At 70.3% G+C, this 230,686-nt stretch carries 192 protein-coding genes, 12 pseudogenes and 1 riboswitch (1 of these 205 cut by a window edge); of the genes and pseudogenes, 107 read left to right on the top strand and 97 right to left on the bottom strand.

Annotated elements, in window-relative coordinates; genetic code table 11:
• A protein-coding gene (locus AB0M67_RS16125; protein ID WP_365746084.1) for an endonuclease/exonuclease/phosphatase family protein crosses the window boundary here: on the bottom strand, window positions 1-674 show its 5' portion. Its footprint begins 232 nt before the window's first position; the window shows 674 of its 906 coding nt (coding positions 1-674); the start codon lies at window positions 672-674; the stop codon falls past the left edge of the window.
• Between the two features lie 292 nt (window positions 675-966).
• The gene (locus AB0M67_RS16120; RefSeq protein WP_365745991.1) at window positions 967-1,944 is read right to left on the bottom strand and encodes a WYL domain-containing protein; all 978 of its coding nucleotides are present in this window, start codon (window positions 1,942-1,944) and stop codon (window positions 967-969) included.
• A 130-nt stretch (window positions 1,945-2,074) separates the two neighbouring features.
• On the opposite strand from AB0M67_RS16120, the gene AB0M67_RS16115 reads away from it, so the two are divergent.
• Together AB0M67_RS16115 and AB0M67_RS16110 are read left to right on the top strand one after the other, a co-directional pair.
• Window positions 2,075-2,815 (top strand): NIPSNAP family protein, encoded by a 741-nt coding sequence (locus AB0M67_RS16115; RefSeq protein ID WP_365745990.1) that lies wholly within the window; start codon window positions 2,075-2,077, stop codon window positions 2,813-2,815.
• A 165-nt stretch (window positions 2,816-2,980) separates the two neighbouring features.
• On the top strand, window positions 2,981-3,775 hold the full coding sequence (locus AB0M67_RS16110; RefSeq protein WP_365745989.1) for an SAM-dependent methyltransferase: 795 nt from the start codon (window positions 2,981-2,983) through the stop codon (window positions 3,773-3,775).
• Window positions 3,776-3,865: 90 nt separating this feature from the next.
• On the opposite strand, the gene AB0M67_RS16105 is transcribed toward AB0M67_RS16110, so the two are convergent.
• From AB0M67_RS16105 to AB0M67_RS16095, 3 genes are all read right to left on the bottom strand, one after another.
• Window positions 3,866-5,683 carry a right-handed parallel beta-helix repeat-containing protein gene (locus AB0M67_RS16105; RefSeq protein WP_365745988.1) on the bottom strand — a complete coding sequence of 606 codons (1,818 nt, stop codon included), beginning with the start codon at window positions 5,681-5,683 and terminating at the stop codon, window positions 3,866-3,868.
• 180 nt (window positions 5,684-5,863) lie between these two features.
• On the bottom strand, window positions 5,864-6,883 hold the full coding sequence (locus AB0M67_RS16100; protein WP_365745987.1) for an alpha/beta hydrolase family protein: 1,020 nt from the start codon (window positions 6,881-6,883) through the stop codon (window positions 5,864-5,866).
• A 116-nt stretch (window positions 6,884-6,999) separates the two neighbouring features.
• Window positions 7,000-9,924, bottom strand: a complete 2,925-nt coding sequence (locus AB0M67_RS16095; protein ID WP_365745986.1) for a glycoside hydrolase family 2 TIM barrel-domain containing protein — start codon at window positions 9,922-9,924, stop codon at window positions 7,000-7,002.
• Between the two features lie 112 nt (window positions 9,925-10,036).
• Here AB0M67_RS16095 and AB0M67_RS16090 point away from each other — a divergent pair.
• The 3 genes and pseudogenes from AB0M67_RS16090 to AB0M67_RS16080 all read left to right on the top strand — a co-directional run.
• Window positions 10,037-10,552: pseudogene (locus AB0M67_RS16090) on the top strand (helix-turn-helix domain-containing protein); the annotation flags it as partial.
• A gap of 255 nt (window positions 10,553-10,807) precedes the next feature.
• Complete coding sequence (locus AB0M67_RS16085; RefSeq protein WP_365746083.1) at window positions 10,808-12,463, top strand: ROK family transcriptional regulator; 1,656 nt, start codon at window positions 10,808-10,810, stop codon at window positions 12,461-12,463.
• A 68-nt stretch (window positions 12,464-12,531) separates the two neighbouring features.
• Window positions 12,532-14,352 (top strand): glycoside hydrolase family 71/99-like protein, encoded by a 1,821-nt coding sequence (locus tag AB0M67_RS16080; protein ID WP_365745985.1) that lies wholly within the window; start codon window positions 12,532-12,534, stop codon window positions 14,350-14,352.
• 76 nt (window positions 14,353-14,428) lie between these two features.
• Here the strand turns inward: AB0M67_RS16080 and frc are convergent, their stop codons facing one another.
• Both frc and oxc read right to left on the bottom strand, forming a co-directional pair.
• On the bottom strand, window positions 14,429-15,685 hold the full coding sequence (frc, locus tag AB0M67_RS16075; protein ID WP_365745984.1) for a formyl-CoA transferase: 1,257 nt from the start codon (window positions 15,683-15,685) through the stop codon (window positions 14,429-14,431).
• Window positions 15,686-15,757: 72 nt separating this feature from the next.
• Window positions 15,758-17,509, bottom strand: coding sequence for an oxalyl-CoA decarboxylase (gene oxc / locus AB0M67_RS16070; protein WP_365745983.1), 1,752 nt, complete (start codon window positions 17,507-17,509; stop codon window positions 15,758-15,760).
• A gap of 277 nt (window positions 17,510-17,786) precedes the next feature.
• Between oxc and AB0M67_RS16065 the strand changes: the two genes are divergently transcribed.
• Window positions 17,787-19,379, top strand: a complete 1,593-nt coding sequence (locus tag AB0M67_RS16065; protein WP_365745982.1) for a FadD7 family fatty acid--CoA ligase — start codon at window positions 17,787-17,789, stop codon at window positions 19,377-19,379.
• A gap of 35 nt (window positions 19,380-19,414) precedes the next feature.
• On the opposite strand, the gene AB0M67_RS16060 is transcribed toward AB0M67_RS16065, so the two are convergent.
• The gene (locus AB0M67_RS16060; protein WP_365745981.1) at window positions 19,415-20,425 is read right to left on the bottom strand and encodes a LysR family transcriptional regulator; all 1,011 of its coding nucleotides are present in this window, start codon (window positions 20,423-20,425) and stop codon (window positions 19,415-19,417) included.
• Between the two features lie 162 nt (window positions 20,426-20,587).
• Here AB0M67_RS16060 and AB0M67_RS16055 point away from each other — a divergent pair, with 162 nt between their 5' ends.
• Window positions 20,588-21,331 (top strand): 3-oxoacyl-ACP reductase family protein, encoded by a 744-nt coding sequence (locus tag AB0M67_RS16055; RefSeq protein ID WP_365746082.1) that lies wholly within the window; start codon window positions 20,588-20,590, stop codon window positions 21,329-21,331.
• 33 nt (window positions 21,332-21,364) lie between these two features.
• Here the strand turns inward: AB0M67_RS16055 and AB0M67_RS16050 are convergent, their stop codons facing one another.
• The gene (locus AB0M67_RS16050) at window positions 21,365-22,642 is read right to left on the bottom strand and encodes a GNAT family N-acetyltransferase (protein ID WP_365745980.1); all 1,278 of its coding nucleotides are present in this window, start codon (window positions 22,640-22,642) and stop codon (window positions 21,365-21,367) included.
• 397 nt (window positions 22,643-23,039) lie between these two features.
• On the opposite strand from AB0M67_RS16050, the gene AB0M67_RS16045 reads away from it, so the two are divergent.
• On the top strand, window positions 23,040-23,777 hold the full coding sequence (locus tag AB0M67_RS16045) for a response regulator transcription factor (protein WP_365745979.1): 738 nt from the start codon (window positions 23,040-23,042) through the stop codon (window positions 23,775-23,777).
• Here the strand turns inward: AB0M67_RS16045 and AB0M67_RS16040 are convergent.
• The 17 genes from AB0M67_RS16040 to AB0M67_RS15960 form a co-directional block, all read right to left on the bottom strand.
• Entirely contained in the window at window positions 23,737-24,666 is a 930-nt protein-coding gene (locus AB0M67_RS16040) for an alpha/beta fold hydrolase (protein ID WP_365745978.1), read from the bottom strand. The two genes, AB0M67_RS16045 and AB0M67_RS16040, sit on opposite strands and share 41 nt — an antisense overlap.
• Window positions 24,667-24,708: 42 nt before the next feature.
• The gene (locus AB0M67_RS16035) at window positions 24,709-25,536 is read right to left on the bottom strand and encodes an SDR family NAD(P)-dependent oxidoreductase (protein ID WP_365745977.1); all 828 of its coding nucleotides are present in this window, start codon (window positions 25,534-25,536) and stop codon (window positions 24,709-24,711) included.
• Between the two features lie 167 nt (window positions 25,537-25,703).
• Window positions 25,704-27,647 (bottom strand): BTAD domain-containing putative transcriptional regulator, encoded by a 1,944-nt coding sequence (locus AB0M67_RS16030; RefSeq protein WP_365745976.1) that lies wholly within the window; start codon window positions 27,645-27,647, stop codon window positions 25,704-25,706.
• Window positions 27,648-27,771: 124 nt separating this feature from the next.
• Window positions 27,772-28,473, bottom strand: a complete 702-nt coding sequence (locus tag AB0M67_RS16025) for a hypothetical protein (protein WP_365745975.1) — start codon at window positions 28,471-28,473, stop codon at window positions 27,772-27,774.
• Between the two features lie 146 nt (window positions 28,474-28,619).
• The gene (locus AB0M67_RS16020; protein WP_365745974.1) at window positions 28,620-29,303 is read right to left on the bottom strand and encodes a hypothetical protein; all 684 of its coding nucleotides are present in this window, start codon (window positions 29,301-29,303) and stop codon (window positions 28,620-28,622) included.
• Window positions 29,300-30,592 (bottom strand): MFS transporter, encoded by a 1,293-nt coding sequence (locus AB0M67_RS16015; RefSeq protein WP_365745973.1) that lies wholly within the window; start codon window positions 30,590-30,592, stop codon window positions 29,300-29,302. Before AB0M67_RS16015 ends, AB0M67_RS16020 begins: the two co-directional genes overlap by 4 nt.
• Window positions 30,593-30,630: 38 nt before the next feature.
• The gene (locus tag AB0M67_RS16010; RefSeq protein WP_365745972.1) at window positions 30,631-31,395 is read right to left on the bottom strand and encodes an SDR family oxidoreductase; all 765 of its coding nucleotides are present in this window, start codon (window positions 31,393-31,395) and stop codon (window positions 30,631-30,633) included.
• Window positions 31,396-31,432: 37 nt separating this feature from the next.
• Entirely contained in the window at window positions 31,433-33,403 is a 1,971-nt protein-coding gene (locus AB0M67_RS16005; protein ID WP_365745971.1) for an SDR family oxidoreductase, read from the bottom strand.
• A 3-nt stretch (window positions 33,404-33,406) separates the two neighbouring features.
• Window positions 33,407-34,351 carry an aromatase/cyclase gene (locus tag AB0M67_RS16000; protein WP_365745970.1) on the bottom strand — a complete coding sequence of 315 codons (945 nt, stop codon included), beginning with the start codon at window positions 34,349-34,351 and terminating at the stop codon, window positions 33,407-33,409.
• A gap of 82 nt (window positions 34,352-34,433) precedes the next feature.
• Window positions 34,434-35,219, bottom strand: a complete 786-nt coding sequence (gene fabG, locus AB0M67_RS15995) for a 3-oxoacyl-ACP reductase FabG (RefSeq protein ID WP_365745969.1) — start codon at window positions 35,217-35,219, stop codon at window positions 34,434-34,436.
• 36 nt (window positions 35,220-35,255) lie between these two features.
• Complete coding sequence (locus AB0M67_RS15990; protein ID WP_365745968.1) at window positions 35,256-35,525, bottom strand: acyl carrier protein; 270 nt, start codon at window positions 35,523-35,525, stop codon at window positions 35,256-35,258.
• A 69-nt stretch (window positions 35,526-35,594) separates the two neighbouring features.
• A complete protein-coding gene (locus AB0M67_RS15985) occupies window positions 35,595-36,815 on the bottom strand; it encodes a ketosynthase chain-length factor (protein ID WP_365745967.1) in 1,221 nt (406 codons plus the stop codon).
• Window positions 36,812-38,092, bottom strand: a complete 1,281-nt coding sequence (locus AB0M67_RS15980) for a beta-ketoacyl-[acyl-carrier-protein] synthase family protein (RefSeq protein WP_365745966.1) — start codon at window positions 38,090-38,092, stop codon at window positions 36,812-36,814. The genes AB0M67_RS15985 and AB0M67_RS15980 overlap by 4 nt, the downstream gene beginning before the upstream one ends.
• Window positions 38,089-38,415, bottom strand: a complete 327-nt coding sequence (locus AB0M67_RS15975) for a TcmI family type II polyketide cyclase (RefSeq protein WP_365745965.1) — start codon at window positions 38,413-38,415, stop codon at window positions 38,089-38,091. Before AB0M67_RS15975 ends, AB0M67_RS15980 begins: the two co-directional genes overlap by 4 nt.
• Before the next feature lie 91 nt (window positions 38,416-38,506).
• Window positions 38,507-40,009 (bottom strand): FAD-dependent monooxygenase, encoded by a 1,503-nt coding sequence (locus AB0M67_RS15970; protein ID WP_365745964.1) that lies wholly within the window; start codon window positions 40,007-40,009, stop codon window positions 38,507-38,509.
• A 119-nt stretch (window positions 40,010-40,128) separates the two neighbouring features.
• Complete coding sequence (locus tag AB0M67_RS15965) at window positions 40,129-41,169, bottom strand: methyltransferase (RefSeq protein WP_365745963.1); 1,041 nt, start codon at window positions 41,167-41,169, stop codon at window positions 40,129-40,131.
• 373 nt (window positions 41,170-41,542) lie between these two features.
• A complete protein-coding gene (locus tag AB0M67_RS15960) occupies window positions 41,543-43,030 on the bottom strand; it encodes a DHA2 family efflux MFS transporter permease subunit (RefSeq protein WP_365745962.1) in 1,488 nt (495 codons plus the stop codon).
• A gap of 149 nt (window positions 43,031-43,179) precedes the next feature.
• Between AB0M67_RS15960 and AB0M67_RS15955 the strand changes: the two genes are divergently transcribed.
• Together AB0M67_RS15955 and AB0M67_RS15950 are read left to right on the top strand one after the other, a co-directional pair.
• A complete protein-coding gene (locus AB0M67_RS15955) occupies window positions 43,180-43,848 on the top strand; it encodes a TetR/AcrR family transcriptional regulator (protein ID WP_365745961.1) in 669 nt (222 codons plus the stop codon).
• 59 nt (window positions 43,849-43,907) lie between these two features.
• Window positions 43,908-44,615 (top strand): SDR family oxidoreductase, encoded by a 708-nt coding sequence (locus AB0M67_RS15950; RefSeq protein ID WP_365745960.1) that lies wholly within the window; start codon window positions 43,908-43,910, stop codon window positions 44,613-44,615.
• Window positions 44,616-44,679: 64 nt separating this feature from the next.
• On the opposite strand, the gene AB0M67_RS15945 is transcribed toward AB0M67_RS15950, so the two are convergent.
• Window positions 44,680-45,345, bottom strand: a complete 666-nt coding sequence (locus AB0M67_RS15945) for a response regulator transcription factor (protein WP_365745959.1) — start codon at window positions 45,343-45,345, stop codon at window positions 44,680-44,682.
• A 915-nt stretch (window positions 45,346-46,260) separates the two neighbouring features.
• On the opposite strand from AB0M67_RS15945, the gene AB0M67_RS15940 reads away from it, so the two are divergent.
• Both AB0M67_RS15940 and AB0M67_RS15935 read left to right on the top strand, forming a co-directional pair.
• Window positions 46,261-47,064, top strand: coding sequence for an SDR family oxidoreductase (locus tag AB0M67_RS15940; protein WP_365745958.1), 804 nt, complete (start codon window positions 46,261-46,263; stop codon window positions 47,062-47,064).
• Window positions 47,065-47,366: 302 nt separating this feature from the next.
• Entirely contained in the window at window positions 47,367-49,778 is a 2,412-nt protein-coding gene (locus AB0M67_RS15935; RefSeq protein ID WP_365745957.1) for a SpoIIE family protein phosphatase, read from the top strand.
• Between the two features lie 83 nt (window positions 49,779-49,861).
• On the opposite strand, the gene pgm is transcribed toward AB0M67_RS15935, so the two are convergent.
• Window positions 49,862-51,505 carry a phosphoglucomutase (alpha-D-glucose-1,6-bisphosphate-dependent) gene (pgm, locus tag AB0M67_RS15930; RefSeq protein ID WP_365745956.1) on the bottom strand — a complete coding sequence of 548 codons (1,644 nt, stop codon included), beginning with the start codon at window positions 51,503-51,505 and terminating at the stop codon, window positions 49,862-49,864.
• A gap of 222 nt (window positions 51,506-51,727) precedes the next feature.
• Between pgm and AB0M67_RS15925 the strand changes: the two genes are divergently transcribed.
• Together AB0M67_RS15925 and yicI are read left to right on the top strand one after the other, a co-directional pair.
• On the top strand, window positions 51,728-52,801 hold the full coding sequence (locus AB0M67_RS15925; protein WP_365745955.1) for a LacI family DNA-binding transcriptional regulator: 1,074 nt from the start codon (window positions 51,728-51,730) through the stop codon (window positions 52,799-52,801).
• Window positions 52,802-52,989: 188 nt separating this feature from the next.
• Window positions 52,990-55,383 carry an alpha-xylosidase gene (gene yicI, locus AB0M67_RS15920; protein ID WP_365745954.1) on the top strand — a complete coding sequence of 798 codons (2,394 nt, stop codon included), beginning with the start codon at window positions 52,990-52,992 and terminating at the stop codon, window positions 55,381-55,383.
• Window positions 55,384-55,474: 91 nt separating this feature from the next.
• Here yicI and AB0M67_RS15915 read toward each other — a convergent pair whose 3' ends face one another.
• Both AB0M67_RS15915 and AB0M67_RS15910 read right to left on the bottom strand, forming a co-directional pair.
• Complete coding sequence (locus tag AB0M67_RS15915) at window positions 55,475-56,212, bottom strand: chitinase (RefSeq protein ID WP_365745953.1); 738 nt, start codon at window positions 56,210-56,212, stop codon at window positions 55,475-55,477.
• Between the two features lie 154 nt (window positions 56,213-56,366).
• Window positions 56,367-56,885: a lytic polysaccharide monooxygenase auxiliary activity family 9 protein gene (locus tag AB0M67_RS15910; protein WP_365745952.1), complete on the bottom strand. Its 519-nt coding sequence runs from the start codon at window positions 56,883-56,885 to the stop codon at window positions 56,367-56,369.
• Between the two features lie 347 nt (window positions 56,886-57,232).
• On the opposite strand from AB0M67_RS15910, the gene AB0M67_RS15905 reads away from it, so the two are divergent.
• From AB0M67_RS15905 to AB0M67_RS15895, 3 genes are all read left to right on the top strand, one after another.
• Window positions 57,233-59,599 (top strand): MMPL family transporter, encoded by a 2,367-nt coding sequence (locus tag AB0M67_RS15905; RefSeq protein WP_365745951.1) that lies wholly within the window; start codon window positions 57,233-57,235, stop codon window positions 59,597-59,599.
• A 130-nt stretch (window positions 59,600-59,729) separates the two neighbouring features.
• The gene (locus AB0M67_RS15900) at window positions 59,730-61,235 is read left to right on the top strand and encodes a glycoside hydrolase family 76 protein (RefSeq protein WP_365745950.1); all 1,506 of its coding nucleotides are present in this window, start codon (window positions 59,730-59,732) and stop codon (window positions 61,233-61,235) included.
• A 110-nt stretch (window positions 61,236-61,345) separates the two neighbouring features.
• On the top strand, window positions 61,346-61,543 hold the full coding sequence (locus tag AB0M67_RS15895) for an antitoxin (protein WP_365745949.1): 198 nt from the start codon (window positions 61,346-61,348) through the stop codon (window positions 61,541-61,543).
• Window positions 61,544-61,654: 111 nt separating this feature from the next.
• On the opposite strand, the gene AB0M67_RS15890 is transcribed toward AB0M67_RS15895, so the two are convergent.
• Window positions 61,655-62,287, bottom strand: coding sequence for an endonuclease (locus AB0M67_RS15890; RefSeq protein WP_365745948.1), 633 nt, complete (start codon window positions 62,285-62,287; stop codon window positions 61,655-61,657).
• A gap of 191 nt (window positions 62,288-62,478) precedes the next feature.
• On the opposite strand from AB0M67_RS15890, the gene AB0M67_RS15885 reads away from it, so the two are divergent.
• Window positions 62,479-63,750, top strand: a complete 1,272-nt coding sequence (locus AB0M67_RS15885) for an SGNH/GDSL hydrolase family protein (protein WP_365745947.1) — start codon at window positions 62,479-62,481, stop codon at window positions 63,748-63,750.
• A gap of 120 nt (window positions 63,751-63,870) precedes the next feature.
• Here AB0M67_RS15885 and AB0M67_RS15880 read toward each other — a convergent pair whose 3' ends face one another.
• Together AB0M67_RS15880 and AB0M67_RS15875 are read right to left on the bottom strand one after the other, a co-directional pair.
• A complete protein-coding gene (locus tag AB0M67_RS15880) occupies window positions 63,871-64,770 on the bottom strand; it encodes a hypothetical protein (RefSeq protein WP_365745946.1) in 900 nt (299 codons plus the stop codon).
• A complete protein-coding gene (locus tag AB0M67_RS15875; RefSeq protein WP_365745945.1) occupies window positions 64,767-65,777 on the bottom strand; it encodes an SPFH domain-containing protein in 1,011 nt (336 codons plus the stop codon). The genes AB0M67_RS15880 and AB0M67_RS15875 overlap by 4 nt, the downstream gene beginning before the upstream one ends.
• A gap of 191 nt (window positions 65,778-65,968) precedes the next feature.
• Here AB0M67_RS15875 and AB0M67_RS15870 point away from each other — a divergent pair, with 191 nt between their 5' ends.
• The 4 genes from AB0M67_RS15870 (at window position 65,969) to AB0M67_RS15855 (ending at window position 68,038) form a co-directional block, all read left to right on the top strand.
• Complete coding sequence (locus AB0M67_RS15870; protein WP_365745943.1) at window positions 65,969-66,502, top strand: DoxX family protein; 534 nt, start codon at window positions 65,969-65,971, stop codon at window positions 66,500-66,502.
• A gap of 144 nt (window positions 66,503-66,646) precedes the next feature.
• Entirely contained in the window at window positions 66,647-66,991 is a 345-nt protein-coding gene (locus AB0M67_RS15865; RefSeq protein ID WP_365745942.1) for a GNAT family N-acetyltransferase, read from the top strand.
• A gap of 45 nt (window positions 66,992-67,036) precedes the next feature.
• A complete protein-coding gene (locus AB0M67_RS15860) occupies window positions 67,037-67,666 on the top strand; it encodes an aspartate/glutamate racemase family protein (RefSeq protein ID WP_365745941.1) in 630 nt (209 codons plus the stop codon).
• A 150-nt stretch (window positions 67,667-67,816) separates the two neighbouring features.
• Window positions 67,817-68,038, top strand: coding sequence for a hypothetical protein (locus AB0M67_RS15855; RefSeq protein WP_365745940.1), 222 nt, complete (start codon window positions 67,817-67,819; stop codon window positions 68,036-68,038).
• On the opposite strand, the gene gndA is transcribed toward AB0M67_RS15855, so the two are convergent.
• On the bottom strand, window positions 68,035-69,477 hold the full coding sequence (gene gndA / locus AB0M67_RS15850) for an NADP-dependent phosphogluconate dehydrogenase (RefSeq protein WP_365745939.1): 1,443 nt from the start codon (window positions 69,475-69,477) through the stop codon (window positions 68,035-68,037). The genes AB0M67_RS15855 and gndA overlap by 4 nt on opposite strands.
• 284 nt (window positions 69,478-69,761) lie before the next feature.
• Here gndA and AB0M67_RS15845 point away from each other — a divergent pair, with 284 nt between their 5' ends.
• The 8 genes from AB0M67_RS15845 (at window position 69,762) to AB0M67_RS15810 (ending at window position 79,147) form a co-directional block, all read left to right on the top strand.
• Window positions 69,762-70,883, top strand: a complete 1,122-nt coding sequence (locus tag AB0M67_RS15845) for a DUF1996 domain-containing protein (protein ID WP_365745938.1) — start codon at window positions 69,762-69,764, stop codon at window positions 70,881-70,883.
• 105 nt (window positions 70,884-70,988) lie between these two features.
• Window positions 70,989-72,758 carry a discoidin domain-containing protein gene (locus AB0M67_RS15840; protein ID WP_365745937.1) on the top strand — a complete coding sequence of 590 codons (1,770 nt, stop codon included), beginning with the start codon at window positions 70,989-70,991 and terminating at the stop codon, window positions 72,756-72,758.
• 342 nt (window positions 72,759-73,100) lie between these two features.
• On the top strand, window positions 73,101-73,862 hold the full coding sequence (locus AB0M67_RS15835; protein ID WP_365745936.1) for a DeoR/GlpR family DNA-binding transcription regulator: 762 nt from the start codon (window positions 73,101-73,103) through the stop codon (window positions 73,860-73,862).
• A gap of 114 nt (window positions 73,863-73,976) precedes the next feature.
• Window positions 73,977-75,341 (top strand): sugar ABC transporter substrate-binding protein, encoded by a 1,365-nt coding sequence (locus AB0M67_RS15830; protein WP_365745935.1) that lies wholly within the window; start codon window positions 73,977-73,979, stop codon window positions 75,339-75,341.
• Entirely contained in the window at window positions 75,338-76,321 is a 984-nt protein-coding gene (locus AB0M67_RS15825) for a sugar ABC transporter permease (RefSeq protein WP_365745934.1), read from the top strand. The genes AB0M67_RS15830 and AB0M67_RS15825 overlap by 4 nt, the downstream gene beginning before the upstream one ends.
• Window positions 76,318-77,217: a carbohydrate ABC transporter permease gene (locus tag AB0M67_RS15820; protein ID WP_365745933.1), complete on the top strand. Its 900-nt coding sequence runs from the start codon at window positions 76,318-76,320 to the stop codon at window positions 77,215-77,217. The genes AB0M67_RS15825 and AB0M67_RS15820 overlap by 4 nt, the downstream gene beginning before the upstream one ends.
• Window positions 77,217-78,206: a zinc-dependent alcohol dehydrogenase family protein gene (locus tag AB0M67_RS15815; RefSeq protein ID WP_365745932.1), complete on the top strand. Its 990-nt coding sequence runs from the start codon at window positions 77,217-77,219 to the stop codon at window positions 78,204-78,206. Before AB0M67_RS15820 ends, AB0M67_RS15815 begins: the two co-directional genes overlap by 1 nt.
• Window positions 78,203-79,147 carry a PfkB family carbohydrate kinase gene (locus AB0M67_RS15810; RefSeq protein WP_365745931.1) on the top strand — a complete coding sequence of 315 codons (945 nt, stop codon included), beginning with the start codon at window positions 78,203-78,205 and terminating at the stop codon, window positions 79,145-79,147. The genes AB0M67_RS15815 and AB0M67_RS15810 overlap by 4 nt, the downstream gene beginning before the upstream one ends.
• An 87-nt stretch (window positions 79,148-79,234) precedes the next feature.
• On the opposite strand, the gene AB0M67_RS15805 is transcribed toward AB0M67_RS15810, so the two are convergent.
• Genes AB0M67_RS15805 through AB0M67_RS15790 form a run of 4 tightly spaced genes read right to left on the bottom strand, consistent with a single transcriptional unit; the run spans window position 79,235 to window position 83,795 of the window.
• Window positions 79,235-80,590: a GH1 family beta-glucosidase gene (locus AB0M67_RS15805; RefSeq protein ID WP_365745930.1), complete on the bottom strand. Its 1,356-nt coding sequence runs from the start codon at window positions 80,588-80,590 to the stop codon at window positions 79,235-79,237.
• Between the two features lie 20 nt (window positions 80,591-80,610).
• Complete coding sequence (locus AB0M67_RS15800) at window positions 80,611-81,471, bottom strand: carbohydrate ABC transporter permease (protein WP_365745929.1); 861 nt, start codon at window positions 81,469-81,471, stop codon at window positions 80,611-80,613.
• Window positions 81,464-82,474: a sugar ABC transporter permease gene (locus AB0M67_RS15795; protein ID WP_365745928.1), complete on the bottom strand. Its 1,011-nt coding sequence runs from the start codon at window positions 82,472-82,474 to the stop codon at window positions 81,464-81,466. The genes AB0M67_RS15800 and AB0M67_RS15795 overlap by 8 nt, the downstream gene beginning before the upstream one ends.
• Before the next feature lie 10 nt (window positions 82,475-82,484).
• Window positions 82,485-83,795: a sugar ABC transporter substrate-binding protein gene (locus AB0M67_RS15790; protein ID WP_365745926.1), complete on the bottom strand. Its 1,311-nt coding sequence runs from the start codon at window positions 83,793-83,795 to the stop codon at window positions 82,485-82,487.
• Between the two features lie 142 nt (window positions 83,796-83,937).
• On the opposite strand from AB0M67_RS15790, the gene AB0M67_RS15785 reads away from it, so the two are divergent.
• Window positions 83,938-85,458 (top strand): ROK family transcriptional regulator, encoded by a 1,521-nt coding sequence (locus tag AB0M67_RS15785; RefSeq protein WP_365745924.1) that lies wholly within the window; start codon window positions 83,938-83,940, stop codon window positions 85,456-85,458.
• Here AB0M67_RS15785 and AB0M67_RS15780 read toward each other — a convergent pair.
• On the bottom strand, window positions 85,453-87,036 hold the full coding sequence (locus tag AB0M67_RS15780) for an MFS transporter (protein ID WP_365745923.1): 1,584 nt from the start codon (window positions 87,034-87,036) through the stop codon (window positions 85,453-85,455). The genes AB0M67_RS15785 and AB0M67_RS15780 overlap by 6 nt on opposite strands.
• A gap of 182 nt (window positions 87,037-87,218) precedes the next feature.
• Between AB0M67_RS15780 and AB0M67_RS15775 the strand changes: the two genes are divergently transcribed.
• Together AB0M67_RS15775 and AB0M67_RS15770 are read left to right on the top strand one after the other, a co-directional pair.
• Window positions 87,219-87,833 (top strand): XRE family transcriptional regulator, encoded by a 615-nt coding sequence (locus tag AB0M67_RS15775; protein WP_365745922.1) that lies wholly within the window; start codon window positions 87,219-87,221, stop codon window positions 87,831-87,833.
• A 168-nt stretch (window positions 87,834-88,001) separates the two neighbouring features.
• Complete coding sequence (locus AB0M67_RS15770; protein WP_365745921.1) at window positions 88,002-88,874, top strand: class I SAM-dependent methyltransferase; 873 nt, start codon at window positions 88,002-88,004, stop codon at window positions 88,872-88,874.
• Window positions 88,875-88,986: 112 nt separating this feature from the next.
• Here AB0M67_RS15770 and AB0M67_RS15765 read toward each other — a convergent pair whose 3' ends face one another.
• On the bottom strand, window positions 88,987-90,132 hold the full coding sequence (locus AB0M67_RS15765) for a LacI family DNA-binding transcriptional regulator (protein ID WP_365745920.1): 1,146 nt from the start codon (window positions 90,130-90,132) through the stop codon (window positions 88,987-88,989).
• Window positions 90,133-90,148: 16 nt separating this feature from the next.
• Complete coding sequence (locus AB0M67_RS15760) at window positions 90,149-92,740, bottom strand: glycoside hydrolase family 3 C-terminal domain-containing protein (protein WP_365745919.1); 2,592 nt, start codon at window positions 92,738-92,740, stop codon at window positions 90,149-90,151.
• Window positions 92,741-92,980: 240 nt separating this feature from the next.
• On the opposite strand from AB0M67_RS15760, the gene AB0M67_RS15755 reads away from it, so the two are divergent.
• Window positions 92,981-94,324, top strand: a complete 1,344-nt coding sequence (locus tag AB0M67_RS15755) for a peptidoglycan DD-metalloendopeptidase family protein (protein WP_365745918.1) — start codon at window positions 92,981-92,983, stop codon at window positions 94,322-94,324.
• On the opposite strand, the gene AB0M67_RS15750 is transcribed toward AB0M67_RS15755, so the two are convergent.
• On the bottom strand, window positions 94,205-95,155 hold the full coding sequence (locus AB0M67_RS15750; protein ID WP_365745917.1) for a DMT family transporter: 951 nt from the start codon (window positions 95,153-95,155) through the stop codon (window positions 94,205-94,207). The two genes, AB0M67_RS15755 and AB0M67_RS15750, sit on opposite strands and share 120 nt — an antisense overlap.
• A 117-nt stretch (window positions 95,156-95,272) precedes the next feature.
• Here AB0M67_RS15750 and AB0M67_RS15745 point away from each other — a divergent pair, with 117 nt between their 5' ends.
• The 13 genes and pseudogenes from AB0M67_RS15745 to AB0M67_RS15685 all read left to right on the top strand — a co-directional run bounded on the left by AB0M67_RS15745 (window position 95,273) and on the right by AB0M67_RS15685 (window position 111,849).
• The gene (locus AB0M67_RS15745) at window positions 95,273-96,067 is read left to right on the top strand and encodes a (2Fe-2S)-binding protein (protein WP_365745916.1); all 795 of its coding nucleotides are present in this window, start codon (window positions 95,273-95,275) and stop codon (window positions 96,065-96,067) included.
• 141 nt (window positions 96,068-96,208) lie between these two features.
• Window positions 96,209-97,297, top strand: a pseudogene (gene glgA, locus AB0M67_RS15740) (glycogen synthase); the annotation flags it as partial.
• Between the two features lie 276 nt (window positions 97,298-97,573).
• A complete protein-coding gene (locus tag AB0M67_RS15735; protein ID WP_365745915.1) occupies window positions 97,574-100,159 on the top strand; it encodes a PA14 domain-containing protein in 2,586 nt (861 codons plus the stop codon).
• A gap of 229 nt (window positions 100,160-100,388) precedes the next feature.
• Window positions 100,389-101,321, top strand: a complete 933-nt coding sequence (locus AB0M67_RS15730; protein WP_365745914.1) for an NADP-dependent oxidoreductase — start codon at window positions 100,389-100,391, stop codon at window positions 101,319-101,321.
• Entirely contained in the window at window positions 101,318-102,142 is an 825-nt protein-coding gene (locus AB0M67_RS15725) for a GNAT family N-acetyltransferase (protein WP_365745913.1), read from the top strand. The genes AB0M67_RS15730 and AB0M67_RS15725 overlap by 4 nt, the downstream gene beginning before the upstream one ends.
• 250 nt (window positions 102,143-102,392) lie before the next feature.
• Window positions 102,393-103,793 (top strand): SDR family NAD(P)-dependent oxidoreductase, encoded by a 1,401-nt coding sequence (locus AB0M67_RS15720; protein WP_365746081.1) that lies wholly within the window; start codon window positions 102,393-102,395, stop codon window positions 103,791-103,793.
• 281 nt (window positions 103,794-104,074) lie between these two features.
• Entirely contained in the window at window positions 104,075-104,248 is a 174-nt protein-coding gene (locus tag AB0M67_RS15715) for a hypothetical protein (protein ID WP_365745912.1), read from the top strand.
• A gap of 407 nt (window positions 104,249-104,655) precedes the next feature.
• A complete protein-coding gene (locus AB0M67_RS15710; RefSeq protein WP_365745911.1) occupies window positions 104,656-105,819 on the top strand; it encodes a DUF6777 domain-containing protein in 1,164 nt (387 codons plus the stop codon).
• Between the two features lie 63 nt (window positions 105,820-105,882).
• On the top strand, window positions 105,883-107,955 hold the full coding sequence (locus tag AB0M67_RS15705; RefSeq protein WP_365745910.1) for a SpoIIE family protein phosphatase: 2,073 nt from the start codon (window positions 105,883-105,885) through the stop codon (window positions 107,953-107,955).
• Window positions 107,956-108,063: 108 nt separating this feature from the next.
• Window positions 108,064-109,539, top strand: coding sequence for a wax ester/triacylglycerol synthase family O-acyltransferase (locus AB0M67_RS15700; RefSeq protein ID WP_365745909.1), 1,476 nt, complete (start codon window positions 108,064-108,066; stop codon window positions 109,537-109,539).
• A 137-nt stretch (window positions 109,540-109,676) separates the two neighbouring features.
• Entirely contained in the window at window positions 109,677-110,690 is a 1,014-nt protein-coding gene (locus AB0M67_RS15695) for an aldo/keto reductase (protein ID WP_365746080.1), read from the top strand.
• Window positions 110,687-111,001 carry an L-rhamnose mutarotase gene (locus AB0M67_RS15690; protein WP_365745908.1) on the top strand — a complete coding sequence of 105 codons (315 nt, stop codon included), beginning with the start codon at window positions 110,687-110,689 and terminating at the stop codon, window positions 110,999-111,001. Before AB0M67_RS15695 ends, AB0M67_RS15690 begins: the two co-directional genes overlap by 4 nt.
• Window positions 110,998-111,849 (top strand): amidohydrolase family protein, encoded by an 852-nt coding sequence (locus tag AB0M67_RS15685; protein WP_365745907.1) that lies wholly within the window; start codon window positions 110,998-111,000, stop codon window positions 111,847-111,849. Before AB0M67_RS15690 ends, AB0M67_RS15685 begins: the two co-directional genes overlap by 4 nt.
• On the opposite strand, the gene AB0M67_RS15680 is transcribed toward AB0M67_RS15685, so the two are convergent.
• The gene (locus tag AB0M67_RS15680) at window positions 111,837-112,556 is read right to left on the bottom strand and encodes an alpha/beta fold hydrolase (RefSeq protein WP_365745906.1); all 720 of its coding nucleotides are present in this window, start codon (window positions 112,554-112,556) and stop codon (window positions 111,837-111,839) included. The two genes, AB0M67_RS15685 and AB0M67_RS15680, sit on opposite strands and share 13 nt — an antisense overlap.
• Window positions 112,557-112,716: 160 nt before the next feature.
• Here AB0M67_RS15680 and AB0M67_RS15675 point away from each other — a divergent pair, with 160 nt between their 5' ends.
• Window positions 112,717-113,592 carry a DNA-formamidopyrimidine glycosylase family protein gene (locus AB0M67_RS15675; RefSeq protein WP_365745905.1) on the top strand — a complete coding sequence of 292 codons (876 nt, stop codon included), beginning with the start codon at window positions 112,717-112,719 and terminating at the stop codon, window positions 113,590-113,592.
• Between the two features lie 95 nt (window positions 113,593-113,687).
• Here the strand turns inward: AB0M67_RS15675 and AB0M67_RS15670 are convergent, their stop codons facing one another.
• Window positions 113,688-114,368 carry a zf-HC2 domain-containing protein gene (locus AB0M67_RS15670; protein WP_365745904.1) on the bottom strand — a complete coding sequence of 227 codons (681 nt, stop codon included), beginning with the start codon at window positions 114,366-114,368 and terminating at the stop codon, window positions 113,688-113,690.
• Window positions 114,369-114,450: 82 nt separating this feature from the next.
• On the opposite strand from AB0M67_RS15670, the gene AB0M67_RS15665 reads away from it, so the two are divergent.
• The 4 genes from AB0M67_RS15665 (at window position 114,451) to AB0M67_RS15650 (ending at window position 118,430) form a co-directional block, all read left to right on the top strand.
• The gene (locus AB0M67_RS15665; protein ID WP_365745903.1) at window positions 114,451-115,200 is read left to right on the top strand and encodes a LytTR family DNA-binding domain-containing protein; all 750 of its coding nucleotides are present in this window, start codon (window positions 114,451-114,453) and stop codon (window positions 115,198-115,200) included.
• 115 nt (window positions 115,201-115,315) lie between these two features.
• Window positions 115,316-115,693: a hypothetical protein gene (locus tag AB0M67_RS15660; RefSeq protein ID WP_365745902.1), complete on the top strand. Its 378-nt coding sequence runs from the start codon at window positions 115,316-115,318 to the stop codon at window positions 115,691-115,693.
• Entirely contained in the window at window positions 115,690-117,243 is a 1,554-nt protein-coding gene (locus tag AB0M67_RS15655; protein ID WP_365745901.1) for a cation acetate symporter, read from the top strand. Before AB0M67_RS15660 ends, AB0M67_RS15655 begins: the two co-directional genes overlap by 4 nt.
• A complete protein-coding gene (locus AB0M67_RS15650; protein ID WP_365745900.1) occupies window positions 117,240-118,430 on the top strand; it encodes a histidine kinase in 1,191 nt (396 codons plus the stop codon). The genes AB0M67_RS15655 and AB0M67_RS15650 overlap by 4 nt, the downstream gene beginning before the upstream one ends.
• A gap of 52 nt (window positions 118,431-118,482) precedes the next feature.
• Here the strand turns inward: AB0M67_RS15650 and AB0M67_RS15645 are convergent, their stop codons facing one another.
• Complete coding sequence (locus AB0M67_RS15645) at window positions 118,483-118,998, bottom strand: hypothetical protein (RefSeq protein ID WP_365745899.1); 516 nt, start codon at window positions 118,996-118,998, stop codon at window positions 118,483-118,485.
• 113 nt (window positions 118,999-119,111) lie between these two features.
• Here AB0M67_RS15645 and AB0M67_RS15640 point away from each other — a divergent pair, with 113 nt between their 5' ends.
• Entirely contained in the window at window positions 119,112-119,336 is a 225-nt protein-coding gene (locus tag AB0M67_RS15640; protein ID WP_365745898.1) for a zf-HC2 domain-containing protein, read from the top strand.
• On the opposite strand, the gene AB0M67_RS15635 is transcribed toward AB0M67_RS15640, so the two are convergent.
• Window positions 119,273-119,866: a sigma-70 family RNA polymerase sigma factor gene (locus AB0M67_RS15635; RefSeq protein WP_365745897.1), complete on the bottom strand. Its 594-nt coding sequence runs from the start codon at window positions 119,864-119,866 to the stop codon at window positions 119,273-119,275. The two genes, AB0M67_RS15640 and AB0M67_RS15635, sit on opposite strands and share 64 nt — an antisense overlap.
• A 264-nt stretch (window positions 119,867-120,130) precedes the next feature.
• Between AB0M67_RS15635 and AB0M67_RS15630 the strand changes: the two genes are divergently transcribed.
• A complete protein-coding gene (locus AB0M67_RS15630) occupies window positions 120,131-121,336 on the top strand; it encodes a CapA family protein (protein WP_365745896.1) in 1,206 nt (401 codons plus the stop codon).
• 70 nt (window positions 121,337-121,406) lie between these two features.
• Here the strand turns inward: AB0M67_RS15630 and AB0M67_RS15625 are convergent, their stop codons facing one another.
• On the bottom strand, window positions 121,407-121,865 hold the full coding sequence (locus AB0M67_RS15625; RefSeq protein WP_030349349.1) for a universal stress protein: 459 nt from the start codon (window positions 121,863-121,865) through the stop codon (window positions 121,407-121,409).
• Between the two features lie 235 nt (window positions 121,866-122,100).
• On the opposite strand from AB0M67_RS15625, the gene AB0M67_RS15620 reads away from it, so the two are divergent.
• The gene (locus AB0M67_RS15620; protein WP_365745895.1) at window positions 122,101-122,946 is read left to right on the top strand and encodes a polysaccharide deacetylase family protein; all 846 of its coding nucleotides are present in this window, start codon (window positions 122,101-122,103) and stop codon (window positions 122,944-122,946) included.
• Between the two features lie 29 nt (window positions 122,947-122,975).
• Here AB0M67_RS15620 and AB0M67_RS15615 read toward each other — a convergent pair whose 3' ends face one another.
• A complete protein-coding gene (locus AB0M67_RS15615; RefSeq protein WP_365745894.1) occupies window positions 122,976-123,647 on the bottom strand; it encodes a class F sortase in 672 nt (223 codons plus the stop codon).
• 309 nt (window positions 123,648-123,956) lie between these two features.
• Between AB0M67_RS15615 and AB0M67_RS15610 the strand changes: the two genes are divergently transcribed.
• Entirely contained in the window at window positions 123,957-124,442 is a 486-nt protein-coding gene (locus AB0M67_RS15610; protein WP_365745893.1) for a hypothetical protein, read from the top strand.
• Window positions 124,443-124,621: 179 nt separating this feature from the next.
• Here AB0M67_RS15610 and AB0M67_RS15605 read toward each other — a convergent pair whose 3' ends face one another.
• From AB0M67_RS15605 to AB0M67_RS15595, 3 genes are all read right to left on the bottom strand, one after another.
• Window positions 124,622-125,161, bottom strand: coding sequence for a hypothetical protein (locus AB0M67_RS15605; protein WP_365746079.1), 540 nt, complete (start codon window positions 125,159-125,161; stop codon window positions 124,622-124,624).
• Between the two features lie 183 nt (window positions 125,162-125,344).
• On the bottom strand, window positions 125,345-126,109 hold the full coding sequence (locus AB0M67_RS15600) for a hypothetical protein (protein WP_365745892.1): 765 nt from the start codon (window positions 126,107-126,109) through the stop codon (window positions 125,345-125,347).
• A gap of 14 nt (window positions 126,110-126,123) precedes the next feature.
• Window positions 126,124-126,255: a hypothetical protein gene (locus AB0M67_RS15595; protein WP_365745891.1), complete on the bottom strand. Its 132-nt coding sequence runs from the start codon at window positions 126,253-126,255 to the stop codon at window positions 126,124-126,126.
• 772 nt (window positions 126,256-127,027) lie between these two features.
• Here AB0M67_RS15595 and AB0M67_RS15590 point away from each other — a divergent pair.
• The 3 genes from AB0M67_RS15590 to AB0M67_RS15580 all read left to right on the top strand — a co-directional run bounded on the left by AB0M67_RS15590 (window position 127,028) and on the right by AB0M67_RS15580 (window position 131,172).
• Window positions 127,028-127,981: an SCO0930 family lipoprotein gene (locus AB0M67_RS15590; RefSeq protein WP_365745890.1), complete on the top strand. Its 954-nt coding sequence runs from the start codon at window positions 127,028-127,030 to the stop codon at window positions 127,979-127,981.
• Between the two features lie 210 nt (window positions 127,982-128,191).
• Window positions 128,192-129,004, top strand: coding sequence for an SAM-dependent methyltransferase (locus AB0M67_RS15585; RefSeq protein WP_365745889.1), 813 nt, complete (start codon window positions 128,192-128,194; stop codon window positions 129,002-129,004).
• On the top strand, window positions 129,001-131,172 hold the full coding sequence (locus tag AB0M67_RS15580; RefSeq protein ID WP_365745888.1) for an EAL domain-containing protein: 2,172 nt from the start codon (window positions 129,001-129,003) through the stop codon (window positions 131,170-131,172). The genes AB0M67_RS15585 and AB0M67_RS15580 overlap by 4 nt, the downstream gene beginning before the upstream one ends.
• Here AB0M67_RS15580 and AB0M67_RS15575 read toward each other — a convergent pair.
• A pseudogene (locus AB0M67_RS15575) lies at window positions 131,169-132,110 on the bottom strand (LysR substrate-binding domain-containing protein). The gene AB0M67_RS15580 and the pseudogene AB0M67_RS15575 overlap by 4 nt on opposite strands.
• A gap of 96 nt (window positions 132,111-132,206) precedes the next feature.
• Here AB0M67_RS15575 and AB0M67_RS15570 point away from each other — a divergent pair.
• The 3 genes from AB0M67_RS15570 to AB0M67_RS15560 are packed head-to-tail and all read left to right on the top strand — an operon-like array spanning window position 132,207 to window position 135,623.
• Window positions 132,207-132,917 carry a succinate dehydrogenase gene (locus AB0M67_RS15570; protein ID WP_365745887.1) on the top strand — a complete coding sequence of 237 codons (711 nt, stop codon included), beginning with the start codon at window positions 132,207-132,209 and terminating at the stop codon, window positions 132,915-132,917.
• Window position 132,918: 1 nt separating this feature from the next.
• Window positions 132,919-134,877, top strand: coding sequence for a fumarate reductase/succinate dehydrogenase flavoprotein subunit (locus AB0M67_RS15565; RefSeq protein WP_365745886.1), 1,959 nt, complete (start codon window positions 132,919-132,921; stop codon window positions 134,875-134,877).
• Window positions 134,874-135,623 (top strand): succinate dehydrogenase/fumarate reductase iron-sulfur subunit, encoded by a 750-nt coding sequence (locus AB0M67_RS15560; protein ID WP_030349362.1) that lies wholly within the window; start codon window positions 134,874-134,876, stop codon window positions 135,621-135,623. Before AB0M67_RS15565 ends, AB0M67_RS15560 begins: the two co-directional genes overlap by 4 nt.
• Before the next feature lie 7 nt (window positions 135,624-135,630).
• On the opposite strand, the gene AB0M67_RS15555 is transcribed toward AB0M67_RS15560, so the two are convergent.
• Window positions 135,631-136,812, bottom strand: a complete 1,182-nt coding sequence (locus AB0M67_RS15555; protein WP_365745885.1) for a Cmx/CmrA family chloramphenicol efflux MFS transporter — start codon at window positions 136,810-136,812, stop codon at window positions 135,631-135,633.
• Between the two features lie 403 nt (window positions 136,813-137,215).
• Between AB0M67_RS15555 and AB0M67_RS15550 the strand changes: the two genes are divergently transcribed.
• Window positions 137,216-137,704 (top strand): hypothetical protein, encoded by a 489-nt coding sequence (locus AB0M67_RS15550; RefSeq protein ID WP_365745884.1) that lies wholly within the window; start codon window positions 137,216-137,218, stop codon window positions 137,702-137,704.
• A 19-nt stretch (window positions 137,705-137,723) separates the two neighbouring features.
• Here AB0M67_RS15550 and AB0M67_RS15545 read toward each other — a convergent pair whose 3' ends face one another.
• Complete coding sequence (locus AB0M67_RS15545) at window positions 137,724-137,939, bottom strand: dodecin (RefSeq protein ID WP_249950155.1); 216 nt, start codon at window positions 137,937-137,939, stop codon at window positions 137,724-137,726.
• Between the two features lie 253 nt (window positions 137,940-138,192).
• On the opposite strand from AB0M67_RS15545, the gene AB0M67_RS15540 reads away from it, so the two are divergent.
• The 3 genes from AB0M67_RS15540 (at window position 138,193) to AB0M67_RS15530 (ending at window position 141,493) form a co-directional block, all read left to right on the top strand.
• Window positions 138,193-139,443, top strand: coding sequence for an extracellular solute-binding protein (locus tag AB0M67_RS15540; protein WP_365745883.1), 1,251 nt, complete (start codon window positions 138,193-138,195; stop codon window positions 139,441-139,443).
• Window positions 139,444-139,748: 305 nt separating this feature from the next.
• Entirely contained in the window at window positions 139,749-140,555 is an 807-nt protein-coding gene (locus tag AB0M67_RS15535) for a GNAT family N-acyltransferase (RefSeq protein WP_365745882.1), read from the top strand.
• Window positions 140,552-141,493: a lysophospholipid acyltransferase family protein gene (locus tag AB0M67_RS15530; protein ID WP_365745881.1), complete on the top strand. Its 942-nt coding sequence runs from the start codon at window positions 140,552-140,554 to the stop codon at window positions 141,491-141,493. Before AB0M67_RS15535 ends, AB0M67_RS15530 begins: the two co-directional genes overlap by 4 nt.
• On the opposite strand, the gene egtD is transcribed toward AB0M67_RS15530, so the two are convergent.
• From egtD to egtA, 4 genes are read right to left on the bottom strand one after another with little or no spacing between them, the layout of a single operon-like run.
• Window positions 141,388-142,350, bottom strand: coding sequence for an L-histidine N(alpha)-methyltransferase (egtD, locus tag AB0M67_RS15525; RefSeq protein ID WP_365745880.1), 963 nt, complete (start codon window positions 142,348-142,350; stop codon window positions 141,388-141,390). The genes AB0M67_RS15530 and egtD overlap by 106 nt on opposite strands.
• On the bottom strand, window positions 142,347-143,105 hold the full coding sequence (egtC, locus tag AB0M67_RS15520) for an ergothioneine biosynthesis protein EgtC (protein WP_365745879.1): 759 nt from the start codon (window positions 143,103-143,105) through the stop codon (window positions 142,347-142,349). Before egtC ends, egtD begins: the two co-directional genes overlap by 4 nt.
• Window positions 143,105-144,433, bottom strand: coding sequence for an ergothioneine biosynthesis protein EgtB (gene egtB / locus AB0M67_RS15515; RefSeq protein ID WP_365746078.1), 1,329 nt, complete (start codon window positions 144,431-144,433; stop codon window positions 143,105-143,107). Before egtB ends, egtC begins: the two co-directional genes overlap by 1 nt.
• Window positions 144,434-144,450: 17 nt before the next feature.
• Window positions 144,451-145,725: an ergothioneine biosynthesis glutamate--cysteine ligase EgtA gene (egtA, locus tag AB0M67_RS15510; protein ID WP_365745878.1), complete on the bottom strand. Its 1,275-nt coding sequence runs from the start codon at window positions 145,723-145,725 to the stop codon at window positions 144,451-144,453.
• A gap of 172 nt (window positions 145,726-145,897) precedes the next feature.
• On the opposite strand from egtA, the gene AB0M67_RS15505 reads away from it, so the two are divergent.
• A complete protein-coding gene (locus tag AB0M67_RS15505; RefSeq protein ID WP_365745877.1) occupies window positions 145,898-146,854 on the top strand; it encodes a TIGR02452 family protein in 957 nt (318 codons plus the stop codon).
• Here AB0M67_RS15505 and AB0M67_RS15500 read toward each other — a convergent pair.
• Together AB0M67_RS15500 and AB0M67_RS15495 are read right to left on the bottom strand one after the other, a co-directional pair.
• Complete coding sequence (locus AB0M67_RS15500; RefSeq protein WP_365745876.1) at window positions 146,829-147,311, bottom strand: type II toxin-antitoxin system PemK/MazF family toxin; 483 nt, start codon at window positions 147,309-147,311, stop codon at window positions 146,829-146,831. The two genes, AB0M67_RS15505 and AB0M67_RS15500, sit on opposite strands and share 26 nt — an antisense overlap.
• 89 nt (window positions 147,312-147,400) lie before the next feature.
• Complete coding sequence (locus AB0M67_RS15495; RefSeq protein WP_365745875.1) at window positions 147,401-148,099, bottom strand: alpha/beta hydrolase; 699 nt, start codon at window positions 148,097-148,099, stop codon at window positions 147,401-147,403.
• A 235-nt stretch (window positions 148,100-148,334) separates the two neighbouring features.
• Here AB0M67_RS15495 and AB0M67_RS15490 point away from each other — a divergent pair, with 235 nt between their 5' ends.
• The 3 genes from AB0M67_RS15490 to AB0M67_RS15480 all read left to right on the top strand — a co-directional run bounded on the left by AB0M67_RS15490 (window position 148,335) and on the right by AB0M67_RS15480 (window position 151,521).
• Window positions 148,335-148,604 carry a hypothetical protein gene (locus AB0M67_RS15490; protein ID WP_365745874.1) on the top strand — a complete coding sequence of 90 codons (270 nt, stop codon included), beginning with the start codon at window positions 148,335-148,337 and terminating at the stop codon, window positions 148,602-148,604.
• A 200-nt stretch (window positions 148,605-148,804) separates the two neighbouring features.
• Window positions 148,805-149,995 (top strand): thiolase family protein, encoded by a 1,191-nt coding sequence (locus AB0M67_RS15485; protein WP_365745873.1) that lies wholly within the window; start codon window positions 148,805-148,807, stop codon window positions 149,993-149,995.
• A gap of 89 nt (window positions 149,996-150,084) precedes the next feature.
• Window positions 150,085-151,521 carry an aldehyde dehydrogenase family protein gene (locus AB0M67_RS15480; protein WP_365745872.1) on the top strand — a complete coding sequence of 479 codons (1,437 nt, stop codon included), beginning with the start codon at window positions 150,085-150,087 and terminating at the stop codon, window positions 151,519-151,521.
• Window positions 151,522-151,613: 92 nt separating this feature from the next.
• Here AB0M67_RS15480 and trxA read toward each other — a convergent pair whose 3' ends face one another.
• On the bottom strand, window positions 151,614-152,003 hold the full coding sequence (gene trxA / locus AB0M67_RS15475; RefSeq protein WP_365745871.1) for a thioredoxin: 390 nt from the start codon (window positions 152,001-152,003) through the stop codon (window positions 151,614-151,616).
• 129 nt (window positions 152,004-152,132) lie between these two features.
• Between trxA and AB0M67_RS15470 the strand changes: the two genes are divergently transcribed.
• The 10 genes from AB0M67_RS15470 (at window position 152,133) to AB0M67_RS15425 (ending at window position 164,434) form a co-directional block, all read left to right on the top strand.
• Window positions 152,133-153,584: an NAD(P)/FAD-dependent oxidoreductase gene (locus AB0M67_RS15470; RefSeq protein ID WP_365745870.1), complete on the top strand. Its 1,452-nt coding sequence runs from the start codon at window positions 152,133-152,135 to the stop codon at window positions 153,582-153,584.
• A 401-nt stretch (window positions 153,585-153,985) separates the two neighbouring features.
• Window positions 153,986-154,504, top strand: a complete 519-nt coding sequence (locus AB0M67_RS15465; protein ID WP_365745869.1) for a hypothetical protein — start codon at window positions 153,986-153,988, stop codon at window positions 154,502-154,504.
• A gap of 468 nt (window positions 154,505-154,972) precedes the next feature.
• A complete protein-coding gene (locus AB0M67_RS15460; RefSeq protein ID WP_365745868.1) occupies window positions 154,973-157,087 on the top strand; it encodes a hypothetical protein in 2,115 nt (704 codons plus the stop codon).
• A 73-nt stretch (window positions 157,088-157,160) separates the two neighbouring features.
• On the top strand, window positions 157,161-158,702 hold the full coding sequence (gene pelF, locus AB0M67_RS15455) for a GT4 family glycosyltransferase PelF (protein ID WP_365745867.1): 1,542 nt from the start codon (window positions 157,161-157,163) through the stop codon (window positions 158,700-158,702).
• Window positions 158,699-160,099 carry a hypothetical protein gene (locus tag AB0M67_RS15450; RefSeq protein ID WP_365745866.1) on the top strand — a complete coding sequence of 467 codons (1,401 nt, stop codon included), beginning with the start codon at window positions 158,699-158,701 and terminating at the stop codon, window positions 160,097-160,099. Before pelF ends, AB0M67_RS15450 begins: the two co-directional genes overlap by 4 nt.
• Before the next feature lie 159 nt (window positions 160,100-160,258).
• On the top strand, window positions 160,259-161,260 hold the full coding sequence (locus AB0M67_RS15445) for a GDP-mannose 4,6-dehydratase (protein ID WP_365745865.1): 1,002 nt from the start codon (window positions 160,259-160,261) through the stop codon (window positions 161,258-161,260).
• Window positions 161,261-161,293: 33 nt separating this feature from the next.
• Window positions 161,294-162,007, top strand: a complete 714-nt coding sequence (locus AB0M67_RS15440; protein WP_365745864.1) for a sugar phosphate nucleotidyltransferase — start codon at window positions 161,294-161,296, stop codon at window positions 162,005-162,007.
• Between the two features lie 8 nt (window positions 162,008-162,015).
• Entirely contained in the window at window positions 162,016-162,957 is a 942-nt protein-coding gene (locus AB0M67_RS15435; protein ID WP_365745863.1) for an NAD-dependent epimerase/dehydratase family protein, read from the top strand.
• On the top strand, window positions 162,954-163,622 hold the full coding sequence (locus tag AB0M67_RS15430; protein WP_365745862.1) for a spherulation-specific family 4 protein: 669 nt from the start codon (window positions 162,954-162,956) through the stop codon (window positions 163,620-163,622). The genes AB0M67_RS15435 and AB0M67_RS15430 overlap by 4 nt, the downstream gene beginning before the upstream one ends.
• Entirely contained in the window at window positions 163,619-164,434 is an 816-nt protein-coding gene (locus AB0M67_RS15425; protein ID WP_365745861.1) for an endo alpha-1,4 polygalactosaminidase, read from the top strand. The genes AB0M67_RS15430 and AB0M67_RS15425 overlap by 4 nt, the downstream gene beginning before the upstream one ends.
• A 1-nt stretch (window position 164,435) precedes the next feature.
• Here AB0M67_RS15425 and AB0M67_RS15420 read toward each other — a convergent pair whose 3' ends face one another.
• Window positions 164,436-165,599: an MFS transporter gene (locus AB0M67_RS15420; protein WP_365745860.1), complete on the bottom strand. Its 1,164-nt coding sequence runs from the start codon at window positions 165,597-165,599 to the stop codon at window positions 164,436-164,438.
• Between the two features lie 60 nt (window positions 165,600-165,659).
• Here AB0M67_RS15420 and AB0M67_RS15415 point away from each other — a divergent pair, with 60 nt between their 5' ends.
• Window positions 165,660-166,631 (top strand): ArsR family transcriptional regulator, encoded by a 972-nt coding sequence (locus tag AB0M67_RS15415; protein WP_365745859.1) that lies wholly within the window; start codon window positions 165,660-165,662, stop codon window positions 166,629-166,631.
• Between the two features lie 149 nt (window positions 166,632-166,780).
• Complete coding sequence (locus tag AB0M67_RS15410; RefSeq protein ID WP_365745858.1) at window positions 166,781-169,141, top strand: alpha-L-fucosidase; 2,361 nt, start codon at window positions 166,781-166,783, stop codon at window positions 169,139-169,141.
• A 66-nt stretch (window positions 169,142-169,207) separates the two neighbouring features.
• On the opposite strand, the gene AB0M67_RS15405 is transcribed toward AB0M67_RS15410, so the two are convergent.
• The 9 genes from AB0M67_RS15405 to AB0M67_RS15365 form a co-directional block, all read right to left on the bottom strand.
• A complete protein-coding gene (locus tag AB0M67_RS15405; protein WP_365745857.1) occupies window positions 169,208-170,485 on the bottom strand; it encodes a YeeE/YedE family protein in 1,278 nt (425 codons plus the stop codon).
• Between the two features lie 343 nt (window positions 170,486-170,828).
• Entirely contained in the window at window positions 170,829-171,266 is a 438-nt protein-coding gene (locus AB0M67_RS15400; protein WP_365745856.1) for a hypothetical protein, read from the bottom strand.
• A 130-nt stretch (window positions 171,267-171,396) separates the two neighbouring features.
• Window positions 171,397-171,756, bottom strand: a complete 360-nt coding sequence (locus AB0M67_RS15395) for a metalloregulator ArsR/SmtB family transcription factor (protein ID WP_365745855.1) — start codon at window positions 171,754-171,756, stop codon at window positions 171,397-171,399.
• A gap of 111 nt (window positions 171,757-171,867) precedes the next feature.
• Window positions 171,868-174,201, bottom strand: a complete 2,334-nt coding sequence (gene metE, locus AB0M67_RS15390; RefSeq protein ID WP_365745854.1) for a 5-methyltetrahydropteroyltriglutamate--homocysteine S-methyltransferase — start codon at window positions 174,199-174,201, stop codon at window positions 171,868-171,870.
• 160 nt (window positions 174,202-174,361) lie between these two features.
• Window positions 174,362-174,610, bottom strand: a riboswitch (cobalamin riboswitch).
• 165 nt (window positions 174,611-174,775) lie between these two features.
• Window positions 174,776-175,462 carry an SDR family oxidoreductase gene (locus AB0M67_RS15385; RefSeq protein WP_365745853.1) on the bottom strand — a complete coding sequence of 229 codons (687 nt, stop codon included), beginning with the start codon at window positions 175,460-175,462 and terminating at the stop codon, window positions 174,776-174,778.
• 244 nt (window positions 175,463-175,706) lie between these two features.
• On the bottom strand, window positions 175,707-176,864 hold the full coding sequence (locus tag AB0M67_RS15380; protein WP_365746077.1) for a homoserine O-acetyltransferase: 1,158 nt from the start codon (window positions 176,862-176,864) through the stop codon (window positions 175,707-175,709).
• Window positions 176,861-178,222 (bottom strand): bifunctional o-acetylhomoserine/o-acetylserine sulfhydrylase, encoded by a 1,362-nt coding sequence (locus tag AB0M67_RS15375; protein ID WP_365745852.1) that lies wholly within the window; start codon window positions 178,220-178,222, stop codon window positions 176,861-176,863. The genes AB0M67_RS15380 and AB0M67_RS15375 overlap by 4 nt, the downstream gene beginning before the upstream one ends.
• A gap of 197 nt (window positions 178,223-178,419) precedes the next feature.
• On the bottom strand, window positions 178,420-178,905 hold the full coding sequence (locus tag AB0M67_RS15370) for a hypothetical protein (RefSeq protein WP_365745851.1): 486 nt from the start codon (window positions 178,903-178,905) through the stop codon (window positions 178,420-178,422).
• Window positions 178,906-178,919: 14 nt separating this feature from the next.
• Window positions 178,920-179,486 carry a hypothetical protein gene (locus tag AB0M67_RS15365; RefSeq protein ID WP_365745850.1) on the bottom strand — a complete coding sequence of 189 codons (567 nt, stop codon included), beginning with the start codon at window positions 179,484-179,486 and terminating at the stop codon, window positions 178,920-178,922.
• 316 nt (window positions 179,487-179,802) lie between these two features.
• Between AB0M67_RS15365 and AB0M67_RS15360 the strand changes: the two genes are divergently transcribed.
• The gene (locus AB0M67_RS15360) at window positions 179,803-181,194 is read left to right on the top strand and encodes an LCP family protein (protein WP_365745849.1); all 1,392 of its coding nucleotides are present in this window, start codon (window positions 179,803-179,805) and stop codon (window positions 181,192-181,194) included.
• A gap of 24 nt (window positions 181,195-181,218) precedes the next feature.
• Here the strand turns inward: AB0M67_RS15360 and AB0M67_RS15355 are convergent, their stop codons facing one another.
• The 12 genes from AB0M67_RS15355 to AB0M67_RS15300 form a co-directional block, all read right to left on the bottom strand.
• Window positions 181,219-182,415 (bottom strand): serine hydrolase domain-containing protein, encoded by a 1,197-nt coding sequence (locus AB0M67_RS15355; RefSeq protein ID WP_365745848.1) that lies wholly within the window; start codon window positions 182,413-182,415, stop codon window positions 181,219-181,221.
• The gene (locus AB0M67_RS15350) at window positions 182,412-183,335 is read right to left on the bottom strand and encodes a hypothetical protein (RefSeq protein ID WP_365745847.1); all 924 of its coding nucleotides are present in this window, start codon (window positions 183,333-183,335) and stop codon (window positions 182,412-182,414) included. Before AB0M67_RS15350 ends, AB0M67_RS15355 begins: the two co-directional genes overlap by 4 nt.
• A 131-nt stretch (window positions 183,336-183,466) precedes the next feature.
• Window positions 183,467-184,204 (bottom strand): hypothetical protein, encoded by a 738-nt coding sequence (locus tag AB0M67_RS15345; protein ID WP_365745846.1) that lies wholly within the window; start codon window positions 184,202-184,204, stop codon window positions 183,467-183,469.
• On the bottom strand, window positions 184,201-184,383 hold the full coding sequence (locus AB0M67_RS15340; RefSeq protein WP_249950535.1) for a hypothetical protein: 183 nt from the start codon (window positions 184,381-184,383) through the stop codon (window positions 184,201-184,203). The genes AB0M67_RS15345 and AB0M67_RS15340 overlap by 4 nt, the downstream gene beginning before the upstream one ends.
• A 170-nt stretch (window positions 184,384-184,553) precedes the next feature.
• Window positions 184,554-186,674: an APC family permease gene (locus tag AB0M67_RS15335; RefSeq protein WP_365746076.1), complete on the bottom strand. Its 2,121-nt coding sequence runs from the start codon at window positions 186,672-186,674 to the stop codon at window positions 184,554-184,556.
• Between the two features lie 443 nt (window positions 186,675-187,117).
• Window positions 187,118-188,188: an LLM class flavin-dependent oxidoreductase gene (locus AB0M67_RS15330; protein WP_365745845.1), complete on the bottom strand. Its 1,071-nt coding sequence runs from the start codon at window positions 188,186-188,188 to the stop codon at window positions 187,118-187,120.
• A gap of 39 nt (window positions 188,189-188,227) precedes the next feature.
• Window positions 188,228-189,193 (bottom strand): ABC transporter substrate-binding protein, encoded by a 966-nt coding sequence (locus AB0M67_RS15325; RefSeq protein ID WP_365746075.1) that lies wholly within the window; start codon window positions 189,191-189,193, stop codon window positions 188,228-188,230.
• Between the two features lie 145 nt (window positions 189,194-189,338).
• Entirely contained in the window at window positions 189,339-190,091 is a 753-nt protein-coding gene (locus AB0M67_RS15320) for an amino acid ABC transporter ATP-binding protein (RefSeq protein ID WP_365746074.1), read from the bottom strand.
• Window positions 190,092-190,168: 77 nt separating this feature from the next.
• Window positions 190,169-191,167, bottom strand: a complete 999-nt coding sequence (locus tag AB0M67_RS15315) for an amino acid ABC transporter permease (RefSeq protein WP_365745844.1) — start codon at window positions 191,165-191,167, stop codon at window positions 190,169-190,171.
• Window positions 191,168-191,183: 16 nt separating this feature from the next.
• Complete coding sequence (locus AB0M67_RS15310) at window positions 191,184-192,149, bottom strand: ABC transporter substrate-binding protein (protein WP_365745843.1); 966 nt, start codon at window positions 192,147-192,149, stop codon at window positions 191,184-191,186.
• 3 nt (window positions 192,150-192,152) lie between these two features.
• Window positions 192,153-192,683, bottom strand: coding sequence for a GNAT family N-acetyltransferase (locus tag AB0M67_RS15305; RefSeq protein WP_365745842.1), 531 nt, complete (start codon window positions 192,681-192,683; stop codon window positions 192,153-192,155).
• Entirely contained in the window at window positions 192,683-193,816 is a 1,134-nt protein-coding gene (locus AB0M67_RS15300; RefSeq protein WP_365745841.1) for an LLM class flavin-dependent oxidoreductase, read from the bottom strand. Before AB0M67_RS15300 ends, AB0M67_RS15305 begins: the two co-directional genes overlap by 1 nt.
• A 617-nt stretch (window positions 193,817-194,433) precedes the next feature.
• Here AB0M67_RS15300 and AB0M67_RS15295 point away from each other — a divergent pair.
• A complete protein-coding gene (locus AB0M67_RS15295; protein ID WP_365745840.1) occupies window positions 194,434-195,489 on the top strand; it encodes an ABC transporter permease subunit in 1,056 nt (351 codons plus the stop codon).
• A gap of 44 nt (window positions 195,490-195,533) precedes the next feature.
• On the opposite strand, the gene AB0M67_RS15290 is transcribed toward AB0M67_RS15295, so the two are convergent.
• Window positions 195,534-195,914 carry a VOC family protein gene (locus AB0M67_RS15290; RefSeq protein WP_365745839.1) on the bottom strand — a complete coding sequence of 127 codons (381 nt, stop codon included), beginning with the start codon at window positions 195,912-195,914 and terminating at the stop codon, window positions 195,534-195,536.
• A 157-nt stretch (window positions 195,915-196,071) separates the two neighbouring features.
• Here AB0M67_RS15290 and AB0M67_RS15285 point away from each other — a divergent pair, with 157 nt between their 5' ends.
• On the top strand, window positions 196,072-196,449 hold the full coding sequence (locus AB0M67_RS15285) for a hypothetical protein (RefSeq protein ID WP_365745838.1): 378 nt from the start codon (window positions 196,072-196,074) through the stop codon (window positions 196,447-196,449).
• Between the two features lie 64 nt (window positions 196,450-196,513).
• On the opposite strand, the gene AB0M67_RS15280 is transcribed toward AB0M67_RS15285, so the two are convergent.
• Window positions 196,514-196,963 carry a DUF5709 domain-containing protein gene (locus tag AB0M67_RS15280; protein WP_365746073.1) on the bottom strand — a complete coding sequence of 150 codons (450 nt, stop codon included), beginning with the start codon at window positions 196,961-196,963 and terminating at the stop codon, window positions 196,514-196,516.
• A gap of 367 nt (window positions 196,964-197,330) precedes the next feature.
• Between AB0M67_RS15280 and AB0M67_RS15275 the strand changes: the two genes are divergently transcribed.
• The 6 genes from AB0M67_RS15275 to AB0M67_RS15250 all read left to right on the top strand — a co-directional run bounded on the left by AB0M67_RS15275 (window position 197,331) and on the right by AB0M67_RS15250 (window position 205,318).
• Entirely contained in the window at window positions 197,331-198,653 is a 1,323-nt protein-coding gene (locus AB0M67_RS15275; RefSeq protein WP_365745837.1) for an NAD(P)/FAD-dependent oxidoreductase, read from the top strand.
• A gap of 52 nt (window positions 198,654-198,705) precedes the next feature.
• Entirely contained in the window at window positions 198,706-200,556 is a 1,851-nt protein-coding gene (locus AB0M67_RS15270) for a transketolase (protein ID WP_365746072.1), read from the top strand.
• Window positions 200,557-200,634: 78 nt separating this feature from the next.
• On the top strand, window positions 200,635-200,817 hold the full coding sequence (locus AB0M67_RS15265; RefSeq protein WP_365745836.1) for a hypothetical protein: 183 nt from the start codon (window positions 200,635-200,637) through the stop codon (window positions 200,815-200,817).
• Window positions 200,818-200,898: 81 nt separating this feature from the next.
• Window positions 200,899-201,192 (top strand): WhiB family transcriptional regulator, encoded by a 294-nt coding sequence (locus AB0M67_RS15260; RefSeq protein ID WP_365746071.1) that lies wholly within the window; start codon window positions 200,899-200,901, stop codon window positions 201,190-201,192.
• A 153-nt stretch (window positions 201,193-201,345) separates the two neighbouring features.
• Complete coding sequence (locus tag AB0M67_RS15255; protein WP_365745835.1) at window positions 201,346-202,755, top strand: NADP-dependent succinic semialdehyde dehydrogenase; 1,410 nt, start codon at window positions 201,346-201,348, stop codon at window positions 202,753-202,755.
• Between the two features lie 157 nt (window positions 202,756-202,912).
• The gene (locus tag AB0M67_RS15250) at window positions 202,913-205,318 is read left to right on the top strand and encodes a phosphoketolase family protein (protein WP_365745834.1); all 2,406 of its coding nucleotides are present in this window, start codon (window positions 202,913-202,915) and stop codon (window positions 205,316-205,318) included.
• A gap of 91 nt (window positions 205,319-205,409) precedes the next feature.
• Here the strand turns inward: AB0M67_RS15250 and AB0M67_RS15245 are convergent, their stop codons facing one another.
• On the bottom strand, window positions 205,410-205,754 hold the full coding sequence (locus tag AB0M67_RS15245) for a tetratricopeptide repeat protein (protein ID WP_365745833.1): 345 nt from the start codon (window positions 205,752-205,754) through the stop codon (window positions 205,410-205,412).
• Between the two features lie 115 nt (window positions 205,755-205,869).
• Between AB0M67_RS15245 and AB0M67_RS15240 the strand changes: the two genes are divergently transcribed.
• The 3 genes and pseudogenes from AB0M67_RS15240 (at window position 205,870) to AB0M67_RS15230 (ending at window position 208,659) form a co-directional block, all read left to right on the top strand.
• Window positions 205,870-206,835: a pirin family protein gene (locus AB0M67_RS15240; RefSeq protein ID WP_365745832.1), complete on the top strand. Its 966-nt coding sequence runs from the start codon at window positions 205,870-205,872 to the stop codon at window positions 206,833-206,835.
• A 159-nt stretch (window positions 206,836-206,994) separates the two neighbouring features.
• Window positions 206,995-208,206: pseudogene (locus AB0M67_RS15235) on the top strand (mobilization protein); the annotation flags it as partial.
• 105 nt (window positions 208,207-208,311) lie between these two features.
• Window positions 208,312-208,659, top strand: coding sequence for a hypothetical protein (locus tag AB0M67_RS15230; RefSeq protein ID WP_365745831.1), 348 nt, complete (start codon window positions 208,312-208,314; stop codon window positions 208,657-208,659).
• A 204-nt stretch (window positions 208,660-208,863) separates the two neighbouring features.
• On the opposite strand, the gene AB0M67_RS15225 is transcribed toward AB0M67_RS15230, so the two are convergent.
• Entirely contained in the window at window positions 208,864-209,958 is a 1,095-nt protein-coding gene (locus tag AB0M67_RS15225; protein ID WP_365745830.1) for a hypothetical protein, read from the bottom strand.
• A gap of 390 nt (window positions 209,959-210,348) precedes the next feature.
• The gene (locus AB0M67_RS15220; RefSeq protein ID WP_365745829.1) at window positions 210,349-210,615 is read right to left on the bottom strand and encodes a hypothetical protein; all 267 of its coding nucleotides are present in this window, start codon (window positions 210,613-210,615) and stop codon (window positions 210,349-210,351) included.
• A gap of 402 nt (window positions 210,616-211,017) precedes the next feature.
• Here AB0M67_RS15220 and AB0M67_RS15215 point away from each other — a divergent pair.
• Window positions 211,018-211,182: pseudogene (locus tag AB0M67_RS15215) on the top strand (pirin family protein); the annotation flags it as partial.
• Between the two features lie 65 nt (window positions 211,183-211,247).
• Here the strand turns inward: AB0M67_RS15215 and AB0M67_RS15210 are convergent.
• Window positions 211,248-211,457: pseudogene (locus tag AB0M67_RS15210) on the bottom strand (helix-turn-helix domain-containing protein); the annotation flags it as partial.
• A 201-nt stretch (window positions 211,458-211,658) separates the two neighbouring features.
• Between AB0M67_RS15210 and AB0M67_RS15205 the strand changes: the two are divergent.
• From AB0M67_RS15205 to AB0M67_RS15195, 3 genes and pseudogenes are all read left to right on the top strand, one after another.
• Window positions 211,659-212,723 (top strand): cobalamin-independent methionine synthase II family protein, encoded by a 1,065-nt coding sequence (locus AB0M67_RS15205; RefSeq protein WP_365745827.1) that lies wholly within the window; start codon window positions 211,659-211,661, stop codon window positions 212,721-212,723.
• A 437-nt stretch (window positions 212,724-213,160) separates the two neighbouring features.
• Window positions 213,161-213,577 carry a hypothetical protein gene (locus AB0M67_RS15200; protein WP_365745826.1) on the top strand — a complete coding sequence of 139 codons (417 nt, stop codon included), beginning with the start codon at window positions 213,161-213,163 and terminating at the stop codon, window positions 213,575-213,577.
• Window positions 213,578-213,686: 109 nt separating this feature from the next.
• A pseudogene (locus AB0M67_RS15195) lies at window positions 213,687-214,843 on the top strand (Tn3 family transposase); the annotation flags it as partial.
• 47 nt (window positions 214,844-214,890) lie between these two features.
• Here the strand turns inward: AB0M67_RS15195 and AB0M67_RS15190 are convergent.
• On the bottom strand, window positions 214,891-215,649 hold the full coding sequence (locus AB0M67_RS15190) for an SDR family oxidoreductase (protein ID WP_365745825.1): 759 nt from the start codon (window positions 215,647-215,649) through the stop codon (window positions 214,891-214,893).
• A 148-nt stretch (window positions 215,650-215,797) separates the two neighbouring features.
• Here AB0M67_RS15190 and AB0M67_RS15185 point away from each other — a divergent pair, with 148 nt between their 5' ends.
• The gene (locus tag AB0M67_RS15185) at window positions 215,798-216,451 is read left to right on the top strand and encodes a TetR/AcrR family transcriptional regulator (protein ID WP_365745824.1); all 654 of its coding nucleotides are present in this window, start codon (window positions 215,798-215,800) and stop codon (window positions 216,449-216,451) included.
• 55 nt (window positions 216,452-216,506) lie between these two features.
• Here the strand turns inward: AB0M67_RS15185 and AB0M67_RS15180 are convergent.
• A pseudogene (locus AB0M67_RS15180) lies at window positions 216,507-217,109 on the bottom strand (helix-turn-helix domain-containing protein); the annotation flags it as partial.
• 182 nt (window positions 217,110-217,291) lie between these two features.
• On the bottom strand, window positions 217,292-218,206 hold the full coding sequence (locus AB0M67_RS15175) for an alpha/beta hydrolase (RefSeq protein WP_365745823.1): 915 nt from the start codon (window positions 218,204-218,206) through the stop codon (window positions 217,292-217,294).
• 114 nt (window positions 218,207-218,320) lie between these two features.
• Between AB0M67_RS15175 and AB0M67_RS15170 the strand changes: the two genes are divergently transcribed.
• Complete coding sequence (locus tag AB0M67_RS15170; RefSeq protein WP_365745822.1) at window positions 218,321-218,737, top strand: MarR family transcriptional regulator; 417 nt, start codon at window positions 218,321-218,323, stop codon at window positions 218,735-218,737.
• Here AB0M67_RS15170 and AB0M67_RS15165 read toward each other — a convergent pair.
• Window positions 218,730-219,594 (bottom strand): annotated as a pseudogene (locus AB0M67_RS15165) (transposase). The gene AB0M67_RS15170 and the pseudogene AB0M67_RS15165 overlap by 8 nt on opposite strands.
• A gap of 123 nt (window positions 219,595-219,717) precedes the next feature.
• On the opposite strand from AB0M67_RS15165, the gene AB0M67_RS15160 reads away from it, so the two are divergent.
• A complete protein-coding gene (locus AB0M67_RS15160; protein WP_365745821.1) occupies window positions 219,718-220,128 on the top strand; it encodes a hypothetical protein in 411 nt (136 codons plus the stop codon).
• A 1,100-nt stretch (window positions 220,129-221,228) separates the two neighbouring features.
• Here the strand turns inward: AB0M67_RS15160 and AB0M67_RS15155 are convergent.
• A complete protein-coding gene (locus AB0M67_RS15155; protein ID WP_365745820.1) occupies window positions 221,229-221,804 on the bottom strand; it encodes a DUF3291 domain-containing protein in 576 nt (191 codons plus the stop codon).
• A 443-nt stretch (window positions 221,805-222,247) separates the two neighbouring features.
• Here AB0M67_RS15155 and AB0M67_RS15150 point away from each other — a divergent pair, with 443 nt between their 5' ends.
• Complete coding sequence (locus AB0M67_RS15150) at window positions 222,248-222,811, top strand: dihydrofolate reductase family protein (protein ID WP_365745819.1); 564 nt, start codon at window positions 222,248-222,250, stop codon at window positions 222,809-222,811.
• Window positions 222,812-223,446: 635 nt separating this feature from the next.
• On the opposite strand, the gene AB0M67_RS15145 is transcribed toward AB0M67_RS15150, so the two are convergent.
• Window positions 223,447-224,625: an aldo/keto reductase gene (locus AB0M67_RS15145; RefSeq protein WP_365745818.1), complete on the bottom strand. Its 1,179-nt coding sequence runs from the start codon at window positions 224,623-224,625 to the stop codon at window positions 223,447-223,449.
• Between the two features lie 569 nt (window positions 224,626-225,194).
• Between AB0M67_RS15145 and AB0M67_RS15140 the strand changes: the two genes are divergently transcribed.
• Complete coding sequence (locus AB0M67_RS15140) at window positions 225,195-226,088, top strand: helix-turn-helix transcriptional regulator (protein WP_365745817.1); 894 nt, start codon at window positions 225,195-225,197, stop codon at window positions 226,086-226,088.
• A gap of 73 nt (window positions 226,089-226,161) precedes the next feature.
• Here the strand turns inward: AB0M67_RS15140 and AB0M67_RS15135 are convergent.
• A pseudogene (locus tag AB0M67_RS15135) lies at window positions 226,162-226,356 on the bottom strand (IS701 family transposase); the annotation flags it as partial.
• A 74-nt stretch (window positions 226,357-226,430) separates the two neighbouring features.
• Between AB0M67_RS15135 and AB0M67_RS15130 the strand changes: the two are divergent.
• A pseudogene (locus AB0M67_RS15130) lies at window positions 226,431-226,644 on the top strand (transposase); the annotation flags it as partial.
• A gap of 273 nt (window positions 226,645-226,917) precedes the next feature.
• Here the strand turns inward: AB0M67_RS15130 and AB0M67_RS15125 are convergent.
• Window positions 226,918-227,784 carry a helix-turn-helix domain-containing protein gene (locus tag AB0M67_RS15125; protein WP_365745816.1) on the bottom strand — a complete coding sequence of 289 codons (867 nt, stop codon included), beginning with the start codon at window positions 227,782-227,784 and terminating at the stop codon, window positions 226,918-226,920.
• A 749-nt stretch (window positions 227,785-228,533) separates the two neighbouring features.
• Here AB0M67_RS15125 and AB0M67_RS15120 point away from each other — a divergent pair.
• The 3 genes and pseudogenes from AB0M67_RS15120 to AB0M67_RS15110 all read left to right on the top strand — a co-directional run bounded on the left by AB0M67_RS15120 (window position 228,534) and on the right by AB0M67_RS15110 (window position 230,595).
• The gene (locus AB0M67_RS15120; RefSeq protein ID WP_365745815.1) at window positions 228,534-229,301 is read left to right on the top strand and encodes an SDR family NAD(P)-dependent oxidoreductase; all 768 of its coding nucleotides are present in this window, start codon (window positions 228,534-228,536) and stop codon (window positions 229,299-229,301) included.
• Between the two features lie 25 nt (window positions 229,302-229,326).
• Window positions 229,327-229,482 (top strand): annotated as a pseudogene (locus tag AB0M67_RS15115) (aldo/keto reductase); the annotation flags it as partial.
• 135 nt (window positions 229,483-229,617) lie between these two features.
• Window positions 229,618-230,595, top strand: coding sequence for an aldo/keto reductase (locus AB0M67_RS15110; RefSeq protein ID WP_365745813.1), 978 nt, complete (start codon window positions 229,618-229,620; stop codon window positions 230,593-230,595).
• Window positions 230,596-230,686 lie beyond the last annotated feature (91 nt).

Here is a 230,686-nt window from a genome sequence, read left to right as displayed (position 1 = left end):
GCGTCCAGTTCCTCGTCGGCGAGTGCCTCGCCCAGCAGGCCGGCGCTCTCGTCGCGCCAGGAGGACGCGAGGCCACTCGCCCCGACACGGACCGAGGGCAGGTGCGCGACATATGCCGCGATCTCACCGTGCGGGGAGCGGACCACGGTCCGCAGTGCGCGACTCCAAGTCTCCGTGATTTCCCGGGGTTTGATGTCCAGCTGCCGGGTTTCGGTCAGGGGATGCTTCGACCAGAGCCCGACGGTGCCCCGGACCGCGTGGTACGGGTAGTCCGGGGCGAGGGTCGTCTCGTACACCGTCAGCGCGGGGGGTATCAGTTCCTCCAGCGCGATGAGATCGGGCCCGGCGTCGGCGAGAGCACGCGCCGTGCCCGCCGGATCGGTGTTCTCGTCGCTGACGTTGTGCTGCACCACGACCAGATCGCGCGCGCCGGGCTCGCCGCCGGGCAGCAGCAGTCCGCCGAAAAGGTACGTCCAGGCGGCCACCGGCAGCAGCAGGGCCACCAGCGCGAGGGCCGAACGGCGCAGGAGCGCCAGGCCGAGCAGCACCACCCCCACCAGGCCCAGCCAGGGCAGGAACGCCTCCAGCAAACTACCCGCACGGCCCACGGAGTTGGGCACGGCCCGGTGGAACACCAGCAGCCCGGCCGTCAGCGCCGCGAGCGCGGCGAGCACCCGCCCGCGCGTCCAGGGCGACCGTCGCCTCGCGCCCTTCCGTGCGTCCGCACTCGGAGCCCGCCGCCCCACCCACCGGCGCGCCGCCCTTACCGCCGCCGCCCCACCGTTCTCCGCGCGCACCCGAACCACCCTGGACTCCCCTCCACTTGCCCTCGTACCCCCGGACGCGCCACCGGAGGAATCGGTTTCCCGCTCCACCCCGGGCCCCCATGCTCCACGGCACGAACGCCGTCGAACGCGCCGGAGTTATTCCGGCCACCACGACCGTCCGGACGCGCGCCGCGGCGGGTCAGGCGGATCCGTAGGCTCTGGCGAGTACGCCTACCGTCTCGGCCATGGCTCGGCGCAGTCCGGGTGGCGCGACGACCTCGACGTCGATACCGAGCCGCAGCAACTCGCCGCACGCGTGCTCCGTGCTCTCGGTCGGGATGACCGCCTCGACCCATCCGTCGTCGTCGGCGGCGGTCGCGGTGGAGTCGACCGCCCGCACCACCTCCGGGGAGAGGTTGTCGGGCAGCCGCCCGCGTCCCCGTGGCGACAGACGGATGGTGGCTGTGCCGGTGTAGCGGCGCGTCCGGAACTCGTCGAGGTACGAGGTCCAGTACGCGCCCAGGTCGAAGTCCCGCGGCCGGCTGAACCGCTCGTCGCTCGGCACCGCGTCGAGGACTTGAGTCACGCGATAGGTCGCGATCCGGTTCTTCCCGGCGGCCACGAGGTACCAGACACCGGACTTGAGTACGAGTCCGTAGGGCCGAAGCCGGCGACGCACCTCTTGCGGCGCGCGCCAACGGCGGTAGTGCACCTCCACCTCACGTTGGGTGAGCACCGCGTCGACGAACACGGGCAGATACGGCGTCTGCTCGGGTTCCCGGTACCAGCCAGGAGCGTCCAGGTGGAACACGGCCGCGGTCCGCGCCGCCTCCTCGCGCAGTTCCGCCGGGAGCGCGGCCAGCAGCTTCAGCCGTGCTGCCGTCACCTCCGCCGTCAGCCCCAGGTCGGCGGCGGGGCCCGGCAGCCCGGCGAAGAACAGCGCCCGCGCCTCGCCCTCGCTCATCCCCGTCAGCCGGGTGCGATAGCCGTCGACCAGCTGATAGCCGCCGCCCCGACCCGGCTCCGCGTAGACCGGGACCCCGGCGGCCTGCAGACGCGCCACATCACGGTAGGCGGTCCGTACGGACACGCCCAGCTCGTCGGCGAGCCCTCGCGCGGACATACGGCCCCGGGATTGCAGCAGAAGAAGCACCGACAGCAGTCGACTGGCAGACATGGGCGCATTCTCCCCGGAAACCCTGACAGCACCTGGCACACGGCTCTCCTACCGTTGGCCCTCGCGCCCGGCTCCGACCGAACGAGCCGGGAACGCGCGCCCGCGGAAGAGAACCGAACAGGAGCCTGCCGTGCCTCCCACCCACCCTGTCGCCCGCCCCGCCGTGATCGAGCTTCGCCAGTACACACTGCGGTCCGGCCGGCGCGACGAGCTCATCGAGCTGTTCGACCGGGAGTTCATCGAAACCCAGGAAGAGACCGGGATGGTGGTGCTCGGCCAGTTCCGGGACCTCGACGATCCGGATCGCTTCGTCTGGCTGCGCGGGTTCCGGGACATGGCGGTACGGCACCAGGCGCTGACGGCCTTCTACGGCGGCCCCGTCTGGGCCGAGCACGGCCCCCAGGCCAACGCCACCATGATCGACTCCGACGATGTCCTCCTCCTGCGTCCCCTGTCGGACGAGTGTGGCTTCGCTGTCTCCCCGTCCGAGCGCCCCCGGGCCGGTGCCCCGGAACCGGAACGGTTCGTGTCCGCCACGGTGTGGTCCTTCCCTCCCGGACGACACGACGGCATCACACTGATCCGGGACGGCCTTCTCCCCGTGCTCCACAAGACCGGACCCGCGCCGCTCGCCGCCCTCATCAGCGAGACCGCACACAACACCTTCCCCGGGCTGCCGGTTCGCACCGGGGAGAACGTCGCCGCGGTCTTCACCTCGTACCCCGACGAGAGCGCGTACCGACGGCACCTCGCCGATATACAGGCCCATCCCCTCGTACGGGATGAGATCCTGCCGGGCATTGAGCGAGAACAGACAGCAGCCCCCCGGATACTGCGGCTGACGCCCACAGGCCGCTCGCTCATCTCCTGATCCGGACGGGCCCGGGCGTCCAACGCCCCCTATGTGATCCGCCACGCCGGAGGCCAAGGAATATCTGCTGGTCATGACCTCCACCCGCGCCGGGTGGGCCGTACCGTATGGGGAAGCATGGGCCGGCCCCGCCGGGGAGTGCGGGGATGACGGGAGGAGAGCGCGATGAACGCGGAGCAGGCAGCGGTGAGCCGGAGATTCGACACGGGCACACCGCATTCGGCTCGGGTGTGGAACTACTGGCTCGGTGGCAAGGACAATTACGAGGTCGACCGGGAACTCGGCGCGCGGTTGGAGGAGATGTTCCCGCAGATCATCGATATCGCCCGGGCGTCGCGCCGGTTCCAGGCCAGGGCTGTGCGGTATCTGGCGGAGGAGGCCGGGATCCGGCAGTTCCTGGACCTCGGCACCGGACTGCCGACGGCCAACTCCACCCACGAGGTGGCCCAGGAGGCGGCCCCGGAATCGCGGATCGTGTACATCGACAACGACCCGATCGTGCTGGCCCACGCACGCGCGCTGCTTGTCGGCAGCCCTGAGGGCGCCACGGACTTCGTGCCCGCGGATCTGACGGACTCGAAGACGGTTCTGCACGAGGCCGCGAAGACACTCGACCTCACCGAGCCGGTCGCGGTGCTGCTGCTCTCCACCTTGGGCCATGTCGTGGACGACGACCGGGCGGCGGCGCTGTTGCGCGGCTACCTGGACGCCCTCCCGGTCGGCAGTTGCCTTGTCCTGTGCGACACGATCGAGACGCCGATGACGCTCACCGCGTCGGACGAGTACGAGAGCGGTGGCGCCCTGCCGTACAAGTCACGTCCCGCCGAGATCGTCCGCTCCTTCGCGGACGGTCTGGAGCTGGTCGAGCCGGGGTTCGGCTCGATCAGTCTGTGGCGTCCCGAGGAGCGGTTCACCGGAACGCCGTTGGAGCAGTGGGGGTTCGTGGGGATCAAACGATAGGAACCGTTCGCACCGCGGTCGGGCGTGCGCCGCACACAGGGGTGGCGCACGCCCGACCGCGAGCTGAACGGGGCTTCGGGCCGGGTTACCTCAGCCTGTGATCTTGAAGGTGGCCGGTGAGTCGTTCTGCGTCGCGACCTGGCCCGGGAACAGGTTCTGAATCGTGTTCCCGGTGAAGGACCCCGTGCCGGTGACCCCCGTCGGGATCCAGATTCCCTGCTTCGCCGGACGGTCGATCGTGTTGTTCCTCAGTGTCGCGTTGACGCGCGTCCGGTCGATGTGGAGGCCCGCGCGGAGTGATCCGCGCATGATGTTGTCGCTCATGGTGACGTTCGTGTAGGCGTCCGGAAACAGCGAGGTGCTGGACGGGGAGCCGATCCGCACTCCGTGCCGGACGCCGTTCCAGCCACCGCCGCCGAGCAGGACGTTTCCACTGACCGTGGCCGACTGCAAGGGGTGTCCTGTGTCGCCGAACACGCTGATCTCCAGGGCGCTGTTCGATGACACGCTGTTCACCAGATTGTTTCTCACCTCGACGTTCTGTCCGCCGGCGATCCGGATGCCATTGGCCCACCAGGGCGCGATCGCGGTGTTGTTGAGGATCTTCGTTCCGCTCATCTGGCCGTTGGTACCGCTGGTGCCGGCGTCGGAGTACGTCGCGAAGGAATCGTCACCGGTGTTCCTGGCGAAGTTGTTCTGGACCGTGATGTTACGGCCGAGCTTGTCCGGATTCGGTGTGTTGCCGTTGTTGACATTGAAACCGTCACCGTAGCTGTCCGCGGTCCGGCTGTTCCGCATGATGCCATTGGTGCCCGACAGCCAGTTGGCGTCGATGTGCCGCGTCCAGATCCGGTCGACCAGCCAGCCACCGGCACCGCTGGCGTTGATTCCGTAGTCAGAACCGCCGGTGCCACCGATTCCCCGCCAGATGGCGTTGGCATCGATTTGAAGGTCCGTCAGTGTGGTGCCCGAACCCACCAGGATCTGGGAACGCCATGAGTTGGACGGCAGAGGAACCTTGCGGTAGATGGTGGTGTACCACATACCGGCGCCCTCCACCTTGACGCCGGTGAGGTTCAACGGTGTGGATGCCAGACTGTTCGTCAGATACTTGCCCGGGGGGATCCACACCGACTTGCCCTGCGTTCGGGCGGCGTTCACGGTGTCCTGGATGGCGACCGTCGAATCCTTCACGAAGTTCGGATCCGCGCCGGAGCTGACCACGGAGAGTGAGTTGGCCGGCTGGGTCCGCGCGGCGCCGACGTTCTCCAGATCAACGGAGTCGATGTCATAGACGGCAGCCGTGTTGGCGGCGTCCTTCTGGAGTTTGATGGTGCTGCCCGCGGCGATCGGAGCACCCGTGACCCAGACGGGGAACTCGTTGTAGAAGCGGTAGGGCATCCCGCCGGCGCGGGGGTCGTCGGGGTTGGTGGTCGCCCCGCGGTAGTTCCACGCCTGCTGAGAACTCAGCGTGATCGCCTGCCGGAACACACCGTTCACATAGAGGTTCAGCGACGCGGTGATGCCGCCGCCCGCCGGTGCGTCCGGAATCGAGGCGCGGACCACCAGCGTATTGGCGTTCTTGCCCGTGCTGTTCGGCATCGTCACCGAATCACCGGTGGCCTTCAGCTCGACCAGCGCGTAGCCCGATGCCTCGGTCTCCAAGGAGGCCGCGGTCGGCGCGGGGGCTCCCGGGCTGATGGAGCGGACGCGGGCGCCGCCGCCGAGCGTCCCGGTTTCGGCTTCGACCGTCACGAAGGGTGTGGTGGCGCCCGCGGCCGCGGCGATCGACGTGGCATCAGCCGCGGCGACGACGTCGGCGCGGGCTTCATCGCGGGGAAGGACGGACACGGCGCACGCGGCGAGTAACGTGACGCCGGAGAGGACGGACAAGGCTCTTCGGTACATATGGACACCTCTTGATGGGATTTGCGGTGGGGGGAACGGGAGCCGGACGGGCAGGCCGGGACGCACACCCGTCCCAGGGCGTTTCAGCCCGGGAGACTCCCCGTGCGGGTGATTCAACTGCCGTACTCCGGACCCTTCATCAGAACGCTCGCGTCGCGTCGCTCACGTCGCTCACGACGCTCACGTCGCGCCGATGGCCGACGCGAGCATCGGGAGCGCACGGGTCAGGGCGCGTTCCCAGTAGGGCCAGCTGTGGGTGCCGGGGCCGTAGCGGTCGGCCGTGACGTTCAGACCGTGGGAACGCGCACGGGCTATGTAGTCCCCGGCCATCAGATCGAGGGTCGCCTCCAGGCTGTCGGGCGTACGGTCCGGGGGATCGAACGGGCCGGGCAGGCCGTTGCCGCTGCTGACATAGACGGGAAAGCCGCGGGGCAGCCGGGAGATGAGTTCGTACGCGTTGTGCTGCCGCCACAGGCCCGCCTGAGCGGTGGGATCGCCCCACAGATCGAGCGGGTTGAGGCCCTGCCCCTTGACGATGTTCTGGATGCCGGTCGTGAAACGCGTTGTGTTGACGAGTCCGCTGAAGGACGCGGCGGCGCGGAACAGTGTCGGGTGCTGTCCCGCGTAGTACAGCGCGCCGTGTCCACCCATGGACAGCCCGGCCACAGCGCGTTGGTCACCGGCCCGCACCTGCTGCTCCAGTATCTGGCGGAGCTCGTTGAGGTGGAAGGTCTCCCAGGCGGGTGCCCCGTACCGGCCCTGGTTCCACCAGTCGCTGTAGAACCCCGCCGGGCCGCCCTCCGGGATCACCACCAGGGCGGGTGTCCGGGCCGTGATGGCGTCGGCGTTGCCCCATCCGGTGGAGCCGGGGCTTCCGCAGCAGCCGTGCAGCAGATACAGCACCGGCCAGCGGCGGCCGGGCGCGTCGTCATAGCCCGGTGGCAGCAGCACGGCGGCGTTGCCGACGCGGCCGAGTGCGGGGGAGTCGATCCGTAGGTTCACCGTGCGCGCACTGATCCGCTCGGCCGCCACGAGACGCGGTCCGCGACGCGAGGACGGCGGCGCGGCGGAGGACGCGGAGGCCATGGAACCCGAGGCGACGGCGCCTGCGCCGGCGAGGGCAAGCGCGGCGGCGGCACGCCGTCGGGTGAGGGAGGGCGAGGGTGGTAGGTCGCCTGTTCGGAAGGGCCGTTCTGACATGAGGGGTCTCTCCGTTTCCCTGTCTCTTTCCCTGACTTCTCTTGGGACGCGCTCTTCCTGGGACGCTCTGTTCGGAGGTTCGGAGGTTCGGAGGTTCGGAGGGCGTTCTTCCGTGGTCAGGAGATCGCGCGCAGCACCACCGTGAACTCCATGGGAGCTGCCGTCAGCCGATGGGCCGGCAGTGTGTCCGGGCCACAGGAAGCGGATCCCAGGCCGTGCTGGGCGAGGTCGAGATGGATATGGACGTGGTCCCGTGCGGTGAGTTCGTGCGGGTGTTGGGCGGCGTCGAGGTCCTGGGTGGTCCAGCGGCGCGCCGTGAACCCGAAATGCGGCCGGCCTTCGAAACGGATTCCGCCCGCGCCCCGCTCCGATGATGTCGGTGACAGCTCGGCCCAACGCACCTCACTGCGATGGCCGTTCTCCTGCGGAAACGTGTACGGGAACTGGAGCGCGTCGACGGTGTGTTCCCAGCGGCCCACGCGTACCGCCGCGCGGGAGTCGGGATACGACTCGCCTGGCCCGAGCCCGAACCACCGCACCACGCTCCAGGCGGCCGGTACGGCCAGCCGCACACCGAAGCGCGGCAGTGGCATCTCCTCGGGCCACGGGCCGTCCGGCGCCGCCGTCAGACGCAGGCGCAGTCCACCGGGTACGGCGGTCCAGTGGTACGTGGCGACCAGCCCGAACTGCTCGGAGGCGGGCGCGAGCCGGCTCCGGACGGTGAGAGCCGAACCGTCCGCGGTCACCTGGTCGGTGCGATGGCGCATACGGTCCAGCCCACGCTGCCGCCAGGTGCGGGCGGCCTCCGAGCCGCGCAGCTCGGCCCCGGGCTCACGGTCGTTGTCCGTCATGGCCCGCCAGATATCGAGCACGGGTCCCGCCAGCTCCCTGCCACCCAGCGAGCGGAGCCGGCCGGTACGGGCATCGAAGACGCCCTCGCCGAAGGCGAGTTGATCCTCGGCCGGCTGGCTACTCGTCGGCGCCCGTCGCGACGGCAGGACCGCCGACTCCGGCTCTTCGGGCGGGGCGCCTTCGGCCACCCGTGCCTGGCCGAACGCGACTTCGTGCCCGGCCGGCGCCCAGCGGGTCGCCGCCGCGAGGACGGCCCGTACGGTGATCCAGGTCTCGCGGCCGGTGGGCGCGAGGCGGGGAAGGGCGCAGGTCGCCTCGCCCCCGGCAGGGATCACCGGGACCTCCAGCGGTCCGGAGTCCACCACGCCGTGTTCGGTGACCACGTCGTACAGGAAGCGCAGATCGGAGGTGTCGGCGAAGCGCAGCACACTGCGCACGGTGAGCGTGAGGGTGCCGGATCGCGGGGCGATCGTGAGGCGCAGCGGCTGGATGACCGCCTTGAGTTCCAGCAGGCCGGGGGTCGGGGTGCGGTCGGGGATCAGCAGTCCGTCGGCGATGTAGTTGCCGTCGTGGATCTCCTCGCCGAAATCACCCCCGTAGCCGAAGAACTCCTGGCCGTCGAGGGGATCGCGGGTCCGCAGGGACTGGTCGTTCCACTCCCACACCAGTCCGCCCATCAGCCGCTCATGGGTCTCGAACAGCCGCTGGTAGTCGGCAAGTCCACCGGGTCCGTTGCCCATGGCGTGCGCGTACTCACACATCAGATAGGGCTTCTCGGGGTGTTCCCCGCCGGACCCGATGTGCTCCACACCGGCGTGTTCGCGATAGGTCTGGCTGTAGATGTCGGCGCACTCGACGTCGCCCGAGTAATGGACCGGGCGGGACGGGTCCCGCCCCGAGATCCAGGCGCGCATCGCGTGCAGATTGCGCCCCTTGCCCGCTTCATTGCCCAGAGACCAGATCACCACACTGGGATGGTTCTTGTCGCGCTCCACCATGCGCCGCGCGCGGTCCAGATAGGCCGCCTCCCACGCCGGGTTGTCGCTGGGATTGCCGCGCCAGCCCGCCTCCAGGATGAAGCCGTGGGTCTCCAGATCGCATTCGTCGATGACGTACAGGCCGTACTCGTCACACAGGTCGAGGAAGTACGGATGCGGTGGATAGTGGCTGGTGCGTACCGCGTTGATGTTATGACGCTTCATCAGAACGACATCGTCGAGCATGTCCCGCTCCGTCAGCGCCCGGCCGCGGTCGGGGTGGAACTCATGGCGGTTGACGCCGTGGAGCTTCACCGGTCTGCCGTTGACGGTGAAGACATGGCCGTCGATCCGGACGGTGCGAAAGCCGATGCGCAGCGGCACCACGGTCCCCGCGGCGGTGAGCGATCCCTCGTACAGGCGCGGCAGTTCGGCGCTCCATGGCTCCACCCGGGGGAGGGTGACGCGCTCTCCCGCCGGGACATCGACACCGAGCTCGGGTACGCGTACGCGGGCGTCCACGGTGTCGGTGTCGACATCCACACACAGGACGCCCTCGCCCGTCGCGGACCGGTAGTCGGCGCGCACCCGGTAGTCGGTGATCGCGCCGGCGGGCCGCGTACACAGCGACACCTCCCGGAAGATGCCCGACAGCCACCAGGTGTCCTGGTCCTCCAGATAGGAGCCCGCGGACCACTGATGGACGAGGACGGCGAGTACGTTCTCCACGCCCGGCCGCAGCAGCCGGCCCACGTCGAACTCGGACGGCAGCCGGCTGCCACCGGCCGAACCGACCTCGGTGCCGTTCAGCCACACCGTGAAGAACGAGTCGACGCCCTCGAAGCGCAGCACCGACCGGTCCGGGTCCGGCCATGGCTCGGGCGGCCGGAATCGGTAGCGGTAGCAGCCGGTGGCGTTCTCCTGGGGGACATAGGGGGGATCGACGGGGAACGGATAGCGGATATTGGTGTAAACGGGGGCGCCGTAGCCGTGCAGCTGCCAGTGGGACGGGACGGGCAGCAGGTCCCAGGCCGTGTCGTCGAATGTCTCGGACCAGAAGGCGTCGGGAACGCGTGCCAGGTCCGGGGCCAACCGGAAGCGCCAGTCGCCGTTGAGGCTCAGACGCGGAGCGGAGCTGGGGAAGGCGGCACGGGCAGGCAGTGCGCCGGGCGGCGGGGCCGGATCGATATGCCGGGGGAGTGCGGGGGACATGGCGAGCTTCTCCTCAAGCGATCAGCTGCGTGTTGACCATGAAAATCCATTGGTTTGTCTTACGTCAATGCTTCGGGCGCGTAAAAATTAGTTGCTCCGAGAAGCGATACACATGCTTGCTGTGCAGCTCAACCAGCAGGAAGCGGTTTCTTTTCGGGCCCCTGCCTGCGGCTTCTCGCCGCGCGCGGCGTCCGAGTGGGCCACCGCGGGCTTTGGAAATTGGCAACTTAGTACTTTTGCAGTTGAGGGGGCGGGTGTTTGGATGACCGCTATGCGCGACATGGACGAGGCGAGAAAGCCGGTGCTCACCGACCGGGACCGGGAGGCTCTGCGCGCCTGGGCGCGAGGCGGTCCGGAACGGTCCGTTCGCGCGCGGATCGTGCTGGACGCCGAGGCGGGGCTCAGCGTCTCCGGCAGCGCGCGCGCCCTGGGTATCTCCCGCCCCACGGTGACCACATGGCGCAAGCGGTACGCCGCCGAGGGGCTGGCCGGTCTGGAGCACCGGCCGCGCAGTGGCCGCCCGCCACAGGTCGACGAGGCCGATCTCGTCGCCGCGACGCTCGCGGGACCGCCCGCCCCGGCCCGTACCTGGTCGGCCCGCGCACTCGCCGACCGCCTCGGTGTCTCGCACACCACCCTGGCCGGGGTGTGGCGGCGCTGGCAGGTCGGCCCCGGCGAAGGCAGTCTGCCGACCGTGCCCGTCGAGCCGGCCCTGCCCTGCGCGCGCGCCGAACTGCTCGGTGTGTGGGCGCGGGCCGACAGCGCGGTACTGGTCATCGGCGAGGCCCCCGCCCACGAGGGGCCCCGGGGCCGGGCGACCGACGCCGACGAACGGCGCTCGCGCCACGCCGCCCTCGCGGCGCAGCTCGACCGGGTGCGCGACATGGAACCGCTCCCGGCCGGTGCCTCCGTGCCGGGCGCGACCACCCACGCGGCGTCCGTGAACAGCGTTCCGGTGCCCCGTGATCAGGGCCCCGGCGCCCTGGTCGGCTCGACCGCCGCGCGTCACCCCGGCCGGGCGCTGCACATCGTCGCCTGGGACGACGAAGCCGCGGCGGACGGCGCGGCCCCGCACGGCCACCCGGGCCACGACGCTCTCCGTGCGGCCACCTGGCACCGGGCGGACTCCACCATGAGCTGGTCCGCCACGGCCTGTACGGTCGCCCTCGTCGAACTCGCCCAGTTCCCCGGCCGGTTCAGACCGGTCCTGCACGCGCTGACCGAGGCCGCGCGGGCGTACGCGGACGCGCCCGGCGACCGCGCCTTCAGCTGGCAGCGGTCGGAGACCCGCGCGGTGCTGCCCCCGCCCCGCCCCGCGCCGCGCGCCTTCAACCAGCTCGCGCTCGGCTCGTACAACGAGAAGCTGGTGATCGAGAACATCCGTGAGGCCGGGGCGCTCAGCCGGGTCGAGATCGCCGAGCAGACCGGGCTCACCCCCCAGGCGGTGTCCCGTATCACGCGCAATCTGCTGACCGCGGGGCTGCTCGCCGAGGACGGACGGCAGTCCGCGGGCGCCGGCAAACCGAGGGTGCCGCTGCGGCTGCGGCCCGACGCGGCCTCCGCCATCGGGGTCCATCTCGACCCCGAGATGATCAGCGTGGTGGCCGTCGACCTGTGCGGGGGCATCCTCGACCGGCGGCAGATGCGCCTGTTCGAGCGGCGCGATCCCGACTGGTGCCTGGAGCACATGACGCGGCTGGCCCTGGAGTCCGCCGCGGTGGCCCGTCAGGTGTCCCATGACCTGCTCGGGGTGGGGGTCGCCGTGCCGGGCCCGGTCGACGCGCGCGCCGGGATCGTCCTCGACCCGCCGCTCTTCGACGGCTGGGAACAGGTGGAGCTCAAAGCGGAGCTGGTCGAGCGGCTGGGCACGGCGGTGATCGTGGAGAAGGACGCCACCGCCGCGGCGATCGGCGAACGCTGGCTGGGCGCGGCCGACCGCGCCGGGGACTTCGTCTATCTCTACCTCGGCGCGGGCGCCGGCAGCGGTGCCTTCCTCAATGGCGATGTGTACCGCGGCACGACGGGCAACGCGGGCGAGATGGGCGAACTCTGCGCCATCAGAACCGGGTCGCTCACCGACGAGGGCGGTCCCCGCATGGTCGCGGAATGCGCGCCGATCTCGGCGGTCGTCGATCAGGCGAGGGCGGCGGGGCTGATGGTGCCACAGGGGGACGGCGCCTACGACTGGGTCTGCGAGGCCGCGGCGCGCGGTGACGACCGGGCCGTCACGGTGCTGGAGAACGTGGCCGGGACGGTGGCCCTCGGAGCCGTCGGCATCATCGACCTCCTCGACGTGGAACTGCTCGTCGTCGGCGGACCTGCCGTCCTGCCGTCCGTCGCCGACCTCTATCTGGGCCGGATCGCCGCCGCCGTCAACCGTTTCCCGGTCGCGCGGCGCGTGCGCGATGTGCATGTCGCCCAGTCACGCCCGAACCAGGCGGCGGCGGTCGGCGCCGCGTCCAGCGTCTTCCACTCGGCCTTCACCCCCCGTCTGGGCCCGCGTGGTCGTTCGGCGCGTGGAGCGTCAACTCACGGCTGAGCCGAAGCCATTGACGTATGGCAATCCAATGGATTTACATGGGCGGCCCCCCAACTCAAGGTTGCCTCATGCGCAGACGCCGGAATCTCGTCCTGAGACTGACCCTCGTCCTCTCCCTCCTGACAGCGGGACTGTGGTGGTCGGCGACCGCCCTGACCTCCACGGCCCAGGCCGCCGCGAACCCGACCGTGAAGAACCGGGTGTACGCCGGCTACCAGGGCTGGTTCAACGCGCCAGATGACGGCTCGCCGCTGAACGCGTGGCGGCACTGGGCCGGTTCACAACCCTCGCCGGGCAACCAGTCCTTCGAGCTCTATCCCGATATGAGCAAGTACCCGGCATCGGCCCGCTATGCCACCGGATACGCGCCGCTGGGCAATGGCCAGAGCCCCACACTCTTCTCGTCGTACCCGACCGCCGTGGTCGACCAGCACTTCGGCTGGATGAAGCAGTACGGCATCGACGGCGCCGCTCTCCAGCGTTTCGGCAGCGACATCTCCGATCCCGCCGCGCCGCGAGCGGTGAACCGGAACTCGATCGCCGGCAAGGCCCGAGACGCCGCCGAGAAGTACGGCCGCGGCTTCTACGTCGAGTACGACGTCAGCGGCCTGACCGACGCCAACCTCGAACAGGTCCTCATGCGCGACTGGACCGACGTCATCACCGGCACACTCCATCTCACCGACTCCCCGGCCTATGCCAAGGAGGGCGGCAAGCCCGTCGTCGAGCTGTGGGGCCTCGGCTTCCTCAACCGGCCGGGCACCGCCGCGCAGGCCGAGCGCGTGGTGAACTGGTTCAAGGACCAGGGCCTCTACGTCATCGGTGGTGTGCCGCGCGGCTGGCGCACCGACACGGACGCCAAGCCCGGATTCGCGCCGGTCTACCGGGCGTTCGACATGCTCTCGCCCTGGATGGTCGGCAGCACGGCCGACACCACTCCCCAGCTGACGGCCGACCGCGACGCGCTCAAGGCGACCGGCCAGGACTACCAGCCCGTCATCTATCCCGGCTTCGCCTGGTCCAACTGGAAGGACGGCCCGCGCAACGAGATCCCGCGCAGGAACGGCGACTACCTCTGGCAGCAGGCCGCCAACGTCCGCGAGGCCGGGGTCCCGCAGGCGTTCATCGCCATGTTCGACGAGTACGACGAGGGCACCGCGCTCGCGCCCGCCGCCGAGGACTCCTCGATGATCCCGGCCAACCAGTACTTCCAGACGAACAGTTCCGACGGGAAGTATGTGTCCTCGGACTTCTACCTGCGGCTCGCCGGCAAGGCGACCCGCATGATCACGGGCCAGGACCCACTGGTCACGCAGGTGCCGATCCCGCTGGCGACCGGCCCCACCTTCTTCCGTACCAGTGTGGAGAAGGACACCGACGCCACGCCGACCTGGACCGACACCCCGGTACCCGGTGGTACGTCGAAGGTGACAGGACCCGGTGGCAGCGGATCGCCCGTCCTCGGTGTGGTGACCGGCGAGGACCACCGGCTCGGACAGTCGGCCCTCCGGATCCAGGGGAGCTCGGCCACGACCGCGCACGCCTACGCCTACCTCCAGGCGTTCGACGTGGACATCCCGGTGACCGCGGCGACGAAGCTGTCGTACGAGTTCCTGCCGAAGGACGCGGGCGGCCGGAACGTAGCGGTCGACTTCGTGCTGACCGACGGCTCCACACTGCGTGACAGCGCCGCGACCACGACGGGCGGCACCGATATGCATCCGGCGGCGCCGAAGGGCACCGTCGGCGCCTGGACGAAGATCCAGAGCGATGTGGGTCCCGCGCTGGCGGGCAGGACGATCGACAAGATCCTGGTGGGCTTCGACCGCCAGGGGACGTCCGGCGGTTTCCACGCGTACATCGACGACCTCACGGTCTTCAACGGCTGAGGACGCGCCCAGCTCGGACGGGTGCCCCGCGCGCGGATCGCACGCGGGGCACCCGGGGGCGTTCGGCCGGCCGACGTCAGGCGACGACCTTGCCCTCGTGCAGCTTGCGGATGTCGTTCGCGTCGTAGCCGAGGTCCGCGAGAACCTCGTCGGTGTGCTCGCCGAGCAGCGGCGCACCCTTGATGTCGGGCTTGAAGCCGGAGAACTTGACCGGGCTGCCGACGGTCAGGTACGTGCCGCGCTCCTTCTGCTCGACCTCGACGATCGTGCCGCTCTTGCGCATGTCGGGGTCCTCGGCGAGCTCCTTCATGCTGAGCACGGGGGCGCAGGGCACCTCCCACTCGCGCAGGATGTCGACCGCCTCGTACTTGGTCTTGTCGGCCAGCCACTTCTCGATCTCGCCGAAGATCTCCATGATGCGCGGCTGGCGGGCCCGGGCGGACGTGTAGTCCGGGTCCTCGACCCACTCGGGGTGGCCGATGGCCTCAGCGGTGCGCTTCCAGTTCTGCTCCTGGATCGTGAAGTAGATGTAGGCGTTGGGGTCGGTCTCCCAGCCCTTGCACTTCAGGATCCAGCCCGGCTGACCGCCGCCGCCGGCGTTGCCGCCGCGGGGCACCGCGTCGCCGAACTCGCCGTGCGGGTACTGGGGGTACTCCTCCAGGTAGCCGATCTTCTCCAGACGCTGCTGGTCACGGAGCTTGACCCGGGTCAGGTTGAGTACGGCGTCCTGCATGGACACCGAGACCTTCTGCCCCAGACCGGTCGCGTTGCGCTGGATGATCGCGGTCAGCAGGCCGATCATCAGGTGCATACCGGTGTTGCTGTCGCCGAGGGCCGAGCCGCTGATGGTCGGCGGGCCGTCCCAGAAACCGGTGGTGGACGCGGCGCCACCGGCCGCCTGCGCGACATTCTCGTAGACCTTGAGGTCGTTCCACGAGGAGTCGTCGTTGAAGCCCTTGACCGAGCCGAAGATCAGCCGCGGGTTCAGCTCGTGGATGTGCTCCCAGCTGAGACCCATGCGGTCCATGGCGCCCGGCGCGAAGTTCTCGACCAGGATGTCGGACTCGCGGATCAGCTTCTCCATGACCTCCTTGCCCTCGGGGGTCTTGGTGTTGATGGCCAGCGAGCGCTTGTTGCTGTTCAGCATGGTGAAGTACAGGGCGTCGAGGTCGGGGATGTCCCGCAGCTGATTGCGGGTCACGTCGCCGCCCTGGGGGCGCTCGACCTTGATGACATCGGCGCCGAACCAGGCGAGCATCTGTGTACACGCGGGACCGGCCTGGACCCCGGTGAAGTCGATCACCTTGATTCCGGCGAGCGGCTTGTCACTCATGGTGGCTTCCTTCTCGTGAATGATCTCGGTACGGAGGGTGTGGTGTGCGGGGGAGTGCGGTGAGCCGGTCGCTCACTTCTTCGCCGGCGTGATGTTGCCGACGGTGATGCCCTTCGGGTTGAGGTGCGCGATATGGCCGCTCTCGGTGCCGGCCGACGGGTCGATCGCACAGTCGATGAGCGCCGGGCCGCCCGAGGCCAGCGCCTCGGTGAGAGCCGCGGTGACCTCGGCGGGGGTGGTCGCGCGGTAGCCCTTCCCGCCGAACGCCTCGATCATCTTGTCGTGGCGCGCCTGGAGCATCAGGGTCGTGGGGGACGGGTCGTTCTCCAGCGGGTTGACATCGTCGCCCCGGTAGACGCCGCCGTTGTTCATGATGACGGTGACGACCGGCAGCTTGTAGCGGCAGATCGTCTCCAGCTCCATGCCGCTGAACCCGAAGGCGCTGTCGCCCTCCACGGCCACCACCGGCTCGCCGCTCTCGACGGCGGCGGCGATCGCGTAGCCCATGCCGATGCCCATGACGCCCCACGTACCGCTGTCGAGACGGTGGCGCGGTACCTGCATGTCGATCACATTGCGCGCGATGTCCAGCGCGTTGGCACCCTCGTTGACGAGGTAGATCTCCGGGCGCTCGTGCAGGACGTCACGCACGGCCTTCAGCGCGCCCATGAACTGCATGGGGTGCGGGTCGGCCTTGAGGCGCTCCGCCATCTTGGCGACGTTCTGCGCCGAGCGCGCTCCCAGCTCCTCGCGCCAGGCGGCGGGGGCCGTGATCTGACCGGGCTTGGTCCGCTCGGCGAGCGCGTCGAGCACCGACTCGATGTCCCCCACGAGCGGGGCGGCGATGGGCTGGTTGCTGTCCAGCTCCTTGGGCTCGATGTCCACCTGGATGAACTTCGCGTCGGGGTTCCACTGCGGGGCCTCGCCATGGTTGAGCAGCCAGTTCAGGCGCGCGCCGACGAGCATCACGACGTCGGCCTTCTTCAGCGCCAGCGAACGGGCGGTGGCGGCGGACTGGGGGTGGTTGTCGGGCAGCAGACCCTTCGCCATCGACATCGGTACGTACGGGATACCGGTGGACTCGATGAAGTCCCGGATCTTCCCGTCCGCCTGCGCGTACGCGGCGCCCTTGCCCAGCACCACGAGGGGCCGCCGCGCACCCGCCAGGATCTCGACCGCGCGGTCCACCGCCTCGGGCGCGGGCAGCTGGCGCGGCGCGGGGTCGACGAGACGGCTCAGCGTCTTCGCCCCCTCCTCCGCGTCCATGATGGAGCCGAGCACCGCGGCGGGGATGTCGAGATACACACCGCCGGGACGGCCGGAGATCGCGGTGCGCAGCGCGCGGGCGATACCGCGGCCGATGTCCTCCACCCGGCTCACCCGGTACGCGGCCTTGACGAACGGCTGCGCGGCGGCGAGCTGGTCCATCTCCTCGTAGTCGCCCTGCTTGAGGTCGACGAGGTGGCGCTCGCTGGAGCCGGAGATCTGCACCATCGGGAAACAGTTCGTGGTGGCGTTGGCGAGCGCGACCAGCCCGTTGAGGAAGCCCGGCGCGGACACCGTCAGCGCCACGCCCGGCCGCTTCGTGAGGTATCCGGCAGCCGCCGCCGCGTGACCGGCGTTGCTCTCGTGACGGAAGCCGATGTAGCGGATGCCCCGCGCCTGTGCGAGGCGGGCCAGGTCGGTGATCGGGATGCCGACCACGCCGTAGATGGTGTCCACGTCGTTCAGCTTCAGCGAGTCGACGACCAGGTGATATCCGTCGGTGAGCTCGGCCTGAGTGTCGGCGGTCGCCGCGTTCTCCAGTGCGGAAGGGGCGGTCATGGTCCGAGATCCTCCTTGGGCAGTCATGCCTGATCGGCTTCTTGTCCCACCTTCCGCAGCACGCATCCGCACGTCCAAGACCTATCGGCGACCAGCCGATAAACAGCATTTATCGATCAAGGATCGCCGCATGTCAGAGGGGTGCCGATGGCTGCCATGACCCTCTTGATAGATCCTCGCTATCGGCTGTTCGCCAGCGAGTATTGGACGCCCGCCGCGTGCCCGCGCAAGCTCGCAGACGACAGCTTCATCGGACCTGGTGCGAGGAGGTGTGCACATGGCCGTTCCGACCGAGGCATCGGTGCGCGACACGGGCCTGTACCGGCCGCCGGCGCTCACCGGCCTCAGTGATCTCCTCGACCGGCACGCGCGCGAGCGCCCTCGTTCCCGCGCGCTCGTGGTCACCGGGGACCGCGTACCGCTGTCCTACGGCTCCCTCGCCGCCCTGACCGGTGACATGGCCGACCGGCTCCGCCGTACCGGGCTGCGCCGCGGTGAGGTGATCGGCCTCGTCTCCGCCAACACCGCCGAGTTCGTCGTCGCGCTGCTGGGCGCGGCACGGGCCGGACTGGTGGTCGCCCCCGTCGACCCCGCGCTGCCCGCCGCCCAGCTGACCGACCGGTTCGAAGCGCTGGGCGCGCGGGTGGTACTCCGCGGACCCGCCGCGGCCGGCACCGAGCCCGCCGCCCTGGGCGAGTTCCCGGCCTGGCCCCTGCGTGTGGACATCTCCCATGCCGGGACGGCGACGGTCACACTCGACACCGGCGCGGCTGCGCCGCGGCCCGCCCGGGGCGCGGCCGACGAGCTCTCCGAGCGCGACGCCCTCGTGCTGTTCACCGCCGGGACCACCGGCCGGGCCAAGATGGTCCCGCTCACCCACGCCAACGTGGCCGCCTCCGTACGGGACATCTGCGCCACCTACGAGCTGGGACCCGGCGACGCGACGGTCGCCGTGATGCCCTTCTTCCACGGTCATGGACTCGTCGCCGCGCTGCTCGCCTCCCTCGCCAGCGGCGGCTGCGTACTGCTGCCCGAGCGGGGACGTTTTACGGCGCACACGTTCTGGGACGATGTGCGCGCCGTGTCCGCCAGCTGGTTCACCGCCGTACCGACCATCCACGAGATCCTTCTCGACCGGTCGGCGACCGAGTACCCGGGCCCGCAAGCCGCGCCCCTGAAATTCGTACGCAGTTGCAGCGCGCCCCTCAACACGGCCACCCAGCGGGCGCTGGAGCGCACGTTCGGCGCGCCGCTGCTGTCCGCGTACGGGATGACCGAGTCCACCCACCAGACGACCAGCGAGCCGCTGCCCGAGCGGGGATATCTGAAGCAGGGTTCCGTCGGCGGGTCGACCGGAGTGCGTCTGCGGGTCGTCGACCCGCACGGCCGTACGTGCCCGGCCGGCACCCAGGGCGAGGTGTGGGTGAAAGGCCCCACCGTCACCCGCGGCTATCTCGGCGACCCGGAGGAGACGGCGCACAGCTTCACCGACGGGTGGCTGCACACCGGCGACCTGGGCACCCTGGACGTGGACGGCTATCTGTTCCTCACCGGGCACATCAAGAACCTCATCAACCGCGGCGGCGAGAAGATCTCGGCCGAGCATGTCGAGGACGTCCTCGCCGGATGCCCCGGTGTCGCCGAGGCGGCCGTCTTCCCGATCCCCGACGCGCACTACGGACAGCGGGTCGGCGCCGCCGTGGTGGTACGCGAGGGCGAGAACCTCGGGTCCGAGCACATCCTGCGGTACTGCCGCAACCGGCTGTCCGCCGTCGAGGTGCCCGACCGGCTCGATGTCGTCGCCACGCTTCCCCACACCGCCAAGGGCGGGCTCGACCGGCGGGCGGTGGCCGACCGGTACGCGCACTGACGGCGCGGGGACCTTCTGGAGCCGTCCGGCCCGCCCTATCGGACGTGGTGCTCGGGCTCGGTCGGCAGCGGCTGGTCGAAGAACGCGTCCAGCGACAGGCCCGTCGCCGCGTTCACGAACGCCCGCGCGGCGATCGAACCGGGCGTCGCCGCGTGGATCGCGACCGAGACCTGCGCCCTGGCGTCCGGCGCGACCAGACGGACGGCCCGGGTCCTGCCGATCACCGGCATCGCGCGCAGCCACGTGTGCGGCACGATGCTCGCCCACTCACCGACGCCCACATGCGCGTACAGCGAGGCGACCGAGTCCGTCTCCACCTGCGGGGTCACCACCACCCCGCCCTCCGCGAACACACTGTCGATGAGCTGACGGATCCTCATGTCGGGTGTCAGCAGCGCGAGTGGCAGCTGCGCGGCCTCCGCCCAGGTCATGGTGTGGGTCTGGGGCATCAGCTGGTCGCCGGAGGCGAGCAGTACGTACCGCTCCTGGTACAGCGGCACGACCTGGAGGCTCTCCCGGTCCTCGGGGGCGAAGTGCGAGATGGCGGCGTCCAGTTCGAACTCGCGCAGCTGGCGGTGGAGTGTCTTCGCCGACAGCCGGGAGCGTACCTGCACCTTCGCCAGCGGGTGCGCCCCGCAGAAGGCGGCCACGGGCAGCGCCAGGGTCGTCGACGCCGTGGGCTCCGTCCCCAGCCGCAGGGTGCCGGTGATGCCGGACTGTACGGCGGCCACCTCGGCCTTGAACGCGTCCTGCTCGGCGAGGATCCGCTTGGCCCACACGACGAGCCTTTCGCCCTCCGGGGTGAGGCCCTCGTAGTTGTGCCCCCGGTTGATCAGGGTGACGTTCAGCTCCCGCTCCAGCTTGGCGATCGCCGCCGAGAGCGCGGGCTGTGACACATAGCAGGCCTCCGCCGCCCGCGCGAAGTGCTTCTCCCTGGCCACGGCCACGAAATACTCCAGCTGACGGAACAGCATCAGCGACTCCTCCCTGCCGGCGGATCCCTGCTCGCGGATCCGCCGGTCCCGGCCCGCGGATCGCGACGGCACCGGGCCGTGACTTCTCCGGCTCCGGCGACGCCTTCACTCATCCTACTTATCAACTGTTCAATGACCGGTCCGGATGTCACGTCCGAATGCCGCCGGACTCCCCGCTCGCGGCGTACGAGCATCGTCGGCATGTCCTCGAACCCAACAGAGAAACGGACGATCATGAGCGCGGTTCTGCACGGCAAGGCGGCTTTCGTGACCGGCGGCAGCCGGGGCATCGGCGAGGCGGTGGCGATCAGGCTGGCCGAAGACGGAGCCGATGTCGCGCTGACCTATCAGCACAGCGCCGAGCGCGCGGCGGAGGTGGTGGACCGGATCAAGGCGCTGGGCCGCCGGGCCCTGGCGATACGTGCCGACAGTGCGGACGCGACGGCGGTACATGATGCCGTGGACCGGGCCGCCGCGGAGTTCGGACGGCTCGACATCCTGGTGAACAACGCGGGGACCGGCGCGATGGGTCCCGTCGAGGAGATGACGCTGGGGGATGTCGACCGCGTACTGGGCGTCAATGTACGGGCGCCGTTCCTCACGTCCCAGGCGGTGCTGCGGCACATGTCGGAGGGCGGGCGGATCGTCACCATCGGCAGCTGCATGGCCGAGCGGGCCGCCTTCCCCGGCGGGGCGCTGTACGCGATGAGCAAGACCGCTCTGACCGGCCTGACCAAGGCGCTCGCCCGTGAACTGGGCCCGAGGGGCATCACGGCCAATCTGATCCACCCCGGGCCCGTCGACACCGATATGAACCCCGCCGACGGCCCGGGAGCCGAGATGCAGCGCGGCTTCACGGCGCTCGGCCGCTACGGCCGGCCGTCGGAGATCGCCGCGACCGTCGCCCACCTCGCTGGTGACGGCGGTCGGTATGTCACCGGCGCCTCCATCGCCGTGGACGGCGGCTTCGCGGCCTGAAACCGCGGGTGAGAGGCCTCGGCGGGACCCGGATCACATACGCGCATGGCGCTCGATGTCCTCCCCGAACTCGGTGAGCGCCTGATCGGTGAGTGTGGGCCGGGTCTCGGCGATGGCCGCCAGGAAGTCGTCCGTACAGGCCGGCGCGCCCCGGCGGTCGAGGACCTCGCGTTCGAACGCGGCGTGGGCGCCCTTGCGGGCGGCGAACTCTATATCGGCGGGGGTGAACATCTCGCAGGCCGCGACCAGTTGGCCCAGCTCCACCCCGTCGGCGGCGGGGCCGAGATAGCGCCGCCAGATCGCCTCCCTGGCGACCGGGTCGGGCGGGCCGACCGGTATGACGTAGTCGAACCGGCCCGGGCGCAGAAACGCCGGATCGAGCGACCGGACGGAGTTGGTGGCGCAGATCAGCAGCCGCTCGTCATGGTCGCGGAAGCCGGGGATCAGCTTCAGCAGCTCGTTGGTGACCCCGTGACCGGGATCGACGGCCAGACCGGAGCGGGCGGCGGCGATCTCCTCGACCTCGTCGATGAACAGCAGTACGGTCTCCAGCTCGGCCAGATCCGCGAAAGCGTCGCGCAGCGAGGTGGCCAGGCCCCCGGCACCGGCCGCCGCGAGCCGGGAGGGGAAGAGCTCCACGAACGGCCACTCCAGCCGGGAGGCGACGGCCTTGGCGAAGCTGGTCTTGCCGGTGCCCGGCGGGCCGAAGAGGATGACCGCCTTCGGCGGCGTCACCCCGTACCGGTCGGCGAGCGCGGGTTCGGTCAGCGGCAGTACGATCCGCCGCTCGATGGTCTCCTTCTCCCGCTCCATCCCCGCGAGGGCGCTCCAGAGCCCCTGCGGCATGACCCGACCGCCGAGTTCGGCGAGCAGACCCGCGTCGCACGCGCCGAGATGCTCGATCTTCTCGTAGAAGACGAGTCCTTCGCGCGTCCGGTAGCCGGAGTTCTCCAGCGCGGTGTCTCCGGTGGCGCCCGGGGCGAGCAGCGCGCTGATCCGGCGTACGCCGTGGGTACGCAGGCGCCGCTCCAGCTCGGCGATGAGAGCGCTGCCGATCCCGCGGTGGCGCCACTTAGCGGCGAGCGCCACCAGCGTGATCCAGGCACGCTCGCCCTGGGTCTGCGCCACCGCCATACCCACGAGATCGTCCCCGACCACGGCGACCACGGCGGGCTCGCCGGTCCGGGCCGCGGCCATGACCTCGGAGACCGGGAAGACGGGCGGTGACTCGTCCTGCCGGTCCTGGTCCCAGATCTGGATCGCGCCGTCCAGATCGTCGTCGTGGAAGTCCCGCAATCGCCACGTCGGCATCATCCGCCACCTCACGGGCGGCCCGCCGCACGCCTCGGCGGCGCCCCGGTCATGTGCTTGCCGGACGGCAGCCTCGCTTCCGCCCCTCCTCATTCTCCGCGCCGATCGGACGCCCGTCGAACGGGAGCCTGGCGCCCGGAGCCTGTTCGCCGGCCCGTCCCGGTTCGGCGGATCCTCCGACTACTGCGGTACGGCTTCCGCCGTCAAGGTCAACTTTCGTGCTATCAACCGCGACCCGCCGGGTTGCGCGTGCAACGCTGCAGTGGGCAGAACCTAACGGGGGAAGACGGGGAGGGCCTTGCCCGCTCCGTCGCGTGTACGCACGGCAAGGGCGCCGGCTGCGGTCACCACACCGCCAGGCTGCCCATGGCCCGGCACGCGAACCGCAGGAGACCCTATGCACGCGTCAAGCCCGCTCCCCTCCCACTCCCACCGAGCGCTCTCCCCCCACCTCGACACCCGGGTCCCGGCCGGATCCTGGCGCATCCTCGTGGTCGACAGTGATGAACGGTCCGCGCGGGATCTGGCCCAGAGCCTTCAGCGCCACCGGCACGACGCCCGCGCGGTCACCACCGGGGCGGCCGCCCTCCGTGAGCACTCCGACGCCGATGTGGTGCTTCTCGATCTCGATCTTCCGGACATCGACGGGCTGGAGGTCTGCCGGTCCATCGCCACGACGAGCGACACCGCCGTCCTCGCGGTCACCGCGCACGGCAGCGAACTCGACCGTGTACTGGGCTTACAGGCGGGCGCGGACGACTATGTGGTCAAGCCGTACGGTTTCCGCGAGCTGCTGGCCCGCGTCGACGCCGTGATGCGCCGGGCCCGGCCGAAGCCCGCCGCCATGAGCACACGGGTGGGGCCGTTGTCCATCGAGCGGGCCACGCGGACGGTGGAGCTGCACGGCCGGGTCATCCCCCTCACGCGCAAGGAGTTCGACCTGCTGCACCTGCTCGCGTCCCCGCCGGGCGAGATTGTTCCGCGGCGGAGCATCCTCCAGCGCGTCTGGCACGACACCGACATGACGCGCAGTCGCACGATCGACACACACATCACCAGCCTGCGCAGAAAGCTCGGTTCGCCGGACTGGATACTCACAGTCCGGGGAGTCGGCTTCCGGCTGGGACAGGAGTGAACCGCGCCAGACACTCTTCCAGGAAGGCCAGGACCCGTAGGTGATAGCTCCGGGCCGCCCGCCCCAGGCTGATGTTGTGTCCGGCGCCCGCCAGGTGGTCCGTACGTACGAGAGGCGACGCCAGCCGCGCCGTCATGGCCGCCACCGTCTCCGTGTCGCACCGCCACCATCGTTCGTGTTCGGCGAAGGTGAGGCGCACCGGGACATGGACGGAGCGCGCCACCTCCGGATAGACCCGCGGCCAGTCCGCCATCTCCGCCGCCTCATTGCCGGGGATGGGCGCGACCAGCCGCTGTGCGAGCTGAAAGGTGCCGGGCGGATAGAGGGACAGCGGGCCCCAGTGCAGACCGCGGGTACGGCGGCCGTCGGTCCCGGTGAGGATCCCGGGGTCGACGGCCCAGCGATCGCTGATACCGGAGACATCCACTCCCAGCGGACCGTCACCGCCCCAGCCCGCCGCCGTGGACAGGGCGACCTTCCCGCCCAGCGAGTGGCCGACCAGGAAGAACCCCGCGCCCGGGGGATGGCGCCGCGCGAAGCCGCGCAGCGCCTGCCGTATCCGGGCCCCCTGCTCGTCGAGCCCGGCGCCCTCGGGGGCGCGCGTCGCCGAGCTTCCGTATCCGGGCCGGTCGAGCGCGAGAGCCGCGTACCCGCAGGACGCGGCGAGCGAGAGCAGTGAGGTGGCCGGATCGGCGCGCCCGTGGAAGTACCCCGCGCGCATGCCGCCGCCGTGCAGCGCGACCACCACGGCGCGTGGCGGGGACATGTCGGGAAGGGCCAGCAGCCCGGAGAGGGGGAGACCGCCCGCGTCCAGCTCGACGGCGTGGACGGGGTCACGCACCCGGTCGCCCGGGGCGGACGGGGTCAGGGACGGCGAGAGCTGGGTCATGGGTACTCCACATCGGTCGGCCCCGGCGCGGCTCCGTCACCGTCATCGGGAGAGCAGTTCCCGGGTCTTCTCGTCGAGCCGCCGGGCGTCGTGCACATCGAAGGACTTGTCCGCCAGGCTCATCCGCCGCCCTTCCACGAACGCGCTCACCGGTTCGGCGGGCGGGGCGTCCAGACACCTGACGATCGGTGCGATGCCCTCCTCCACCGATTTCGCCATCCTCTTCAGCATCTCGACATGGCGCCCGGTCGCCTCGTCGTACTCGCCGGAGAAGCTGGTGGAGACACCGCCGGGGTTGAACAGCACATAGCGCGTACGGTCATTGGCGCCGTATCGGTCCGCGAAGGCCACCCCGAGCAGGTCGTTGGCCTTGCCGCCCTGCATCTGCGCCGCGAGTCCGTCGTAGTCCCGCTTCAGCTGGAGGTCCTGCCAGTGGATCTCACCCGTCGGTGAACCCGGTCCCGCCACATTCATGATGACCGGCAGCGGGGCCTTCTCCAGCAGATCGCGCAGACCGTGGCTGAGCAGGAACCGGCTCAAGTAGAAGAGCGCGAGGGTGCTTTCGTGTCCCTCCACCGTCTCCCGCCGCCGGGAAAGGAAGTGCCGCGCGCACAGCACCAGGGCGTCCACGGCGGGGAACTCCTCCGTGATCCACCGGATGACCCGCTCGTTCTCACTGATCAGACTCAGATCGGCCTGGAGGAAGTGGGCCCGGCCGCCCGCACCGATGCCGTCGGCGGTGGCCAGGAAGGATTCCCCCTTCTTCTGGTCGCGTCCGATGATGACGACGGTGTCGCCCCGCCGCAGACAGGTGAGCGCGATGCCCTTCCCCATCCCGTCGGTACCGCCCTGAACCACGATGTGCTTCACCAGGATCCTCCACGTACTCGTCGCCGGACGCGGCGCCGCGTCGGATTCAACTTAGAGATCCCGGGGGGAACTTCGCAACCCGAGCAGACACTTTCTTGAACCAGGTGGTTCATATTTGCAGTCTGGTCGGTAGGTCCGGCCATGGCGGCGACGGTGCCCGGCGCACCTCACGTGGCCAGCCCCGCGAGCAACGCCGGGCCCGGCGGGTTACGGTCACCCGCGCCCGCCGGGCCCGGTGGTTTACGGTCACCCGCGCCGCCCGAGCCGCCCGCGACCTCACGGGGCGACGCGCGCCGGTCCACCCGTCCCCGCTCGCACAGCACCAGCCGGGACAGGACGGGAACGGTGAAGGTCAGTCCCTCGCGGCACTCCTCGATCTCCATGGAGTGGGACGCGACGAGCGACTCCACCAGGCGGTTGAACTCGCCGGTCCACCGGCCGGAGAGCTCCATGGCCCGCAGCAGCTCGTGCTCCCGTACCGGCCGGGGAAGCCGGCACAGCAGGGACAGCAGCTCCCGTTCGGCCGTCGGCAGCCGTTGGTGCGCGGTACCGACGCGGCGGAGGGAGTCCTGCTCGGGCCCCCGGAGAACCGCCAGCCGCCGGCCCTCGTCCCGCGCTCGGTACAGCAGATCGCGTACGAGCAGATCCGTGCGGCCCGCGAGCCGTTCGCCCAACGCCCTTACCGCGAGCGGCAGTCCGTCGTACAGCCGGACCAGCTCCGCCGCCTGGGGGCGCTCCCAGGCGATGCGCCGCGCGCCCGCGGCGCTACCGAGCAGCGCCACCCCCTCGTCCTCGGTCATCCCCTTCAGCTCCACCCGGGTGACGGCACCGGGCAGCCCCTCAAGGCGCCAGCGGGAGGTGACGACCACCGCGCAGTCCGGACTGCTGGGCAGCAGCGGTATCACCTGTTCGGGGGAGCCGGCGTCGTCGAGGACCACCAGCATCCGGCGCTCCGAGGTCCAGCTGCGGAAGAGCCTGGCCAAGTCCTCGACCGCCGGCGGAAGGTGCCGGTCCGGATGTCCCGATGACAGCAGCAGTGAGGTCAGGGCCTCCCGGCTGGAGACCGGAGTGCCGTCGGGGCGGTGCAGGGTCGCGAAGAGCTGGCCGCCCGGATAGTCGCGGCGCAGTTGGTGGGACGCCTCCACGGCCGTCACCGTCTTGCCGGTTCCGACGCCTCCCGTCACCACGACGACACGCACCGCAGGCAGACCGCCCGCCGCCGCGCCGGAGGGGCGGCCCGCCTTGACGATCGCCGCCACCTGCCGGTTCGGACCGATGAAGTCGGCGCTGCGCGGCGGGAGTTCGGCCGGGATCACCGCGCGTACCGTCTCGTCGGCCGCGCCCGCCGCCGTCCGGCGCTCGGGCTGGGGGACATCCTCCAGTACGCCCTGCTGGAGGTCCCGCACCTCCGCCGAGGGCTCCAGACCGAGTTCACCGACCATCGCCGCGCGGAGCCGCTGATAGGCGTCGAGGGCCACCTGCCGGTGCCCCGAGCGCGCCGCGGCACGCATCAGCTGGCTGGTGAGCACCTCGTTGAGGGGATGGTCGAGCGTCAGCCCTTTCAGCTCGCTGAGCAGTTCGCGATGGATCCCCAGCCCCATGTCGGCCTCGATCCGCTGCTCCAGGGCCGCCATCCGGAGATCCTCCAGCCTGGCCTGCTGGGCCGAGAGCAGCGCACCGGTCGCCGTGCCCGAGAAGGCCGGTCCCCGCCACAGCGCGAGGGCCTCGCGGAAGGCGTCCGAGGCAGGACCCGGGCGCCCCTCGCTCAGCGCGGCCCGGCCCAGGGCGGAGAGCTCCTGGAAGCGCCACAGGTCCAACTGCCCCGTGCCGACCCGGATCCGGTATCCGCGCGGCTCGGTCCGCACCCATGGTCCGCCCCCCGCGCCCTCTCTCAGCGCCTTGCGTATGTGGTAGATGTACGTCTGCACCGTCTTCCGCGCGAGCTTCGGGGGAGTGTCGTCCCACAGCTCCTCCACCAGACTCTCCAGCGGAACCACCTGGTTGGCATGGACGAGCAGCAGCGAGAGCACCTGACGGCTCATCGGCGAGGCGGGCTCGCACGGGCCCCGCTCCCCGCGTACCTCCACCGGTCCGAGAATGGAAAAGAGCATGAACTCCCCCGTCTGAGTGTGCAGTTACCACTTGTGGCTTCTGAGGTCGCCGCAGCGCGCCGGCTCGTACCGGCTCGTACCGAGAGAACGGTCGGGCTTCATCAACGGGTTCGGGCGGACGGCGCTACTGTGAGGACACGCTCTGGCCGAGGGGACGCGCGAAGGTGAGACGGTGGGTGTACCGCGCGCCCGCGTCGCCGCCGCCCGCCGCCTCCAGCAGCGGCTGGATCACCTCGTCGATGTGTTCGGCGGCCTCCTTCTCGGACGCCCACTCCGAGAGGACGAGCACACTGCCGTCGTCCAGACCCACATGGAAGTTGGCGGCGATCGCGCCGGGGTACGCCCGTTCCTCCCCCTCCGCCTTCTCCTCGGCGGCCAGCAGACCGTCGATCCACTGCCGCCCGGCCTCCACACCGGCCATCGGGAAGACCGCGGCCGGGAAACACTCGGGCACCGGGGCCGGATCGGTGATGGCGCCCCCGCGCACGACGCGGTAGAGCTGGAACGGCGCGGCCCCCCGGGAGCGGGCACCGGCGACACCCCAGTCCGGCTTCCCGCGTGAGACGCTGCCCTCCCGCCGCAGCGATTCCCGTAGCGCCGCACGGGACAGCCACTGGGCGTAGGTCAGTACGGAGTTGCCGTCCGTGCTCGTGTAGCAGCTGGCGGAGACCAGCTCGGCGGGCCATTCGGCGGACCGCCAGTGCGCGGCGATCGCTTCTGCCACCGCGCGCTGCCGCTCGGCGCCCTCGGCGGTGATCACCTCGACGAGCGCGGCATCGACATCGTCGCGGTCGATCAGCGGCAGGGCATCGGTACGCTGAGACATACTCAACTCCTTGTCAGGAACGAGGCGAAGGTGCCGCGGATTCCATTCTCGGCGGCACGCCGGTCATTTCCAACGGCGTTGGATGAAGGGTTGGACGAGAAAGAACAAGTTTCCGCAGAACTCTCCGGGTAAATGTAAATTCGACGTCAGGAGATCCGCAGCGAGTTCACAGCGGAACCGGACGCGCGCGCACCGATGCTCCGGTGGAGGTGGTAACGCCTGAACCCGATGGGCCGTACCCCCGGGACATCGCCGCTGACCCGCAGGGTCTTCTCCCGCGTCCCGCTGTCGAGGAACGCGAGATGCGCCCCGACCGAGGTCCACTCCGCGTAGTTGAGCACACGAGAGGCGTCCACACTGGTGTGGAAGTTCGCGGAGAGCATGCCGGGCGGCTGCTCGGCCGGTGCTACGTCGAGCACGTCGACCAGCGAGTTCATGACCTGGTCCTGCCGCTCGGCGCCGTCGACATCGAATGTCGCGATGACCACGCATCCGGGAACGCCGGACACACCGGGCGGCACCACGCTCCTGCGCGGCCGGTATTCGACCGCTCCCGCCCCGGCAGGCCCCCGCAGGGAACGCGCGAACGGCCGATAGGAATCGCCGTCGGCGCACTGCGCATAGGTGAGCACGGTGTCCTTCTCCGAGCTGAGAAAGCAACTGAAAGAGAGAATTCCGGCCGGCCACGGAGCACCGCTCCACTCGGCGACGTTCTGTTCCAGTACGGTCAGCGCCTCCTTCTCGCTCCGTACGTACCGTTGACCGACGAAAACGGACTCCACGTCGGTACGCCGGAGATCCGGCCCGGCCAGGGAAATCGGCTCAGTCATTTCCGCTCCCATTCATCCGCGTCCTTCCCGTACTTGTCGCTGGTGATCTCCGCCGCAACCCTTCCCTGAGGGTGGAGTCGGGCGCGTGGTGCGGTGAACGCCGTCAGCAGACCCACCGCGCTGATGGAGGTGATGAGTGCCAGGGCGGGCCGATAGCCCGCGTACTCCGTCAGCAGCAGCGCGACCAGGGGGAGCGTCACCACACCTCCCAGCTGGACGCCCGTCTGGTAGAGGGGCACAGCCGAAGCCCGCTCGGCGGCCGGGATCCCCGCTGTGGCCTGTATGTTCAGCGCCGTGAAGGAGAGCACGAACCCCGCCTCCACCAGCACCAGTGCCGGCAGCACCGCCGACCAGTACGCCTCCGCCGGCGCGCGCCAGAGGAAGTAGGCGCAGCCGAGGAACGGCGCGAGCGCGCCCAGGGCTATCAGCGGGCCGGTGCCCCAGCGGGCGACCAGCCGCCCCGCGAAGGGAACGGTCGCCATCAAGGGCACACACGCCGGGAGCAGCCCCAGCGCACACTGCCAGGGGGACCAGCCCAGGCGCTGCTGGAGCTGAAAGGTGATCAGCAGCAGCAGACCGGCATAGGTGCCGTTGAGGGTGGCCGCGCCGACCGCCGACCGCAGCAGCCGGCCGTCCCGGAGCAGTGCCGGGTCCAGCCGCGGTGTTCGTCCTCCGGCGCCGGCGTCGTGCGGAATGATCCGGGTGGCGAAGAGCAGCAGGGCGAGGGCGATCGGCGCGGGAAACAGGAGAGTCCAGCGCCAGCTCGATTCCAGGAGCGCCGCGGAGAGCAGCAGCCCCGCGGTGAACCCGGTGGCGCCGAACATGGAGTAGACGGAGACCGCCTTGCGCTGCCGCGGTCCGTCGTGGAAGGCCGTGCTGATGATGGCGAGTCCGGTGGGGGCGGTCAGCGCGGCGCAGCAGCCCTTGACCACCCGGGTCGCGATGAGCAGCGACTCGCTGTCGGTCACCCCGCCGACCACCGAGGCGAGGGTGAAGACGGCCATCGCGCCCAGATACGCGCGACGACGGCCGCACAGCGCGGCGATCCTGTTCCCCAGGAGCAGCAGGGCCCCGAACCCGAGGGCGAAGCCACTCATCAACCACTGGACCGCCGGCAGGGACATGTCCATGGCCTCGCCGATGGTGGGCAGGGCCACCAGCACCACGGACACCTCGACGGCGTCCAGGAGCATATTGCCCGACAGGACGCACAGCAGGCCCCACTGCCGGGCACCCCACGGCGCGGAGTCCGCCGCGCCGGGGGTGTTGGCCGTACCGTTCGCTGTCATCTTCCCCGGCCCGTCACCACGCTGTCGGTGTGAGTCCGTCACCACGCCAGCCGCTGACCGGTGGCGGAGCCGTCCTCGCCCAGGAAGACGGCCGTCGGGCCGTCGTCGCCGAGGGTCGCCAGCAGCACGGGGATACGCGCCCCCTGCTCCGGTGTCAGATGACCCCGGTGCCCGTTGAGATCGGTCGAACAGAAGCCGGGGGAAACGGCGTTGACGAGGATCCGCTCCGGGCGCAACTCGTTGGCGTAGGTGATGGTGACGGCGTTCAGCGCGGCCTTCGAGGTGCCGTAGTCCAGCACGGCCGGGTACGTCCCTTTCGGGAACTCCCCGGTGGGGTCGTCCAGCGCAGCCGCGTGGGTCAGGGATCCGACCACACTGCTGACATTGACGATGCGGGCGGCGCTGGAGCGGCGCAGCAGTGGCAGCATCGCGTTGGTGACGGAGATGACACCGAAGACATTGGTCTCATAGGTGCGGCGCACCACACTGGCCGGCGTCCGGCTGGGCGCGCCCACCGGCGCGCCGGTCCCGGCGTTGTTGACCAGGGCGTCCAGCCGGTCCGTCTCCTCCTCGATGCGTTTGGCGGCGAGCGCCACCGAGGACTCGTCCGTGACATCGAGTTGTACGAAGTGGACATCGAGTCCCTCGGCCCGCAGCTCGCGCTCGGCCTTCCTGCCGCGCTCCACGTCCCGGGCGCCCAGATAGACACGCTGGCCCAGCTCGCCGAGGCGCCGGACGACGGCGCGCCCGATTCCCTTGTTGGCGCCGGTGACAAGCGTGATACGGGGGCTGTCGGAGGTCATGCTTCGCTTCCTCTCTCGCGGTGTGCGGACGGCCCGGTCATCCGAGGAGCGTCCCGCCGCTGGCGTCGATGAACGAACCGGTGATCCAGCGGGCCTCGTCGGTGGCCAGGAAGGTCACCACGTCGGCGACATCACCCACGTCCGCCACCCGCTTGAAGGCGGAGACCCGCGCCATCTGCTCCACGGCCTCGGGGATGTCGAAGACCGGTCCGCCGTTGTCGGTGATCCCCGGCGCCACACTGTTGACGGTGATCCCGCGCGGTGCCAGATGCTTCGCCAGATGCAGCGAGATCTGCTCGATGGCCCCCTTGGTCATCGAATAGGCCACCTGCTCGGGGACCGCGGTCCGGGTGAGCGCGGAGGAGATATTGATGACGCGCCCCCCGTCGGGCATGTTCCGCAGGGCCCGCTGGATGATGAGGTACGGAGCCCTGGCGTTCACCGCGAAGTACCGGTCGAGCTGTTCCGGGGTGACGTCCTCGGGGCTGATCCCCTCCGAGCCCGTGACCGCCGCGTTGTTCACCACGATGTCGAGCGCGGTGTCCCCGGTCCGCTCCTTCAGCCCCTGCTCCAGGCCGAGGAAGAGTTCGTGCACATCGCCGGGGACACCGAGTTCGGCGCGGACCGGGAAGGCCCGGCCACCCTCCTTCTCGATCAGTGCGACGGTCTCCCGCGCCGCGTCGTCGTTGGTGGCGTAGTGCACGGCGACCAGGGCGCCTTCGCGGGCCAGCCGTACCGCGGTGGCGCGTCCGATGCCCCGGCTGGAGCCGGTGACCAGCGCCGTCCTGCCAGTGAGCCTGTCCATGGTGGAACTCCCGTGTGCTGAGAGGGGTCGAGTGGTGTCCGCCGCGGGCGGCGGTGCCGGCCGGTCCAGGCCGCTGATCATCCGGGCGAGATGGCGACGGACCACGTCCATACCGAGGAGTTCGCCGCACACCTCCCGGACGCCGTCCACCTCAGGCCCGCCGAACAGCAACAGCGCCTGGGCCTGGATGTTCGTCAGAGTGCGGGCGCCCACGGCGTGGCGCTCGGTGTGGTAGTCGTCCAGGTCACCGTCGGAGGTCCCGCCGGTGATCCGGGCCACGAGGACGCGGCCGAGGCCGGCCGCGTCCTGGAGTCCGAGGTTCAGTGCCTGTCCGCCGACGGGCATCTGGACATGGGCCGCGTCCCCCGCCAGCAGGACCCGGCCCCGGCGGTACTCACGCACCTGACGGCGGGTGTTGTCGAAGCTGTTGAGCCAGACCGCCGTGCCACCGCTGATGTCCTCGCCCGTCACCCGGGCCCACGCCGTCGCGACCTCGGCGAACTCCGGCTCGCGTGTGCGCGGCCCGGGGGTACGGGTCCGGTCGTGCACCATGAGCCGGGTGGTCCCGTCGCCGCGTCGCTGGGCGGTGGCGGTGCCGTGCGCGTACCGCTTCAGACGCCGGCCGGGTATGTCGATGTCCAGCACGTCGGCCCGGAGCATCTCCCGGGTGGCGTCGTCGCCCGTCATCTCGAAGCCCGCGAGCTGCCGTACGGTGCTCCGCTCCCCGTCGCATCCCACCAGATAGGCGGCCGTGAAGCGGTGGGACCTGCCGCCCGGGCCGAACGCCACCACCTCCACCCGGTCGTGGTGCCGCGTCAGTCCGGTGACCACATGGCCCCGGCGTACCACGGCGCCCCGCTCCCTGGCCCACTCCTCCAGAACGGGTTCGAGGCGGCTCTGCAGGCACTCCCACTGACCGGCGTACGGATGCCCGGGGTCCGCCTCGGCGAGATCGAGCGGGATCCCGCCGAAATGGCCGCGTCCGCCGGCCGGCAGGTCCCCCAGCCGGTCGAGGATGCCCCGCTCGGCGAAGATCTGCATGGTTCGGGAGTGGAGGACCGAGGCCCGGGATTCGGCGGTCGGCTCGGACAACTGCTCCAGTACGACGGCCCTGGCGCCGCCGGCGCTCACCTCACCCGCGAGCAGCAGCCCCACGGGACCGGCACCGACGACAAGGACATCGGCGTCCGCTGGGTCGCCCATCCCTCAGCGCCGCGCTTCCGCGAAGGACTTGGCGTGTCCCAGGGTCGCCCGGCTGTTGGCGCCCAGCGCCTCGCGCAAGAAGGTGCGGGCCTGCGGGACACCGGCGTCAGGACCGAGGACCCGTGCGATCGTGTCGGTGTTGATGACCACGGTGTGCTGGGAGGTCACGGTGGTGACACCGTCTTTCTCCTCGTCGAACCGCCAGTAGCCGGTGTGCAGTGTCATCAGAGCGGGCAGTGTGGTCTGCTTGTAGGCGATCCCGTGGTGCGGGAAGCAGACCCTGACCGACTCCGTGGTGTGCGTGGAGCCGTCCTTCGCCACCGTGTCCATGCGCAGGGTCTGGACACCGGGCTCCTTCTCGGTCAGCGAGACGCTGGAGACATGCGGCAGCCGCTCGGTCCACAGCTGGGCCTCGTTGATGAAGTCGTACGCGTCCTTGGCCGAGCCATTGATCCGCACGTTGTCCTCGAAGGACAGCGTCAGCTCCGCGGAGTGGGTGGCGCGCTCCACATTCGCCTTGAGCGACGCGAGTTCGGAACGGCTGTTGCGCTCCACGGCCTCGTCGATCCACGCGAGGCCCGCCGGATCGTCATCGATGGCGCGATAGGAGTGCAGCAGCCGCAGCCGGCACTCCGCGCCCCGCGGCTCGATGATCCACGTACCGCTCATCTCGGCCACGGGGGGCGCGGAGACCTCCTGACTGAAGGTGATACGCAGGCCCACCGGGTCCAGCCGGCGGCGTGATGTCCAGTTCTTGGCCTCGCCGTTGGCCGTGGCCCAGATCCGGATGCGCTCGTCGTCACCGTTCTTCTCCACGTAGTCGACGTACACCGACGGCGGGAAGATCCTGGGCCAGTTCGGCACCTCCGCGAGGAGGCGGTAGACCTCCGGGGCGGGGGCGGACACGGTGATCTCGTGCTCGACTTCGCGGGGCGCCTGCTCGGTCATCTTCATCTCCTTGGCAGTGGTGGGTATGTCGGGATACGGCCGGGGCGCCTCGGCCCGGCCGCGGCGTTGGAGCGGGGCCGGGTCAGAAGTTGCCCAGACCGCCACAGACATTGAGTGCCTGCGCGGTGATCGACGCCGCGGTGTCGGAGGACAGATAGCCGACCAGACCGGCGACCTCCTCGGCGGTGGAGTAGCGGCCGAGCGGGATCTTCGCCGTGAACTTCGCCAGGATCTGCTCCTCGCTCGCCTCGTACGCGGCGGCGTAGCCCTGGCGCACACGCTGCGCCATCGGGGTCTCCACATACCCGGGGCACACCGCGTTGACGGTGATGCCGGTCGGCGCCAGCTCATTGCCGAGCGCCTTGGTGAAGCCGACGACACCGTGCTTGGACGCGGAGTAGGGCGCGCCCAGCACCACACCCTGTTTGCCGGCCGTGGAAGCGATGTTGATGATGCGCCCCCGGGGCTTGTCGCGCATTCCACCGGTGGTCAGCACCTCGCGTGTCACGAGGAAGACGCTGTTCAGGTTGGTGTTGATGACGTCGAACCACAGCTCGTCGGCGATGTCGGCGGTGACCCCGCCGCCACTGCGGCCCGCGTTGTTCACCAGGATGTCGATCGGACCGAAGCGGCCGACGGCCGCCCGGACCAGCTCCTGGATGTCCTCCTTCGAGCCCACGTCCGCGGCCCTGCCGTCCACCTCCAGGCCCTCGCCCTGGAGTTCCTTGACTGTGCGGGTCACGGCGTCCTCGGTGCGCGCGCACACGAAGACCCGATGGCCCTGTCCGGCCAGCAACCGGGTGACGGCGAGTCCGATACCACTGGTGGCACCGGTCACGAGCGCGACCTTGGACATGTCCTGCGTCATGGTGTGTCTCCTGGAATCGGGGTGGCGGGAAGCGGCTCAGACGGCCTGAGCCGTGGTCAGCTGCTGGTTGACGAGAGCGATCAGCGCACGAGGGGTGCGGGCGTCGGCGAAGAGCTCCTCGTCGAGGCTGATCCCGTACTCCCGCTCGATCCGGCCGGCGGTCTCCAGCATCGCCAGGGACTCGTAACCCAGCGCGTCGAACTCCGCGTCGAGGATGTCTCCGTCGAGGTCGACGCCCTCGTCGGCGCCGGCGCCCTCGCGCAGGATGGACTTGAGGTCGTCGATGGTGAACGTGGTCACGGGCATGAGGGGTCCTTCCTCGTCACGCATGGGCAGAGGGAGCCTGTCGGTGTCTTCGGGTTCCGGGTGGCGGGCTCAGTCCCGGTGTGCCCGCACCACCACCGCGGAGTTGAATCCGCCGTAGCCGCGGGCGAGTACCAGCGCGGCACGCACGGGCGTCTCGCGCGTCGTCCCGGTCACCAGATCGATGTCGTAGTGGCAGGAGAGCGAGGAGTTGGTGGTCGGCGGGATCACACCGTCCCTGATGCTGAGGCAGGCGGTGGCCACATCCAGCGGGGCCGCGCCCGAATACAGCCGTCCGGTCATGGTCTTGGGCGCGGTGACAGGCACCGCCCGGGGGCCGAAGACCTTGGTGATCGCCTCGGCCTCGACCCGGTCGAGTTCGGGCACCGCCGCCGCGTCCGCGAACACCACGTCCACCTCGTCGGGCGCCGTACCCGCGTCGGACAGCGCCTGTTCGACGGCTCGTCGCAGCCCCGGACCGCGGTCGCTGCCCGGCGCGGGGTCGAAGGTGGAGGCATGGCCGGCGATCTCGCCGTAGATCTGCCGTGCCCCGCGGGCGCGGGCGTAGTCGGCGTCCTCCAGGATGAGCAGCGCTCCGCCCTCTCCCGGCACATGACCCGCGGCGCCGTCGTCGAAGGGCACATACGCCCGCCCGGGGTCGGTGGCGTGGCTGAGCCGGTCGCTCGCGAGCTGGGCCACCCAGCCCCACGGGCAGATCGAGGCGTCGACGGCCCCGGAGACGATCAGTGGGGTGCCCTTACGGATCTGCCGACGGGCCTGCGCCAGCGCGTCCAGACCGCCGGCCTGGTCGCTGACGACGACCCCGCTGGGACCGCGCATACCGTTGCGGATGGAGATCTGGCCGCTGTTGACCGCGTAGAACCACGCGAAGGACTGGTACGCGCTCACATAGCGACCGCCCTTGCTCCACAGCGCCTGTAGTTCCCGTTGGCCGAACTCGAAGCCGCCGGAGTGGCTGGCCGTGATCACCCCCATGTCGTACTCGGGCAGTGTGTCCGGTACGACCCCCGCGTCCGCCAGCGCCCAGTCGGCGCTGACCAGCGCGATCCTGGTCATCCGGTCGGTCTGCGGCAGCAGTCTGCTGGGCAGATGGTCCTCGGCGACGAACCCCGCTATCTCACCGGCCAGTTGAGCCGGATAGGACGTGGGATCGAACCGGGCGACCCGGCCGATGCCGCCCCGGCCCGCCAGCACGGCCGACCAGTAGGGCTCCAGACCCAGACCGTTGGGCGCCGCCACACCGAGTCCGGTCACCACCGCGGTGGCGTTCACCGTTTCCTCCTGTCGGGCCGGGCCAGCACCACCGCGCTCTGGAAGCCGCCGAAACCACTGCCCACCGACAGCACGGTGTCCGTACGCCGCTCCCTGGCGGTGAGGGGTGTGTAGTCCAGATCGCACTCCGGGTCCGGGGTGTGGAGATTGGCCGTGGGCGGAATGACGTGGTGTTCCATGGCCAGTGCGGAGGCGGCGAGTTCGATGGAGCCGACGGCGCCGAGCGAGTGACCGACCATGGACTTGATGGAGCTGACCGGGGTGCGGTACGCCGCCTCGCCCAGGCTCAGCTTGAAGGCCGCGGTCTCATGGCGGTCGTTCTGCTTGGTGCCCGAGCCATGCGCGTTGATGTAGTCGATGTCCTCCGGGTTGACGCGGGCCTCCGCCATGGCGACGCGGATCGCCTCCGCCATCTCCCTGCCGTCGGGGCGCAGTCCGGTCATGTGGAAGGCGTTGGAGCGCGTCGCGTAGCCGGCCACCTCCGCGTAGACATGGGCGCCGCGCCGCCGGGCGCTCTCCCCGTCCTCCAGGACGAAGACGGCGGCGCCCTCGCCCAGCACGAAGCCGTTGCGGCTCGCGTCGAAGGGCCGCGAGGCGCCTGCGGGATCGTCGTTGCGCGGTGTGGTCGCCTTGATCGCGTCGAAGCAGGCCACGGTGATCGGTGAGATCGGCGCCTCGGTGGCACCGGCGATCATGACGTCCGCCGCGCCCTCCCTGATCACCTCGGTGGCATAGCCGACCGCGTCAAGACCCGATGTGCACCCCGTGGAGACGACCGCGGCCGGCCCCTCGGCGCCCACCGCGCGGGCCACCTCGGCGGCGAAGGAGCTGGGGACCATGTAGTTGTACAGATGCGGTACGGCGTACTCATGGTCGACCAACTCCCGTCGGCCGCCGTCGCTGACCGTCCGGTACTCCTCGTCGAGACCCATGGTGGCGCCCACGGCACTGCCGATGGTCACCCCCATGCGGCCCGGATCCAGTGTGTGGAAGGCCAGCCCGCTGTCGGCCGCCGCCTCGCGGGCCGTGACCACCGCGAGCTGCGCCGCGCGGTCCATGCGCCGGATCTCCTGGGGGCCGAGACCGCACGCCTCGGCGTCGAAGTCCACTTCCGCGGCGACCTGGGAGCGGAAAGGGGAGGGATCGAAGAGCGAGATCCGCCGGGTGGCCGTACGTCCGTCGGTGAGGAGCTGCCAGAACCCCTTCGTCCCCGCTCCGCCCGGTGCCGTGACGCCGATTCCGGTGACGACGACCTCGCGGCCGTGGGCGGCACTCACTCCGCGCTCCAGTGGTAGAAGCGCCGCGCCATCGCGTCGGCGGGGGAGCGCCAGGTGGCCGGGTCGTACGCGTCGATGAACGGCTTGAGGTCCTGGCTGATCCCGACGAACCGCGGGTCCGCCTTGGCCTGTTCGATGCGTTCGTCGCCGTTCTCGCCGTCGAAGTCCTGCAGATGGAAGTAGAGCCCGCGGTACGAGAAGAGCTCGCGCCTGCGCGTTCCCATCAGCTCCGGCATCTCCGTACCGTCGAAGGCGGAGAAGAGCCGGGCCACCTCACCGGCGGAGCCGGGTTCCATCCGGGCGACAATCAACGTGCTGTACATCGTCAACCTCTTTCCGCGCGTGGGCACCGCGCTTGGGTACGAAGGGCGTTGGGTCATACGGCGCGCGTCGGGTCATACGGCGTGTGTCGGGTCAGCTGGCGCGCGTGGGCGCCGTGGCGTGGTGCCGGGCGGGGCCGAACCAGTGCTCCAGGGCCATCGGCAGATCGTGGTGGCTGCCGGGTGCGCTCCAGGCGACATGGCCGTCGGGGCGCAGCAGTACGGCGCTCGTTCCGTCGGGCGCGCCGCCGGGGGAGGCGGCGTTCCGGGGAGCGGCGGTGACCACGTCGACGCGGTCCGTCCACGGGGTCGCGCGCCGCCGCAGCCGCGGGGTGTCCGCCAGGTCGAGCAGCACGCCCCGGCCGGCCCGGAGCAGCTCGGTGCTGGAGGTGAGGGTGCCCTCCCGTGACAGCTCCAGCCGCGGCATCCGCATCCCCAGCAGGGGATGGGGGCCGCCGCCGACGTCGTACCGGATATCCAGTCCGCCCGCCCTGGCCGCGAAATGGCGGGCGACCTCCTCGTACCCCGTCAGCTCGGTCAGGATGTCGCGCAGCGGCTGCACCTCCTCGCTGCCGAGGATGAGCAGGCTCTGGGCGCGGGTGTTGGCGAGCAGCCGGCGGCCGACCTCGTGGCGTTCGGTGTGGTACGTGTCCAGCAGCGCGGGGCCGGCGGTGCCGCGCAGTACGGCCGCGAGTTTCCAGCCCAGGTTCACCGAGTCCTGGACGCTGGTGTTCATCCCCTGCCCGCCGGCCGGGAGATGGATATGGGCGGAGTCACCGGCCAGCAGCACCCGGCCGCGGCGGTACTCGGTGACCTGGCGCGTGGCGTCGCCGAAGGCACTGAGCCATACGGGCTCGCCGTGCGAGATATCGATGCCGGTGAGCCGTTTCCAGGCGTCGGCGACCTCGGCGAAGGCGGGCGGGCCCGTCCTGCGCTGCGGCGGCGCACCGCGTTCGGCGACGATGACGCGGTGGACTCCGTCCCCGAGCCGGGCCGTCATGACCATGCCGTCGGTGACCCGGTCGGCGACCATACGCGGCTCCAGGTCGATGCCCCGGACATCGGCGAGAAGAAGCTCCGTGGTGGCAGGGGTGCCGGGGAAGTCGAAGCCCGCCGCCTTGCGTACGGCGCTACGGCCCCCGTCGCAGCCCACCAGATAACGGGAGCTGAGCACCTGCCGGCCCGCGGGCCCGCGTACCTCCACCCCGATACGGTCACCGTGGTCCGTCAGGCCGGTGAACTCGTGGTCGCGACGGATATCCGCGCCGAGTTCGGTGGCCCAGCTCTCCAGCACGGACTCGGTGGCGGACTGCGGCACGGTCCGTGCGGCCCGGTCACCACCGCCCAGGACGCCGAAGTCCAGGGGAATGCCACCGAAGTGTCCGAGGCCGCTCATCTCGATGTCGCCGAAGCGCGGCAACAGGCCACGCTGGTCGAGGACTTCCACGGTGCGGGGGGTGAGCCCGATGCCCCGGGACTCACCGGTGCGCCGGGGGAGGCGGTCCAGGACCACCACATCGATCCCGGCCAGGCGCAGCTCTCCGGCGAGCATGAGACCCGCCGGCCCCGCTCCCACGACTATGACGGAAGCGTCCATGTTCCTCTCCTCATGTCCTCACTGGCGCATGCTCGGGTGCTTCCCGTACCGGTCGCCCAGGTCCTGTGCTGACCGGGCTGTTCGGCCGGGCGGACTCCAGTGACCACCGCGGCCCGTGCTCAGCTCTTGTGTCCGATGATCAGAACGTCGTCCGGTGTGTCCTCGGGACCGATCGTCTCGGGATGGAAACCGGCTTCCTTGAGCCATGTGTGACAGTCACTGACGGGGTACTCACCGCCACCGGCGGACCATACGAGCATGCTCAGCGCGGCCAGCGTGGCGTAGAGCGGCGGCGCGCTGTTGCTGACCATCGGGTCGTAGACGAGGACCGCGCCCCCCGGCCGGACCGCGTCGTACGCCTTGCGCAGCAGCGTCCGGCGCTCGTCGACACCCCAGTTGTGGAGCACATGACCGAAGATCAGCACATCGGACTCGGGCAGCGGGCCGGCGAAGAAGTCACCACCGTGGAACGAGACCGCTCCATCGTCGCCGAGGGCCGTCATATGGGCGGCGAAGCTCCCCTCCAGCTGCGGCAGATCGAATACCACGCCCTTCAGATGAGGGTGCGTCAGCGCCAGATGATGGGCGACGTTGCCGCGGGCGCCACCGACGTCCACGAACGAGCCGTAGCCGCTCCAGTCGATCTCGTCCAGGCGTCGCAGGAGGGGAGTGTTGAGCGTGTCCATGCTCTCCAGGAACGATTCCGTCGATTCCCTGTCCTGGTAGAGGGTTTCGTAGGGGTTGCCCTCCAGCGCGCCGGGATTCTGCGGGGTGCCCGTGCGCAACGCCGCGCCGAGCCCTTCCCAGGCGGGGTTCAGCTCGCGCTCACAGAACTGGAGATAACCGCCGATGAATTCGGGGCGTCCGCGCACCAGATACCGTTCGGCGGCGGGGGAGTTGCGGAACACACCGTCCTCGGAGGCATGCAGCAGACCCAGCCCGGCGAGCGCCAGAAAGAAGTCACTGGCTCCCGGCATACGGTAGCCGAGTCGTCCGCTCAGTTCCTCGGCGGTGGCCGAGGAGCCGGACAGTTCGGAGAAGAGATCGGACTCCGTCGCGGTAAGCAGAATCTTCGTCTGCCAGAATCCGGTCAACGGTCCCATGACCTGACCGACGGACGGTTCCTGCGACTCCGGATCCGAATTTCCCTGGTCGCTCATGCGAGGCCCCTCCTGGGAGTAGCGGGACGACTCCGAAACCGAACGGATGCCGGTTCGGGTGGACGTTCCTGTGGATCCTCGCAGCGGCCGTCCAAGGAACGACCAAAGGCCGCTCAATGTGAACGCGCAATCACTGAAATGAACAGAACGCAATCAGCCGGAAACGAAAGGGAGTAAAGGGAGTAAGGGGGACGCGGGCACCCTGAAGGCCGGTCCCGCACATGGCGCGGGACCGGCCTTCACTGCCAGGTTTTTCAGTTCGGCATCCTCAGTTCGGCGTCCTCAGTTCGGCATCCTCAGACCCGCGTCTTCGGACCCGCGTCTCTGGATCCGCGTCTCTGGATCCGCGTTCCGCGTTCTCACCCGCGGGCCGTTATTTGCGCGCCATGGCGGAGCCGTCGGCGGACGACGCGTCAGCCGGTGCGTCGGCCGCCGCCGGCCCCGCCGCGGTCGGCGCCTCGGGGCGGCCGGGCAGCAGCGGAGCCGCGGCCAGAATCACCAGGGTGACCGCGAACACGAACCAGTAGGCGCTCCGGAATCCGTCGAAGCCGGTGGAGCCGCCCGCGGCGCCGCTGCCGACGGCCGCCAGGATCAAGGCGATGGAGGCGACCCCGAGCGCTCCGCCGAGCTGGTTGAGGTTGTAGACGACCGAGCTGCCCTGGGGCACCTTCTCCGGCGGCAGCGTCCGGTACAGCGACCCCATGGTCGGCGCGCCGACGCCACCCAGCCCCAGGCCGACGGCGAACGCGGCCAGCACCGACCACACCTCACCGCTGTCCGCGCCGATACGGGTGAGACCGACCGAGGCGAGCGCCGCCACGACCGCTCCGCCCCGTACCAGATTGCGCGCGCCCAGCCGGTCGCTGAGACGTCCGGCGAGAGGCATGGCGAGCGCCGATCCCAGGCCCAGCGGCGCCACCAGCAGTCCGGCCGCGCGGGCGCCGTGTCCGTGCAGCACCTGGTAGTAGAGCGGCAGGGCGAACAGGACCGCGAACGTGGCCAGTCCGACGAGCCCCTGCACGGTCACGCTCGCGGCGAAGCTACGGCTGCTGAACAGCCGGATGTCGATCAGTGGTTCGGTGCGCCGGATACGCAGCGCGTGCAGCACGTACCCGACAAGCAGCGCGACGCCCAGAATCAGCGGGATGAGCACGGAGGGCGTGGCGAACCTGGCGTGCTCGCCCGCCTGCGTGAGGGCGAGCAGGATCGCCGCGAAACCGGGGGCCATCAGCAGGGCGCCGACGACATCGAGACGGGGCCCCGACCCGCGCGCGGCGGGCGGTCCGGCCGGGATCACCCGCAGCGCGAGCAGAACCGCCACGATCCCGATGGGCAGGTTGATGTAGAACATCGAGCGCCAGCCCATGGATTCGAGCATGACCCCGCCCAGTACGGGCCCGAGTACCGGCCCGAGCGACAGGACCACACCCATCATGCCCATCACACGGCCCGCCCGGCTGGGGCCCGCCGCACGGGCGAGGATCACGAGGACCAGCGGGTCGACGACGCCGGCGCCGACACCCTGGACGACCCGGAAGACCACCAGACTCCCCACGTTCCAGGCGAGCGCGGAGGCGAGCGAGCCGACCAGGAACAGTACGAGTCCGAACAGCCAGAGTCTCCTCACGCCGAACCGGCCGACCGCCCAGCTCGTGATGGGGATGGTGACCGTGAGCGCCAGCAGATAGCCGGTCGTCGCCCAGCTGATGGCGCTCAGCGAGGTGTCGAACTCGTCGGCGAGGGTATCGGCCGCGACGGTGACCATGGTGCTGTCGAGGATCCCCATGATCCCGCCCAGCAGGGTCACGCCGATGAGCCGTAACAGTCCGGGATCGAGACGGTCATCGCTGACTTGAGACATCACTTTCCAACTCCGTTAAGAGCGACGCGCGAACATTTTTTGAACCAGGTGGTTCAACATAACGACCCGTCAAGGTCTCTCGCAACTGGCTCGCCCAGAAAGTTGAACCGGTGGGTTCATGTATTGGGGTGGCGCGGTACGATGGCGTCGTGAACGGAGCCAAGACCTCAAACGCGAGCAGACGTGAGGCGCCGCGCGGGCGCATCGACAAGCGGCAGGCGATCCTCGAAGCCGCGTTCAGGACGTTCGCCCGTGAGGGGTACGGACAGTCCTGCGTACGGGAGATCGCGGCCGAGGCGGGCGTGGCCAAGCCCACCATCTACAACCATCTCGGGGACAAGGAGACGCTGTTCCGCGAGGCGATGCTGGCCGCCGTCGGCCGTACGAGCGGCGCGGGGCTCGCGGCGCTCGAACAACTCCGGGAGCCCGACGGCGATGTGCGTCCCATGCTGGAGGAAGCCGGCCACCGCATCCTGAAGAACCACTGCGACTCGGAGTCCCAGGCGCTGCGCTGGCTCCTCAACGCCGAAGCGGCCAGGTTCCCCGACCTGTTGGAGACCATCCAGCGCGAGGGCGCCCAGCGCCTCCACGACGCGCTCGCGGACCGCCTGGCACGCTTCGCGCTCTCCGGGCGCCTGCAGACCAGCGACCCCGACCTGGCCGCCGAGCAGTTCCTCGCACTGCTCACGGGCCCGATGGAGCTGCGCACCCGGCTGGGCACGCGCGAGGTGTCCGACGCCGAACTGCGCGGCGTGGGACGGTCCGCCGTCGATACGTTCCTGCGCGCCTACGCTCCCCGGGCCGTGGACGCGCCGTAGGGCCCGTGGACGCCCCGAAGCCACCGACGAAGGAAGAAGGGAACGGGAGAGGCGAGACCATGACCACGACACTGATCACCGGCGCCAACAAGGGTCTTGGACACGAGACCGCCCGGCGTCTGACCGAGGCGGGACACACGGTCCTCCTGGGGGCACGGGACCAGGGGCGCGGGCAGGCGGCCGCCGGACGCATCGGCGCCCGCTTCCTCCAACTCGACGTGACCAGTGAGGAATCCGTCCTGGCGGCGGCCGAACGGGTTCAGGAGGAGATCGGGCACCTGGACGTCCTCGTCAACAACGCCGGAATCACCGGCCCCCGCAAAGAGGCCGAGGACCTGACGGCCGACGACATGCGGACGCTCTACGACACCAACGTGTTCGGAGCCGTCCGGGTCACCCGCGCGTTCCTGCCGCTCCTCCGGGCCGGCAAGACCCCCACCGTGGTGAACGTCAGCAGCGGGCTGGGATCGCTGGCCATCGCCGCCGAGCCCGAGCGCTTCGTGTCGCTGCTGCCCGTGTACTACCCGAGCCCGGGGTACAACTCCTCCAAGGCCGCCCTGAACATGATCACCGCGCAGTACGCCAAGGCGTTCCCGGAGATCACGTTCAACGCGGTGGATCCGGGCTGGACCGCCACCGACCTGAACGACCACCGGGGCGTCCAGACGGTCGAGGAGGGCGCCGAGGTGATCGTCCGTATGGCCACGCGGGGCGGCGACGGTCCCACCGGCGGCTTTTTCGGGAACTCCGGCCCCGTCCCCTGGTGACGCCGGCGCCTCGGGTGCCCGGGTCCCGGCAGGGCGGATCCCGGCACGACCGCTTCCGGTGAGGTCAGGCCTTCGGGCGCCGCGTACCGGAAGCGTCACCCACCGCCCCCGCCCCGCCGACCGATCCGGGCGCCGGCAGGATGATGAGCCCGGCCGCCACCGCCTGGGTCACCGCGTCGAGCCGGGAGACCGCGTCCAACTTGCGGAAGGCGGCGTGCAGATGCCGTTTGACCGTACCGGTCGTGATGCCCAGGCTGTTGGCCACCTGCTGGTTGGTCATGGCGGTGGCCACCCCGCGCAGCACCTGGGTCTCGCGGCGCGAGAGCGCGGGGACCGGTCTCTTGACGGCGTTCTGTACGGCCGCGGGGGCGAGTGAGCGCACCGCGGCGAGCAGGATGTCCCAGCCCGCGTCCCGTGGCAGATATCTGTGCACCCCCGCCGCCTCCAGGGCGCGCCGGTCTATCAGCGCGCCGCGCGCCGGCAGCGCGAGCACGGCCGATCTCGGGGTGAGACGGCGCAGCGAACGGACCGTACGGACGACGGCGCTCCCGTCCGCCCACGGCTCCAGGACGATGACATGGGGGTGCAGAGCCGCGGCCCTGCACAGGATCTCGTGTTCGCCGGTGGTCTGGCCGAGGACAGAGATATCGGCCTGGGTGTGGAACAGCTCTGTCAGAGCGTCGCGCAGTAACGCGGTCTCGCCGGCGACGAGAACGGAGATATGAGGCATGGTTCCCCTTCGGCAGGTCGGACACCCGGGTCACGGGGTGCTGACTGACATCGAGGTGCGGAATTGCGACACGGCTGTTGGGTGGGCAGCCGTGGGCCCATGCTGGGTGCGGACCTGTCACCGGAGAGGTACGGGGGACCCGGCCGGACGGGCGTGGCACCGACATCGCCGGGTGTCCGGCAGACCGGTGAGGCGCCGGCGGGCGCCCCCTTCGAAGGTCCGCCGCGGCGTGAACTCCGGCCGCGCGGCATCGTGGTGCGCGAGCACGTCGAAAGCCCCCCTGGTTGGCGCGTCCTACCGGTCACGGCACGAGACAGGTACGCAATAGCGAAACGCGCTGAAATTTTACCGCCGCGGATGACTTTGGCAACTACCGCATATCCGTCGCGGCATGACCGGGCCATGTTCCCCACCGATCGCCCCGGGCTGTGCCCACAAAATCGACGGCGGCGGAAGTCGGTTGACGCAAACAGGCGGGATCTGATGCCTGAGGGCGGTCGGTATACGCGGCCCGGCCTGCGTGGACGCCGACCGGCGATGTCCAAGCGCGACGATGAATTGGCGGGATCGATGCGATTGCCCGGAGGTCCGTTCCGGGGCTGCTCGCGGATGGAGTGCCGATTCGGGGCTCAGATGAGACGCACGCGCTCTCACTGTGCGCTTTTTGGGCGCCAAAGAGCCCTCCGGGCGCCGCCGTCTGACATTTGTCACTCAATGTGGGCTTGGCCACATCGGGCACCCGCTCACCCCCGAGGCCCGGTCCGATGTTGTCAATCTTCACGAGGATTTCGAAGAGGCTCGGTGGCCGGTCGTTCCGCGGCTCTGCCAGAATCGGCCTTGCCCACAGCTGGGTTGAATGCCCGATGCCGTAATTTCCGGGACAGCCGCAGCCGTTGACGATGTTCGGAGGTATGAATGAGCGACACACGGCGAGTTGTGTTAATCAGTGGCGCGGGCCGAGGCATTGGCGCGGCGACCGCGCGGGAATTCGGACGGCGTGGCTGCCATGTGATCGTCAACTATCTGAGCAATAGAGAGGCCGCCGCGGTTGTGGTGCGGGACATCGAGTCCCTGGGTGGCACCGCGCAGGCCGTACGCGCCGATGTCTGTGACGCGGGCCAGGTCGGCACACTGGTCGACGGAGTGCTGGCGGAGCACGGCCGGGTCGACGTGCTGGTGTGCAACGCCAACACCGCCGCGCCGCCGTACGGACCGTTCGCCTCGCTGCCCTGGGAGTCCTTCGTCGCCAAGCTCATCGGGGAACTGGCCGGCGTCTACTTCCTGACGCGTCGGGTGCTGGCGGCGATGCGGGAGCGGCGCGCGGGACGGATCGTCTATGTGTCGAGCACCGCCGCCGATGTGATCACCGGAAGCATCGCCCATTCCACCGCCACCGCCGCGCTCAACACGTTCAGCCAGCAGATCGCCGCCGAGGCCGCCCAATACGGGGTCGCGGCCAACACCGTCGCGTCGGGAGCCGTCAACACCGATGCCACCGCCCACTTCCCCGACACCATCCGGCAGTACTTCGGCGAGCGCTCCGTGCACGGCAGGCTGCCCGAACCCGAGCATGTCGGCCGGCTGATCGCTCTGGTCGCCGACGACGGGTTCGCCGGGGCGTCCGGCCAGGTGATCCGGGCCGACGACGGCTTCAACCTGCTCAGCCAGCAACTCGACGGACCGGCGGCCCGATTCGGCGGCTCCGCGGCCCAGAGCTGACGGAGCTCGCCCGAGCCACGGAAGATGTCTCACGGATTGGGATGACGGATGGCGATGCTGTCCAGAAGGTGAGACAGAGATGGCGTTCGCCGCCTGTCGGACGGGTCGAGACCCTGGGCGAGACTTCGGACCCACTCGCCAGGGCCCCACGGCGGCAGCGCTCGGTGTCCAGCAGGGCTACATGGGGTAAACATCGACCAAAGGGGCTTATCTTCGTAAAGTCGTATTCTCGTTGCACAGTCTACGAAGGGCTCCGGTCGTCCGAGCACCTGAAGGGCAGCTGCCCGGCGGGGAGAGATCATATGGATGACACGCGCGGCGCGGTCTCCGGGGAGGCATGGGACATGTCCCCGGGCGGCGCGGGGTGGGCCACGGCCGCGGTCGACGCGAAGGGCGTCATCGCGCGGTGGAGCGCCGGCGCCGAGGCGCTGCTCGGCTACCGGCCAGCCCAGGCCGTGGGACGCGCGGTCGGCACGCTCCTCTCGGCCGATCCGCCCGACTCCGTGCGCCGGGCGCTGGCCGCCGGGGAGCCGTGGAGCGGCAGGGTGACGGCACACCACCGGGACGGCGGCCGGCGCGAGGTGCAGCTGCTCGCCTTCCCCCTGCGAACCGGCGAGGAGGGCACCCGCTGGCTACTGGCCGCCGCGGCGGCCACCCCGGGGCCCGGGCATGCCGAGGCCCTGATGCGGCGGGCGTTCACCGAGTCCGGGGTGCCGATCGCGATCTACGGCCCGGACCTGCGGCTGCTGCACGCCAATGGGGAGCTGTGCCGTGTCATCGGCCGCACGGAGGACGACATGCGGGCCCTGGGGACCGGATTCCTGCCCCAGAGCCGCACCAACGCGGATGTCCTGCGGGCGCTGCGGACGGTGCTGAGCACCGGCGAGGCGGTGGACGCGCGGACCTTCCACCGGGCGTCGGCCGAGAAACGTGATCGCGCCTGGGCGCTCTCGCTCGCCCCGCTCAAGGATCCGGCGGGCCGGGTGACCGCCATCGTGCTCACCGGATTCGAGATCAGCGAGGAGTACTGGGCCCGCGAGGGTCTCGCCCTGCTGAACGAGGCGGGCATGCGGATCGGTACCACCCTCGACGTGACCCGTACCGCCCAGGAGCTGGCGAGTACGCCGCTGCCCCGGTTCGCCGACTTCATCAGCGTCGATCTGCTCGACTCGGTGCTGAGCGGGGACGAGCCCGCCCCCGGCCCTCCTTCCGGCGGGGTCCTGATGCGCAGGGTCGCGCACGAGTCGGCCCACGCGCGGGAGGCGCCGGAGGCCGCCATCCGTATCGGGGAGGTGGTGAGCTTCCCGGAGACCTCGCCCCCCGCCCGCTGTCTGGCCACCGGCCGGGCGGTGCTCACCGGGCCGTGGGACCCCGACCACCTCGCCTGGATGGCGCATCGCGGACGGGCCGGCCGGCTTCCCGATCTGGGTGTTCACTCACTCGTCGCGGCGCCGCTGGTCGCCCGTGGGAGCACCCTGGGCGTGGCCCTCTTCTCCCGTCGGCGGCACCCGACGACCTTCACCGAGGACGACCTCACCCTCGCGGAACAGCTGGTGGGCCGCGCCGCCGTCTGTATCGACAACGCCCGTCGCTACACGCGCGAACGCGGCACCGCCGAGACCCTTCAGCGCAGCCTGCTGCCGCGCGGAATCACCCCGCAGTCGGCCGTCGAGGTCGCCACCCGCTATCTGCCCGCCGACACCCAGTACGGCGTGGGCGGCGACTGGTTCGATGTCATCCCGCTCTCCGGCTCCCGGGTGGCGCTGGTCGTCGGCGATGTCGTCGGGCACGGCATCCACGCCTCCGCCACCATGGGGCGGCTGCGTACGGCGGTCCGTACCCTCGCCGACATCGACCTGCCCCCGGACGAACTCCTCACTCATCTCGACGATGTGGTGGGGCGGCTCGCCTCGGAGAACACCGACCCGGTCAGCGACGCGGACATCGGCGCCAGCTGTCTGTACGCGGTGTACGACCCGGTGTCCCGCCGGCTCTGCGCGGCCCGCGCCGGCCATCCACCGCCCGCCCTGGCCACCCCCGACGGCACGGTCAGCCTGCTCGATCTGCCCGGCGGGCCACCCCTGGGACTGGGCGATCTGCCCTTCGAACCGGGCGAGTTCGAGATCCCGGAGGGCAGCACACTCGTCCTGTACACCGACGGTCTGATCGAGGACCGCGCGCATGACATCACCACCAGCATCGACGGGCTGTGCGAGATCCTCACCCATCCGTCCCCCTCGCTGGAGACCACCTGCGACACCGTGCTCCGTACGCTGCTCTCGCCCCGCCCCGTGGACGATGTGGCCCTGCTCGTCGCCCGCACCCGCGCCCTCGACGCCAGTCAGGTCGCCACCTGGAACCTGCCCGCCGAACCCGCGCTGGTCGCCGACGCCCGTGACCACGCGATCACCCAACTGGCCGCGTGGGGACTGGAAGAGCTGACCTTCACCACCGAGCTGGTGATCAGCGAGCTGTTCACCAACGCCATCCTGCACGCCGAGGGCCCGGTCCAGCTGCGGCTGATCCGGGACCGCGCGCTCACCTGCGAGGTCTCCGACAACAGCACCACGGCGCCGCATCTGCGCCGGGCCCGGGTCTACGACGAGGGCGGTCGCGGCCTGCTGCTGGTCGCCCAGCTCACCGATCGCTGGGGCACCCGCCAGCTCCCGAGCGGCAAGGCCATCTGGGCGGAACTGGCGCTCCCGGCGGCGTGACCGGGCGGACGCGTACGCCCCGCGCCGGACGGTACGCCCCGTACCAGGGGCGTACCGTCCGCACCGGACCCGAGCCGCCGCCGTCAGGCTCCACCCAGTGCCGCGGAGACGACGCTCCGGGCCTCCTCCTGTACCCGGCCGAGATGATCGGGCCCCTGGAAGGACTCGGCGTAGATCTTGTAGACGTCCTCGGTGCCCGAGGGGCGCGCGGCGAACCAGGCGTTCTCCGTGGTCACCTTGATGCCGCCGATGGGCGCGCCATTGCCAGGCGCCTCGGTGAGCACCGCGGTGACCCGCTCACCGGCGAGGGTGTCCGCCGTGACCTGCTCGGGTGAGAGCCGGGCCAGGACCGCCTTCTCCGCCGGGGTCGCGGGGGCGTCGATACGGGCGTAGGCGGGCTCGCCGAAGCGGCTCGTGAGCGTCGCGTAGTGCTCGGAGGGCGTCTTGCCGGTCACCGCGAGGATCTCGGAGGCGAGGAGGGCCAGAATGATGCCGTCCTTGTCGGTGGTCCACACCGAGCCGTCGCGGCGCAGGAAGGACGCGCCGGCCGACTCCTCACCGCCGAAGCCGAGCGAGCCGCCGATCAGCCCTTCCACGAACCACTTGAAGCCGACGGGCACTTCGACCAGCTCACGGCCGAGGTCGGCGGCGACCCGGTCGATCATCCCGGACGAGACCAGCGTCTTGCCGACGCCCGCCCCGGCGGGCCACCGCTCACGGTGTGCGTAGAGATAGGCGATGGCGGTGGCGAGATAGTGATTGGGGTTCATCAGCCCGGCGTCCGGGGTGATGATGCCGTGCCGGTCGGAGTCGGCGTCATTGCCGGTGGCGATCTGGTACTCGTCGCGCCGCTTGATCAGCGAGGCCATCGCGTACGGCGACGAGCAGTCCATCCGGATCCTGCCGTCCCAGTCCAGTGTCATGAACCGCCAGGTGGGGTCGGTCAGCGGATTGACCACCGTCAGATCGAGCCGGTGCTCCTCGGCGATCCGGCCCCAGTACGCGACCGACGCGCCGCCCAGCGGGTCCGCGCCGATGCGTACGCCCGCGGTGCGCACCGCGTCCAGATCGAGTACGGCCGGCAGGTCCGCCACATACGTGCCGAGGAAGTCATGGCGCCCGGTGGACGGCGCGGCCAGCGCGCGCGTATAGGGCAGCCGCCGTACGTCCTTGAGACCGCCCGCGATGATCTCGTTGGCCCGGTCCTGGATCCAGTTGGTCGCCTCGGAGCCCGCCGGGCCGCCGTTGGGCGGGTTGTACTTGAACCCGCCATCGGTGGGCGGGTTGTGGGACGGGGTGACGACCACGCCGTCCGCCAGGCCCGAGGCGCGGCCACGGTTGTGGGTGAGGATGGCGTGCGACACGGCGGGCGTGGGGGTGTAGCCGTCGGCGCTGTCGATCAGCACGGTCACCTCGTTCGCGGCGAACACCTCGACGGCGGTCACCCGGGCCGGTTCCGAGAGCGCGTGGGTGTCCGCGCCGAGGAAGAGCGGCCCGTCGGTGCCCTGCCGGGTCCGGTACTCACAGATCGCCTGGCTGGTCGCCGCGATGTGATCCTCGTTGAACGCGGTGGCCAGGGACGACCCGCGGTGACCGGAGGTCCCGAACGCCACGCGCTGGCCCGGTTCCCCCGGATCGGGGTGCAGCGCGTAGTACGCGGTCACCAGCCGGGCGACATCGACGAGATCCTCCGGCCGCGCCTGCTGTCCCGCTCGTTCGTGTGCCATCTGCGCACTCCTCCACCTGGGTTGTCACGGTCGGCTTGTAGGTTCATCTTCCCGGGTCGCCGTCACGCCGGACGGCTGCCCCGCCGCACGCACGCCCGGGGCGGCCCCGCCGCCCCGTGTTCCCGGACGCCACAGGGCTGTTCGATACCATGGTGAACGGCGGCTTCGGGGCGTTCCCCGGATCTTCTCCGGCGTCGTACCCACACTGTCGAAGGGCGGAGGATGGCTACCATCAGGGACGTCGCACGGCGGGCGGGGGTCGCGCCGAGCACCGTCTCGTATGTCTTCAACGGCTCCCGCAGTATCTCCGAGGAGACGCGCCGGCGCGTACAGGAAGCCGTGGACGCCCTCGGCTACCACCCCCGGGCCAGTGCACGGACGCTGCGCAGCAGCCGTACGCAGGTGCTGGCCCTGGCGCTGCCCCGGGCGGCCGGGCTCCAGGACTCCGTGGACGGCCGGTTCGCGATCGACGTCAGCGACGCCGCCAACGCACTCGGCTACGACCTCCTGTTGACCACGTCCCAGGACAAGGCCGGTGGTCTGCGGCGAGTGGCGCTCAGCGGTCTCGCCGACGCGGCGGTGCTGATGGCCGTCGACATGGAGGACGAGCGGATCGACGTCGTACGGGAACTGGCCTTCCCCGCCGCGCTCATCGGGCGGCCCGCCGACGAGGACGCCCTTCCGTGGACCGATCTGGACTGGGAGGAGGCCGCGGCCCTCGCGGTGGGCGAACTGGCCGCGGCGGGACACCGCGAGATGGTGTATCTGGCGCCGGGTGAATCAGAGGTCCGCAGCCGGCGCAGTTACGCGCTCCGCGGGATCGCGGGCGCCCGCCGTGGCGCCCGTACCACCGGCGCCGCCGTCACGGTGGTCCACTCCGTCAATGACCCGGGCAGACTGGCCCATCGGCTCGGCGCGCTGCTCGGGGACCGCGCGGACCGGGGAGCCGGAAGGCCGCCGACCGCTCTGATCGTGCAGCATCCCTCGGCGCATCATCACATCCTGACGTCCATGACCGCGGCCGGTCCCCGGGTCCCCGAGGACCTCACCGTCGTGGTGATCGGCACCCTGCCCGGCGATCCGTCGAGCCGTCGGCTGCCCCGGATCGAACTCCCCGTCGAGACGCTCGCCACCGAGGTGACCCGGCTCGCCGTGACCGCCGCCGAGGCGCTGCGCCAGACCACCGGGCGGGGCGCGGAGGCCGGCACACGGCTGCTCGCCGCGTCCGTGGGCCATCTGCTGATACGTCCGGTCCTGCTGCCTGGCACCGATCCCCTCGGCCCACCCCCGCGCTGAGTCCGCCGACCGGAATTCCTCAGTGCCGCATCCCCCTTGACGGTACGTCAGCCCCGCGTCCGGCGGCGCCCTTGTCGCCGTTTCGGTGAGCGCCTAGCATCGCCGCATCATCTCATCGAATCGATTCGATTCGGTTCGACCGTACGACGCGACACCACCACCCCGCCGCCCCGGACCCAGGAGCACTGATGAAGTTCACCGACGGTCACTGGCAGCTGCGCGCCGGTGTCACCGCGCACTACGCGGTCTCCGTGGCCGACTCCGTGGTCGCCGACGACCGGTTCACGCTCTACGCGCCCGTCACCCGGGTCACCCATCGCGGCGATACGCTCAACAGCCCGCTGCTGACCGTCGAGTGCTGGTCCCCCGCGGAGGGAGTGATCGGCGTTCGTTGCACCCACCACGCCGGAGGAGGCCCCCGGCGACCGGAGTTCGCGCTCGCCTCCGGGCAGGACGGCTCGCCGGCCAAGGTGGTCAGGGAGGGCTCGACGATCGAGCTCGTCTCCGGTGAACTCTCCCTGCGGACCGACACCGCCGCCTCCTGGCAGCTGGACTTCATCGCCGGCGGGCAGGTCCTGACCTCGGTCGGCCGGCGCGGCACCGGTTTCATGACCGACGCCGAGAACCGCCACTTCATGCTCGCGCAACTGGCGCTCGGAGTCGGCGAAGGCGTGTACGGGCTCGGTGAGCGGTTCACCCCGTTCACCAGGAACGGCCAGAGCGTCGACCTGTGGCAGGCGGACGGCGGCACCAGCAGCGAACAGGCGTACAAGAACGTACCGTTCCACCTCAGCGACCGCGGCTACGGAGTCTTCGTCAACCATCCCGGCCGGGTGTCCTACGAGCTGGGTTCCGAGGCGGTCGGACAGGTCCAGTTCAGCGTCGAGGACCAGACGCTGGAGTTCTTCGTCGTCCACGGCCGGGACCCCCGGGACATCCTGGCCCGCTACACCGCGCTCACCGGCCGCCCCGCGCTGCCGCCCGCCTGGTCCTTCGGCCTGTGGCTGTCCACCTCCTTCACCACTTCGTACGACGAGGCGACGGTGCGCCGCTTCGTCCGGGGGATGGCCGACTCCGGGATCCCGCTCGGCGTCTTCCACTTCGACTGCTTCTGGATGCGCGCCTACCAGTGGAGCGACTTCGTCTGGGACCCGGCGGTCTTCCCCGACCCCGAGGGCATGCTCGCCCGGCTCAAGGAGGGCGGACTGCGGGTCTGCGTCTGGATCAATCCGTATATCGCGCAGAAGTCCCCGCTGTTCGCCGAGGGGATGGCCGGGGGCCATCTGCTGAGGAGGCCCGACGGCTCCGTCTGGCAGTGGGACAGCTGGCAGCCCGGTATGGCGCTGGTCGACTTCACCAGCCCGGCCGCCCGCGACTGGTACGCGGGAAAACTGAGGCTCCTGCTCGACCAGGGGGTGGACTGCTTCAAGACCGACTTCGGCGAGCGCGTCCCCACCGATGTGGTGTGGTCCGACGGCGCCGATCCCGAGCGTATGCACAACTACTACACGCAGCTGTACAACGAGACCGTCTTCGAGCTGCTGCGCGAAGAGCGCGGCGAGGGCGAGGCCATCGTCTTCGCCCGCTCCGCGACCGCGGGTGGGCAGCGGCTGCCGGTGCACTGGGGCGGTGACTGCGAGTCGACCTTCGAGGCGATGGCCGAGTCGCTGCGCGGCGGACTCTCGCTCGGTCTCGCCGGCTTCGGCTTCTGGAGCCATGACATCGGCGGGTTCGAGGGCACTCCGACGCCCGCCCTCTTCAAGCGCTGGGCGCAGTTCGGACTGCTGTCCTCGCACAGCCGGCTGCACGGCAGCAAGTCGTACCGGGTGCCGTGGGACTACGGCGAGGAGGCCGTCTCCGTGACCCGCGCCTTCACCCGGCTCAAGCACCGGCTGATGCCGTATCTGTACCGCGCCGCGGTCCAGGCCAGGGACACCGGTACGCCGGTGATGCGCGCCATGCTGCTGGAGTTCCCCGATGACCCCGCCTGCCGCGCGCTGGACCGCCAGTACATGCTCGGCGACGATCTGCTCGTGGCGCCGGTCTTCAGCGAGGACGGCACGGTCGAGTACTACGTACCGGCGGGCACCTGGACCCACGTCCTCACGGGCGCGCGGGTGACGGGCCCCGGCTGGCGGCGCGAGACGCATGGCTTCGACACCCTGCCGCTGCTGGCGAGGCCCGGCGCGGTGATTCCGTTCGGCGCGGTGGACGAGGGGCCGGAGTACGCGTGGGCGGACGGGGTGACGCTGTGTGTGTACCCCCTCGCGGATGGAGGGGATGGAGGGGATGGAGAGGTCGGAGCGGGCAGAGGGGACGGCGGGGACGCGGCGGATCAGGCGAACGGTACGCCGGAGACCGTCACCGCCATCCCGACCCAGGACGGCTCAGGCGACGCGGCGGTCTTCACCGTCCGGCGTTCGGGCGCGGAGGTAGTCGTCGAGACCGGGAGCGAGCTGCCCTGGAACGTACTGCTCGTGGGAGCCGCCGCCACCGGCGACGCGGTCCCCGACCCGCTCGGCGCGCGGTACCACTGCCCGGCGGGCACCCACCGGCTGACAGTCCGCGAGCGGCGCGGATGACGGACGGGGCGGTGCCACCGGCCAGAAGCCGGCGACACCGCCCCCGATACGTGCCGCGCGGTACGTTCAGCGGTACGTTTCGGTGTCTGCGTCAGCAACTGAGATTGCCACCGGTCTCCACCCCGAGAATCTGGGTGAAGCTCGTGTAATTGTTGATCCGGCTCTGCACCTGGCCGGGGTTTCCGCCATTGCATTCGATGCTGCCGTTGATGCTGCGGATGGTCTCGCCGAATCCGGCACCGTTTACCATCGCGTTGTGCGGTGTCATGGTTCCCGGCCCGCTCTGGGTGTTCCAGTACCAGAGACCGGTCTTCCATGCCACGGCCGAGTCGTTCTGCACGAGATCCGGGTTGTTCAGCAGATCGATACCGAGCGCGTCACCCGCGCTCTTGTAGTTGAAGTTCCAGCTGAGCTGAATCGGCCCGCGCCCGTAGTACTTGTCGTTTCCGGCCGGACAGCCATAGGGCTGCGTCGCATCGCAATAGTGCGGGTAATTCGCGGTGTTCTGCTCCACGATATGGACCAGCCCGCCGGTCTCGTGGCTGACATTGGCCAGGAACGCCGCGGCTTCCTGCTTGCGTACGGTGTCGCTGCCCGTACCGGCGAAGCCCGGATAGGCGCTCAGCGCGGCGGTCAGACCGCTGTACGTATAGAACGGGTTCCGGTTCGGGAACATCTGGTTGAACTGGCCCTCGCTGACGACGAAATCGGCCGCCGCCCGCGGTGACGGGGACGACGGCTGCGCCACGGAGGAGGGCGCGAGGGAGAGCAGGGAGAACGCGGCGGCGGCGGCCGTCGCGGTGACCAGCCCGATGAGGCGCTGACGCATGAGTGACTCACTCTCTTGTTCCGGCCGCCGAACGCGTGGCGGCCCATGCGTATGTGGTGGGGGGTGGTGGCGGTGGAAGAGCGGAGACGGCGGGCGCGGGTGAGCCCCGAGTGGGGTGTCAGGGGCTCACCCGGCCCGTGGCGGAGCCTGTCGCTCAGCCGCCGACGTTCACATCGATGCAGGCGTAGAAGGCGTTCGAGGTGTCCGCGATGTTCCAGACCGCCAGTACCTTCTGCTTGCCCGACAGGCCGCCGAAGTTCACCTGATGGGTCACCGTCGCACCGGGCTGCGCGCCGTTGTCGTTGAACTCGGCTATCTTCTGCCCACTCGCGAAGTACTGCCAGGTGCTGGTGGAATGACGCGCGGTCAGCTTCCACTGGAATGACGTGGAACTGCCGACGGGCGTGACGGTCCAGCCCTTGGAGTCGTCGTCGAGATCGGAGAACCGGGAGTTCCCGCCGCTGCAACTGGTGAGCCCCTTGGGCCCTTCCACGCTCTGCGGCTCATACTTGATGTCACCGCAGCTGATGGTTCCCGCGGCGCACTGTGCCTGCCGGCTCGGCGGCGTGGAGATATATCCGTGGGCGCTCGCGGAACTCGCGGGAAGGCTCACGGCGAGAACGGGAGCGACGACGGCGCCGAGTACGGCGGCCAGCTTCCTTTTCGTGGGCATGGGTACTCCTTCACATCAGGTCTTCCCGTGATCGCCGAATCCGTGGGGGAATCCGGGAACAGCGGGTCGGCCTCTCGAGTGTGGGGCCAAGAGGCGCGAAGGGCGGCGGTGGATTCCGTTCGCGGACGCCGCGGATATGACGTTGCATCCGGAAAGGTCTCGACCACTTGGACTAGACCATACAGGTCGACGTGCACCCGTCAAGGGGGTTGTGGAGAAAGGTCAGTTGAGGTTCCCGAGGGTGGGGCGCGCCGGACAAAAGCCATGAACGGCTATATTTCTGATGAGACGTATAAAATGGCCGCATTTGCCGGGTTTCATTGATGTTCACGCCCTCTGGGGGACGCATGACTTCGCAGGGCGATACGGAAGTGAAGGACCCGGGAAGCCAGGACAGAGCCGGTCGGCTACGGCGGCTGGGGGAGTGGTGCGCCCGGCACTTCATCACCGTCATCGTTCTCTGGCTCATCGCACTCGGCGGGCTGCACGGACTCAATACCGCGTTCGGCGGCACCTACTCCGACAACTTCTCGCTCCCCGGTACGCAGTCGGACGACGGGGCGCGAGTGCTCGGCCGGCATGTCCCGGGGGCGGCCGGCATCGGCGCCCAGGTGGTGCTGTACGACGCGCGGGAGCCGCTGACCGGCGTACGGAGTCGGATCGACCGTGCGGTCGGCTCGCTACGGACGCTCCCGCACGTACTGTCCGTCACGAGCCCCCTGCCCTCGACGCCCTCCGCGCCGCCCACCGGGGCGCTGACGCCCGACGGCAGGACCGGCTACATCGGCGTCCAGTTCGACGCCAACCCCACCTCGTTCGGGAGCGCCTATCTCCACGGGGTCGACGCGGCGGTCCAGCCGCTGCGCGCCGCCGGTGTGCGGGTCGAGTACGGGGGACTGCTCGGCGAACTGGCCCGGCCCGTGCCCGCCGATCTGACCAGCGAGGCCATCGGATTCGCCGTGGCGGTGATCGTCCTGCTGATCGGCTTCGGCAGTATCATCGGCGCCGCGATTCCGCTGGTCACCGCGTTGGTCGGGGTTATCGTCGGGGTGAGCTGTCTGGGTCTGATCGCGGCGGCCACCACCTTCGCCAGCGTCTCGCCGACCCTGGCCACCATGATCGGCCTGGGTGTCGGGATCGATTACGCGCTGTTTCTGATCACCCGTCACCGGCAGCGGCTCATGGACGGGGCCGACCCGGTCACGGCGGCCGGCCGGGCGGTCGCCACCAGCGGCCGTGCCGTCATCGTCTCGGGCTGCACCGTCATCGTCGCCCTCGCCGGGCTGTATGTGTCGCAGATCAGCTTCATCGGAAAGCTGGGCGTCGCCGCCGCCGTCACGGTCGTCACCGCCGTCATCGGCGCCGTCACGCTGGTACCCGCGCTGCTCGGACTCGCCGGGCGCCGCATCGACCGCTACTGGGTCCGCCGGCCGGTCGCGGAACGCGACCCGGCGCCGCGCCCGGCACGTGACCCGGCCCCGGCCCTGAACGGGGTGAAGCGCGGGGACCGTACGGAGCGCACGGAGCCGGCCGACGGGGCGGCGCACGACGGCTGGCACCGGTACGCGCAGCGGATGGAGCGCCACCCCTGGTGGTTCCTGCTCGCCGGACTCGTGGTGGTGGGTGTGCTCGCGATCCCGCTGTTCTCCATCCGCCTCGGCCACATCGACGACGGCGCCGACCCCACCAGCTTCACCGACCGGCGCGCCTACGACCTGATCTCGGCCGGCTTCGGACCGGGCGCCAACGGGCCGTTCATCCTCGTCGTCGACCAGAGCGCGGTGCCGGCGGCCGACCGCCCCGCGCTGGCCTCCCGGCTCGACCGGGCACTCACCGATGTCCCGGACGCGGCCGAGATCACCCCTCTCCGGCCCTCCCCCGACGGTCAGTTGCTGACCGCCACGGCGATCCCCAGCGGCTCTCCGCAGTCGGCGGGGAGCACCACGCTCTTCCACCATCTCAAGGACGACATCCTGCCGGGAGCCGTGTCGGGCACCGGCGCGAAAACGTATGTGACAGGTGTGACCGCCGCCATGGAGGACTTCCTCGATCTCATCACCGGCCGGCTGCCGCTCATCATCGGAGTCGTCGTCGCCCTGGCCTTCCTCATCATCCTGATCGTGTTCCGGGGCCTGCCGGTGGCTCTCAAGGCCGCCGTACTCAATCTGCTGTCGATCGCCGCGTCGTACGGAGTGGTGGTCGCCGTCTTCCAATGGGGCTGGGGCGGGCCCTCGTTGGGCATCTCGGGGGCGGTGCCGATCGAGAGCTATGTGCCGATGATGATGTTCGCCATCGTCTTCGGGCTGAGCATGGACTACGAGGTGTTCCTGCTCGCGCGGGTCCAGGAGGCATGGCTGCGTACCCACGAGAGCAAGGAGAGCGTGGCGCTCGGTCTGGAGATCACGGCGCGGGTGATCAGCTGCGCCGCGCTCATCATGGTCAGCGTCTTCGCCGCGTTCGTCCTGAGCGACAACATCGTGGTGAAGATGCTGGGCCTCGGTCTGGCGGTCAGTGTGCTGATCGACGCCACGATCGTCCGCCTGCTGCTCGTGCCCGCGGTGATGACACTGCTCGGCAGCAGGGCCTGGTGGCTGCCCCGGTGGCTGGACCGGATCCTGCCCCGGCTGGACAGGGAGGGCGAGGAGGGGAGGCCGTACCGCCGGAGCCTGCCCGACGGGCGGCCCGGCGCCGGAGTCCAGGGTCCGCCTCATTGACCCGGTCCCGCGCATTGACGTGACCGCGTCACGGTCGTACCTTCCGGTAGCGCTCGCTCACGTACTCGTCCGCCCTCACCCGCATACGCTCGTGCGCCCTCATCCGCGTCGCCCGATCACGGAGTGGCCCATGTGGACAACGTTGTCAGCCCGGATGCGTCATCTGATGGCGCCGACCGTCGCCGCACTGGTGATGAGCACGCTCGCGGCGGTGACTCCTCAAGCCGCCGCGGCCACCACCGCCCCCGCGGCCCCGACCGCACCCGCCTCCGCTGCCGCCACCATCTGCAACGCCTACTGCGACACCCGCGACCCGGCGCTCGCGCCGGAGGACCGCACCCCCGTCACCGCCACGCTCTTCTCGCGGGCCATCACCCTGCACTTCAACGACCATGACGCGATGGGCTGGGCCTCGATCGGCAATGGCAACCCCGGCGACGAGGTCTGGCTCGACCGGTCCTTCGACGGCGGGCGCACCTGGAGCTCCGGCAGCCGCCTCGGTGTCACCACCGTGCCCACCGGACAGCGTGGCTGGCGCACCCTGATGTACAACGTGGACGACTGGAACAACCGCGGCGTCGGCGCCCTGCGCGCCTGCGGCAAGGCCGGTGACCGTACGGAGATCGCCTGCACGCCATGGGCCCGTACGACCTGGAACGCGTATGACCGGCGTACGGCAGCGGCCACCGCGCAGATGCAGTTCTACAACAACGGCACCGGTCTGTTCGACACCAGCGGCTGGTGGAACTCCGCCAACGCCCTCACCGCGGTCATCGACAACATCCGGGTCACCGGCATGCCCAGCTACCGGTACGCCATCGCCGAGACCTACGACCGCCAGCTGGGCGCGGCGGACGGTCAGTTCCGCAACGACTACATCGACGACACCGGATGGTGGGGCCTGGCCTGGGTTGCCGCGTACGACCTGACGGGCGACAGCCGCTATCTGAACACCGCGCGCGCGGACGCCGACCACATGGCGGCGTACTGGGACGGCACCTGCGGCGGCGGTGTGTGGTGGAGTACGGCCAGGACCTACAAGAACGCCATCGCCAACTCCCTCTACATCCAGCTCAACGCGGCGCTGCACAACCGGATCCCGGGTGACACGGCCTATCTGGGCAGGGCCCGCGCCGGCTGGTCCTGGTTCCAGGGGACCGGGATGGTCAACGGCTCGCGCCTGGTGAACGACGGCATCGATCTGGGCACCTGCCGCAATAACAACGGCACCGTCTGGTCGTACAACCAGGGCGTGCTGCTCGGCGCGCTCACCGAGCTGCACCGCGCCACCCAGGACAGCCAACTCCTCGCCACGGCACGGCAGTTGGCCGACGCGGCCACCACCACCCCGTCCCTGCACACCACGGACGGCATCCTGCGTGATCCCTGCGAGGGCGGGGACTGCGGGGCCGACGGACCGTCGTTCAAGGGCGCGCATGTACGAGGCCTCGGCAAGCTCAACGCGGCGCTCGCCGACCATCCCTACACGGCGTATCTGAGGAAGCAGGCCGACACCGCGTACGCCCGGGACCGCGATCCGCTCGACCAGTACGGGCTGCGCTGGAGCGGTCCCCTCGACAAGGCGGACGCCGCGCGCCAGCACAGCGCCCTCGATCTGCTCAACGCCGCTCCGTGACAGGTGGGTGGTGGCAGGGGACCGCGCCGGACCCCTGCCGCTGCGGATGCGGGATCGCCCGGCAGCGGTGATGGTGGACGTGACCACCGTTCCGAGCGAGGAGCCGAACAATGTCGATGCTCGACAAGCTGAAGAGCCTCTTGAAGGGCCATGAGGACCAGGCGCGCCAAGGGGTGGAGAAGGCGGGCGACGCGTTCGACCGGAAGACGGGCAACAAGTACAGCGACCAGGTCGACATCGCCCAGAAGAAGATCAACGAGCAGCTCGGCACGGAGCAGCCCAGGGACGACAGGCCGCCGCAGGTCTGAGCCGCAGGGCTGAGGGGCGCAGGGCTGCTGAGGGGGCGCAGGGCCGAAGGAGCAGGGGGCGTACCCCTGCTTCCTCCGCTGCTCGGTCCCGTGCTCGGTCCCGCTTCCTGCTCAGTCCCGCTTCTTCCGCTCCAGGGCGGCCCGCACCATCGCCGCCGCGAAGAGGGCCGGATCGGTGTCACCGGCCAAGCGCGCCAGCGCCTTGGGCTCGTCGGGCAGCCCGCGTCCGCGCGCTCCCTGGAGGGCCTTCGCGTCCAGATACGGGGCGACCTCGGGCCAGACTCCCTGGACCTCGCGCAGGAAGATGTCCACACCGACGGGACCGAGCCCCGGGACCTCCCGGAGCAGCGACCGCAGGGTGGTGATGTCGCCGGCCGCGGCCTCGCGGAGCCGGCGCAGATCCCCTCCGTACTCCTTGAGCAGCAGCTCGGCGCCCACGCCGAGCTGTGTCGCGGTGCGCTCGTCGTAGCGTCGGTAGCCCCCCTCGCCCAGCGCGTCGACGCGCTGCTGCCAGGTGGCGTCCGCCATATGGCGCGCGTCGCGCAGTCCGGCGTCCGAGAGCGCGCGGGAGGCGGCGACAGCGGTCCCGCTGCGGATTCGCGCGCTCAGCAGACAGGAGAGCACCAGCAGTTGGTAGAGCGGTCGCGGGGTGTTGCGCAGATGGATACCCGCCTCATCGGCGTACGTCCGGCCAAGGGTGTCGAGCAGGTCCCGTACGGCCTCGCGGGTGCCGGCTGTCGGCACGACGCACCTCCTCCGTCCGGCGGACGCCGTGGCGATCGGTCCGTACTCGCACGGCGTCGTTCAGTGGCCGTTTCCATTGTGACGCGGTCAGGTATCAGCCGCACGCGTTCGAGTATCGAACCGGAAGCGCTTTCCATCCGTGCCATGAATGACATGGGCACGACTTTCGCTATGAGAGGGATCACCTCGCAATGAACAGACCGGAGTTACCCCGACGCGTCCGGCGCACGGTCGCCGTTGCCGTTCTCGCTCTCTGTTCGGTCCTCGCGGTCCCGACCGCGTCCTCCGCCCTGCCCGTCCCCACCGCCGCGCCTCCCGCTTCCACCGTCGCCCCGGCAGCCGCCCCCGCCGCCACCACCCCCGTCGTCACCTGGGCGGCGAGCGCCGACCGGCTCGACGCCGCCGTCCCCGCGCGTACCCACCGGGTCGTCGTCCACACCAGCGCGGGCGGCAGCGCGCTGCGGATCCGGCTGTCGAACGCCTTCGGTGAGCAGCCGGTGACCTTCGGGCGCGCCTACGCCGGGGTACGGGCCTCGGGCGCGGCCCTGGTGCCCGGCAGCAACCGCGCGCTGTCCTTCCGCGGCGCCGCCTCGGTCACCGTCCCGGCCGGCGGCTCCGTATACAGCGATCCGCTGCCCGGCACCGTACGTCCGCAGTCCGATCTGGCCATCAGTGTGTACGTACAGGACGCGGCCGGAACCGCCACCGGGCACCGGATGGGGCTCCAGACCTCCTACATCGCGCCCGGCGGTGACCACGCGGCCGAGGACACCGCCACGCCCTTCACCCAGCAGACCGGTTTCCGCTACTACCTCGACGCGGTCGTGGTCGACGCCCCGCGCGGCACCGGGGCCGTCGTCGCGCTCGGCGACTCGATCACGGACGGTGCCATCTCCACCGCCGACGCCAACCGCCGCTGGCCCGACTTCCTCGCCGGCCGGCTGCGGAGCGATCCCCGTACCTCCCTCAAGGGCGTTGCCAACGAGGGGATTTCGGGCAACAAGGTCCTCTCCGACGGGGCGGGCGAGAGCGCGTTGAAGCGGCTCGACCGTGATGTGCTGTCGCAGCGCGGTCTGCGCACGGTGATCCTGCTCGAAGGCGTCAACGACATCAAGGCGACTCCGGCGCCCACGGCCGCCCAAGTCATCGCCGGATACCGGGAGATCATCGCCCGGACCCATGCGGCCGGTGCCTGTGTGGTGGGCGCGACCGTCATGCCGTACGAGGGCTGGCGCGAGTGGAACGCGGGCGGCGAAGCGGTCCGCCAGGAGGTCAACACCTTCATCCGGGAGAGCGGCGCGTTCGACGGGGTGGTGGACTTCGACGCCGCGGTCAAGGACCCGGCGGCCCCGTCGAAGATCCTGCCCGCGTACGACAGCGGGGACCATCTGCACCCGAACGACGCGGGGATGAAGGTCATGAGCGACACCGTCGACGTACGCGGGCTGCGCTGCGGCCGATAAGTCACGGCTGTCGCGGTACGAGGGGGCGGAGGCGCGTACGGCCTCCGCCCCCGGGGCCGCTGGGGCGTGTCTTCAAAGTCCCGCCTGTCCGGCGTCGCCCGGCACGCACGCTCGCGCGGCTCAGCCGAGCAGCCGCAGTGCGGTGGCGGACCTGCCGAACCGGATTGTCTGACCCCGCGTCAGCTCCAGGGCGTCACTCTCCATACCGTCGCCGAAGGCCACCAGCCGGTCGGACTCGACGGTGAGCCTGAGCCGTTCCGCATGGTCGAGCACCCCTTCCACCAGCGTGGTGCCGGTGGTGGGGGAGGGCCACGCCTCCCTTACGTACCAGACCAGTTGGGGATCGGCGGGGCGCGGAACCGGCAGCGCGCTGCCGCGTTCCCGCCGTACCGAACGCAGCCAGCCGGTGGCGCCGGTGCCCGTACCCACCAGTACGCCTGACGACGCCTGCGCCTCGGTCGGGGCGCTCTCGTCGTCCGGCCCGAGACGGTAGCGCGCGGTCTGGTGGTCCGGCCGGCCGAGGTAGATCTCATTGAGCGCGAGCAGCCGTTGGGTGTCGTCGGCGACCGCCTCCACCATGGTCAGTTCATCGACGGTGCCGGCGCCGTCGATCGCCGCACGCAGCAGTCCCGGGGCGTCGGCCGCGCGGTGGCGCACCAGCACACCGAGACCCCGGCCGGGATCCGTGTCGATCCCCACCACCGGCTGGCCCGACAGATACTTGGCCACGTTGGCGACCAGCCCGTCCTGGCCCACCACGACCACCACATCCTCCGGGGCGAAGAGAAACCGGTCCAGATCCGCCCGCTCCACCCGTGCCCGCCGCCACCGCGGCGGCACCGCGCCCGCCACCGCGGCGAGCGCGCGCCGCGCCCGGTGGTGCCGGTCCGCCACCTCGTCGACCGACCGGCCGCGCGAGGAGAGGAAGAAGGCGGCCTGGCCATGGGTGCCGTGCCGGGCGAGCAACTCCTCGTACTCACTGGTGCGGTGGACGAGGACGGCGCGTGGCGCCAGGCTCATTCCCGCTCCTCGCCCGCCCGGCCCAGCCTGGCCAGCAGCCCGGTGAGAACGTCGGGGGAGAGGGTGACGCTCTCGATGTGCGGCAGATTCTCGGCGAGCCGGGTGGCGGCCAGCGCGTGCAGCGTGGCGGCGTCCGTCTCCGCGTGCACCCTGAGCCACGCGGACTGCGCCCCGGCCCGCGCCTCGCCGGTCTCCCGCGCCGCCTCGGCCTCGGCCTTCGCGAGCTGTACGGTACGCGCCGCCTCGGCCCGCGCGCGTACGGCATCGGCCGCCGCGCTCTCCTCGGCCTCGCGGCGGACGTTGGTACCGTGCTGCTCGACCAACCGCTCTTCCCTGCGGGCCAGTTCGATCCGGCTGGCGAGTTCGTTCTCGGCGATGGTCCGCTCACGCTCCACCGCCACGGCCCGGCGCTCGTAGGTGGCCCGGTCCGCCTCCTGCTGGATCCGCTCGCGCGCGGGCGTACGCAGCGCGCGCTCCACCTCGGGCTCGGGCCGGATCGCGACGACCCGTACCGCCACCACCTCGATACCGGTCGCGGGCAGCCGGGGCTCCGCCGCGAGCCCCACGGAGATCCGCTCCCGTACGGCCGTGACGCCGTCGGCCAGTGCCGCCGACAGCGGTGTGCGGGCCAGCACATCGAGGGCGTGCTGCTGCGCGGTCTCGGTGAGCAGGGTGGCGAGCTGCTCCAGCGGAGCGCCGCGCCAGGCGCCGGTGTCCGGATCGACGGAGAAGTCCAGCCGGGCGGCGGCGGTGGCCGGTTCGCTGATCCGGTAGGTCACGGTGGACTGCACGGTGACGTCCTGGAAGTCGGCGGTACGCGCATGGAAGGCCATGGCCAACTCGCGGTCGTCCACCGGAACTTCGGAGAGGGCGGCGGTCAACGCCCGGAACCAGAAACTCAGTCCGGGACCGTCGTGGACGAGCCGGCCGCGTCGGTGGTGGCGTACATGGCTGGTCGGGGCGGAGCGCAGATGACGCCATCCGAGACGGCGCGTGATGTCGGCCATGGAAAGGGACCCCCCTCTTTTTCGTCAACGGGACGATATCGAGACATCCCCTTTATCGTCAAGATGACATGAGTGGTGAGGGTGGATCCGGTCCAACCCGTACGGCCCAGCAACGCCGCCCTCGCACGTGCCACGCCGCAGAGAGTGGAGTCGTACGCCCGCGCACCGCCCCCACACCCACGGAGCCCGCCATGTCCTGTTACAGCCGACGTGATCTCGGCCTGCTCGCCCTGCGGATCGGCACCGGAGCGGTGCTCGCCTCGCACGGCACCCAGAAACTCTTCGGCTGGTTCGGTGGCGACGGGATCGACGGGACCGCCCAGGGGTTCGAGGCGATGGGCTTCCGGCCGGGCAGACCGAGCGCGATCGCCTCCGGGCTCGCCGAGGCGGGGGGCGGCGTACTGCTGGCACTCGGCCTGGCCGTACCGGCGGCCGGGGCAGCGGCGGCGGGCGGCATGGCGGGAGCCATGTCGGTGCGTGTCCCCAACGGATTCTTCGCCCAGTCGGGCGGCTTCGAATACCCGGCCGTCCTCGGCTGGACCGCGGCCTCCATCGGCCTGATGGGCGCGGGCCGTTACTCCCTCGACCACGCCACCTGCCACCGTCTCGACCAGCCCTGGATGATCCCGGTCGCGTTCGCGGCCAGCGCGGTGGCGGCGATCGCGATCATCGAGAAGCGCGCCAGGGCGCTGGCGGCCGACCAGCGGGGCGACGCCGCGGGCTGAGCCGCCGTCCTTCGGTACCCTCAAGGGAGTAACCGCCGCGTCACGGCGCTCACCTGATCGAGGCGAGCGGCACGCCGGTACGGGCAGCCATCGTCGTTCCCGGCGTCCTCCTTGACCGGTCCGACCGGGGAGGCTCACCACGCCATGGCAGATCTCAATATCCGTGACAACCGGCCGCAGGGCCGCTTCGAGGCGTACGAGGACGGCGAGGCGGTCGGTGTCATCGCCTACTTCCCGCTGGCCGCCACGCCACCCGCGCTGGTCGCGGTGCACACCGTGGTGGAGCGGGGGCACGAGGGCAAGGGCATCGGCGGCACGCTGGTGCGGGAGTTCTACGCGCTGGCGGCACGCGAGGGGGTGCCCGTCGTGCCGCTGTGTTCGTACGCGGCCAGATGGGCGCAGCGCCATCCCGACGAGGCACCCGAGGCCCCGGCAGAGACCGTCAGGGCCGCACAGGAAGAGCTGAAAGCCTCGCCGCGGCGCTGGTGAGCGCGCGGCGCGACACGGGGCCGAAGGCCGTCTAGCATCGCGATCATGCTGGCGCTGCTGCACACCTCACCGGTTCACATTCCGGTCTTCGACGCCCTGCGGGACGCCGACCATCCAGGACTCGTCCTGCGTCATCTTGTGGACGAGTCCCTGCTCAGCCGGGCCAGGGCCGAGGGCCCGGACGCCGTCGCCGCCGATGTCGAATCGGCGCTCGCCGTCGCCGTCGCCGAGGGCGCGACCGCCGCGCTGTGCACCTGCTCGACCATCGGCGAGGTCGCGGAGCGGGCCGCCCCCGCCCTCGGCGTGCCCGTCCTGCGGGTCGACCGGCCCATGGCCGTGGCCGCCGCCGCGGCCGACCGGGTCGTGGTGGTCGCCGCGCTGGACAGCACCCTGGGAGCGACGGTGGCGCTGATCCGGCAGGAGGCGGGGGAGCGCCGTATCGAGGTGCGTACCGTACTGGTCGAGGGCGCGTGGGAGCGCTTCGAGGCCGGCGACCGCGACGGCTATCTGAACGCGGTGGCCGCCGCCGTCGACGCCGTCACCGAAGCCGATGTGATCGTGCTCGCCCAGGCGTCGATGGCCGACGCGGCCGAGCGCGCCACGAGTGACATCCCCGTGTTCTCCAGCCCGCGTCCCGGGCTCAACGCCGCCGCTGCCGCCGCCGTCGCCATCTGATCCCCCGCGCGGGTACGGCGAGCGGACACGCGCGGGTACGCGCGGATCCGGCGAGCGGACGCGTACGGCTACGCGTGGATCCGGCGAGCGTGGGCACGCGCTCCGGGAGACATTGGGAACGCACGACTCCCGTACTTCTGGAGGTCCGGCATGACCAGCTCCTTCCCCGATCCCGTACCGCCGGCGCCCACCCCGCCGCCGGGCCCGCCGGGGCCGGTGCCGGGGCCGGGCCCCGCGCCGGAGCCCATCCCCTCACCGCCGAGCCCCGTGCCCATGCCCGAACCCGCACCCGTCCCGCACCCGCCGGGCCCCGACCCCGTACCGGAGCCGGAGCCCTCACCGGGGCCACTGGGCTCCCGGGACAAGACCTAGCCGGCCGAGACCTCGGAGCGGTCGCCGCCCCAGAGGGTGTGGAACGAGCCCTCACGGTCCGTGCGCCGGTAGGTGTGTGCGCCGAAGAAGTCGCGCTGCCCCTGCGTGAGCGCGGCGGGCAGCCGCTCGGCGCGCAGCGCGTCGTAGTACGCGAGCGCCGCGGCGAAGCCCGGCGTCGGCACCCCCTGGTGCACGGCCGCCGCGACCACCGCGCGCCAGTCGTCCTGCGCCGCGCCGATCTCCTCCGCGAACTGCTTGTCGGAGAGCAGGCTCGGCAGGTCGGGCCGGGTGTCGAACGCCCCGCGGATCCGGTCGAGGAACGCGGCGCGGATGATGCAGCCCGCCCGCCAGATCGCGGCGACGGAACCGAGGTCGATGTCCCAGCCGTACTCCTCGCTGCCCGCCTGGATCTGGTGGAAGCCCTGTGTGTACGACACGATCTTCGACGCGTACAGCGCCTGCTCGACCTGGTCGGCGAAGCGCGCCGCGTCCGCCTCGCCGAGCGGCGCGGCCGTCGGACCGGCCAGCTCCCGGGACGCCTCGCGCAGCGCGGCGTGGCCGGACAGCGAACGGGCGAAGACGGCCTCGGCGATGCCGGAGACCGGAACCCCCAGATCGAGGGCGATCTGTACCGTCCAGCGGCCGGTGCCCTTCTGCTCGGCCTGGTCGGTCACGATGTCCACGAACGGCTTGCCGGTCGCCTCATCCGTATGGGCCAGCACCTCCGCCGTGATCTCGATCAGATACGAGTCGAGCCGGCCGGTGTTCCATGACCGGAAGGTCTCCGCGATCTTCGCGGGGGAGTAGCCCGCCACGGACCGCAGCAGGTGGTACGCCTCGGCGATCAGCTGCATATCGGCGTACTCGATGCCGTTGTGCACCATCTTCACGAAATGGCCCGCGCCGTCGGGGCCGATATGTGTCACACAAGGCGCGCCATCGGGGGCCTTCGCGGCGATCCGCTCCAGCAGCGGGCCGAGCGACGCGTACGACTCGGCGGATCCGCCCGGCATGATGCTCGGCCCGTGCAGCGCCCCCTCCTCACCGCCCGAGATGCCCACACCCACGAAGTGGATACCGCGCTCGCGCAGTTCCCGCTCCCGGCGCCGGGTGTCCGCGAAGTGGGCGTTGCCGCCGTCGATGATGACGTCGCCGTCCTCCAGCAGCGGGGCGAACTCCTCGATCACGGCGTCCGTCGGCTCGCCGGCCTTGACCATGATGACCAGACGCCTCGGCCGCTCCAGCGCGGCGACGAACTCCGCCGCCGACTCGGCGGCGACGAAGGCGCCCTCGTCACCGAACTCGTCCACCAGAGCGCGGGTCTTCGACGCGGTGCGGTTGTGCACGGCGACGGTGAAGCCGTTGCGGGCGAAGTTACGGGCGAGGTTGCGGCCCATCACCGCGAGCCCCGTGACACCGATCTGGGCAGTACCACTCATGCGTGCGCTCCTGGTTATCCGTCGGATGTGCCGTGCCCCGCCAGTGCGTCCCGCCGGGGAGGGATACGCACCGCCGAACGCGGCCGTTCACCAATCGTCAAGCCGCCCGGGAGCTTTCGCATTCCGGGCTTGTCGCATCGTGCCGTGTCCGGCGCGTGAGCGGCAACAAGGGCCGCGCCCGGGATCGTTCACAGAGTATTGACACCCTCTCAGCGACGGCGTAACACTGACACGGCCTTGGAGAGCGCTCTCCCGCAGTGATTCCAAGCGGCATGGAGGTCCGCATGGCCGAGAGATTCCGCACCACCGCCCTGATGTCCGCGTTACTCGTCGCCACCGCACTGGCTCTGGTGGCCTTCGGGTTCTCCGCGATTCCGGACAGCGCCAACGCCAGTTCCACCCCGCGCGCGGCCGACCGGCCGGCCGCGGCCGGGCAGGCGGCGTCGGCCGCCCACGCCGGGCACAAGATGGCCCCCGCCGTCCCCGTACCGTCGGGCGACGATCCCGACGGGGACGGCTACATACCGGCGAACCCGCCCGTGACCGGGGTGGAGCCGTCCACCGAGATACCCCCGCACCGCTACTTCCACGAGTTCCAGGCGAACTGCTCGGTCACCCACACCAGGCCGGACGACCCGATCGTGTTCCCCGGTCAGCCCGGCAAGTCGCACGATCACACGTTCATGGGCAACAGGACGACCGACGCCTACAGCACCACGGCCTCGCTGAGCGGCGGCGGCACGGCGTGCAAGGCGCCGGGCGACAGGTCCGCGTACTGGATGCCGACCCTGTTCAAGGGTGATGTGGCGGTCCCGCCGGTCGGTCCGCAGGTCATCTACTACAAGTCGGGTGTCACCGACTACCGCTCGGTGCGGCCCTTCCCCAAGGGGCTGCGCTATGTCGTCGGCAACCCGATGCAGTCGGCCGCCGAGTTCCGCAACCACCCGGGCTGGGTGGAGGGCTGGGAGTGCGGGAACCAGTACAACAACACCGAATTCCCGGCGTCCTGCCCGACAGCCCAGGACGTTCAGCTCAACCTCCGTTTCCAGGCGCCGAGTTGCTGGGACGGAAAGTATCTGGACACCCCGAACCACCAGAGCCATATGGCCTATCCGGTCGCGCAGGGCGCCAACCAGGACGTCTGCCCGACCTCGCATCCGGTGGCTCTGCCGATGATCGAGTTCAAGATGGCCTGGCCCGTCAACGGCGATATGTCACAGGTCAGACTGGCCAGCGGTACGGGGCACTCGTTCCACTACGACTTCTTCAACGCGTGGGACGACGCGACGCTGAACGCGCTGGTCCAGCACTGTGTCGTGGGCGGACTCCAGTGTGACGCCCGCGGCTACGACCAGACCCACCCCGAGGCGGGGGCCGCGCTCAACACGGACTACGAACTCCCCTGAGCTGTGCGCTCTCCCCGATGGATGCCGCGCACCCATCGAGGAGAGCGCTCTCCCATGCTCGCGCCCGCACCCCACGCCCCCCACTTCCCGAGGAGACACCACCTCATGCACCCACCCGCCGTACACCCGGTCCGCCGGCCGGCCGGCCGAGCGCGCCGTCTGGCCCCGGTCGCCGTCGCCGCGCTCTTCGCCGCCTGCGCGGTGGCCCTCCCGGCCCCCGCCGCGCACGCCGCCGGCAGCGTCGTCAAGGTCACCGGATCGCAGGGCTCCTGGCAGCTGACCGTCGATGGTGCGCCCTACCAGGTCAAGGGCCTGACCTGGGGCCCCGCGGTGGCGGACGCCGCGCGGTACATGCCCGACGTGAAGTCGATGGGCGCCAACACCGTACGCACCTGGGGCACCGACGCCACCAGCAAACCGCTGTTCGACGCGGCGGCGGCCAACGGAGTCAAGGTCATCGCCGGCTTCTGGCTCCAGCCGGGCGGCGGTCCCGGCAGCGGTGGCTGTGTCGACTATCTGACGGACACCACCTACAAGAACAACATGCTCGCGGAGTTCCCCAGATGGGTGGAGACCTACAAGGACCACCCCGGCGTCCTGATGTGGAATGTGGGCAACGAGTCCGTCCTCGGGCTGCAGAACTGCTACAGCGGCACCGCGCTGGAGCAGCAGCGCGACGCGTACACCACCTTCGTCAACGAGATCACGAAGAAGATCCACGCGGTCGACCCCAACCACCCGGTGACCTCGACGGACGCCTGGACCGGGGCCTGGCCGTACTACAAGCGCAACGCGCCGGACCTCGATCTGTACGCGGTGAACTCCTACGGCGATGTCTGCAATATCCGCAAGACCTGGGAGGACGGCGGCTACACCAAGCCGTATATCGTCACCGAGGGCGGTCCCGCCGGTGAGTGGGAGGTGCCCGACGACGCCAACGGAGTGCCCGACGAGCCCGCCGACACCGCCAAGGCGAGCGGCTACACCAAGGCGTGGGGCTGTATCACCGGTCACCCGGGTGTGGCGCTCGGTGCGACGCTCTTCCACTACGGCACCGAGTACGACTTCGGCGGCGTCTGGTTCAATCTGCTCCCCGCGGGCCAGAAGCGGCTCTCGTACTACGCGGTGAAGCGCGCCTACGGCGGCAACACCTCCGCCGACAACACTCCGCCGGTGATCTCCTCGATGTCGGTCGACGGCGCCGCCTCGGTCCCGGCCGGCCGGGAGTTCACCGTACGGACATCGGTCTCGGACCCGGACGGCGATCCGCTCACCTACCAACTGCTCCTGGGCAGCAAGTACCTCGACAACTCGGGGCAGTTGACGGACGTCCGATTCACCGACACGGGCAACGGCACCTTCAGGGTCACCGCGCCCGAGCGGCTCGGGGTGTGGAAGGTCTATGTCAAGGCGTCCGACGGCAAGGGCAATGTCGGTATCGAGACGAAGTCCTTCAAGGTGGTGCCGCCGCCGGTGGACGGGACCAATCTCGCCCAGGGCAGGCCGGCCACGGCCTCCTCGTTCCAGCCGAGCGGCACCGGCTGCCCCTGCCCCGCGGGCAACGCCGTCGACGGCTCGTTCGACACCCGCTGGGCCAGCGACTGGAGCGACCCGCAGTGGATCCAGGTCGACCTGGGGCGGAAGACAACGTTCCGGCATGTGCAGCTGGCCTGGGAGGCCGCGTACGCCAAGGGCTACACCCTCCAGACCTCCGACAACGGTCAGGACTGGGCCACGCTGAGGACCGTCACCGACGGCAACGGCGGGATCGACGACCACGACGTCGCCGGGGACGCGCGGTATGTGCGGATCAACGCGACTGTGCGGGGCACCGCTTGGGGCTACTCGCTCTTTGAGTTCGGGGTGTACGGCTGACCTCACCGGTAGCGCGGAACCCCGCGGCGGGCCATGGATTCTCCGTGGCCCGCCGCGGAATGTTTAGCGGGCGATTTTGCGTATACGGGCGCCGCCCGCGTGTAAAGCACGGACCGCACCGGGCACCGAACGGGCGCGAAGGAAGCGGTATTCGGGCAGTGATCCGCGCAACACCGACCCTTTAACCCGTGATGACCAGCGCAAACGCTCTTGACGAAACGGGCATGAACGGACACAGTCGATGCAGCGAAGAAGCTGGTCGCAGCGGGTCCCTTGCTTGTACAAACGATCCATGAGCCCGAACGGGTGCTGAGCCGCAGCAAAGCAGGGAAGTGTGTCACCGTGGACACCGACGAACGACGACGAGAAATTCTTGAGATCGCCCGACGTGACGGGTCAGTGGAAGTCAGCGCACTGGCCACGAAACTCCGGGTCGCGAAGGAGACCGTCCGGCGTGATCTGCACGCCTTGGAAGGTCATGGACTGGTACGGCGTACCCACGGCGGTGCCTACCCGGTGGAGAGCGCCGGGTTCGAGACGACCCTCGCGGTACGGACCACCCGGCTCGTACCCCAGAAGTCACGGATCGCGGCAGCCGCCGCCGACCTCCTGGGGGACGCGGAAACGGTCTTCATCGACGAGGGTTTCACCCCCCAACTCGTCGCGGAGGCGCTGCCGCGCGACCGGCAGCTGACCGTGGTCACCGCCTCCCTCGCCGTGGCGACCGCACTCGCCGACGCCGAGAAGATCGCCGTACTGCTGCTCGGCGGACGGGTGCGCGGCTCCACCATGGCCACGGTCGATCACTGGACCACCAGAATGCTCTCCGACTTCGTCATCGACCTGGCGTACGTCGGAGCGAACGGCATCTCCCGCGAGTACGGCCTCACCACCCCCGATCCGGCCGTCAGCGAGGTGAAGGCCCAGGCCATGCGCAGCGCCCGCCGCCGGGTCTTCGCCGGGATCCATACCAAGTTCGGCGCCGTCAGCTTCTGCCGCTTCGCGGAGGTCGGCGATTTCGAGTCGATCGTGACGGACGCCGGTCTGCCGTCGGCCGAGGCACAGCGGTACTCACTGCTGGGCCCGCAGGTCATCCGCGTCTGAATCAGCGGGTACTACCCCCTATTTCGCTCTCTTCCCCCGGTCCGTTCCCCGGTCGGGAGGCAGGGCAGAGCCGTCCCAAAAACCCCTCTCGTAACGATGATCAGGAGAAATCTCATGCCCCTCCAGCAACGACGACGCGTCCTCCGCGTGCGTGTGGGTGCGAGCGCGGCCCTGGTGGCCCTTCTCGCGGGGTGCAGCGGCGCGGGCGGCGCCTCTTCGTCCGGCGGTGGTGGCGACACCATCAACGTGCTCATGGTGAACAACCCGCAGATGGTCGAGTTGCAGAAACTGACCGCGGACAACTTCACCAAGGACACCGGGATCAAGGTCAACTTCACGGTGCTCCCGGAGAACGACGTCCGCGACAAGATCACCCAGGACTTCTCCAACCAGGCCGGCCAGTACGACGTCGCCACCATCAGCAATTTCGAGGTGCCCTTCTTCGCGAAGAACGGGTGGCTGCACTCGCTCGACGAGTACACCGCCAAGGACAAGGCCTTCGACCAGGGCGACATCCTCAAGCCGCTCCAGGAGTCGCTCACCGCGGAGGACGGCAAGCTCTACGGCCAGCCCTTCTACGGCGAGTCGTCCTTCCTGATGTACCGCAAGGACGTCTTCGAGGCGAAGAACCTGACGATGCCCGCGAAGCCCACCTGGCAGCAGGTCGCCGACCTCGCCGCCAAGGCGGACGGCGCGGAGGCCGGCATGAAGGGCATCTGTCTGCGCGGGCTGCCCGGCTGGGGCGAGGTCATCGCGCCGCTCACCACCGTCGTCAACACCATGGGCGGCACGTGGTTCACCAAGGACTGGGAGGCGCAGCTCACCTCCCCGGAGTTCACCAAGGCCACCCAGTTCTATGTCGACCTGGTACGGAAGCACGGTGAGGCGGGCGCGCCCCAGGCCGGCTACGCCGAGTGCCTGAACAACATGACGCAGGGCAAGTCGGCCATGTGGTACGACGCCACCGCCGGCGCCGGCTCGCTGGAGGCCAAGGGCTCCCCGGTCAAGGGCAAGATCGGCTACGTACCCGCGCCGGTGGACAAGACGGAGAGCTCCGGCTGGCTGTACACCTGGGCCTGGGGCATGCAGAAGGCGTCCACGAAGACCGAGAACGCGTGGAAGTTCATCTCCTGGGCGTCCAGCAAGGAGTACGAGAACCTCGTCGGCGAGAAGATCGGCTGGTCCAATGTGCCCGCCGGCAAGCGCGCCTCCACGTACACCAACCCGGACTATCTGAAGGACGCGGCGGCCTTCGCCGATGTCACCAAGCAGGCCATCGCCAACGCCAACCCGCGTGACCCGGGCACCCAGCCGCGTCCCACGGTCGGTATCCAGTTCGTCGACATCCCCGAGTTCACCGACCTCGGCACCAAGGTCTCGCAGGAGATCAGCGCGGCCATCGCCGGCAAGAAGACGGTCGCCGAGGCGCTCAAGAACTCGCAGGCGCTCGCCGAGAAGGTAGGCAAGGACCAGAAGTGAGTACCTCCGTCAGCACCCCCCCACTCTCCCCGGCCGGCGCCGGGCGCCCCCCGGCGCCCGGGCGCGCCGGCCGGGGAGTCCCGGGCCGGGCCCGCGCCTGGGCCACCCGTGCCCCACTGCTGCCCGCCCTGATCTTCCTGATCGCGGTCACCCAGCTGCCGTTCGTGGCGACGCTGGTGATCTCACTCTTCGACTGGAACTCACTCGCCCCCGACGACCGCAGCTTCGCCGGGCTCTCCAACTACGGTTCCGTCTTCACCGACGCGAGTCTGCGCGACTCGGTCTTCACCACCGTGCTGCTCACCGCGACCGTGGTGATCGTCAGTGTGGTCCTCGGACTGCTGCTCGCCCTGCTGCTCGACCGTAAGTTCATCGGTCGCGGCTTTGTCCGTACGCTGCTCATCACGCCGTTCCTGTTGGTCCCCGTCTCGGCCGCGCTGCTGTGGAAGCACGTCCTGTACAACCCCGAGTACGGTCTGCTCAACGGCGGCTGGGCGTGGTTCACCGGACTCTTCGGGGTCTCAAGCCCCGCCCAGCCCGACTGGATCTCCGATATGCCGCTGCTGGCGGTCGAGGCATCCCTGATCTGGCAGTGGACGCCGTTCATGATGCTCATCCTGCTCGCCGGACTCCAGAGCAGGCCCGCCGAGATCATGGAGGCCGCGAAGCTGGACGGCGCGACCGGCTGGCAGATGTTCCGCTTTCTGACCGTGCCGCATCTGCGCCGCTATCTGGAGCTGGGCGTCCTGCTCGGGTCGATCTACATCGTGCAGAACTTCGACGCGGTGTTCACGCTCACCTCGGGCGGACTCGGCACCGCGAACCTCCCGTACACCATCTACCAGACCTTCTACCAGGCTCACGAGTACGGACTGGCCTCGGCCGCCGGAGTCGTCGTCGTGATCGGCACCATCGTGATCGCGACCTTCGCCCTGCGTGTCGTCTCGTCCCTCTTCAGTGAGGAGGCGAACCGGGCATGAGCACACTCTCCGTACCGAACACCACCGCGGCGTCACGCCCCCGCATCGACAAGTACGCCCCCGCCGCCCGGCGGGCCAGGCGGCGCTCCGCCGGGCTCGGGCTGCTGGCCTGGATCGTCGGCATCGTCTTCTGTCTGCCGGCCCTGTGGATGCTGCTGACCTCCTTCCACTCGGAGGCGGACGCGGCGACCAACCCGCCGTCCATCGGCGCGCCCCTGACACTCGACAGCTACCGGGTGTTCTTCGGCGAGGGAGGCGGCGCCAGCCCCTGGCCGCCGCTGATCAACTCCCTGACGGCGTCACTGTTCTCCACGCTGTTCGTGCTGGTGCTGGCGCTTCCGGCGGCGTACGCGCTCTCCATCAAGCGGGTGGAGAAGTGGACGGACGTCATGTTCTTCTTCCTCTCCACGAAGATGCTGCCCGTCGTCGCCGGACTGCTGCCGGTGTATCTCTTCGCCAAGAACATCGGGATGCTGGACAACATCTGGCTGCTCGTCATCCTCTACACCTCGATGAACCTGCCGATCGCGGTATGGATGATGCAGTCCTTCCTCGCGGATGTGCCGGTCTCCATCATCGAGGCCGCGCAGGTGGACGGCGCCCGGCTGCCCACCGTGCTGATGCGGGTGGTGGCGCCGGTGGCCGCGCCCGGTATCGCGGCCACCTCCCTGATCTGCTTCATCTTCAGCTGGAACGAGCTGCTCTTCGCCAGGGTGCTCACCGGTGTGACGGCGCAGACCGCCCCCGTATTCCTGACGGGCTTCGTGACCAGCCAGGGGCTCTTCCTCGCCCAGCTGTGCGCCGCGTCCGTCGTTGTGTCCCTGCCGGTTCTCGCCGCGGGGTTCGCCGCCCAGGACAAGTTGGTCCAGGGCCTTTCTCTTGGAGCTGTTAAGTAATGAGGGCAGCGATCGTCGAAGCCGTCGGCAAGGTCTCCGTCACGACGGTTCCCGACCCCACCCCCGGCCCCCGGGATGTGGTTGTCGCCGTCGCCGCGTGCGGGATCTGCGGTACCGATCTGCATATTCTCCAGGGCGAGTTCGCGCCCACCCTGCCCATCGTGCCCGGCCATGAGTTCGCCGGGGAGATCGTGGAGATCGGCTCCGAGGTCACCGAACTGTCCGTGGGCGACAAGGTCGCTGTCGATCCGTCGCTGTACTGCAACGAATGCAAGTACTGCCGTTCCGGCCGGGGCAATCTGTGCGACCGGTGGAACGCGATCGGTGTCAGCAAGCCCGGTGGCGCGGCCGAGTTCGCCGTCGCGCCGGTCGCCAACTGCGTCAAGCTGCCCGAGCACATCGATGTCAAGGACGCGGCGCTGATCGAGCCGCTGTCCTGCGCGGTCCGCGGCTACGACGTGCTCCGCTCCACCCTCGGCGCGGATGTGCTGATCTACGGTTCCGGCACCATGGGTCTGATGATGCTGGAGCTGGCCAAGCGCACCGGCGCCGCGGGCGTCGATGTCCTGGACATCAACCCGGAGCGGCTGGCGACCGCCAACCGGCTCGGCTGCTCGCGCACCGGCGCCTCGGCGGAGGAGTTCGACCGGTCCGGCGGCTGGGATGTGGTGATCGACGCCACCGGCAACGCGGGCGCCATCCAGGACGGCCTCGGCCGGGTCGCCAAGGGCGGTACGTTCCTCCAGTTCGGCGTCGCCGACTACGCGACGACCGCCGTCATCGAGCCGTACCGCATCTACAACCAGGAGATCACGATCACCGGCTCCATGGCGGTGCTGCACAGCTACGAGAGGGCCGCCGCGCTCTTCGCCACCGGCGTTCTCGACCCCGCGGTCTTCATCAGCGACCGGCTGCCGCTGGAGGAGTACCCGCAGGCGATCGAGCGGTTCAAGGCGGGCCAGGGCCGCAAGATCGTGGTCCAGCCGTGAGCGAGGGGCTTGAGGTCGCCTCCGGCGCCGTCCTGGTGATGGGAGAGGCGCTGATCGACCTCGTACCGGTGCCGGACCAGCCGGAGCTCTACCGGGCCCAGCCCGGCGGCGCGCCCGCGAATGTCGCGGCGGGGCTGGCCCGGCTGGCCACGCCCAGTTGGTTCGCCGGCGCGCTCGGCGGCGACGGCTTCGCCCGGATGATCGAACAGCGGCTGGTCTCGGCCGGTACCGAACTGGGCCTGTGCGCGCGCTCGGAGCTGCCCACCACGCTCGCGGTCGCCGACCCGGGCCCGGACGGCACCAGTTACCACTTCCATCTCCAGGACACCGCGACCTTCCGGCTGCCGGACCACTCGGCGGTGGTGGACCGGTTCGCCGCGGTGTACGTGGGCGGGGTCGCGGCGGTCGTCGAACCGGCGGCCGGGGCGGTCGCGGCCACCGCGCGCGCGGGCGCCGAACGGTCCCTGCTGGTGGTGGACCCCAATGTGCGCGAGGACCGGACGATCGACCCGGCGCTGAGCGTGCGCCGGCTGCGTGAGCTGTGCGAGCTGGCACAGGTCGTCAAGGCGAGCGACGAGGATCTCGCGCGCCTGTGGCCGGACGCCGATCCGGACGAGACCTGCCGGCGGCTCGCGGGGGAGGGCAGGCTCGTGATCCTCACCCGCGGCGCCAAGGGCAGCACGGCCTACGCGGGCGCCGCGGAACCGGTCTCCGTGCCCGCGGTGGCCGTCGAAGTGGTCAACACCATCGGCGCGGGAGACGCCTTCATGGCGGCTGTCCTCAGCTGGCTGAGCGCCCATGGCGCGCACCGCGAGGGCGGGGTGGCCGGGCTGTCCCGCGACCGGCTGGAGGAGATGCTCGTCCTCGCCTCCCGGGTGGCGGCCTCGGTGGTCGCGCAGACCGGTACGGAACCCTCGCTGCCCGCCGGCGAGCTCGGCTGACCCTCGAGTACGTCCCCGCGACGGCCGGAGCCACCACCCCTCACCGACGGGGTGGTGGCTCCGGCCGTCGCCGTGGGACCACCCGTGTCAGGCCGCCTTACGGCCCCGGGCGTTCGCCGCGCGGATGATGTCCGCGTAGTGGTGGCCGCTGCCCTTGATGGTGCGCCGCTGCGTCTCGTAGTCCACATGGACCAGACCGAACCGCTTGTCGTAGCCGTACGCCCACTCGAAGTTGTCCATCAGCGACCAGGCGAAGTAGCCGGCGAGCGGGACGCCCTTCGCCACCGCCCGCGCACAGGCCGCCAGATGCTCGTCCAGATACCTGCTGCGCTCCGGGTCGTCGACCGTGCCGTCCGCCGCGACGGTGTCGGGGAAGGCCGCGCCGTTCTCGGTGACATAGACACGCCGCGCGCCGTACTCCTCGGTGAGCCGCAGCAGCAGCTGCTCAAGACCGTCGGCGTGCACCTCCCAGCCCATATGGGTGTGGCGCGCGTCCGGTACGTCGATCTGCTGGGCGAACGGGGCGGCCCCGGTCGGGTCGTCCCGCACGATCTGGCGGAAGTAGTAGTTCAGCCCCAGCCAGTCGAGCGGCGCCGCGATGGTCTCCAGATCGCCGGGGCGCTCGGGCAGTTCCACGCCGTACAGATCGAGCATGTCCTGCGGATAGCCACGGCCGTGGATCGGGTCGAGCCACCAGCGGTTCGTATGGCCGTCGGCCCGTACCGCCGCCGCGCGGTCGGCCTCGCTGTCGCTGGCCGGCTCGATCGGGCTGAGGTTGTTGACGATGCCGATCCGGGCGTCCGAGGAGGCCGCGCGGAGCGCCTGCACCGCCAGACCGTGTCCGAGATGGAGATGGAACGAGGTGCGGACAGCCGCCGTGAGATCGGTGATCCCGGGCGCCATCTTGCCTTCGAGATGGCCGATCCATGACGAGCACAGGGGCTCGTTGAGGGTCGCCCAGTCCTTGACCCGGTCGCCCAGGCGCTCGGCGACGACGGACGCGTACCGCGCGAAGTGCTCGGCGGTGTCCCGTACCGGCCAGCCGCCCCGGTCCTGGAGTGCCTGCGGCAGATCCCAGTGGTAGAGCGTGGCGAACGGTGTGATGCCGGCGTCCAGCAGGCCGTCCACCAGCCGGTCGTAGAAGTCCAGACCGGCCTTGTTCACCGGTCCGTCGCCGCCGGGGACGATCCGCGGCCAGGCGAGCGAGAAGCGGTACGCGTCCACACCGAGCCGCTTCATCAGCCCGATGTCCTCGGGCACCCGGTGGTAGTGGTCGCAGGCCACATCGCCATTGTCGTTGTTGTCGATCGTGCCCGGGGTGTGCGAGAACGTGTCCCAGATCGAGGGGGCACGGCCGTCCTCGGCCACGGCTCCCTCGACCTGGTACGCGGCGGTGGCGACGCCCCAGGTGAAATCGTGGGGAAGGGCGTTGAGGTCGTTCACGGACTGCCTTTCTGGAGGATTCACTTCACGGCGCCCGCGGTCAGGCCGGCGACGAGGTAGCGCTGGAGAAGAAGGAACCCGATGACCACCGGCACGCTGACGACCAGCGAGGCGGCCATGATCTGGTTCCAGTAGACGTCGTTCTGGGTGGCGTAGCCCTGGAGGCCGACGGCGAGGGTCCTGGTGGTGTCGTTGGTCATGACGGAGGCGAAGAGGACCTCGCCCCACGCCGTCATGAACGCGTAGACGGCGACGGCGACGATCCCGGGGACCGCGGCCGGCACGACCACCCGGAACAGGGCGCGGATGGGTCCGCAGCCGTCCACCATCGCGGCCTCGTCGAGCTCTCTCGGGATGGAGTCGAAGTATCCGATCAGCATCCAGATGGAGAACGGCAGCGAGAACGTCAGATAGGTGAGGATCAGACCGCCGCGCGAGCCGTACAGCTCGACACCCGTGCTGTTCCCGATGTTCACGAAGATCAGGAACAGCGGGAGCAGGAAGAGGATGCCGGGGAACATCTGGGTGGAGAGCACCGTGACCGTGAAGAGGCGCTTGCCGCGGAAGCGGTAGCGGCTCACCGCGTACGCGGCGAACACCGCGATCACCACGGACAGTACGGTCGCCGAACCCGCCACGATCAGCGAGTTCACGAAGTACTTGGCGAGCGGGACGGTCTTCCAGATGTCGAAGTACGGGCGGATCGTGAGGTTCGTCGGGAACCACTGGAACTTCCCCGACACATCCTGGAGCGGCTTGAGCGAACTGCTGACCATCACATAGACGGGCAGCAGCGCGAAGGCCGCCAGCCCCGTCAGAATGACCCGGCGCGTCCAGAGGAACGACCGCGGCGGTGCCATCGGAGACCTGGGCCTAGACATCCGAGCCCTTCCTTCCCCGTGAGGTGAGCAACAGATAGACGGCCGTGACCAGCAGCAGGAAGAGCAGCAGCAGGACGGACATCGCGGATCCGGAACCGAAGTTCCAGGTGACGAACGACGACTGGTAGATATGGATCGAGATCAGATCCGCCGCTTCCGGCGCCGACTTGCCGAACAGCACATACGGCGTGTTGAAGTCGTTGAACGTCCAGAGGAACAGCACGAGCACCAGCACCTGGTTGACCGGGCGCAGCGAGGGCAGGGTGATCCTGCGGATCTGCTGCCAGATGCCCGCCCCGTCGATGGAGGCGGCCTCGTAGAGATCACGAGGGATGTTCTGGAGAGCCGCCATCAGCATCAGGAACGCGAAGGGCCAGGACTTCCAGAGCGAGACGACGACCAGCGCGACGAAGCTGTTGTTGCCGATCAGCCAGAACGACGGCTTGTCGGTGAGGCCGAGCTGGTCGTACAGGAGGTGATTGATGAGGCCGTTGTCGTGCTGGAACATGAACGCCCAGGTGATCACCGCCGCGTACACCGGCAGGGCGTACGGGACGAGGAAGATCGTCCGCAGGACGCTCCGGCCGCGGAAGTTCTCCTGGAGCATGATCGCCGCCGTAACGCCGAGCAGCCAGGACAGCCCGACCGAGAGCACGGTGAAGGCGCAGGTCACCAGGAACGAGTGGAGCAGCGCCTGACCGATCGGGGCGTCGAAGTCGATGGCGATCTTGTAGTTGTCGAGGCCGGCGAAGGGGGAGTTGCCCCAGTTCCGGATGAAGAACTGGGTGAGCTGCCGGAAGCTCACCCAGATCCCGATCACCATCGGGATGATGTGGATGAGCAGTTCGAGCGCGACGGCAGGCAGCAGCAGGAGATAGGGCAGTCCGCCCTGACGGATCCGGTCGGGGATGCGCGGCAGACGTCGTCCGCGCGCACCCCCACTGTCCGTCTTCTCCGTATTGCCCGCCTTGTGCCCACTGCTGGGGGTCACGGTGGCGGTCATGGGGAGAGCCTCACTGCGCCATCTGCTGCTGGGCCTTGGTCAGGGCCGCCTTGACGGATTCGGTGGTCACCGGCTTGCCCGCCGCGGCGTCGGCGAACAGACCCTTGACGGCCGTACCGACGGTCGTCTCGAACTGCGACTCGTTCGCGACCTGGGGGAGCGGTGCGGCGCTGGTGGCCAGCGTGTCACGCAGGACCTTCACGTCCGGGGCGGAGAACGCCGGGTCGTCCTGCGCGGCCTTGACGGGCGGGACCGCGCCGAAGGTCTTGTTGAGCAGCGTCTGCTCGGCGTCGCTCGTCATGAACTTCACGAACTTCTTGGCGCCGTCGATGTTCTTGGTGTTCTTGAACACCGCGATGTTGATACCGGCGACCATGGAGTTGAGGTTCTGGCCGGTGCCGGGGGTGCCGGACGCCACGGGTACGGGCGCCACGCCCCAGTCCTCGGGCTTCATGCCCTGGGAGGCGAAGGTCGTGGCCGCGGCCTGCCACAGGACCATCGCCGTCTTGCCCTTGGCGAAGTCCTGTAGGGACTGGTTCTGGGCGTACTCCGCGTTGCCCGGAGCGATGATCTTGTCCTTGGCCATGAAGTCGATGTACTGCTTCACGGCGGCGACGGCGCCGTCGGAGGTGAAGGTCGGTTTGCCCGCCTTGTCGAAGAAGTCGGCTCCGTGCTGCTTACCGAGGGCGAAGACCTGGTGGATGTTGTTCGAGAGGTTGGAGCCCTCGGCGCCCAGCGCCCACTTGCCGTCCTTGGAGATCTTCTTGCCGTCGGCGATCAACTGGTCCCAGGTGGCCGGCGGCTGGGAGATCCCGGCGTCGGCGAACATCTTCTTGTTGTAATAGAGCGCGTACGCGAGCGAGTACAGCGGTACGGCCGCGGGGTCCTGGCCCTCCGCGCCCGTCGAGGCGACCGCCGAGTCGACGAACCGGTCCCGGCCGCCGATCGCGTCGAAGTTCTTCTGGTCCCACGGCAGCAGCGCGCCGCTGGCCTGGAGCGAGGCCGACCAGGTGTTACCGATGTTCAGCACATCGGGGCCCTGTCCCGAGGTGGTGGCGGCGAGGATCCGGTTGAGCAGGTCGGCCCAGGGGACCACCTCCAGCTTGACCTTGATCCCGGTCTCCTCCTCGAACTTCTTCAGTTCAGGGGTGAGTATCTTCTTGTCCGCCTCGATGCTGGGCCCTTGGTTGGACGCCCAGTAGGTCAGCGTCTTGGGTGACTCGTTGCTGCCACCATCGGACGAGGAGCCCCCGCCGCATCCGGCGACGGCGGTGAGGGTACTGGCGAGGACGATGGCTGCGGCGGCTCTGGCTTTGCGCATGAGAGGTGGCCCCTTTCCGGGGATGGCTGCGTTCGAGAGTCGAACGGCCTCCATGACTTAATTTATGACGTGATTTAAGAGGTGAGCGAAGGTCGCGTCAAGGTCTGCGACCGGGGTATGTTGCGTCGAGGGAAGGAGCAACATGGCAGAACGCAACAGACGGACGGTGCGTGACCTGCGCAGGGGGAACCGTGCCCGGGTTGTGCGGCGGTTGTATTTCGACGGTCCGCTGAGCCGCCAGGAGCTCGGTCCCGCCACCGGACTGAGTTCAGGATCCATCAGCAACGTCGTTGCGGAACTGGCCGCCGAGGGCCTTCTCGAAGAAGCGGGCGTGGTCGATTCGGACGGCGGCCGTCCCCGTACCCTGCTGCGGGTCGCCCCCGGCGGCGGTCTGCTCATCGGCATCGACATCGGTGAGACCCGTGTCCGGGTCGAGCTGTTCGATCTGTCGCTCACCGAACTGGCCCGCACCGACCGGCTGCTCGGGCCTTTCGCCTGGATCAGGCCGGATCAGGGAGCGGGATCCGGCGCCGTGGATCGCACGGCGGAGGAGGGAGCCGACGCGGAGCGTCGGCGACCGACGACAACGTGGCGAGGCGCGGCACCGGGGCACGCGAGCCCGGCAGGATCCAAGCGAAAGGCCCCAGGGCCCGCCCGGCACGGCTACGACGTCGAACGCATTGTGAACCACGTCCGGATCGGCGTCTCCGATGTGCTGCGCGACGCCGGTGCCGACCCGGAGCGGCTTCTCGGCATCGGCATCGGAGTCCCCGGCATCATCGAGCACGGCGGCCCGGCCGGAGCCACGGTCCACGGTCCCACCATCGGCTGGCACGCGGTGCCCTTCGAGAAGTTGCTCCGAGCCGTCCTCGAAGTCCCCTCCGAAGTACCGCTGTTCATCGACAACGGCGCCAAGACCCTCGGCCAGGCCGAGATGTGGTTCGGCGGCGGCCGGGGCGCGGGCACCGCCGCCATCGCGCTCATCGGCTCCGGCATCGGCGCGAGCGTCATCCATGGCGGCGCCCTGATCGAGGAGAGCGGCCGGAGCAGCGCCCTCGAATGGGGCCACACCACGGTACGGATGCGCGGTCGTCGCTGCCGCTGCGGCTCCATCGGCTGTCTGGAGGCGTACGCCGGAGCGGAGGCGCTGCGCGAACGCTGGTACGAGGCGGGCGGTTCGCTCCCCGAGGACGCGGACGACGAGACCGCGCTCGCCGCCCTGCTGCTCGCCGCCTTCCCCGGACCCGGCGGGCCCCCGCCCGACCCGCTGGCCGTCTCGCTCCTCGACGACACCGCGGAATGCCTGGGCGCGGCCGTCGGCGATCTGATCAATCTGTTCCTGCCCGAGCGCATCCTGCTCGGCGGCTGGGCCGGGCTGCTCATCGGCCCGCGTCTGCTGCCCGCGATCCGGCGCCACGCGGAGCAGTACGCGCTGGGCCACGCGGCGGCGCGTACCACGATCGAGCTGGGCGAACTGGGTCCTGACGCGGTCACGGTCGGCGCGGCCACGCTGCCGCTCGCCGCCTTCCTCGCACGGGGCGGGAGCCGCCCGAGCGTTCCCCGCCAGGCGGGTCCGGCTGAGCCGGGCGGGGCGGTGGCGCCGCAGCGCTGGCGGCGCGCCTCCGCCAACTCGGCCCCCGCCACGTCGGGAGAGCCCTCATGACCGTCGCCGCCCCGGGTTGAAGCGCGGGGGCGCGCTGTTCTTCGGGCCGCGCAGGGCGACGTAGACGAGCAGGACGGCCATGACGGCGGCGCCGATCCACATGGCCTGCTGCCAGCCGTCGACGAACGACCGCTGCGCGGCGTGGATCAGGTCCTGGGCGTGGCTGCCGGTCGTGGGCGCGACCTCGATGGCGTTGGCGATGCCTTCGCGTGCGGTGTCCGCGGCCCCGCCGGGGATGCCGTCGAGCTTGCCGTCGATGGCGCCGCGGTAGCCACTGGCCAGCAGAGCTCCGAGCATGGCGACACCCAGGGCGGTGCCGAACTCGCGGGTGACGTCGTTGAGCGCGGAGGCAACGCCCTGCTTGGCGCGGGGCAGTGAGCTGGTGATGACCTCGGTGGAGGGTGTCATCGACAGACCCATGCCGATCCCCATGGCGAGCATGCCGGCCAGGATGGACAGGTAGCCGCCGTCAACGGACACGAACAGCGCCATCAGGGTCAGGCCAAGAGCGGCCAGGGCCACGCCCACGGTCATGGTGGAGCGGGCGCCGATCCTGGCGACCATCTTGGGGGCCAGGCCGGAGGTCATCATCATCATGACGGCCATCGGCATCATCGCCACGGTGGACAGCAGCCCGGACCAGCCGAGTACGGCCTGGAAGAACGGGAAGAGAACGACGGCGATACCGGCCTGGACGCCGAAGACGACGAGCAGGGTGATGGAGCCGGAGGCCAGGCCGCGCTCACGGAAGAGGCGTACGTCCAGCAGCGACGCGTCGCGGCGGTGCAGCTCCCAGGCCACGAAGGCGATGGCGGCGACGACGCCGACGGCCAGACCGATCAGGGTGATGGGGGCGGTCCAGCCGCGCTCGGGGCCTTCCTGCAGGACGAAGATGAGACCGATCACGGCGACGGTGGAGACCAGTGCACCGATGGTGTCGAAGGAATGGGAGGAGCGTTCACGGGAGTTGGGCACCGACTTGAGTGTCATCGCCAGCGCGACGACGGCCAGGACCACAGGCAGCACGAACAGCCGGCGCCAGTCGGCGACATCGACCAGCAGGGCGGAGAGGAACATTCCCAGGATGCCGCCGCCTCCGGCGACACCGGTCCACACTCCGATCGCCTTCCCCCGCTCCTCCTCAGGGAAGGTGGAGGTGATGACGGCCAGCGTGATCGGCATGATCATCGCGGCGCTGACGCCGGCGGCCACACGGGCGGCGATCATTACCCCGGCCGACGGGGCCAGACCCGCGACGATTCCGGCGGCACTGAAGATGACCAGTCCGGTGATCAGCATGGGCTTGCGGCCCAGACGGTCACCGATCGCGCCGAGCGGCAGCAGCAGCGCGGCCAGGGCGAGGGTGTAGATATTGATGATCCACAGGACGGTGCTCTGCGAGGCGCCGAACTCGACGGCCATATGGGTCTGGGCGACGTTCAGCCCTGACACCGAGGCGATGACAGCCATCAGTGCGATCGAGACGCTGATCAGGATCGCGCGCAGCTGACGCGCGTCCGGCGTACCCTCGCCGGCGGTCGGCGCGGCCGCCGTCCGTGGAGACTGATTGATACTCATGATTTCCTTCCCAAAGGGCATGCGGAATCAGCGCCGGGACAGGACCGGTCGCCAGGTTGGTGAGAGAGAGGGACTCGCTTACCGCGCGGACCGCTGGACGGCGGTGGTGAGGTCGGTGGCGTTGCCGGCCAGCTGTATGCGACGTTAAACCCGTCTTGCATCAAGGGCATACCATGTTGCTCATGACGCAAGAAGATGGGCAGCTGGACAGCCTCGTACGCAAACGGATCCGCGCGCTGCGCGTCGCGCAGGGCTGGTCACTGGAGGAACTGGCCACCCGCGCCAACCTCAGCCAGTCCTCACTGAGCCGCATCGAGAACGGTCAGCGCCGCCTCGCCCTGGATCAGCTCGTCACTCTCGCCCGCGCCCTGGACACCACCTTGGACCAGCTCGTGGAGAACGCCGCCGACGAAGTCATCATCAGCCCGATGATCGACAGCGCTCACGGCCTGATGCGCTGGCCCATGAAGGGCGACCCCGGCATGAGCGTGATGCGTCAGAGGATGACCGGCCCGCCGCCCGACAACCCGGCCCGCATGCGCGCCCACCCCGGCCGCGAATGGCTCGTCGTGCTGTCCGGCACGGCCATCCTCATGCTCGGCCACCGGCGCTTTCGCATCGAGACCAACCAGGCCGCCCAGTTCCCCACCATGATGCCGCACGCCATCGGCGCCGAGGGCGGACCGTGCGAGATCATGGGGATCTTCGACCGCGACGCCCGCCGCGGCCACCGGAAAGACGCCGGCGCCGACGGCACCGAAGCCGACTGCGGAGGCGAGCGGGGCCCCTGCGAATAGGACCCGGCGGCTCGCGCCGGGAGACCCCGCTCCGCCGGGAGACCCCGCTCCGCCGGGAGACCCCGCTCCGCCGGGAGATCTTGCGTGATGGGCAGCGCACCGGGCCACCTTCTTGCGTATTCCGCAAACAGTCGTGCTAACTACGCATGACCGTCTTACGGTGTTGCCATGACCCCAGCGCACCAGCACACGTCCCACCATGGCGACTCACACGGCCACCACCAGTCGCACGACGACAGTGGCCAGGCGGAAATCCTCGACCTCGACGCCGATGTGCTCGCCGAGCACATCGCCTCCATCACCGCCTGGCTGCCGCTCAAGAGCGAGCCGCGCCAGATCGTGGACCTGGGCTGCGGCACAGGAGCGGGCACCTTCGCGCTCCTCGACCGCTTCCCCGAGGCGTATGTCACCGCCGTCGACACCTCGACCGGGCACCTCCGGCTCCTGCGCGAAAAGGCAGGCGCGCGTGGCGTGCGGGAGCGCGTGCGCACCGTGCGGGCCGACCTCGACACCCACCACTGGCCCGACCTCGGCACACCGGACCTGGTGTGGGCCTCGGCCTCGATGCACCACATGGCCAACCCCGACCGCGCCCTCGCGAGCGTCCACGACCTGCTCGCTCCCGGCGGCCTGTTCGCCGTCGTCGAGCTCGCGGGTTTCCCCCGCTTCCTGCCGGCCGACGCCCCCGAGGACCGGCCTGGGCTCGAAGAACGCGCCCATGCCGCGACCGACAGCTTCCACGCCGAGCATGTCCCGCACCGGGGCGCCGACTGGGGCCCGATGCTCACCGCCGCCGGCTTCACCGTCGAAGCCGAGCGCACCATCACCGTGAACATCGAAGGTGAGCGCGGCGAAGCGATCGGCCGCTACGCCTACAGCAGCCTGCAGCGCATCCGCGGCGTCGCCGCACCCGCACTCGGCCCCGAGGACCTCGCCGCACTCGACAAGCTTCTCGACACGGACGGCCCGAACAGCATCCTGCGCCGCGACGATCTCGCCGTACGCACCGAGCGCACGGTCTGGGCCGCTCGCCGCGTCTGACGCCCCGGCACCCGGGGTTGCCTGCCGCGCAGCCCATACGAAGCCTGGCGCCAAGGCCGGTGGGATCAAGCGCGTCGAGGAGTACGCCAATCTCCCCGCGGGCGGTCAGAACCTAGGCCGATCCGCGTACCACCAGCGACGGCTCGAAGATCACCGACGTCACCGCGCGGTCAGAGCCGGCGAGCCGGTCCAGCAGCAGCCGGGACATCTCCGCCGCCATCTCCTCCACGGGCTGTCTGACGGTGGTCAGCGGCGGCCGGCACGCGGCGGCGGCGCTGCTGTCGTCGAACCCGATCACCGCCACATCCTCGGGCACCCGTCTGCCGTGCTCCCGCAGTACATGGCAGGCACCCACCGCCATCAGGTCGTTCGCCGCGAACACACCGTCCACATCCGGGTGTTCGGCCAGCAGCCGGGCCATGGCCGCCTCACCGCTCTCCTGGGTGAACCGGCCCTCGGCGAGCGGGAGATACGGCTGCCCGGCGCGCGCCATCGTGTCGCGGAAACCCGCCAGCCGGTCCTGTCCGGCGGGCACGTCCAGCGGTCCGGTGATCGTGGCGATCCGGCGGCAGCCGCGTGCCAGCAGATGTTCGGCGGCCAGTCGCGCGCCGTCCTGGTGGGCGAGATCGACATAACTGATCCGGGTGGGCCGGGAGGGGCGCGCGTACAGAACGGCGGGCAGCCCGGCATCCGTGATCAAGGCGGGCAGCGGATCATCGGCATGGGTCGACACGACCAGGGCGCCGTCGGCGCTGCCCTGACGGAGATACGAGACGACCTCGTCGCGGGCGCGCGAGGTCTCGGCGAACATCAGGACCGGATACATCCCGCGCGGCCGGAGGTAGTTGACGACCCCGGTCACCACCCGGCCGAAGAACGGGTCGGCGAACACCTCGGCGGTGAAGGAGGATCCGGCCCCGCCGTCGGGCTCATCGGCCCGGCGCGCGTCGCGGTCGCCGTCGCCGCCCGTCGGTCCGGCGGGGTGCGGGGCGGCGGCCTCGTCCTCCGGAGCCGGGTCGTCCCCCGCGCCCGAGACCACCAGGGCGATCGCGTCCGTACGACGAGTGACCAGGGAGCGGGCCGCGCGGTTGGGGGTGTAGCCGGTCGCGGCCACCGCCTGCCGTACGGACTCCTGGATCACCGGGTCGACATTGCGGACCCCGTTGACGACCCGTGAGACCGTGGCGCGGGAGACACCGGCCGCTCGCGCCACATCCTCCAGCGTGGGTGAACCGGCCGGTCTCGGGTCTTCCGTCATGGCCCCATTTATAGCATCAGCGGAGAGCGCTCTCCGTGGTCGCCCCCGGTGACCTTCCCGGCGGTGCGGACGCCGTGATCACCGCGCTGAGCGGCAGATCTCCGGCCGACCGGCCGCCGCGCAGCAGCAGTTCGCCCGGTACGGTCTCCCGGCGGTGGCGCTCCGCCGACCAGCGCTCGGTCGCCCGGCCGTCCACCCGTACCACCGCGACGACTTCCTCGCCCGGGTCCGCGACGGCCGCCGTGTATCCGACGAGCCGCCGCGTCGCCGGTCCGCTCGCGGGCGAGGGGCAGGACAGATAGAGCTGGACCACCTCGCGGCCCTGTCTGCGGCCCGTGTTGCGCAGCCGTATCCGTACCTCGAAGGGCTCGCCCGCGATCACCTCGGACGGTGCCTCCATCGCCTCGTACGACCAACTGGTGTAGCCCAGACCGTGGCCGAACCAGTGGGCCGGGGAGACGCCCGAGCGCAGCCAGGCGCGATAGCCGATGTACGGGCCCTCGGAGTAGTGGAGCTGACCCCGCTCCGGGCGGGTGTTCAGGACGGGCACGTCCGCCTCGGCCGCCGCCCAGGTGGTGGGCAGCCGGCCGCCTGGCTCGGCGCGGCCGAACAGGACGTCCGCCAGTCCGTCCCCGGCCTCCTGCCCCGGGAACCAGGCGAGCAGCAGCGCGGGCACCTCGGCGCGCCAGGGGAGGGCGACGGGACCGCCCGCGTTGAGGATCACGGCCGTACGGGGATTGGCGCGGACGACGGCCCGTACCAACTCGTCCTGGCCGTCGGGCAGTGCGAGCGTGTCACGGTCGCGGCCCTCCGACTCGCTCTCCTCGGTGGTGCCCACGACGACCACGGCGGCGTCCGCGTCCGTGGCCGCCGCGACGGCCGAGGCGAGCGCCGCCGCGGCGTCGCCCGGGGGCGGGGCGGCGGCCAGGATCGTCGCCACTCCGGTACCGGCGGCCAGGCCGCGTCTGGCGACGACCTCCACCTCTTCCCCGGCGGCCAGTGCGGTACGTACGCACCGGTACGGCGGGGCGACATGGACCCGGGTCGGATCGTCGGAGTCCAGCGGGAAGGTGCCGGCCAGCAGGGTCCGGCCCGCGACGGAGAGGGAGAGCGGTCCCCAGCCGCCGACCGCGAGTGTCCACTCGCCTCCCCGGCGGGGCCGGATCAGGGCCCGGATCTCCACGGTCTCCGCGCCCGGCACCCTGGCCGGTTCCACGATCCGGCCGGACAGCCGGTGTTCCGCGTGGAGTTCGGCGCCGTGCGTGTCCAACAGCCGTACCAGCACGCCAGGGTCACCACTGACCGGATCGCGGATGAACGGCCCGTCGGTCCCCGCCGGGTCCAGCGGCCGGGGCAGCGCGCTCGGGGGAAGACCGGGGGAGTACGTCACCTCGGCGGTCCCGGCCAGGGCCGCCCGGACGCCGTCCAGTGGGGAGACCAGCGAGGCGGGGAACACCTCCGCGCTGCCGCCGCCCTGGATCCGTACCGCCGCGGCGTGCGCCCCGATGACCGCGACGGAGCGCAGCCGCGCGGGGTCGAGGGGCAGCAACTCCCCGTCGTTGCGCAGCAGAACGGTGCCTGCGGCGACCGCCCGGCGCAGCAGCGCGCGGGGAGGGCCCCCGGGCCCGCCGGCCGGCCGGGCCGTCGGCCGCCGTACCCGGGGCGGATCGCCCAGGTCCTGTCCGGACGATCTTCGCGGGCCCGCGACGTCCGGCACCGCGGAGGTCGAACGGGCAGGCCCCAGAGCGCCCACCCGTTCGGCCAGCCGCAGCAGTCGCCGTACCTTGTCATCGATCCGTTCCAGAGGGACGAGCCCCTGCTCCACGGCGGCGCGCAGCCCGTCGGCCCACGGGCCGCCGGGTCCCGGCATCGCCAGATCCTGCCCCGCGCGGGCCGTGTCGAGCAGGGAGCGCACGGCGCCCCAGTCGGAGATGACAGGACCGTCGAAGCCCCACTCGCTCTTGAGCGGCTGTTCCAGCAGCGGCGCCGCCGCCATCGTGGCGCCGTTGACCTGGTTGTACGCGGACATCACCGCCCAGACACCGGCGTCCACGGCGGCCTCGAAGGGCGCGAGATAGACCTCGTGGAGCGTCTGTTCGTCCACCCGCACATCGACGGTGAGCCGGTCGGTCTCCGCGTCGTTGGCGACGAAGTGCTTGGCGGTGGCCGCGACTCCACCGGACTGGACGCCGCCGATCAGCGCGGCGCCGGTGCGCCCCGCCAGCAGCGGGTCCTCGGAGAGACACTCGAAGTGCCGTCCGCCCAGCGGTGACCGGTGCAGATTGAGGGTGGGCGCGAGCAGGACGTCGACGCCCTTGCGCCGGGCCTCCGCGGCGAGCAGGCCGCCCAGCTCGGCGACCAGTTCGTCGTCCCAGGCGGCGGCGAGCGCGGTGGGGGAGGGCAGCACGAGCGAGGTGTCCCGCTCGTCCCAGGCTTCGCCCCGTACCCCCGTCGGCCCGTCGGAGAAGGTGATCGCCCGTAGCCCGATGGCCGGTTCGGCGTGCGTACGCCAGGTGCTCGCGCCCGTCAGCAGTCGCACCTTCTGTCCGAGATCCAGTTTCTCCAGCAGATGGCCGATCTCCTCGTCGGTCATGCCCGTCCCGTCCATACCCGCCCCCTTCGTGCGATGGGAGAGCGCTCTCCAGCTCCCCTCGCACAGATTCCCCGGACCTCGGCGGCCATGTCAACGGCGGCCAATTCGCGGCTCCTTGAGACGCGGCCCGGTCCGGGATGGCACGCTGAGTACGCAGGGGTGGCCGGGGAGTAGCTGAGGCCTTGTCATGGTCTGTGCCAAGCCTCTAAGTTGGCCGCTTGTGACGTGTCCTACAGCCAGTGGGGGAGCCCAGCCATGGCCGCAACCGGTCGGCACCGCCGATACCAGCCGAGCCGTATCAACCGCGCGTCCCTGACTGTCACGGCCGGTGGCGCGGGGATGGCGCTGCCGTTCATCGCCGTGGGTACGGCACACGCCGCCTCGGTCGATGTCTGGGAGAAGGTGGCGGCCTGCGAGTCGACCACCAACTGGCAGATCAACAACGGTAACGGCCACTTCGGCGGGCTCCAGTTCACCCAGTCCACCTGGGAGGCGTACGGCGGCGGGAGCTATGCCCCGCGCGCCGACCTCGCGACCAAGGACCAGCAGATCGCCGTCGCGGAGAAGGTGCTCAAGGGGCAGGGCCCCGGGGCCTGGCCCGCCTGCTCGGTCCGCGCCGGACTGACCCGGGGCGGCGACGCGCCGGACATCACGCCGGACCAGGCCCGTGACGCGGCGAACGCGCCCCGTACGGCGACCCGGAAGACCAGCGGCCCGATCCAGGCGAAGAGCACGGCGGTCGCACGCGAGAAGGCGTCGCCCACCTCCGTGCCGACGCGGCGCGAGGGCTACACCGTCGCCCGTGGCGACTCGCTCTCCGAGATCGCCGTCGACGAGTCGGTCAAGGGCGGCTGGCAGCGGCTGTACGAGGAGAATCGCCGGCTCATCGGCAGCGACCCGGATCTGATCTTCCCCGGCCAGAAGCTCGTCCTGCACGTTCTGGCGCCGAAGGGCGGCGCCCCCGCTCAGTCCGAGGCGAAGCCCGCCCCGGCCGAGAAGCCGAAGCAGACGGCGAAGCCCGTCACCCAGCCCAAGCCCGCCGCGTCGAAGCAGGCGGAGAAGCCGAAGCAGGCGGAGAAACCGAAGGAAGCGGAGCAGCCCAAGCAGACCGAGAAGCCCAAGCAGACCGAGAAGCCGAAGGAGGCCGAGAAGCGCGAGGAGGCCAAGACACCCGTCCGCGCCGAGAAGCCCAGGACGAGCGGGGCCAACGCCCCGGTCTCCGCCTCCACCGGCACGCAGTACCGTCAGTCGGGCTCCTGGGCCAGCGGCTATCACACGGGGGTGGACTTCCCGGTCCCCACCGGCACATCGGTGAAGGCCGTCGCCGCCGGACACGTGGTCTCGGCCGGCTGGGAGGGGTCGTACGGCTATCAGGTCGTCATCCGGCACGCGGACGGCAAGTACAGCCAGTACGCCCATCTCTCCGCGCTCAATGTGCGCGAGGGCCAACAGGTCGGCAGCGGCCAGCGGATCGCGCGGTCAGGATCCACCGGCAACAGCACCGGACCGCATCTCCACTTCGAGATGCGTACGGGGCCGGGGTACGGATCCGACATCGACCCCCTCGCCTACCTGCGGGCGCTCGGCGTCAGGATCTGACGGGGGCGGGGCGAGACGCTCGGTGGTGAGCAGGATCAGCCCGCCCGCCGCGACCACACCCGAGCCCAGCGCCAGGACCGTACCGAGCACGTCGTAGCTGAACCGCTCGTCGAACAGGGTGAGTCCCACGGCCGCGGCCACCACCGGATTGACGACGGTCACCGTGGCCAGCGGCGCGGCCAGCCCGGCGCCCCGGTAGGACGCCTGCGACAGCAGCAGCCCGCAGACCGCGAGGACCGCGATCACCACCAGGCTCGGCGCCCGCACGGTCGGCTCCGCCGACGTCCAGTCCACGGCGACGGTCTTGGTGAAGACGGAGGAGATCCCGAACGCGACACCGGCCGCGCCCGCCAGCAGCACGCTCCGTACGACCGGGCCCCCCACCACCCGCGCGGCCAGGAAGAGCAGCCCCACGGCGCCGAAGGCGCCCGCGGCCAGCACCAGCCGCTCCTCGCCGGCCAGCGACCGGGAATCGGCGCCGTCGGTCAGCGCCAGCAGTCCGGCCAGCCCCACGGACGCCATGATCGCGCCCCGCCAGGCGGTGTGCCCGGCCCTGCGGCCGACGAAGAGCGCCGCCATGGGCAGCGCGAAGACGATGGTGAGCGCACCGAGCGGCTGGACCAGGCTGAGCGGCCCGTACGCCAGCGCGACGACATGCAGCACCCCGCCCAGGCCGTTCAGGGCCACGGCGGCCCACCAGACCCCGTGGTGCAGGGGCGCGTACGGCCGGTCGGCGGTGTCCGTCGCGACGCGTTCCTGGAGGATCGCCCCGGCGGCATAGGCGACCGCCGACACCAGGGACAGCAGCACGGACAGCGCGAGTGCACTCATGGAGTCACGATCTCTTGTCGGCGTGATCTCGGCGTCGTCCTGGAGAGGTCATTTCGGCGTACTGCCGTCGTAGTACACAGTGAGGCTGGATGTAGTCCTTTGGATGGGGTGGACGGGATGGACCGAGGGGACGGTACGGACCGGGTGGACGGCACGGAACGGGTGGACGGTACCGGCCCGATCGGGCCGGTGGACCTGGCGCCCGTCCTGGCGCGGGTCGCAGCCGTGGGCGGGTTCTTCGCCCTGCGTACGGGAACACCCGCCGCCGGTCAGGTCCCGCTGGCCCGGGTGTACGCGGGCGACCTCGCCCCGCTGACGGCCCGCGTCGACAGGGTCGCGGCCCGGCTGCGCGCACCCGAGCGCAGGATCGGCGCGTCCGTGGCACAGCTCGGCCTCGCGGCCCGGCTCTGGTCGATCGCGCTCGGCAGCGCCGTACTCGCGGACGTGGTCCCCGATCTGGACCCGCGCCGGCTCCACTGGGATCCGGCGCGGACCTCACCGGACGACCTCGTGCTGACCGGTCCGCGCGCGCTGCCCGGCACCGCCGGGGCCGTGCGCGAGGTGGTGCAGTACGGCCATCTCGTCCCGCTCGGCGAGGCCCTGCGGCGCGATGGCCGGATCTCGCCCCGGCTGCTGTGGGGAAACGCGGGTTCCGCGCTGGCCGGAGCCGTACGGGAACTGACCGTCTGGGGAGAGGGAAACGGGCGACCTGAGGTGGCGGAACGGGCCGGGGCGCTGGCGGCCGAACTGTTCGCACACCCGGACCTGCGCGCCACGGGCGGTACCGTGGCCGGATCGTTCCGCCGGCGCAGCTGCTGTCTCTATTACCGGTGCCCGTCGGGCGGACTGTGCGGGGACTGCGTCTTCGACCGGCCACCGCGGCGGTCTTCCACGCCAACGGTTTCCGGGTGACCATGACAGGGCTGCGATCGCCGGGGCGAGAACGGGGGATGGCGTGAGACTCGGGCTGCTCACCCGCGAGTATCCGCCGGACGTCTACGGCGATGCCGGCGTCCATGTGGAGTTCCTGGCACGGGAGTTGCGCTCCCTGACCGAGCTGGAAGTGCACTGCTGGGGCGACGGCGACGAGGACCCCGCGCCCGGGGTGGTACGCGCCACCGGGCCGCACCCGGACTCGACGGAGCCCATGACGCGCTGCGCGCCTTCTCGGTGGATCTGGCGATGGCCGCCGCCCTGGAGGGCCGCGAACTGGTCCACTCCCACACCTGGTACGCCCATCTCGCCGGCCATGTCGCCAAGCTGCTGTACGACATTCCGCATGTGATGACCGCCCACTCCCTTGAGCCGCTGCGCCCCTGGAAGGCCGAGCGGCTCGGCGGTGGTCACGCCCTCTCCAGCTGGGCCGAGCGTACGGCCGTCGAGGGCGCGGACGCCGTCATCGCCGTCTCCCGGGGCATGCGTGACGACATCCTCGCCCGCTATCCCTCGCTCGACCCGGACAGGGTGCGGGTCGTCCACAACGGCATCGACACCCGGCTCTACCGTCCGGACCCCGGGACCGCCGTACTGGACCGGATCGGTATCGACCGCGACCGCCCTTTCGTGCTCTTCGTCGGCCGTATCACCCGCCGGAAGGGCGTCCCGCATCTGCTGCGCGCGGCCCGCGCCCTCGACCCCGGCGCCCAGCTGGTGCTGTGCGCGGGCGCCCCGGACACCCCCGAGATCGGCGCCGAGTTCCATGAGCTGGTCGAGGAGCTGGGGCGGACCCGCGACGGGGTGTTCTGGATCCCGGAGACGCTGCCGCGTCCCGAGGTGATCCAACTCCTCACCCACGCGGCGGTGTTCGCCTGCCCCTCGGTGTACGAGCCGCTCGGCATCGTCCATCTGGAGGCGATGGCGTGCGGCACGGCCGTGGTCGCGTCGGCGGTGGGCGCAATCCCCGAAGTCGTGGACGACGGGGGTACGGGCCTGCTCGTGCCGTACGACGAACGCCACCCGGAAGCCTTCGAGTCCGGTCTCACCGAAGCGCTCAACCGTGTGCTCGACGACCCGGAGTCGGCGGCCCGGATGGGAACGGCGGGGCGGCGGCGCACGGTGCGGGAGTTCGGCTGGGACCAGGTGGCCCGCCGTACGTACGCGGTGTACGAGGAGCTTCTCGCGTCCGCGCGGCGCTCTGCCTGACCGGATGCCGGAAGGCGCCACGGCCTCGCTCGGCTCGGGGCTCGCGACGCTGGGGGCTCGCGACGCCGGGGGCGGCCACGCTGCCCTTCGTAGCGGCTCCGGCCTGCGACCACCGGCCACGGTCGAGCGCCTGCGCGTAGATCGATGCGTACGGAACCGGCCGTGCTCTGTCCTGACCCTGGACAGCGGGCGGAACGGCATGCTGTCATGCCAACTGCCGTTCCTTCCAACGTTGTACAGAGTCCCACGACGAGCCGCTACCTCAGTGGAGGACATGTGCGCATCCGAAGAAAACTGGCCCTCTTGCTCGCCGTCGTTCTGGGCTTCGCGGGACTCGCCGCGGTCCCGGCGGCCTCGGCTGCCGACGACACGGTCGAGGCCCACGGGCTCAAGGGGGAGTACTACACCCAGTCCGCCCCCGGAGCCTTCGACTTCCATGAACTCAAGGCCACCGCGTTCGACCCGACCATCGACTTCGCCAATCTGGAACCGCGGCTGGCGGCCGCCACCGGGCAGGCCGACGACGTCAGCGTGCGCTGGACAGGGAAGATCGTGCCGGCCACCACCGGCGCGCACACCTTCTCGATGACCGGCGACAACGGATTCCGGCTCTGGATCGACGGCCGGCTCACCATCGACCACTGGGTCGACGACTGGGACAAGGAGCAGACCTCCCCGCCCGTCGATCTCACCGCGGACCGGGCCTACGACATCAAGGTGGAGTACTTCGAGCACTCCGGAGGCTCCAACCTCCACCTGAGGTGGACCGAGCCCGGCGGCGGCAAGCGACCGGTGCCCCAGTCCGCGTTCCGGCTGCCCGACGGTTTCGCGTACGACGGCGCCACCGCCGCCACCGTACTGCCGGACGGCCGCACCCTGCGGCTCGACTTCGTCCAGAAGCTCGCCGCCCCGCCCGCCGGTCTCGCCTCCCATCTCAGCGCGATCATCGGTGGCGCCGCATGGCCGCTGGGGAGCGTGCGGAGCGATCCCCAGGACGCCCGACGGCTGCTGGTCACCCTGAAGGAACCGGTCGTCGGCAAGGGCGGCTCCGCAGATCTGCGCTATGACGGCGCGGGCGGTCTCGCCGCCCAGCAGGGCAAGCCGGTCGCGGCCTTCTGGAGCAGCGGGCCCAACACCTCGGAGTACCAGCTCTCCACCCCCTGGGCCAAGGAGGTACGCCCCGGGAACGCGCTGCCCGAGTACCCCCGGCCGCAGCTGACCCGTGACTCCTGGCAGAACCTCAACGGACAGTGGCAGTTCGCCGCCGCCGAGAAGGGCGAGCGCCCGCCGGTCGGCACCACACTGCGCGAGCGGATCCTCGTCCCGTACCCCGTGGAGTCGCAGCTCTCCGGGATCGAACGGCACGAGGACCGGATGTGGTACCGCCGTACCTTCACCGTGCCGCCGAACTGGCGGATAGGCCAGGACAAGCGGCTGAACCTCAACTTCGACGCCGTCGACTGGCAGGCCGAGGTATACGTCAACGGCACGAAGGTGACCGAGCACAAGGGCGGCTACGACCGGTTCAGCGCCGATGTGACCGATGCACTCAAGCCCGGCCGCACCCAGGAGCTGATCGTCGGCGTCTATGACCCGACGGACGCCGCGGACGGCGAGAACCCGCCCATGGGCAAGCAGCGGCTGGACCCGAGCGGCATCTGGTACACCCCCTCCTCCGGGATCTGGCAGACCGTCTGGATGGAACCGGTGGCGGCCGACCATGTCGGCTCGCTCGGGCTCACCCCCGATGTGGCGGGCGAGAAGCTCGCCGTCGAGGTGCGCGGGATACGGGACGGTGTGCCGGTCACGGCCACCGCGTACGACGGCAAGCGCAAGGTCGGCACGGTCAAGGGCCGCACCGGAAGCACACTGAACGTGCCGGTCCGCGACCCGCGCCTGTGGTCGCCGGACGATCCCCATCTCTACCGGCTGGAGGTGACGGCGGGTAAGGACCGGGTCGGCAGTTACTTCGGGATGCGCTCCCTCACGGTCGAGAAGGTCGACGGCGTGCCGCGTACGGTGCTCAACGGCAAGCCGACCTTCCTGATGGCCACGCTCGACCAGGGCTTCTGGCCCGACGGGCTGCACACCGCGCCGACCGACGAGGCGCTCGCGTACGACCTCAGAATGCACAAGAAGCTCGGCTACAACTCCGTACGCAAGCACATCAAGGTCGAGCCCGACCGGTGGTTCTACTGGGCGGACCGGCTCGGGCTGCTCGTCTGGCAGGACATGCCGGCGATGAACACCATCACTCCGAACGCCGCGTCCCGTGCCCAGTACGAGCACGAGATGAAGAAGATGATCGACCAGCACAGCAGCAGCCCCTCGGTGGTCATGTGGGTCACCTTCAACGAGGGCTGGGGCCAGTACGACCAGGCGCGGATCGCCGACCAGGCCACGGCGTGGGACCCGTCCCGGCTGGTCAACAACATGAGCGGGGTCAACTGCTGCGGCGCGGTCGACGGCGGCAATGGCGATATCGCCGACGCCCATGGCTATCCGACCCCGCAACTGCCCGCGCCCGACGGGAAACGGGCGTTGGTCAGCGGGGAGTACGGCGGACTCGGGCTCGCGGTGCCCGGCCACGCCTGGCCGGTGCAGCACACCTATGTAGGTGTCGACCAGGCCGCGTACACCGACGAGTATCTGGCCCAGCTCGGCAATGTCCGCAAGCTTGCCTGTCAGGGGAGCAATGGCGCGGTCTTTACCCAGATCACCGATGTGGAGGGCGAGCTCAACGGACTGCTCACCTACGACCGCAAGGTGATGAAGCCCGATGTCGAGCGGCTCAAGGCGGCGCACGACGCGCTGATCCGTGATGCCTCCGACCCGGCGTCGATGGAGTGCGCCACCTCCTGATCCGCCCACGGCCCCGGCCCGCCCGCATCCGGGGCGGGCCGGGGCTCGGGCACGCGCGGACTCGGGCACGCGCGGGCTCGTGCGTGCCGGGCCGTATGAACACGGGGGCATATGAACGCTGTGTGACCTCGGGAATAGGCTGGCCGGTGATCCACCTTGAATCTGCTGTTGCCGCGCCCGATGGTGCCAGGTCGGCAACGGAAGCCACCGGTCAGAGCGAGGAGCCCCGATGCCCAAGGCCACGTCCAAGGCGTATGTCTTCACCCGGCACGGCGGTCCGGAGGTGGAGTCCTTCGTCGACCGGCCGACGCCGAGCCCCGGCCCCGGCCAGCTGCTGGTGGCCGTGCGCGCCGCGGGTGTGAACCCCGTCGACTGGAAGCTGCGCGGGGGTTACCGCCGGCCCGGTTCCGCGCCCGCCTCGCTGCCCGAGACGCTGGGCAGCGAGGCCGCTGGTGTGATCGAGGAGATCGGCCCGGACGTCGAGGGCTTCGCCGTCGGCGACGCGGTCTTCGGCTCCACCCTCACCGGCGGATACGCGGAGTACACCCTGCTGCCGGTCGGGATCACCGCGCACAAGCCGGACGCGCTGTCGTTCACGGACGCGGCCGTACTGCCGGTCGCGGCGGCGACCGCGTACGACGCCGTGCGCCAGGCCGATCTGCCGCCCGGCGCCACGCTGCTGATCACCGGCGCCGGCGGGGGAGTGGGCGTGGCCGCCGTACAGCTCGCGCGCGACTCCGGCCTGCGGGTCATCGGCACCGCGAGCGAGGGCAAGAAGGAGTTCGTCGAGTCCCTGGGCGCGGTCCATGTCCCGCCGGGACCCGACCTCCCCGCGCGGGTACGGGCCGCGGCGCCCGACGGTGTCGACGCGGTCCTCGATCTCGTCGGCGGCGACACCCTCCGGGACGCGGCCGAGCTGCTCGTGGACCGTACGAAACTGTTCAGCGTGGCGGACAAGGCGACCGTTCCCCAGCTGGGCGGCGCGGTGGTCGTACGGCAGCGGACCGCCGCGGTCCTCGATGAGATCGCGAAGCTCGTGGTCAGCGGAGCGATGCGGCCGTTCGTGACCCGGACCTTCCCGCTGGAGCGCGCGGACGAGGCGCTGCGCGCGGTCGAGGCGGGGCATGTCCAGGGGAAGATCGTGATCGAGGTCGGCGCATGAGCGGCACGCCCGGTTCCCTGTCGCGCCCGCCCGCGCCCCGCCCGTCCTCGTCCCGTACGCAGGAGCCGTCCTCGTCTCGTACGCCGGAGCCGCCCCCGGCCGTGCCGGGCCATCCGCTGGACCATCCCACGCTGGCCTCGCTCACCGGACCGCACGCGCACTTCGCCGAGCGGCGCGGCCGGCTGCTGCGCTATCCGCCCGATGTCTCGCCGTGGCTGGCGCTGCCCGACGCCCCCGACGCCGCGGACTGGGCCGACGCCGCCGCGCTCGCGGGCCCCGGGGGATCCCTGGCGCTCGCCGGCTATCGCGTTCCGCCGCCCGACGACTGGGAGGTCACCTTCAGCGCCGACGGAGTGCAGCTCGTCGGCACCGACGTCAGGACCGTTCCGGACGAGGAAGCCGTACCCCTGTCTCCCACCGACGTACCGGAGATCCTCGACCTGGTCGAGCGCACCAGACCGGGGCCGTTCCTGGCGCGCACGATCGAGATGGGCACGTATCTCGGTATCCGCCGCGAAGGGGCGCTGGTGGCGATGGCGGGGGAGCGGCTGCATCCCCCGGGCTGGGTGGAGATCAGCGCCGTCTGCACCGACCCGGCGTTCCGGGGCCAGGGGCTGGCGGCCCGCCTCGTCCTCGCGGTCGCCGACTCCATCAAGGCCCGCGGTGAGCGGCCGTTCCTGCACGCGGCGGCGTCCAATACGAACGCCATCCGGCTGTACGAGTCGCTCGGCTTCCGGCTGCGCGGCACGACGAGGTTCCTCGGGGTCCGGGTCCCGGCCGGTGAGTCCCGGAGCGTCGGGGCCGGGGCCGCGACCGGCTAAGATAGTGGGATTTTGTTGGCCCCCGGCGCGTCGGTATGCTCCTGACCTGCAGGGATGGCCGCAAAGGCCAAGAAAAGCCCCATCTGGGACTCCGGCGTACGAGTGACCCCGGTGTACGAGTGATCGAGGAACGGCAGCAGCGATGACGGTGACAGAGGACAGCCCGGCGTACGGCGACAGCCGGCCGTATGCCGAGAGCCCGGTGTACGCCGAGAGCCAGGAGTACGGTCCCGGCATCGACCCCGAGCGCATGGCCGTCTGTCTGGCGGTACTCGACGAACTCGACAAGCTGGACGTCGACCACCCCGACGCGATCGCGGTCCGGCGCGCCACCGCCGGGATCTACCGGACCGTCAAGCAGCGCCGCCGCCAGGAGCGCAGGGCCGCCAAGACCGCCCACGACAAGGCCGTCACCGAAGCCACCGCCACCGGCTCCGCCGAGCGCATCGACGACGAGACCCAGGGTTTGCTGCCCTCCTCCTCGGCCGGCGGTGAGATCGCGGGCATACTCCAGCGCCCCCGCTCCTGCTACATCTGCAAGACCCGCTACACCGAGGTCGACGCCTTCTACCACCAGCTCTGCCGGCCGTGCGCCGCCGAGAACCGCGCCCGCCGTGACGCCCGTACGGACCTCACCGGACGGCGCGCACTGCTCACCGGCGGCCGGGCGAAGATCGGCATGTATATCGCGCTGCGACTGCTGCGCGACGGCGCCCACACCACCATCACCACCCGCTTCCCGGGCGACGCGATCCGCCGCTTCAAGGCGATGCCGGACAGTGACGAGTGGATCCACCGCCTCAAGATCGTCGGTATCGATCTACGGGACCCCGCGCAGGTCGTCGCCCTCGCCGACGCCGTCGCCGCCGAAGGCCCGCTGGACATTCTGATCAACAACGCCGCACAGACGGTGCGCCGCTCCCCGCAGGCGTACAGCGAGCTGCTGGCCGCCGAGTCCGCGCCGCTGCCCGCGGGTGAACTCCCCGCCTCCCAGGTGATCGGGGCGTTCGGCAGCGGTGCTCAGGCCGTACTGCCCGCCGCCGGCGCCGAGGCGCTGAGCGCCTCCGATGTCACCGGACTCGCGCTGGTCGGCGGCTCCGCCACGCTCGCCAGGATCGAGGCGGGCACGGCGATCGACGCCGGGGGACTGGTGCCCGACCTGCACGACACCAACAGCTGGGTGCAGACCGTCTCCGAGGTCGACGCGGTCGAGCTGCTCGAAGTCCAGTTGTGCAATTCCACCGCGCCCTTCATCCTGATCAGCAGGCTGCGTCCGGCGATGGCGGCGGCCGAGGCGGCCCGTGCCTACGTGGTGAACGTCTCCGCGATGGAGGGAGTCTTCAGCCGTGGTTACAAGGGCGCGGGTCATCCGCACACCAACATGGCGAAGGCGGCCCTGAACATGCTGACCCGAACCAGCGCCCAGGAGATGTTCGAGAGCGACGGCATCCTGATGACCGCCGTCGACACGGGTTGGATCACCGACGAGCGCCCGCATCCGGACAAGATGCGCCTGGCCGACGAGGGCTTCCACGCCCCGCTGGACCTGATCGACGGCGCGGCCCGGGTGTACGACCCGATCGTGCGGGGCGAGAGTGGCGAGGATCTGTACGGCTGCTTCCTCAAGGACTACGCGCCCGCCAACTGGTAGCCGCCGCCGGGCGGCCGACGGGCTCATCACCCGTCAGGCGGCCACCGGCCCACTGGTCATGGGCCGAGTGGCCGGAATTTCACTCGAATGCGAGCCCTATCGAGCGGGTTGACGCTCATATGGTTACGCTGGTGCGAACGGACGGCCAAGCAGGGGATACACCATCCCCAGGGCTGTGCTGGGACAGGCCCACTACCAGGGCCGCGGTCCCGTCCGACAAAGGCGCCACCGCGACGGAAACGTGTCCTGTCCCAGAGTTGCGCGACACAGAGGAGTGCGCGGTGACACCAGACCTCACGAAGCACGAGCAGCGTCCGGCGGAGTACGTGGAACGGAACCGCCGGCCCGACAAGAAGCTCGGAAATCTCGAAGTATGGGCCAGGTCGGCTCCGATCAGACTCGCCGGCTACGAGGACGACCTCGCGGAGCCGCACATCCTGCCCGGGATCGACTGACCCACCGGATCGACCGACGGATCGCCGTACGTCCCGTATCCCGCGCCGGTCGGGGTGCGGGACGACGCATGACACCCCTGGCGACACCATGCCCCGGACTCCCCCGCCCCGGCCACCGGCGGCGTAGTGCGGGCAGACCGGTCCCGGTCGCGTCGCGCGGCTGCCCCGGTGACCGCCCCACAGCGCGGACGATCGTCGGCGTACCGGCCGTCGCGATACGGCTGACCAGCACCTATATCCCACGCCACCCCTCCGACTTCACCATGCCCACGTACCGCGACGGGCGTGTATCCCCCGCCTGAACGTGTGCGAGCCCCAGGTCCGTCCTCCCCTTTCCCGCTTGCGGGGTGGAGAGAGTTCCGGCAGACATAAGGGGACATCCATGGAGGAAGAGTCGGGAGATTCTGGTGCGCTCACCCCACCGTCGTCGGTATGTCACGCTCGCCGTGCTGTCCGCGGGGATTCTGATCACGGCCGGCTGTGGCGGGGACGAGGGTGGCGAGGACATGGTGAGCGCCGAGGAGCTCCTGCTCCAACCGGCCGCCGACCGGGGACCCGATCCGTTCACCCGGTCCACCGTGAGCCCTGATTCCGTGACCAGTCCGGCGGTCCGGCCCCCGTCGTCGGACGCCCAGGGCGGAGCGAGCGGGACCGTACGGGCACCGCGCGCCCTGCCGGGCTCCACGCCGGGACTCTACGGCGGCACCGCCGTCGCGAGTTGTGAGGTGGAGCGGCAGACCCGTCTCCTCACCCAGGACCGGGCGAAGGCCCGCGCGTTCGCCGAGGGAGCGGGGGTCACCCAGGCGTCCGTCCCGGACTTCCTGCGTGGACTGACCCCCGTGGTGCTGCGGCCCGACATCCGGGTGACGAACCACGGCTACCGCGACGGGTCCGCCGCCGCCTTCCAGTCCGTACTGCAGGCGGGCACCGCCGTCATGGTGGACAACAGGGGTGTGCCCAGGGTGCGCTGCGCCGACGGCAGCCCGCTGCGCCCGCCGATCGCGGCCAAAGGTTCCGTGCGCTACAGAGGCGAGAAGTGGAAGGGCTATCTGCCCGACCGGGTCGTCGTCATCACCCGTACCCCCGAGGCCATCACCAGCCTGGTCATCGTCGATCTCGCCGCCAACAGCTGGATCGAACGGCAGATCGGTACCGGAGGCCGGCGGGACAAGCCGCCCCAGGTGCCGCCGCGGTACGGGCCGGAGGCCGACATCACGGACCCGGACGCGGTGAAGCTGCCGGGGTCAGGACTGCCCGAGGTCCCCGCGGGCATGGGGTCGGGGTCCGGGGATTCCCAGCAGGGCAGGTCCACCCCGGACCGGGGCCGGGGTGTGCCCGACCAGCGGGGGGACGCGCCGCTCATCGAGGACGACGGAGTGGTCCCGCCCGACGGGCCGGTGGAGCCCGGGCCGCGCGGCGCGGGCGATGGCGATGTCCCGTTGTCCGACGAGGACATTCTGACGGGTCCTGACGACCCCGCGGTGGTCCCCGGCGACGAGTTGTCCGCCCCGTTGCCGGACGGCCCGGAGGCCGGCGTCGAGCTGATCGGCCCCGATGCGTTCGCGGGCTGACGGGAGGGCCCGAGGCTGACAGGACCGCTCGAAGAATCCGACAAATGATGACAGAGTGTCTCCATGGTTGAACGGGAAGCGGGTCCCCTGGCGCTCCCCGCCGACTGGCCCGCCCCTCCACGCATCAGTCTGTCCCTCAACCGGATGGGGACCTTCGACTGGCACCTCGACAGCGGGCTCCTGCATCTCGACGCCCCCGCGCTCGCGGTCCTGGATCTGCGCCCCGACGAGTACGACGGCCGGCTGAGCAGCCTGGAGGCGCGGGTGTCGCCGAGCGAGAGCAGCCGGCTGAAGGAGGTGGTGGACCGGGCGCTGCGAGACGGCAATGTCACCTATGGCGCGTACCTCCGTATCCGGCGGCGGGACGGAAACCTGGGCTGGACGCACACCCAGGGCGCCATCCGCCGTGACCCGGCGGGCCGTCCCTACCGCGTCATCGGCATCGTCCGCGACGCCTCCCAGGAACTCGCGGACTCGGCCGCGCGACTCGAACTGAGCGCGGTGCGCCGGGTGCGGACGAGCGTCGTCGAGGGCACGGCCGCCGCGCTCGCCCACGCCAGGACCGTCCAGGACGTCATCGACGTACTGAAGGACTCCCGCGGCCTGGCACACCTCGGGGCCAGCAGTCTGGTCATGGGGCTGATGGAGGCGGGGCGCATCCATCTGGTCGCCGAGGGCCCCGAGGGCTCCTACGTACAGGGGACGCGGGTCACCCGCACCGATGAGCAGTACCCGATGAGCGAGGTGGTACGGACGCTCGTCCCGCGCTTCATCGAGTCCGCCGAGGAGTTCGCCGAGCGCTACCCCGTCCTGTGGCCGCACATCAGCGGGCTGGGCATCAACGCCGCCGCCTATCTGCCGCTGATCGCCCAGGCGCGGCCCATCGGTGCCCTCGGGCTGCTCTACCAGGAGAAGAGCGGCTTCACCGCCGAGGACCGCAATCTGCTGGTCGCGCTCGGCAGCAGCATCGCGCAGAGTCTCCAGCGCGCCGTCCTCTTCGAGCAGGAACACGATCTGGCCGAGGGGCTCCAGCAGGCGATGCTGCCCCGCCGGATCCCCGCCGTGCCGGGCGCCGAGATCGCGGTCCGCTACCGCTCGGCCCGGCTCGGCCGGGACATCGGCGGCGACTGGTACGACGTGATCCCGCTGCCCGGCGGCCGGGTCGGGGCGGTCATCGGCGACGTACAGGGCCATGACACCCACGCGGCCGCCGTGATGGGACAGCTGCGCATCGTGCTGCGCGCGTACGCGGCCGAGGGGCACGCACCGGCCACGGTGATGGCGCGGGCCTCGGTCTTCCTCCATGAACTGGACACGGACCGCTTCGCGACCTGCACCTACGCGGAGGCCGACCTGGCCACCGGAGTGGTCCAGCTGGTCCGGGCCGGCCATGTCGATCCGCTGATCAGGGACACCGACGGCAGCTGTCGCAGACTGCCGGTGCCCGGCGGGATGCCGCTCGGGCTCTCCGCGGCCTTCGGACGGCTCGACTACCCGGTGGAGACGATCGAACTGGACCCCGGCCAGACCCTGTTGCTCTACACCGACGGCCTGGTCGAGCAGCCGGGCGCCGATCTGGACGACGGGCTGCAACTGCTGGCCGCGCTGGTACGGGACGGTCCGCGCGATCTCCAGCGGCTGGCCGACCGGCTCTGTGAGGTGGTCGACGCGCGCGGCGGCGAGGACGATGTCGCCGTGCTGCTGCTGCGCCGCGGCGGCGCGCGCGCCCCGCGCTCCGGCGGCCGGCTCCAGCAGCGGGTCGTGCAGGGCGACCCGGAGGGGCTGAGCACCGCCCGGCATATGATCCGCGCGGCGGTGGCCGCCTGGGGGGCCAGGGGGCGTTCCGACGAGATCGAACTGGCCGCCGATGAGCTGATCACCAACGCGCTGATGCACACCGCGGGCGGGGCCGTCGTGACCGTACGGGTGCTGTCCGGGGCGGAGCGACGGATGCGGGTCGAGGTCGAGGACGATTCGAGCGCCCTGCCCCACCGTCGGGACGCCGGGTACTCAGGGGTCTCCGGGCGCGGACTCCAGCTCGTGGAAGCGCTGGCGGACGAGTGGGGCGTGGAGTCGCGTGGCTGCGGCAAGTGCGTGTGGTGCGAGTTCATCGTGCCGAACCGACCGTCACGTTGAACGTTTTTCGTCGTTAACTGTAGGTGTCTTGATCGTACTTGACCGTAACCGAACAAGGGCGATTGGCTCTGCCCGTCGCCGTTCCTGCCTCCAAGACCTGGGGTTCCCTTGACCACCGAGCTGCTGGCACCTCTCGATCTGGCCTTCTGGCATCTCGAATCCGCCGACCATCCCATGCACCTCGGCGCGCTCGCGGTCTTCACCGCGGCACCCGGCACGGCCGGCGGAGCGGGCGTGCTGGAACTGCTCGCCGCGCGCGCCGCCGCCATCCCCCGGCTCAGGATGCGGGTACGGGACGTCTGGCTGCCGGTCGGCGGCGCGGCGTGGGCGGTGCACAAGGAGTTCGACGTACGCCGTCATGTGCGGCGGTTGCCGCTGCCCGAGGGGGAGTTCGCGACGGAGGCGGCGCGGCTGGCGGGCGAGCTGATGGAACGTCCGCTCGAACGCGGCATCCCGCCCTGGGAGATGTATGTCCTGACGGCGGAGGGCGGTGGCCGGGGCGGGACCGGGGATGCGGTAAGCGGCGGCCGGCCGTTCGCCGTCCTGGTGAAGCTGCACCACGCGCTGGCCGACGGCATCCGCGCCGTCGCCATCGGCGCCGGAATCTTCGACCAGATCGCCGACGCGCGGGCGGCCGGTGGCCGCCGGGCGCGCCCGGTGCCGCCCCGGTCCTGGCTGCCCGGCCCCTGGCAGGTGGCCGGACTGGCCAGAGGCCGGATCGAGGAGCTGGGCCGGGCCGTCGGTATCGGCGCCTCGGTCGTACGGGCGAGCCGGCTCGACCCGCGCGGTATGCCCGCGCTCTCCGCCGGATCCAGCGGGACACGGCGGCTGGCCACCGCCCTGCTCGATCTGGAGGATGTCCAGCGGATCCGCCGGGCCGCGGGCGGCACGGCCAACGATGTCCTCCTCGCGACCGTGGCCGGCGCGCTGCGCCGCTGGATGCTCGAACGGGGCGAGCCGCTGCCCGTCGCCGCGCCGCGCGCGCTCGTGCCGGTCTCCCGGCGCAGACCGGGCAGTCCGCCCGGCTCCGGCAACAGGCTCTCCGCCTATCTTCTCGCTCTGCCGGTCGCCGAGGCCGACCCCAGGGCCAGGCTCGCCGCCGTACGCCGGGGCATGGACCGCAACAAGTCCGACGGGCCCTCCCGCGGCGCCGGCGCGGTGGCCGTCCTCGCGGACCAACTGCCGCCGCTCGCCCACCGGCTCGGGGCGCCGCTCGCCGGCAGCGCGGCCAGGATGCTCTTCGACATCCTGGTGACGAGCGTCCCGCTGCCGCGCTCGACGCTCTCGCTCGGCGGCTGCCCCCTGCGCGAGGTGTATCCGATGGCACCGCTCGCCCGCGGACAGTCCCTCGCGGTGGCGCTGTCCACCTACGGCGGGCAGGTGCATGTGGGGCTGGTCGCCGACGGCAAGGCCGTACCGGACCTCGACCGGCTGGCGCGCGGGATGACCGAGGAGCTGCGGGAACTGCTCCGGGTCGCCGATCCGAGCGGCCGGAACCGCTCCGGCGACTCCGACCGGGCGGCCCCCGCCGGAGGATCCTTGGCCATGAAGAGCCCCCGGAAACCCGAGAGATCGGACAGCTGACGGCGAAGTCCGTACAGATAGCTGCTTCATGGGTGTTGACGCGTCCAGTCATCCGATGAATATTCATCGTGATCGGCATGGTGACCACCCTCGCCCGGGGGCGGTCGGCGGCGGCGACATCGGGAGGCGGCAGCGGTATGCGGCACACCACGCTCGGACAGGGAACGGTCGGGGTGACCGGACTCTCCTTCGGGGCGGCCGGGATCGGCAATCTCTACACCCCCGTCGGACCCGAGCAGGCCGCCGCGGCGGTGGACGCCGCCTGGGACGCGGGCATCCGCTACTTCGACACCGCGCCGCACTACGGCCTCGGGCTCTCCGAGCGGCGGCTCGGCGAGGCGCTGCGCGACCGGCCGCGCGCCGCGTACACCCTCTCCACCAAGGCGGGCCGGCTGCTCGTCCCCGTATCCGACGGCGGACCCGTCGGTGACGATCTCGCCCATGGCTTCGCCGTACCCGCCACGCACCGCCGTGTCTGGGACTTCAGCGGGGACGGGGTACGCCGCTCCATCGAGGACAGTCTCCGGCGGCTGGGGACCGACCGTATCGACATCGTCTATCTGCACGACCCCGACGACCACGGGGAAGAGGCATTCCAGCAGGCGTATCCGGCGCTGGAGCGGCTGCGCGCCGAAGGGGTCGTCGGGGCGATCGGCGCCGGGATGAACCAGACTGCGATGCTCACCCGGTTCCTCCGTGACACCGACGCCGATGTCGTCCTGTGCGCCGGCCGCTTCACCCTGCTCGACCAGTCGGCGTTCACCGAGCTGCTGCCCGAGGCCGTCGCGCGTGGCAGGAGCGTGGTCGTCGGCGGGGTCTTCAACTCCGGGCTGCTCGCCGACCCGCGCCCAGGCGCGACATACGACTACACCGCCGCCCCGCCCGAACTGCTCGACCGGGCCCTGCGGATGGACGCCGTCACCCGGCGGTACGGAGTGCCGCTGCGCGCCGCCGCCCTGCACTACCCCCTGCGCCATCCCGCTGTCGCCAGTGTGCTGGTCGGTGCCCGTTCCGCGGCGGAGGTACGTGACGCGGCCGAACTGGCCGACCGTACCGTCCCCGAAGACCTGTGGGCCGAACTGCGCGCGGAAGGACTGCTGACCGAACGGCCGGCCGAGGGACCGCCGGCCGAGGACGGAGCGCTGTCATGAGGGTCGCCCTGCACACCCGGGTGCGTGCCGACCGGATCGGGGAGTACGAGGCGGCGCACCGCGAGGTGCCCGCCGAACTCACCGCCGCGATCCGGGCCGCGGGCGCCACCTCCTGGACGATCTGGCGCAGCGGTACCGATCTCTTCCATCTGCTGGAGTGCGAGGACTACCCGCGTCTGCTCGCCGAGCTGGACCGGCTTCCGGTCAATGTGGCCTGGCAGGCCCGGATGGCCGAGCTGCTCGATGTCGTGCACGACTACTCCGCGGCCGGCGCCGACGCCGGTCTGCCCGTCGTCTGGGAGCTGCCATGACACCGCCCGGCGTGATCGACGCCCACCACCACATCTGGGACCTGTCCGTACGTGACCAGGACTGGATCACCGGACCCGCGATGGCTCCCATCCGCCGGAACTTCACCCTCGCGGATCTCTCCGCCGAGACCCGGACCGCACAGGTGTCCGCCACCGTCCTTGTTCAGACCATCGGGGTCCCCGAGGAGACCCCCGAATTCCTTGCCGCCGCCGACGGCAGCGATCTCGTCGCGGGTGTCGTCGGCTGGACCGATCTCACCGCGCCCGGGGTCGCGGACACCCTCGCCGCGCTGCGCGAGCTGCCCGGCGGCGACCGGCTGGTCGGGATACGCCATCAGGTGCAGGGCGAGCCCGACCCGGAGTGGCTGCTGCGCCCGGACGTACGTCGCGGGCTGGCCGCCGTCGCCGCCGCCGGGCTCGTCTACGACCTGGTGATCCTGGAGCATCAGCTGCCCGCGGCCGTGAAGGCCGCCGAACTGGTGCCCGGACTCACCTTCGTCCTCGACCATCTCGGCAAGCCGCCGATCGCCGGAGGCGCGACAGAGCCATGGGCGAGCCTGGTCAGGGAGCTGGCCGCACGGCCGAACACCGTCTGCAAGCTCTCCGGGATGGTCACCGAGGCCGCCTGGGACTCCTGGACGGCCGAGGGGCTGCGTCCGTACGCCGATACGGTCCTCGACGCCTTCGGGCCCGAACGGCTGATGTTCGGCTCCGACTGGCCGGTGTGCCTGCTGGCCGCCGCATACGGCGAGGTCCTCGACGCGGCCCGGGCCCTGACCGACGGACTGAGCGAGGACGAGCGCGGCGCGGTCTTCCGGGAGACCGCGCGACGCGTCTACACGCTCTGAACCGGGTCCGTGCCGTCGTCGGCCGGCTCCGGGAAGGCATGGCGCACGGGGCCCGGGAAGGGCTCCATGCCCAGCAGAGCGGTGACCGAGTGGGTGGCCAGCGTGTGCCAGGTGCGCGGGCGGCGCAGCATCGCGTGATCACCGCCGGGCAGCAGTACGGCACAGGCCTCGGCGCCCGCCGCACGGGCGCGGGCGGCCAGCTCGACGCTGCCGCGCGGATCCGTGACCCGGTCACGGTCGCCGTGCAGCAGCACGGTGCGGCAGCCCGTCAGCTGTGCCACCGGTTCACCGGGCGGGCACCACGGCGCGAGCCCCACCACCCCGCTGACCAGCTCATGCCCGGCGGCGGCCAGGGCCGCACGGCCTCCCATCGAGTGCCCCACGAGAACGACGGGAACCGGGCCGACCAGGGGCTCCAGCTCATCGAGCGCCCGGCGGGTGTCGCGCGCCGCGTCGGCCCGGCTGCCGTTCCAGCCTCGGCAGCGATAGCGCACCCGGCCCACCACCACGTCGTATCCGTCGGTGGCCCGTAGCACCGCACGGGTGAACGGCCACATCCGGGCGCCCGGCAGACTCAGCCGGGCCGGCGGCTCCACGCCCGCCTCGCGCCCGCCGTGCAGCAGCAGGACGACGGCGCGGGGCCGCGCGGCGGTTCTGTCGAGAACGAGCGCGGGCTGGACCGCGCCTCGGCGATCGCGTACGGACATGGGCCTTCCTTCCGACGGCGGGAGCCCGGGGACTGTCCGGGGCACCTTTGGCGGGGCTCTTCCATGAACGATCCGGCGAACGGATTCGTCGCCGCGGCGCTCGTGGACCGTCCGACCTGCCCGCCGGGCGTTCGCACGGCCCCTGCGGCACCCTGGACCCATGCCGGAAGTACCCGAAGTCGAAGCGCTGCGAGAGTTCCTCGACGGCCAGCTGGTGGGCAAGGAGATCGTCCGTGTTCTGCCACTGACCATCAATGTGCTCAAAACATACGATCCGCCTCTCTCCGCACTGGAGGGCGCCACGGTCACCGCCATCGCCCGCCACGGCAAGTATCTGGACATCGTCGCGCGTGATGCCGGGGACGGCGAACTGCATCTCGCCCTCCACCTCGCCCGCGCGGGCTGGCTGCGCTGGAAGGACTCGTTCCCGGCGACGCCCCCTCGACCGGGCAAGGGGCCGCTCGCGCTGCGCGTCGTCCTCGGTGAGGGCGACGGATTCGATCTGACCGAGGCGGGCACCACCAAGCGCCTCGCCGTACATCTCGTACGCGATCCCGCGGACGTCCCCGGGATCGCGCGGCTCGGCCCCGATCCGCTCGACGACTCCTTCGACCGCGCCGCGTTCGCCCGGCTGCTCGCGGGTGAGAACCGGCAGATCAAGGGCGCGCTGCGCGACCAGCGCCTGATCGCGGGTATCGGCAACGCCTACAGCGACGAGATTCTGCACGCGGCGAAGATGTCGCCGTTCAAGCCGGTGAAGAACCTCTCCGAGGACGAGATCAGCACGCTCTACGAGGCGCTGCGGGGCACGTTGCGCGAGGCCGTCGAACGCTCGCGCGGGGTGGCGGCGGGACGGCTCAAGGCGGAGAAGAAGAGCGGTTTGCGGGTACACGGCCGTACCGGTGAATCCTGTCCCGTCTGCGGCGACACCATCCGCCAGGTCTCCTTCAGCGACTCCTCGCTCCAGTACTGCCCGACCTGCCAGACGGGCGGCAAGCCGCTCGCCGACCGCAGACTGTCGCGGCTCCTCAAGTGAGCTGCTCCTCAAGCGAGCGGCCACCCGAGCGGCCTTCCGAGCGTCTGCTGAGCTTCTTCTGAGCCGGACCGCGCCGCGCGCTCAGCGGCCGGCCGTCATCGCCCGCCGATCGTCATCACCCGGCGGCCGTCCGAGGCCCGGACCTCGAAGTGGTCGATCTCGCCGGGCCGCAGCGCCGCACCACCCCGGGTGACCAGCGGCACGGAGCCGCCCGCGCGCGCCGCCCAGGACGTCACGGTCTCCCGCGACCCGTCCCGGCCCACCGCGATCAGGGCACAGGAGCCGAAGTCGCCGGACCGGACCAGTTCCAGACCGATATCCGCCCCCCACGCCTTCTCCGCCGCCGTCACCACCGCCGCCGTTCCCGTCGACCCGTCCGATGCGGTCCACCGGCTCACCGGTGTGCCGCGATCCGCCGGGGGAGCCGGGGGAGACAAGGGCGTCACGGCGAGGACGGCGAGCGGACCGCCCACCGCGAGCACCACCGCCGCGGCCACCAGCGCGAGCCGCCGGCCGCGGCCCCGGCGCCGCACCGCGGCGGTACGGCCGAGCAGCCCGGCAAGCAGCTCCGGACGCGCGGCCGTGAACGGCGCCATCTCGGCGGGGGTACGCCGCGCGTAGGCGTCCAACTGCTCCCTCACCCCGCCGAATTCGGCCAGCAGCTCCGAGCAGCGCGGACAGTCCATCAGATGGTCCTCGAACCGGAAGGCGTCCGGGGCGTCGAGCACGCCCAGTGCGTAGGCGCCGGCATCACGATGGAGGTCCAAGGTCCGCATGCTGTCTGTTACGCAACGGAACACGGAATGACTCAAGCCGGGGGAGTCCTTGTGGGCGGGCCACCGCCTACACTCCGGCGTCATGCTGCGTGTACTGGCTGTGGACGACGAAGAACCGGCCCTTGAGGAACTGCTGTACCTGCTCAGGGCCGACCCGCGGATCCGTGGCGCGGAGGGCGCCACCAGCGCGACGGAGGCGCTGCGGCGGATCGGCGCGGCGCTCGACGCCGGTTCCGATGACCCCGCCGCCGTCGATGTGGTCTTCCTCGACATCCATATGGCCGGGCTGACCGGCCTCGATGTCGCCCGGCTGCTGGCCGGTTTCGCCGAGCCACCGCTGATCGTCTTCGTCACCGCCCATGAGGACTTCGCCGTCCAGGCCTTCGATCTCAAGGCCGTCGACTATGTCCTCAAGCCGGTCCGCAGGGAGCGGCTGGCCGAGGCGGTACGCAGGGTCGCCGAACTGGTGGGGGAGCGGGCACCGGTCTCCGCCCCCGCCGCCGATCAGATAGCCGTCGAACTCGGCGGGGTGACGCGCTTCGTCGCCGTCGACGACATCGCCTACGCCGAGGCCCAGGGCGACTACGCACGGCTGCACACCGACACCGGCAGCCATCTGGTCCGTATCCCTCTCACCACGCTGGAGGAGCGCTGGCGGGCCCGCGGCTTCGTACGGATCCACCGCCGCCATCTCGTCGCCCTGGCCCGGATCGATGAGCTACGGCTCGACGCCGGCGCGATGAGTGTCCGCGTCGGCGATGCCGAGCTGGCGGTCAGCAGGCGTCACGCCCGCGCGCTGCGCGATCTGCTGATGCGGCAGGGCGGGCGCTGACCAGGGACTTCCCCCGGGATCACCGGGCTGCGTACACTCCGGGCCCGAGCACTCCGCCGCGCCCGACACGGGCCGGGGCGGGAGGGCGGAGGGCCGGAGAGACAGGGGGACGGATATGACGGGCGAGCCCGGGGCACGGCAGCCGGCGCCCCGGCGCGAGGTGGTCACCGGTGAGCCCCGTCGTGTACGTCCCCTCCCGCGCTACCGCGCCCAGGCCGAGATCGAGGAGCAGACCGCGCTCGGCGACGCCTATGTCCGCTCCCTGATGCGCGGTCAACTACGTGCCGGACTCACCGCGTTCGCGCTCCTCGCGCTGGTCGCTGGCACGCTGCCGCTCGCCTTCGCCACCCTGCGCGACGCGACGGCGGTCTGGGTGGTGCTCGGCTTCGCCGCGTATCCGCTGCTCACCCTGCTCGCCTGGTGGTACGTACGGCGCGCGGAGCGCAACGAACGCGACTTCGCCCGGCTCGTGAAGGGCCGGCCCGTTCCGTGAGCCAGAGCTATACGGTGACCGCCGTCACGGTCGTCGTTCTCGCGACCGTCCTCGTCGGCGGCTTCGGGCTGCGGATATCCCGTACCACCTCCGACTTCTATGTCGCCTCCCGCACGGTACGGCCCGCGCTCAACGCCGCGGCGATCAGCGGCGAGTATCTCTCCGCCGCCTCCTTCCTCGGTGTCGCGGGACTGGTGCTGCTGCACGGCCCCGACATGCTCTGGTACCCGGTCGGCTACACCGCCGGCTATCTCGTCCTGCTGCTCTTCGTCGCCGCCCCGCTGCGCCGCTCCGGCGCGTACACCCTCCCGGACTTCGCCGAGGGCCGGCTCGAATCGCGCGCGGTGCGGCGGCTGGTGAGTGTGTTCGTGGTCGGCGCGGGCTGGCTCTATCTCGTTCCCCAACTCCAGGGCGCCGGGCTGACGTTGAAGATCCTCACCGGCGCGCCCGACTGGTTCGGCGGGGTGCTGGTCGCCGTGGTCGTGGTGGTGGCGGTCGCGGCGGGCGGGATGCGCAGCATCACCTTCGTCCAGGCGTTTCAGTACTGGCTCAAGCTCACCGCGCTGCTGGTGCCCGCGGTCTTCCTGCTGCTGGCCTGGCAGGGCGACGGACGGCCGGGCGCCGGCCTCGATCTGACGGCGGCCGTCGTCGGCCGCGCGGACCATCCGCTGTACGCGACCTACGGTCTGATCGTGGCGACCTTCCTCGGCACGATGGGGCTGCCCCATGTCGTCGTCCGCTTCTACACCAGCCCCAACGGCCGGGCCGCCCGTCGGACCACCGTGATCGTCCTGGCGCTGGTCGGCGCGTTCTATCTGCTGCCGCCCGTCTACGGCGCGCTGGGCAGGCTGTATGTCCCGGAACTCCCCTACGGTACGGACGCCGACGCCGCCGTCCTGCTGCTGCCGGAGCGGGCGATCGGCGGGCTCGGCGGGGATCTGCTCGGCGCGCTGGTCGCGGGCGGCGCCTTCGCCGCGTTCCTCTCCACCGCGTCCGGGCTGACCATGGCCGTCGCGGGCGTCCTCACCCAGGATGTCCTTCCCTCACGCGGCGTACGCCACTTCCGGCTGGCCACCCCGCTCGCCATGGCCGTACCGCTCGGCGGGTCACTGCTGGTCAGCGGGATGCCCGTGGCCGACTCGGTGGGAATGGCCTTCGCGGTCTCCGCCTCGTCGTTCTGCCCGCTGCTGGTGCTCGGCATCTGGTGGCGGCGGCTCACCCCGCCCGGCGCGATCGCGGGACTGCTGCTCGGCGGCGGTCTGGCGTTCGCCGCCACGGTGATCACGGTGAGCGGGACCGTACGGTCGGGCTGGCCGCACGCGCTGCTCGCCTGGCCCGCTGTCTGGTCGGTGCCCGTCGGCTTCCTCGCGATGATCCTGGTGTCCCTGGCCACGCGCGGCCGGATACCACCGGGCACCAACGCGGTGATGACCCGCTTCCATCTGCCGGAGGCTCTGATGCCCGGTGGCCGCGACACGAGTGCGAACGGAAGCGCCAGGACGACGGGCGGCGGAGCCGGTGACACCAGCACATCCGGAGGCGCCGGATGAGCGGAGCCGCTCTCGCCGTCCTGATCGTGCTCGGTCCGCTGCTCCTCGCGGGCGGCTTCGTGCTCGGCCGGCGCACCGCACGCCCCGAGCGGACCAGCGATGTCGGCACGCCCGTGGAGCGCGCCACCTTCGAGACCCTGCACACGGCCTCGCTCGCCGCGCCCCCGCTTCGGGCCGGTCTCACCGAGGAGAGCGCCCGCAAGGCGGCCCGCCGGCTGCGCTCCCTGCTCGGCACCGACGCGCTCTGTCTCACCGACCGCGAGCGGGTCCTCGCCTGGGACGGGGTGGGCGAACACCACGGCAAGCAGGTGATGGCCCAGGTCGAGGGGGTGCTCGGGAGCGGACGCGGCACCGCCTTCGCGGGCGGCTGCGGCGATCTCGATTGCCCGCTGCGCTGGGGTGTGGCCGTGCCGCTGACCGTCGACCACCGGGTCCTCGGCACTCTGGTCGCCTACGCGCCGCGCGAGTCGGCGGTCCTCGCCAGGGCGGCCGGCGAGGTGGCCCGCTGGGTCTCCGTACAGCTGGAACTGGCCGAGCTGGACCGCTCCCGCACCCGGCTGATCGAGGCCGAGATCAAGGCGCTGCGGGCCCAGATCTCCCCGCACTTCATCTTCAACTCCCTCGCCGCCATCGCCTCGTTCGTCCGGACGGACCCGGGGCGCGCCAGGGAACTGCTGCTGGAGTTCGCCGACTTCACTCGCTACTCGTTCCGCAGCCATGGCGACTTCACCACCCTCGCCGATGAACTGCACTCCATCGACCAGTATCTGGCGCTCGTACGGGCCCGGTTCGGCGAGCGGCTCTCGGTCACGCTCCAGGTCGCTCCGGAGGTCCTGCCGGTGGCGATGCCGTTCCTCTGCCTTCAGCCGCTGGTCGAGAACGCCGTCAAGCACGGCCTCGAAGGGGCGGTCACCACCAGCCGGATCACCATCAGCGCGCTCGACGCGGGCGCCGAGGCCGAGGTGGTGATCGAGGACGACGGGGTGGGTATGGAGCCGGACCGGCTGCGCCGGATTCTGCGCGGCGAGGGCGGCGCGTCCACGGGGATCGGACTGCTCAATGTGGACGAACGGCTGCGCCAGGTCTACGGGGACGAGTACGGCCTGGTCATCGAGACGGGCGTGGGTGCGGGTACGAAGATCACGGTACGGATTCCCAAGTACCGCGCGGGTGTGCACGGCACCTGAGCGCCGCGCCCGCGTGCACCGCCGGTCAGAACAGCCGGTCAGAACCAGCCGGTCAGAACAGATGGATCGCCAGATGGCCCAGCGGCAGCCCGAGCTGCCAGGCCGGCGTCCAGACCTGGGGACCCTCCGCCTCGTCGGCCGGGAACGGATCTCCGTACGCCGGGCCCATGGCATCGAGATCCGGCGCCAGCAGCTCCGTCTCCTCCAGCCACCGCCACGCCGCGCCCGCCAGCTCCAGATCCGGATCCCTGGTCTCCGGGCCGGACTCGAACGCCGCCGCCTCCAGCCGGTCGAGCCGCCCGCAGACCCACTCCCGCCAGCAGGTCCCGTACGCCGTGAGCGAGCGCCACTCCTCCATCCTGGCCACCACACGCGGACCGCCCACCGAGCTGTCGGAGAGGAAGATCGTCAGGGCCAGCGCGCCCCGCCCCGCCCGGTATTCGAGCGTGGTCGGCGGCATCAGATCACCGGTGCGCAACAGCTCGTCGGCGATGTACTCCGCGTACATCCAAGCCATGGGCACCAGGAGGCCCCCACCACCCGACCCTTCGGTACATTCCGGACGCATCGCTTTTCCGCCTTCCTTTCCTCCCCCGAAGCCTGCTTCACGGAGCATTGAACCGGCGGTGGCCGCCCCGCGTGGCCAGAAAGGCAGGATCGGTCGGCGGACAGGAGAGGATTGTGACGGGTGTGGCCGACGGTGACGCGTCCGACGATGGAGCGGACGATTCCGGCCCGCATGTGCGGTCGCTCCTTGGTGCCTATGTGCTCGAAGCGCTCGCGCCCGAGGAGGACCGGCGCGTCGCGGACCATCTGGTGGAGTGCGGCCCGTGCGGTGCGGCCTATCTGGAGGTGGCCGACGCGCCGTCGTTGCTGGCGCTCCTGGACGAGGACGACCTGCGGTAGCCGGCCGCGCTGTAGCCGGGCAGTGAACGGGCCAGCGCCCGCAGTGCGTAGTACGAGCGGGACTTGACCGTGCCGGGCGGTATCCCGAGCACCCGCGCCGCCTCGTTCACGCTCAGGCCGCGGAAGTAGATCTGGGTCAGCACCTCGCGGTGCTCACGGCTCAGCGTCCGCACCGCTTTCCGTACATCGAGCACCGCGACGGTGGATTCGGTGCGGTCCTCGGGGTCCGCCGTGGCGGCGAGAATCCCGTCGCTGACCTCCGTCGGCCGGGCCAGCCGGGATCTGCGGGCGTCGATCGCCAGCCGGCGGCCCACGGTGAACAGCCAGGGCCGCATGGAGTCGAAGGGGCCGTCGAACGCCTCGGGATGCTGCCAGGCGCGGACCAGCGTCTCCTGGAGCAGATCCTCGGCGCGCTGCCGGTCGCCGTAGGTCAGGCCGAGCAGAAAGTTCAGCAGGGCCGGTCCGTGTTCGCGCTGAAGCTCCGTCAGCGCCCGCTCGTCGGTCCTCTCCTCGGCCATGGATGTGGTCATCGTGAACGCCCTTCCCGCCGGGGTCGCCGTCGTACGCGGCTCCGTTGCCGCGTGGCGTATCCGAACGCATACCGGCGCCGAGGGACAGACAGCGCACCGAGGTCTGCGACGAGCGGTCGCTCACTGCGGCGAGTGGTGCGGTGAACGGTCGGCCGGTGGCGTTTGGTCCCTTTCGTGAGCACTGTCGGCTTGGTTGCTTGACATCCAATTATATGAATATATGGATTCGTTGGGACGGTATCCCCCGGAATTGGAGCCTGCCCGATGACCAAGCGCATGCGACAGGGAGTGGTGGCCGCTGCGGCGCTGCTCATCGGTACGGCGGCGGCCTGCGCCGCTCCCGAGCGCCCCGCCGACCAGATCCCGCACGGCCCGCCGCGGGCGGGCTCCGCGGCACCCTCGGCCGCGGGCGGCGCCCCAGCGCAGCAGCGCGGATTCACTCTCGTCGCCTCGGGTGACGTGCTGCCGCACGATTCCGTCATCGACCGGGCGAGCGCCGACGCGGACGGCGAGGGCTATGACTTCGGGCCGATGCTCGACAGTGTGAAGCCGGTGGTCTCCGGCGCCGATGTGGCGATCTGCCACATGGAGACCGTATTCGGCGAGGAGGACGGCTCGTACAGCGGCTATCCGGCCTTCGTGTCCCCGCCCGAGATCCCCGCCGGTCTGCGGACCACCGGCTACGACTCCTGCTCCACCGCCTCGAACCACAGCCTGGACGACGGAGCCGACGGGGTACGCCGTACCCTCGACGCCTTCGACAAGGCGGGCGTCCGGCACGCCGGTACGGCACGCTCGGCGGCCGAGGCCGCGCGCCCCGCCCTGCTGACGGCGGGCGGTGCCAAGGTGGCCCAACTGGCCTACACCTTCGGCACCAACGACTATCCGCTTCCCGACGGACAGCCCTGGGCCGTCCGCCTCATCGACGAGCGGAAGATCATCGCCGATGCCCGCGCCGCGCGTAAGGCGGGCGCCGATGTCGTGGTGATCAGCCTGCACTGGGGCACCGAATGGCAGATGGAACCCGACGAGGAGCAGTTGAGCATGGGCAAGAAGCTCACCGCCTCGCGCACGAACGGCCGTCCCGACATCGATCTGATCCTCGGTACCCACGCGCATGTCCCGCAGCCGTACGAGAAGGTCAACGGCACCTGGGTCATCTATGGGATGGGCGACCAGATCGCCGGGACGATGACCAACGACGACGGCGAGCTGGACGGGCGCGGCAACCATGGCTCGATCGGCCGGTTCACCTTCGCGCCGCCCGCCGCGCCGGGGGAGCGCTGGCCGGTGAAGAAGGCCGAGTTCATCCCGCAGATGTGGGACCTCGACACCGGACGCGTGGTGAATCTGCCGGAGGCCGTACGGCGCGATTCCGAGCGGGACGACTACCGCGAGATCCAGTCGGAGATCAGCGAGGCGGTCCTGAGCCGCGGCGCGGCGGCGGACGGCCTCACCGCGGGCCGCTGAGAGGGCGTCGGGAGCGCGTCGCGGGGACGCCGGGGCAGGAGCGCCCGGCGGGGGGCCGTACGGCCAGGGGCTACGGGACGACCGTCACCGGCCAGCGGCCCGCCTTGACCAGCCGTACCGCCACCGAACCGATGATCCGGTGCCCCGCCGACTCCGAGGCGCCCACCACCACGGCGTCCGCCTTCAGCTCGTCGGCCGCCGTCACCAGTCCGCTGTACGGATCCCCGTGGAAGGTGTGGAACTCCCAGCGGACGTCCCAGACGTCCCTGACCCGCTCTATGGCCACCCGGATCTCCTCCACCAGCCCCTCGGCGATCTCCCCGGTCGTCTCCGCGACCGGGGCGCCGAGGGCGGCGCCGGCAGGCATGACGGGCTGCACATAGACGATGGCGAGCAGGGCGTTCTGCCGCCGGGCGAGTCCGCCGGCGTACGCGGCGGCGCGGAATGAGGACTGTGAACCGTCCACGCCGACGACGATCACCTTCGGGCCGTCGGTACCACGTTCGAATTGAGTGGGCTGCTGAGTCACGGCACGCAGGGTATCCGCTCCCGGCGAACGGACCTGCGGCGGTCTCCCCGGCGCGCTGACCGCAGGGTCACGCCCCACCCGTGACTCCAGGACCTCCGGCCATTCGTGAGACACTGCTTCCCGCGCCGGAGTACCGGCGCCGCGTTCCCTTCATGGCTCACCCCATCGGGTACTTTCCCCCGGATAACCGGTGTTGGTGAGCGGCACGGAGCATCCACCGTGCGAGCCATTGGTCATGAAAAAGGATCAGATGATTCCGGGGCGCCGTGCGGTCCTGCGGATCGCCGCCTGCCTCGGCGCCGCGCTCACCACCCGGCTGCTGACCGCGGGGCAGGCCCAGACACCAGGCAGCCCCACCCCGCCGCCGCCGTCCGGGGGAGGACAGCCGGTCAGCGGGGCGGGCGCCCCTCGCAAACCCTCCACGTACCGGCTCCAGCCGATGACGGAGGGCGCACAGTCCGGCTACCGCAGGCCCGCGCCGCCGGTACGCAAGGTACCGATCCTGGAGATGCCCGAACTGGGCCGAACGATGGTCCTCACCTTTGACGACGGGCCCCACCCCGACTACACCCCCGGCATCCTGCGCACACTGCGCGAACACGACGTACGCGCGATGTTCTTCGTCTGTGGCGAGATGGCCGACGCCCATCGTGATCTGCTGCGGGAGGCCGACGACGACGGCCACATCATCTGCAACCACACCTGGTCGCATCCGCTGATGACCGCGCTCAGACCCTCGCAGATCCGTGACGAGATGGGACGCACGAGCGACGTGGTCGAGGACATCCTCGGCACCCCACCCCTGTGGTACCGCGCGCCCTACGGCGCCTGGAACCGGTACGCCTTCGAGATCGGGTCCGAGATGGGCATGGAGCCGCTCGCCTGGACCGTCGACTCGCTCGACTGGGAGATGCCCGGCACCGACAGCATCGTCCGCAGAGTGCTGGACGGTGCCGGGCCGGGGGTCGTCGTCCTCAACCACGACGCGGGCGGCGACCGCTCGCAGAGCGTGGCGGCGCTGCGCCGCTATCTGCCCCAGTTGCTGGACGACGGGTACCGCATCGCCGTGCCCCACCGATGAGACCGTCCCCGGTCGCCCCCCCCGGCTGGTCAGTGGGTCCTGACCAGCCGGGCGAAGACGACGACATTGCCGTCGTAGCCGTTCCTCTTCGAGTAGCCGCCGCCGCAGGTGATCACCCGTAGCTCGGGATGGCCGGAGTCGCCGTAAACCCGGGCCGCCGGGAAGTCGTTCTTCGAATAGACCTCCACCCCGTAGACCTCGAACACGGCGGTCCTGCCGTCGAAGCGCTCCACCTCGATATGCGCGCCCTTCTCCATCGAGCCGAGACCGAAGAAGACGGCGGGCCCCGACCTGTTGTCGACATGGCCGACGACCACCGCGGTGCCTCGCTGGCCGGGCGCGATGCCGTTCTGGTACCAGCCCGCCAGATTCGGGTCCCGCGGCGGTGGGGCGGCGATCCAGCCGTCCGGGTCCAGCCCCACATCCACGACCGGCGCGTCGACCCTGAGCATCGGGATCTTCACCCGGGACATCGGCGCGTACGGCAGAGGCCGCACGATCGGTGCGGAGTGGGAGGTGGTGGCGGCGGCCACCGCCGGATCGGGCACGCTGTCCAGCGCGGCGGCCGCCGCGGGCTGCGGCGGTCCCAGCGGTACGTCCACCCCGTTGCGCATCATCGCGATGCCGGTGAGCATGACGAGAGCCAGAACGCCCCAGGGCGAGCGCTTCCTCGACTCGCGGGCGCTGTGGTTCATGCGCATAGTTCTCCCTTCGTGGACGTCTGCAGGCACGGTAAGTGCGTCGCCCCGTGGCGGCGATCACTGAAAGGCGAACGGGTGGCGGGGCCAGCGGGGCTGACCCATCCGAGTATTCGGCACATAAAATTTCTGACGGTCTGTGACCTGCGGATCCATCAGCCGTACGTCCTCCTGGCGGTGTGTCGGCTCACCGGGGTGGACCAGTGCCGAAATGCGGTGTCCGAAGAGCCCGGTGAGGGTTCGTCATGGAGGGCGTACTCGTCGAATTTCCCGGAGCACCGCTTTGGGGCGCCTTCCGCTGGAGGTTCAACGATGCGTGCTTCACGTGCTCTGGCGGTGACCGCCACCGCCTGCGCGGCCGTGGCGCTCTCCGCTCCGCTGGCCGTCGCGACCAACGGTCCGACCAATGTCACCATCAATCCGTTCGAGGTCCACCAGGGCAGCACGATCGAGATCAGCGCCCGGGGCTGCGGCCACGGAGGCACCGTCACCTCGAACGCCTTCCGGCGGGTCGATCTGTCCGTGAACGCGTCGGGGCACTCCTCGGCCAGGGCCAGGATTCATGACGACGCCACGCCGGGCAACTACAACCTGGCCGTCAGATGCACGGACAACGACCGGGTCGCCACACACCAGTTCCGGGTGCTTGAGGGGCGGGGCGCGCTGGGCGGGCTCGGCGGTTCCATCGGTCCCAGTTCCACGGAGATGGCGGTCGGCGGCGGGCTCGTCGCCACGGCGGCCGTCGGCGGTTCGCTCTTCCTCGCACGCCGTCGCCGGCCGGCCGGTGCGGGAATCTGACCGGGTGCCCTTCTCCCGGCAGCCTCCACCGGGGGTCCGCGGGGCCCCGAACGCCCGTCGCCCCGAGTCCTGACCGAGGACTCGGGGCGGGGGCCTTTTCCTATGGGTGGGGACGCCCGGGGGCGTCCGGTGTTCGGGCGGCCGGTGACCGGCCGCCGGTGATCGGTGCTGTCCGGTAATCAGTGCTGACGGCTTGCCGTCCGCCGGCGTACGACATAGATCGTTCCGGTGGCCGCCGCGACCACCAGCGCCGCACCGGCGACAAGTTCGGTGGTGTTGATCCCGCCAATGCTGCCGCCGAGACCTCCTCGCACGCCCGAGGGCACGACCGTGGCGTCGGTCGTACGGGTGACCGTAGCGGCCGGTGTCGGGTTCCGCGTGGCTCCCGAGATCCGGAGACTGGTCGTCCCCGACTGGCCGTTACAGGTGAAGGTCACCTGATACGTGGCGCCGGCCTTGGCGTCCCAGTCGACCGTGGCGGTGGCCGACTTGCCCGAGGGGATATTGACCGTGTCGAAGACCCCGGAGGAGGCGGTGGCGGTCGTACCGCAGTTGGTGACGGAGAGGGTCACCCTGCCCCCCGCCGCGACCGTGGAGGGCGTGACGGTGAATCCGAACGGCGCGTTTCCGCCGTTGACGGCGGCCGTCGAGGTGGGGGCGGTCAGTACGAGTGCGGACACTGCCAGCAGAGCGGCGGACGCGGCACGTATCGCGCGCATCATGAATCCTCCGGGTCCCCGAGGAGCAGCTGCGGAACCGTTTCCACATAAGGCAGGGAATGCACCTCGATGCCGGAAACGCTAGGAGCGCGTTATCACAGCCGCGATCGCTGGCGGGCGAATGGGGCACGGGTGTCCCCCGGGCGGCGGACGCCCGTACTCCACTCGGAATCCGGCCTTCGCTCAGGACCCGATCCACGGAAACAGATCGAGGAAGGGTGCCGCGGTCGCGCTGATCCCGCGGCCGTAGGGAGCGTCGAAGTCCCAGATGAGGAAGAGCAGGAACGAGATCAGCACACTGAACAGCCCGGCCAGCAGCAGTTCCCGGAAGGTACGGCGGATCTGCAGGACGAAGATCAGCCCCACCGTGACCACGGCGCCGATGATGAGACCGAACCAGACGACCCCCGGCATGGTGGCGCCCGCGCTCTGCCCCCGCGCGCCCCGGGCGTCATCGGCGGCGGCCACCTGGTCGACCAGCGGCTGGTAGGCCTGTCCCTCCAGATCGGTTCTGGGCGCGTACTGGGTGACGTCCGTGCGGATCCGGTCGAAGAGCTGGGTGCCCTTCGCGCTGAGCGCCTCGTGCTCGGACATGTGCGGCCATTCGGTGCGGACGACATAGGTGACATAGGCGGCCACGTCGGCGCGGATCCGGTCGCGTACCTCCGCGGGGTAGACCTGGACCCGCTGCTGGATCTCGTGCAGCGCCTGGGCCTCCTGGCGTACGGTCTCCTGCGCCGCGCTGCGGCCCTCCCAGACGCCCGCGATCGCGAGACCCAGCACGATCGCGTAGATCACGCCGATCATCATCGTCATGTAGTCCATGACGTCGGGGGTCCCGGAGGTGTCGTCGTCCTCGCGGACGCGGCGGTTGTTGATGACGACGATGGTCAGGACGACCGCGCAGGCGGCGGCCATCGCGATGCTCAGAACGAGCCATTCCGACATGAGATCTCCGGGGATCAGCGGGAGCGGGGACGCAGGACGGCTACGGCGAGCACGGCCGGGGCCGTGATCAGGAGCATCAGCAGAACGGGAGAAGGGCCGCCCTTCGGCTGATCACGGGTCGTCTTCCGATAGGCGGGCAGTGCCACCGCGGACGGCGTGGGAGCCGCCGACGGGGTGGGCGAAGGCCGCGTGGGACTCGGAGCCGGTGGCTTCGGTGCGGGCGGCGGTGCGGGCGGCGGCGGTGCGGGCCGGGGCTGCCTCAGGGGCGTCCGGGCGACCGGCGGGGGTGGCGCCGGTGCGACGCTGGGGGCCGGCGGCGGCGCGGGTGGTGACGGCCGGGGCGGCGGCGGTGCCGGGGGTGTCGGTGGCGGCGGCGGTGTGGGCTTGGGAGGCCGCGACGGCTTCGGTGGTTTTGGCGGTTTCGACGGCTTGGGTGGCTTGGGTGGCTTGGTCGGCTTGGGTGGCTTGGTCGGCTTCGGCGGCTTCGGCGGTTTCGATGGTTTCGGCGGTGGCTCGGGCGGCGGGGGAGGGGTCGGAGTGGGAGTCGGCCGGCAGTGGCCGCTGCCCGCGACGGCGACGGCTCCTCCCGGGCCACCGGGACCACCCGATCCGAGGGACGCGTAGGCGCAGCTGCCGGCCAGCGCGGGCAGCGGGAGTGCCGACAGGGATATGAGTGCGGCGGCCGCGAGCAGCCGTCCGACGAGTGATCCATACACGGGCAGGATTTTGTTCCCCATATGGCCGCGGCACGCGGGAAGTCGCTCGAATTCCCCCGAATAGGGGGATGTGACGTCGATGTCTTGCGCTCCGGAAGTTTTTTCCTGCCGCGTTGAACGCGAGGCCGCCCCCGCTGCGTACTTAGGACCATGAGCAGCGCACCCAGGCGCCTCAACTGGCCTACAGATAACGGGAGTTGACATGAACACCTGGCGGAACGCCTCGCTCGCGGTGACCGCGGTGGCCGTACTGGCCCTGACGACGGCGTGCGGTCAGGACCAAGGGACCAACACCAACGGCCAGTCCGTCGGCGCCGCCAAGCCGGCCGACGCCGGATACGGCGCGGACAGCGGATACGGATCCGATACGGGTACGGCGGGCGCCGCGGCGGCCAAGCCGGCCGGTCAACTCGCCGTGTGGGACAGCAAGAAGCTCGGCAAGGTGCTCACCGACAGCGAGGGGTTCACGCTCTACCGCTTCGACAAGGACACCGCGAGCCCGCCCAAGTCGAACTGCGAGGGCGACTGCGTGAAGGCCTGGCCGGTGGTGGCCGCGGGTGACGCCAAGGCCGCCGCGGGCACCGACGCCACACTGCTCGGCGAGATCACCCGCGCCGACGGCACCAAGCAGCTCACCGTCGCCGGCTGGCCGATGTACCGGTACGCCAAGGACACCAGCCCCGGTGACGCCAACGGCCAGGGCGTGGGCGGTACGTGGTTCGCCTCGGCCCCCGACGGCAAGAAGGCGGCCGTGGCCGGTGCCGGCTCGGACGCCGGCGCGACCCCCGCCGATCTTCCCGGGCTTTCGGTGCGCAAGGACCCCAAGCTCGGTGACATTGTGGTGGATTCGAAGGGAATGACGGTCTATCGGTTCACGAAGGACTCCGCCTGGCCGATGAAGTCGGCCTGCACCGGGGCCTGTCTGGAGAAGTGGCCGGTCGTCGCTCCCGTCGAGAAGAATGACACCGAGGGGATCATCAAGAAGGGCTTCGTGACCTTCGACCGACCCGACGGAATCAAGCAGCAGAGCATCGACTGCTGGCCGATCTACACCTTCGCCGGCGACACAAAGCCGGGAGATACCAATGGTCAGGGCGTTGGTGGCACCTGGTTCGCGGTTTCCCCGGATTCCAAGCTGGTCGGAGCGCCCAAGTAGTCTCCACCCCGCGCGTCAGACGCCCATCGGTCCGCCGCCGCACCGCTCGGTGCGGCGGCGGACCGGTCGCACGTGCCAGCGGCGTGTGACCAAGAACGGATCGCTAATTTCCGTTTGGGCTCGCTCTCTTGGCGGGCGATCAGTAGCCTCGGCTCGAACAACCGGCCGTGTACCTTGGCCGCATCCCGTGGCGACTTGTTGGAGACATCGATGGAGCGTCCCGCCTGGGCACCGCAGGGCATCGACATATCGATGCCGAGCGTTTCCCGCATTTACGACTACTATCTGGGCGGTTCGCACAATTTCGAGGTGGACAGGGAAGCGGCACGCAAGGCAATGGGGTTCATGCCGGGGCTTCCGACGATCATGAAGACGAACCGCGCGTTCATGCGTCGCGCGGTGAAATTCGCGTTGGACGAGGGCGTCACACAGTTCCTCGACATCGGATCCGGTATTCCGACCTACGGAAATGTTCATGAGGTCGCCCAGGCCGGTGACCCCGACGCCCGGGTGCTCTATGTCGATCACGATCCGGTCGCCGTCGCCCACAGCCAGGCCGTTCTCGACGGCAACGACAACGCTGCCATCGTGAGCGCGGACCTCCGCGAGCCCGGCCAGATCCTCAAGAGCCCCGAGGCGCGCGGGCTGTTGGATCTGGAGCGGCCCGTGGCACTGCTGCTCGTCTTCGTCCTGCATTTCCTGGAGGACGCGGACGACCCGTACGGCGCGGTGGCCGAACTGCGCGACGTGCTCGCGCCCGGCAGTCTGCTCGTCCTCACCCACGCCTCCTACGACGGTGTGCCGCTCCCGCAGGAGCAGACGGGCGCGGCGGTCGCCGTCTACAAGGACATCCGTAACCCCCTGGTCATGCGCACGCGCGAGCAGACGGCCCGGTTCTTCGACGGCTTCGAGATGGTCGAGCCCGGTCTGGTGTCCATGCCGCACTGGCGGCCCGACAGCCCCGCCGACCAGGAAGACCCGTACGCCTTCTCGGGGTTCGGCGGAGTGGGACGCAAAGCGTGACGATCCCTCCGCAGTCGACAGCCGCCGAGAGCGAACCGGACGGCTTGGAAGACAGACTCAGGCGCTTCGCGACGATCTGGAGCCGTGCGGTCTTCCCGGCGACAGCCACGTCTCTGACGCGCCCCGAATTCGAGACGCATCTGCTGCCGCTGGCACGGGAGTTGCAGGAGGCGCTGCACGCGCACCCCTTCGACACCGCGCCCGCCACGCGCGTCGGTGCCGCCCTCGTGGCGGCGCACTGCACCGACCCCGAGGCCCTCGGCCGTACGCTCGGCGTCGTCGACTCCTATCTGGTGCTGTACTGCGGTACGGAGGAGCTGACCGGGGAGGACAACCGCGCCCGCTGCGCCCGGCTCCAGCACTCCCTCGCCGCCGGCTTCGCCCAGGCGCTGCGTGAGCGCACCCTGAGCGAGCAGGAGGCCATCGCGCGTTCGGCGCTCGCCGCGCGCAATGACGCCCAGGACGCGCTGCACGCCACGCAGGCACGCTTCCACGCGGTGTTCGAGGGCGCGGCCATCGGCATCGGCATCGCCGATCTCGATGGCAATGTGCTGGAGGTCAATGACACCCTCACCCAGATGTTCGGCGGACTCGAACACCATGTCCGCAGCCGCAATGTGAGCGAGTGGGTCCACCCCGAGGACGCGCCCCATGTCTGGCGCCTCTACGACGAGTTGGTACGCGGCGAGCGCGAGCACTTCCGGGTCGAGAAGCCGTTCTACCGCAACGACGGCACGGTGCTCTGGACCAATCTGACCCTCTCGCTGCTCCGGGACGCCGAGGGGGTTCCGCAGTATCAGCTGGCGCTGATGGAGGACACCACCGAGCGGCGGCTGCTCAATCTGCGGCTGCGGTACGAGGCCACGCACGACGCGCTGACCGGACTGCCCAACCGGACGCTGTTCTTCGAGCGTCTGGAGAAGACGCTCTCGGCGGGCGGCGGCGCGCGCTTCGGCCTCTGCTATCTCGATCTCGACGGCTTCAAGGCGATCAATGACAGCCTGGGCCACTCGTCGGGCGACCGGCTGCTGGTCGAGGTCGCGGACCGGCTCCAGAGCTGTGTCGCCGCGCCGGGCGAGATGGTGGCCAGGCTGGGCGGCGACGAGTTCGTGGCGCTGACCACCGGGCCGGACACCCAGCAGGGCGTGGCCGATCTCGCCTCCCGGATCCTCCATGTGCTGGCCACTCCGATCCGGCTCGACGGACGGGAGTTCACGGTCCGGGGCAGTATCGGCATCGTCGAGGGGCCCTCCGCCGGACGGAGCCCCGCGGAGGTGCTGCGCAGCGCGGACATCACCATGTACCGGGCCAAGGCCGCGGGCGGCAATCGCTACGAGGTGGCCGACCCGGAGGCCGACGCCCGCGCCATCACCCGGCACGGACTGACCACGGCGCTGCCCGCGGCCCTGGAGCGCGGTGAGTTCTTCATCGAGTACCAGCCGCTGGTGCATCTGGACGACGGCACGGTGCACGGCGCGGAGGCGCTGGTGCGCTGGTCCCATCCGCAGCACGGCGTGCTGGGACCCGACCGGTTCATCCCGCTCGCCGAGCACACCGGACTGATCGTGCCGCTCGGCCGCTGGGTGCTGGAACAGTCCGTGCGGCAGGCCATGTTCTGGCAGCGCCAGCTGCCCGAGGGCGCGCTCGGCGGACCGCTGCGGATCAATGTGAATCTCTCGCCGACCCAGCTGCACCACCCCGGGCTCGTCGCCGACACGGTGGAGGTGCTTGAGCGCATCGGTCTCCCGCCGGGCGCGCTGTGCCTGGAGGTCACCGAGTCCGCGCTGATCGGCGCGGACGAGGATCTGCTCAAGCCGCTGCGCCAGCTCGCCGAGATGGGTGTGGACATCGCGCTCGACGACTTCGGCACCGGCTACTCGAACCTGGCCAATCTGCGCAGGCTGCCGGTGAGCGTCCTCAAACTGGACCGTTCCTTCACCCAGGGCATGCAGCAGCACCCGGCGGACCCGGTCGATCTGAAGATCGTCGAGGGGATCGTCGCGCTCGCGCACAGCCTGGAGCTGGCCGTGACGGTGGAGGGTGTGGAGACCGGGGCGCAGGCGGAGCATCTGCGCCGGCTCGGCTGTGACACCGCCCAGGGCTGGTACTACGCCAGACCGGGGCCGCCCGAGCAACTGCACACACTGGCGCTCGCGGACGCCGTCTAGCGGGGTCTGTCCGACGTGCCCCGGCCGGGCGCGCCCGCGGTCCTGGTCTCGCCCGGGGCCGCGGTCCGAGTGGAGAGCAGCACCCTCTGCAGTTCCCGGGCGGCGCGCGGCGGGGCGACATCGCTGCGGTGGGCGAGGGCGATCGTACGGCGCAGCCCCGGCCTGGCCAGCGCGGTGACCCCGCAGATCGCGGGCCCGCGCGGCCACCATGCTCGGGACGACCGCCACGCCCAGACCGGCCCGTACGAAACCGAGGACGGCGTCCATCTCACCGCCCTCCACGGTGAACGACGGCTCGAACCCCTCGGCCCGGCAGGCGGCCACGGTCAGCTCGCGCAGGTCGTAGCCGTGCCGGAACATCACCAGTGGTTCGCCCTCCAGATCGGCGATCCTGACCGGCCGCCGCGGGGCCGGGGCGGTGGCCGACGACACCACGACCAGATCCTCGTGCAGCAGCTCGACCGTGGTCAGCGCGGGCGACGCGGCCGGCAGGGGCATCACCACCAGGGCGAGATCCAGCGCACCGCGCGCCAGCTCCCGTACGAGATCGTGCGAGCCGCTCTCCTCGATCAGCAGCTCGATCCCGGGTGCAGATCGTGGAAGGCCCGCAGGACATCGGGGAGCAGCCCGGTGCACAGGCTCGGCGGTGCCCCCAGCCTGACCCGGCCGCGCCGCAGCTGGACCAGCTCCTGTACCTCCACCCGCGCGGTCTCGGTGTCGGCGAGGATGCGCCGGGCGAGCGGCAGTAGGGCCTCGCCCGCGTCCGTGAGGGCGACATTGCCGCGGGCGCGGCTGAACAGCTCGGCTCCCAGCTCCTTCTCCAGGGCTCTGATCTGCTGGGAGAGGGACGGCTGCGAGACATGGACGCGTTCCGCGGCGCGGGTGAAGTGCCGGGTCTCGGCAACGGCCACGAAGTAGAGAAGCTGCTGGAACTGCATAAGAGCCAGGGTAGATCCCGCGATAGGCAGAGGCTATGGAGATCAGCCGGACCATGTCTTGGACCTCTTGGCATCGCGGGGCCTAGCGTGCTGTCCATGGCGCTGGCAACGCGGGGGACGGACCAACGGCCGTCCATGACCCGCACCCTCTGGGCATCGACGATCGGCAAAAAGACGATCATGGCCGTGAGCGGCCTGATCATGCTCGGCTATCTGGTCGCGCATATGCTCGGCAATCTCAAGATCTTCTTCGGACCGCCGGAGTTCAACGACTACGCGCACTGGCTGCGGACCATAGGCGAACCGATTCTGCACTATGAGTGGGCGCTCTGGATCCTCCGCGTCGTCCTCGTCGTGGCCGTCGTCCTGCACGCGGTCTGCGCCTACCAGCTCAGCCGCCGTGACCTCGCCGCCCGCCCGAGCAAGTACGTACACAAGCGGGCCCGCGCCGGCTACGCCACCCGCACCATGCGCTGGGGCGGGATCATCCTCGCCCTGTTCATCGTCTGGCACATCCTCGATCTGACCACCGGCACGGTGCACCCCGGCGGCTTCCAGGCCGGCCACCCCTATCAGAACGTCGTGGACACCTTCTCCACCTGGTACGGGAACGTCATCTACATCGTCGCGGTGCTCGCCCTCGGACTCCATGTCCGGCACGGCTTCTGGAGCGCCGCACAGACCCTCGGCGCGGGCAACGCCACCCGCGAACGCGTCCTCAAGGGCACGGCCAGTCTGCTGGCGCTGGCGTTGACCGCGGGATTCATCGCCGTACCCGTCGCCGTCATGACCGGAGTGGTGAGCTGACATGAACGAACCCACCAACTACGCCGAATACACCGTCGGTGAGCCGATCGTCGACACCAAGGCGCCGGACGGACCCGTCGCCGAGCGCTGGAACCGGCGCCGCTTCGAGGCGAAGCTGGTCAACCCCGCCAACCGGCGCAAGCACACCGTGATCGTCGTCGGCACGGGCCTCGCCGGCGGCGCCGCGGGCGCCACCCTCGCCGAACAGGGCTACCACGTCGTCCAGTTCTGCTACCAGGACTCACCCCGCCGCGCCCACTCCATCGCCGCGCAGGGCGGCATCAACGCCGCCAAGAACTACCGCAACGACGGCGACTCCATCCAGCGGCTCTTCTACGACACCGTCAAGGGCGGCGACTTCAGGGCCCGCGAGTCCAATGTCCACCGGCTCGCCGAGGTCTCCGTCGAGATCATCGACCAGTGTGTCGCCCAGGGCGTCCCCTTCGCCCGGGAGTACGGCGGCCTCCTCGACACCCGCTCCTTCGGCGGCGTCCAGGTCTCCCGTACCTTCTACGCCCGCGGCCAGACGGGCCAGCAACTGCTGCTCGGCGCCTACCAGGCGCTGTCCCGGCAGATCGCGGCGGGCGCCGTCGAGATGCATCCGCGCACCGAGATGCTCGATCTGCTCGTGGTCGACGGACGGGCCAGGGGCATCGTCGCCCGTGATCTGATCACCGGCGCGATCTCCACCTACTTCGCGGACGCCGTCGTGCTGGCCTCCGGTGGCTACGGCAATGTCTTCTATCTCTCCACCAACGCCAAGAACAGCAACGCCACCGCCGTCTGGCGGGCGCACCGGCGCGGCGCCCACTTCGCCAACCCGTGCTTCACCCAGATCCACCCCACCTGCATCCCGCGCTCGGGCGACCACCAGTCCAAGCTGACGCTGATGAGCGAGTCGCTGCGCAACGACGGCCGCATCTGGGTGCCGAAGGCACGTGGCGACCAGCGGCCCCCGGCCGAGATCCCCGAGGACGAGCGCGACTACTACCTGGAGCGGATCTACCCGTCCTTCGGCAATCTCGTCCCGCGCGACATCGCCTCACGGGCCGCGAAGAACGTCTGCGACCAGGGCCGCGGGGTCGGCCCCGGCGGACAGGGCGTCTATCTCGACTTCGCCGACGCCATCGCCCGGCTCGGCCGCAAGGCGGTCGAGGAGAAGTACGGCAACCTCTTCGAGATGTACGAGCGGATCACCGCCGAGAATCCGTACGAGGTGCCCATGCGGATCTACCCGGCGATCCACTACACGATGGGCGGGCTCTGGGTCGACTACGACCTCCAGACCACCGTGCCGGGGCTGTTCGCGATCGGCGAGGCCAACTTCTCCGACCACGGCGCCAACCGACTCGGCGCGTCCGCGCTCATGCAGGGCCTGGCCGACGGCTACTTCGTCCTTCCGTCCACCATCAACGACTATCTCGCCCGCAACCCGCACCACGACGAGATCGACGACTCCCACCCCGAGGTGGCCGAGGCGCTCGCCGACACCGAGGACCGGCTGCGGCTGCTGCTCGCCGTCGACGGCGACCGTACACCCGACTCGTTCCACAAGGAGATCGGCGAACTCCTCTGGGAACACTGCGGTATGGCCCGCACCGACGAGGGCCTGCGCAAGGTGCTCGACCGGATCCCCCAGATCCGCGAGGAGTTCTGGCGCCGGATCAAGGTGCCGGGCACCGGCGAGCAGCTCAACCAGTCGCTGGAGAAGGCCAATCGCATCGTCGACTATCTGGAACTGGCCGAGCTGATGTGCCTCGACGCCCTGCACCGCGCCGAGTCCTGCGGCGGCCACTTCCGCGAGGAGTCACAGACCGAGGGCGGTGAGGCCGCCCGCCGCGACGAGGAGTTCTCGTACGCCGCGGCCTGGGAGTTCACCGGCACCGGCACCGCGCCCGTCCTGCACAAGGAAGACCTCGTCTTCGAGTACGTCCACCCCACCCAGCGGAGCTACGCATGAGGCTCACCCTGCGCGTCTGGCGACAGCCGGACGCCGACGCCCCCGGCGCCATGGTCACCTATGGCATCGACGGTATCTCCGAGGACATGTCGTTCCTGGAGATGCTGGACACCCTCAACGAGGAGCTGATCCTCAAGGGCGACGAGCCGGTCGCCTTCGACCACGACTGCCGCGAGGGCATCTGCGGCGCGTGCGGGGTGGTCATCAACGGCGACGCCCACGGTCCCGAGCGCACCACCACCTGCCAGCTCCATATGCGGCACTTCAACGACGGCGACACCATCGACGTCGAGCCCTGGCGGGCCGGGGCCTTCCCGGTGGTCAAGGACCTCGTGGTGGACCGGTCCGCCTTCGACCGGATCATCGGGGCGGGCGGCTACATCACCGCCCCCACCGGCGCCGCGCCCGAGGCACACGCCACGCCGGTCCCCAAGCCCGACGCCGACTTCGCCTTCGAACACGCGGAGTGCATCGGCTGCGGCGCCTGTGTGGCGGCCTGCCCCAACGGCTCGGCGATGCTCTTCACCTCGGCCAAGATCAATCATCTCAATGTGCTGCCGCAGGGCGCGCCGGAGCGTGAGACCCGGGTCCTCGACATGGTCGCGACCATGGACGAGGAGGGCTTCGGCGGCTGCACCCTCGCGGGTGAGTGTGCCACCGCCTGCCCGAAGGGCATCCCGCTGCCGTCCATCGCGGCGATGAACAAGGAGTGGCTGCGGGCGACCCGTAAGGTCTCACGCTCCTGAGGCCCCGTCACGGGGCCGCGGTGGGTACCTCCTCGCGCTCGTTCGCCGTCCGGCGCCGTACTCCGTGGGCGACGCCGGCGGTGGCGAGGGCGAGGGCCACCAGCACCGCGCTGACCCACAGCGGCGCGCGGAAGCCCAGCCCGGCGCCGATCGCGATACCCCCGGCCCACGGCCCGATCGCGCCGCCCACGTTGAACGCGGCCGTGGCGAGCCCGCCGGCCAGGGTCGGCGCCGCGGTCGCCGCGTACAGCACCCGCGAGATCAGTGTGGAGCCGACGGCGAACGAGAGCGTCCCCTGCACGAACACGAACGCGCCCGCCGCGACCGGGTTCGTGGCCGTCAGCGCGAAGACGGCCCAGCCGGCGAGCAGCGCCACACCACCGGCCACCAGCAGCGGCACGGGCCGTACGTCGGCGAGCCGCCCGCTGATGGTGACCCCGGCGAACGACCCCAGACCGAAGAGCGCCAACAGAGCGGGCACCCAGGCGGATTCGAGTCCGGCCACCTCGGTGAGGAGCGGTGCGAGATAGGTGAACGTACAGAACGTCGCGCCGTTCACCAGCGCGCCCAGCAGCAGGGTCACCAGCAACCGGGGCTCGCGCAGCGCGCGCAGTTCCCGGCGTACGCTCGTCCGAGCGGCGCCGCCGCCGCTCGGCACCGCCCGCAGGATCGCGACGACGGCGGGCACGGACACGATCGCCACCGCCCAGAACGCCGCGCGCCAGCCCCACAGTTGACCGAGCAGCGCGCCGCCGGGAACGCCCGCGACGCAGGCGATGGTGACACCACCGAGCAGCGCGGAGGTGGCGCGGCCCTTGGCGTTCGGCTCGACCATGCCGGTGGCGGTCACCAGCGCCACCGCGAGGAACCCGGCGTTGGCCAGGGCCCCGATGACCCGGGTCACCAGCAGCACCCCGAAACTGGTGGTGACCGCGCCGACGACATGGACGGCCAGGAACGTGAGCAGGAAGATCAGCAGCGCGTGCCGTCGTGACCAGCGCAGGCTGACCATCGCCATCAGCGGCGCGCCGATGACCATCCCGACGGCGAACGCGGAGGTGAGCGACCCCGCCGCCGGGATGGACACCCCCAGATCGTGTGCGATGTCCGGTCCAAGGCCGGACAGCATGAACTCGGACGTCCCCATGGCGAAGACCGCCAGTCCGAGGAGGTAAAGAGCGAATGGCATAACAGAACTCCGCAACCACACGGTGGATCGTGTGACCGAATGGATCGACAAGGCGGTCGGTGAAGACACCGACAAGGCAGCGGTGGGTCGCGGGACGCGGCGACCACCGCGCGAAGGGCCCCCGGCGTCAGGGAAGTGACGCCCGGTCGAGGCCGCGCACAGTCCGTACTACGGCGATCAGGTGGCAGCGCGCAGCGGCCGAGAGCACCAACGGCCCGTTGGGCCGCCGAGCTTGTCGACGCGACAACGCGAGCAGGCCACCGGACGACCGGTGGCTAGAGTCTTGAGGCCTCGGGACTGGACATGGCGGCAGGCTAGCGGGGCCGGGCGCGCGATGTCGAACGCGTTGTCGTTGAGGACACGGCCTAGGCTGGTGGACGTGAGACGGACGAGGGGGAGCGGGATGACGAAGAGCAGCAGGCCGCTGGCCATATTCGATCTGGACGGAACGCTGGCGGAGACCGGTCACCGTCAGCACTTCCTGGAGCGGCGGCCCCGTGACTGGAACGGATTCTTCGGCGCGGCCCGGCAGGACACCCCCCTGGCCGACGGCGTACGCATGGTGGCGGAAGCCGGCGAGGAGTGTGAGGTCATGTATCTCACCGGCCGTCCGGAGCGCTGCCGCGCGGACACGGTGGCGTGGCTGCGCGAGCACGGCCTGCCCGAGGGGCGGATCTGGATGCGCGGGAACGGCGACCGGCGGCCCGCGCGCACGACCAAACTGGAGATCCTGCGCGGGCTGGCCGGCCGCCGGGAGGTGCGGATGCTGGTGGACGACGACGAACTGGTCTGCGAGGCCGCCGAACAGGCGGGCTTCAGGGTCGTACGGGCCCGCTGGGCGAGCACGTCACAGGCGCTGAAGGACGCGCAGCAGCGCGAGGGCCGCACCTGACGGCGGCCCGGCCACCCGCTCAGCCGGCGTCGTCGAGGCGGAAGCCGACCTTCAGTCCCACCTGGTAGTGCTCGATGTCGCCGTCGACGATATGGCCCCGTACCTCCGTCATCTCGAACCAGTCCAGACCCCGCAGTGTCTGGGATGCACGGGCGATGCCATTGCGGATGGCGTCGTCGATGCCCTCGTGCGAGGTGCCGACGATCTCGGTGACCCGATAGGTGTGATGGGACATGGGGGCGCTCTCCTCTGACGCGTCACGGGTGTCGCGGTGTCACCCCACCGTGCCCCACCGGACGGCGGTCCGCGAGACATCCGGCGCCGGATGGCCCTCCGCCGCCCCTTCCGTCTGCCTTCCGTTCGCTTCCGGGACTTGACCGGCCGTTTGGTCCATACCAAAATCCCACACACCCGTGCGAACCCGGTTCGCTCCCCCCACGTCGGGCCCTCTTCCTGCACCGTGCCCTCACGCCAGAAGGTTGACCTACGTGAAGAACCGCCCTCTCGCCTGTTCCGTGGCTCTTGTGGCCTCCGTCGCCCTCTGCGGCTGCGGGGTACTGCCCGGTGGGGACGACTCCGTGACGGTCACCGTCTGGCTGATGAAGGACAGTGTCTCGGACGACTTCCTCCAGCGCTTCGTGAGCGAATACGAGAAGGGACATCCGTCCGTCCGGCTCGACATCAAGATCCAGGAGTGGACCGGCATCGGCGAGAAGGTGATGACCGCGCTGGACGGCGGAGACGCGCCGGATGTGATCGAGGTCGGCAACACCCAGGTCGCCCAGTACGCGGAGAGCGGCAATCTGCGCGATCTCACCCTGGAGTCGGTACGGGATCTGGGCAGCGAGGACTGGCTGCCCGGTCTCGCCCAGCCGGGCAGCATCAACGGCGCGCAGTACGGCATCCCCTGGTACGCGGCCAATCGCGTCGTGATCTACAACAAGGACCTGTTCGCGCTCGCCGGGATAGAGGAACCGCCCAAGACCAGAGAACAGTGGCTGGACGACACCGCCGAGCTGAACCGGGGCGGGAACCAGGGCATCTATCTCGCCGGCCAGGACTGGTACACCCTGGCCGGGTTCATCTGGGACGAGGGCGGCGAACTGGCCGTCGAGACCGGTGGCGAGTGGCAGGGGACGATCCACACGCCCGCCGCGCTGAGAGGCATGGACTTCTACAAGGACCTCCAGTCGCTGGGCAACGGACCGAAGAACTCCGACGAGGCCAAGCCCCCGCAGGCCGAGGTCTTCGCCAAGGGTGATGTCGCCCAGATCATCTCCACCCCCAGTTCGGCGCGGATCATCGAGGAGAAGAACCCCGAACTGAAGGGAAAGCTCGGCTTCTTCCCCATTCCGGGCAAGACCGCGGACAAGCCGGGGGCCGTCTTCACCGGCGGCTCCGATCTGATCGTGCCGAAGAACTCCAGCCATCACTCCGCCGCCGTCGAGGTGGTCAAGGCACTGGCGGGCGAGGTCTGGCAGACGGATCTCGCCCGGACGATGAGCTACGTACCGAACAAGACGACCCTCGCCGGGGTCATCCGCGGCGACGCGAGCGCCGCCGCGATGGCCGAGGGCGCCGCGCGGGGGCGGGCCACCCCGAACTCCCCCCAGTGGGCGAGCGTCGAGGCCGACAACCCGATCAAGCCGTATATGACGGCCGTCCTTGAAGGTGAGGACCCGGAGGAGTCGGCGAAGACGGCGTCGGAGATGATCAGTACGGAGTTGCTCTCCGGCTGAGGCCCTTCCCGGGTTTCCCACGGTGACGCCCGGGCTTCCCGCGGTTCGGTCAGGATCTCATCGATTCGTGCAGAGACTCCCATGGTGCGTCGGGGGTCTCTCACGGGGCGGGCCGGATTGCCCGGGGGTGTACAGGGCGCGGACTCCGGTCCCGCGCGCTCCCGGCCATTCAGCCGTCTCACATCCGTTCTCCTCCGTGTGGTCATGTCAAATCCAGTCGGCCACGGAAGAAACTAGGTGCCGGGCCCCGTCGCGCGAGCGACGGTCCCCGGTGGCCTGCCTTCCCTACCGGCACAGGAGTCCACATGTCCGCCATCGCACCCGCTCCCCTCGTCCCCGCCGCACCCGCACCCGCCCCCGGGAAGGGCACCGGCCCCGCGGAGCCGCGCTACATCGTGTCCCTCGCCCGCGACCAGGAGGACGTCCGGGCCGCGCAACGGCTGCGCCACCTGGTCTTCGCCGGTGAGATGGGCGCCAGGCTCGACGGCCCCGAACCGGGACTGGACATCGACCCCTTCGACGCGTACTGCGACCACCTGCTGGTACGCGAGGAGAGCACAGGCGAGGTCGTCGGTACGTACCGGCTGCTGCCGCCCGAGCGCGCCAGGGCCGCCGGACGGATCTACTCCGACAGCGAGTTCGACCTCTCCCGGCTCGCCCCGATCCGCCACGATCTGGTCGAGGTCGGCCGCTCGTGCGTGCACCCCCTGCACCGCACCGGCGGTGTCATCGCCCTGATCTGGGCCGGGCTCGCCCGCTATATGACCGACAGCGGCTACAACTGGCTGGCCGGCTGCTGCTCGGTGCCGCTCGCCGACGGTGGCGCGCTCGCCGCCTCGACCTGGAGCACCGTGAAGGAGAAGCACCTGGCGCCCGAGGAGTACTGGGTGACGCCGCACCGCCTCTGGACCCCGGACGCGTCCGCCGCCGCTGCCAAGCCCTCCGAGCTGCCGCCGCTGCTCCGCGGCTATCTGCGGCTCGGGGCCTGGGTGTGCGGCGCGCCCGCGCACGACCCGGAGTTCGGCGTCGCCGACCTGTACGTACTGCTGTCGATGCGCCGCACCAACCCGCGCTATCTGCGGCACTTCCTCTCGCTCGCCCCCAGCGCATGAGCGCCTGGCTGCCGACCGCGCCCTGCACCCCGCGTGACTGCTCCACCCACCAGGGCCCCTCGGCCGGAGCGCTGATCGGGTCCGTACGGCTGCTCGCGGGGGTCGGTCTCGTCCTGGCCGGTGCGCTGGTGTCCCCCTTCCTCGCTCTCCTGGGAGGGGCGGTACGGGACTGGCTCACCCGGCGCTGGGCGCGCATGGCGCTCCGGCTCTTCGGCCTGCGCGTCCGCGTGGTGGGGGAGCCCCCGCCGGGGCGCGGCTCAGGGGTGCTGGTCGTCGCCAACCATGTCTCCTGGCTGGACATACCGCTCCTCGCCGCGGTCTTCCCTGGCCGGATGCTCGCCAAGAGCGAGATACGGAGCTGGCCGCTGCTGGGCGCGCTGGCCGCGCTGGGCGGCACCCTGTTCGTGGAGCGGGAGCGGCTGCGGGCGCTGCCCACGACCGTACGGACCCTCGCCACCGCGCTCACCGCCGGCTCGCGGGTGATCGTCTTCCCCGAGGCCTGCACCTGGTGCGGGCGCGAGCAGGGCCGGTTCACCACCGCCGTCTTCCAGGCGGCGCTGGACGCGGACGCCGCCGTCCGCCCGGTGCGTATCACCTACCGCGCACCGGACGGGGAGCCGTCCGGCGCCCCGGCGTTCGTCGGGGACGACACCATCACCGCCTCGCTGTGGCGGGTCGTGACGGCCGGCGGGCTCACGGCGGAGATCACGGTCCTCCCGCTGATCCCCGCCGGGCGCCACACCGACCGCCGCGAGCTGGCCAGGGACGCCCGGTCAGGTATCGCCCGCACGGTCACGGACGACGGCGTCGCCCGGACCGCGGTCGGTACCCCTCACACGGCGATCGCGAGCGACAAGGCGAACCGGCCCTCCTCATCCGTCCACCAGTGCGTCAACTCCATTCCCGCCTCGGCCAGTTCGGCGCGGACCCGATCCTGACGGAACTTCGCCGACACTTCCGTACGCACCTCCTCGCCCGCCGCGAAATGCACCACCAGATCCAGCTCCGGGACCTTCGCCGTGAGGTCCCGGCGCGCTCGCAGTCGCATCTCGATCCACTCGTGCCCGGCGTCCCAGAGCGCCACATGGTCGAAGTCGCGCGGATCGAAGTCGGCGCCCAGCTCCCGGTTGATGACGCTGAGGACGTTCTTGTTGAAGGCGGCCGTCACCCCGGCCGCGTCGTCGTACGCCCTGACCAGTACGGACTCGTCCTTGACCAGATCCGTACCGAGCAGCAGCGCGTCGCCGGGCGCGAGCAGGCCCCGGACCGAGGCCAGGAACGACGCGCGCTCCGCCGGGAGCAGATTGCCGATCGTGCCGCCGAGGAACGCGACCAGCCGGGGGCCCGGGGTGTCGGGCAGCGCCAGCCCCTGGGTGAAGTCGGCGATGAGCGCGTGCACCTGGAGTCCGGGGTGCTCGGCGAGCAGGGACTCGGCGGCACCGGTCAGCGCGCTCTCGCTGACATCCACCGGCACATAGCTGTGCAGACCGGTGAGCGCGTCCAGCAGATGGCGGGTCTTCTCGGACGATCCGGACCCCAGCTCGACGAGGGTCCGCGCGCCGGTCGCCACCGCGATCTCCGGCGCCCTGGCGAGCAGGATCTCCCGCTCGGCGCGGGTCGGGTAGTACTCGGGCAGCCTGGTGATCTCCTCGAACAGTTCGCTGCCCCGGGAGTCGTAGAACCATTTGGGAGGCAGCACTTTGGGCGTACGGGTCAGCCCCTGGAGCACATCGGCGCGCAGGGCGGCGTCCGTGGCGTCCTCGGGCAGGGTGCGGGTCAGCAGGAACGGGCTCACTCGGGTGGCTCCTTGAGAGGGGACAACTGCACGTCGTCACGGGTCGCCACGAGCAGGGTGCGGTCGGGGACCTCGCGCCAGCGCGCGTCGTCGTCGTACGGCTCGGAGGCCACCACGGTCCGATGGCCCCCGGGGTCGGTGAGATACCAGAGGGTGTCCCCCCACGCGGTCGCGGCGATCCGCTCGCCGTCGGTGAGCAGCAGATTGAGCCGGGAGGCGGGCGCGGCGGCGGCGACATCGAGGACGGTGTCGCCCAGCGCCTGACCGATTTCGTCACCGGCCCGCAGCCGGTGCAGCAGCAGCGCCCACACCAGCGCGGAATCATTGCGGGCCGCCAGGGTGAGCAGCTCCTCGGCGGGCAGGGACGCGGCCAGCGCCGCGAGACTGCCGGGCCAGCCGCCGACCGAGCCGTTGTGGCTGAACAGCCATGGCCCGTCGGCGAACGGCGCGGTGGCGGCCTCCCCGTCGGCGCCCGGCTCGGTCGCGTCACGTACCGCGGCGAGCAGGGCGCCGGTACGGATCACCCGCGCCAGATCGGTGAATCCGAGGTCGCCCCAGATGGGCCGCGCACGCCGGTAGCGCGCGGGCAGCGGATCGCCGTCCGCGTACCACCCCACCCCGAAGCCATCGGCGTTGACCGTGCCGTTGCGCTGCCGGCGCGGCGCCCAGGACTGCCGGAACAGCGCGTGCGGCGGCGCGACCAGTACCTCACCGAGCGCCACCGGCGGTCCCAGCCGGGCGAGATGGCGGCACATCAGACATCCCTGGCGGTACGGAAGCCGGCGAAGATCTGGCGGCGCACCGGCAGATCCCAGTTGCGGAACGTGCCGCGGCAGGCCACCGCGTCCGCCGCGAACGAGCCGCCCCGCAGGACCTTGTGGGCGCTGCCGAAGAACACCTCCGAGTACTTGCGGTACGGGAACGCGGCGAACCCCGGATACGGCAGGAAATCACTCGACGTCCACTCCCAGACGTCCCCGATCAACTGCCGTACGCCGAGCGGGGAGGCGCCCCCCGGATAGCTGCCCGCCGGGGCCGGCCGCAGATGGCGCTGGCCGAGATTGGCCCGCTCCGGGGTGGCCTCGTCGTCGCCCCACGGATACCGCAGCGACCGGCCGGAGAGCGGGTCGTGGCGGGCGGCCTTCTCCCACTCCTCCTCGCTCGGCAGCCGCCGCCCCGCCCAGCGGGCGTACGCGTCGGCCTCGTACCAGCTGACATGGAGCACCGGCTCGTCCGCGGCCACCGGCTCCACCACCCCGAACGCGCGGCGCAGCCACTGCCCGCCCTCGCGCCGCCAGAACTGCGGAGCGCCGATGCCATGCGTACGGATCTGCTCCCAGCCGGCCGGCGCCCACCAGCGTTCGTCCGTATAGCCGCCGTCGTCGATGAAGTGCTGGTAGGCACCGTTGGTCACCGGCACCGTGTCGATGAAGAACGCCGGGACGAGCCGCTGATGCGCCGGGCGCTCGTTGTCCAGCGCCCAGGGCTCGGTGGAGGTGCCCATCGTGAAGGGCCCGGCGGGTACGAGCACTTCGGCGGGCAGTCCGGTGGTGTCCCCGGCGGGCGGCGGGGGCGCGGTCAGCGCGGCGGGGCCCTTCCGCAGCTGGTGGGTGATGAGCATCGTCTCGTCGTGCTGCTGCTCATGCTGGGCGATCATGCCGAAGGCGAACCCGGCGTCCAGCAGCGGACCGCCGTGCAGCGGGGTGCGCTCGATGATGTCGAGGACCCTGCCGCGTACGTCGGAGGCGTACGCGCGCGCCTCGGCGGGCGGCAGCAGCGGCAGCGTCGGCCGTGCCGACCGGGGATGCTCGAAGGCGTCGTAGACGGAGTCGATCTCCGGCCGGATGGCGTCGCGTCCCGCTACCGTCCGTACCAGCCACTGCTCTTCCTGGTTGCCGATATGCGCGAGATCCCAGACCAGCGGGGACATCAGCGGTGAGTGCTGCGCGGTCAGCTCGTGGTCGTCGACGCAGGAGGTCAGCAGAGCGGTACGGTCCCTGGCGGCCGTCAGGGCCTCGACGGCGCGGCGCCGGAGCCGCTCCGCGGGTATCTCGACGGCTTCCGCGCTGTCCGCGCCGTCCATGGTTTTCGCGGAGTCGGTCATGTCCTCGGGTCCTTCCCGTTCACAGAGGCGCGCAGATCATCGGCGGGACATCGGCCGGGCACGACATAGCGGTCGTTGAAGGCCGCGACCGCGTCCTGTACGGCCCGCGTGGCGCCGATGCGCGGAAGTGCTTCCTGGGCGACGGCGAAACAGACGATCGCCGCGGCGTGCAGCTCCGGGTCGCTCAGCGCGTGCCGCGCCGCGTTGGCCCAGAGGAGATTGCGGGGCGCGGGCAGCGATCCCGCGGTCTCCGCCAGTGGTTTGACGGTGCGGTAGACGGTCTCCGACGCCTCGGGATCGTCGAACAGCGCGGTGGTGACGGCGAGCGGCACGATCCAGCCGTCCTCGCCGGGCTGGGCGTCGATCATCCGCAACTCCAGATGACCACGCGGCCGGACGGGCGGGAAGAGCGTCGTGAGGTGGTAGTCGAGATCCGCGCGGACCGGCGGACGCGGCACTCCCGACCGTATCCACTCGCGGAAGGTCAGCCCGTCGGGCACCGGCCAGGGCCCCTTCTCCGCCCGGATGCACATCACCGGTGTGTCCAGGGCATGCGCGGCCCAGGCGGTACGGGGCTCGTACCGCGCCGAGGGCGCGGCGGTACGGGCCGGGTCCAGCTGTGCCCACATCGCCTGCCGGGTGGAGCGCCAGCCGGTCGGTCTGCGCTCGCTCATGGGGGAGTTGGCGAAGGCGGCGACCAGCACCGCGCCCAGCAGATGGGCGAGTTGCCAGCGCCGGCCGTAACCGAGCGGCCCCGGCTCCTCGTGGCCCGCGTCCAGACACACCTGGATGGAGGCCGTCGTCCGCATCATGGCGCGTCCGGCCGGACCGATCCGGTCGAGGTAGGTCTCCATCGCGTCATAGCGCGGCTCCCGCAGCATGCGATGCGGGGAGTGCCAGGGGTCCTGTCCGAGACCCGCGAGCGCGAGTCCGGCCGTTCGCAGCGCCGGGCGTACGGTGTCCAGATCCGCGGCGGTGGTGGTGATGCACTCCATCAGTGACGCGGCGGGCGGGGAGCTGAGCTCCAGCTGGCCGCCGGGTTCGAAGGTGAGTGCCGATTCGAGACGCAGGGTCCGAAGCCCCTCGTACGCCTCTCTGAGGCGGCGGGCCGGGACCGCTCTTTCGGGGGAGCGCAGGTCGTGCACGAGCCATTCCAGTTCCACACCTACGGTGCGGGGCGGGCCCGTCTTGAAACAGATACCGCGTAGTAGATCCTCGGCGTCGTCCTCGCCGAGTGGTGTTCCCTCATCGGTGAAACCATGGGATGGCATGGCCGGATCCTCCTGTCGAAGACCGTGACCGGACTCCGCTCCCGGGTCGGGGGCGAAGCGCTTCGTCCAACCTAAAGCCACTCTCGCCGCTTCGCACAAGAGTGCCCCCGAGGTCATCGTTTCGTCAGAAATCCGGTTGCCCCGAACGTGGTCGTCCACGCAGGATTTCCGCATGAGCGCACGGCTGCGGGGGATCGCGAAAGAGACAGAGGAGATCGTCCGAACGGGCGGCTACCGTACGGAAGACGGCCATGACGTGGGGATTCGTACGGCCGTGGACGCGGCGGTCGCGGGGACCCGGATGTACGGGCCCGAGCCCGTCGCACTCACGCCGGTCCTGGACGCGGCGCCGGCGCCCGCGCGCGACCGGGCGACGGGCACTGCTCCGGACGGGGGCGGGGCCACCGGCCCGGCGGCCCGCGTGCCGGTCATCGAGGTCACCGGCGAGAGCAGCCTGGAGGCGGCGCGGCGGCTGACGGCGGCGGATTCCGGACCGGTCGCCGTCCTCAACTTCTCCTCCGCGCGCAACCCCGGCGGTGGGTATCTCAACGGCGCGCAGGCCCAGGAGGAAGCCCTCTGCCGGGCCTCCGCGCTGTATACGACGCTGCGGCGGGTGCCCGAGTTCTACGCCCACCACCGAGCGGATCCCAGCCCCTTCTACACCGACCGGGTGATCCACTCACCGGGCGTGCCGGTCTTCCGCGACGACCGGGGCCGGCTGCTCGACACGCCGTACCAGGTCGGCTTCCTCACCTCGCCCGCGCCGAACGCGGGCGTGATCGCCCGGAACGCCCCCGCCGAGGTCCACCGCGTTCCGGCCGCGCTCGCCGTCCGCGCCGAACGGGTGCTGGAGACGGCGGCGGAGCGCGGCTACCGGCGGCTGGTGCTGGGCGCCTGGGGCTGCGGGGTCTTCCGCAATGACCCGGATCAGATCGCACACGCGTTCCGGGCGCTGCTGACCGAGGGCGGCCGGTTCGCGGACCACTTCGACGAGACGGTCTTCGCGGTCCTCGACCGGACGTCGGACAGGACCACGCTGGGGGCGTTCCGGCGGGTGTTCGCGGACTGTACGGCCGCGGCCGGAAGCGCGGCGGCGGCGCGCCTCAGCGCCAGCCGTACAGCTCCCTGAGCCGGTTGACGACCAGATTGAACCGCCCGCGGTCCAGCGCGCAGGCCTCGCGCCGCATGCCCTTCTCGTGAACGCGCAGCACCCGGTCCACATTCACCCAGGACTCACGGCCCGCGCGGTCCCACGGCCCGACCCCGATCGGCACCCACTCGCGGTCCCGGTTGTGACGCTTGCTGGAGAGCTGTACGGCGAGCAGCGTGCCGGCCGCCTCACGGGCGACCACCAGCACCGGGCGGTCCTTGCCGCGCCCGTCGTTCTCCTCGAAGGGCACCCAGGTCCAGACGATCTCGCCGGGGTCGGGATCACCGTCGTGCTCCGGCGCGTAGGAGGTGCGGACCCGCCCCACGTCCCGGGGTTCGGCCTCGGTCGTGGCGGCCGGGCCACCACGGCCGGGGGAGTCGAGGTCGCTGCTGTCACGGGTGCGGTCGCCGCTGCCGGCGTCGGAGAAGGACGTCATCCGGATGACGTTAGAGCGTCCGTGGCCCGGACTGCGGGGCGGGTCCCTCCCGGACGCGTGAGGCCCCCGCCAGGACCTGCGAGTCCGGGTCAGATCCACCCGTCCAGGGACGCCATGAACCCGTCGAAGTCGTCGCGGTGGATGGTGTGCCCGGCGCCCTCCACCGTACGGACATGGAAGCCGCGCCGCTCCAACTCCACCGCGTTCTCGGGGGAGATCATGACGCTCGGACCGGCGAGCTGAACGAGCGAGGGGACGACGGGCGCGGCCGGCAGCAGATCGGCGCCGAACGCCGGGGCGAGACCGAACGCGGTGTTCTCGTCCCAGATCGCGAGGGTCGCCAGCTCCAGGTCTATGTCCTCGGTCTCCCACCGGGGGTTCAGCGCCGTGATCTCCTCCCGTGACAGCGTCTTGGCGCGGGCCAGCGCCCGCGGCCCGGCCAACTCCCCCTCAAGGCGCGGCAGACACCAGGCCGGGTCTGAGTAGACGGCGCGCCCCGGCGCCAGCCGCTCCACGGCGAGCGAGAGCGCGAGCCCGCCGAGGGAGTGTCCGATCGCCACCTCGGCGCCGGCCGGCAGTGTCTCCACGAGGTCGTCGGCGAAGTGCTCCATGCTGTAGTCACCGCGGCCGGTGGCGCCGTGGCCGCGCAGATCGACGGCGATCACCCGCAGGCCACGAGCCGCGAGGGCGGGTCCGACGCGGCGCCAGGTGCGGTGGTCGGCCATGATGCCGTGGATCAGGAGCGCGACACGGTCGCCCTCGCCCCAGGTACGGGTGTGGAGTCGCACAGTGCGTGCCTTCCTGGACCTCGGTCGTGCTGGTTCGCTCTCGGGCGTATCGGCGTGCTGGTTCGGCCGTCCGCCGGAACTCCGCGGACCGGTCTGGAAAGATACCGGCTGCCATGGTCCGGTCAACCGAGCGGCCCGCCGGCCGTCCCGACCCGACCGGCGCCGATGTCGCGCGGGGCCGAGGCCGGAGTCCGGCGACATGCGTCGCCGTGCCGGGGTGGTTAGCGTCGGAGGTATGAGGACCGTTCCGCCGCGCTTCGAGATCCTGCTGGTAGCCGAGTTCACGGAGGGCGACGCGGGGCCGCCCACCGCGGCGAACGCCCTGCGCTCGGCGCTCGTCGAGGCGACCGGCGAGACGGGGGCCTCCGGCTATCCGCGCTACGCGGGCAACGGCATGGAGGCCGATATCGACCCCGAGACCCGCACGGTCGAAGCGCTGCTGATCGACGGCTACGAAGTGGATTACGGCCTGTCGGTCCGCGTGGTCGACGCTCCGGCCGTCTGAGGCCGCCGTGGCCGGCGCCCGCGGGTCCCGCTCGACGAGTCCGGACCGTTGACAGCGGTCGTCCGTGGGCAGAGACTCTGGCGAGACCATTGTGAACCATCGTTCACCAGGCGAACATCCTGCTGGGCGAGGGGCGATAGGGGAACAACCGACCCACGCTGTCACCGCCGTCACGCTGTGGGAGAGAAGCCGGAGATCCGATGACCATCCGCGACGTCTATGTCGTCGACGCCGTCCGTACCCCGATCGGCAGATTCGGGGGCGCCCTCTCCTCCGTACGCCCCGACGATCTCGCCGCCCATGTGCTGAAAGCCCTGGTGGACCGCTCGCCGGAGCTCGACCCGGGCAGGATCGACGACGTCGTGTTCGGGGACGCCAACGGCGCGGGCGAGGACAACCGCGATGTGGCACGCATGGCCGTGCTGCTCGCCGGACTGCCGGTGTCCGTCCCGGGGGTGACCGTGAACCGGCTCTGCGGCTCCGGCCTCGAAGCGGTCATCCAGGCCGCCCGCGCGGTTGCCCTCGGTGACGCGTCGGTCGCGGTGGCGGGCGGGGTCGAGTCGATGTCCCGCGCACCCTGGGTCCTCCAGAAGCCGGAGCGGGCTTTTCCCGCCGGCCATCAGCAGCTGCACTCGACCACCCTGGGCTGGCGCATGACCAACCCGGCGATGCCCGCGGAGTGGACGGTTCCGCTGGGTGAGGGCGCCGAACTGATCGCGGACAAGCACACGATCACCCGAGAACAGCAGGACGCGTTCGCCCTCGCCAGCCACCGCAAGGCCGCCGACGCCTGGGCCGCGGGTCTGTACGACGGCGAGGTCGTCCCGTACGACGGGGTGGACCTGGCGCGTGACGAATGCATTCGGGACAGCGCCTCCATGGAGGCGCTCGCCAAGCTGAAGCCGTCCTTCCGTACGGACGGGACCGGGACCGTGACGGCCGGGAACGCCTCGCCCCTCAACGACGGCGCCGCCGCGCTGCTCCTCGTCGACGAGACCGGGCTGCGGGAGACGGGCCGTGAACCGCTCGCCCGTATCCGGGCCTCGGCGGTCACGGGCGTCGAGCCGCAGCTCTTCGGCCTCGGCCCGGTCGAGGCGGTCCAGCGGGCGCTGGCCAAGGCGGGCCGTACGTTCGGCGAGCTCACCACGTTCGAACTCAACGAGGCTTTCGCCGCCCAGTCGTTGGGCTGCCTCGCCGAATGGCCCGGACTCGATCCGGCTGTCGTCAACCCACGCGGCGGGGCGATCGCCATCGGCCATCCGCTCGGTGCCTCCGGCGCCCGGCTGGCCGGATCCGTCGCCCATCAACTGGCCGCCGCGGGTTCGGGAACGGGCCTCGCGGCGCTCTGTATCGGGGTGGGACAGGGGCTCGCGCTCGTTCTGGAACGCTGACGGGGGGGCGGGGCTTGAGCGTACCGCCGTCGGGATCACCGGCTTGACCGACCGAGCGACTGAACCGAGCGACCGAGTGGAGAGCCTTCATGTCCTTGCTCGACCCCAAGACGTGGCAGCCCGTCGGACTCTCGGGCGGTGAGTCGGCCGTGGTCGAGCCCGCGACCGGCGGCACGCTCGCCACCGTCGCACTCGCCTCGGCGGAAGATGTCACGGCCGCCTCGGAAGCGGCGCGGGACGCGCGGAAGACCTGGTCGGACACGCCGTATCACGTCCGGGCCGGCGTACTGCGCCGTGCCGGTGACCTGTTCGCCGCGCACGCCGCCGAACTGCGCGACTGGCTGGTACGCGAGTCGGGCTCCGTACCGGACAAGGCGGACTTCGAACTGCATGTCGCCGCCCAGGAGTGTTACGAGGCGGCGGCGCTCGCCTCCCGGCCCACCGGACAGCTGCTGGCCAGCGAGGAGCCGCGGATCTCCTACACCCGGCGGGTCCCCGCCGGGGTGGTGGGGGTCATCGCGCCGTTCAACGCCCCGCTGATCCTCTCCATACGGTCCGTCGCACCGGCTCTGGCGCTGGGCAACGCGGTGCTGCTCAAACCCGATCCGCGTACCGCCGTCTGCGGTGGTCTCTCGCTCGCCGCGGTCTTCGCCGAGGCGGGTCTGCCGGAGGGGCTTCTGCACATCCTGCCCGGCGGCGCGGAGACCGGACGGGCGCTGGTCACCGACGAGCGGGTGCGGGTGATCTCCTTCACCGGCTCCACGGCGGCCGGGCGCGCGGTCGGGGAGGCCGCGGGCCGTCATCTCAAGCGCGCCCATCTGGAACTGGGCGGCAACTCCGCGCTCGTCGTGCTGGCCGACGCGGATGTCGAGGCGGCGGTGGCCCAGGCCGTATGGGGATCGTTCTTCCACCAGGGCCAGATCTGTATGACCACAGGGCGGCATCTCGTCCACGCCTCGCTGTACGAGGAGTACGTCGAGCGGCTCGCCGCCAGGGCCCAGTCACTGGCCGTCGGCGACCCGTACCGCGAGCGGGTCCAGCTCGGTCCGGTCATCGACGCGGGCCAATTGGCCAAGATCGACGCGCTGGTGGAGGCGAGCGCGGCGGCCGGCGCCAGGGTCGTCGCGGGCGGCACCCACCAAGGTCTCTTCTACCGCCCGACCGTACTCGCGGAGGCCGGCGACCACACGCCCGCCTATACGGAGGAGGTCTTCGGGCCGGTGGCGCCCGTACGGTCCTTCGCGACCCTCGACGAGGCGGCCACGCTGGCGGCGGCCGGCCCGTACGGGCTCTCCCTCGGCATCGTCACCCGCGACACGGCCCTCGGTCTTGAGCTGGCGGACCGTATCCCCACCGGTATCGCGCATATCAACGACCAGACAGTCAACGACGAGGCGGTCGCACCCTTCGGGGGCATCGCCGGGTCGGGTACGGGGGCGCGGTTCGGCGGCGAGGCCAATCTGGACGCCTTCACCGAGCTGCGCTGGACGACCGTACGGCGCGAACCGGCGGGGCACCCTTTCTAGGCCGTGTCCTCATAGGCCCGCCTGCCCGGCGACTCCCGTGCCCGCACGCTCGCGGCGGTCGCCGTCCAGCGTCCGCCGTCGGGCGCCCGCGGTCACTGCCCGGCTTCGCCGTTCTTGGCCTTCGCCTCGGCCTCGGCCACCGACTTGCGCACCTCATCCATGTCCAGCGCGCGCGCCTGTCCGATCACATCCTCCAGGGCCGTCTCGGGCAGCGCGCCGGGCTGGGCGAACACCGCGACATTGTCCCGGACGATCATCAGCGTCGGGATCGAGCGGATCTCGAACGCGGCGGCCAACTCCTGCTGGGCCTCCGTGTCGACCTTGGCGAAGACGAGGTCCTCGTGGCGCTCCGAGGCCTTCTCGTAGACCGGGGCGAACTGGCGGCACGGACCGCACCAGGAAGCCCAGAAGTCGATCAGGATGAAGTCGTTCTCCGACACCGTCCGGTCGAAGTTCTCCTTGGTGAGTTCCACAGTGGCCATTGCCTGATACCTCTTCCTGACTCTCCGGGTTACGGCGCCTGCGACAACGGTGTGGGTCATCGCCGTATTCCTGGCTGCTGCCCGAAGATCGTGTGGCCATGCGACCTGCCGCGCACCAGACTGGCCCCTATGACGCATGCCATGGAAACCCTGGAGTACGACGTTGTGGTGCTGGGCGCGGGACCGGTCGGTGAGAACGTCGCCGACCGGGCCAGGGCGGCGGGCCTGAGCACGGCGGTCGTCGAGAGTGAACTCGTCGGCGGCGAGTGCTCGTACTGGGCCTGTATGCCGAGCAAGGCCCTGCTCCGCCCGGCGATCACCCGCGCCGACGCCCGCAGGGTCCCCGGGGTGAGCCAGGCCGTGCGGGGGCCGCTGGACGCCGAGGCCGTACTCGCCCACCGCGACAAGTTCACCGCGCACTGGAAGGACGACGGCCAGGTCGCGTGGCTCGACGGGACCGGCGCCGATCTCTACCGAGGACACGGCAGGCTGGACGGCAGGAAGAAGGTCGCCGTCACGGGACCCGACGGCGACACCCAGGTCCTGATCGCCCGCCACGCCGTCGCCGTGTGCACCGGCAGCCGGGCCGTACTGCCCGATCTCCCGGGGCTCGCCGCCACCAAGCCCTGGACCAGCCGCGAGGCGACCAGCTCCGCACGGGTCCCGGGGCGGCTCGTGGTCGTGGGCGGGGGAGTGGTGGGCGTGGAGATGGCCACCGCGTGGCGGGCGCTCGGCTCCGACGTCACCCTGCTGGTCCGCGGTGACCGCCTGCTGCCGAGGATGGAGCCGTTCGCCGGTGAGCTGGTCGCCGAATCGCTGACGGAGGCGGGCGCCACGGTCCGAACGGGCGCCTCGGTCAGCGCGGTCGAGCGCGACGGCGGCACGGGACCCGTGACCGTGACGCTGGCCGGCGGCGAGCGTATCGAGTGCGACGAGGTGCTCTTCGCCACCGGCCGCGCCCCGCGCACGGACGATGTCGGTCTCGCGTCCGTCGGCCTGGAACCGGGCTCCTGGCTGACCGTCGACGACAGTTGCCGGGTCGAGGGCAGCGACTGGCTCTACGGGGTCGGGGACGTCAACCGCCGCGCCCTTCTCACCCATCAGGGCAAGTACCAGGCCCGTATCGCGGGAGCCGCCATCGTGGCGAGGGCCCAGGGCGTACCGACCCTGGACGCCGGCCCCTGGGGCAGCCACGCCGCCACCGCCGACCATCTCGCCGTCACCCAGGTCGTCTTCACCGAGCCGGAAGTCGCCTCGGTGGGCCTCACCCTCGCCGAGGCCGAGGCGGCGGGCCACCGCGTCCGCGCGGTCGACCACGACCTGGCCGGGGTCGCGGGCGCGGCTCTCTACGCCGACGGCTACCGCGGCCGGGCCCGCATGATCGTCGACCTGGACCGTGAGATCCTGCGGGGCGTGACCTTCACCGGTCCCGCCGTCGGCGAGATGCTCCACTCCGCCACGATCGCCGTCGTCGGCGAGGTCCCGATCGACCGCCTGTGGCACGCGGTTCCGGCCTACCCGACGATCAGCGAGGTATGGCTGCGCCTGCTGGAGACATTCCGGGACGACAACCGCCCTTGACCGCATACCTGTTGGCCCGGGCGGTGCGGTGGCGGGAGAGCTGACGGTTTCCGCACGCACCCCTCGGCCGGCTCCTCCGCGAACGGCCGGAACGCGCGGGTCCGTGACTCGTCAGGCGCACCGGCCACGGTGTCCGGCGCCCGGCGAAGAACGCTTCAGGCGCACCAGGACCCCCTTGGTTTCCGCCAATGGGGTCCTGGCGCCTCGTGCGGTGGTCCGGCCGGCTGCTCCCGCTTCCCCCGGGCTCGTACACCTGCCCTGCCGTGCATATATGCGTTCGGTCTCGCTCTGTGACCCCTTGCTCACACCCCGAATGCGGGAGAGCCGGTTTCGGACGCCCGCGGTCCTCCGTGCGCGGGAAGTGCAGACGGAGGACTCGTGGACCTTCTAGCGTCCGGGGCATGCGAATCACACCGAAGAGACGCCTCGGACTGGCCACCGTCCTCGCCCTGTTCCTCGCCCTGTTCGGGCTGGCTCCCGCGGCGAACGCGGCCCCCGCCGACCTGACGTTCAGCGTCGACAGCGCCACCACCCGGCCGGGTGAAACGGTCAACCTGTCGATGACACTGACCAACAACCACACCTACGACGTGCTGTTCGTCTACCAGACGATCACCCCCACCTGGCTGACCACCCAGCGCCCCGACCTCAAGTACAGCTTCAGCGGTTGCAGCCTGGCCACCGCGACGGGCACCGTCCCGTGTTCCGGTACAGGTCCGACCGATCTCGGCTCCAACTACGGTGCCACCATCCCGCCCGGTCAGAGCCGCACCGTCACACTGACGCTGCAGATCGCCGCCGACTCCGGCTGCAACGGCAACATAGGTTTCTACTCCTACTACTACGCCGAGTTCAGTGACCAGACGAACGTGAGCAGCGGTCCCGTGTACACACCGGAGACCCGGGTGCTCTGCGCCTGACCCCTTTCCGCGCCGCGCCCTGGGGGAGTCGGTGGCGGCCGGCCGTGCACGCCACCGGACGGCCGTCATGGCGGCATTCGGCCAACATGGCCCGAGATGCCCGAGGGGAGCAACCTCCCGGCGGATGAATCCGCGCGAACTCCGTGTGCCCGGAGTGTGGTTCCCCTCCCGCCCAGGATCTAAGGTCCGGTTGGGTACGCGGTACGCGCACCCCGAACGGGAACGGCCCGCCGAGGCCATCCCGTCCAAGGTTCAGACTGATTGAACACCCGCATTTTTCCGTCAAGTTCCGCAACAGGAACACGAAACCGACACATGGCCCGCACTATGTGACGAGACGGATGCGCGACGACCGAGTACCTGAGGGGGGCACGGGGTCGCGCCGGGGGTGTGTCCGCTCCATCGCGCGACGGACACACCCCTGCCCAGGGGAGGGGCTGCTCCACAATGCAGAAGAAGTCCTTACGCATGGCGTTACCCACGGTATGTGCGCTGATCGCCGTACTCGCACTGCCCGGTGGCCCCGCGCAGGCCGATGACGCCGTGCCCCGTGTCGACCTCCGTGTCCTCGTGGTGACGGACGGCGGGCCCGCGGTCGACGCCATCGCCGCCGAACTGGACACGGCAGGGACGCCCTATACGGAGGTCGACCTTCAACAGCCGGGACGTCCCGTGATCGACGCGGCCTTCCTGGCGGACACCGTGGAGGGCCGGCCCCGGGCCAAGTACCAGGCAGTGGTGCTGCCCAACGACAACCCGTTCTCCGCCGGTTCCCCGGAGATGGCCGCTCTGGCCACCTATGAGCGGACGTACGGCATCCCCCAGGTCGACGCCTACACCTACGCGCGGCCCGAGGTCGGACTTCAGTACGCCGTCGGCAACGGCTATGCCGGTTCCCTGGACGGCGTCGAGGCTCAGGTCACCACCGTCGGCCGGGCCGGGCCCTTCGAGTACCTGGACGGCGCCGTACCGTTCGAGGACAACTCCCCCTCGGTGGGGGAGAGTTACGCCTATCTGTCCCAGCCGGCCGTCGGAGCGGACTTCACCTCCTACGTCGACGCGCAGATACCCGGCAGAGCCACCAGGGGCTCACTGGTCGGCGAGTACCGGCACGACGGACGGCGGGAACTGGTCGTCACCTTCGTCTACAACCGCTACCAACAGCAGTTCCGGCTGCTGGCACGCGGAATCGTCGAGTGGATGACCGGCGGTGTCCACCTCGGGGCCTCGCGGAACTACTTCGCCGTCCATGTGGACGACGTTTTCGCCGCCGACGACCGCTGGGACTCGACGCTGAACTGCACACCCGGTGATGTGGACTGCGCGCCGGGCGAGGGGGTGCCGAACCCGATCCGGATGACCGCGGCGGACGCCGAATACGCCGCCACCTGGCAGAACAACCGCGGCTTCACCATGGACTTCGCCTACAACGCGGCGGGCAGTGTCGACCATCGCCAGGACAACAACGGTGTCGACCTCCTGGCCGACAAGCTGATCGTGGACCGCAACAGATTCCGCTGGATCAACCACACCTACACACACGCCTTCCTGGGCTGCGAGCAGGATGTCAGCGTGGTGCCCTGGCGGTGCGCCACCCTCCCCGGCGGCACCACCAAGTGGGTCTCCCGTAACGAGATATCCGACGAGATCGCCACGAACCGCGTCTGGGGCCAGTTGTCCGGGCTTCCCCTGGAGAACACCGAACTGGTCACGGGCGAGCACTCCGGTATGCGTCTGCTGCCACAACAGCCCACCGACAATCCCAACCTGGCGCCGGCACTGGCCGACAACGGCGTCTCCTGGCTCGCTTCGGACAACTCCCGTGAGGTGGGCCAGCGCCAGCTGGGATCGGCCACCACCGTCCCCCGCTACCCGATGAACATCTTCTACAACGCCGGACGAGCGGCCGAGCAGGTCGACGAGTACAACTGGATCTACACCAGCCGGCAGCAGGGCGGCAGCGGTATCTGCGAGGACAACCCCGCCACCACCACCTGCCTGCCGGCCCCGCTGAACACGACGACCGGCTACCCGGACTACATCGTGCCGCTGGAGACCCGGATCGCCCTGGGGCATGTCCTCGGGAACGACCCCAGGCCGCACTTCATCCATCAGTCGAATCTGGCGGAGGACCGCATCGCCTATCCGGTGCTGAACGGCGTCCTCGACAGCCACGCGCGGCTCTTCGCCGACAACACACCGGTGGTCAACCTGCGGATGAAGGACATCGGCGCCGAACTGCGCAAACGATCCGTCTGGAAGTCCGCCGTGGAGTCCGGTGACATCACCGCCTACCGGATCGGCGACACGGTCACGGTGCGGGCACCCGCCACCGTCGCGGTGACCGCCACCATGCCGGCCGGCACAACGCGGGACACGGCCGCCTTCGGCCAGGCGTACGCCGGCAAGGTGTCCGCCTGGGTGACCGGGACCCCACTGCCGCTCGTTCTCACCCTGCCGCCGTCCGCCGTCTCCGGCACTGTCCAGGGCGGTACCGGCGCGCCGGCCACGAACGAGACCGCGCCGCGGGCCCGGGTACCCGCCGGAGTGCTACGACAGGTGCCGTACAGCCGGGAGCGCTGAACCACCGCACACGAGCCGAGGGTTCCGGAAGCCGGAACCCGTCCTCCCCGCACAGCTTCGTGGAGCACCCCTGATGCACCTTCACCGCGGCACGGGCCGCTTTGGCGCGGCGCGAGTCACCCTCCTCACCGAGGGAACCTATCCTCACAGCCATGGTGGCGTGAGCGTGTGGTGCGACCAACTCGTCAATGGAATGCCGGACATGGACTTCGATGTCATAGCCGTGACCGGAACCGGCCGGGAGCCCGTCGTATGGGATCTTCCCGGCCATGTGTCCCAGGTGGTGCCGGTCCCCGTGTGGGGCCCGGCACCCCCGGGCTCGGAGCCCCGTGGCCGGAGCCGCGACAGGCTCGCCACGGTCTACGAGCGGTTTCTGACAGCACTCCTCGATTCCGGCGCCGAGGACGGATTCGGCCCGGCACTCCATGGCCTGGCGCGGGCCGCCACGGATGGTCTGCTCAGCCCGTTCCTCCGCGGTGACCGGGCACTCGCCGTTCTCACCGCGGTGTGGAACCGGCCGGGCCTGCCCGTCTCCGAGGCCCGCCCCACACTGCACGACGCGGTGACCGCGACCTCCCTGCTCGAACACGCGCTCCGCCCCCTGGCGGCGCCGCCCCCGGAACACGGAGTCGCCCACGCGGTCAGCGGCGGTGTGGCGGTGCTCCCGGGGCTGATCGCGCTTGAGCGCCACGGCGTACCGCTGCTGCTGACCGAACACGGCGTCTATCTGCGCGAGCGTTATCTCGGCTATCGCACCGCCCCCTACCGCTGGCCCGTGAAAGCCCTGGTACTCGGCTTCTACCGGCTGCTGGCGGAGGAGACCTACCGGCGCGCGGCCCTGATCACCCCCGGCAACCGCTACAACCGGCTGTGGGAGGAGCGGGGCGGAGCCGACCCGGCGCTGATCCGCACGGTGTACAACGGGGTCGACCCGGCGGCCTTCCCGGCGGCCGGTCCGGAACCGGACGTCCCCACCCTCACCTGGGCCGGCCGGGTGGACCCGATAAAGGACCTGGAAACCCTGATCCGGGCGTTCGCGCTGGTGCGGGAGCGGGTGCCGCGGGCGAGGCTCCGGCTCTTCGGCGGCACCCCGCGCGGCGGCGAGGAGTACCGGGCCCGGTGCGAGGCGCTGGCCACCGAGCTCGGACAAGCCGGCACGGTCACGTTCGAAGGCCGTGTCGACGACATCAGGGACGCGTACGCCGCGGGCAATGTCGTCATGCTCTCCAGCATCAGCGAGGGCTTTCCGTTCACCCTGATCGAAGCGATGTCCTGCGGACGGGCGACCGTCTCCACGGATGTCGGCGGCGTACGGGAAGCGGTCGGTGACACCGGTCTGGTCGTACCGCCGCGCGACCCCGCCGCGATGGCCACCGCGGCCACGGAGCTGCTGGGCGACGCCGGACGGCGAAGATCCATGGGAGAGGCCGCGCGGCTGCGGGTGATCGAACAGTTCACCCTGCGCCAGACCGTGGACACCTTCCGCGCCATCTATCTCGACCTGTCGGCCGGTGGCCGGGGCCTGCTCTCCGATGCCCTGACCGGCACCGGCGCGCCGCCCGCCTCGGGAAGGGGCGGCATATCCGCCGCGGGCCTGATGAGTGTGGCCGGATGAGCGGGCCGATGGCGCTCGGGCCGGACGCCGGACGCCAGGACACACTGTCCCTGCGGCTCCAGGGGAGCCGCGGTGTGCCGCGCGGCGGCGACGAACGGACACTTGTACTCCGCATGCCGGGTGCCGGAGCCGCCGGTGCGATCGACCGGCTCGCCGCGGAAATGGCGGACTCCATCGGCCCCGCCGTGCATCCCTACGAGGTGGCCGCGCTCCTGGAATCGCAGGGGCTGACCGCCGAGGTGATCAGGGAACGGTACGGGCAGCCCGACCTGTTCACCCTGGCCACCGCGTTGTACGAGAGGATCCCCCGTACCTTCCCCGAACCCGGGGTGCCGGCGGATCCATGGCGGCCCGACCATATCCGCTGTGTGCTGCGAGGCGTGCTCTTCGCCCTCCCCGGGCTCGCCTATGTGCTCATCGGTCGGATCTGGGACCCCGATGGCGGTGCCTACGCCCTTGTGCTGGCAGGTCTGATCTCCTGGGCCTGGGGCCAGGCTCTGAGCCACCGTGCCTATCTGCGGATGGCCATAGGGCGCCGGGAGGCGGGCCGTACGCTCCTGGTGGGCGCACCGCTGGGTGCCGCGGTGGCGGTGGCGGCGGGGGCCGCGCTCGCCGGACAGGGTTCGACGGCGCTGTTCGTGGCCGGCCAGTCGCTGTATCTCGCGGCGGCGGGCGTACTGCTGGTACTGGGGCATGAGTCGCTGCTGCTGCTCGCACTGCTGCCGATGGTGGCGGGCGTGGCGGTGCTGCCGTGGTGGGAGCCCGGCGCTCCGCTGCGGATCGGACTGCCCCTGCTCTCGCTCGCGGGCGCGACCGCGGTGGCCGGGTGGGCACTGCGGGGCGCCCTGGCGGAGAAACCCGCCGCCGGCGACAGCCGGACCAAGCTGCTGCGGTCACTGCCGTACGGACTGTTCGGCCTCGCGGCGGGCGTGCTGGTGATGCTGGAAGGGCAGCGTCACCCGTACGCCGTCGTGATGCTCTCCTTGAGCATGGGCCCGGCCGAATGGCTGCTGTACCGCTATCGGGGAATGTCGGCGGCGGCCCTGCGGGCGACCTCCACACTCCCCGCCTTCAGATGGCGCTCCGCCGGCATCATCACACTCTGTCTGCTCGCCTATCTGCTGCCGATCCTGCCCGTGACCCTGCTCATCGGGGCCGAGCCCGGACCCGTACTGCTGCTTGCCGCCACGCTGTGGACCGCCCTGCTGTTGCAGGCGTTCGGCGTGGCATGGCCACCCGCCGCGGTGTGTCTCGTGGCCGCCTGCGGGGCCGGGTCGCTCACCCTTCTCCACCCGTCGGCGGCCCCCATCGCACTGCTGCTGAGCTGCGGCCCGGCCGCGGTGGTGCTGGCGGTCTGCGCCCTGTCGGCACTCGGACGTCCCGCCGCCCACGCCTGAGCACGTCGAAGCCAGGACCGGGCCCGCGCCTCCGCCACACCGATCCACCACACCGCACGACACCGACCCACCGCACCGACCCACCGCACCGCCACGAAGCACCACTCCCGGCGACGGATCGTCTCCGGGCGTCGAAGGACCCGCAGAAAGGGATCACCAGTGAACTCCGCACCACTCGCAGCCGTCACCGGAGCCGAAGGATTCATCGGATCCCACCTCACCGAGGCCCTGGTGGCGGCCGGCTACCGGGTCAAGGCCATGGCGCAGTACAACTCCTTCTCCTCGTACGGCTGGCTGGAAACCCTCTCCGCCGACGTCCTGGAGCAGGTCGAGATCCAGCTCGGTGATGTGCGCGACCCCGGATCGGTCCGGGGACTCGTGGAGGGGGCGGACTGCGTCTACCACCTGGCCGCGCTCATCGCGATCCCGTACTCCTATCTGGCCCCGCACAGCTACGTGGACACCAATGTCTCCGGAACGCTCAACGTGCTGGAAGCGGTGCGGGCCCTGGGCACACCCCGGCTCGTGCACACGTCCACCAGCGAGACATACGGCACGGCACTGACCGTACCGATCACCGAGGACCACCCCATCAACACACAATCCCCGTACGCCGCCTCCAAGGCGGGCGGGGACAGGCTGGCCGACAGCTACCACGCGAGCTTCGGCACACCGGTGGTGACACTGCGGCCGTTCAACACCTACGGCCCCCGGCAGTCCATGCGAGCGGTCATCCCGAGCGTCATCGGCCAGGTGGCGGCCGGAGCGCACACCATCACCCTCGGCGATCTGCGCCCCACCCGGGACTTCACCTATGCCGAGGACACCGCCCAGGCCTTCCTGGCGGTCGGCACGGCGGAGGCCCCGCGGGTCGTGGGCCGGACCTTCAACGCCGGCACGGGCAGTGAGATCGCGGTCGGCGACCTGGTCGCCACGATCGGCAAACTGATGGACGTCACGATCGACGTCCGCGAAGACGCGGAACGTGTCAGGCCCGCCAACTCCGAGGTCATGCGGCTGGTCGCGGACGCCACCCGGCTGCGCGCCGCGACCGGCTGGGAGCCCGCCCATGACTTGGAACAGGGCCTCGCGCGCACTGTGGAGTTCTTCTCCGACCCGGCCAACCTGGCCCGCTACAAGACCGGCATCTACAACATCTGACCCGGCTCGCACGTCGCCCGGAGGAGGAGAACCATGCACGCAGTGATTCTGGCCGGAGGCAAAGGCGTCCGGCTGCGTCCCTACACCACCGCACTGCCGAAACCCCTGGTACCCATCGGGGACCAGCACGCGATCCTGGAGATCGTCCTGCGCCAGCTGGCGGCCTCCGGATTCACCAGCTGCACGCTCGCCATCGGTCATCTCGGCCAGATCATCCGCGCCTATGTCGGGGACGGATCGCAGTGGGGCCTGGCCATCGATTACACGATCGAGGACAGTCCCCTGGGGACGATGGGCCCGCTGCTCACCATGCGCGACAGACTCCCGGAGTCCTTACTGGTGATGAACGGTGACATCCTCACCGACCTCGACTTCAGCGATGTGCTGGTCCGCCACCGGGCCATCGGCGCCCCTCTGACCATCGCCACCTACGCCCGTCAGGTCCGCATCGACTTCGGTGTCCTGACCACCGACGCCGACAGAGTCGTCGGCTTCACCGAGAAACCGAGCCTGGACTACCGGGTCTCCATGGGCGTCTACGGACTCTCCCGCTCGACCCTCGACGCATACACCCCCGGCCTGCCCCTGGGCTTCGACGAGGTGGTGCTGGACCTGCTGAAGGCGCAGGACCCGCCCCACGTATACGAGTTCGACGGCTACTGGCTCGACATCGGCCGCCCGGACGACTACGACCGGGCCAACGCCGAGTTCACCAGCCGTAAATCCCATCTCCTCAAGGGAGCCTGAACCACACCATGCGCATCATCCTCCTGGGCTCCACCGGTTACCTGGGCGGGCACGTCGCGGAGCGGTTGGGCGCCCTTCCGGGCGTGCGGCTGCTCCGCACCGGACGCTCGCCCGACGCGGACCTGGGCATCGATCTCGCCACCGACGCCGTGGACCGTATCGCGCGTGTCCTCGCCTCGGCGGCTCCGGACGCCGTGGTCAACTGCGCGGGAGCGGTGGGGGGTGATGCCGTCACTCTCGCCGAGGTCAACACCCGGGGCACCGCCGCCCTGTGCGCCGCCGTGCGGAAGGCCGCCCCAGGTGCCCGTCTGATCCACCTCGGCTCGGCCGCCGAGTACGGTCCTGGCACGCCCGGCACCGAGGTGACGGAGTCGGCGCCGACCCGGCCGGTGACCGTCTACGGCGCCACCAAACTCGCGGGTACCGTCACAGTGGCCGGCTCCGGCCTGGACGCGGTGGTGCTGCGCATCGGCAATCCGGTCGGTCCGGGGCAGGGATCCACCTCGCTCCCGGGCCGGGTCCTCGGTCTGCTCCGTGCCGCCATGGGCGAACACGGCGCCGTGATCCGGCTGGGCGACCTGTCCTCCTACCGTGACTTCGTGGACGTCCGCGATGTGGCACGGGCCGTGGCGCTCGCCGTCACCGCCCCCGGACCGCTGCCGGCCATCCTCAATATCGGTGGCGGGCGAGCCGTACCGGTCCGTGATCTCGTGCACTCGCTGGTCAGGACCGCCGGGTTCCGGGGACGCGTCGAGGAGGACGGCCACGGTTCCACCCGCTCGGAGGAGGTGTCATGGCAGTGCTCCGACATCAACGCCGCCGCCGATGCCCTCGGCTGGCGGCCCCTGCACCGGCTCGACGACTCGCTGACAGCGCTGTGGGCGGCGGCCGGCGGGGGAACCCGGTCCGAGGCGCTGGACTCCGGCCGGGAAGGCATGCGTCTGCCGTGAGACTGCTCATCCCGCTCTATGTACACCCCTCCCAGGACCCTGGGGCCTGGGCCCTGCTGGCCGCCGAGTCCCACTCCGTCCACGGGGTCGTCCTCAACCCGGCGAACGGTCCGGGCAGCGTCCGGGACCCGGCGTTCACCGCCGTCTCCCGAGCGCTGCGCGCGGCCGGTGTACGTGTGCTGGGTTATGTGGACACCGGTTATGGAGAGCGCCCCGCACGCGAGGTCGCGAACGACTTCGCACGCCACCGGGAGTGGTACGAGACCGATGGCTGCTTTCTGGACCAGGTGGCCTGCGAGAAGGACGGACTGCCCGCCTGCCGGCGTCTGGTCGGAGAGCTCCGGCGCATCGGGGCCGGTACGGTCGTGCTGAACTCGGGCGTCTACCCCGAGCCGGGATACGCGCGCCTCGCCGATCTGATCGTCGTCTTCGAAGGCCACTGGTCGACCTATGCCACGACCTTCAGCCGGCCGGAATGGACCACGCGGTACCCGCCGGAGCGGTTCTGCCACCTTGTGTACGGAGTGCCTCCGGCACTCGTTCCCCTCGCGGTCCGCACGGCGCGGCAGCGGCACGCCGCGGTCTGCGGTCCCGTGACGGGTGAACTGCCGAATCCATGGGCGGGGCTGACCCCGGCGCTCACCGGAGAGGAACACGATCTGTGAAGCACGGGAAGACCATCACGTGGGTATGCGCGGTGTCCCTGACCGCTCTGCTGGCCGCGGTGCTGGCCGGATGCTCCGGCTCGGGTGACAGCGACGGCGACGGCGAGGAGAAGAGCCGATGGCGGCCCCGGCCGGGCCTCGCCTGGCAGTGGCAGCTCGACGGCAAGCTCGATGTCTCCGTCGATGTCCCGGTCTACGACATCGACGGCTTCGAGAGCTCGGCGCGGGATGTGGCGGCCCTCCACAGCAGGGGCCGCAAGGTGATCTGCTACATCAACGCCGGAGCCTGGGAGAACTTCCGTCCCGACCAGGACGCGTTCCCGAAGTCGGTGCGCGGCAAGGCCAACGGCTGGGAGGGCGAACGGTGGCTGGACATCCGCCGGCTGGATGTTCTCCGCCCGATCATGGAAAAGCGGATGGACATGTGCCGGGAGAAGGGGTTCGACGCGGTTGAGCCGGACCTCGTGGAGGCGTACGCCGACGACACCGGTTTCCCGCTGACCGCGGGCGACCAACTCGCGTACAACCGGATGCTCGCGGACATCGCCCATGCCCGGGGGCTCTCCGTCGGTCTCAAGAACGATCTGCAACAGATCCCCCAACTCGTCGACGACTTCGACTTCGCGGTCAACGAGGAGTGCGCACAGTACGAGGAGTGCGCACTGCTGACTCCCTTCATCCAGGCGGGCAAGGCCGTTTTCCACGCCGAGTACCGCGAGCCGACCGAGAAATTCTGTGCCGAGTCGCGCAGCCTTGAGCTGTCCTCGATACGCAAGCGGCTGAACCTGGGGACCTGGCGCCAGCCCTGCTGAATCACCGTCCGGTCCGCCGGCGGGCCCCCGCCGGCGCCAGGGTGACCAGGAGCGAGGCCGTCGCCGTCAGCGCCATCGCCGTCGCGGGCGAGGTGTGCTCGGCGACGGCTCCCGCGAGAGCCGCGCCCACGCCCTGCATGGTGAGCATCCCGGAGGTGTGCAGCCCGAGGGCGTGGCCGCTCAACTCCTCGGGTGTCAGGGCCATCAGCCGCTCCTGGAGCAGCAGATTCGACGCGTAGCCGACCGAGGCGAGGACGACGGCGGCCACCGCGAGCGGCAGCGCCGGGTGCAGGGCGAAGAGCAGATACGGGGCGGCGAGCAGCAGACACAGCGGCGTGCCGAGCCGCGCGCGCCACCGCGGGGGGACGAACCTGCCGATCGCGAGATCCCCGGCCAGCATGCCGAGCGCCGCGACGGCGAAGAGGAGCCCCGCGTGGTGAGGCGCGTAAGGGATGAACAGGGACTCGCAGCCGACGATCAGCCCGTTCGGCACCCAGAGGGCGAGATACACGCGGCGACGGGGCCCGGAGGACAGCAGACGAGCGTTGTTCCGCCAGGTCTCGCGAGCCGACGGCCGCCCGGCGGCGCGCGGCGGGCGGCGGGCAAGCCCGGACCGGGCGACGGCGGCCGAGACGAGATACAGAACGGCGCCGGCGAGCAGGGTGTCGCGCGGCGACAGCGCGGTCACCAGCACACCGCCGATGGCGAATCCACCGATCTGCGTGGCACCGGCGGCCATATTGAACAGGGAGCGGCCCAGCAGATACCCCTCCCTGGAGAGGATTTGGTTCAGCAGCCCGTAACGCACCCCGCCGACCGGCGAGGCGATCGTGCCGAGGACCAGAAGGACCGTGAAGGCGGCCCACACGGGCAGGCCCGGGACGGCCTGGAGCGCGGTGCCGAGAGCGAAGAGCAGCGCCGTGCCCGTCAGCGCCGCGCGCGGCGGCAGCCGGTCGGCCGCCGACAGCAGAGTGGTGGCGCCGACCACCTGCGCGAGGGCCGGGCCGGACATGGCGAGGCCGGAGAGCAGGGGCGAGCCGGTCTCCGTGTAGATCAGTGTGCCCAGCGCCGGTCCGCTCACCGCCTGGGCCGCCGTCTGCCCGGCGGAGGTGAGAAACAGCGGGGTGAACTCCGGTGTCCGGAAGAGATCTTGATAGGTGCGCATGGCCGGAGTCTCGGCGGCCCCTTCGCGAGAGCGATACTGTTTCGCGGGGAGGCGAAACAATTGGGGTGCTGGCTGGTCAGCGCGGATACGCTCGCGGAGAGCCGCTTCGTCGTGTCCCCGCTCGCCGAGACCACCGCGAGCCTGAAGACCCTGGAGCGGGGCACCGCCGCGCACCCGGGCGAGCGCGCCTGGCTCGACGCGTATCTGCCCGCCTACCGTGAGCGGTTGGCGGACGACCCGGTCACCGCGCTGCTCGTACGGGCCGGGCTGGGGCGCGGCTGGAACGCGACCTTCCTCACCCCCACGCCGACGGGCGAGGGCGAGCAGACGTTCGCGGACGAGCTGGCGCGGATCCGCGAGACTCCCCCCGAGACGGCCCGCGCCGATCTGGCCGAGTCGCTGGCGGGACCGCTTCCCGCCCGGCTGCGCCGGTCCGATCTGCCGACGCGCGCCGCCGATCTGCTGTGGTGGGTGTGGACGGAGACGGTCCTGCCCCACTGGTCCCGGCGGCGGGGCATCATCGAGGCCGATGTCGTCGCGCGGACAGGGCGGTTGAGCCAGGGCGGCTGGGCCGCCGCTCTGGACGGCCTGCGCCCGGGAATGCGCTGGCTGGGCGAGGGCCGATTGCGGATCAACGCGGAAGACTATCCGCAACTGGAGCTGTCCGGGGCGCGGTTGATGTTCGTCCCGGTCACCCCGGGCCGTGGCTGGGTCTCCTGGAACACGGCGCACCGGTACGCCGTGGTGTACCCGTGCTCGGGCGCGCTGGCCGAGCCGGACCGGGCGCCGGTGCCCGAGACCCTCGGCGCGCTGCTCGGGGCGGCACGGGCGGGCGTCCTCGTACTCCTGGACACGCCCAAGAGCACCACCCAGCTGGTGGCGCTGACCGGGCAGGGGCTGGGGTCGGTGGGCCGCCATCTCAGGGTTCTGCTCGACGCGGGCCTGGTCCGGCGCCGGCGCAGCGGGCGGTCCGTGCTCTATTACCGCACGGACGCCGGTCAGGTCCTGATGGACGCCCAACGGCACGAGTGACGGGCGCCGCCGTCTCCCTCGCCGTCCCGAGCCATCCCGTCGTGGTCGTCCTGGTCGCCGATTCATCCGATGGATATGGAGGCGACAACAGAATCCGTTCCTGAAAGGAGCATTGACAGGTTCAGGACATGCTTCAATCATCGGATCTCATGACGGAACTTCCCAGACGCCATGTACTCGGAATGACGGCAGGGGCAGCAATCGGCGCCGCCCTGGTCCACCCGGCCACGGCCGACGCGAGTCCGCGCACCACGCTGCCAGGGGCGGATACGGAGGAGGGAGGCGGTGACTGGGGCACGGTCCCGGCCGCTCTCCCCGTGCCCCTGGAGAGGTGGTTCGACAACGACGGCATCGACACCGCGGACGCCCGCGGTGGGAACTTCGACGGATCCGGCTACACCTTCCCCGGCGAGGAACTCCCCGCCGGGGAGGTGGAGATCGACGGACTCGCCTATCTCTTCCCGGCCGCCACGGCGGGAGCGAAGAACAACATCGTCGCTCTCGGGCAGCGTCTCGCACTGCCACCGGGCCGCTATCTGTCCGGCCACTTCCTGGCCGCGAGCAGCTATGGCGAGGCCTCGGGGGAGGTCACCGTCCATTACGCGGACGGCACCACCTCGACCGCCGCACTCGGCGGCCCCGACTGGTACGCGGGCAAGGGCGCCCTCGTCGCCCCGTTCCGCTACGACCCCGCCGGCGCCAAGGACCCGCACCAGGTCGTGATCGCCGCCCCCACGGTCGCCATCGACCCGGGCAGGGAGGCGGTGGCCCTCACCCTGCCGGTCACCCGCCCCGCCGAGGCGAACTCCTCCTCGCTGCACATCTTCGCGCTCTCCCTCCAACCGGCCGTCGAGGGGCGGGCGCTGGCGGTACGCGGCGCGCGCTCGACGACCTCCTCGCTCGACCACGGCGCGCAGAGCGTCGAGGCCACGGTCGTCAACGCGGGGACGGTGGGCATCCTCGCCGCCGACGGGCTCAGCCTCTCCGTGGACGTCCCGGGCGCCCGTACGGTCGCGCCGGCCCGTGTCACCCGGCTCGCTCCCGGCGACGAGACCCGCGTACGGATCGGCATCCGCCCCGGCCCCGGCACCGCGCCTGGAACCAGCGCGGACGGCCGGATCGTCGCCCGCGGCCGGGGTCAGCAGGCCGCCGAGGTCCGCCGTTCCCTCACCCTGGGAGTGCCCGACTTCCGGCCCACCGACGACTCCCTGAACACCCATCAGGCGCCGTACTGGTTCCAGGACGCGAAGTTCGGCGTCTTCATCCACTGGGGGGTCTACTCCGTGCCCGCGTGGGCGCCGGTCGGCGTGCAGTACGCCGAGTGGTACTGGTCCCAGATGCAGGACCCGAACAACCCGACGTACGCGTACCACCGCCAGACCTATGGCGAGTCGTTCGCCTATGACGACTTCATCCCGCGGTTCCGCGCGGAGAGATTCGATCCGCGCTCCTGGGTCGAGTTGTTCCGGGACGCCGGCGCCCAGTACCACGTCCTGACCTCCAAGCATCACGAGGGATTCGCCCTCTGGGACACCAAGGTCTCCGACCGCAACTCCGTGAAGATGGGCCCGAAGCGGGATCTGATCAGGGAACTCTTCGACGCCTCCCGTCGCTACACACCGGAGCTGCACCGAGGTCTCTACTTCTCGATGCCGGAGTGGTTCAACCCCGACCACCCGTGGCAGGGGCACGCGCCGCGCAATCCGTACACCCTGGAACCCGTCCCGTACACCGGCCACTTCGCGGGCCAGGACTACATCAAGGACCTCCAGGCCCCGCAGATGCTGGAACTGATCGAGGGCTACGACCCCGAGATCCTCTGGTGCGACATCGGCGGCGACAATGACAGCCATCGCGTTCTGGCGGAGTACTTCAACCACGCGAAGAACCGCGCCCGCCCCATCGAGGTGACCGTCAACAACCGCTCGGGCATCGGCCCGCACGACTTCACCACGCCCGAGTACACCACGTACGACACGGTCGTCACCGCGAAGTGGGAGGCCAGCCGGGGGCTTGACCCGCGCTCCTACGGCTACAACCAGGCCACCCCCGACGACAAGTACATGACGACCGAGGAAGTCATCCACTCCCTTGTCGACATCGTCTCCAAGAACGGCAACTTCCTGCTCGACATCGGCCCCCGGGCGGACGGCACCATCCCGGAGATCATGGAGCGCAGGCTCCGTGAGACCGGGGCGTGGCTGAAGGTCAACGGCGAGGCGATCTACGGCAGTACGTACTGGGCGAGGATGCCGCAGCTCGGCGAGGACCTGCGCTTCACGGTCAGGCCGGAGAAGGCGTTCTACATCCACTCGCTCACCCGGCCGGGCAGCACCCTGACGGTCGAGGCCCCGGTGCCCGTCAGGCCGGGGGACCGGGTGACACTGCTCGGCCACGACCGGCCGCTGAGCTGGCGTACGACCGGCGGCAAGCTGGTCGTCGACGTACCGTCGGCGGCGCGCGGGTCCGGACAGCACGTCTGGGTGTTCAAGGTCGACTGGCGGTCCTGAGACGGTGAGGGGGCCGGGGGCGGACGTCGGCATCCGCCCCCGGCCCCGCTCAGGCCGTGCCGGGGGTCAGCAGATACCGTCCCCCGGCTTGGGGTTGCTCAGCGCGAACAGCGGACGCAGCCGCAGACCTGCCCAGGTGCCCAGGATCGCGACGGCCCCCCAGATCCAGCCGTGCAGACTGCCCGACGCGATGCCCGCCAGATAGGCGCCGATGTTGCAACCACCGGCCAGTCGGGCGCCGATACCCATCAGCACACCGCCCAGCACCGCGGCGACGGCGGTCCGCCACGGCACACCGCGATGGAGCGTCCAGGTGCCGCCGAGCGCCGCCGCCACCGCCGCGCCGATCATGATGCCGATGTCGGTCAGGCTGTTCTTGTCGGCGAGCACCGGGCCCGCCAGCATCTTGGCGTTGCTGGGCTGCTGCCAGAACGTCCAGGTCTCCGGATGCCCGCCGAGGGCGCGTACCAGCTCCGCGCCCCAGAGGCTGAACGCGCTGGTGACGCCCCAGGCACCGCCGGAGACCAGCAGTACACCGGCGCCGAGCACGGACAGCGCCAGAGCGCCGGCGGCCAGCGGCCAGGAGCCGCGCAGCACCCGTGCGGCGGCGCCGCGCGCGGACGGTACGGGGCCGATCGGCGGCGGGTTGCGGCGGGCCTGGACCTGTCGCGAGACGAGCACGATGAGCGCGAGCGCCAGCATGGTCACGGCCCAGGAGCCGAACCAGCCGATGTGGTCGGCCAGGACGACCGGCTCGAACGCGGGCAGATCCTTCCAGAGGCCGAACTGCCAGGCGGCGAGGGTCGAGCCGACGATGAAGCCGCCCAGGGTGAGCACGATCGACGACTGCCCGGAACCGACCGCGAACAGGGTGCCGGAGGCGCAGGCGCCGCCGAGCTGCATGCCCACGGCGAACAGGAAGGAACCGGCCAGCAGCCCAACGCCCAGCGTCCCGGCCGACGGCGCGGGCACCGAACCGAAGAGACCGGTGCCGGTGCCGATCAGCAGCGCGAACAGAGTCGCCGTGGTCCCGAGCAGCAGGGTGTGGGCGCGCAGTCCGGTGCCATTGCCGACGGCGACGAGCTGCCGCCACGCGGAGGTGAAGCCGAAGCGCGAATGGAAGAGCGCCACGCCGAGACCGAGGCCGAGCAGCAGGAGCACACCGGGCCTGGCCCCATGGGCGGACCACACATAACCGGTCAGCGCCACGGCGATCAGCGCGGCCACGGCGAGCGGCACCCGGCGCACGGGCGGGGCGGGGGGAGCCTCGGGACGGGGTACGGAGGTGGGGGATGGGGCGAGCAGGGCGGCGGACTTCGTCGCCTCCACGGGCGGTGCGGTCATTGCGGGGTCTCCGGGAACGGGTGACGGGAGGGGCGGTATATCAGGGGAGGGCCGCCGACGGCCGGAGCGGCGGACGTCCGGTATCCCGCGAAGACGGGTTCGGCGGGCAACGGGGTTCGTCGGTACGGGTTCGTCGGTACGGCTTGGTCGGTCGCGGGTTCGGCGGCGACCGAATCAGCGGCGACAGGTTGAGCGGCGACAGAGGCCGTCGTCGACACACCACGCCGAGTTCGCGAAGAGCGCGAGACAGAGGAGGCGAGCGGGTGCGGACATGTGGATGAGCATAACGGCCGGTTTCCGCCTTGTGGACCGGTGTCTCGCCATACGGTCGGCCGGACAGGGCCTAGGCGGAGCTCCGCGCCGAGGTGGGCCAGCGCGTGTGGAGGGTGCCGATACGGTAGTCGTGGCCGTGCCACCACCCGGCCCGGGTAGCCACGGCGTCCCGTACATGCGGATGCCCGGCGGGGAGCGCGCTGTGCACATGACCGAGGTGGCCGGGGTCCCGGCGCGGCCAGAGCGCCACCGCCGCGACGGTGGCGGCCGGCGCGACCCCGGCCGGCGCTCCGGCCGCCGTGGACAGGCCCGCCCCTGCGGCGGCGGCCATGGACCCGCCGCCGAAGGCGTCCAGCGCCCAGGAGACGTCACCGGCGCTCCGGTGGAGGCTGTCGCGCACCAGCACCCCCGTATTGACGGTGACCATGGCGCCACCCGCCGCGACCGCCAGGCCGAGGCACAGCAGGGCCCGCTGCCTGGGGGTGGCGAAGAACAGCCGGGCACCCATGGACGCCTTCGGGCGCCCGCTCCGGGGGTGGTTCACCGGAGCGGGCGGGGGCGAGGGTGCGTCATCGCAATCAAATGCACATGTGCGCATCCATGCACGTGTTGGGTGGGATGACGGGGGCCGGGGAGGCTCAGTCGTGCCAAGGCTCCCCGGTGACCTGGTGGTTGGCGTGGCTGATCGCCTCCACCACCAGTCGGCGCAGATGTCCGTCCGTCAGCGTGTAGACGACATGACGGCCGTCCTTGCGTGACCGCACCAGTTCCGCCAGCCGCAGCTTGGCCAGATGCTGACTCACCGCGGGCCGCGCCGCTCCGCACGCGGCGGCCGGCGCGGTCACATCGGACTCACCTCGGGTCAGCAGCCACACCAGATGCAGTCGGGTGGGGTCGGCGAGCAGCGAGAAGACCGACGCCGCCGCGGCCAGCTCGGAGGTGCCGGGCGTGAGTTGATGCGCATCGCTCGCAGTTGAGGATCCATGGCGTCCGGGCATGGGGCCCATCGTAGGCGCGGCCCGGGGAACGCTCCCCGGCCGCGGTCGCCGCCGCGAGCCCGCGGCGCCCGCCGCCCCGTGACTGGGGAGGGCGGGGCCGCGGGCCCGGTGTCACGGAGTCGGTGAGGCCGGGGCCGGGAGCGTGGCCCGGACCTCCCGGGCCGCCGCGACCAGGTTCTCCAGCGCGGCACGGACCTCCGGCCAGCCACGGGTCTTCAGTCCGCAGTCGGGGTTGACCCAGAGCCGTTCGGCCGGCACCGCCTCAAGTCCCTTGCGCAGCAGGTCCGCCACCTCCCCGGCGGAGGGGACGCGGGGTGAGTGGATGTCGTACACACCCGGGCCGACCTCGCGCGGATAGCCCGCCGCGGCCAGTTCGTCCGCGACCCGCATATGGGAGCGCGCGGCCTCCAGACTGATCACATCGGCGTCCAGCGCGTCGATCGCCGGGAGGATGTCACCGAACTCCGCGTAGCACATATGCGTATGGATCTGAGTGTCCGCGCGGACCCCGCCGGTGGTGATACGGAACGCCTCGGTCGCCCAGTCGAGATACGCCTGGTGATCACGGGCCCGCAGCGGCAGCGTCTCACGCAGCGCGGGCTCGTCCACCTGGATCACGGAAGCGCCCGCGCTCTCCAGATCGTCGACCTCGTCGCGCAGCGCGAGGGCGACCTGCCGCGCCGTGTCACCGAGCGGCTGGTCGTCCCGTACGAACGACCACGCCAGCATGGTGACCGGGCCGGTCAGCATGCCCTTGACCGGCCGGCCGGTGAGGGACTGCGCGTATGCCGTCCAGCGCACCGTCATCGGGGCGGGGCGGGAGATGTCCCCGGCGAGGATCGGCGGCCGGACATAGCGGGTGCCGTACGACTGGACCCAGCCGTGCCGCGTGGCGAGGTAGCCGGCGAGCTGTTCGGCGAAGTACTGCACCATGTCGTTGCGTTCGGGCTCGCCGTGCACCAGGACGTCGATGCCGGTCTCCTCCTGGAACGAGATGACCTCACGGATCTCCGCCTCGATCCGCTTGTCGTACCCCGCCGCGTCGATACGGCCGGCCCGTAGATCGGCGCGGGCCGTGCGCAACTCGGTGGTCTGCGGGAACGAGCCGATGGTCGTCGTCGGCAGCAAGGGCAGCTCCAGACGGCCGCGTTGGGCCTCCGCACGCTTCTCGTACGGCTGGGAGCGGCGGCTGTCCGCGTCCGTGACGGCCGCGGCCCGTGCGCGAACAGCCGGGTCGTTGGTGAGCGCCGATCCCGCCCTTGAGGCCAAGTCGGCCCGGTTGGCGGCCAGTTCGGCCGTGATGGCGCCGGTGCCCCGCGCGAGGCCACGGGCCAGCGTGACGATCTCCTCGGTCTTCTGCCGGGCGAAGGCGAGCCAGCGGGCGATCCCCGGATCGATATCGCGCTCGGCCGTGACATCCAGCGGCACGTGCGACAGGGAGCAGGAGGACGTCACATCCACCTGTCCGGCGAGGCCGAGGAGCGTGCCGAGGACCGACAGGGACTTCTCGAAGTCGTTGATCCAGACGTTACGGCCGTTGACCACACCGGCGAGCAGCCGCTTGCCGGGCAGTCCGCCGACCGCCGCCAGCTCATCGAGATTCGCCGCCGCGGGCCCGGTGAAGTCCAGCCCGAGCCCCTCGACGGGTGACTTGGCCAGTACGGACAGAGCCGCGCCGAGCTTGTCGAAGTACGAGGCGACCAGCAGCTTCGGCCGGTCGGTGAGGGAGCCCAGATCCCGGTAGGCGCGGGTGGCGGCGTTCAGCTCGGCCAGGGAACGCTCCGCCACCAGGGCGGGCTCGTCCAGCTGGACCCACTCGGCGCCCGCCGCGCGCAGATCGGCGAGCACCTCCGCGTACACGGGCAGCAGCCGGTCCAGCAGGGTCAGCGGCTCGAAGTCGGCGGCGACCCCGGGGGCGGGCTTCGCCAGCAGCAGATAGGTGACCGGACCGACCAGCACCGGACGTGCCGTCAGACCGAGCGCGAGGGCTTCCCGGAACTCGGCGACCTGCTTGCCGGAATCGGCGGTGAAGACGGTGTCGGGCCCCAGCTCCGGCACCAGATAGTGGTAATTGGTGTCGAACCACTTGGTCATCTCCAGCGGCGTCACCTCCCGCGTACCGCGCGCCATCGCGAAGTACCCGTCCAGGGCGTCCGTTTCGACGGCGGCGCGGTGCCTGGCGGGGATCGCGCCCACCATGACACTGGTGTCCAGGACATGGTCGTAGTACGAGAAGTCACCGGTCGGCACCTCATGGACACCGGCGTCGGCGAGCCGACGCCAGGTGGCGCGGCGCAGTTCGGCCGCGGTGTCCCGGAGGGCGTCGGCGGTGACCCGGCCCTTCCAGTAGCCCTCGACGGCCTTCTTGAGTTCCCGGTTCGGGCCCTGACGGGGATAGCCGTACACGGTGGCCCGGGCTGCCGCGGCTGCGGACTTCGTGGTCAAGGGACTCTCCTTCGCGAGTATGTCTCCCAAGATCCCGGCGACGGACCGCGGGCGCGAAGAGCTGAACAGATCCGGCGGCCGGCGGCGCTGTGCCGCCACGGATGCCCGCCCGATATGTACGCCGACCCGCCCACGAGGTCACCGAGATCTCCGCGCGCACCGGTGGCGCGCGGGCAGTGGCAGGTCTTCGGACTCGCGGGCGCGTCCCGTACCCGTACGCGCACGGATGAACGCGCGTACCGACAGGGACTCCTACTGGCCGTCGCTTCCCGGGTCCGGCTCGGACCCAGTGCTGATGACGGCGGTCGTTCCCACTCACCGCTGCGGGGCAGTCCCGGATTTCCACCGGGTTCCCTCTTACGACGCGCCTGCCCGGCTGGCAGGGCGAACCAACTGCACGAGCCAGCTTAGGCGCTGAAACGGATCACCGACAGCACGGTTCACCGACAGCACGGTTCACCGTGGGCCGGGACGGTCGAACATCGTGCGCTCATGGACTCAGGACTTGGAGGGCTTGGCGGCGAAACGTGCGGTTCGGACCCAGAATCGCATTCTTGAGCGGGAGCCGGTCGTGTCAGGTGACGCGTAGTCCGCCGTCGACGAAGAGATCCTGGGCGTTGACGCCGGTGTTGCGGAGGAGGAAGTCGGTGGCGTCGGCGACTTCCTCCATGGTCACCAGGCGCCCGATGGGAGTACGCGGTACGTGCGGGTGGTCGGGCACGTCGCGCCACCTCGGGCTGTCGCCCACGACGCCGGGGTGGAGCGCGTTCACACGGTGAGGCGCGATCTCCAGTGCCAGGGTCTTCACCAGTCCGGTGACGGCGGAATTGACGGCGGTCACGATGGTGGAGCCGGGGTAGGGGCGCTCTTTGGCCAGGCCGCCGAAGAGTACGACCGACGCCTCAGGGGTGAACCGGTCACGCAGCACTCGCACGGTCTCCGTGTACCCCACCAGCTTGACGGTGACAGCTTCCACGGCCCTGGCGATGTCGAAATCCGCGAGAGTGTTGAAACCCTCCGAGACGCCGGTGATCACCACGTTGTCAACGTCCCGTACATCCGCGAGCGCTCCGTCGATGGTCTCCGGCCGCGCCAGGTCAACGGCCAGACCCCGGACGTTGTCGGCGATTTCGGCGGCCACGGTATCGGCGCGCTCCCTGGCACGACTGGTGACGATGACGCTGTCGCCACGCTCGGCGAATCGTTGTGCCAGGACGCGCCCCAGGGCGCCGCTTCCTCCGACAATGATCGAAGTGGTCACGAGCCAGGTTCCCTTCCGATGGACACGCGGTCAGTCGGCGACCTTATACGGCCGGATACGGACGGTGCGGGCGCAGCCGGACTGATCCACCCGGACGGCCGAGCACCGGTTGCGGATGCTCTCTCACGCTGTGGATGTGGACCATAAAAAGTAACATCATCCCAGCTCAGAGGGCATCCGCGTGTTCACGTCCAAGACCCGGACCGCCTATCACTCGGCCCCTGACCCGTCGGCCCACCAGGTGTCACGCCCCGGACAGCAGCTCCTCGATCAGACCGCCCACCTGCGCGGTCTCGATCAGAAAGCCGTCGTGCCCGTACGGCGACTCGATGGTCCTGAGCCGGTCGGCCCCCGGTATGGCCCCGGCCAGCTCCGCCTGCTGGGCCGGCGGATAGAGCCGGTCGGAGTCGACCCCCGCGACCAGGGCCGGCATCGTGACCCTGCGCAGGGCCGCCGCCGTGCCGCCGCGGCCCCGCCCCACGTCATGGCTGTTCATCGCTTCGGTGAGCGTCACATAACTCCCCGCGTCGAACCGGCGCACCAGCTTCGCGGCGTGATGGTCGAGATACGACTCGACCTGGTACCGGCCGCCCTGCCAGGGATGGCCGCCCGGCTGTGGCTCCCGGCCGAACCGGGCGCCGAGCTCCGGTTCGCTGCGGTAGGTCACATGCGCGATGCGACGGGCGATCCCCAGCCCTCGGTGCGGACCGCCGCCGGGCGGTGCGTCGTGGTAGCGGCCCCCCTGCCATGCCGGGTCGGACCGGATCGCCGCGATCTGGACGCCGCCCCAGGCGATCTGCTCCGCCGAGGCGGCGGCGGGACACGCGAGCACCAGCAGCGAACCGGTGCGCTCCGGCCGGCCGACAGCCCATTCGAGGGCCCGCATACCGCCCATGGACCCGCCGATGACCGCGGCCCAGCGCGCTATATCCAGCGCGTCGGCGAGGGCCGCCTCTGCGGCCACCTGGTCGCGCTGGGTCAGATACGGGAACTCGGGCCCCCAGCGGCCCCCGCCCGGCCGCGCCGAGGAGGGGCCGGTACTGCCCTGACAGCCGCCGAGCACATTCGGGGCGACCACGAACCAGCGGGTGGTGTCGATTGCGCGGCCGGGACCGACCAGGGCATCCCACCACCCCCCTGTGGGATGCCCCGGCCCGGCCGGTCCCGCGACATGGCTGTCGCCGGTCAGCGCGTGCAGGACCAGCACCGCGTTCGAGCCGTCGGGAGCGAGCCGCCCCCATGTCTCGTACGCGAGCCGGACCCCGGGCAGCGCTCCGCCCGCCTCCAGCGGGAGCGGGCCGTCGAGCGTCACCCAGGAGCGGCGGCCGGCCGGATCCCCCTCCTGCCAGCCACCGGTGACCGGCGGGAGGGGGAGCGTGGCCGGTTCGGTGGACGTGTTCAGGACGACGCCTTCGCGGCGCGGAACCCCGCCTCCAGATCGGCCTTGAGATCGGCCACGTTCTCCAGTCCCACCGAGAGCCGCACCAGCCCCGGAGCCGTGCCCGTCGCCGCCAGCTCCTCCTCACCGAGCTGACTGTGGGTGGTCGACGCCGGATGGATGATGAGGCTGCGCACATCACCGATATTGGCGAGATGGCTGAAGAGTTCGACCCCGTCCACGAACCGCTTCCCCGCCTCGACCCCGTCGCGCAGTTCGAACGCGAGGACCGCGCCCGCGCCCTGCGGAAGGTAGCGCCGCCCCGCCTCGTACCAGCGGTTGGACGCCAGGCCCGGGTAGTGGACGGCGGAGACCTCGTCGCGCTGTTCCAGCCACTCGGCGAGCGCCAGCGCGTTGGACGTATGCCGCTCGACCCGCAGACTGAGCGTCTCCACGCCCTGGAGCAGCAGGAACGCCGAGTGCGGGGAGAGCGCGGGGCCGATGTCGCGCAGCAACTGGACCCGGAGCTTCACCGCGAAGGCGCCGGGGCCCAGATCCGGCCAGTAGCGCAGCCCGTGGTAACTGGCGTCCGGGGTATGGAAATCCGCGAACCGCTCGGTGTGCGCGCCGAAGTCGAAGGTGCCGCCGTCGACCACCACCCCGCCGATGGTGGTGCCGTGCCCGCCGAGGAACTTCGTCGCCGAGTGCACCACGATGTCCGCGCCGTGCTCGATCGGACGGAGCAGATAGGGCGTCGGGACGGTGTTGTCGACGATCAGCGGCAGCCCGGCGTCGTGCGCCGCGTCCGCCACCGCCCGTACGTCGAGGACATTGCCGCGCGGATTGCCCAGCGTCTCGGCGAACAGCGCCTTGGTGTTGGGGCGTACGGCGGCCCGCCAGGCGTCGATGTCGTCCGGATCGTCGACGAAGGACACCTCGATACCGAACCGGGGGAGCGTGTGCCGGAAGAGGTTGTACGTCCCGCCGTACAGGGAGGTGCTGGAGACGATGTGGTCCCCGGCGCGGGCGAGCGTCAGGATCGCCAGCGTCTCGGCGGCCTGCCCCGACGCGAGCGCGACGGCAGCGACCCCGCCCTCCAGCGCGGCGATCCGCTGCTCCAGCACATCCTGCGTGGGGTTGTGGATCCGGGTGTAGATATTGCCGGGTTCGGCGAGGGAGAACAGATCGGCCGCGTGCTGGGTGTCCTTGAAGACGAACGACGTCGTCTGGTAGATCGGCACCGCGCGGGCGCCGGTCGTCGGATCGGGCTCGGCACCCGCGTGGATCTGCTTGGTCTCGAAGGACCAGGAGGGGCCGGCGTCCTGCCGGGAGATGTCCTCGGGAGTGTGTCCCCCGGTGATGGAGTCGACGGGCTGGCTCATATCAGGCCTCGCACGGGTTTCTTGGGACAGCGGGATCGCTTGATTACGGACCGTAGAGCCACCGGGTCACGGCCGGAAGCGCGCCGCGCGCATGGCCATGAACCCGCAATATCCCGGCAATACAAGGCGCTTGGGATCGGTGGCCGGTCGGCGGTCCGGGGCGCGGAGGGGACGGCGAAGGGGACGGCGGAGGGCCATCAGGTCCGGCGGGCGCGCCTGCCCGCGCGGCGACGGCCGCGGTGGCGTTGCGCCCAGGGATGGGTGATCAGCAGGAAGACGGTCGCGACCACGGCGATCGCCTCGGCGACGACGGTGAGCTTCTTGTCGCCGAACCAGAGGGGCTCGTACATGTTCGGGATCGGGCCCAGTTGGCCGACATCGACATAGCGGTAGACCAGCAGCAGAGCCAGACCGCCGGCCGCCACGCTCCACGCGAAGAGATCCCCGGGCAGCCGCTGCCAGACCAGTACGAGCAGCGCGGCGAGCGACGCCAGGGCGGCCTCGATACGGAAGAGGTCGCCCTGGCTGATGGTCGCGGTGACCACGTCGTACTGGTCGGCCAGATGGGCGTGGAGATAGGCGTCCCACGCGAGCCCCGCCGCGGCCAGCAGCCGGGCCGCTCCGCGCAGTACACGGAGTTTCCGGCCGGAACCCGAGCGGACGCCGGAGGGCGCTGGGGACATCACTTCTCCCGGGGTTAGTAACCGCCGCCGGTGTTCTGCTGCGGAGTGGTGTTCTTCTTGCCCGATCTGCTGAGGACGTACCAGGTGTCGTGGAACGAGACATCGCCCTGGCCGTTGGTGTCACCGGGCTTGTGATCACCGGTGAACCGGTACAGGGGGTGGCCGTTGTACGTGACCTGCTTCGCGCCGTTGTCGCGGGTGGTGGTGGCGAGCAGGTCCGCCTTCACCCCGCCGGTGCCCGCCTCGGGCTTTCCGGTGACGAGCAGGGGCGGCCAGATTTTCACGCAGTCACCCGTGCAGGTGGACTTGTCCTGCTTGTCCCCCTCGAAGAGGTAGAGGGTCCGCCCCTCGCCGTCGACCAGGATCTTTCCGAGGGAGGTGGATCGCGCGGACACCTTGCCGAGAGCCGTGGGGGAAGGGGACGGGCTCGCGGAGGCGCTGGTGGTGACCGCCACGGGACGCTCGGGTGCCCCGGGCTTCTTCGCCGGCGCACCACCGCCGCCGCCCGAACACGCCACGACCGTCGCCGCGCACAGCAGGGCCGTGGCCATCGCGGTGGCACGGCTGGTGATGGTCCCCATCGAGACTCCTCGGATCCGGCCGCTCCACGGGCGGCGAGCCGCCCGACCGATCACGGCGGCACCACCCACTACACGCCACGCCCCGCGACGGGGCCACCGGACAGAGCCGTCCGAATGTACGGGGCGAGGTACGGGGCGAGGTACGCGGCGACGACCGCGCCGCGGGGCCGGCGGCTGCCTCCGACACGAAGATGCCCCGGACGGCCGTGCCCAGCGGGCCGGGTCCGCTGTTCACCACAGGGGAGTCCGACAGCGCACCGCTCTGATCCGGGCCCGGGGGCCGTTCCCCATCCTCGTCCGAAAGGGGATTGACGCCGTGAACGCAGCGACCATGAGGCCGAGGGGCCGTCCCGCCCCTTCACCGCGCGGCAGGCCGGGGAGGTGGGACCAGTACCGCCGGGCCGGCCGCTGGCTCGCCCTCGCCGCCGCCCTGGTGCTGGGGACGGCCGCGGCCGGTGGCTGGTTCTACTCCGCGCTGAGCGGGAACATCCATGGCGCCGGCGTGGACGACGCCCTCGGCGACAACCGCCCCCGAGCCACCCAGGGGGGCGAGAACGTGCTGATCATCGGCTCCGACAGCCGCGCGGGGCTGGGCGGGGCCTTTGGCGAGAACCTGACCACCATGCAGTCGGACACCCTGATGCTGCTGCATATCGGCGGCAGCGGGGAGTGGGCCACCGTGGTGTCGTTCCCCCGTGACTCCTGGGTACGGATCCCCTCGTGCCGCCAGGGCGACGGCGCCGTCTCCACCCCCCATCATTTCAAGATCAACGAAGCGTTCGCGATCGGCGGCTCCACCGGTGACACCGCCAATGCCGCCGCCTGCGCGATCAAGACCGTCGAGCAGAACACCCGTGTCCGGGTCGACCACTTCATGATCGTGGACTTCCGTGGCTTCACCGGCATGGTGGACGCCCTCGGCGGCGTCGAGGTCTGCCCCCGGCTGCCCATCCATGACAAGAAGGCCCACCTCGACCTCCGCGCGGGGTGCCAGACGGTAAAGAACGAGCAGGCCCTCGGTTACGTACGCGCCCGCTACAGCCTCGGCGACGGAACGGACATCGGCCGGATCGGCCGCCAGCAGGAGTTCATGCGCGCCCTCGCCGCCAAGGCCAGGGCCCAGCTGTACCAACCGCGGGCGCTCTACGGATTCCTCGACGCGGCCACCGAGTCACTGACCACCGACCCCGAACTGGCAGGCCTCGAACCCCTCTACAACCTGGCCTCGGGCATCAAACGCATGCCCGCCGAACGGATCACGTTCCTCACCGTCCCGAACTATCCCCGGGCCAGGGACGTCCCCGGCGACACGGCCAATGTCGTCTGGCACCCGCCCGCCGCCCAGCAGCTGTTCAACGCCCTCATGAACGACCGGGAGATGAGCAGGTCCCGGCTGCTGAAGGCGGCGGAGCAACTGCCTCCGGCGGCCGGCACCGTTCAGGTCACCGTCCTCAATGGCACCGACGTCCCCGGCAAGGCCCGCGAAACCGCCGAACGGCTGCGCGCGCTCGGCTTCCGGATCAACGCGACCGGCAATGCCCCCGCCGCGGCCGGGCGGAGCACGCTCACCTATCCGGAGGGCCTGGCGGAACAGGCCCGGTCCCTGGCCACGAGACTTCCCGGCCTCGACCCCGCCCCCTCCGAGGGGACCAAGCCCGGCACGCTGACCCTCACCATCGGCCCCGATCTGCCCGATGTCACGGGGTGACCCGCGACTCCGCCGCACGGACCGTCAGACGGGGCGCGCCAGTGACAGCAGCGCGTGGTACGCGCTCTGGACGAATGCCTGGTCGGCCCCCGGGCTCGTATTCGTCAGCGCGACCAGGGCGGTGCGATGGCGCGGACTGAACCCGGCGAAGGCACTGAAGCCACGGGTGCCGCCGGAATGGTGGTACACATCGCCGTCCTGCCGGACCCGGATGTTCCAGATCAGCGCCAGCCGCTTGCCGCCGTCGCGCAGGGCGAGCCGGGGGCGGACCACATCCACCAGCGCCGTACGCAAGGAGCCGGGCAACGGCACCGGTGGCGGGCAACCGGACGGGACGTCCGGCGCGTTGTCCAGCATGGCGTCCAGAAGGCAGAGCAGATCGCGCGCGCTGGACCGGACCGCGCCGGCCCCCGCGAGCCCGGGGATCAGCCACGGCGGCCGGGCGCGGCCGTGCCAGTAGCCGGTGGCCTGCGGAAGGTCGGGCCCGCAGCTGGTACGGATCAGCCCGAGCGGGCCGAGCACCCGGGCCGCGAGGAGATCCCCGTACCCCTGCCGGCCGTCGCCCGCGGCGCGGGTGAGGAGGTGACCGAGCAGCCCCACACCGAAGTTGGAGTACCGCAGGCGCTCTCCTGGGCGGGCGTGCGGACGAGTCCTCGCCAGGGCGCGCAGCAGATCGGCGGTGGAGAAATGGGCGTACGGGTTGGAGAACCAGTCGGCCGCCGCGCTGCCGAGCAGCCCGGGGGGCAGCCGGGGCAGCCCCGAGGTGTGGGTGGCCAGATGGAGCGGAGTGATGGGTCCGCCGCGCGGCCGGGGGAGGGAGTCCTGCGGCAGGAACCGGGCCAGGGGATCGCCGTACGCCACCTCGCCCCGGGCCACCTGCTCGGCCAGCAGCAGCGCCGTGAAGCACTTGGTGAGCGAACCGATCTCGAACCGGGTGTCGGCCGTGACCGGAATCCCGCCATGGTGCGAGGTGCTGCCGTACGTCACGACGGCCCGCCGGTCGCCATGACGCAGCGCGACCGCGACCGCGCCGGTACGCGGCGCCGCCGCCCTGATGGCGTCGGCGGGACGGCGTGCCCAGTCGGGCGGGAGCGGCCCGCCGTCGGAGTTCGCCACGTACAGCGCGGCCCCGTCCGCCCGCGTCGTCCCCGCGGCCCCTTCCGGCGCCGACCGCCCCGCCGTGCCGGTCGCTTCCCCGGCCCCCGCGGCGCCCAGCGTCACGAGCGGGCACCGAGGGAACGGGAGACGGCGAGGGTACCGGCGACCGCCGCGACCACGGTGGTGTGGTGGTGAGCGGCGAAGCGTTCCGTGGGGTCGTCGCTGACCGGGTGGCCGTCCCGGGGCATCAGTCCGTCCTCGTGCTGGATCCCGGCCAGCCGCTCCCACTCCGCCGGATCGCGGCGGGGCTCGGGGAGACAGTTGCTGACGATCAGCAGCTCGGCCATCAGATCCCATTCCCCGATCTCGCTCCAGATGTCGATCCAGACGGGCAGCCAGCGGCCGAGGTACAGGGCCACATCGCCCGGCAGCCCCGAGGGCAGCCGCCCCCAGTCGGTGAGATGGAAGACGGTGTGTGTCATGTAGTAGGCGGTCATCCAGTCGATGAGCCAGGGCTCCGGGCACGCGCCCAGCCAGGTGGCACGGGACAGCGCGGCCCAGTCGGTGGCGAGGCCGCCCTGGTCGAATCCGGCGATCCGCGCCGCGTTGGCGACGGCGAGGCGCCGGTTCGGCAGCACCTCCGACGCCCGCGCCGAACGCAGCGAGGTGGTGTGCGCCAGCAGCCGGTCCAGTGCTTCATGGCGGTAGCCGCAGCGGGCGAAGTGCGCGTATGTCTCCAGCGGGTCGGTCATCATCGGATAGCGCAGCAGCCGCTCATGGAGCATGGCGCCGCCCCCGAGTTGCTTCCAGCTGAAGTCCAGCAGCTCGCGGGCGAGCCGTAGTTCGGCGGAGCCGGCCACGCCTTCGCGCAGGACGAGCGAGGCGGCGAGCGCGGTCTCGCCCAGCGGTTTGTACACGCTGTCGGGCTCGGCGAGTTCGGCGGTGGTGTCGGGCGGCAGGGCGCCGTGCTCCCGGTGGGTATGGAGCCAGGTCAGCGCCTGGGAGGCGATCCGGTGGGCGGCTTCTGTGACGGGCATGGCCATCGGGTCTCGGTCCGATCGGGTACTAGTGCGGGATCCGGGTGGCTTGTGCGAGGAATCAGAGGGAGGCGAGGGGAGGGGCGGAGCGGATCGGGGGCGCACGGCCTCAAGGGGGCCGGAAGCCGGGGTCCCGGTCAAAGGGCGATCAGACGGCGGGAGATCGCCGTGTCAAGCGCCGGTCGGTCCCCGCCGACGAGGAGTCCGATGTGCTCCACCAGCGGCGCCGCGTCGAGCGGCAGTCTCGCTCCGTCCGAACGCAGCCAGGCCAGCCAGCGCGCGATCCGCGCGGCGGTGGGGTAGTCCCGGCGCAGTACGGCACGGGTCGCCCCGCGCGCCAGCGCCAGCGGTGATCTGCGGGCGGCGTCATGCACCGGACCGTCGAGACCCGGCAGCGCCAGTGTGGACAGCTGCCCCATCCTGACGGACCATTCGGCCCACCCCGCCGCGTCGTCGGCCGGCGCGCTGTCCGCCGGGCAGGCCGGCCGCGGCGCCCTCAGCCGTGTGCCGTCACTGCCCGTGAGTACGGTGAGCAGGGTGACGGTGCCCCAGTCGCGCCAGGCCATCAGCCATGGGCTCTCGGGTCCGTCGGGCGGCGGGGGCGGCACCTCCCGCGCGGGCGGCAGCGCCGAGAACGCCAGGGCGATGGCCGCCGCGTCCTCCGCGTGGAGCGGGGCGCCCGCCAGTACGACGGGTGCGAAGGTATCGGCGCCGAGGATACGGATGGCGGCCAGCGCGGCTCCGGGCTCCCGAGCGCTCTCGACATGGGCGGCGACCATGGACGTGCCCTCGGCGCCCCGCAGGGCACCGAGGGCACGCCGTGCCAGGCCGGCCGCTGATTCCTGATAGGCGGTCCGCGACCGGTCCTGGCTCACAGGCCCTTCGGCTCCTTCGGCTCCTTCGGGGAAAGGAGAAGCAGCAGGAGCAGCGCGCCCGCCGCTTCCGGCGCATAGACAGGAGCGTCGCTGAAGGGTGCCTCGGGTTCTGCCATCGCCATGGTCAACGCGTGGTGGTCCAGAGTGATTTCTCTCGGCCGGACGGTCTGAGAAAGCATCGATGGGCTCCTCATGTAGATGCCTAATGCCCTGTATGGGCAATGCACCGCCCACGCTAAGTTAGGTATGACAAACAGGCCAATTGGGATGACACATGGTCATACCGTCACCCGTCCCTGCCCTCATGCCGCCTGTCTCCTGGCCACGTTCACGTCTGTCATGTCTGCGTCTACACATGGAAGGGGACGGTGGTCACCACGATCTTGGGGAGGGACCGGAGCGCGCGCCGCAGCCGTCCGGCCAGCGGGCTGTGGAGCAGACGGTGCCACCAGTGCCGTTCGACGATCTCGGGCAGGATCACCGTGATGGTCAGATCGGGGCGCTGACGGTGCAGGGATTCGAGATAGCTGATGAGCGGCGCCACCGTAGCCCGATAGGGGGAGAGGACGATCCGCAGCGGAAGATGGTCCCCCCACAGCCGCCAGGCCTCACGGAACCGCTCCGCGTCCTCGTCGCTCGGGCTGACATGCAGTACCAGTACGGGCTGCTGGAGGGAGGCGGCGTACGCCAGCGCGCGCATGCTCGCCTGCTGCAGCGAGTCGATCGGAACGACCGAGAGATGGCGGATCTCCTCCGGCGAGTCCTCGGCCTCCGAGTCCTCGGTGCCGGCCGACGGGGCCCCGCGGCCGGCCGGGGGTTCGGGGCACGGCTGCGGCGTGATCGTACCGCTGGGGATCTCGATCGTCTGGGGGTGCAGCCGCAGCGCCTCCGCGACCTTGTCGTAATGGCGTCGGATCCGCGTCGTCACCAGGAGGAACAGGGCGACGGTGAGAATCGCGAGCCACGCTCCTTCGGTGAACTTGGTGATGCCGGCGGTGATGAAGACCACCGCGGAGAGCAGCGCGCCGGTGGCGTTGAAACAGAGGCTCTTGCGCCAGTGCCGGTCGCGCCTGCGCCACCAGTGCATCACCATTCCGCTCTGCGACAGGGTGAAGGCGAGGAACACCCCGACGGCGTACAGCGGAATCAGCGAGGCGGTCTTCCCGTCGAACGCGACATAGACGCACACCGCCGTCACGGACAGCACGATGATCCCGTTGCTGAAGGCCAGCCGGTCGCCGAGGCGCAGAAAGATCCGTGGTGCGTGGTTGTCGCGCGCCAGCAGGAACAGCACCCGGGGGAAGTCGTTGTACGCCGTGTTCGCCGCGAGCAGCAGCACCAGCGCGGTCGCCGCCTGGGTGAAGATGTACATGGCGCCCGAACCGAAGCTGCGATGCGCCAGTTGGGACAGCACCGTCTCCCGCGACTGCGGAATCACACCCTCCAGATAGACCATCGCCATCGTGCCGGCGAACAGCGCGATGAGCAGCCCGATCATCCAGGACAGGGTGGTGCGCGCGTTGCGCCAGGCGACCGGTTTGAAGGCGGGCACGGCGTTCGAGATGGCCTCGATACCGGTCATCGCCGTCGAACCCGAGGCGAAGGAGCGCATCACCAGCAGCAGACCGACACCCTCGACCGCGTGCAGCGGCGGGCTCGGCACGGGTTCGAAGTCCCGGCCCGCCGCGTCGTAGACACCGACGGCCACCAGCGCGGCGATGGCGATGACGAAGGCGTAGGTGGGCGCGGCGAACAACGCTCCGGCCTGCCGGACCCCCCGTAGATTCCCCGCCAGCAGTACGGCGATGACCAGCACGCCGATCAGCACGGCGTCATCGGCCAGCCGGGGGACCGCGGAGGTGACCGCCGCCATCCCCGAGGAGACCGAGACGGCGACGGTCAGGATGTAGTCCGTCATCAGACCGGCCGCCGCCACCAGCCCCGGCACCCGTCCCAGATTGTCGGTGGCGACGATGTACGAGCCGCCCCCGTGCGGATACGCCCGGATCGTCTGACGGTACGAAAGCCCGACGGCCAGCATCAGAAAGACGATCGCGAGGGCCACCGGCACGGAGTACGCGAGCCCCGCGGTACCCGCGAGCACCAGGACCGCCAGCAGCGCCTCGGGACCGTACGCCACCGACGACAGCGCGTCGGCGGAGAGCACCGGCAGCGCGATCAGCTTGCGCATCCGCTCGCTCGCGATGGCCGTGCTCTTCAGCGGCGCCCCCAGAAGCACCCGCCGGACGAAGCCGCCGAACCTGCCGAGAGGTGCGCCCATCTCGCTGTCCACCGCCTTGGGCGGCGGCGCGTTGAGCTCGGGCACGTCCACGAAGCGGCCGAAGCGGGCCGGGACGATCTGCGCCGGGTCCGGGTAGCTGCCGGTATCGGGGTCCACGGGCAGCGCGCGCCGCCACTCGTCGGGGGTGGCGGACACCCGCCCCCACTCCCGGCCGACCAGCCGCAGCATCGACGCCTGCTCGGCGTCGAGTCTCGGCACGGAGAGCGGTGCCGGGGAGGTGTCGCCGTGGGCCTGGTTCTGGTCCTGGTCCTGGTCCTGGGGTTGGTCGGCGGTCTGGTTCCGGGACCGGTCCTCGGCCCGGTCCGGACCGCCTCGGCCCTCGTCTCCCTGGGGTCCCTGGGTATCCGTCACATCCGCGAGTCTCTGTGGCGGACCGGGCCACCGGCCCCACCCGCGCCGGACGACACACGGCCGGGGGCGGCGACAACCCGTTCGGACGTACGCCCCGCCGCGGGCACGCGGGCACGCGGGCACGCGGGCACCGGGCCCGCCGGACAGGCCGGGGCATCCCACCAGCCGCCCCGGTGGGGATGCCCCGGCCCCGGCGGGTCCCGCACCGTGGCTGTCTCCCGTCAGCGGGTGCGGGACCGGTACGAGGGCGGGCCGGCCGGCTACGGCTCCGGCGTGGCCCACAGCGCCGAGGGCGCCGCACGCCGGACCACCGGCGCGACCTCCTCGGCGAACCGCTGGAGTTGCTCACGCTGCTCGGGCAGGCTCAGCCCGAATCCGTCGACGGTGATGGACTGCAGATCGTGCCGGTAGACCTCGTGGTAGCCGAGTATCTTGTCGATGATCCGCTGTGGACTGCCGATGAGCTGCGGGCCGCTCTCGATCGCCTCCTCGATGGTGGTGAAGGGGGTGTTGTAGCCGGCCTTGCCCACCAGATGCGGTTTGAAGGTCTGCTGGACGCGGGTCTCGTACTGCTCCTTGAAGTCCCTGACCGCCCGTTCCGTGGTGTCCGCGATATAGAGACCGCCGGAGCCCGCCGCCACATGAGCCCGCGCCGGATCGTGTCCGTACTCCTCGAACTTCTCGCGGTAGTGGCCGATCAGCCGCGCGTACGCCGCACGCGGCTGGATGGCGTTGGCGGTGAAGAGCGGGTCGCCGTGTTTGGCGGCCAGCTCGGGGGAGTTGAGGCTGGTGGCCGAGCCGTGCCACACCCGCGGCGGACCGGCGTACGGGCGTGGCACGGTCGTGACGTTCTTGAGCGGCGGCCGGAACTGGCCTTCCCAGTCGAGGTCTTCCTCGCGCCAGAGCCTGCGCAGCAGCTCGTACTTCTCGGCCTGGTACTCCCACTGCCGTTCCTCGTCCAGACCGAAGAGGTCGAAATGCCCGGCCTCCGCGCCCTTGCCGATGACGAGCTCGATCCGGCCCCGGGAGAGCTGGTCCAGCGTCGCGTAGTCCTCGGCCACCCGTACCGGATCCAGGATGGCCACGACCGTGACCCCGGTCAGCAGCCGGATACGGGAGGTACGGGACGCGAGCGCGCCCAGGATCACCGTGGGACTGGAGGAGAGGAACGGGCCCGCGTGCCGCTCCCCGACGGCATAGGCGTCGAAGCCGAGCCGCTCGGCCTCCACCCCCAGCTCGACGACTTCGGTCAGCCGGTCGGCCGCGGACGGGAGTTCCCCGGTGAGGGGGTGCGGTGCGTGTCCGACGATGGTGAGAACGGAGAATCTCATGACTGCCTTCCGCTGCGATGGGGAGAGAGCCCGAGCCGGCTACTGACCGGTCTTCGGCAGTCCCGGGGGGTTGAGCTCGGAGGAGTCCACGGCCTCGTTCGCCAGCCCCCACCGCTCCAGGACCCGCTGGTACGTACCGTTCTTGATGACGGTGTCGATCGCCTGCTGGAACGGCTTGATCAGACCGTTGTCCTTCTTGGTGGTGGCCGCGATCTTGCCCTGGACCTCGTCCCCCGCCCCCGAGAACGTGCCGATGATCTCGGTCTGACCGGTGGAGGCGGAGTGGTACGCGGCGACCGGGTTGGGGCCGAGGTACGCGTCGAGACGGCCGGAGCCGAGCGCCAGATAGTAGTCGCTGGAGTTCTGGTAGATCTTGACGTCGGTGGGCTTCAGCCCCTTCTTCACATTGGCCTTGCCCCAGTCGACCAGCAGCTTCTCCTGGTTGGTGCCCGAGGCGACCCCGATCGTCCGGCCCGCCACGTCCGCCGGGCCCTTCACCCGCCAGTCGGTGCCCTTCTTGGCCTCGAACGCGATGTTGTCCAGTCGGTAGGTCGCGAAGTCGTACTTCTCCTTGCGCTCCTCGGTGACCGTGATGTTGCTGAGTCCGAGGTCGTACTTGCCGCTGTCGAGACCGACGAAGATATTCGCCCAGTCGACGGTGTTGTAGTGCGGCTTCAGGCCGAGGACGTCCGCCACCAGCGAGGCGAGATCCGGCTCCACTCCGATCACGGTCTTGTCGTCGGTGGCGTAGAAACCGAGCGGAGGCACCGAACCGGCCGCGTTGACGACCTCAAGGGTGCCCCGTTCACGGATCTCCGCCGGGACGAGCGCCGCGATGGAATCCACCCTGGGCGTGGTGATCCGCTTCTGGTCGGGGCCCAGATTGATCTGGAACCCCTTCTGATCGCCTGCTCCGGTCGCCGCCTTGTCGGCGCCGCCGTCGGCGGAGTTGCCGCAGGCGGTGACCGAGAAGGCGGTGACGAGGCCGAGCAGGGCGGCGGTGATACGGAGGGAACGACGACGGGGCGGCACGGAGGGCTCCTCGGCAGGGCGGTGGAACACACGGAAGGACGAGTGACCGGAAGGACGGACAACGGGCAGGACGGCGAAGTGGACGGACGAAGAGACGGACAGAGGGGTGGATCCAAGGTCAGAGGACCTTGGACAGGAACGCCCGGGTACGCGCGTGCAGCGGGCGGTCGAGCACATCCGCCGGCGGACCCTGCTCGACGATCACTCCGTCGTCCATGAAGACGACGGTGTCGGCGACCTCGCGGGCGAAGCCGATCTCATGGGTGACGACGATCATGGTGGTGCCGGTACGGGCCAGATCCTTGATGACATCGAGGACCTCGCCCACCAGCTCGGGGTCGAGCGCGGAGGTCGGCTCGTCGAAGAGCAGCACCTTGGGCTCCAGCGCGAGGGCGCGGGCGATGGCCACACGCTGCTGCTGGCCGCCGGAGAGCTGACGCGGATAGGCGTTGGCCTTGTCCGCGAGATCCACCCGCTCCAGCAGCCGTTCGGCCTGTTCGACGGCGGTCTTGCGGGACCGGCGCAGCGCCGAGATCGGGGCCTCGATGATGTTCTCGACCACCGTGAGATGCGGGAACAGATTGAAGTTCTGGAAGACGAAACCGATGTGCAGACGCTGTCTCAGTACCTCCCGTTCCTTGAGTTCGTGCAGCTTGGAGCCCACGCGGCGGTAGCCGATCAGCTCGCCGTCGATGCTCACGTAACCGCGGTTGAGCTTTTCGAGATGGTTGATGCTGCGCAGCAGTGTCGACTTCCCGGAGCCCGAGGGGCCGAGCACGACGGTGACCTCGCCGGTGCGGACCTGGAGATCGACCCCGCGCAGTACTTCGAGCGCGCCGAAGTTCTTGTGGACACCGCGTACATCGACCATCAGACCGCTGTCGGCGGACCTGTCCGCGGCTCCCGCGGCTCCCACGGCCCCGGCGGTAACGGATTCGGAGTCGGTGCTCATTTCTGCATACCTCCCGTGGCGGCGGCGGTCCGCATCCTGCGGCCGAAGGTCCGGGCCCGCTGGAGCGGTGTGGGCGGGGGCGTACGCTCGGCGCCGCGCGCGAAGTGCCGCTCCACGTAGTACTGGGCGATGGTCAGCAGGGTGGTGAGCAGGATGTACCAGGCGGTCGCGACCATCAGCAGCGGTACGACCCGCCCGTTACGCCCGTAGATCACCTGCACCTGGTAGAACAGCTCCCCGATCGCCATCACCGAGACGATCGACGTCCCTTTGAAGAGGGAGATGACCTCGTTGGCGGCGTTGGGCAGGATGCCGCGCATCGCCTGGGGCAGCAGGACACGGCGCAGCTGCCGCCGCCGGGGGATGCCCAGGGCCGCCGCCGCCTCCAACTGCCCGGCGTCGACCGAGATGATCCCGCCGCGTACGATCTCCGCGGCGTACGCGGCCTGGTGCAGCGCGAGCCCGATCACCGCGGCCGACAGCGCGCTGACCAGGTTCATCGTGTCGAAGCTCCACAGGACAGGACCGAAGGGGATCCCGATCCCCAACTCCTTGTAGAGATAGGCGAGATTGAACCAGAACAGCAGCTGCACGATCAGTGGGATCGAACGGAAGGCCCAGATGTACGTCCATGCCACCGTCTGGAGGATGACGCTTCTGCTCAGCCGCATAAAGGCGAGGACGACACCGAGCGCGAAGCCGAGCGCCGTGCCGTACACGGTGAGCTGGAGGGTGACCCAGACGGCCTTGAGCACGGTGTCGGCGGACAGATAGAGGAAGAAGGTGTCCCAGTCCCAGCCCGGGTTGGTGACCAGCCCGTGGCTGAACTGGGCGACCACGACAAGCGCGGCGAGGCCCGCCACCCAGCGCCAGTAGTGGCGCGCGGGCACGACCTTCAGCGTGGCGAGATCCTCCCGGTCCTGCACGGATCTTCGCGGTGGTACGAGGTGGCCGGGCGGTGGCGCGGTGTGTGGGGCGCCGGTTGCGGTGTCCATCAGCGGCTCCTGCCGGCTACTTCTTCTCGGGCGGACTGATCCGGGACTCCTCGATCGCGGAATCCCCCGTTCCCCACTTGTCGAGGATCCGGCGATAGGTGCCGTCGTCGATCAGCTGGTTGACGGCTCCCTGGAACGCCTTGAGCAGCGGGGAGCCCTTCGTGAAGGCGAAGCCGACATCGAGCCGGTGGAACTCGCCGAGGAATCTGACCCCGGCCGCCGGCTGGGACGCCTGGTAGCGCAGACCGTTGATCGTCGACATGACCACCTCGACCCGTCTCTGCTGGAGACTGGTGAGCAGCGCCCCGTTCTCGGAGTACACACTGACCTGGTACGGCTTCTTGCCCGCGTCGGCGCAGACGCCCTTCTGGGAGTTGAGCGTCGCCTCGAAGGTGGTGCCCGCCCCCACCCCGACGGTCTTGCCGCACAGCTGGTCGAGCCGGGTCACCTTGTCGAGGCTCTTGTCGTCCGCGCGGACGGCGAACCCCTGGCCGTCGTTGATATAGGTGACGAAGTCGATCGTCCTGCGGCGTACGTCGGTGACCCCGAAGTTGCCGGTGCCGACGTCGTACTTGCCACTTCCGAGCGCGGGCAGGATCGCCTCGAAACTCGCCTCCTCGCGGCGCAGCTCCACCCCCAGGATCTTGCCGACCGCGTCGGCGATGTCGATGTCCAGTCCGGCGGGACGGCTGGTCGACGCGTCGGGGTAGTAGGCGCTGGGCGGCGCTCCCACGGAGGAGGCGATCCGTACGGTCCCCCGTTTCCTGATGTCTTCGGGGAGAAGGGCCGCCAGCGACGCGTTCTTCTTGAGCGAGGCGGTGACATCCTCGGACGGCGCGGGTGAGGCGGCACCGGCCGCCTCCTTCCCGGCGGCGGCGTCCGTTCCGCAGCCCGCGAGCACCGGCAGCAGCAGCGCGGCGGCCAGCGTGGCGGCCACCTGGTGACGTACGGGCCGCGAACGGCCCGGGTTCGGGATGCGCACGAGTCACACCTCTCTTTCGGGGGAATCCGGGGAACCGGCGGGACGGTCGGCGAGGTGCTTCTCGAAGGGCAGCGGACCGATGGTCTCCGGATCCGCCCCGGTGTCGAACAGCGGTGTGTAACCGGCCGTCAGATACAGCTCCCTGGCCTCCGGCTGGCGTGGTCCGGTGGTGAGGTGGACACGGCGGTAGCCCCGGGCGGCGGCGATACGCTCCAGCTCCGCGACGACGCGCCTCGCCAGCCCGCGCCGCCGGTGCGCGGAGTGGGTCCAGATCCGCTTCAGTTCGGCGGTGGTGTGGTCGTAGCGGCGGAACGCCCCGCCGGAGATCGGTTCGCCGTGCTCCAGCAACAGCAGCAGGACCCCGTGCGGTGGGTCGAACTCTTCGGCGGGGTAGCGGGCCAGCTCGCCGTGCGCGTCCTTGCCGTAGCGGGTGGAGTACTCGTGCCCCAGCTCGCGCAGCATCGGCACTACCCGTGGATCGGAGACGGAGGTCGACAGCCAGGTCAGACCGCCGGGTTCGGCGACGGAGGTCATCAGCCGGCCTCGACCAGGGTCTCCGGGCCGCGGGGCGCCCGCCGCGCGTCGCGCTTGGCGACCTCTTCGCGGACCAGCGGAATGACATGCCGGCCGAAGTCGATGGCGTCACCGAGCAGGTCGTACCCGCGCGCGGAGATGATGTCGACACCGAGGTCGTAGTAGTCGAGCAGCGCCCGCGCGACCGTCTCGGGCGTACCGACCAGGGCGTTGGAGTTGCCCGCGCCGCCGGTGGCCGCGGCGGTCGGGGTCCACAGCGCCCGGTCGTAACGCTCACCCGACCGCGCGATCGAGATCAGCCGCTGCGAGCCGGTGTTCTCCGGCTCGCCCCGCCGGTGGTGGCGCACCACGGCCGGCTCGCCCTTCTCCTTGCGGGCCTTGATCGTGTCCACCGTACGGTGCGCCTTCTCCCAGGCGAGCTCCTCCGTCGGCGCGATGATCGGCCGGAAGGCGACCTGGATACGGGGCGGTGTGGTGCGTCCCGCCGCCCGCGCGGCGGCCTTCACCGCCTCGATCTGCTCGGCGGTCTTCTCCAGCGGCTCGCCCCAGAGCGCGTAGATGTCCGCCTCGGCGCCACCGGCCGCGTACGCGGCGGCCGAGGAACCGCCGAACGAGACATCGGGCCTGGGCTGCTGGACGGGGAACACATCACTGACGAAGTCGTGGAAGCGGTAGTGCTCACCCTCGTGGTCGAAGGGTTCGTGCGAGGTCCAGATCCGTTTGACTATCTCGATGTACTCACGGGTGCGGGAGTAGCGCTCGTCCTTGGTGAGGGTGTCCCCCTCGCGCCGCTGCTCGTGATCGCTGCCACCGGTGATGAAGTGCACCGTCAGCCGGCCGTCGCTGATCCGGTCGAGCGTGGCGAATGTCTTGGCGGCGAAGGTGGGATACGAGACATTCGGCCGGTGCGCGAGCAGGATCTCCAGCTTGTCCAGCCGGGAGGCGATATACGCGGCGGCCGGCGCGGGGTCGGGCGAGCCGGAACCGTACGCGAACAGCACCCGGTCCCAGCCGTGGTCCTCATGGGCGCGGGCCAGCTTGAGCGTGAACTCCTTGTCAAATGACGCGCCGGAGCGGGGACTTGTCTCCGACCCGTTGTGGGTGGCGGCTATGCCGAGGAACTCCACAGGCATGACGGACCTTTCGTGCGGGGAGATGGGTGTGCGTCGGCGGGAAGGCATGCCGAGGGGAGCCGGGGCGACCCGTGGCCGCGGCGGACACGGGGGACCACCGGCGGTACGGGGCGGCCGGGCGCGACGGGGCGGCCGGGCGCGACGGTGTGACGGCGCGATGACGGGAGAGGAAGGGGGTGCTTCAAAGAGGAAGCGGCAGCGAACGCCCGGTGAGATACGAGAACGCGGCCCGCGACGGGGTCACCGAAGGGACGGGGTCACCGAGGGAGGGAGAGGGCCGGTCAGGCGGCCCGCTGCCGGGTCAGGCGCAACAAGAGGCGGACCACACACGACCGAAGTCTATGTGGCCGCGTATGACCAACGGCAGCTGCTTCTGCATAAGGCCAATTGAGCACGGGACGTTCGGTGAAGTCAACAGGCTCTCGCTCTGTGGGCGGCGCGGGCGGCCCGGCGGCCTTGACAGCCGTCCGGCGTGGGACCGTACGATCGAGGGGTGTGCGGTACCGGCTCCTGTGTGAACACCGGTCCGCACCGGCCGTGTTGAGGGACGCGGTACGCGTGATGACATCTGCCGCCCGGTTCACGCCGCCGACCGTCTCTCCCGCCGGAGCCCCCTCATGTCCGTATCGCCCTCGCTCGATGGCCCGCGCGCCTCCGCCGCGGCCTCCCGGAAGACACCACCCACCGACCCCGCGGACACCGCTCCGCCGGGGACTTCGGGGGCCTCGCCGGTCGCCCCGCCGGAACCCGACGAGATCTCCCGTATCGTCCCCCGACGCCACCCGGGCCGGTGGCTGTCGGCCGCGGTGGCGCTGCTCGGCCTCGCGATGATCGTCAATTCGGTCGTCCGTAACGAGAGATTCCAGTGGAGTGTGGTCAGCAGGTACTTCACCACCCCCGCCGTACTGGACGGCCTGCTGCTCACCCTCTGGCTGACCGCGGCCGTGATGGTGCTGGGTTTTCTCATCGGTACGGTCTTCGCCGTCATGCGGCTCTCCGTCAACCCCGTACTGCGCACGATCAGTTGGGGGTACGTATGGATCTTCCGCTCGACCCCGCTGCTGGTGCAGCTGCTGTTCTGGTTCAATATCGGCGCGCTCTATCCGACCCTCGGGATCGGGATTCCCTTCGGCCCGGAGTTCCTCACCTTCCAGACCGTGAACCTCTTCGGCGCCGGTCTCACGGCGCTGATCGGCCTCACCCTGCACGAGGCGGCCTACGCGGCGGAAGTGGTCCGCGGCGGCATCCTCTCCGTCGACGCCGGCCAGACGGAGGCCGCCGCGGCACTCGGTCTGAGCCGCCGGCGGGTGCTGCGCCGCGTCGTCGTGCCCCAGGCGATGCGCTCGATCGTGCCCACCGCGGGCAATATGCTCATCGGCACGCTCAAGGGGACGAGCATCGTCAGTGTCCTGGCCGTGCAGGACCTGCTGTTCTCGGTGCAGCTGATCTACAACCGCACCTATCAGATCGTTCCGCTGCTGATGGTGGCGACCATCTGGTACGTCATCGTCACGACCGTCCTGTCCGTGGGCCAGTTCTATGTCGAGCGCCACTACGCCCGGGGCGCGGCCCGCGAGCTGCCGCCCACGCCGCTCCAGCGCCTGCGCCGGCGGACGGCGGCCCTGGGGGGACGGCTCCGTACGGCGAGCGCCGCGGACGCGAGGCCGCTCTGAGACCCGGTCCGGGGGAGCGGGTCCGTGTGGAGCGGGTCCGTTCGTCAGGCGCGAACGGCGAGGGTGAAGGTGTGCCCGGCCGGATCCGAGTAGACGCGTACATCGCGCGGGCCACCGTTGTCCTTGGTGTCCAGGGGCCTGGCCCCGAGGCTGATCGCCTCGCGCTCCGCCTCGTCCATCTCGTCCTGCGACACCAGTATCCGCAGATGCGCCTGCTGGGAGCTCTCCGGGCGCGGCCAGCTCGCGGGCGCATGGCCATGGTCCCGCCGGATCGCCAGACGCACACCGTGGTGGCCGACGATCTCCACGAAGTCCGGATCGGTACCGACACGGGTCTCCGCGTCGAGGAACTCCGAGTAGAACAGGGCCAGCTCCGCCGGTTCCGCACAGTCAAGGATGAGAACACTGCTCTTGGTGACGGTCATGCAGATGCGTCTACCCGCTCTCCCCGGCGGCACGCGGCGCGTCGGGCGCGATGGAGGGCGGCGCGCCCTGTTGACCGCTTCCGCTCGCACACTCCGGGTACCGGGGGGAGTCTGGAGACGGATCGATTCGGAGCGGTGACGGAGAGGAAGGACCCACGTGAACAGTGCGGACCAGCCCGCGGCGGACGTCGTCGTGGCTCTCACCGGTGATGAGAAGGAAGACGCACGCGTGGTGTTCGGCGCGCTGCGTACGGCCTTCGCCTGCGACCGCGCGGCGGAGGATGTCCCGCAGGAGGTGGTCGAGGGCCGCCCGACCGTGTGGATCGCGACGTTCAATGTGTCCGAGCTACGCGCGGAGCCCCGCCCGGCGCGGCTGAGGGCGCCGGTGGTGGCCACCCTCCAGGGCGGCTATACGGCGGTGGACAGTCTCCGGAAGAGCCTCGCCTCCGCGTTCACCGTCCGCATGGTCGGTACGGCCTCCGGCGACCAGGAGGAAGAAGTCCAGCTGCGCCTGGAGAACCGCGGGAACCGCTAGGTCGCGCAGGTCGTGGAAGTCGTAGAGGTCGTGCAGCTCGTGTAAGGCGTGTAAGGCGTGTCCTTCACTCCCACTCGTCCGGCTCGGAAACGACATGCACCGCGGCCTCCTCCGCCGAAGCCGCGGCGCCGTCGATGCCCACATCACGGGCGATCATGTCCTTCTCGGCGTCCTCGTGCGCGCCCTCGTCGGGAGCCACCAGCCGGCCGGAGCGGCCGTCGCCGACCTCGTTGTCCAGCCGCTCACCCTCGCCGTACGGCAGGTCCCCGATGCCGTCGCCGACCAGGGCGCCCTCGTCGGGGATCTCCTCCGCGAGCCGCTGGTCGAGCGTTTCCCCCACCCGCTGCTCGGCGGCCGTCGTACCGACATGTTCGACACCGAGCGGGCGTTCGGGGGGCGACCAGCCCTCGTCGAACGGGTCCGAGCCGCGGTCGATGAGGGTGTCCTCGGGATCGAGGATGCCCTCGTCCTCGCCGATCTCGGCGCCGTCGGGCTGGTAGACCTCGTCGCCCATCGACTCGCCGTTTTCGCCGCTCACGTCCCTCTCCTCGCCTCCATACGCCCGGCCGGCCCCTCACGGCCGGTGGGACCGTCCACAGCCGGTGAGACGCTCCGCGGCCGGGTGGGGCCGTCCTCAGCCGGTCAGGCCGTCGGGAGCGCGCGCGTGGTCGGGCGGTTCCGTTCGGACGTCCTGCCCGGGAGCGGCTCATCCACCACGTCCACCTTCCCACCAATCACCGCCGTGTCAAACGGCAGGTGAGCGCCCCTGCGACGAGGTGCGAGGGCCGCCTCCGCGCCATACCCCGTGTTTGTCGGCGCTGTCGTCGGGCACGTGACCAAACGACCCGTACGACCCGAAATGTAACCCTCCGGAGTCGAACGTGAGCCAACAACGCATAGTCATCGTCGGAGCCGGGTTCGCCGGTTATCAGGCGGCCCGCACCCTCTGCCACCGGGTCAGGGGCGCGGCCGAGATCGTGCTGCTGAACCCCACCGACTACTTTCTCTACCTTCCGCTCCTGCCCCAGGTGGCGGCGGGCATTCTGGAGCCGCGCCGGGTGACCGTCTCCATCCCGAGCACACTGCCGCGAGTACGGCTCGTGCTCGGCGAGGCCAACCACATCGACCTGGAGACGCGCGCCATCCAGTACACCGGACCGGAGGGCGAACGGGGCGAGCTGCGCTACGACCGGCTCATCCTCGCCGTGGGCAGTGTCAACAAGCTGCTCCCCGTCCCGGGAGTGGCGGAGTACGCGCACGGCTTCCGGGGACTGCCGGAAGCGCTCTATCTGCGTGATCACATCACCCGCCAGATAGAGCTGGCCGCCGTCGCCGATGACCGGGCGGAGGGCGCCGCGCGCAGCACCTTCGTCGTGGTCGGCGCCGGTTACACCGGCACCGAAGTGGCCGCCCAGGGCAAGCTCTTCACCGACGCGCTGGTCCGCAAACAGCCCGCGTGGCGCCGGACGGACAAACCCCGCTGGCTGCTCCTCGACATCGCCCCGCGCGTCCTGCCGGAGCTGGACCACCGGCTGTCGGACACCGCGCAGCGGGTGCTGCGCGAACGCGGTGTGGACGTCCGTACGGGCACCTCCGTCAAGGAGGCGCGACCGACCGGGATCACACTGGACGACGGCGAGTTCATCGAGACCCACACCCTGGTCTGGTGTGTGGGTGTACGGCCCGACCCGCTGGTCTCCGATCTCGGGGTGTCCGTCGAGCGCGGCCGGGTGGTGGTGGACCCACAGCTCAATGTGCCGGGCCACCCCGAGGTGTTCGCCTGCGGTGACGCCGCGGCCGTACCGGATCTCACCAGGCCGGGACACTTCACCCCGATGACGGCTCAGCACGCGGGCAGGCAGGGCAAGGTGGCGGGCCGCAATGTGGCCGCCTCCCTGGGATACGGAGAGCGGCAGACCTACAAACACAACGACTTGGGGTTCCTCGTGGACCTCGGCGGAGTCAAGGCGGCGGCCAACCCGCTCGGCGTGCCGCTGTCGGGACCGCTCGCGGGGGCCGTCACGCGCGGCTACCACCTGGCGGCCATGCCGGGAAACCGGGTACGGGTCGCCGCCGACTGGATGCTCGACGCGGTGCTGCCGCGGCAGTCCGTCCAGCTCGGACTGGTGCGCTCGTGGACGGTGCCGCTCGAATCGTCCTCGCCCGAACTGGCGAGGGTTCCCGGCGCACCGCGTAAGGAGTGACATGAACAGCCAACGCGCGAACAGCAAGCGCTCGAAGAGCCCGCGGCACCAGCTGAACAGCGAACAACTCACCGAACTGGGGCAGCAGTTGAGGGTGGACTCGGTACGGGTCGCCGATGCGGCCGGATCGGGCCATCCCACCTCCTCGATGTCCGCCGCCGACCTTATGGCGGCGCTGCTCGCCAACCATCTGCACTACGACTTCGACCGGCCGGACGATCCGGGCAACGACCGGCTGATCTTCTCCAAGGGACATGCCTCGCCGCTGCTGTACTCCATGTATCTGGCGGCCGACGCGGTGGACGAGAAGGAGTTCCTCACCTACCGCACCCTCGGCAGCCGGCTCGAAGGCCATCCCACCCCACGGCTGCCCTGGGTCGATGTCGCCACCGGCTCGCTGGGCCAGGGGCTGCCCGTCGGTGTCGGCATGGCGCTCGCGGGCCAGCGGCTCAGCCACACTCCGTACCACGTCTGGGTGTTGTCCGGAGACAGCGAGATGGCCGAGGGCTCCGTATGGGAGGCGATCGAGGAGGCCGGCGACCAGCATCTCGACTCGCTGACCCTGGTCATCGACGTCAACCGCCTCGGCCAGCGTGGACCCACCCGGCATCAGCGGGATCTGGACGCGTACGGCCGCAGGCTGCGCGCCTTCGACTGGCACACCATCGAGATCGACGGCCATGACCTCGATGCCGTCGACGCCGCCTTCACCGAGGCCCGGTCGACCTTCCGCAAGCCGACCGCGATCATCGCGGGCACCCGCAAGGGACGTGGCGTGGCCTCCGTCGAGGACCGCGAGGGCATGCACGGCAAGCCGCTGCCCGATGCGGAGAGCGCCATCGAGGAACTGGGCGGGCGGCGCTCCATCCGGGTGTCCGTGGCGAAGCCCACCGAGCCCGAGACCCACGCCCGCCCCGCCGGACGGCGCGCCACCATCAAGCTGCCGCGCTACGACCTCGGCGACTCGATCGCCACCCGCGACGCCTACGGCCGGGCGCTCGCGGCCCTCGGCACGGCCCGCGAGGACGTGGTCGTACTGGACGGCGAGGTCAGCGACTCCACCCGCTCGGAGTTCTTCGCCAAGGAGCACCCCGAGCGGTTCTTCGAGTGCTACATCGCCGAGCAGCAGCTGATCGCCGCCGCCGTCGGCATGCAGGCGCTGGGCCATGTCCCGTACGCGTCGACCTTCGCGGCCTTCCTGACCCGCGCGTACGACTTCCTGCGGATGGCGGCCGTCAGCCGGGCCTCGATCAATGTCGTCGGCTCGCACGCGGGCGTCTCGATCGGCCAGGACGGGCCGTCCCAGATGGGCCTGGAAGACCTGGCGATGTTCCGCTCCATACACGGCAGTACGGTGCTCCACCCCTGCGACGCCAACCAGACGGCGCGGCTCGTGGCGGCGATGCATGAACTGTCCGGCGTCTGCTACCTGCGTACGCTCCGGGGCGCGACACCGGTCATCTACGGCCCCGGCGAGCGATTCCCGATCGGCGGCAGCAAGGTGCTGCGCCGCTCGGACGCGGACCGGGTGACGCTGATCGGTATCGGAGTCACGGTCCATGAGTGTCTGAAGGCGGCGGATCAGCTGGCCGGGGAGGGCTTCCCCGTACGGGTCGTCGACCTGTACTCGGTCAAGCCCGTCGACGAAATGACGCTCCAGGCCGCGGCCGACGAGACCGGCTGCCTGGTCACGGTCGAGGACCACCACCCGGAGGGCGGCATCGGGGACGCGGTGGCCGCGGTGTTCTCGGACGGCCGTCCCGCGCCGAAGCGGCTCGTACGGCTCGCGGTGGGGAACATGCCGGGCTCGGCGACCCCGGCGGAGCAGCTCAGGGCGGCGGGCATCGACGCGGACTCGATCGCGGCGGGGCTGCGGCTGCTGGTGGAACAGACCATCCGCTGACGGCGGGAGCCCTCCGCGCAGCGCGAGCCCCGCACAGAGGGGAACCAAGACACACACGGCGAAGAAAGGGAAGACGGTATGAGCACCCATCGAGGCCCGCGGCCCGCACCGGCCGTGACCCACCGGCCGACCGAGCGCGAGGGGCGGATACGTACCTGCGTTCCGGCGCGGATCACTCCGCGCGAGCGCCGGGCCAGAGCCGGCCATGACCGACAGGAGACGGCCGATCAGGAGTGGAACGTTGTGCGTGGAGAGGACTGAATGACTGTGCGGATGACCACGGCCCGACTGAACATCGGCCTGGACGTGGAATGGGGCCGGGACGCGAACGCCTGGGAGTGGCTGCGGCACGCGGCCTGTACCGGCGCCGACCCGGAGCTGTTCTTCCCCGTGGGGGACTCGGGACCGGCCGTCGAGCAGGCGGAGCGCGCCAAGAAGGTGTGCCACAGCTGCCCGGTGGAGAGCCAGTGCCTCGAATGGGCGCTGGCAACAGGCCGTACCTCGGGAGTCTGGGGCGGTACGGACGAGGAGGAGCGCCGACGGCTACGGCGCCGCGCCGGGCGGCGCGAGACCCCGGACGGACCCCCGGCCCGCTCCCGGCGGTCCGCCGCGCCGGGCCGGCGACGGCGTCCTTGACCGTTCCCCGACCGTTTCCCCGTCTCCCGCGTCCCGCGCGATCGGGGCCCACGCGATCGAGGCCCACGCGCCGGCGTCCCGTGTTGCGGGGCCGGTCGCGGCACGGGAGGGTCGGACTGCCGAATCGAGGCGAATCGAGGAGGAATCGCCCCCATGCCCATCGCGACGGTGAATCCAGCCAGCGGAGAGACGCTCAAGACCTTCGACGCGCTGGGAGCCGAGGAGATCGAGAGCCGGATCGCTTCCGCCGCCCAGGCGTTCCGGCACTACCGGCTCACCGGATTCGATGAACGCGCGCGGCTGCTGAACCGCGCCGCCGACCTGCTTGAGAAGGACGCGCCGGAGATCGCCCGGACCATGACCACCGAGATGGGCAAGCCACTCGCGGCGGCCCGTGCCGAGGCGCTGAAGTGCGTGAAGGCGATGCGCTGGTTCGCGGAGCGCGCCGAGGAACTGCTCGCGGACGAGCACCCCTCGGACGCCGACGTACGGGACGCGGGCGCGTCCAGGGTGAGCGTCCACTACCGGCCGCTGGGCGTGGTCCTCGCGGTGATGCCGTGGAACTTCCCGCTCTGGCAGGTCGTACGGTTCGCCGCGCCCGCCCTGATGGCCGGCAATGTGGGGCTCCTCAAGCACGCCTCGAATGTTCCGCAGACCGCCCTTTACCTGGAAGACCTGTTCGCCAGGGCCGGATTCCCGGCAGGCTGTTTCCAGACGCTGCTGGTGGGTTCCAGCGCGATCGAGAACATCCTGCGCGACCCCAGGGTGGCCGCCGCGACGCTCACCGGCAGCGAACCGGCCGGCCGGTCGGTGGCGGCGATCGCGTCCGACGAGGTCAAGAAGACCGTGCTGGAGCTGGGCGGCAGCGATCCGTATGTCGTCATGCCCTCGGCCGAGGTCGAACGGGCGGCGCGTACGGCGGTCACGGCCCGCGTGCAGAACAACGGCCAGTCCTGTATCGCCGCCAAACGCTTCATCGTGCACGAGGACGTCTACGACGCCTTCGCCGAGCGGTTCACCGCGGGCATGCGTGATCTGGCGGTCGGCGACCCGATGGACGAGTCCACCGACGTGGGGCCACTCTCCACCGAGCGGGGCCGCGCGGATCTGGAGCGGCTGGTCGATGACGCGCTGAGCCGGGGCGCGACCGCGCTGTGCGGCGGACAGCGGCCCAAGGAGCACGAGCGGGGCTGGTTCTACGCGCCCACCGTGCTCACCGGCATCACCTCCGCCATGCGGATCCACTGCGAGGAGACATTCGGGCCGGTCGCCACGCTCTACCGGGTCTCCGGCCTGGACGAGGCGGTGGCCCTCGCCAACGACACGCCCTTCGGGCTGAGTTCCAACGTCTGGACGCGGGACGAGGGGGACGTGCGCCGCTTCGTACGGGATCTGGAGGCGGGCGGGATCTTCTTCAACGGGATGACGGCCTCGCATCCCGCCCTGCCCTTCGGCGGTGCGAAGCGCTCCGGTTACGGGCGTGAGCTGTCGGCGCACGGTATCCGGGAGTTCTGCGACATCACCACGGTGTGGCACGGCGCGGAACCGGACGACACCCACTAGTCCCGGTCCGACCGGACAGGGCCATGACCGAGGGCCACGGCTCCAAGGAGGACCGGGCCACGGCCCAAGGAGCTCCAAGGAGGACCGGGCCAGGGCTCCAGGGAGGTCCGGATCAAGGACACGGCAGGGGAAGGCCGGGAACAGCAGGGAGACGGGTATGCGCAAGGCGACCACGACCACCACGGGCGCGTCGGCCGGGCTCACCGAGGCAGAGCTCGCCGCCCTCGACACCTACTGGCGTGCCGCCAACTATCTCGCCGTCGGCCAGATCTATCTGATGGCCAACCCTCTGCTCCAGGAGCCGCTGGCGCCGGAGCACATCAAACCGCGTCTCCTCGGCCACTGGGGGACCTCACCCGGCCTGAATCTGGTGCACACCCATCTCAACCGGGTGATCAAGGCCCGGGATCTCGACGCGCTCTGCGTCTGGGGGCCGGGACACGGCGGTCCCGCCGTACTCGCCAACTCCTGGCTGGACGGCACGTACTCGGAGGCCTATCCGGACGTCAGCCGGGACCGGGTGGGCATGGAGCGGCTCTTCCGGCAGTTCTCCTTCCCCGGCGGGGTTCCCAGCCATGTCGCTCCCGAGACACCGGGCTCGATCCACGAGGGCGGCGAACTCGGCTACTCCCTGGCGCACGCCTACGGAGCCGCGCTGGACAACCCCGAGCTGCTGGTCGCCTGTGTGATCGGTGACGGTGAGGCGGAGACGGGTCCGCTCGCCGCGTCCTGGCACTCGAACAAGTTCCTGGATCCGGTCCACGGCGGCGCGGTCCTGCCGATCCTGCATCTCAATGGCTACAAGATCGCCAATCCGACCGTGCTCGCCCGGCTGCCGGAGGGCGAACTCGACTCCCTGCTGCGCGGCTACGGCCATGAGCCCCTCCATGTCAGCGGCGACGAGCCCATGGCCGTCCACCGCGCCATGGCCGCGACCCTGGACCGCGCCCTGGACCGCATCGTCCAGATCCAGCGGGACGCCCGCGAGGGCCGGACCACCGACCGGCCGAACTGGCCCATGATCGTGCTGCGTACGCCCAAGGGCTGGACCGGCCCCCGTGAGGTCGACGGACTGCCCGTCGAGGGGACCTGGCGCGCGCATCAGGTCCCGCTGAGCCGTGTCCGGGAGGACCCCGACCATCTGCGCATGCTCCAGGCATGGCTGCGCTCCTACCGTCCCGAGGAGCTGTTCGACGCGATGGGCACGCCCCATCCCTCCGTACTCGACTGCGTACCGGCGGGAGCGCGCAGGCTGGGCGCCAATCCGCACGCCAACGGGGGGCTGCTGCTGCGGGATCTGCCGGTCCCGCCCCTGGAGCGGCACGCGGTCCGCGTGGACCGGCCCGGCACGGTCCTGCACGAACCCACCCGGGTGCTCGGCTCCTTGCTGGAATCCGTCATGGAAGCGTCCTCGGGACGGCGCGACTTCCGCGTCTTCGGCGCCGATGAGACGGCGTCCAATCGGCTGGACGCGCTCTACGAGGCCACGGCGAAGGCATGGGAGGCCGCGACGCTCGACACGGACGAGCATCTCGCGCCCGACGGCCGGGTGATGGAGGTGCTCTCCGAGCATCTGTGCCAGGGATGGCTGGAGGGCTATCTCCTCACCGGCCGGCACGGTCTCTTCTCCAGTTACGAGGCGTTCGCCCATATCGTCGACTCCATGGTCAACCAGCACATCAAGTGGCTGCGGACCTCGCGGCGACTGCACTGGCGCCGCCCCATCGCCTCCCTCAACTACCTGCTGACGTCCCACGTCTGGCGCCAGGACCACAACGGCTTCTCCCACCAGGACCCCGGCTTCGTCGACCACATCCTGAACAAGAGCCCCGAGGTCGTACGCGTCTATCTGCCGCCGGACGCCAACACCCTGCTCTCGGTGGCCGATCATGTGCTGCGCAGCCGCGACTACGTCAATGTGATCGTCGCGGGCAAGCAGCCGAGCTTCGACTGGCTCACGCTCGACGAGGCCCGCGCCCACGCCGCCCGGGGCGCGGGGGTCTGGTCGTGGGCCGGTACGGAGAGCGCCTCGAAGACCAGCTACCGGGAGCCGGACGCCGTCCTGGCCTGTGCCGGGGACGTACCCACCCTGGAGACACTCGCCGCCGCCGACCTGCTGCGGCGGTATCTGCCCCAGCTGGTCGTACGCGTGATCAACGTCGTCGACATGGCGCGGCTGCTGCCCCATGACGAACACCCGCACGGGATGCCGGACTCCGAGTACGACGCCCTGTTCACCGCCGACAAGCCGGTGATCTTCGCGTACCACGGCTATCCCTGGCTGATCCACCGGCTCGCCTACCGCCGCAGGGGCCATGACAATCTCCATGTCCGCGGCTACAAGGAGGAGGGGACGACCACGACCCCGTTCGACATGGTCGTCCGCAATGACCTCGACCGGTACCGGCTGGTCATGGATGTGATCGACCGGGTGCCGGGGCTGGGGGTACGAGCGGTCGCCGTGCGCCAGGCGATGGCGGATGTACGTACCCGCCACCATGCCTGGATCCGCCGGTACGGCACGGATCTGCCCGAGGTCACCGACTGGACCTGGACGGGCTGAGCCCGGCTCCACGGGACGGCGGAGCCGGGCTCAGTCACAGCGGGCGCTACGGCTCGCTTGCGGCATGCGGCATGCGGCTTTCGGCTGCGGCTTACGGCGTGAACTCACCGGTCAGCGCGGCGGCCATGCGCAGGTGCGGCGCGGCCTCATCCGCCCTGCCCTGCCGCTCCAGCGTGCGGCCCAGCATCAGCCGGGCGTAGTGCTCCACCGGGTCGCGCTCCAGGACGGCCCGCAGCTCGGTCTCGGCCTTCGCCAGCCGCGCCGAGTGGTAGTAGGCGCGAGCGAGCAGCAGCCGCGGCGCGACCTGCTCCGGGACCTCGTCCACCAGCCCGGTGAGGATACGGGCGGCCGTGACGTACTCCTTGGCGTCGAAGAACATCTGGGCGCGGTCCCAGCGCTCGGCGGCCGTTCCGTACTCGTAGTACGTGGTCTCCACGTGCCCTCCTTCATCGTCTTCGTACACCCTGAACACCGTAAGATGGTTGAACATTCCACTATCGATTTCGTGTGGGTGCTGCCCCACCGGGCACCACGGGAATAGGTTGTCCGCCATGAGCAATCTTGATCGTCAGGCATCCGTCACCGTCTGCGGCGGTCGCGGCTTCGTCGTCGCCGAACCGGTACGTGAGTTGCTGAGCCCGCGCCGGGTCCAGCTGGGGGAGTCCACGGAGGTCCGCAGGCTGCTGCCCAATCTGGGCCGCCGCATGGTGGGTGCCTGGGCCTTTGTCGATCATTACGGGCCCGATGACATCGCCGACGAGTCCGGTATGCAGGTGCCGCCCCACCCGCACATGGGGCTCCAGACCGTCAGCTGGCTGCACGACGGCGAGGTGCTGCACCGCGACAGCCTGGGCAGCCTCCAGACCGTGCGCCCTCGCGAACTGGGCCTGATGACCTCCGGCCGGGCGATCTCCCACTCCGAGGAGAGCCCCCGCTCCCACGCCCGCTTCCTGCACGGCGCCCAGCTCTGGGTCGCGCTCCCGGACGCCCACCGCCAGGTCACCCCGCACTTCCAGCACCACGCCGACCTGCCCGTCGTCACCGCCCCGGGGCTGATCGCCACCGTCATCCTCGGCGCCCTGGACGGCGCCGTCTCGCCCGGCACCACCTACAGCCCCCTGGTCGGCGCCGACCTGGCCCTCGCCCGCGGCGCCGAAACCCGGCTGCCGCTCGACCCCGACTTCGAATACGCCGTACTGGCCATGTCCGGCGAGGCCGCGGTCGACGGCGTACCCGTACTGCCCGGATCGATGCTCTACCTCGGCTGCGGCCGCACGGAACTCCCCCTGCGCGCCGAGTCCGACGCCGGTCTGATGCTGCTCGGCGGCGAGCCCTTCGAGGAGGAGATCGTCATGTGGTGGAACTTCATCGGGCGTTCGCACGAGGAGATCGAGGAGGCGCGGAGGGGCTGGATGGAGAGCACCCGCTTCGGCGAGGTAACGGGCTACGCCGGCGACCGGCTGCCCGCTCCGGAACTGCCCCCGGTGGCCCTCAAACCACGCGGCCGGGTGCGCTGACCTGGCCGTTTGCCGGTAGCGCGGAGGTGTCGCTCACGCTCACGGTCAGGGGTCCGCGCCTCCGGCCCCTGACCGTCAGGGGTGCGGGTACCAGGCCGTTAAGTCCTCTTCGGCAGGGGGCTGAGGGCGCGGCCCGGCGTGGCGGCCTGCGGCGGGTCGCGTTTCAAGGCCGAGCGAACCGGTCGCACCTAGGCTCCACGCGAGACGCTCCGCGAAGCCGTCCGCCAAGCCCTCGCCGGAGCCGCCACCGAAGAGGAGTTCTTCACCCGGCTGCGCGAGGCGGGCCTGCGGGTGAAGGTGCGAAACGCCCCGTCCGGTGACGCCATCGGTTACAACGTCGCACTCCCCGGTGACCGTAACCGCGACGGCGAACCCATCTGGTTTCCCGGCTCCAAGCTGGCGCCCGACCTGTCCCTGCCGAAGATCCGCCTTCGCCTGGCCGACGGCACTGCCGACCAGAGGGCGTCCTCGACCGCCGTCAGCGGCCGACCGGACTGGTCCCCGCCCGCCCGGGAACGACGCAACGCCACCGGCATCGCCGAGCGCGCCGCCATCATGCTCAACAGCGACGACGACGAAGCCGCAGCCCAACTGGTAGGGATCGGCGAACTCCTGGACGCGGTGACACAGACCTCCCCGGCCTCCACCCGCGCCGAACTGGGTGCCGCCTCCCGTGCCTTCGAGCGTGCCACCCGCGGCCACGTCCGAGCGGAGCGTGCCGACATCCGGGCGATCCGCTCGGCGGCCCGGGGCATCATCCAGGCCGGCAGCGCCCTCGGCCGTGGCGAGGACGGTGGCACCACCGCCATGCTCCTCTCCACCCTGGTCCTGGTCACGCTCGCCGCCGCCCGCTGGCATTCCGCTCGTGGTCATGCCCAGCAGGCCCACGCCTCCCGACAGACCGCCGAGCATCTGCGAGCCGCCTACCGCCAGGCCGCCGCCACATCCATGCAGGCGCTGCGCGACCAAGGTCTGGCCCTGCCAGAAGCCGAACACCGCACACGCCAGGCCACCATCCGTGCAGCACTGCCCGAAGCTGCGATGCGAGCAGACAACTCGTCCACGAAGACCGATGCCCTGACCGCCACGCTTGCCCAGGCCGAGCAAGCAGGCCACGACCCCAAGGCCCTTCTCCAGCAGGCCATCGACATGCGCGAACTCAACACGGCCGACGACGTGAACGACGTGCTGGTCTGGCGACTGCGCCGTCTCGCCCAGCTTCCCGCTCACCCGGGTGAAGCGACGCGCCGCCCACAGGCCGGCACCAGCCAGCCGAAAGCCTCGACCAATCGCACCAACAACCGGACGGCGCCCATCGCAGCAGCTCGCCCCGCCGTCTCCGACCCGCGCAACCGCCCACCCCGCCGCTGACGACGGTCGGCGGGCCGGTTACCGGGCCGCTGGCCTTCGAGAAACCCCTGGACTACCGGTTCCACCGGCTGTTACGGATGGAAACAGAAGGACCTCGACCGGGAGATGACGCTCGTGCTCAGAACCACCGACCGCCCCGCAGAGCCGACACCCGTGCTGCCTGTCCTCCCCGCCGGCACCGATCCCCTGCTGCAACTCCAGTACGAGACGCAGCCGCCCGGCGGCCCCGGCGCGACGCGCTGCCTCAGCCACCTGTGTGAACTGGCGCTTCGCGAGATCCCGGTGATGTGCACGGCCTGCCGTGCCCGGCGCGACTGGCTGCTCATCAACCACGGCCGAAACGTCTGGGTCTGCTGCCGCTGCAGCAACCAGTGGCTCGAACCCGAGATCAGCCGCGCCGACTTCGACGCCCTGATCGCCCTCCGGGGGGGGGGGGACCTACCTGAGTGTTGAGCAGGGCCTGATCGCGCTCGGCTTCGACGGAGTCTTCGCCGGCATCTACCTGGAGTAGCGAGCGGCATTGCAGCGGATGCAACAGCAGCATCCGCTCGCCGCCGGCTCTGTTCGCCCGAAGGGCGGCTCCATTTCCTGGGCCGCCCTTCGTGTTCGCGAAGCCAGAGGGGTCGAGTGCGGCGACCGGACTGCCCAGAAGATGCCTTACGACCGGGTCGCAGTGCGGCATCCTTCGTCCGAGGTCGTAGTCCGCTCGCTCACCGAGGTGCTGCGGTCGTACGGGTCGACCTCGGGACCCGCGCCCGTTCCCGACTCTTCCGTGCCGAACGGAGGGGTGAGGTAACCGGTGGAGTTGTCGCAGCCCCCGTTGGTCATGTCAACCTTGTACGAGACGAGGGAGAAGGTTCCCGGCTTGGTGATCACCTTCGAGGGGTCGTCCCAGCTCAGCACCACTTCGCGCCGCACGATCGTGCGGACGACCTCGTCGCCGCCCGCTGCCGGCGCGACCGGGTACACGTACGTGACGTCGCTGGTCACCTGGAGCGCGCCGCGCTCGCCCTCCCGGTACGTGATCCGGCCCCGGGTCTTGACCACGTCCCCGATGAGACGCGCGTGCGAGGTGTCGAACCGGCTGAAAAGCAGCAGCGGGTCGTTCTGCTCGCTCGGCGCGCGGAACGCCGTCTTCAGGAAGGTCCGGACGTCTTGTTGGTGAGGGTTGATCAGCGCGATCGCCTTTCCGGGGTGCCCGCCTCGTAGCACCCCCGGATCCAGACTTGCCGCAGCGAGGAAGTCCCGGGTCTGCTCCAGTGCCCGCCCCACCTGCGCCCGACTCATCCAGCCCGTCGCCCTGGCCTCCGGCACCGTAATCCCATCCGTGCCGCTCGACCAGCGAGCCGCAGGTGAGCCCCTGAACGGCTCACCGAGCGTGGGCCGTCGGACACTCTCCACAGGAGGTGCCTGGTTCGGGCGCTCCGACTCCACGGCGAGCGGCGTCTCGGCCCGGTCGTCGTCGCCGAACCACCCGACCACTCGCCCCGGATCCAGCGCCACAACCAGCAGTGCCACCGAAGCCAGCAGTCCGACCGCGTACCAGCCCTTCCTCCGGCTGGGCCGGGCCGGCGAGTACGTTCGCCAGCCCTCCGCGCCCGCAGACTCTCCTCGCAGCCGCTTCGCCACGATCCGGGCCCGTGCCGACGGTTCTTTGGGAGCGTCCGCCACACCGGTCATCGAATCCTGGAGAAACCGCTCCCACTCCTCGTCAGGCACTGACGAACCGCTCCGCTCCCCACCCGCGTTCACACCGAACCCCTTGCCTTGTGAGCCGCTTTGACCCTCTCCCCGGGGTCGCGTTCCGTATGCTGCCACAGCGACTACTGCGCCAACTTCCCAGCGTAAGCCCATTGTCCTGCCGGGCCAGTGAGTTCGGGTAGGGAGAAATCACCCGTCGCGGGATGGGTGGGCGAACACCGGCGCGGTTTGGCGTCGGTAGCTTGAGAGGACGCCCTGGCGTACGTCAGCGCGCTGACACATCAACTCTGACTTCCGATCTGACTTCCGAACGGACGATCCGTGTCACCCGCCCGGATCGCCGGATCGCCCGTCCGGACGCGTGGGGTCGGCTGGCGGGCGATTCAACGGCCCTGGCAGACGAGGCCTGGGCCGTGGTGGCAAGGTCGGCTGAGTCGGCGGTCAGAAGATCGATGACAATCCGCTGGTGATCGAGGACACGAGTTCCTTGCCTTCCTCCGCGACCTTGTTGACCACCGGGGAGATCACTTTCTTAGCGGCCGGGACCAACCACTTCGACTGGCCGCGGGTGAACACGTTCAGTGCGGTGCCGATGGCGGAATCGTAGAACTCGCCGCTGGAGAAGCCGTGTTCGATGCCGGTGAACACGCTGCTCAGCGCGGCAGCGCCGAACGAGATGGCACCGAAAACCGCCGCGCCCGCGGCCAAGGGCGGGAACGCGAGAGCGGCCAGGCCGAGGCCGACAGCGACGAACCCCGTTCCGCACGGGGCCGTACTTTCGGATGCGCTCGGCCTTGGTCTGGCTGCGGGCTTGGGACTTCTTGGCGCGGTAGATCTCAGTGAGCCGCTCGACGGCGGCATCCTGGCTGGTGAAGCCGGACTCCTCGGCCTGCTTCCGAGAGACGTCGCGGTACCTGATCTTGTAGGGGTGAGGGCACTTCGTCCAACGCGAGGCGGGATGTTCGCACTCCTTGAAGAAGGCGCCCATACCGTGGGGCAGTGTCCTGGGGGCCATGGCCGTTGTCCTCCTCGGATTCCAATGCTGACGTTTTGCTGACCGCCGAGGATGGACCAGCCCTCTGAGCTGAGGTGAAACCGTATTCGTGTGGTATGTGGTGGAACTTCGTCGGGCGTTCGCACGAGGAGATCGAGGAGGCGCGGAGGGGCTGGATGGAGAGCACCCGCTTCGGCGAGGTAACGGGCTACGCCGGCGACCGGCTGCCCGCCCCGGAACTGCCCCCGGTGGCCCTCAAACCACACGGCCGGGTGCGCTGAACTGGGGTCATTGAGCTCGCTGCCGCTCCGTGGCGTGACCTTCGCCGAGCGAACCGCCTATCGGTGAGTTTGCGCAGGGACCAGCGGGTGAAGGGCTGGCCGAGCTTCGTGGGGCGTGTGGTGGCCGTCTGGATGACGAAGTCCTCGTCGTCATCGCTGAGCGGGCGGGGACAGCCTCCCGCCCACTGAGGGGCCGGACAGATCAGGCCGATCTCGTTGAACCGGTGAGCGCTTGAGCCGGCGGGGCTGAGCGTCCGAGCGGCGGGGACGGTGATGGGTAGCGCGACCTGTCATGGGCGATGGCACTTCGGGAAGTCAACCTGCGATCCTCCGCCAGAAGCTCGATCGGGTGAACCGCTTGGTTCATGAGCTGTGATGATGTTCCGCCGAACGCCCTGGGAATCGCGGAGCGACCGCCATCGGGAGGACGTCACTCCCGAACCGGGGGCATCTCAGTGACTTCTAGGGTGCGGATCATGAGCATTCCTACGGAGCCGATCGGCAGCCTTCCCCGTCCACACGCGCTGCAGCTGGCGTTCACCGAGCACGCCGCAGGGCGCCTCGGCGACGCGGAGCTGGCGCGCGTCCAGGACGACGCTGTCGCGGACACCCTCGCCCGGCTGGAGAAGCTGGGCAGCCAGGTCCTGGTCGACGGCGACCAGGGCAAGCCCAGCTCCCTCACGTACCCCCTCACCGGCCTTGCGGGCCTTGCGGCCAACGGCGCCGTCATTCCTTTCGCCGACGGGCACACCCGACAGCTGCCCGTCCTGACCGGCGGACCGTTCCGCTACCAGGTCCGGGCCGAGACCTACCTCCGTACCGCCCGCACCCACACAGATCTCCCCATCAAGCAGGCTGTGGTCGCTCCCTCGGCCCTGAGCCTGCTCTACCCGGCCGACGGCATCGACGGATACTCCCGTGAGGCGTTCCTGGGTGACCTCGCCGACGAGGCCGAGGCCGAGATCCGGGGATGCCTCGACGCGGGCGCGCACCGCGTCGCGCTGGACTTCACGGAAGCCCGGCTGTCGTTGAAGCTCGACCCGTCCGGCGGGCTCCTCGACGACTTCGTCGCCCTCAACAACAAGGTCCTGGGCCGGTTCACCGAAGACGAACGGGCCCGCCTCGGTGTACACACCGACCCCGGAGCCGACCACGACTCCACCCACAGCCTCGACGTCGACTACGCCGAACTGCTGCCCAAGCTGTTCCAGCTCACGGTCGGCAACTTCTATCTCCAGCTGGCCGGCGAGCCCGACCGCGAGCGCGTCCTGCGGATGATCAGCGAACAACTGCGTCCCGGGATCCGGGTGTTCGTCGGCGTCACCGACCCGACCGACCCCAGGGTCGAGACCCCCGAGGAGGTACGCGACCGCGTCCTGGAGGCCGCCCGCCACATCCCGGTCGACCAGCTGGGCACCTGCGACGACGCGGGCTTCGCCCCCTTCGCCGACGACACCTCCACCTCGCGGGACACGGCCTTCGCCAAGATCGATGCCCGCGTGCGGGGCACCGAGCTCGCCGCCCAGGCCCTCGGCCTGTAGCCGTACCCAACGCTGAGTGCTTCACTCGGCGAGAGTTGCCGAGTGAAGCACTCAGCCACATCCTCCGAGGGCCGGATCGCCCGAGGCGAGTAGCCACCGCGTCGGGCCGGCTGCCGTGTATGCGTTCCGTCCCGTACTGCCGGCCCCAGTACAGCGGTTGGCGCTGAGAACGATCATGGTCGGTTAGCGCACTGGCTGGACGCTCCGCTGGGGTTCGCGGAAAGATCGCCGGGCGGGTACCGGCGCTGGCTACGGTCCGCTCGTGCCGGTGGAGTTTCTGACGGATGAGCAGGCTGTTATCTGGACCTCTTGCCCTCGGTAGGCGGGATGAGCTGGTCTTTTATGTGGCTGACAGTGTCAGTCACCTCTCCGTAGGGTTGCTCAGCGCCACCGGAGCTGATCCAGCTGGCACCGCAGGAAAGGGAGGACCCGCCTACATGACCACCCCGCCGTCCGAGCGCACCCTCATCTACGCCGAAGACCTCAGGCCCGAGGACGTCCGCGCCTTGGAGACGTTCCTCAACGTCCAGTTGGGGCGGGTGTACGAGGAGGTCGGGGAGACCGGTGAGACGTCCTTCGCGATGCGGTCTCTGCTCATCCTCGTCTGCGACTCTGCCACGCTCCTGTACACGCTCCTCGCGGTGGAGCGGCCACAGATGTGGCAGCGGGCCGCGATCGTGTGGGAGTGGCAGCGGCTACGCAGTACGGCCCATGAGTTCAACCACTGCGAGGGCTACGACCATGACCGCTGGTGGAACCAGGTAGGGCACTTCGACGCCTCCGACGAGACCGCCGAACAGGACCGGATCCGCGGGTTCGTCGATGTCGGGCCGTACCCCGAAACCGGACATTAACCGCGTGGAGCGGGGATGCCTCGGCGAAGGCGGCGTTGCTGGAGCGGGCGGCGGAGCGCTTCCGGTGCTGGCCCGGCGGAAAGTGAGCGTGAAGCCGCTGCTGCCGCGCGAGGTCGATGACAAGCTGGTGCCGCCGGCCTGGCGCGAGGCGGTCTACGCCAACCTCGATCTGCCGCAGGGCGCGGTGGACCGGGACGCGTACGTGGTCTACGTGCTGGAGCAGCTGCACCGGGCCCTGGACAACCGCGATGTGTTCGCCGCCCCTTCGCACCGCTGGTCCACCCCGCGGGCCCGCCTGCTGGAGGCGTGCAACATCGGCCTGACCCCGGTGGTGAACCCGGCGCACGAGGCCCTCACCCGGGCCCGACTCGTCCACGTCGACCAGTACTACCTGCGCACCGACACCATCACCGCAGCGAACGCGAAGCTGATCGAGGCCCAGTCCCAGGTGCCCATCGTGCAGTTCTTGGGCAACGGACTACTCGCCTCGGTCGACGGACTGCGGTTCGTCGTCCCCGTGCGCACGATCAGCTCGGCGCCGTCACCGAAGTGCTTCGGCTTCAAGCGCGGTATCACCTGGCTCAAGGCCGTCAACGACCAGGTCGCGGGCATCGGGCAGATGGTCGTGCCCGGCACCCCGCGCGACTCCCCGCACATCCTGGACGCGCTGCTGAACCTTGACGGCGGAGTCAAGCCCGAGGTGGTGGCGACCGACAACGCCTCCTACTCCGACATGGTGTTCGACCTGTTCAAGATCCTCGGCTACCTGCGCATGTTCGGCCGGGAGGGACGCCCCACCCCGCTGGGGCAGGCGTTCGTCGAGTACGGGCGCATCGCCAAGACCGAACACCCGCTCCGCGTGGTCGACCCGGTCGACGACACCTACCGCCGGCAAATGAACCGCCAGCTCACCGTGCAGGAGTCCCGCCACAAGCTCGCCCGCGATGTGTGCCACGGCAAGCGCGGCACCATCCACCAGGCGTACCGCGACGGCATGGAGGACCAGCTCGGCGCGCTCGGTCTGGTCCTCAACGCCATCGTGGTCTGGATGACGCGCTACATCGACGCCGCCGTCGCCCAGCTCCAGGCTGAGGGCCACGAACTCCGCGAGGAGGACATCGCCCGGCTCTCCCCGCTCAAGCACCGCAACCTGAACCTGCTCGCCCGCTACAGCTTCACCGCCTCGACCCCGCCGCCGGCGTCCTGCGCCCGCTTCGGGACCCTGATGCGCCGGAGCTGGACGAGGACGAGACCGGCTGGGAGTGAGTCGGGGCCGTCGCTGCCCGCGTCTCTAGAGGCCGTCGCCCGGTCACTCAGAGGAGGGCGCCGCCGGAGACCTCGATGCGCTGGGCGGTGACCCAGCGCAGGCCCTCGGAGGCCAGCGTGGCGATGGCGTCGCCGATCTCCTCAGGTTTGCCGACGCGGCCGAGCGCGGTCTGTCCGGCCAGTACCTGGCGCATCTCGGCGTCGTCCCGCATCGCTCCGCCGTTGAAATCGGTGGCGGTCGGTCCCGGGGCGATGGAGTTGACCCGGATTCCGCGCGGGCCGAGTTCTGCGGCGAGGGTACGGCTCAAGGCTTCGACGGCGGCCTTCGAGGCGGAGTAGACCGAGGTGGCGGGGCTGGTGTGGCGGGTCAGTGACGTCGAGACGTTGATGACGCGACCGCCTCGGGTCAGCAGCGGCACAAGTGACTGGATGAGGAAGAACGTGCCCCGGACGTTGGTGCCCATCACCGTGTCGAAGTCGTCGATCGTGACGTCCTCCAGCGGTCCGAAGATCCCCACTCCCGCGTTGTTGACCAAGATGTCGAGCCGCGAAGTACCCCAGCGCTCCAGCTGCGCGCTCAGTTCGGAGGTGAAGGCCGCGAAAGAGGAGACGTCGCTGATGTCGAGCCGGAGAACAGCGGCAGTCCCACCCACCGCCTGCACCTGTTCCACCGTCTTCTCAGCCCCGGCCGCATCACCGCGGTGGGTGACCAGGACCCGCACCCCGCGTGCGGCCAGAGCGATGGCCGCGCCACGTCCGAGGCCGCGATTCGCACCGGTCACCAAAGCGATCTTGTCGATCGTCATGAACTGTTCCTCCACCGCGCGGCTACCGGAATTCACCCGGCGCCACAGATAGGAGGCGAGTCACTCGACTCGCCTTGCTCTCGTACCGTAAGCAGGACCATCGAGGCGAGTCAAGTGACTCGCCTCGGGTCTGCGGCATACTGTCCGCATGGCAGCAGAGCTCTCCGCACACCACCGCAGACTCGCTCAGCAGAAACGCGAGGCGATCACCACCGCGGCCACAGAACTGTTTTTGGATCGCGGCTACGACGGCACCTCACTGGCCCGGATCGCCGAAGCGGCCGGGGTCTCGAAGTCCACCCTGTTCAAGCGGTTCCCCACCAAGGCGGCCCTCTTCGAGGCCATCGTCACCGAGTCCTGGCAGCGTGACGCCGGCGACGCCGCCGCGCGGCCACAGACCGGAGATCTGCGCTCCGGGCTGACAGCCATCGGCCACCGCTATGCCGACCTGGTCGGCCAGCCCGGCATGACAGCGCTGTTCCGGATCGTCATCGCCGAACTGCCTCGTTTCCCCGAACTGGGACGGATGCAGTTCCAGCTCGGCAAACTGCCCTACTTCACCTCCGTTCAGCACTACTTGGAATCCGAGCACGAGGCGGGCAACGCTGATGTCCCGGACGCGGAGAGCGCCGCGAACCAGTTCCTCGGCATGATCGCCAACTACGTCCTGTGGCCCCGCATGCTGCTGACCGACTGGAACCCCGCAGCCTCCGACATCCACGACGCCGTCGAACAGGCAGTCCAGACCATGCTCGCCAGATACACCCCGACCCGCCGGCCTGACCCGAAGCCGGAACATTGAGCTCGTGGGCGATGGCGTCGAGGCCGGCCTGGCTGAACGTGCGGAGGTCCGCTCCCCTGGGGAGGTACTGCCGTAGCAGCCGGTTGGTGTTCTCGTCGGTGCCGCGCTGCCACGGGCTCCGTGGCTTGCAGAGGTAGATCGGCATCCCGGTCTCGGCGGTGATCGCCTGGTGCTCGGCCATCTCCCGGCCCGGTCCCCAGGTAAGCGTCCGTCGTAGCTGGGGCGGGATGCCGAGGAGACTCCTGGGTGGGTCGTAGAGCGAGAGGTGGATCGCTTCGTGCGAGATCTGCATGGCGGCGTCAGCAGGGAACTGCCGTCGCAGCCATCCCGCGATGTGCTCGGGCGACCGGCACAGAGCCGGCTTGGCCTCCACCAGGGCGCGCAGAGCCGGCCGTTGGGCGAGCTCGGCGAGCTTGGGCCGGCGCCCGCGCGTGTAGGCGGCCGCGTCAGCTGACGCCGCTCGGTAGAGGTTCCGGCCGCCGTTGCGGGCGATCTCGCGGGAGACGGTCGAAGGAGATCTGCCCAGCCGCTTGGCCAACTGCCGGGCCGAATCACTGCAACCGCTGGTCGCTGCCCTTCTGGAGATGGACCGGCCCAGGAGCCGCCTGATCTGGCTCCGCAACCCCAACGTCGTCCGCCTCCTGCGGGACCTGGCCACCGGCACCGTCCCGCTCACCCACGACGGGCTGCACCAGGAATCGCCCTGGCGAACTGTCGTCCACCTGCGATATCTGCTGATGGACAGCGGCGTCCTGAGAACACTGCCAGCAGGCCGACCTCGACGCCTGGCACACGGAGAAGCCAGTGCCGTGACCGCATTGGTTCACCGAGTTGGTTGATTTACAGGTTGTTCAGATAAAAGTTGCCGAGCCGGTCGACGGCGGCGTCGACGTACTCGGGCTCGTCGTACATCTCGTAGTGGCCGGCGCCGTCGATCACCATGAGGTCGACCGGGTTGGGTGCCAGCTTCCACAACCGCATGCCGGACTCGTAGGAGCCGGTGTTGCCGATGCGTCCGGCGAGGACGACCTGCAGCGGCTGCGTCATGAGCTGGTCGACCAGGTGATACGCGTCGTAGCCCAGCAGCAGCGAGTCCCCGCGCGCGAGACGGCGGTTCGTGGAGTGTGCGTGGCCGCCCCGCTCGGTGCGGTAATAGGTGACTGCCTGGGTCGTGTCGATATCGGTCAGCCCGACCGCTGTGGCTTCTTCCAAAGTGTCGGGCAGCCAGTTCACGCGGGTCAGCTCGCCGGAGTGGGTCTCTTCGATGCGCGCGTCAGCCATGGTGTCGAGTGCGGCCGCCGCGCCATCCGGCTGGAAGCTGCGGAACGACGTGCCCATGTTGCCTGGGACGACCGTGCCGACCGCCTTGATGCGATGGTCCGTGCGGGCGGTGTGCACTGCGTAACCTCCGCCGGCGCAGATGCCAAGGACGCCGATGCGTTCCGGGGCGATGCCGGGGATCGTGCTGAGTGTGTCGATCGCGTAGGAGATGTCCTCGCCGCGGCGGTAGGGGTCTTCGAGGTCGCGGGGCTCTCCGCCGCTACGACCCTGATGGGCGGGGTCGAACACGAGCGCCGCGACGCCGCGGGCGGCGAGGCGGGATGCGTAGTTCGCGCCGATCTGCTCCTTCACGCTGCTGCCGGGCGTGGAGAGCACCACGGCGCGCAGCGGCGCCGCATCGTCGATGGTGTCGGGCAGGTAGAGGTCGGCCGAGAGATCGATCGGTCCGCGCGGGATCATGATGTGCTGAAGCATCTGATGGCGCCTTCACGTAGATGTTTGTTCCATAACTGTCCAGTACGAAACACCATGCGGTACAGTTCGGAACTAATTCAGAACTGTACCACCTGAACGGATGGAGGGGGTTGCGTGGCGGTTGACGGGGCGCAGCTGTGGACGCTGAACCAGCGTCTGCTGAGCGTCGTAATGGATGCCTGCAGCGCTGAACTGGCCGAGCTTGGGCTGGAGACGAAGGAGTTCTTCGTGCTGGCGGAGGTGGCCGCGTCGCCGTACCCTGCCGGACTCGCGGCGGCGCTGATGATCCCTAAAGCGAGCGTGACGGTTTACGTCCGCAACCTCGTCGCAAAGGGGTTCATGCGGCGCGAGATCGACGACGAGGACCTGCGGCGGCATCGGCTCATCCTGACTGCCGAGGGCGAGGCGGCGCGGGACCGCGCGCTCTCAGCGCTCGCGGCGGAGTTCGACCGCAGGCTGGCGAGGATTACCCCGCAGGACCGCACCGATCTGCAGCGCATCCTTCTGGAGATGCTCACGACGCCTAAATGAGGCCGTGATGACAGGCGGTTGGCCTTCCCGGTGGATGCCTCGCCCGCCGGCGCCCGCCCCAGCGGATGCCCTTCTCCCTTCGGATGCGAGCGCGTTCCTTGCGTTCGGCGGCCAGGACGTCGCGGTGACGGGCGTTGGCGTTGAGCCAGCGCAGGTAGGCGTGCAAGGCCCGGGTCCGCACGGTGTGGTCGGGGTGGTTGGAGTTGGCGATGGTGAACTGCCACAGCGGTCCGAAGTGCGCCTCGATCGGGTTCGCCCACGAGGCGTAGGTCGGGGTGAAGAACAACTCGACCTTGTTCTTCTTCACCCAGCGCCGGATGGCGGTGCCCTTATGGGCAGACGGATTGTCCATGATCACGTAGATCGGTGCGCCGTCGTTCTGCCCAGCCCGAGCCCGCGGCGGGCCGGATCCCCAGCGGGCCGAACTCGTCGAAGGCGAGAACCCGGTCCGGGAAGCGGTCCAGGACGTGCTCGATCAGGACGTGCTCGATATGGTCCAGCTTCGTCTCCCGTTCGGGGTCCGGGGACTCCTTCCAGGTCTTGGTGCGCTGGAAGGTGACACCGCGGCGAGCGAGCAAACCACGTAACGCCTCTCGGCCGATGCGGATCACCCGGCCGTGCACTTCGCGCAGGTAGGCGACCAGCTCGCGCAGCGACCAGCGGGTGAACGGCCGGCCGAGCTCGACCGGGCGGGTGGTGGCCGTCGCGATGACGAAGTCCTCGTCCTCAGTGCCGAGTTGGCGAGGACGGCCTCCCGCCCACTGAGGGTCCGAACTGGTGCTGCCCCGGCGCACGACCTGCTTCAGCTTCTGCCCCTCCTGGTCGGTCAGTCTGCGCACACGGACGGGCTCGGCCACCGCGCTTCCAGCGGTCGGATCAGGTCACCGCACATCCAACCGCCACGACCACCAACCCGGCGAACCTACGCGGTCAGAGCACTGGCCACCCGGCGCCCGGCTCAGACGTTCCTGCGCTGGTGCATGAAGACGAGCCGGATGTCCCGCCTCACCCTGCCACCCCAGGTCATCAACCAGGACCAGGCGCCGCTGCACCAGCATCGCCGACTCGCCATTCTCCGGCGGACCCTCAACGACGACTCTCTGCCCCCGCGGGCCCGGGTGGCCGCCGCGCTCGTTCTCCTCTACGCGCAACCCGTCACCTGCATCGTCCGCCTCACGGTCGACGACGTCCTCGACGACGGCGCCACCGTCGCCGTCCGGCTACCTGATGCTCCTGTCCAACAGGCCCAGAGCCGAGCACAGGGAGACAGAGAGGGTCATCCATACGACAAAGGCCCCGCCGCCGCAGAGCACTGCGCGGGGCGCGCTTCCGTCCACTGCCCAAGACAGCACACCAGCGATGACCGCGACAAGCAGGGACAGAGCAATTGACAGGGCGACGAGCAAGACTCGCGTCGAAAGTCCGGAGCGCAAGGCCGACATCCTTCTGCGAAGGGTGGCCGCTCCAAGACACGCGTCTCAGCCCGACCACCGAAAACGGTAGTTGGCTGAGACGGTGTGTCCCCGGGATGTGGTCCGGACTGCAGAGAGTCCGGGCCCCCCCGGGGAGACGCCCTCAATCAGTCCTCTGATACTAGAAGACTCCGACAGATCACACCAGACAGCGCTCGCGAGACATTGAGACAGTCTCAGCAGTGATCACTAAGGGTGACTGATGGCGCGCCTTGGACAGGTATACGCGACACCTGAACATGCGAGCTCACCAGTCCCGAGGCCGGTCTAGTCAAGCCGCCTGAACCTCTCCGGCCGCCTTCTCACGGGAGTTGTAGTCCCTCTCGTAGAGCCGGCCGTAGCGGAGCATGGCCCACAGGATGGAGACTCGTTGGCGGGCGACAGCGATGACGGCCTTCTTGTGGCGTCCCTTGTCGTGCGTGTAGCCCTTGTACTCGCGGCAAGTACGTCTCGTTCTCCCACGTCCCCACGGTCAAGGACGCGACCTGGCTCGACAGGAAGAATGCCCGCTGGAGGGGGCGGCTGTACAGCAGCTGCTGCAGCCTTCTCGGCGATGGCTGCTGCCTTCCTCACTCCACGCTTGGCGAGCCAGGCAGGCAGCCTGCTCCCGCCCATGCGCCGGATGGCCATCGGCGTCTGGTACCGGGACAGGAGAACCAGCGGACCCTGAGACTGGGCGAAGTCAAAGGACCGCTCCAGCTCCGGGAAAATGCTGGTGAGCAACGCCCTCATGCGGTTGATGGTCCTGGTGCGTTCGACTGAAAGCCCGTTGCGGTGAGCCAGGATCAGCGTCAGTTCCTTCGTGAGTCTGGAGGGCGCCGGCACAGGAACTGTCTGCCGCCGGAGGCAGCGGGGCGAACTCGGCAATGACGTAGGAGTCCTTCAAGTCGGTTTTGCCCTGGCCGCTGAAGCTCTTCTTGAAGGCCGCGAACTTCGATCCGGTGATGTCCCGGTGTTGCAACTCATGCCCGATCGAGCCTGCTTGCAGGGTACGGGCGTTTGACGGCGAACCCAGTCGTTCAGGCTTCCTCGTCAGCGAACCTGGTCGCTCTCGGCCCGATGCCTTTGATCCTGGTCGGAGTTCCGTCCGGGGCGAACGAGTGGCGGAAGGTGAAGGCGTGCGGCGCGGAGCCATGGTCGTGGAGGTGCTCCAGCCTGGAAACCCCGTCCTGCCAGGTGGGTATCACGCCGTCGGAAACCCACCAGAACACGTAACCCGGGTGTCCTGTCCTCTCGAACCAGTCGTAACGCCTGTTGAGCGCCGCGCGGTGCAGACCGGTGTGGATGGCGTCGAAGGCGGGGCGTAGGCCGGTCCAGAGTGAGAGGGTCGTGGCCAGGGCGATGGTTTCCACAGTGCGGCCTTTCCCGTACCAGGCCGGAACAGCGAACTCTCCCCATTCACCCCAGTCCGAGTCGAAATCCGTCCATGCGCCCAGGCTGCGATCCGCCGCTTCAGCACGAGCGAGGTATCCGGGGTGCCTGCCGATCTCCCGGTAGACGGCCTCACCGCTCTCGTGGAACTCCCGCGTAAGACGTGCGGGATCGGTGAGGGGTGACTTCAGGACGCCGAACGTGTACAGAGCAAGATGGGGCATGCGTCTCTCCCTGGTTGGGGGGTGCCTGGTGTGGACCCGGTTCGGTGGCTTACGCATGGGGCGAGGATTCGTGGGGCGTGACCCACTCATCCCGTGACAGGTGGCTCAGCCTGAAGGAACCTCTGCACGACCATGCGCGACCGCCGAAGGCCAGTGAAGTTAGCTGCCTTCGCGGGCCATGTCGAAGTTGCCTTTTCCCTGTCCAAGTGGCCTCAGCAACTGCGGCGGAGCAGCATCGACAGCTCCGCTCAAGCTGGTGTGCCGGGGCGACGCCGGCGCGTCGACTGGGTTGGACGACGCAGCGACTGGGTTCGCTGTTGCAGGGTCTCGCCGCCGATGACATGTCGATCCAGGACTACATGCGAGCTCAGATCGCGCACCGATGAGTTTCCCGCGCCGCGCCGGTCTGTACGCGTGAGACCGACTCACGGAAGGCTGGCGCCATGCGGAAACTGATCTACGGCATGAACCTGACCCTGGACGGCTACATCGCCGCGCCCGGCGACGACATCGGCTGGAGCGTGCCGAGCGACGAGCTGTTCCAGTTCTGGTCCGACCAGTTGCAGGCGACCGACCTGTCGCTGTACGGGCGCAAGCTGTGGCAGACGATGAGCTCCTACTGGCCGACCGGCGACCAGCAGCCCAACGCCACCCCGGCGGAGATCGAGTTCGCGCGCCGCTGGCGGGACATGTCGAAGGTGGTGTTCTCCTCGACGATCGACGAGGTCGACTGGAACACCCGCCTGGTCACCGGCGACGCGGTCGCCGAGATCACCCGGCTCAAGGCCGAGGACGGCGGCCCGATGGACATCGGTGGCGCGACGCTCGCCGGGGCGGCCATGCGGGCCGGGCTGATCGACGAGTACGTGCTGGCCACCGCGCCGGTCCTGGTCGGCGGCGGCACGCCGTTCTTCACCGCGCTGGACAGCTGGGTGAACCTGAACCTGGTGGAGACGCGGACGCTTCCCTGCGGCGTGATCCTGACCAGGTACGAGACGAGGCGCTGAGCGCCCGTCACGCGACTCGACCGCCTGCCGGGTCCACGCGAACGTGAACGCCACCACTGGGGTGGACAGTCGGCAGTGCGGCTTCGCATCCACCACTACCGGACCCTGCTCATTGGTCAAGATGTAATCCGGGATGTGCTTGCGGGCCTGCCCCTCCACAACGGCCTTCAGCAGGAAAGGTTGGGCCACGACGCCGCGTACGGAGGGATCGAAGTCGGCAAAGAGCAACCGCGGCAGTTCCCAGCGCGACTCGGAGATTACGTGGTCGCGCATCGTCGCTGACCAGCGGGGAGGGTTCCGGGGACACAAGGGGTGCGAGTCTTCCGCTTCCGGCGGGAGGGCACCGACAGCTTACGAGCGCGTAGCGGGCCTTTTCAGCTGCTGCGGACGACTCTCGTCGGTGTCGGAGGGCGGCTCTGTACGCGACTACCGCTGTCATCACTCGGCCTTCGAGGCAGGCCCGCCAGCGCGTCAATCCCACCCGCCTCGTACCGGGTCCGCCGCACGATCACCGTCTGAGGTCACGCCCGCCTGCCGGCCGATCTGAGTGTCCGGCAGTCTCCCGGAAATCCGCAACGCCATCCGAGTCCGCTGCACATGCCCCACGGCAGACGTTCGAACTCCATGACCATTGGTTACACTGCCTGATCGACCATCTGCATCTGCATTTCATTCATACGTTCCCCGTGCACCTCAACCTCAGCGAAAGCGGTTTCAATTTCGCTGAGATCCCCGGAGGACAACCGAACGTTGAGTGCTCCCAAATTCTCGTTCAGATGCTCCGGGCTGCGAGTGCCTGGGATCGGTACGATCCATGGCTTCTGCGCCAGAAGCCATGCCAGGGCGACCTGTGAAGGTGTCGCATTCTCGCTCTCCGCAATCTTCCGGAGCAAACCGACGACCGGCATGTTGGCTGCCAGATTTTCCGGAGAGAAGCGGTCGAACGTGGATCGAATATCTGTTTTCGGGTCGAACTTCGAGCGGGCGTTTATTTTACCCGTGAGGTATCCCATTCCTATGGGGCCCCACGGGACGAAGCCGATTCCCAGCTCCTCGCAGATCGCGAGCACGCCGCTCTTTTCCGGATCCCGCTCCATCAGTGAATATTCCGTCTGGATTGCCGTAACGGGTTGAACGGCATGCGCCCGGCGGATTGTTCTGGCGCTCGGCTCGGAGAGGCCGAAGTGCAGAACCTTTCCTTCGGCGATGAGTTCCTTGACCGTGCCGGCCACATCCTCGATCGGCACATCCGGATCCACCCGGTGTTGATAATAGAGATCGATATGGTCCGTTCGGAGGCGCCTGAGAGAGCCCTCGACCACCTCTCTGATGTGGTCCGGCCTGCTGTTGAGTCCGCTTTCCGCCTCGCTGTCGAAGCCGAACTTGGTCGCGATCCTGACTTCGTCGCGGAAGGGGGCCAGGGCCCTCCCCACAAGCTCTTCGCTTGTGTGCGGGCCGTACACTTCGGCAGTGTCGAAGAACGTGACGCCCCTCTCATGGGCCTCGCGAAGAACCCTGACGCCCTGGTTTATATCGGCGGGAGGGCCGTAGTTCGCGCTAATGCTCATAGCGCCGGCCCCCATTTCCGAAACTTCCAGTTCTCCGAGCCTTCGTGTCTTCATTCCGCTGCCCGTCGCGGCGGCACCTCCACTGCTCCGGCTGCTGCTCTGGGGCTGGTCCGAGCAGGCAGACAGGAGAGACGATCCGACAACCAATCCGGCTCCGAGGAAACCGGTCCTGGCCATAAAGCTGCGACGGCTGAAGGCGCCGTCGTCTCGATGGTTCGACTCCGTCGCGTGCTTGCGATTGTTCATGAAAAATCCTTTTGGTTGGTTGGTGCAGTTGTCGTCAGAAGTGTTTTCGAAGCGTTCACCCCGATCTGCGGTCCTCGAACGGGAGGGACGCCGATCGGATCGAAGCCGGGCGCCCGTGGTCAGCAGCCTGGTGGTCTTCTTCGCGTCCGTATCGTCGGTTGGAGGAAGTCCTCAACAGCAGTGCTCGGCACGATTCATCGCTGTACTCCGTGCTCACGACCAGACGCGATTGAACGTCCGATGCTCAGACGGAAAAGGTCGCCTGGGGCGGGGCCCGCAGAGGCGGATATCAGTCGGCGCAGCCGCAGCCGGCGCTTCGGAGACGCGCGGGCGCGGCGTCAGCCGACCGGGCGGTATCGGTATACGTCGTACGGTCCTTCGTCTCGTCGCCGCACGGGTGCAGGGCCTGGCCGGGTACCCATCACTGAACCTCAGATGTCTTGTCGTCCATGTCTCATGTCCTCCACCGCAGACCATGCAACCGGCTGCCGGGAGCGTGAGGAAGGCACTGCTGGAACGTGTGCTGACAGCCCACCCCACAACTCCGGAATCCCGCCTAGCCTGGAGTGGTGGACAACCGAGACGAGGTCAAGGCCTTCCTCAGCTCCCGCCGCGCCAAGATCACCCCTGAGCAGGCCGGCCTGCCGCACTACGGCGGGAAGCGGCGGGTGCCCGGACTGCGCCGCAACGAGGTCGCCGACCTGGCCGGGGTCAGCGTCGAGTACTACGCCCAGCTCGAACGGGGCAACCTCAGCGGCGTCTCCGACAGCGTCCTTGACGCCCTCGCCCGAGCACTACAGCTCGACGAGGCCGAACGGGCACATCTGACCGCCCTCGCCCGCGCCGCCGGCTCCGCGGCCCGCCCCCGCCGCAAGCCCCCCGCGCGGCAGGTCCGGCCCAGCGTGGCGCGCCTGCTTGAGCTGATGACCGAGGTGCCGGCCTTCGTGAACAACGCGCGCCTCGACGTCCTCGCCGCGAACCCTCTCGCCAAGGCGCTGTACGCGCCGTTCTTCGCCGACCCCGCCCGCCCGTCCAACCATGCCCGCTTCGCCTTCCTCAACCCCCGCGCCCGCGACTTCTGGCTCGACTGGGAAAAGGTCGCCAACGACACTGTGGCCATGCTGCGCACCGAAGCCGGCCGTGACCCGTACGACAAGGCAATGACCGACCTCATCGGGGAACTGTCCACCCGCAGCGACGAGTTCCGCGTCCGTTGGGCCGCGCACGACGTACGCCTGCACCGAACCGGACTGAAACACTTCCACCATCCCGTCGTCGGCGACCTGCACCTGAGCTTCGAGTCCATGGAACTGTCCGCCGACCCCGGCCTGACCCTGACCGCCCTGAGCGCCGAAGCCGGATCACCCCATGACGACGCCCTGCGAGTCCTCGCCAGTTGGGCCGCCACCCACGACCCTGCCGACGCTCCCGCTGACCCGGGCCGCGGCCACAGGCACTGCTGACGGTGCGACTGTCGCGCCGCGGACCCGACAGCAGACGAATCTCTGACCGACATCACGAGTACTCCAGCTGTATGAGTCCGTCCGGTGCGGGGTGGTAGGAGTGTTCGTCGGCGCGGATGATAGCCAGGAAGGAATGCGCGGGCATGGCACGGGTGACCCAGCGCGACCAGGACATGCGGCGGCGGACCTGGTGCTCACCCAGGGCAGCCAGCCCCTTTCCGGCCTGCGGGAATTCCTCCACCCGCCACCTTGATCCAGCAACCCGCACAGGGCGCGTATCGAGTCCTGATCAATCTTCGGGATTCGCCCTCGCGGCGGGCCTTGACCGGCACATCTTCCGGCATGACGCGATTGCAACTGGCGGCTGCGGAGTGGGAGTTCATCGGACCGTACCCGCCGATTGGCGAGTACGACCCGTACCCCCAGCGGCTGCGTCAGCAGTTCGAGGGGGTGGTCTGGCGGTTCAAGACCGGCGGTCAGTGGCGGGGAGATGCCGCAGGAGTTCGGTGCCCGGTCGACCGTCCATAACCGCTTCCGCCAGTGGTGCGACGCGGGCTGACAGCGCACCCCTGCGCAGACCGGCGTCTTCTAGCCGCCGCCCACACCCAGCTCGGCACCGCACTGCCCCTTTCCCGTGGCACCGGACCCATTCACCACCCTGCCCCGGGCGCTCTTTCCTCGGCCGCACGAAAAGCCGCATAACGAGCTACCTGCCTACCGCACACGGAATGCGTATCGAATAGAGGGAAGCTTCCCCCACCCGCTCAGGATTCGCGGGAACTTCGTACGGGAGAAGGTGCAGCCATTCTTGACTGGGTGACGCCCGCGATCAGCCGGCGGCGTCAGCTCGTTGCTCGTGGTCGGCGGCCCAGCACGCGAGGAAACGCAGCCCCTCGTGGGAGGGAGTGCCCGGCTCCGCGGTCAAGATGACGAGCTGCTGGTCGGGATCGGTCGGACAGGCGAGGGCCTCCCAGTCGAGGGTGAGGTCGCCTACCACGGGATGGCGGAAGGCCTTCGTCCCCGTCGAGTGGTGGGCCACGTGGCGGGCGGCCCACCACTCCCGGAACTGAGGATCCTGTTCGGACAGTTCCTCGACGAGTGCGATCATGCGCGGATCGCCCGGGTTATCCGCCGCTTCCATCCTCAGAAATGCCACGGTGTTACGCGCGGAGCTTTCCCAGTCCACGTACAATTCCCTGAAAGCGGGATCGGTGAAGACCAGCCGCACGGAATTACGATGCTCCTCCGGGAGCTGGGAGAAATCCGTCATCAAGGCAGCGGCGAGGGAATTCCAGGCGAGAATGTCCATGCGGCGGCCGAGAACGAGGGCGGGGGTGTCGGTGAGATTGTCCAGGAGTCGCCGCGTCGGGGGCCGGACCTTCTGCGCTGCCTGTCGGCGTGGCCGCGCGTTCTCCTTCCCGGCCAGTTGGAGCATGTAATCGCGCTGGTCCTCATCCAGGCGCAGCACCCGGGCCAGGGCAATCAGGACCGGAGTGGAGGCTTCGATCCGGCCCTGCTCCAGGCGGGTGTAGTACACGGTGCTGATCGCGGCCAGTTGCGCCACCTCTTCCCGGCGCAGGCCCGGGACCCGCCGCAGGGCACCGCTCTCGGGCAGACCCATCGCACGAGGGCTCAACTCGGCGCGCCGGGCTTTGAGGAATTCACCCAGCTCACTGAGGTGTGCGTCCCTGCTCATGCTGGTCACGGTACTGCGGAAGCCGTTGCCGCACAGCTCGTCTGGGGGGTAGAGATCTATACCTGGAACACGCATCTCCAGTAAAAATAAATGCGTTCGCATCGCCTCCGCAATCAGTGCTCATTTTTCTGGAAGTGGCAAACGGGGAAAAGGGGCGGCCTGAGGGGGTGCGATATCTCTGCACAGCCGGGGCGGTCGAAGGACTATGGCCGGTGCTGGTGGACCACCCCGCGAGGGCTTGCACCAGCCCTGCGTGCTCGCACGCCGATCCTCCGAGGAATTCGGCCGCTCAATCGAGACTCGGTGCCGCACTCATGGCGGCCAGGTCCCCCTCTTCACATAATTCGTTGGGGGGCAGGGTTTTATACCCGGAAAGATCTCTCCCATTGTCGTGTCCGGGAGCCGATGGCACCGTTGCGTGTGTGCCCAACGCAGATCGGAAAGACGGTTGCCGGCCCGGCGTTCTTCTCCCCGGGAGTCATGACCCCGCCGGATCAGACAGGCAACGGTCCGTGCACAACGAATGAGCATGCTCGACGCAGACCTGATCTGCCCTGGTGGCCGACCGGGGAGTGTCCGCGTCGGGAGGCGCTGCCGCGGCGGCCCCGGTAAGGACGGCTCGGCGCTGCTTTCCCGTCGGAACGCGGCGGCTGCCCCGAGGCCTACGCCAATCGCGTCGGCCGGGGTGGCTGCCGTGATGCTCCGCCGCTTGCTCCTCCATCTCGTACGTTCAGAAAGAGAACCACCTCATGGCAACGAATCTGACCGGTACCGTCGCTCTCATCACCGGCGCGAGCAGCGGGATTGGCGCCGCCACCGCCCGCCGGCTCGCCGAGCGTGGCGCCTCTGTGGCGCTCGTGGCCCGTCGCAAGGCCCGTCTCGAAGAGCTGGCCGCCGAGATCGAGAAGGCCGGCGGCACCGCCCTGGTCGTAGAGGCGGACATCACCGACCGCACCCAGGCCGAGGCCGCCGTGCAGCAGACTGTCGAACGCTTCGGACGGCTGGACATCCTGGTCAACAACGCCGGTCTCATGCTCCTCGGGCCCGTCGTCGGCGCGGATGTCGAGGAGTGGGAGCGGATGCTCGCCATCAACGTCCAGGGCCTGCTCTACACCACCCGCGCCGCCCTGCCCCACCTGCTCGAAGCAGCTGAGGACGGACCGCGCCGGGTCGCCGACATCGTCAACATCAGCTCCATCGCCGGACGCGTCGCCTGGAACGGCTACGGCGTCTACAACCTCACCAAGTTCGGCGTGAACGGCTTCACCGAGTCCCTGCGCCAGGAAGTCACCCAGCGGCACGTCCGCGTCAGTGTCCTGGAGCCGGGCGGCGTCGACACCGAGCTCGGTTCCCACAACGACCACAAGCCCGAGGTCCGCGAAGCGATCGGCACCTTCTACGAGCAGACAGAGGTTCTCGTCCCCGACGACATCGCCGACGGCGTCGCCTACATCGTGACGCGGCCCCGGCGCGCCTCGATCGCCGAACTCTGGGTCATGCCCACGGACCAGGCATGACGGCCACGACGACAAGGAGAACGCGATGAAGCACGTATCACTGGGCGGGCTCGATGTCTCGCGCATCGGCCTGGGCGCCATGACCATGGCCGGCACGTACACGACGGGCGGTGGCCTCGATGACGACGAGTCGATCCGTACCATCCACCGGGCACTGGACCTCGGGGTCACCCATATCGACCTCAGCGCCGCCCAGCTCGACCGTCTGGACAACCTCACCCCGGCCTCGGGCGAGCGCCACGACGAGGCGAACATGGCCGGCATCGACCGCTGACCCCTCACTGCCGATGCCGTACCCCTGCCGAAGGAGAAGACAATGAAGTACACGCGTCTGGGGTCTTCGGGCCTCAGCATCAGTCGCATCGCCCTGGGAACCATGGGATTCGGCGACGGATCCCGGGAGAAGTGGGCCCTCGGCTACGAGGCCGCCGCACCGTTCTTCCAGCAGGCACTCGACCTGGGGATCACCTTCTGGGACACCGCCAACATCTACAGTTTCGGCGCCTCGGAGGAGATCGTCGGCCGGGCGGTCAAACAGTTCGCACGACGCGACGACATCGTGCTGGCGACCAAGGTCCACCAGCACATGCATGACGGCCCCGGAGGATCCGGGCTGTCACGCAAAGCGATCATGGAGCAGGTCGACGCGTCGCTCACCCGCCTCGGCACCGACTACATCGACCTGTACCAGATCCACCGCTTCGACCCGCGGACTCCGGTCGAAGAAACGATGGAGGCGCTGCACGACGTGGTCAAGGCAGGCAAAGCCCGCTACCTCGGCGCATCCAGCATGTACGCGTGGCAGTTCGCCAAGATGCAGCATGCGGCCGAGCTGAATGGATGGACGAAGTTCGTCTCCATGCAGGACCAGTACAACCTGGTGCAGCGCGGGGAAGAGCAAGAGATGTTTCCCCTGCTGGCCGACCAGGGGGTCGGCAGCCTGCCGTGGAGTCCGCTGGCCGCGGGCGTCGTCGCACGGCCGTGGGGCGTGAACGACACCCAGCGCGGCAAGGGCAACCCGAGCACCGACTTCGACGGTCGTCCGCTGTGGCAGGAGAGCGACAAGCCGACGATCGACGCGGTGGAGCGCATCGCGAACGACCGAGGCGTGTCCATGGCCACGATCGCGCTGGCCTGGGTGCTCAAGAACCCGGTGGTCGACGCCCCGATCGTGGGCGCGACCAAGGAACACCACCTGCCCGCCGCTGTGGCGGCGCTCGACATCACTCTCACCGACGACGAGGTCACCGCGCTTGAGGAGCACTACGTGCCGCGCGAGCCCACCTACTTCTAGGTCCTGTCCGGTCGATCTTCGCGGATCAGCCCGCGGCGTCTGGTGCCGTGCATCGCAAGGCGGAGGATCGGCCTCGTACTGGACGTACTTG

The organism is Streptomyces sp. NPDC051662, assembly GCF_040681655.1.
Lineage (GTDB): Bacteria > Actinomycetota > Actinomycetes > Streptomycetales > Streptomycetaceae > Streptomyces.
The sequence above is the reverse complement of the archived record's forward strand: the minus strand, read 5'-3'. Positions and strand labels throughout refer to the sequence as shown.

Coding starts and splice junctions, on each gene's coding strand:
- AB0M67_RS15550 (WP_365745884.1), top strand. CDS start 137,216: ATGACGAAGAGCAGCAGGCCGCTGGCCATATTCGATCTGGACGGAACG.
- AB0M67_RS15870 (WP_365745943.1), top strand. CDS start 65,969: ATGTCCTGTTACAGCCGACGTGATCTCGGCCTGCTCGCCCTGCGGATC.
- AB0M67_RS15725 (WP_365745913.1), top strand. CDS start 101,318: ATGAGCGGCACGCCCGGTTCCCTGTCGCGCCCGCCCGCGCCCCGCCCG.
- AB0M67_RS15460 (WP_365745868.1), top strand. CDS start 154,973: ATGGCGTTACCCACGGTATGTGCGCTGATCGCCGTACTCGCACTGCCC.
- AB0M67_RS15305 (WP_365745842.1), bottom strand. CDS start 192,683: ATGACCTCCGTCGCCGAACCCGGCGGTCTGACCTGGCTGTCGACCTCC.
- AB0M67_RS15720 (WP_365746081.1), top strand. CDS start 102,393: ATGGCCGTCTGTCTGGCGGTACTCGACGAACTCGACAAGCTGGACGTC.
- AB0M67_RS15905 (WP_365745951.1), top strand. CDS start 57,233: ATGACTTCGCAGGGCGATACGGAAGTGAAGGACCCGGGAAGCCAGGAC.
- AB0M67_RS15705 (WP_365745910.1), top strand. CDS start 105,883: ATGGTTGAACGGGAAGCGGGTCCCCTGGCGCTCCCCGCCGACTGGCCC.
- AB0M67_RS16020 (WP_365745974.1), bottom strand. CDS start 29,303: ATGACTGAGCCGATTTCCCTGGCCGGGCCGGATCTCCGGCGTACCGAC.
- AB0M67_RS15925 (WP_365745955.1), top strand. CDS start 51,728: ATGGCTACCATCAGGGACGTCGCACGGCGGGCGGGGGTCGCGCCGAGC.
- AB0M67_RS15830 (WP_365745935.1), top strand. CDS start 73,977: ATGCCCCTCCAGCAACGACGACGCGTCCTCCGCGTGCGTGTGGGTGCG.
- AB0M67_RS15555 (WP_365745885.1), bottom strand. CDS start 136,812: ATGCCATTCGCTCTTTACCTCCTCGGACTGGCGGTCTTCGCCATGGGG.
- AB0M67_RS15690 (WP_365745908.1), top strand. CDS start 110,687: ATGAGGGTCGCCCTGCACACCCGGGTGCGTGCCGACCGGATCGGGGAG.
- AB0M67_RS16120 (WP_365745991.1), bottom strand. CDS start 1,944: ATGTCTGCCAGTCGACTGCTGTCGGTGCTTCTTCTGCTGCAATCCCGG.
- AB0M67_RS15320 (WP_365746074.1), bottom strand. CDS start 190,091: ATGGTCGATGTACGCGGTGTCCACAAGAACTTCGGCGCGCTCGAAGTA.
- AB0M67_RS15265 (WP_365745836.1), top strand. CDS start 200,635: ATGAGCACCCATCGAGGCCCGCGGCCCGCACCGGCCGTGACCCACCGG.
- AB0M67_RS15435 (WP_365745863.1), top strand. CDS start 162,016: ATGCGCATCATCCTCCTGGGCTCCACCGGTTACCTGGGCGGGCACGTC.
- AB0M67_RS15775 (WP_365745922.1), top strand. CDS start 87,219: ATGACGCAAGAAGATGGGCAGCTGGACAGCCTCGTACGCAAACGGATC.
- AB0M67_RS16085 (WP_365746083.1), top strand. CDS start 10,808: ATGGAACCGCTCCCGGCCGGTGCCTCCGTGCCGGGCGCGACCACCCAC.
- AB0M67_RS15300 (WP_365745841.1), bottom strand. CDS start 193,816: ATGCCTGTGGAGTTCCTCGGCATAGCCGCCACCCACAACGGGTCGGAG.
- AB0M67_RS15865 (WP_365745942.1), top strand. CDS start 66,647: ATGGCAGATCTCAATATCCGTGACAACCGGCCGCAGGGCCGCTTCGAG.
- AB0M67_RS15485 (WP_365745873.1), top strand. CDS start 148,805: ATGACCATCCGCGACGTCTATGTCGTCGACGCCGTCCGTACCCCGATC.
- AB0M67_RS15915 (WP_365745953.1), bottom strand. CDS start 56,212: ATGCGTCAGCGCCTCATCGGGCTGGTCACCGCGACGGCCGCCGCCGCC.
- AB0M67_RS15160 (WP_365745821.1), top strand. CDS start 219,718: ATGAAGACGAGCCGGATGTCCCGCCTCACCCTGCCACCCCAGGTCATC.
- AB0M67_RS15960 (WP_365745962.1), bottom strand. CDS start 43,030: ATGTCTCAAGTCAGCGATGACCGTCTCGATCCCGGACTGTTACGGCTC.
- AB0M67_RS16025 (WP_365745975.1), bottom strand. CDS start 28,473: ATGTCTCAGCGTACCGATGCCCTGCCGCTGATCGACCGCGACGATGTC.
- frc (WP_365745984.1), bottom strand. CDS start 15,685: ATGAGTGACAAGCCGCTCGCCGGAATCAAGGTGATCGACTTCACCGGG.
- AB0M67_RS15505 (WP_365745877.1), top strand. CDS start 145,898: ATGAGCGCACGGCTGCGGGGGATCGCGAAAGAGACAGAGGAGATCGTC.
- AB0M67_RS15150 (WP_365745819.1), top strand. CDS start 222,248: ATGCGGAAACTGATCTACGGCATGAACCTGACCCTGGACGGCTACATC.
- egtA (WP_365745878.1), bottom strand. CDS start 145,725: ATGCCATCCCATGGTTTCACCGATGAGGGAACACCACTCGGCGAGGAC.
- AB0M67_RS15535 (WP_365745882.1), top strand. CDS start 139,749: ATGTCCGCCATCGCACCCGCTCCCCTCGTCCCCGCCGCACCCGCACCC.
- AB0M67_RS15665 (WP_365745903.1), top strand. CDS start 114,451: ATGCTGCGTGTACTGGCTGTGGACGACGAAGAACCGGCCCTTGAGGAA.
- AB0M67_RS15815 (WP_365745932.1), top strand. CDS start 77,217: ATGAGGGCAGCGATCGTCGAAGCCGTCGGCAAGGTCTCCGTCACGACG.
- AB0M67_RS15315 (WP_365745844.1), bottom strand. CDS start 191,167: ATGGACACCGCAACCGGCGCCCCACACACCGCGCCACCGCCCGGCCAC.
- AB0M67_RS15545 (WP_249950155.1), bottom strand. CDS start 137,939: ATGTCCCATCACACCTATCGGGTCACCGAGATCGTCGGCACCTCGCAC.
- AB0M67_RS15590 (WP_365745890.1), top strand. CDS start 127,028: ATGAACACCTGGCGGAACGCCTCGCTCGCGGTGACCGCGGTGGCCGTA.
- AB0M67_RS15565 (WP_365745886.1), top strand. CDS start 132,919: ATGAACGAACCCACCAACTACGCCGAATACACCGTCGGTGAGCCGATC.
- AB0M67_RS15940 (WP_365745958.1), top strand. CDS start 46,261: ATGAGCGACACACGGCGAGTTGTGTTAATCAGTGGCGCGGGCCGAGGC.
- AB0M67_RS15755 (WP_365745918.1), top strand. CDS start 92,981: ATGGCCGCAACCGGTCGGCACCGCCGATACCAGCCGAGCCGTATCAAC.
- AB0M67_RS15125 (WP_365745816.1), bottom strand. CDS start 227,784: ATGAGCAGGGACGCACACCTCAGTGAGCTGGGTGAATTCCTCAAAGCC.
- AB0M67_RS16005 (WP_365745971.1), bottom strand. CDS start 33,403: ATGGGCGACCCAGCGGACGCCGATGTCCTTGTCGTCGGTGCCGGTCCC.
- AB0M67_RS15630 (WP_365745896.1), top strand. CDS start 120,131: ATGACCAAGCGCATGCGACAGGGAGTGGTGGCCGCTGCGGCGCTGCTC.
- AB0M67_RS15975 (WP_365745965.1), bottom strand. CDS start 38,415: ATGTACAGCACGTTGATTGTCGCCCGGATGGAACCCGGCTCCGCCGGT.
- AB0M67_RS16030 (WP_365745976.1), bottom strand. CDS start 27,647: ATGCTCTTTTCCATTCTCGGACCGGTGGAGGTACGCGGGGAGCGGGGC.
- AB0M67_RS15845 (WP_365745938.1), top strand. CDS start 69,762: ATGGCCGAGAGATTCCGCACCACCGCCCTGATGTCCGCGTTACTCGTC.
- AB0M67_RS15110 (WP_365745813.1), top strand. CDS start 229,618: ATGAAGTACACGCGTCTGGGGTCTTCGGGCCTCAGCATCAGTCGCATC.
- AB0M67_RS15855 (WP_365745940.1), top strand. CDS start 67,817: ATGACCAGCTCCTTCCCCGATCCCGTACCGCCGGCGCCCACCCCGCCG.
- AB0M67_RS16015 (WP_365745973.1), bottom strand. CDS start 30,592: ATGACAGCGAACGGTACGGCCAACACCCCCGGCGCGGCGGACTCCGCG.
- AB0M67_RS15335 (WP_365746076.1), bottom strand. CDS start 186,674: ATGCTGCGGCTGGTCGGCCGGGAGTGGGGGCGGGTGTCCGCCACCCCC.
- AB0M67_RS15420 (WP_365745860.1), bottom strand. CDS start 165,599: ATGCGCACCTATCAAGATCTCTTCCGGACACCGGAGTTCACCCCGCTG.
- AB0M67_RS15450 (WP_365745866.1), top strand. CDS start 158,699: ATGAGCGGGCCGATGGCGCTCGGGCCGGACGCCGGACGCCAGGACACA.
- pelF (WP_365745867.1), top strand. CDS start 157,161: ATGCACCTTCACCGCGGCACGGGCCGCTTTGGCGCGGCGCGAGTCACC.
- AB0M67_RS15470 (WP_365745870.1), top strand. CDS start 152,133: ATGACGCATGCCATGGAAACCCTGGAGTACGACGTTGTGGTGCTGGGC.
- AB0M67_RS16055 (WP_365746082.1), top strand. CDS start 20,588: ATGAGCGCGGTTCTGCACGGCAAGGCGGCTTTCGTGACCGGCGGCAGC.
- AB0M67_RS15230 (WP_365745831.1), top strand. CDS start 208,312: ATGACGCTCGTGCTCAGAACCACCGACCGCCCCGCAGAGCCGACACCC.
- AB0M67_RS15120 (WP_365745815.1), top strand. CDS start 228,534: ATGGCAACGAATCTGACCGGTACCGTCGCTCTCATCACCGGCGCGAGC.
- fabG (WP_365745969.1), bottom strand. CDS start 35,219: ATGACGCAGGACATGTCCAAGGTCGCGCTCGTGACCGGTGCCACCAGT.
- AB0M67_RS15405 (WP_365745857.1), bottom strand. CDS start 170,485: ATGACCGCACCGCCCGTGGAGGCGACGAAGTCCGCCGCCCTGCTCGCC.
- AB0M67_RS15500 (WP_365745876.1), bottom strand. CDS start 147,311: ATGACGTCCTTCTCCGACGCCGGCAGCGGCGACCGCACCCGTGACAGC.
- AB0M67_RS15635 (WP_365745897.1), bottom strand. CDS start 119,866: ATGACCACATCCATGGCCGAGGAGAGGACCGACGAGCGGGCGCTGACG.
- AB0M67_RS16110 (WP_365745989.1), top strand. CDS start 2,981: ATGAACGCGGAGCAGGCAGCGGTGAGCCGGAGATTCGACACGGGCACA.
- AB0M67_RS15600 (WP_365745892.1), bottom strand. CDS start 126,109: ATGTCGGAATGGCTCGTTCTGAGCATCGCGATGGCCGCCGCCTGCGCG.
- AB0M67_RS15395 (WP_365745855.1), bottom strand. CDS start 171,756: ATGCCCGGACGCCATGGATCCTCAACTGCGAGCGATGCGCATCAACTC.
- AB0M67_RS15935 (WP_365745957.1), top strand. CDS start 47,367: ATGGATGACACGCGCGGCGCGGTCTCCGGGGAGGCATGGGACATGTCC.
- AB0M67_RS15155 (WP_365745820.1), bottom strand. CDS start 221,804: ATGCCCCATCTTGCTCTGTACACGTTCGGCGTCCTGAAGTCACCCCTC.
- AB0M67_RS15255 (WP_365745835.1), top strand. CDS start 201,346: ATGCCCATCGCGACGGTGAATCCAGCCAGCGGAGAGACGCTCAAGACC.
- AB0M67_RS15185 (WP_365745824.1), top strand. CDS start 215,798: ATGGCAGCAGAGCTCTCCGCACACCACCGCAGACTCGCTCAGCAGAAA.
- AB0M67_RS15875 (WP_365745945.1), bottom strand. CDS start 65,777: ATGGCCGACATCACGCGCCGTCTCGGATGGCGTCATCTGCGCTCCGCC.
- AB0M67_RS15765 (WP_365745920.1), bottom strand. CDS start 90,132: ATGACGGAAGACCCGAGACCGGCCGGTTCACCCACGCTGGAGGATGTG.
- AB0M67_RS15730 (WP_365745914.1), top strand. CDS start 100,389: ATGCCCAAGGCCACGTCCAAGGCGTATGTCTTCACCCGGCACGGCGGT.
- AB0M67_RS15990 (WP_365745968.1), bottom strand. CDS start 35,525: ATGCCCGTGACCACGTTCACCATCGACGACCTCAAGTCCATCCTGCGC.
- AB0M67_RS16065 (WP_365745982.1), top strand. CDS start 17,787: ATGGCCGTTCCGACCGAGGCATCGGTGCGCGACACGGGCCTGTACCGG.
- AB0M67_RS15880 (WP_365745946.1), bottom strand. CDS start 64,770: ATGAGCCTGGCGCCACGCGCCGTCCTCGTCCACCGCACCAGTGAGTAC.
- AB0M67_RS15760 (WP_365745919.1), bottom strand. CDS start 92,740: ATGGACGGGACGGGCATGACCGACGAGGAGATCGGCCATCTGCTGGAG.
- AB0M67_RS15840 (WP_365745937.1), top strand. CDS start 70,989: ATGCACCCACCCGCCGTACACCCGGTCCGCCGGCCGGCCGGCCGAGCG.
- AB0M67_RS15370 (WP_365745851.1), bottom strand. CDS start 178,905: ATGTCCCCAGCGCCCTCCGGCGTCCGCTCGGGTTCCGGCCGGAAACTC.
- AB0M67_RS15205 (WP_365745827.1), top strand. CDS start 211,659: ATGAGCATTCCTACGGAGCCGATCGGCAGCCTTCCCCGTCCACACGCG.
- AB0M67_RS16100 (WP_365745987.1), bottom strand. CDS start 6,883: ATGTCAGAACGGCCCTTCCGAACAGGCGACCTACCACCCTCGCCCTCC.
- AB0M67_RS16040 (WP_365745978.1), bottom strand. CDS start 24,666: ATGACCCAGCTCTCGCCGTCCCTGACCCCGTCCGCCCCGGGCGACCGG.
- AB0M67_RS16105 (WP_365745988.1), bottom strand. CDS start 5,683: ATGTACCGAAGAGCCTTGTCCGTCCTCTCCGGCGTCACGTTACTCGCC.
- AB0M67_RS15790 (WP_365745926.1), bottom strand. CDS start 83,795: ATGCGCAAAGCCAGAGCCGCCGCAGCCATCGTCCTCGCCAGTACCCTC.
- AB0M67_RS15190 (WP_365745825.1), bottom strand. CDS start 215,649: ATGACGATCGACAAGATCGCTTTGGTGACCGGTGCGAATCGCGGCCTC.
- AB0M67_RS15330 (WP_365745845.1), bottom strand. CDS start 188,188: ATGAGATTCTCCGTTCTCACCATCGTCGGACACGCACCGCACCCCCTC.
- AB0M67_RS15615 (WP_365745894.1), bottom strand. CDS start 123,647: ATGCGCATGAACCACAGCGCCCGCGAGTCGAGGAAGCGCTCGCCCTGG.
- AB0M67_RS15970 (WP_365745964.1), bottom strand. CDS start 40,009: ATGGACGCTTCCGTCATAGTCGTGGGAGCGGGGCCGGCGGGTCTCATG.
- trxA (WP_365745871.1), bottom strand. CDS start 152,003: ATGGCCACTGTGGAACTCACCAAGGAGAACTTCGACCGGACGGTGTCG.
- AB0M67_RS15680 (WP_365745906.1), bottom strand. CDS start 112,556: ATGTCCGTACGCGATCGCCGAGGCGCGGTCCAGCCCGCGCTCGTTCTC.
- AB0M67_RS16045 (WP_365745979.1), top strand. CDS start 23,040: ATGCACGCGTCAAGCCCGCTCCCCTCCCACTCCCACCGAGCGCTCTCC.
- AB0M67_RS15530 (WP_365745881.1), top strand. CDS start 140,552: ATGAGCGCCTGGCTGCCGACCGCGCCCTGCACCCCGCGTGACTGCTCC.
- AB0M67_RS16010 (WP_365745972.1), bottom strand. CDS start 31,395: ATGACCTCCGACAGCCCCCGTATCACGCTTGTCACCGGCGCCAACAAG.
- AB0M67_RS15560 (WP_030349362.1), top strand. CDS start 134,874: ATGAGGCTCACCCTGCGCGTCTGGCGACAGCCGGACGCCGACGCCCCC.
- oxc (WP_365745983.1), bottom strand. CDS start 17,509: ATGACCGCCCCTTCCGCACTGGAGAACGCGGCGACCGCCGACACTCAG.
- AB0M67_RS15910 (WP_365745952.1), bottom strand. CDS start 56,885: ATGCCCACGAAAAGGAAGCTGGCCGCCGTACTCGGCGCCGTCGTCGCT.
- AB0M67_RS15605 (WP_365746079.1), bottom strand. CDS start 125,161: ATGCGCGCGATACGTGCCGCGTCCGCCGCTCTGCTGGCAGTGTCCGCA.
- AB0M67_RS16000 (WP_365745970.1), bottom strand. CDS start 34,351: ATGACCGAGCAGGCGCCCCGCGAAGTCGAGCACGAGATCACCGTGTCC.
- AB0M67_RS16095 (WP_365745986.1), bottom strand. CDS start 9,924: ATGTCCCCCGCACTCCCCCGGCATATCGATCCGGCCCCGCCGCCCGGC.
- AB0M67_RS15965 (WP_365745963.1), bottom strand. CDS start 41,169: ATGAGCGACCAGGGAAATTCGGATCCGGAGTCGCAGGAACCGTCCGTC.
- AB0M67_RS15200 (WP_365745826.1), top strand. CDS start 213,161: ATGACCACCCCGCCGTCCGAGCGCACCCTCATCTACGCCGAAGACCTC.
- egtC (WP_365745879.1), bottom strand. CDS start 143,105: ATGTGCCGCCATCTCGCCCGGCTGGGACCGCCGGTGGCGCTCGGTGAG.
- AB0M67_RS15290 (WP_365745839.1), bottom strand. CDS start 195,914: ATGACCGTCACCAAGAGCAGTGTTCTCATCCTTGACTGTGCGGAACCG.
- AB0M67_RS15660 (WP_365745902.1), top strand. CDS start 115,316: ATGACGGGCGAGCCCGGGGCACGGCAGCCGGCGCCCCGGCGCGAGGTG.
- AB0M67_RS15750 (WP_365745917.1), bottom strand. CDS start 95,155: ATGAGTGCACTCGCGCTGTCCGTGCTGCTGTCCCTGGTGTCGGCGGTC.
- AB0M67_RS15675 (WP_365745905.1), top strand. CDS start 112,717: ATGCCGGAAGTACCCGAAGTCGAAGCGCTGCGAGAGTTCCTCGACGGC.
- AB0M67_RS15620 (WP_365745895.1), top strand. CDS start 122,101: ATGAAAAAGGATCAGATGATTCCGGGGCGCCGTGCGGTCCTGCGGATC.
- AB0M67_RS15410 (WP_365745858.1), top strand. CDS start 166,781: ATGACGGAACTTCCCAGACGCCATGTACTCGGAATGACGGCAGGGGCA.
- AB0M67_RS15570 (WP_365745887.1), top strand. CDS start 132,207: ATGGCGCTGGCAACGCGGGGGACGGACCAACGGCCGTCCATGACCCGC.
- AB0M67_RS15645 (WP_365745899.1), bottom strand. CDS start 118,998: ATGCGTCCGGAATGTACCGAAGGGTCGGGTGGTGGGGGCCTCCTGGTG.
- AB0M67_RS15240 (WP_365745832.1), top strand. CDS start 205,870: ATGAGCAATCTTGATCGTCAGGCATCCGTCACCGTCTGCGGCGGTCGC.
- AB0M67_RS15895 (WP_365745949.1), top strand. CDS start 61,346: ATGTCGATGCTCGACAAGCTGAAGAGCCTCTTGAAGGGCCATGAGGAC.
- AB0M67_RS15945 (WP_365745959.1), bottom strand. CDS start 45,345: ATGCCTCATATCTCCGTTCTCGTCGCCGGCGAGACCGCGTTACTGCGC.
- AB0M67_RS15375 (WP_365745852.1), bottom strand. CDS start 178,222: ATGAGCCAGCCCGTCGACTCCATCACCGGGGGACACACTCCCGAGGAC.
- AB0M67_RS15950 (WP_365745960.1), top strand. CDS start 43,908: ATGACCACGACACTGATCACCGGCGCCAACAAGGGTCTTGGACACGAG.
- AB0M67_RS15885 (WP_365745947.1), top strand. CDS start 62,479: ATGAACAGACCGGAGTTACCCCGACGCGTCCGGCGCACGGTCGCCGTT.
- AB0M67_RS15785 (WP_365745924.1), top strand. CDS start 83,938: ATGGCAGAACGCAACAGACGGACGGTGCGTGACCTGCGCAGGGGGAAC.
- AB0M67_RS15585 (WP_365745889.1), top strand. CDS start 128,192: ATGGAGCGTCCCGCCTGGGCACCGCAGGGCATCGACATATCGATGCCG.
- AB0M67_RS15480 (WP_365745872.1), top strand. CDS start 150,085: ATGTCCTTGCTCGACCCCAAGACGTGGCAGCCCGTCGGACTCTCGGGC.
- AB0M67_RS15745 (WP_365745916.1), top strand. CDS start 95,273: ATGGACCGAGGGGACGGTACGGACCGGGTGGACGGCACGGAACGGGTG.
- AB0M67_RS15295 (WP_365745840.1), top strand. CDS start 194,434: ATGTCCGTATCGCCCTCGCTCGATGGCCCGCGCGCCTCCGCCGCGGCC.
- AB0M67_RS15365 (WP_365745850.1), bottom strand. CDS start 179,486: ATGGGGACCATCACCAGCCGTGCCACCGCGATGGCCACGGCCCTGCTG.
- AB0M67_RS16080 (WP_365745985.1), top strand. CDS start 12,532: ATGCGCAGACGCCGGAATCTCGTCCTGAGACTGACCCTCGTCCTCTCC.
- egtB (WP_365746078.1), bottom strand. CDS start 144,433: ATGGACGGCGCGGACAGCGCGGAAGCCGTCGAGATACCCGCGGAGCGG.
- AB0M67_RS15280 (WP_365746073.1), bottom strand. CDS start 196,963: ATGGGCGACGAGGTCTACCAGCCCGACGGCGCCGAGATCGGCGAGGAC.
- gndA (WP_365745939.1), bottom strand. CDS start 69,477: ATGAGTGGTACTGCCCAGATCGGTGTCACGGGGCTCGCGGTGATGGGC.
- AB0M67_RS15250 (WP_365745834.1), top strand. CDS start 202,913: ATGCGCAAGGCGACCACGACCACCACGGGCGCGTCGGCCGGGCTCACC.
- AB0M67_RS15465 (WP_365745869.1), top strand. CDS start 153,986: ATGCGAATCACACCGAAGAGACGCCTCGGACTGGCCACCGTCCTCGCC.
- AB0M67_RS15145 (WP_365745818.1), bottom strand. CDS start 224,625: ATGAACAATCGCAAGCACGCGACGGAGTCGAACCATCGAGACGACGGC.
- AB0M67_RS15670 (WP_365745904.1), bottom strand. CDS start 114,368: ATGCGGACCTTGGACCTCCATCGTGATGCCGGCGCCTACGCACTGGGC.
- pgm (WP_365745956.1), bottom strand. CDS start 51,505: ATGGCACACGAACGAGCGGGACAGCAGGCGCGGCCGGAGGATCTCGTC.
- AB0M67_RS15650 (WP_365745900.1), top strand. CDS start 117,240: ATGAGCGGAGCCGCTCTCGCCGTCCTGATCGTGCTCGGTCCGCTGCTC.
- AB0M67_RS15440 (WP_365745864.1), top strand. CDS start 161,294: ATGCACGCAGTGATTCTGGCCGGAGGCAAAGGCGTCCGGCTGCGTCCC.
- AB0M67_RS15900 (WP_365745950.1), top strand. CDS start 59,730: ATGTGGACAACGTTGTCAGCCCGGATGCGTCATCTGATGGCGCCGACC.
- AB0M67_RS15800 (WP_365745929.1), bottom strand. CDS start 81,471: ATGTCTAGGCCCAGGTCTCCGATGGCACCGCCGCGGTCGTTCCTCTGG.
- yicI (WP_365745954.1), top strand. CDS start 52,990: ATGAAGTTCACCGACGGTCACTGGCAGCTGCGCGCCGGTGTCACCGCG.
- AB0M67_RS15770 (WP_365745921.1), top strand. CDS start 88,002: ATGACCCCAGCGCACCAGCACACGTCCCACCATGGCGACTCACACGGC.
- AB0M67_RS15780 (WP_365745923.1), bottom strand. CDS start 87,036: ATGAGTATCAATCAGTCTCCACGGACGGCGGCCGCGCCGACCGCCGGC.
- AB0M67_RS15490 (WP_365745874.1), top strand. CDS start 148,335: ATGAGGACCGTTCCGCCGCGCTTCGAGATCCTGCTGGTAGCCGAGTTC.
- AB0M67_RS15695 (WP_365746080.1), top strand. CDS start 109,677: ATGCGGCACACCACGCTCGGACAGGGAACGGTCGGGGTGACCGGACTC.
- AB0M67_RS16050 (WP_365745980.1), bottom strand. CDS start 22,642: ATGCCGACGTGGCGATTGCGGGACTTCCACGACGACGATCTGGACGGC.
- AB0M67_RS15860 (WP_365745941.1), top strand. CDS start 67,037: ATGCTGGCGCTGCTGCACACCTCACCGGTTCACATTCCGGTCTTCGAC.
- AB0M67_RS15350 (WP_365745847.1), bottom strand. CDS start 183,335: ATGGCCATGCCCGTCACAGAAGCCGCCCACCGGATCGCCTCCCAGGCG.
- AB0M67_RS15400 (WP_365745856.1), bottom strand. CDS start 171,266: ATGGGTGCCCGGCTGTTCTTCGCCACCCCCAGGCAGCGGGCCCTGCTG.
- AB0M67_RS15175 (WP_365745823.1), bottom strand. CDS start 218,206: ATGCTTCAGCACATCATGATCCCGCGCGGACCGATCGATCTCTCGGCC.
- AB0M67_RS15340 (WP_249950535.1), bottom strand. CDS start 184,383: ATGCTTTCTCAGACCGTCCGGCCGAGAGAAATCACTCTGGACCACCAC.
- AB0M67_RS15820 (WP_365745933.1), top strand. CDS start 76,318: ATGAGCACACTCTCCGTACCGAACACCACCGCGGCGTCACGCCCCCGC.
- AB0M67_RS15685 (WP_365745907.1), top strand. CDS start 110,998: ATGACACCGCCCGGCGTGATCGACGCCCACCACCACATCTGGGACCTG.
- AB0M67_RS15795 (WP_365745928.1), bottom strand. CDS start 82,474: ATGACCGCCACCGTGACCCCCAGCAGTGGGCACAAGGCGGGCAATACG.
- AB0M67_RS15610 (WP_365745893.1), top strand. CDS start 123,957: ATGCGTGCTTCACGTGCTCTGGCGGTGACCGCCACCGCCTGCGCGGCC.